Source organism: Nocardia sp. NPDC055165 (assembly GCF_053606985.1).
Genome location: NZ_JBSGSS010000018.1, coordinates 1 through 164,570, shown reverse-complemented (window position 1 = coordinate 164,570; position 164,570 = coordinate 1). Strand labels below are relative to the sequence as shown.

The 164,570-nt window shown below is 68.0% G+C and carries 162 protein-coding genes and 2 tRNA genes; 92 read left to right on the top strand and 72 right to left on the bottom strand.

All coding sequences use genetic code 11. The features are described from left to right. Nucleotides 1-143 precede the first annotated feature (143 nt). On the bottom strand, nucleotides 144-2,045 hold the full coding sequence (typA, locus tag ACWFRF_RS29985) for a translational GTPase TypA (RefSeq protein WP_358064503.1): 1,902 nt from the start codon (nucleotides 2,043-2,045) through the stop codon (nucleotides 144-146). A gap of 125 nt (nucleotides 2,046-2,170) precedes the next feature. Between typA and ACWFRF_RS29980 the strand changes: the two genes are divergently transcribed. Together ACWFRF_RS29980 and ACWFRF_RS29975 are read left to right on the top strand one after the other, a co-directional pair. Further along, entirely contained in the window at nucleotides 2,171-2,347 is a 177-nt protein-coding gene (locus ACWFRF_RS29980; RefSeq protein WP_194826542.1) for a hypothetical protein, read from the top strand. 21 nt (nucleotides 2,348-2,368) lie between these two features. After that, nucleotides 2,369-2,656: a 4a-hydroxytetrahydrobiopterin dehydratase gene (locus ACWFRF_RS29975; protein WP_301903181.1), complete on the top strand. Its 288-nt coding sequence runs from the start codon at nucleotides 2,369-2,371 to the stop codon at nucleotides 2,654-2,656. A 3-nt stretch (nucleotides 2,657-2,659) separates the two neighbouring features. On the opposite strand, the gene ACWFRF_RS29970 is transcribed toward ACWFRF_RS29975, so the two are convergent. Continuing rightward, the gene (locus tag ACWFRF_RS29970) at nucleotides 2,660-3,916 is read right to left on the bottom strand and encodes a mannosyltransferase (protein ID WP_378638194.1); all 1,257 of its coding nucleotides are present in this window, start codon (nucleotides 3,914-3,916) and stop codon (nucleotides 2,660-2,662) included. 264 nt (nucleotides 3,917-4,180) lie between these two features. Here ACWFRF_RS29970 and ACWFRF_RS29965 point away from each other — a divergent pair, with 264 nt between their 5' ends. Next, complete coding sequence (locus ACWFRF_RS29965) at nucleotides 4,181-4,957, top strand: Rv1157c family protein (protein WP_378996534.1); 777 nt, start codon at nucleotides 4,181-4,183, stop codon at nucleotides 4,955-4,957. A gap of 148 nt (nucleotides 4,958-5,105) precedes the next feature. Further along, nucleotides 5,106-5,456: a hypothetical protein gene (locus ACWFRF_RS29960; RefSeq protein ID WP_452453460.1), complete on the top strand. Its 351-nt coding sequence runs from the start codon at nucleotides 5,106-5,108 to the stop codon at nucleotides 5,454-5,456. A 1-nt stretch (nucleotide 5,457) separates the two neighbouring features. Here the strand turns inward: ACWFRF_RS29960 and ACWFRF_RS29955 are convergent, their stop codons facing one another. From ACWFRF_RS29955 to ACWFRF_RS29945, 3 genes are all read right to left on the bottom strand, one after another. Next, entirely contained in the window at nucleotides 5,458-6,168 is a 711-nt protein-coding gene (locus tag ACWFRF_RS29955; protein ID WP_378996538.1) for a DUF1906 domain-containing protein, read from the bottom strand. 163 nt (nucleotides 6,169-6,331) lie between these two features. Beyond that, a complete protein-coding gene (locus ACWFRF_RS29950) occupies nucleotides 6,332-7,480 on the bottom strand; it encodes a hypothetical protein (protein WP_452453458.1) in 1,149 nt (382 codons plus the stop codon). Nucleotides 7,481-7,668: 188 nt separating this feature from the next. Continuing rightward, a complete protein-coding gene (locus ACWFRF_RS29945; RefSeq protein WP_452453456.1) occupies nucleotides 7,669-8,253 on the bottom strand; it encodes a CHAP domain-containing protein in 585 nt (194 codons plus the stop codon). 395 nt (nucleotides 8,254-8,648) lie between these two features. Between ACWFRF_RS29945 and ACWFRF_RS29940 the strand changes: the two genes are divergently transcribed. After that, entirely contained in the window at nucleotides 8,649-9,374 is a 726-nt protein-coding gene (locus ACWFRF_RS29940; RefSeq protein WP_379314416.1) for a helix-turn-helix domain-containing protein, read from the top strand. Nucleotide 9,375: 1 nt separating this feature from the next. On the opposite strand, the gene ACWFRF_RS29935 is transcribed toward ACWFRF_RS29940, so the two are convergent. Further along, nucleotides 9,376-10,803, bottom strand: a complete 1,428-nt coding sequence (locus ACWFRF_RS29935) for an MFS transporter (protein ID WP_452453454.1) — start codon at nucleotides 10,801-10,803, stop codon at nucleotides 9,376-9,378. Between the two features lie 74 nt (nucleotides 10,804-10,877). Here ACWFRF_RS29935 and ACWFRF_RS29930 point away from each other — a divergent pair, with 74 nt between their 5' ends. Together ACWFRF_RS29930 and ACWFRF_RS29925 are read left to right on the top strand one after the other, a co-directional pair. Continuing rightward, complete coding sequence (locus ACWFRF_RS29930; protein ID WP_379314417.1) at nucleotides 10,878-11,363, top strand: MarR family winged helix-turn-helix transcriptional regulator; 486 nt, start codon at nucleotides 10,878-10,880, stop codon at nucleotides 11,361-11,363. Nucleotides 11,364-11,382: 19 nt separating this feature from the next. Further along, complete coding sequence (locus tag ACWFRF_RS29925; protein WP_378996551.1) at nucleotides 11,383-11,706, top strand: hypothetical protein; 324 nt, start codon at nucleotides 11,383-11,385, stop codon at nucleotides 11,704-11,706. On the opposite strand, the gene ACWFRF_RS29920 is transcribed toward ACWFRF_RS29925, so the two are convergent. Both ACWFRF_RS29920 and ACWFRF_RS29915 read right to left on the bottom strand, forming a co-directional pair. Next, entirely contained in the window at nucleotides 11,703-11,987 is a 285-nt protein-coding gene (locus tag ACWFRF_RS29920; RefSeq protein ID WP_378996553.1) for a hypothetical protein, read from the bottom strand. The two genes, ACWFRF_RS29925 and ACWFRF_RS29920, sit on opposite strands and share 4 nt — an antisense overlap. Before the next feature lie 251 nt (nucleotides 11,988-12,238). Then, nucleotides 12,239-13,192 (bottom strand): DoxX family protein, encoded by a 954-nt coding sequence (locus tag ACWFRF_RS29915; RefSeq protein WP_379314487.1) that lies wholly within the window; start codon nucleotides 13,190-13,192, stop codon nucleotides 12,239-12,241. 121 nt (nucleotides 13,193-13,313) lie between these two features. Between ACWFRF_RS29915 and ACWFRF_RS29910 the strand changes: the two genes are divergently transcribed. The 3 genes from ACWFRF_RS29910 to ACWFRF_RS29900 all read left to right on the top strand — a co-directional run bounded on the left by ACWFRF_RS29910 (nucleotide 13,314) and on the right by ACWFRF_RS29900 (nucleotide 15,721). Continuing rightward, nucleotides 13,314-13,913, top strand: a complete 600-nt coding sequence (locus ACWFRF_RS29910) for a class I SAM-dependent methyltransferase (RefSeq protein WP_452453451.1) — start codon at nucleotides 13,314-13,316, stop codon at nucleotides 13,911-13,913. A 95-nt stretch (nucleotides 13,914-14,008) separates the two neighbouring features. Then, the gene (locus tag ACWFRF_RS29905; RefSeq protein ID WP_452453449.1) at nucleotides 14,009-15,100 is read left to right on the top strand and encodes an agmatine deiminase family protein; all 1,092 of its coding nucleotides are present in this window, start codon (nucleotides 14,009-14,011) and stop codon (nucleotides 15,098-15,100) included. 51 nt (nucleotides 15,101-15,151) lie between these two features. Next, the gene (locus ACWFRF_RS29900; protein ID WP_387447477.1) at nucleotides 15,152-15,721 is read left to right on the top strand and encodes a TetR/AcrR family transcriptional regulator; all 570 of its coding nucleotides are present in this window, start codon (nucleotides 15,152-15,154) and stop codon (nucleotides 15,719-15,721) included. A 35-nt stretch (nucleotides 15,722-15,756) separates the two neighbouring features. Here the strand turns inward: ACWFRF_RS29900 and ACWFRF_RS29895 are convergent, their stop codons facing one another. The 5 genes from ACWFRF_RS29895 to ACWFRF_RS29875 all read right to left on the bottom strand — a co-directional run bounded on the left by ACWFRF_RS29895 (nucleotide 15,757) and on the right by ACWFRF_RS29875 (nucleotide 21,140). Beyond that, nucleotides 15,757-16,278, bottom strand: a complete 522-nt coding sequence (locus ACWFRF_RS29895; RefSeq protein WP_452453447.1) for an ATP-binding protein — start codon at nucleotides 16,276-16,278, stop codon at nucleotides 15,757-15,759. 95 nt (nucleotides 16,279-16,373) lie between these two features. Then, a complete protein-coding gene (locus tag ACWFRF_RS29890) occupies nucleotides 16,374-17,330 on the bottom strand; it encodes an alpha/beta fold hydrolase (protein WP_452453445.1) in 957 nt (318 codons plus the stop codon). Nucleotides 17,331-17,491: 161 nt separating this feature from the next. Next, complete coding sequence (locus tag ACWFRF_RS29885; protein ID WP_379314490.1) at nucleotides 17,492-18,796, bottom strand: cytochrome P450; 1,305 nt, start codon at nucleotides 18,794-18,796, stop codon at nucleotides 17,492-17,494. A gap of 234 nt (nucleotides 18,797-19,030) precedes the next feature. Continuing rightward, a complete protein-coding gene (gene ychF / locus ACWFRF_RS29880; RefSeq protein ID WP_378996570.1) occupies nucleotides 19,031-20,110 on the bottom strand; it encodes a redox-regulated ATPase YchF in 1,080 nt (359 codons plus the stop codon). Nucleotides 20,111-20,222: 112 nt separating this feature from the next. Further along, entirely contained in the window at nucleotides 20,223-21,140 is a 918-nt protein-coding gene (locus ACWFRF_RS29875; RefSeq protein WP_452453442.1) for a quinone oxidoreductase family protein, read from the bottom strand. Nucleotides 21,141-21,334: 194 nt separating this feature from the next. Between ACWFRF_RS29875 and ACWFRF_RS29870 the strand changes: the two genes are divergently transcribed. From ACWFRF_RS29870 to yczE, 7 genes are all read left to right on the top strand, one after another. Then, nucleotides 21,335-22,177, top strand: coding sequence for an AraC family transcriptional regulator (locus tag ACWFRF_RS29870; protein WP_378996575.1), 843 nt, complete (start codon nucleotides 21,335-21,337; stop codon nucleotides 22,175-22,177). Between the two features lie 4 nt (nucleotides 22,178-22,181). Then, on the top strand, nucleotides 22,182-22,589 hold the full coding sequence (locus ACWFRF_RS29865) for a VOC family protein (RefSeq protein ID WP_379313938.1): 408 nt from the start codon (nucleotides 22,182-22,184) through the stop codon (nucleotides 22,587-22,589). A 125-nt stretch (nucleotides 22,590-22,714) separates the two neighbouring features. Continuing rightward, nucleotides 22,715-24,967 (top strand): carbon starvation CstA family protein, encoded by a 2,253-nt coding sequence (locus ACWFRF_RS29860; RefSeq protein ID WP_379313939.1) that lies wholly within the window; start codon nucleotides 22,715-22,717, stop codon nucleotides 24,965-24,967. Nucleotides 24,968-25,137: 170 nt separating this feature from the next. Next, nucleotides 25,138-25,308, top strand: coding sequence for a YbdD/YjiX family protein (locus tag ACWFRF_RS29855; protein ID WP_379297953.1), 171 nt, complete (start codon nucleotides 25,138-25,140; stop codon nucleotides 25,306-25,308). Between the two features lie 67 nt (nucleotides 25,309-25,375). Then, nucleotides 25,376-26,989 (top strand): DNA-3-methyladenine glycosylase 2 family protein, encoded by a 1,614-nt coding sequence (locus ACWFRF_RS29850; protein ID WP_452453439.1) that lies wholly within the window; start codon nucleotides 25,376-25,378, stop codon nucleotides 26,987-26,989. Next, on the top strand, nucleotides 26,982-27,494 hold the full coding sequence (locus ACWFRF_RS29845; protein WP_378996583.1) for a methylated-DNA--[protein]-cysteine S-methyltransferase: 513 nt from the start codon (nucleotides 26,982-26,984) through the stop codon (nucleotides 27,492-27,494). The genes ACWFRF_RS29850 and ACWFRF_RS29845 overlap by 8 nt, the downstream gene beginning before the upstream one ends. A 76-nt stretch (nucleotides 27,495-27,570) precedes the next feature. Continuing rightward, nucleotides 27,571-28,224 (top strand): membrane protein YczE, encoded by a 654-nt coding sequence (gene yczE / locus ACWFRF_RS29840; RefSeq protein ID WP_379313941.1) that lies wholly within the window; start codon nucleotides 27,571-27,573, stop codon nucleotides 28,222-28,224. A 26-nt stretch (nucleotides 28,225-28,250) separates the two neighbouring features. Here the strand turns inward: yczE and ACWFRF_RS29835 are convergent, their stop codons facing one another. Then, nucleotides 28,251-31,481, bottom strand: coding sequence for an AAA family ATPase (locus tag ACWFRF_RS29835; protein ID WP_452453437.1), 3,231 nt, complete (start codon nucleotides 31,479-31,481; stop codon nucleotides 28,251-28,253). A gap of 46 nt (nucleotides 31,482-31,527) precedes the next feature. Further along, nucleotides 31,528-32,715: an exonuclease SbcCD subunit D gene (locus tag ACWFRF_RS29830; RefSeq protein WP_452453435.1), complete on the bottom strand. Its 1,188-nt coding sequence runs from the start codon at nucleotides 32,713-32,715 to the stop codon at nucleotides 31,528-31,530. A gap of 183 nt (nucleotides 32,716-32,898) precedes the next feature. On the opposite strand from ACWFRF_RS29830, the gene ACWFRF_RS29825 reads away from it, so the two are divergent. Together ACWFRF_RS29825 and ACWFRF_RS29820 are read left to right on the top strand one after the other, a co-directional pair. Continuing rightward, nucleotides 32,899-34,047: a DNA recombination protein RmuC gene (locus tag ACWFRF_RS29825; RefSeq protein ID WP_449963607.1), complete on the top strand. Its 1,149-nt coding sequence runs from the start codon at nucleotides 32,899-32,901 to the stop codon at nucleotides 34,045-34,047. 51 nt (nucleotides 34,048-34,098) lie between these two features. Beyond that, nucleotides 34,099-34,944 carry a DUF6542 domain-containing protein gene (locus ACWFRF_RS29820; RefSeq protein ID WP_379316944.1) on the top strand — a complete coding sequence of 282 codons (846 nt, stop codon included), beginning with the start codon at nucleotides 34,099-34,101 and terminating at the stop codon, nucleotides 34,942-34,944. 60 nt (nucleotides 34,945-35,004) lie between these two features. On the opposite strand, the gene ACWFRF_RS29815 is transcribed toward ACWFRF_RS29820, so the two are convergent. Continuing rightward, a complete protein-coding gene (locus ACWFRF_RS29815; RefSeq protein ID WP_378664336.1) occupies nucleotides 35,005-36,024 on the bottom strand; it encodes a 4-hydroxy-3-methylbut-2-enyl diphosphate reductase in 1,020 nt (339 codons plus the stop codon). Between the two features lie 114 nt (nucleotides 36,025-36,138). On the opposite strand from ACWFRF_RS29815, the gene ACWFRF_RS29810 reads away from it, so the two are divergent. The 4 genes from ACWFRF_RS29810 (at nucleotide 36,139) to ACWFRF_RS29795 (ending at nucleotide 39,907) form a co-directional block, all read left to right on the top strand. After that, nucleotides 36,139-36,732, top strand: a complete 594-nt coding sequence (locus tag ACWFRF_RS29810; RefSeq protein ID WP_378996598.1) for a lipid droplet-associated protein — start codon at nucleotides 36,139-36,141, stop codon at nucleotides 36,730-36,732. 88 nt (nucleotides 36,733-36,820) lie between these two features. Then, on the top strand, nucleotides 36,821-38,107 hold the full coding sequence (xseA, locus tag ACWFRF_RS29805) for an exodeoxyribonuclease VII large subunit (RefSeq protein WP_378996600.1): 1,287 nt from the start codon (nucleotides 36,821-36,823) through the stop codon (nucleotides 38,105-38,107). After that, complete coding sequence (locus ACWFRF_RS29800) at nucleotides 38,104-38,364, top strand: exodeoxyribonuclease VII small subunit (RefSeq protein WP_378638114.1); 261 nt, start codon at nucleotides 38,104-38,106, stop codon at nucleotides 38,362-38,364. Before xseA ends, ACWFRF_RS29800 begins: the two co-directional genes overlap by 4 nt. 127 nt (nucleotides 38,365-38,491) lie before the next feature. Further along, complete coding sequence (locus tag ACWFRF_RS29795; RefSeq protein ID WP_452453432.1) at nucleotides 38,492-39,907, top strand: FAD-binding oxidoreductase; 1,416 nt, start codon at nucleotides 38,492-38,494, stop codon at nucleotides 39,905-39,907. A gap of 2 nt (nucleotides 39,908-39,909) precedes the next feature. Here ACWFRF_RS29795 and ACWFRF_RS29790 read toward each other — a convergent pair whose 3' ends face one another. After that, nucleotides 39,910-40,479, bottom strand: coding sequence for a DUF4245 domain-containing protein (locus tag ACWFRF_RS29790; RefSeq protein ID WP_387445873.1), 570 nt, complete (start codon nucleotides 40,477-40,479; stop codon nucleotides 39,910-39,912). 127 nt (nucleotides 40,480-40,606) lie between these two features. Between ACWFRF_RS29790 and glpX the strand changes: the two genes are divergently transcribed. The 3 genes from glpX (at nucleotide 40,607) to ACWFRF_RS29775 (ending at nucleotide 44,010) form a co-directional block, all read left to right on the top strand. Beyond that, nucleotides 40,607-41,650 carry a class II fructose-bisphosphatase gene (gene glpX, locus ACWFRF_RS29785; RefSeq protein WP_378993025.1) on the top strand — a complete coding sequence of 348 codons (1,044 nt, stop codon included), beginning with the start codon at nucleotides 40,607-40,609 and terminating at the stop codon, nucleotides 41,648-41,650. A gap of 30 nt (nucleotides 41,651-41,680) precedes the next feature. Continuing rightward, nucleotides 41,681-42,523: a patatin-like phospholipase family protein gene (locus ACWFRF_RS29780; protein WP_378993026.1), complete on the top strand. Its 843-nt coding sequence runs from the start codon at nucleotides 41,681-41,683 to the stop codon at nucleotides 42,521-42,523. A gap of 86 nt (nucleotides 42,524-42,609) precedes the next feature. Next, nucleotides 42,610-44,010, top strand: a complete 1,401-nt coding sequence (locus ACWFRF_RS29775) for a class II fumarate hydratase (RefSeq protein ID WP_378993027.1) — start codon at nucleotides 42,610-42,612, stop codon at nucleotides 44,008-44,010. Nucleotides 44,011-44,063: 53 nt separating this feature from the next. On the opposite strand, the gene ACWFRF_RS29770 is transcribed toward ACWFRF_RS29775, so the two are convergent. From ACWFRF_RS29770 to ACWFRF_RS29760, 3 genes are all read right to left on the bottom strand, one after another. Next, complete coding sequence (locus tag ACWFRF_RS29770) at nucleotides 44,064-44,918, bottom strand: acyl-ACP desaturase (RefSeq protein WP_387445872.1); 855 nt, start codon at nucleotides 44,916-44,918, stop codon at nucleotides 44,064-44,066. A gap of 95 nt (nucleotides 44,919-45,013) precedes the next feature. Continuing rightward, the gene (locus ACWFRF_RS29765) at nucleotides 45,014-45,640 is read right to left on the bottom strand and encodes an LGFP repeat-containing protein (protein ID WP_378993030.1); all 627 of its coding nucleotides are present in this window, start codon (nucleotides 45,638-45,640) and stop codon (nucleotides 45,014-45,016) included. A gap of 181 nt (nucleotides 45,641-45,821) precedes the next feature. Continuing rightward, nucleotides 45,822-47,216 (bottom strand): PhoH family protein, encoded by a 1,395-nt coding sequence (locus ACWFRF_RS29760; RefSeq protein ID WP_378926338.1) that lies wholly within the window; start codon nucleotides 47,214-47,216, stop codon nucleotides 45,822-45,824. Nucleotides 47,217-47,523: 307 nt separating this feature from the next. Here ACWFRF_RS29760 and ACWFRF_RS29755 point away from each other — a divergent pair, with 307 nt between their 5' ends. Beyond that, nucleotides 47,524-47,796, top strand: coding sequence for a hypothetical protein (locus ACWFRF_RS29755; protein ID WP_378636318.1), 273 nt, complete (start codon nucleotides 47,524-47,526; stop codon nucleotides 47,794-47,796). A gap of 1 nt (nucleotide 47,797) precedes the next feature. On the opposite strand, the gene ACWFRF_RS29750 is transcribed toward ACWFRF_RS29755, so the two are convergent. Both ACWFRF_RS29750 and ACWFRF_RS29745 read right to left on the bottom strand, forming a co-directional pair. Further along, a complete protein-coding gene (locus ACWFRF_RS29750; protein ID WP_378636316.1) occupies nucleotides 47,798-48,217 on the bottom strand; it encodes a limonene-1,2-epoxide hydrolase family protein in 420 nt (139 codons plus the stop codon). Between the two features lie 44 nt (nucleotides 48,218-48,261). Further along, nucleotides 48,262-48,975: a TetR/AcrR family transcriptional regulator gene (locus tag ACWFRF_RS29745; RefSeq protein WP_452453428.1), complete on the bottom strand. Its 714-nt coding sequence runs from the start codon at nucleotides 48,973-48,975 to the stop codon at nucleotides 48,262-48,264. A 109-nt stretch (nucleotides 48,976-49,084) separates the two neighbouring features. Here ACWFRF_RS29745 and ACWFRF_RS29740 point away from each other — a divergent pair, with 109 nt between their 5' ends. Together ACWFRF_RS29740 and ACWFRF_RS29735 are read left to right on the top strand one after the other, a co-directional pair. Further along, the gene (locus tag ACWFRF_RS29740; RefSeq protein ID WP_379313530.1) at nucleotides 49,085-50,266 is read left to right on the top strand and encodes an FAD-dependent monooxygenase; all 1,182 of its coding nucleotides are present in this window, start codon (nucleotides 49,085-49,087) and stop codon (nucleotides 50,264-50,266) included. A gap of 34 nt (nucleotides 50,267-50,300) precedes the next feature. Further along, nucleotides 50,301-51,284, top strand: coding sequence for an LLM class F420-dependent oxidoreductase (locus ACWFRF_RS29735; RefSeq protein ID WP_379313529.1), 984 nt, complete (start codon nucleotides 50,301-50,303; stop codon nucleotides 51,282-51,284). 6 nt (nucleotides 51,285-51,290) lie between these two features. On the opposite strand, the gene ACWFRF_RS29730 is transcribed toward ACWFRF_RS29735, so the two are convergent. The 3 genes from ACWFRF_RS29730 to glyA all read right to left on the bottom strand — a co-directional run bounded on the left by ACWFRF_RS29730 (nucleotide 51,291) and on the right by glyA (nucleotide 54,223). Beyond that, nucleotides 51,291-52,589: a hypothetical protein gene (locus tag ACWFRF_RS29730; RefSeq protein ID WP_387445870.1), complete on the bottom strand. Its 1,299-nt coding sequence runs from the start codon at nucleotides 52,587-52,589 to the stop codon at nucleotides 51,291-51,293. After that, entirely contained in the window at nucleotides 52,589-52,801 is a 213-nt protein-coding gene (locus ACWFRF_RS29725) for a hypothetical protein (protein ID WP_378636305.1), read from the bottom strand. The genes ACWFRF_RS29730 and ACWFRF_RS29725 overlap by 1 nt, the downstream gene beginning before the upstream one ends. A 126-nt stretch (nucleotides 52,802-52,927) precedes the next feature. Continuing rightward, nucleotides 52,928-54,223, bottom strand: coding sequence for a serine hydroxymethyltransferase (glyA, locus tag ACWFRF_RS29720; RefSeq protein WP_378993039.1), 1,296 nt, complete (start codon nucleotides 54,221-54,223; stop codon nucleotides 52,928-52,930). 171 nt (nucleotides 54,224-54,394) lie between these two features. Between glyA and ACWFRF_RS29715 the strand changes: the two genes are divergently transcribed. After that, a complete protein-coding gene (locus ACWFRF_RS29715) occupies nucleotides 54,395-54,517 on the top strand; it encodes a hypothetical protein (RefSeq protein WP_452453425.1) in 123 nt (40 codons plus the stop codon). Here ACWFRF_RS29715 and ACWFRF_RS29710 read toward each other — a convergent pair. Continuing rightward, nucleotides 54,507-55,718: a DUF885 domain-containing protein gene (locus ACWFRF_RS29710; RefSeq protein ID WP_452453423.1), complete on the bottom strand. Its 1,212-nt coding sequence runs from the start codon at nucleotides 55,716-55,718 to the stop codon at nucleotides 54,507-54,509. The two genes, ACWFRF_RS29715 and ACWFRF_RS29710, sit on opposite strands and share 11 nt — an antisense overlap. A 199-nt stretch (nucleotides 55,719-55,917) precedes the next feature. Here ACWFRF_RS29710 and coaA point away from each other — a divergent pair, with 199 nt between their 5' ends. Next, nucleotides 55,918-56,850 carry a type I pantothenate kinase gene (gene coaA, locus ACWFRF_RS29705; protein ID WP_101465876.1) on the top strand — a complete coding sequence of 311 codons (933 nt, stop codon included), beginning with the start codon at nucleotides 55,918-55,920 and terminating at the stop codon, nucleotides 56,848-56,850. Between the two features lie 22 nt (nucleotides 56,851-56,872). Here coaA and ACWFRF_RS29700 read toward each other — a convergent pair whose 3' ends face one another. The 3 genes from ACWFRF_RS29700 to ACWFRF_RS29690 all read right to left on the bottom strand — a co-directional run bounded on the left by ACWFRF_RS29700 (nucleotide 56,873) and on the right by ACWFRF_RS29690 (nucleotide 59,462). Next, complete coding sequence (locus ACWFRF_RS29700) at nucleotides 56,873-58,003, bottom strand: hypothetical protein (RefSeq protein WP_452453422.1); 1,131 nt, start codon at nucleotides 58,001-58,003, stop codon at nucleotides 56,873-56,875. Between the two features lie 83 nt (nucleotides 58,004-58,086). After that, entirely contained in the window at nucleotides 58,087-58,653 is a 567-nt protein-coding gene (locus ACWFRF_RS29695; RefSeq protein WP_378993045.1) for a hypothetical protein, read from the bottom strand. Nucleotides 58,654-58,682: 29 nt separating this feature from the next. Next, complete coding sequence (locus tag ACWFRF_RS29690; RefSeq protein ID WP_266293063.1) at nucleotides 58,683-59,462, bottom strand: isoprenyl transferase; 780 nt, start codon at nucleotides 59,460-59,462, stop codon at nucleotides 58,683-58,685. Nucleotides 59,463-59,709: 247 nt separating this feature from the next. Here ACWFRF_RS29690 and trhA point away from each other — a divergent pair, with 247 nt between their 5' ends. Both trhA and ACWFRF_RS29680 read left to right on the top strand, forming a co-directional pair. Beyond that, nucleotides 59,710-60,375 (top strand): PAQR family membrane homeostasis protein TrhA, encoded by a 666-nt coding sequence (gene trhA, locus ACWFRF_RS29685; protein ID WP_378993047.1) that lies wholly within the window; start codon nucleotides 59,710-59,712, stop codon nucleotides 60,373-60,375. A 115-nt stretch (nucleotides 60,376-60,490) separates the two neighbouring features. Next, on the top strand, nucleotides 60,491-61,972 hold the full coding sequence (locus ACWFRF_RS29680) for an adenylate/guanylate cyclase domain-containing protein (protein ID WP_379314435.1): 1,482 nt from the start codon (nucleotides 60,491-60,493) through the stop codon (nucleotides 61,970-61,972). Nucleotides 61,973-61,984: 12 nt separating this feature from the next. Here the strand turns inward: ACWFRF_RS29680 and ACWFRF_RS29675 are convergent, their stop codons facing one another. Beyond that, the gene (locus ACWFRF_RS29675; protein ID WP_452453419.1) at nucleotides 61,985-64,036 is read right to left on the bottom strand and encodes a thioredoxin domain-containing protein; all 2,052 of its coding nucleotides are present in this window, start codon (nucleotides 64,034-64,036) and stop codon (nucleotides 61,985-61,987) included. Nucleotides 64,037-64,301: 265 nt separating this feature from the next. On the opposite strand from ACWFRF_RS29675, the gene ACWFRF_RS29670 reads away from it, so the two are divergent. The 9 genes from ACWFRF_RS29670 (at nucleotide 64,302) to ACWFRF_RS29630 (ending at nucleotide 76,438) form a co-directional block, all read left to right on the top strand. Continuing rightward, on the top strand, nucleotides 64,302-65,513 hold the full coding sequence (locus tag ACWFRF_RS29670; RefSeq protein WP_452453467.1) for an MFS transporter: 1,212 nt from the start codon (nucleotides 64,302-64,304) through the stop codon (nucleotides 65,511-65,513). A 5-nt stretch (nucleotides 65,514-65,518) separates the two neighbouring features. Continuing rightward, nucleotides 65,519-66,754: an aminotransferase class I/II-fold pyridoxal phosphate-dependent enzyme gene (locus ACWFRF_RS29665; protein ID WP_387445866.1), complete on the top strand. Its 1,236-nt coding sequence runs from the start codon at nucleotides 65,519-65,521 to the stop codon at nucleotides 66,752-66,754. Then, nucleotides 66,751-68,316: an acyl-CoA carboxylase subunit beta gene (locus ACWFRF_RS29660; RefSeq protein ID WP_378993055.1), complete on the top strand. Its 1,566-nt coding sequence runs from the start codon at nucleotides 66,751-66,753 to the stop codon at nucleotides 68,314-68,316. Before ACWFRF_RS29665 ends, ACWFRF_RS29660 begins: the two co-directional genes overlap by 4 nt. Then, nucleotides 68,313-70,310 carry an acetyl/propionyl/methylcrotonyl-CoA carboxylase subunit alpha gene (locus ACWFRF_RS29655; protein ID WP_452453417.1) on the top strand — a complete coding sequence of 666 codons (1,998 nt, stop codon included), beginning with the start codon at nucleotides 68,313-68,315 and terminating at the stop codon, nucleotides 70,308-70,310. The genes ACWFRF_RS29660 and ACWFRF_RS29655 overlap by 4 nt, the downstream gene beginning before the upstream one ends. Nucleotides 70,311-70,351: 41 nt before the next feature. Next, entirely contained in the window at nucleotides 70,352-71,947 is a 1,596-nt protein-coding gene (locus ACWFRF_RS29650) for an ABC transporter substrate-binding protein (protein ID WP_452453415.1), read from the top strand. 6 nt (nucleotides 71,948-71,953) lie between these two features. Next, nucleotides 71,954-72,958 carry an ABC transporter permease gene (locus ACWFRF_RS29645; RefSeq protein WP_452453414.1) on the top strand — a complete coding sequence of 335 codons (1,005 nt, stop codon included), beginning with the start codon at nucleotides 71,954-71,956 and terminating at the stop codon, nucleotides 72,956-72,958. Next, on the top strand, nucleotides 72,955-73,797 hold the full coding sequence (locus tag ACWFRF_RS29640) for an ABC transporter permease (protein ID WP_378993062.1): 843 nt from the start codon (nucleotides 72,955-72,957) through the stop codon (nucleotides 73,795-73,797). The genes ACWFRF_RS29645 and ACWFRF_RS29640 overlap by 4 nt, the downstream gene beginning before the upstream one ends. Further along, nucleotides 73,794-75,581 carry a dipeptide ABC transporter ATP-binding protein gene (locus ACWFRF_RS29635; RefSeq protein WP_452453411.1) on the top strand — a complete coding sequence of 596 codons (1,788 nt, stop codon included), beginning with the start codon at nucleotides 73,794-73,796 and terminating at the stop codon, nucleotides 75,579-75,581. The genes ACWFRF_RS29640 and ACWFRF_RS29635 overlap by 4 nt, the downstream gene beginning before the upstream one ends. Before the next feature lie 71 nt (nucleotides 75,582-75,652). Further along, nucleotides 75,653-76,438: a helix-turn-helix domain-containing protein gene (locus ACWFRF_RS29630; protein WP_378993066.1), complete on the top strand. Its 786-nt coding sequence runs from the start codon at nucleotides 75,653-75,655 to the stop codon at nucleotides 76,436-76,438. A 17-nt stretch (nucleotides 76,439-76,455) separates the two neighbouring features. On the opposite strand, the gene ACWFRF_RS29625 is transcribed toward ACWFRF_RS29630, so the two are convergent. Further along, on the bottom strand, nucleotides 76,456-77,076 hold the full coding sequence (locus tag ACWFRF_RS29625) for an alpha/beta fold hydrolase (protein WP_378993068.1): 621 nt from the start codon (nucleotides 77,074-77,076) through the stop codon (nucleotides 76,456-76,458). Between the two features lie 4 nt (nucleotides 77,077-77,080). After that, nucleotides 77,081-77,236, bottom strand: coding sequence for a hypothetical protein (locus ACWFRF_RS29620; protein WP_378993069.1), 156 nt, complete (start codon nucleotides 77,234-77,236; stop codon nucleotides 77,081-77,083). A 149-nt stretch (nucleotides 77,237-77,385) separates the two neighbouring features. On the opposite strand from ACWFRF_RS29620, the gene ACWFRF_RS29615 reads away from it, so the two are divergent. The 8 genes from ACWFRF_RS29615 (at nucleotide 77,386) to ACWFRF_RS29580 (ending at nucleotide 85,280) form a co-directional block, all read left to right on the top strand. Beyond that, nucleotides 77,386-78,588, top strand: coding sequence for a transcriptional regulator (locus ACWFRF_RS29615; protein WP_452453409.1), 1,203 nt, complete (start codon nucleotides 77,386-77,388; stop codon nucleotides 78,586-78,588). Nucleotides 78,589-78,675: 87 nt separating this feature from the next. Further along, on the top strand, nucleotides 78,676-80,193 hold the full coding sequence (gene adh / locus ACWFRF_RS29610) for an aldehyde dehydrogenase (protein ID WP_378993073.1): 1,518 nt from the start codon (nucleotides 78,676-78,678) through the stop codon (nucleotides 80,191-80,193). After that, nucleotides 80,193-80,570, top strand: coding sequence for a DUF779 domain-containing protein (locus ACWFRF_RS29605; RefSeq protein ID WP_378993074.1), 378 nt, complete (start codon nucleotides 80,193-80,195; stop codon nucleotides 80,568-80,570). Before adh ends, ACWFRF_RS29605 begins: the two co-directional genes overlap by 1 nt. Nucleotides 80,571-80,731: 161 nt before the next feature. Beyond that, nucleotides 80,732-82,159 (top strand): ethanolamine permease, encoded by a 1,428-nt coding sequence (gene eat, locus ACWFRF_RS29600; RefSeq protein WP_449963542.1) that lies wholly within the window; start codon nucleotides 80,732-80,734, stop codon nucleotides 82,157-82,159. Between the two features lie 72 nt (nucleotides 82,160-82,231). Beyond that, on the top strand, nucleotides 82,232-83,644 hold the full coding sequence (locus ACWFRF_RS29595; protein ID WP_452453406.1) for an ethanolamine ammonia-lyase subunit EutB: 1,413 nt from the start codon (nucleotides 82,232-82,234) through the stop codon (nucleotides 83,642-83,644). A 59-nt stretch (nucleotides 83,645-83,703) separates the two neighbouring features. Beyond that, the gene (gene eutC, locus ACWFRF_RS29590) at nucleotides 83,704-84,540 is read left to right on the top strand and encodes an ethanolamine ammonia-lyase subunit EutC (protein WP_452453465.1); all 837 of its coding nucleotides are present in this window, start codon (nucleotides 83,704-83,706) and stop codon (nucleotides 84,538-84,540) included. Between the two features lie 75 nt (nucleotides 84,541-84,615). Further along, complete coding sequence (locus tag ACWFRF_RS29585; RefSeq protein WP_378636247.1) at nucleotides 84,616-85,014, top strand: NUDIX hydrolase; 399 nt, start codon at nucleotides 84,616-84,618, stop codon at nucleotides 85,012-85,014. Between the two features lie 92 nt (nucleotides 85,015-85,106). Then, a complete protein-coding gene (locus ACWFRF_RS29580; RefSeq protein ID WP_378993080.1) occupies nucleotides 85,107-85,280 on the top strand; it encodes a hypothetical protein in 174 nt (57 codons plus the stop codon). On the opposite strand, the gene ACWFRF_RS29575 is transcribed toward ACWFRF_RS29580, so the two are convergent. Beyond that, a complete protein-coding gene (locus tag ACWFRF_RS29575) occupies nucleotides 85,277-85,522 on the bottom strand; it encodes a hypothetical protein (protein WP_378636354.1) in 246 nt (81 codons plus the stop codon). The genes ACWFRF_RS29580 and ACWFRF_RS29575 overlap by 4 nt on opposite strands. Then, a complete protein-coding gene (gene mca / locus ACWFRF_RS29570) occupies nucleotides 85,522-86,388 on the bottom strand; it encodes a mycothiol conjugate amidase Mca (RefSeq protein WP_378993082.1) in 867 nt (288 codons plus the stop codon). Before mca ends, ACWFRF_RS29575 begins: the two co-directional genes overlap by 1 nt. A 222-nt stretch (nucleotides 86,389-86,610) precedes the next feature. Here mca and ACWFRF_RS29565 point away from each other — a divergent pair, with 222 nt between their 5' ends. Beyond that, complete coding sequence (locus ACWFRF_RS29565) at nucleotides 86,611-86,973, top strand: DUF4307 domain-containing protein (protein ID WP_452453403.1); 363 nt, start codon at nucleotides 86,611-86,613, stop codon at nucleotides 86,971-86,973. 276 nt (nucleotides 86,974-87,249) lie between these two features. Continuing rightward, on the top strand, nucleotides 87,250-87,741 hold the full coding sequence (gene greA, locus ACWFRF_RS29560; RefSeq protein WP_056813695.1) for a transcription elongation factor GreA: 492 nt from the start codon (nucleotides 87,250-87,252) through the stop codon (nucleotides 87,739-87,741). Between the two features lie 91 nt (nucleotides 87,742-87,832). On the opposite strand, the gene ACWFRF_RS29555 is transcribed toward greA, so the two are convergent. Continuing rightward, complete coding sequence (locus ACWFRF_RS29555) at nucleotides 87,833-88,975, bottom strand: cystathionine gamma-synthase (protein ID WP_379316169.1); 1,143 nt, start codon at nucleotides 88,973-88,975, stop codon at nucleotides 87,833-87,835. Between the two features lie 98 nt (nucleotides 88,976-89,073). On the opposite strand from ACWFRF_RS29555, the gene ACWFRF_RS29550 reads away from it, so the two are divergent. Beyond that, entirely contained in the window at nucleotides 89,074-90,255 is a 1,182-nt protein-coding gene (locus ACWFRF_RS29550) for an acyl-CoA dehydrogenase family protein (protein ID WP_378993088.1), read from the top strand. 1 nt (nucleotide 90,256) lies between these two features. Here ACWFRF_RS29550 and ACWFRF_RS29545 read toward each other — a convergent pair whose 3' ends face one another. Together ACWFRF_RS29545 and ACWFRF_RS29540 are read right to left on the bottom strand one after the other, a co-directional pair. After that, nucleotides 90,257-90,538 (bottom strand): hypothetical protein, encoded by a 282-nt coding sequence (locus tag ACWFRF_RS29545; protein ID WP_378993090.1) that lies wholly within the window; start codon nucleotides 90,536-90,538, stop codon nucleotides 90,257-90,259. Nucleotides 90,539-90,696: 158 nt separating this feature from the next. Further along, nucleotides 90,697-91,998 carry an NtaA/DmoA family FMN-dependent monooxygenase gene (locus ACWFRF_RS29540; RefSeq protein ID WP_387445856.1) on the bottom strand — a complete coding sequence of 434 codons (1,302 nt, stop codon included), beginning with the start codon at nucleotides 91,996-91,998 and terminating at the stop codon, nucleotides 90,697-90,699. Between the two features lie 157 nt (nucleotides 91,999-92,155). Here ACWFRF_RS29540 and ACWFRF_RS29535 point away from each other — a divergent pair, with 157 nt between their 5' ends. Beyond that, entirely contained in the window at nucleotides 92,156-92,500 is a 345-nt protein-coding gene (locus ACWFRF_RS29535; protein WP_379315497.1) for a DUF6401 family natural product biosynthesis protein, read from the top strand. Nucleotides 92,501-92,562: 62 nt separating this feature from the next. Here the strand turns inward: ACWFRF_RS29535 and ACWFRF_RS29530 are convergent, their stop codons facing one another. Further along, nucleotides 92,563-93,396 carry a mechanosensitive ion channel family protein gene (locus ACWFRF_RS29530; RefSeq protein WP_378993095.1) on the bottom strand — a complete coding sequence of 278 codons (834 nt, stop codon included), beginning with the start codon at nucleotides 93,394-93,396 and terminating at the stop codon, nucleotides 92,563-92,565. A gap of 371 nt (nucleotides 93,397-93,767) precedes the next feature. Between ACWFRF_RS29530 and erm the strand changes: the two genes are divergently transcribed. Further along, nucleotides 93,768-94,592 carry an ErmE/ErmH/ErmO/ErmR family 23S rRNA (adenine(2058)-N(6))-methyltransferase gene (gene erm, locus ACWFRF_RS29525; protein ID WP_452453399.1) on the top strand — a complete coding sequence of 275 codons (825 nt, stop codon included), beginning with the start codon at nucleotides 93,768-93,770 and terminating at the stop codon, nucleotides 94,590-94,592. Nucleotides 94,593-94,651: 59 nt separating this feature from the next. Here erm and ACWFRF_RS29520 read toward each other — a convergent pair whose 3' ends face one another. Continuing rightward, entirely contained in the window at nucleotides 94,652-95,899 is a 1,248-nt protein-coding gene (locus ACWFRF_RS29520; RefSeq protein WP_452453463.1) for a Glu/Leu/Phe/Val dehydrogenase dimerization domain-containing protein, read from the bottom strand. 156 nt (nucleotides 95,900-96,055) lie between these two features. On the opposite strand from ACWFRF_RS29520, the gene ACWFRF_RS29515 reads away from it, so the two are divergent. Further along, nucleotides 96,056-97,027 carry a LysR substrate-binding domain-containing protein gene (locus ACWFRF_RS29515; protein ID WP_452453397.1) on the top strand — a complete coding sequence of 324 codons (972 nt, stop codon included), beginning with the start codon at nucleotides 96,056-96,058 and terminating at the stop codon, nucleotides 97,025-97,027. Here ACWFRF_RS29515 and ACWFRF_RS29510 read toward each other — a convergent pair. Beyond that, nucleotides 96,995-98,377, bottom strand: coding sequence for a cystathionine beta-synthase (locus ACWFRF_RS29510; protein WP_378636216.1), 1,383 nt, complete (start codon nucleotides 98,375-98,377; stop codon nucleotides 96,995-96,997). The two genes, ACWFRF_RS29515 and ACWFRF_RS29510, sit on opposite strands and share 33 nt — an antisense overlap. A gap of 113 nt (nucleotides 98,378-98,490) precedes the next feature. Here ACWFRF_RS29510 and ACWFRF_RS29505 point away from each other — a divergent pair, with 113 nt between their 5' ends. Continuing rightward, a complete protein-coding gene (locus tag ACWFRF_RS29505; RefSeq protein WP_378636213.1) occupies nucleotides 98,491-99,360 on the top strand; it encodes an SGNH/GDSL hydrolase family protein in 870 nt (289 codons plus the stop codon). Nucleotides 99,361-99,421: 61 nt separating this feature from the next. Next, on the top strand, nucleotides 99,422-100,642 hold the full coding sequence (locus ACWFRF_RS29500) for an acetyl-CoA C-acetyltransferase (RefSeq protein ID WP_378993100.1): 1,221 nt from the start codon (nucleotides 99,422-99,424) through the stop codon (nucleotides 100,640-100,642). Between the two features lie 176 nt (nucleotides 100,643-100,818). Here the strand turns inward: ACWFRF_RS29500 and ACWFRF_RS29495 are convergent, their stop codons facing one another. Continuing rightward, entirely contained in the window at nucleotides 100,819-101,676 is an 858-nt protein-coding gene (locus tag ACWFRF_RS29495; RefSeq protein ID WP_378636207.1) for a Bax inhibitor-1/YccA family protein, read from the bottom strand. A gap of 150 nt (nucleotides 101,677-101,826) precedes the next feature. Next, the gene (locus ACWFRF_RS29490; protein ID WP_378993102.1) at nucleotides 101,827-102,975 is read right to left on the bottom strand and encodes a class I SAM-dependent methyltransferase; all 1,149 of its coding nucleotides are present in this window, start codon (nucleotides 102,973-102,975) and stop codon (nucleotides 101,827-101,829) included. A 402-nt stretch (nucleotides 102,976-103,377) separates the two neighbouring features. Between ACWFRF_RS29490 and ACWFRF_RS29485 the strand changes: the two genes are divergently transcribed. From ACWFRF_RS29485 to ACWFRF_RS29445, 9 genes are all read left to right on the top strand, one after another. Beyond that, entirely contained in the window at nucleotides 103,378-103,959 is a 582-nt protein-coding gene (locus ACWFRF_RS29485) for an AMIN-like domain-containing (lipo)protein (protein WP_452453394.1), read from the top strand. Nucleotides 103,960-103,983: 24 nt separating this feature from the next. Further along, nucleotides 103,984-104,523, top strand: coding sequence for a DUF6153 family protein (locus ACWFRF_RS29480; protein WP_452453392.1), 540 nt, complete (start codon nucleotides 103,984-103,986; stop codon nucleotides 104,521-104,523). Between the two features lie 65 nt (nucleotides 104,524-104,588). Further along, complete coding sequence (locus ACWFRF_RS29475; RefSeq protein WP_452453390.1) at nucleotides 104,589-105,188, top strand: DUF305 domain-containing protein; 600 nt, start codon at nucleotides 104,589-104,591, stop codon at nucleotides 105,186-105,188. A 155-nt stretch (nucleotides 105,189-105,343) separates the two neighbouring features. After that, nucleotides 105,344-105,883 carry a hypothetical protein gene (locus tag ACWFRF_RS29470; RefSeq protein ID WP_378993107.1) on the top strand — a complete coding sequence of 180 codons (540 nt, stop codon included), beginning with the start codon at nucleotides 105,344-105,346 and terminating at the stop codon, nucleotides 105,881-105,883. A gap of 109 nt (nucleotides 105,884-105,992) precedes the next feature. Continuing rightward, the gene (locus tag ACWFRF_RS29465) at nucleotides 105,993-107,279 is read left to right on the top strand and encodes a serine hydrolase domain-containing protein (protein WP_452453388.1); all 1,287 of its coding nucleotides are present in this window, start codon (nucleotides 105,993-105,995) and stop codon (nucleotides 107,277-107,279) included. A 107-nt stretch (nucleotides 107,280-107,386) separates the two neighbouring features. Next, nucleotides 107,387-108,118: a GntR family transcriptional regulator gene (locus tag ACWFRF_RS29460; RefSeq protein WP_378993109.1), complete on the top strand. Its 732-nt coding sequence runs from the start codon at nucleotides 107,387-107,389 to the stop codon at nucleotides 108,116-108,118. Nucleotides 108,119-108,203: 85 nt separating this feature from the next. Beyond that, a complete protein-coding gene (locus tag ACWFRF_RS29455) occupies nucleotides 108,204-108,479 on the top strand; it encodes a hypothetical protein (protein WP_452453386.1) in 276 nt (91 codons plus the stop codon). Nucleotides 108,480-108,638: 159 nt separating this feature from the next. After that, nucleotides 108,639-108,794, top strand: a complete 156-nt coding sequence (locus ACWFRF_RS29450; RefSeq protein WP_378993113.1) for a DUF6131 family protein — start codon at nucleotides 108,639-108,641, stop codon at nucleotides 108,792-108,794. Nucleotides 108,795-108,829: 35 nt separating this feature from the next. Continuing rightward, on the top strand, nucleotides 108,830-109,042 hold the full coding sequence (locus ACWFRF_RS29445; protein WP_378993115.1) for a hypothetical protein: 213 nt from the start codon (nucleotides 108,830-108,832) through the stop codon (nucleotides 109,040-109,042). A 36-nt stretch (nucleotides 109,043-109,078) separates the two neighbouring features. Here the strand turns inward: ACWFRF_RS29445 and ACWFRF_RS29440 are convergent, their stop codons facing one another. Both ACWFRF_RS29440 and ACWFRF_RS29435 read right to left on the bottom strand, forming a co-directional pair. Then, on the bottom strand, nucleotides 109,079-109,876 hold the full coding sequence (locus tag ACWFRF_RS29440) for an MHYT domain-containing protein (protein WP_378993117.1): 798 nt from the start codon (nucleotides 109,874-109,876) through the stop codon (nucleotides 109,079-109,081). 186 nt (nucleotides 109,877-110,062) lie between these two features. Continuing rightward, entirely contained in the window at nucleotides 110,063-110,509 is a 447-nt protein-coding gene (locus ACWFRF_RS29435; protein WP_378993118.1) for an SRPBCC family protein, read from the bottom strand. A gap of 163 nt (nucleotides 110,510-110,672) precedes the next feature. Here ACWFRF_RS29435 and ACWFRF_RS29430 point away from each other — a divergent pair, with 163 nt between their 5' ends. The 3 genes from ACWFRF_RS29430 (at nucleotide 110,673) to ACWFRF_RS29420 (ending at nucleotide 113,913) form a co-directional block, all read left to right on the top strand. Further along, nucleotides 110,673-112,160 carry a peptide MFS transporter gene (locus ACWFRF_RS29430; protein ID WP_379314948.1) on the top strand — a complete coding sequence of 496 codons (1,488 nt, stop codon included), beginning with the start codon at nucleotides 110,673-110,675 and terminating at the stop codon, nucleotides 112,158-112,160. A gap of 51 nt (nucleotides 112,161-112,211) precedes the next feature. Next, the gene (locus ACWFRF_RS29425; protein WP_379314947.1) at nucleotides 112,212-113,723 is read left to right on the top strand and encodes an APC family permease; all 1,512 of its coding nucleotides are present in this window, start codon (nucleotides 112,212-112,214) and stop codon (nucleotides 113,721-113,723) included. 116 nt (nucleotides 113,724-113,839) lie between these two features. Then, nucleotides 113,840-113,913: transfer RNA gene (locus tag ACWFRF_RS29420), tRNA-Leu, on the top strand. A 135-nt stretch (nucleotides 113,914-114,048) separates the two neighbouring features. Here ACWFRF_RS29420 and ACWFRF_RS29415 read toward each other — a convergent pair. The 3 genes from ACWFRF_RS29415 to ACWFRF_RS29405 form a co-directional block, all read right to left on the bottom strand. Then, entirely contained in the window at nucleotides 114,049-114,453 is a 405-nt protein-coding gene (locus ACWFRF_RS29415) for a hypothetical protein (protein WP_452453383.1), read from the bottom strand. Between the two features lie 284 nt (nucleotides 114,454-114,737). Next, the gene (locus ACWFRF_RS29410) at nucleotides 114,738-115,019 is read right to left on the bottom strand and encodes a hypothetical protein (RefSeq protein WP_452453381.1); all 282 of its coding nucleotides are present in this window, start codon (nucleotides 115,017-115,019) and stop codon (nucleotides 114,738-114,740) included. A gap of 95 nt (nucleotides 115,020-115,114) precedes the next feature. Next, the gene (locus tag ACWFRF_RS29405; RefSeq protein WP_452453379.1) at nucleotides 115,115-115,477 is read right to left on the bottom strand and encodes a hypothetical protein; all 363 of its coding nucleotides are present in this window, start codon (nucleotides 115,475-115,477) and stop codon (nucleotides 115,115-115,117) included. Between the two features lie 200 nt (nucleotides 115,478-115,677). On the opposite strand from ACWFRF_RS29405, the gene ACWFRF_RS29400 reads away from it, so the two are divergent. From ACWFRF_RS29400 to ACWFRF_RS29385, 4 genes are all read left to right on the top strand, one after another. Further along, nucleotides 115,678-116,214 (top strand): contact-dependent growth inhibition system immunity protein, encoded by a 537-nt coding sequence (locus tag ACWFRF_RS29400; RefSeq protein ID WP_452453377.1) that lies wholly within the window; start codon nucleotides 115,678-115,680, stop codon nucleotides 116,212-116,214. A gap of 98 nt (nucleotides 116,215-116,312) precedes the next feature. Beyond that, nucleotides 116,313-116,594 (top strand): hypothetical protein, encoded by a 282-nt coding sequence (locus tag ACWFRF_RS29395; RefSeq protein ID WP_379315564.1) that lies wholly within the window; start codon nucleotides 116,313-116,315, stop codon nucleotides 116,592-116,594. 350 nt (nucleotides 116,595-116,944) lie between these two features. Continuing rightward, nucleotides 116,945-117,493, top strand: a complete 549-nt coding sequence (locus ACWFRF_RS29390; RefSeq protein WP_379315562.1) for a carboxymuconolactone decarboxylase family protein — start codon at nucleotides 116,945-116,947, stop codon at nucleotides 117,491-117,493. Between the two features lie 178 nt (nucleotides 117,494-117,671). Continuing rightward, the gene (locus ACWFRF_RS29385; RefSeq protein ID WP_452453376.1) at nucleotides 117,672-118,916 is read left to right on the top strand and encodes a hypothetical protein; all 1,245 of its coding nucleotides are present in this window, start codon (nucleotides 117,672-117,674) and stop codon (nucleotides 118,914-118,916) included. 14 nt (nucleotides 118,917-118,930) lie between these two features. Here the strand turns inward: ACWFRF_RS29385 and ACWFRF_RS29380 are convergent, their stop codons facing one another. The 4 genes from ACWFRF_RS29380 to ACWFRF_RS29365 all read right to left on the bottom strand — a co-directional run bounded on the left by ACWFRF_RS29380 (nucleotide 118,931) and on the right by ACWFRF_RS29365 (nucleotide 122,678). After that, nucleotides 118,931-119,380, bottom strand: coding sequence for a cupin domain-containing protein (locus ACWFRF_RS29380; protein WP_379315558.1), 450 nt, complete (start codon nucleotides 119,378-119,380; stop codon nucleotides 118,931-118,933). A 128-nt stretch (nucleotides 119,381-119,508) separates the two neighbouring features. Beyond that, the gene (locus tag ACWFRF_RS29375) at nucleotides 119,509-120,735 is read right to left on the bottom strand and encodes an acyl-CoA dehydrogenase family protein (RefSeq protein WP_387445847.1); all 1,227 of its coding nucleotides are present in this window, start codon (nucleotides 120,733-120,735) and stop codon (nucleotides 119,509-119,511) included. A 52-nt stretch (nucleotides 120,736-120,787) separates the two neighbouring features. Then, a complete protein-coding gene (locus ACWFRF_RS29370) occupies nucleotides 120,788-121,366 on the bottom strand; it encodes a TetR/AcrR family transcriptional regulator (protein ID WP_452453374.1) in 579 nt (192 codons plus the stop codon). Between the two features lie 70 nt (nucleotides 121,367-121,436). After that, nucleotides 121,437-122,678 carry a cytochrome P450 gene (locus ACWFRF_RS29365; RefSeq protein WP_378993138.1) on the bottom strand — a complete coding sequence of 414 codons (1,242 nt, stop codon included), beginning with the start codon at nucleotides 122,676-122,678 and terminating at the stop codon, nucleotides 121,437-121,439. Nucleotides 122,679-122,773: 95 nt separating this feature from the next. Here ACWFRF_RS29365 and ACWFRF_RS29360 point away from each other — a divergent pair, with 95 nt between their 5' ends. Together ACWFRF_RS29360 and ACWFRF_RS29355 are read left to right on the top strand one after the other, a co-directional pair. Further along, entirely contained in the window at nucleotides 122,774-123,040 is a 267-nt protein-coding gene (locus tag ACWFRF_RS29360) for a YdeI/OmpD-associated family protein (protein ID WP_449970463.1), read from the top strand. A gap of 60 nt (nucleotides 123,041-123,100) precedes the next feature. Then, on the top strand, nucleotides 123,101-124,111 hold the full coding sequence (locus ACWFRF_RS29355) for a hypothetical protein (protein WP_378993142.1): 1,011 nt from the start codon (nucleotides 123,101-123,103) through the stop codon (nucleotides 124,109-124,111). 63 nt (nucleotides 124,112-124,174) lie between these two features. On the opposite strand, the gene ACWFRF_RS29350 is transcribed toward ACWFRF_RS29355, so the two are convergent. The 8 genes from ACWFRF_RS29350 to ACWFRF_RS29315 all read right to left on the bottom strand — a co-directional run bounded on the left by ACWFRF_RS29350 (nucleotide 124,175) and on the right by ACWFRF_RS29315 (nucleotide 133,430). Continuing rightward, the gene (locus tag ACWFRF_RS29350; protein ID WP_378993144.1) at nucleotides 124,175-125,134 is read right to left on the bottom strand and encodes a Ppx/GppA phosphatase family protein; all 960 of its coding nucleotides are present in this window, start codon (nucleotides 125,132-125,134) and stop codon (nucleotides 124,175-124,177) included. 45 nt (nucleotides 125,135-125,179) lie between these two features. Next, nucleotides 125,180-125,695, bottom strand: coding sequence for a DUF501 domain-containing protein (locus tag ACWFRF_RS29345; RefSeq protein ID WP_378636110.1), 516 nt, complete (start codon nucleotides 125,693-125,695; stop codon nucleotides 125,180-125,182). Continuing rightward, nucleotides 125,692-126,267, bottom strand: coding sequence for an FtsB family cell division protein (locus tag ACWFRF_RS29340; protein ID WP_378636108.1), 576 nt, complete (start codon nucleotides 126,265-126,267; stop codon nucleotides 125,692-125,694). The genes ACWFRF_RS29345 and ACWFRF_RS29340 overlap by 4 nt, the downstream gene beginning before the upstream one ends. 23 nt (nucleotides 126,268-126,290) lie before the next feature. Next, entirely contained in the window at nucleotides 126,291-127,577 is a 1,287-nt protein-coding gene (gene eno / locus ACWFRF_RS29335; RefSeq protein WP_378993146.1) for a phosphopyruvate hydratase, read from the bottom strand. 114 nt (nucleotides 127,578-127,691) lie between these two features. Then, nucleotides 127,692-128,408 (bottom strand): lytic transglycosylase domain-containing protein, encoded by a 717-nt coding sequence (locus tag ACWFRF_RS29330; RefSeq protein ID WP_378993148.1) that lies wholly within the window; start codon nucleotides 128,406-128,408, stop codon nucleotides 127,692-127,694. 131 nt (nucleotides 128,409-128,539) lie between these two features. Then, nucleotides 128,540-130,993, bottom strand: coding sequence for an ABC transporter ATP-binding protein/permease (locus tag ACWFRF_RS29325; protein ID WP_452453370.1), 2,454 nt, complete (start codon nucleotides 130,991-130,993; stop codon nucleotides 128,540-128,542). Further along, entirely contained in the window at nucleotides 130,990-131,919 is a 930-nt protein-coding gene (locus ACWFRF_RS29320; RefSeq protein WP_379312283.1) for an ABC transporter permease, read from the bottom strand. The genes ACWFRF_RS29325 and ACWFRF_RS29320 overlap by 4 nt, the downstream gene beginning before the upstream one ends. A gap of 5 nt (nucleotides 131,920-131,924) precedes the next feature. Then, nucleotides 131,925-133,430 carry an ABC transporter substrate-binding protein gene (locus ACWFRF_RS29315; RefSeq protein WP_378993153.1) on the bottom strand — a complete coding sequence of 502 codons (1,506 nt, stop codon included), beginning with the start codon at nucleotides 133,428-133,430 and terminating at the stop codon, nucleotides 131,925-131,927. A gap of 327 nt (nucleotides 133,431-133,757) precedes the next feature. On the opposite strand from ACWFRF_RS29315, the gene ACWFRF_RS29310 reads away from it, so the two are divergent. Genes ACWFRF_RS29310 through ACWFRF_RS29290 form a run of 5 tightly spaced genes read left to right on the top strand, consistent with a single transcriptional unit; the run spans nucleotide 133,758 to nucleotide 139,761 of the window. Beyond that, a complete protein-coding gene (locus tag ACWFRF_RS29310) occupies nucleotides 133,758-134,834 on the top strand; it encodes a TauD/TfdA family dioxygenase (RefSeq protein ID WP_378993155.1) in 1,077 nt (358 codons plus the stop codon). Then, a complete protein-coding gene (locus ACWFRF_RS29305) occupies nucleotides 134,806-135,816 on the top strand; it encodes an ornithine cyclodeaminase family protein (RefSeq protein WP_452453368.1) in 1,011 nt (336 codons plus the stop codon). Before ACWFRF_RS29310 ends, ACWFRF_RS29305 begins: the two co-directional genes overlap by 29 nt. Next, nucleotides 135,807-137,261: a Y4yA family PLP-dependent enzyme gene (locus ACWFRF_RS29300; protein ID WP_452453366.1), complete on the top strand. Its 1,455-nt coding sequence runs from the start codon at nucleotides 135,807-135,809 to the stop codon at nucleotides 137,259-137,261. Before ACWFRF_RS29305 ends, ACWFRF_RS29300 begins: the two co-directional genes overlap by 10 nt. A gap of 36 nt (nucleotides 137,262-137,297) precedes the next feature. Beyond that, a complete protein-coding gene (locus ACWFRF_RS29295) occupies nucleotides 137,298-138,332 on the top strand; it encodes a PLP-dependent cysteine synthase family protein (RefSeq protein WP_378636088.1) in 1,035 nt (344 codons plus the stop codon). 37 nt (nucleotides 138,333-138,369) lie between these two features. After that, nucleotides 138,370-139,761, top strand: a complete 1,392-nt coding sequence (locus tag ACWFRF_RS29290; RefSeq protein ID WP_452453364.1) for an MATE family efflux transporter — start codon at nucleotides 138,370-138,372, stop codon at nucleotides 139,759-139,761. 57 nt (nucleotides 139,762-139,818) lie between these two features. Here ACWFRF_RS29290 and ACWFRF_RS29285 read toward each other — a convergent pair whose 3' ends face one another. The 4 genes from ACWFRF_RS29285 to mfd all read right to left on the bottom strand — a co-directional run bounded on the left by ACWFRF_RS29285 (nucleotide 139,819) and on the right by mfd (nucleotide 145,438). Continuing rightward, nucleotides 139,819-140,394: a TerD family protein gene (locus ACWFRF_RS29285; protein ID WP_378993159.1), complete on the bottom strand. Its 576-nt coding sequence runs from the start codon at nucleotides 140,392-140,394 to the stop codon at nucleotides 139,819-139,821. Nucleotides 140,395-140,432: 38 nt separating this feature from the next. Continuing rightward, nucleotides 140,433-140,918: a hypothetical protein gene (locus ACWFRF_RS29280; RefSeq protein WP_378993162.1), complete on the bottom strand. Its 486-nt coding sequence runs from the start codon at nucleotides 140,916-140,918 to the stop codon at nucleotides 140,433-140,435. A 201-nt stretch (nucleotides 140,919-141,119) separates the two neighbouring features. Then, nucleotides 141,120-141,827 carry a MazG family protein gene (locus ACWFRF_RS29275; RefSeq protein WP_452453362.1) on the bottom strand — a complete coding sequence of 236 codons (708 nt, stop codon included), beginning with the start codon at nucleotides 141,825-141,827 and terminating at the stop codon, nucleotides 141,120-141,122. Beyond that, nucleotides 141,824-145,438 carry a transcription-repair coupling factor gene (mfd, locus tag ACWFRF_RS29270; RefSeq protein WP_378993165.1) on the bottom strand — a complete coding sequence of 1,205 codons (3,615 nt, stop codon included), beginning with the start codon at nucleotides 145,436-145,438 and terminating at the stop codon, nucleotides 141,824-141,826. Before mfd ends, ACWFRF_RS29275 begins: the two co-directional genes overlap by 4 nt. A gap of 218 nt (nucleotides 145,439-145,656) precedes the next feature. On the opposite strand from mfd, the gene ACWFRF_RS29265 reads away from it, so the two are divergent. Both ACWFRF_RS29265 and ACWFRF_RS29260 read left to right on the top strand, forming a co-directional pair. Then, entirely contained in the window at nucleotides 145,657-146,940 is a 1,284-nt protein-coding gene (locus ACWFRF_RS29265) for a hypothetical protein (protein ID WP_452453360.1), read from the top strand. A gap of 88 nt (nucleotides 146,941-147,028) precedes the next feature. Beyond that, on the top strand, nucleotides 147,029-147,652 hold the full coding sequence (locus tag ACWFRF_RS29260; protein ID WP_452453359.1) for a TIGR03085 family metal-binding protein: 624 nt from the start codon (nucleotides 147,029-147,031) through the stop codon (nucleotides 147,650-147,652). Nucleotide 147,653: 1 nt separating this feature from the next. Here ACWFRF_RS29260 and ACWFRF_RS29255 read toward each other — a convergent pair whose 3' ends face one another. Further along, on the bottom strand, nucleotides 147,654-148,301 hold the full coding sequence (locus ACWFRF_RS29255; RefSeq protein ID WP_358071707.1) for a TetR/AcrR family transcriptional regulator: 648 nt from the start codon (nucleotides 148,299-148,301) through the stop codon (nucleotides 147,654-147,656). Between the two features lie 160 nt (nucleotides 148,302-148,461). After that, nucleotides 148,462-149,139 (bottom strand): TetR/AcrR family transcriptional regulator, encoded by a 678-nt coding sequence (locus tag ACWFRF_RS29250; protein WP_378993171.1) that lies wholly within the window; start codon nucleotides 149,137-149,139, stop codon nucleotides 148,462-148,464. A gap of 188 nt (nucleotides 149,140-149,327) precedes the next feature. Between ACWFRF_RS29250 and ACWFRF_RS29245 the strand changes: the two genes are divergently transcribed. From ACWFRF_RS29245 to ACWFRF_RS29220, 6 genes are all read left to right on the top strand, one after another. Next, nucleotides 149,328-149,398: transfer RNA gene (locus ACWFRF_RS29245), tRNA-Gln, on the top strand. 91 nt (nucleotides 149,399-149,489) lie between these two features. Further along, nucleotides 149,490-150,980, top strand: a complete 1,491-nt coding sequence (gene glmU / locus ACWFRF_RS29240) for a bifunctional UDP-N-acetylglucosamine diphosphorylase/glucosamine-1-phosphate N-acetyltransferase GlmU (RefSeq protein WP_378993172.1) — start codon at nucleotides 149,490-149,492, stop codon at nucleotides 150,978-150,980. Then, nucleotides 150,977-151,957 carry a ribose-phosphate diphosphokinase gene (locus ACWFRF_RS29235; RefSeq protein WP_056813833.1) on the top strand — a complete coding sequence of 327 codons (981 nt, stop codon included), beginning with the start codon at nucleotides 150,977-150,979 and terminating at the stop codon, nucleotides 151,955-151,957. Before glmU ends, ACWFRF_RS29235 begins: the two co-directional genes overlap by 4 nt. Nucleotides 151,958-152,162: 205 nt before the next feature. Continuing rightward, on the top strand, nucleotides 152,163-152,789 hold the full coding sequence (locus ACWFRF_RS29230) for a hypothetical protein (protein ID WP_452453356.1): 627 nt from the start codon (nucleotides 152,163-152,165) through the stop codon (nucleotides 152,787-152,789). An 86-nt stretch (nucleotides 152,790-152,875) separates the two neighbouring features. Beyond that, nucleotides 152,876-153,541 carry a DUF2461 domain-containing protein gene (locus tag ACWFRF_RS29225; protein WP_378993175.1) on the top strand — a complete coding sequence of 222 codons (666 nt, stop codon included), beginning with the start codon at nucleotides 152,876-152,878 and terminating at the stop codon, nucleotides 153,539-153,541. 65 nt (nucleotides 153,542-153,606) lie between these two features. Beyond that, nucleotides 153,607-153,981 (top strand): hypothetical protein, encoded by a 375-nt coding sequence (locus ACWFRF_RS29220; protein WP_387445836.1) that lies wholly within the window; start codon nucleotides 153,607-153,609, stop codon nucleotides 153,979-153,981. A 112-nt stretch (nucleotides 153,982-154,093) separates the two neighbouring features. Here ACWFRF_RS29220 and egtD read toward each other — a convergent pair whose 3' ends face one another. The 4 genes from egtD to egtA form a co-directional block, all read right to left on the bottom strand. Further along, nucleotides 154,094-155,065 carry an L-histidine N(alpha)-methyltransferase gene (egtD, locus tag ACWFRF_RS29215; RefSeq protein WP_378993180.1) on the bottom strand — a complete coding sequence of 324 codons (972 nt, stop codon included), beginning with the start codon at nucleotides 155,063-155,065 and terminating at the stop codon, nucleotides 154,094-154,096. Beyond that, the gene (gene egtC, locus ACWFRF_RS29210; RefSeq protein ID WP_452453353.1) at nucleotides 155,062-155,904 is read right to left on the bottom strand and encodes an ergothioneine biosynthesis protein EgtC; all 843 of its coding nucleotides are present in this window, start codon (nucleotides 155,902-155,904) and stop codon (nucleotides 155,062-155,064) included. The genes egtD and egtC overlap by 4 nt, the downstream gene beginning before the upstream one ends. Next, entirely contained in the window at nucleotides 155,904-157,238 is a 1,335-nt protein-coding gene (gene egtB / locus ACWFRF_RS29205) for an ergothioneine biosynthesis protein EgtB (protein ID WP_452453352.1), read from the bottom strand. Before egtB ends, egtC begins: the two co-directional genes overlap by 1 nt. 82 nt (nucleotides 157,239-157,320) lie before the next feature. Then, nucleotides 157,321-158,607: an ergothioneine biosynthesis glutamate--cysteine ligase EgtA gene (egtA, locus tag ACWFRF_RS29200; RefSeq protein WP_452453350.1), complete on the bottom strand. Its 1,287-nt coding sequence runs from the start codon at nucleotides 158,605-158,607 to the stop codon at nucleotides 157,321-157,323. A gap of 122 nt (nucleotides 158,608-158,729) precedes the next feature. On the opposite strand from egtA, the gene ACWFRF_RS29195 reads away from it, so the two are divergent. Further along, nucleotides 158,730-159,908, top strand: coding sequence for an aminotransferase class V-fold PLP-dependent enzyme (locus tag ACWFRF_RS29195; RefSeq protein ID WP_387445832.1), 1,179 nt, complete (start codon nucleotides 158,730-158,732; stop codon nucleotides 159,906-159,908). Here the strand turns inward: ACWFRF_RS29195 and ACWFRF_RS29190 are convergent. Then, on the bottom strand, nucleotides 159,898-160,458 hold the full coding sequence (locus ACWFRF_RS29190; RefSeq protein ID WP_387445831.1) for a TetR/AcrR family transcriptional regulator: 561 nt from the start codon (nucleotides 160,456-160,458) through the stop codon (nucleotides 159,898-159,900). The two genes, ACWFRF_RS29195 and ACWFRF_RS29190, sit on opposite strands and share 11 nt — an antisense overlap. Before the next feature lie 97 nt (nucleotides 160,459-160,555). On the opposite strand from ACWFRF_RS29190, the gene ACWFRF_RS29185 reads away from it, so the two are divergent. After that, nucleotides 160,556-161,212 carry a lysophospholipid acyltransferase family protein gene (locus ACWFRF_RS29185; protein ID WP_452453348.1) on the top strand — a complete coding sequence of 219 codons (657 nt, stop codon included), beginning with the start codon at nucleotides 160,556-160,558 and terminating at the stop codon, nucleotides 161,210-161,212. Between the two features lie 122 nt (nucleotides 161,213-161,334). Beyond that, the gene (locus ACWFRF_RS29180; protein WP_378993194.1) at nucleotides 161,335-162,978 is read left to right on the top strand and encodes a fatty acyl-AMP ligase; all 1,644 of its coding nucleotides are present in this window, start codon (nucleotides 161,335-161,337) and stop codon (nucleotides 162,976-162,978) included. Between the two features lie 42 nt (nucleotides 162,979-163,020). On the opposite strand, the gene pth is transcribed toward ACWFRF_RS29180, so the two are convergent. Then, nucleotides 163,021-163,599, bottom strand: a complete 579-nt coding sequence (pth, locus tag ACWFRF_RS29175) for an aminoacyl-tRNA hydrolase (protein ID WP_379318384.1) — start codon at nucleotides 163,597-163,599, stop codon at nucleotides 163,021-163,023. A 23-nt stretch (nucleotides 163,600-163,622) separates the two neighbouring features. Further along, nucleotides 163,623-164,246 carry a 50S ribosomal protein L25/general stress protein Ctc gene (locus tag ACWFRF_RS29170; protein ID WP_452453345.1) on the bottom strand — a complete coding sequence of 208 codons (624 nt, stop codon included), beginning with the start codon at nucleotides 164,244-164,246 and terminating at the stop codon, nucleotides 163,623-163,625. Nucleotides 164,247-164,570: the final 324 nt, after the last annotated feature.

Below are 164,570 nucleotides of genomic sequence, written 5' to 3'. Positions count from 1 at the left end.
ACCGGGCGGCCCCCCCCCCAAAACCTGCGCCACCCCACCCACCCCCTCGTTGCGGCTGCGTTGGGCCCTTTACCCCCCTCCTCTCGGGCGGGGCCGGGTTGGTTTCCGGCCCCCCCCCCCACGCCGTTCGAAACTACTGCCGACTAGTTCGCGGCGGCCTTGTCGCGAGCCTTGCGACGCGACAGGTCGCGGGCCCGCTCGTTGGCGCCCAGCACCAGCTTGCGCACGCGGACCACCTCGGGGGTGACCTCCACGCACTCGTCCTCGGTGCAGAACTCCATCGCCAGCTCGAGGTCGAGCTGCAACGGCTTGGCCATGGTCTCGAAGGTGTCCGCGTTGGCGCTGCGCATGTTGGTCAGCTTCTTCTCGCGGGTCACGTTGATATCGAGATCCTCGGCACGCGGGTTGATGCCCACGACCATGCCCTCGTAGGTGTCGGCGCCCGGCTCGACGAAGAACTGACCACGGTCGGCCAGTTGGATCATCGCGAACGGGGTGACGGTGCCCGCACGGTCGGAGACCAGCGAACCGGTGTGGCGGGCGCGGATCTCACCGGCCCACGGGGCGTAACCGTGGGCGACGGCGTTGGCGATGCCGGTGCCGCGGGTCTCGGTGAGGAACACGGTGCGGAAGCCGATCAGGCCACGCGAGGGGACGATGAACTCCATGCGCACCCAACCGGCGGCGTGGTTGCTCATCTGCACCATCTTGCCCTTGCGGGCGGCCAGCAGCTGGGTGATCGCGCCCAGGTACTCGTCGGGGCAGTCGATGGTCAGCTCTTCGAACGGCTCGTGGGTCTTGCCGTCGACCTGCTTGGTGACCACCTGCGGCTTGCCGACGGTGAGCTCGAAGCCCTCACGGCGCATCTGCTCGACCAGGATGGCCAGCGCCAGCTCACCACGACCCTGCACCTCCCAGGCGTCGGGACGGCCGATGTCGAGCACGCGCAGCGAGACGTTACCGATGAGCTCGGAATCCAGGCGCGACTTGAGCATGCGGGCGGTGAGCTTGTGGCCCTGCACCCGGCCGACCAGCGGCGAGGTGTTGGTGCCGATGACCACCGAGATGGCGGGCTCGTCGACGGTGATGCGCGGCAGTGCGACCGGGTTCTCCGGATCGGCGAGGGTGTCGCCGATCATGATGTCGGGGATACCGGCGATGGCGACGATGTCACCGGCCTCGGCGACCTCGCCGGGCTGACGCTCGACACCGATCGTCTGGAGCAGCTCGGTGATCTTGACCGTCTTGGCGCCGTCGGCGTTGATCCAGGTGACGTTCTGACCCTTACGCAGCTCGCCCGCGTAGATGCGGACCAGGGCCAGACGGCCGAGGAACGCCGACGCGTCGAGGTTGGTGACGTGGGCCTGCAGCGGCGCGTCCTTGTTGCTCTTCGGCGCCGGGATGTAGTCCATCAGCACCTCGAACAGGGCGTCGAGGTTCTCGGCGTCGGGTGCGGAACCGTTTTCCGGCTCGACCTTCGACGCCTTGCCCTCACGGCCCGAGGCGTAGAGAACCGGCAGATCCAGCGCCAGCTCGGCGGCCTCGGCGGCCTCGTCGTCGAGGTCGGAGGCCAGGTCGAGCAGCAAGTCGTGCGACTCGGAGACGACCTCGGCGATGCGGGCGTCCGGGCGGTCGGTCTTGTTGACGACCAGGATCACCGGCAGCTTCGCCGCCAGCGCCTTGCGCAGCACGAAACGGGTCTGGGGCAGCGGGCCCTCGGACGCGTCGACGAGCAGCACGACACCGTCGACCATGGACAGGCCGCGCTCGACCTCGCCACCGAAGTCGGCGTGGCCGGGGGTGTCGATCACGTTGATGACGGTGAGAGAACCGTCGGGGTTATGGCGATGGACGGCGGTGTTCTTTGCGAGAATGGTGATGCCCTTCTCGCGCTCGAGATCACCGGAGTCCATGACTCGGTCGACCAGTTCGGCTCGCTCAGCGAACGCGCCCGACTGACGAAGCATGGCGTCCACCAGCGTCGTCTTGCCGTGGTCGACGTGGGCCACGATGGCGACGTTGCGAAAATCGCGTGAAGACGACACGCCTCAATCCTCCTGCTGTTGATGTATTTGGCGCGCATTCATCTGGCATCGCGGCCTGTTACACCCTACCGGTAGCTTCGCCGCGACCTCGTGTCAGGCTTTGTACTTAGGTTACGCTAACTCCCATGGGCAAGGTGAAGGCGAAGAAGGTCTCGAGCCTGAAGCCGAAGAAAAAGTGCTGCAGGAAGAAGACGCGCTGCTTCAAATGCCCCGTCGTCATCATGCGAATGAAGAAGGCCGAGGCCGCCGGAACATGCGGTAAAGATCTCAAAAAGGCGTTGAAGCTGGCGCGTGCCAAGTAGGCGGAGGGGTACAACCGAAGTATGAGTACTCCGCTGCTCTCCGCCCCCGAACTCACCATCGCGCTGGCCACCCTGCCGGAGTGGTCACGCGAGGGTGACGCGATCACCCGCACGGTGCAGGCACCGAGTTTCCTCGCCGGCATCGAGACGGTACGCAAGGTCGCCACCGCGGCCGAGGCTGCCGATCATCATCCCGATATCGATATCCGTTGGCGCACACTGCGTTTCACGCTGAGTACGCACTCGGCGGGTGGGCTCACCGCGCTCGATACGGCGATGGCGCACACCATCGACGACCTCGTCGGCTGAGCGTCAGCTCGCGGGCACCTCGGCCGTGCGACGGCCGGGGAGTTGAGCGCGCAAAGTCTCGCGACCGCGCCAGATCAGCCAGCCGAGCAGCACGAACACGCCGATCACGTCGACCGCGCCGAGCCAGGCCAGCGGCCACGGGCGCGGGATGGTCCAGATCGTCGGCTGCGCGAACGAGAGCACCCACGGCACACCCACCAACATCGTCAGCACCCAGAACCCGGCGATGATCCGCGCGACCCGCTCGTCGCGCAGCGGCCCGTAGAGCAGCCACAGCGCGGTCGGGATCAGCCAGACCCAGTGGTGCGACCAGGAGATGGGCGAGATCATCAGCCCGAACAGCTGCACCAGCACCAGGGTGCCGAGCCGGTCGTCGGGGCCGAGGGTGCGCCACGCGCAGAACGCCAGCACCGCCGTGACCGCGACCGCGGCCAGCCACCACGGCCCGGACTGCACGTCGTAACCCAGGATGCGGCTCAGCGCGCCGCGCAGCGACTGGTTCCACACCGAGCCCACGGGGCCGATCCGGTCCGCGTCGCCGAGCAGGGTGCCGAAATAGCGCTTCGCCTCGTGGGCATTGATGAGAAAGCTCACAGCGACGGTCAGCCCGAAGGCCCCCGCCGACCACAGCACCGTCGCCCAGCGCCGCCGCGCCACGAAGTACAGACCGGTGATGGCCGGGGTCAGCTTGATGCCGGCGATCACGCCGACGAGGGTGCCCGAGATCCACCACCGCGCACTGCGGACGGCCAGCATCGCGCCGAGCACCAGGAACACATTGACCTGGCCGTAGTCGATCGTTGTGCGCACCGGCTCCAGCCAGACGCCGAGCGCGGTCCAGCCGACGGCCGCGGTGATCCACGGCGTCTGCTTCGCCTTCGCCGCGCCGAGGAGCAGTTCGAAACTGATCCGGATCACGCCGTAGAGCGCGGCCACCGTAGCCAGCATCCAGCCGACCGCCACCAGGGTGAAAGGCAGATAGTGCAGCGGGAAGAACACCAGCGCCGCGAACGGTGGATAGGTGAACGGCAGCGGGAAGTCCGGCGTCACCTCGGAGTAGGTGAAGTCGTAGAGCCGATCGGTGAGCAGCGACGCCGAGCCGTCGACGTACACGTGCAGATCGACGACATTGAGCCCGTTCGGGGCGAAGAGCATCCAGGCCAGCCTGGCGAGCACGGACAGTCCGAGCAGCGCGAGAGCCCATCGGAGGTGTCGGTTCAAGGCCAGGCTTTCGGTCGGATGGGTGGCGTCGCGCGCCATTTCGCGGTGCTCCGCTACTTTAACCAGGCGCCCGCACGCCACCGGCGGCCACCGGCCACCCCGACACCATGGATAACATTTGCATCAACATCCCCAGGTGTAACACCGGTCAGGGCTAGCGTCGATGAACATGGTTTGGGCCGGTGATCCGCTCAGGGCCCGGCGGCTGTACAACACGGCAGCGTTGTCCTTAGAGTGACCCCCGACATGTTGGGGTCGACAACCCTCGCCCATCGCAAAACCGAGGTAAGGACGGCTAGACAAGTGCTTCGTAGCCGAGGATCGCGGATCGCAACGACCGCTCTCGCCATCGCGGCAGGCGCCATGCTCGCCGCGCCTGCTTCTATCGCCGCGCCCGCGCCAGCCCCACAGGCGGCGCCGATCAGCGTCCCGATGGTGCCGGAAGGCGTCCCTGTCGACGCGCTAGCCGCCTTCGCCCCCGCCGTGGCGGGCCTGGTCGCAGGCCCCGCCGACGTCGCCAGCCCGCAGACCGCCCTGCTCGATCAGGCGCGCGTACTGCTGGCCACGCTGAACCTGCCGCCCGCCATCAAGGCCACCCTCGAGCGGATCATCACCTTCCTCGACGGCAGCGGCGGCGGCGGTCCCGAGCTCCCGCAGGACGGCCCGGCCATCGCGCAGTTCCTGTACCCGACGATCGGCAAGGGCTGCATCGGCGACGGCGCCGATTCGGTCGGCACCGCGCTCGCGGTCGCCGGTCCGGCGCAGCTGCCCCCGCCCGGACCCGCCGCCGGACAGGCCGGTTTCGTGTTCACCGCGCTCGGTACCAAGGCCCCGACCGGCGAGCAGAACCCGCCGATGACGGTGCAGTGGCTCAACCTCGACACCCGTCAGTCCGCGATCCAGACGCTGACCGACGAGGCCAAGATCAACCCCGGCGGTCCGGCCACCCTGTCGGCCATCGCCGACACCGGCCACGGCCGCGTGGTCGCGGTGATCTCGGGTTCGCTCACCACCGCCGCCGAGGGCGCCGCACCGCGCACCTGCACGTTCATGCCGACCCTTGGCTTCTTCACCGTCTGAGATGCTCTCCCGCCTCCCCGCGACTTCAGGCCGGACCTGAGCCGCGGGGAGGTTTGCGTTCGGCGGCCAGACCATGGTTGTCCTGCTTGCGTTGCTGTGTGCTCGCGCAGGGTTCCCGCCGGCTGAGCGGTGTGGTAAACCGGGATCCATGGCGACCACGCACGGTTCTTCCCGGAATGTTCGGTCGATTCGGAGCAGCCGCTCGATTCTGTCGTATCGATCCGAGGGGTCGATCCTGTCGATCGGATCGGCCTATTCGGTGTTGTCGATCGGCAGTGTCGGATCGGTGCTGTCGATCGGCTCGATCGGGTCGTTCGGGTCCGCGATCTCCTCGCTGTCGTTCGCCAGCATCGGGTCGGCGCTGTCGGGTCTGTCGCGGTGGTCGCTGATGTCGTGGCGCGGGGTACTCGCCGAGCCCGAGATGCGGTCAGCGTTGCGCGTGACGCCCGACGACGAGCCCGATATCCGGCGCGGAGCGACCTGCCACTGCCAGACCTAACTCACCACTGGCCGTAGTCCTCGGCCAGCACCCGGTTCAGGTCGACGCCGATGCCGTCGATCGAGCGTTTGTCGATCTCGAATTGGTGCAGATGCGCGGAGTCGTGCACGAATCCGCGCTCGGTGCCCCAGTTGTGTTGCCAGAACCAGGAACCCAGGCCCGCGTCGAGTGCGCGGTCGATGGTCGGCGCGTTGGCGTAGATGCCGACGAGGTCGGGTCCGAGCACCGACTGCCAGCCCTCGATATAGGGCGCGATCATCTCCTCGAAGTCCTCGTCCGAGGGGTTGTCGTCGATGGAGGCGTAGATCGGCGCGGTGTCGGGTCCGCCCGCGGCGGTGTGGATGGCCCAACCGCGTTCGGCGTGTTCCTTGCCCGCTTCGAGGCCACCGCGCCAGTCGGCCGTCGGGCCCTTGCCGAACTGGTAGTTCGACACGATCGACAGGCCGTGCGTCCACAGGTCCTCGACCTCGGCGGCGAGCAGCGGTTTACCTTCCATCCACTCCGCGCCGGGCCTGCGCTCGGAGACGTAGCGGATGACGCCGATATGTCCTTCGGCCGCGATCGACGCGGCGGAGGGGACCCCCGCGGCGTAGTCGACCATGGTGCCGAAGGATTGGGCCCGGGCGGGTGCGGCGGCGAGGCCGGCACCGATCGTGGCCGCGGCGGCGGCCAAGCCGAAGAACTTCCGCCGGGTCACCGGAACAGAACGCATCGCAGGACTCCTTCGCGCAACCCGACCCTCAACCGGTAAGCAAACCCGGCGCGCCTTCCCCGAATCTCGCGCGCCGGGAGTCTAGAACGTGCGACTCATTGCACCACAACCCCAGGGGAACCGCCAGAACCAATGGCAACATTCGCCCCACGAGTCACAGGAGTCAGGCCGCGCCGTCGATCGCCGCGCCCACATCGATGGTGCGTCCGGTCGGATCGGCCAGTTCGGTGCTGACCACCGCGACGACCTGTGCCATCACCTGCTTCTTGATCCCGGCCAATCGGCCGAGGGTGGCCGCCCGCAGGCCCTTCGCGGTGAACTCCATCGAGATGTCCTCGAGCGCGGGCGGCGGCACCTCGATCACGATCTGGAGCGGCTCCGCGGCCCGTGCCGTGAGAACGAGCGGGATCTCCAGGTCGGCACGGTAGTGGTTGGCCTTGAGCACGTCGACGGTGATATCGAGCCCCACCGGCAGCGTCATATCGAAGATCCGCAGGTCACCCGGCTCACCGAGGCCACGGTCGATCACCCGTGGCTGCTCGATCGCCCCGCGCACGGTCACCGTGGCCGCGCCGCGCGGGCCCTCGGACAACGGTCCCACCTCGATCGCGCTGCCCGCGAGCTGACCGACCACGCCGTGCACACGATCCCTGGTGACGATGGTGGTGAAGAAGCGCAGCCCGAACTCGCGGTAGTCGATCCAATCGAAAACGGTGTCGTTGCGATGCGGTGAGCGGTAGCCGTCCAGGATCGCCTCGATGTCGAAGACGCGCTCCGAACGGACCTTCGGATCGCCCACGATGGCGTTGACCCGGTTGGCGACCTCGCGCTGCACCAGGCCCGCGATCGGGTCGAGCAGCATTTCCCACGCACCGTCGATGGCCTCGGCGCGCAAGGTGAAGCTGACATCCTTGGCCGTCACCGGGGCGACATCGATCACGACCAGCAGCGGAGCGGCGGTGCGGGCGTGCAGCGTGAGCCCGATCTCCACCACGGCTGCCAGGCGCAGTTTGCGTCCGCCCAGAACCAGATTCACGGCCAGGGTCAGCGGGATCCGCACACCGAAGCTCAGCGCGCCACCGGGCGTGCGGGTGACCACGGGGGTGCCCAGCGTGCCCTCGGCGACGAAACCGGCCAATCCCGCGGGCCCGAGCGAGAACGGTCCGATCTTCACGCCACGCCCGGTCATCCCCGAGACGGCGGCGGCGATGCGCTCCTCGGTCACCGCGTAGGTGACGAACCGTTCGCCGAAATCGGCGTACTCGATCCACATCGGGTCACGACGTGGCTCTTCGTCCACCTTCACACGCACATCGAACACGGTACGTGACGTCGGCGAACCCGCTGCTGGTGGCACAACTCCCCCGTCCTGCCGATGAGGGGGAAGCAGGACGGAGGAGCCGGCAACGGCGCTGCCGGGCGCCGCGAGTTCCATGGTACGGGTATCAGCGTGGTACCGCCGTCCAGGATCCTCGCAGTTGTCTTGAGCGCCAATCGATTTCAGAATCGCCCGTAACCGACCAGATCTGCGGTTTCGGCCGGGGTGATGGTGCGCACCCGAACCCCGCCCAGCTCGTTGCCACCGATGGTGGTGATCGTGTCCCCCTCCGCCTTCAGCACGATGTTGGTGTGCTGACCGAGCGGACTGTCGGGACCGTAGAGCACCACGTCGCCGGTGCGTGGCCGGTAGCCGACGTCGGGGCGGGTGAATCGGCCGACCCGCTGGTAGTACTCCTGCAGCGTGTACACGCCGGGGATGCGCCACGAACCGGAGTTCGGGTTCGCCAGCGGCCTGCCCGCCTCGCGCATCGTCCAGCTCACGAAGTCGGCGCACCAGGCCTCCTGGACGCCCTCGGCGTACTTCGGGCCGTCGCCGGGCTGCTCGTATTCGCGGCGCAACACATCCACGAGCACGATCTGCTGCTCGTCGAGACGTTCGCTGTCGAGCGCGGGGAACTGATCACCCCACTCGTGCTGCCACCACACCAGTCCGACGGCGACGACCGTCGCCGCCGCCAGCATCCCGGAGATGCCGGCGATCCAGGACGTGCGCCGTCCAGGTCGTTCGGCTCGAATCTGCGTCATCGCCCCCCGCTCTCGTTCATCCTTCTGACCTATTGGACGAATCACGAGCGCTTTCGGTTCCCGCTCACGCGTGTTTTCCGAAGCGGACGGGCGACCACCGGATGGACCCCTGCGCCACCCGGGTATCAGCCCGGCAATCGCTCTCGGCGCGCACGAGGCGAGCGCGCGCGCCGTCCCCTCCGGCGACAATCGTCCGCGCAGGGGTGGTGTCGAACACTTCCGCTCCGGAACACACTGGCCCGACCAGCACAAAGGCCGAAAATCGTCCTGGGCGCGGCGACCGGGCAGCCAGGCGGTCTCCCGCTCGGCTGACATGAGTGTCAGCGAAACCTTTACCCTCGGTCAAGCTAGACGACTGTCCCAATTTGTACCGGCGACCGAAACAGGAGTGCATTGTGGAAGACCCGAACGCGTCGATATCGCGGTACCTGCGCGAACGCCGCGAATCGTCGGGCCTGACCAGGGCGGCGCTCGGCGAGGCCGCAGGCATCTCGCCCGCTCTCATCCAGAAGATCGAACAGGGTACCCGCACACCGACATTGGAGGCGCTCACCGCACTGTTCGACGCGCTCGACGTACCCGAAGTGTTCCGCGACCATCTGGTCTCGCTGTCGGTGGCCCCTCGCTACGACTCGCCACCGTCGCTGGTCCGCCCGGCCGACCAGGTGCTGATCGACGGGATCACCCATCCGGCCAGCCTGCAACTACATCCGGTCTTCGAGGTCCTGGCCACCAATGCCGCGTGGCGACTCGTCTTCCCCGGCCTGGAAACGGGCGAGTCGATGCTCGAGTGGATGCTCCTCGATCCGCGCGCCAAGGCGGCCCTGGTCGACTGGGAGCAGCAAGTGCACATGTGCGTCTACGGGTTTCGCGTGATGGGGCCGGGATTGGCGGCGCGGGCACGGATCGCCGAGATCGTCGGCACGTGCGCGCAGGCTCCCGAGTGGGAGAAGTTCTGGACCACCGAGCCCCCGGCCGCGCACGGACCCGACGGCCCGGTGGTGCAGCTGCGCGATCCGCACACCGGCGCGGCGATGCCGATGGCGGTGCACTCCCTCGGCGCCGCCCTGGTGCCGCGCCGGGACTGGTCGCTGGTGGTGTACTCGCCGATCGCGGACTGACTCAGCCGGCCTTCTTCTTGCCCATCGGGATGCACATGGTCAAAGCGATCGCCGCGACCGCACCCGCCATCGCGATGAAGAACGCGGTGTGGAACGCCGACCGGGTCGGCACCATATGTGGGCCCAGCTGCATGGTCATATGGGCGAGCACGACACCCATCACCGCCGCCGAGGTCGAGGTGCCGATGGAACGCATCAGCGAGTTGAGGCCGTTGGCGGCGCCGGTCTCGCTCAGCGGCACCGCACCCATGATCAGCGCGGGCATGGCCGCGTACGCCAGGCCGACGCCGCCCGCGACGATGACCGCCGACAGGATGATCTGCCACACGGTGTCCATCATCACGACCGCGCACAGGTAGCCGACAGCGATCACGGCCGAGCCGAGCGCCAGCGTGAACTTCGGGCCCTTCTTCGCCGTCAGGCGCGCCGACACCGGCGAGAGCAGCATCATCACCAGACCGGTCGGCGCCATCACCAGGCCCGCGACCACCATCGACAGCCCGAAACCGTAACCGGTCTGCTCGGGCGCCATGAGCAGCTGCGGGAACGTCAGTGACATGCCGTAGAGCGAGAAGCCCACCGCGATCGAGGCCATATTGGTGAACAGCACCCGTGGGCGGGCCGAGACCCGCAGGTCGACGAGCGGCGCGGTGCGGCGCAGTTCATAGGCGCCCCAGCCGAGGAAACTCACCAGCGACAGAGCGAACAGCGCGAGGATCGAGCCGCTGGCCCAGCCCCAGTCGGCGCCCTTGGTGATGCCGATCAGCAACGTGAGCAGGGCGATCGAGAGGCCGATCGCACCAGCGAAGTCGAAGCGTGAGGGCGTGCGCACCGGCGATTCCGGTACGAACACCACAACCAGCACCGCGCACACCACACCGAGTCCGGCCGCGGTCCAGAACAGCATGTGCCAGTTCGCGTTCTGTGCGATCAGCGCCGAGAACGGCAGGCCGACGGCACCGCCGACACCGAGGGTCGCGCTCATCACGGCCATCGCGCCACCGACCTTCTCGGGCGGGAGTTCGTCGCGCATGATGCTGATCCCCAGCGGGATCGCGCCCACCGCGATGCCCTGCAGCGACCGGCCGATCACCTCGGGCAGCAGCGAGCTCGCGGTCGCGCAGACCACCGAGCCGACGATCATGAACCCGAGATTGGTGACGAGGATGCGGCGCTTACCGAACATGTCGCCGAGTCGTCCGGCGATCGGCGTCGACACCGCACCGGCCAGCAGGGTGGCGGTAACCACCCAGGAGGCATTGGACGCCGACGTGTTCAGCAGGGTCGGCAGCGACGGGATGATCGGAATGACCAGCGTCTGCATGAGCGAGACGACGATGCCGACCGTACTGAGCACCGCGATCAGCACGGCCGGGGCCGGACGTCGGGTTTCGGGGATGGCCGGTGCGGCCTCGGCAGTTACAGACACGAAATTGCACAGTACACAGCATGTGCATAGTACACAATTTGGTGCCGGGGTGACCCACACGACATAGTTGGCACATGCCCGATTCCGGCCCCGCCGACGACACCCCCTTCACCCGCCTGGTGTTCGAGCTGAACCTGATCTCGCGGCACTTCCCCACCACCACCCGCAGACGCCCCGGTTTCCTGCTCGACCGATCGGCGTTCCTCATCCTGACCCGGCTCGATCTCGGCGAACCGCTGAGCCTGCGCGAGTTGTCGGAGTCCTTCCAGCTCGACATCTCCACCATCAACCGCCAGGTCGGCGCGATGTTGAAGCAGGAACTGGTGCAACGAGTTCCCGATCCCGACGGCGGTGTCGCCCGCAAGATCAAGATGACCGCCGACGGCAAGGCCGCGCTCGAAGCCGATCGACGGCACCGCAGCAGCGATATCGGCAAGGTCGTCGCCGACTGGAACGCCGACGATGTCACCGAGCTCAGCAGGCTGATGCGCAAGTTCAACCGATCGGTCGAACAGCTGGAGGAAAACCCGTGGCCCAGACCGCCGCACAGCGACAGCTGAGCGCGCTAGGCTGCCCGGCGTGGTCACTCACCGGTCTACCCGCCCGAGCTGGCTTTCCTGGGACAACTACTTCGTCGGCGTCGGCGGACTGGTCCTCGGCCTGTGCTTCGGTGTCTGCGCCGCGCTGATCGCCGGGCCAGGACACAATCTCGCGGCGATCGTCCTCGTCGCGCTCGCCGTGCTCTGCGTCCTGCCCGCGCTGCTGCGCGCCCTCGGCGAACTCAGTGTGTGGGTACGCCTGGCGATCCTGCTGATCGGCTTCGCGCTGCTGCTACCCGCGATTCTGCTCAGCGGCGAGGTGCGCGACTGGGCAGCGGAGCGCTGGGAAAAAGCCTGGAACTAACTGTTGCGCAGCGGGACCGAGAGCAGCATGCGCAGGGTGTTGTGGATGAACTGCGTCGACTGCCAGGTGAGGTAGGAAGCGACCGCCGGATCGACCGCACCCGACCCGGATGCCGAACCCGAGGCCAGGTTCGCGGAACCACTGGCCGAACCGGATGCCGAGCCCGAACCCGGAAGTGCCGCAGCGGTTCCCGCCGAACCGAGCAGTCCGATCAGCACCGTCGCTCCCACCACTGCGACTCGAACGGCATACGGCTTGGACGTTTCACGACCGGACAACATCAGATGAATCCCACTCTGTCGAAAAGCATTGCGAATGCCCAGTATTCACACCAGAACTCACCGCCAAACCTAATTCGCCGGATTGCCCCGATGTCAGGTTCGCGCGGTGAGTTCGTCGGTATGCCCGACCCCGGATTTATGGTGCGCCACAGCAGGTGGGAACGCCAGACCACGATTATCGGGGCATAACGAACAGACCGGCCGGGTTCACCTCGTCATCGTGGCCCGGCCCGGCCTCTGGGATTCGAGTGCTATCGCCTCGACCACCGGCGCGCGGGAGCTGCGATCTCCTCACGCTCCCGTGCGGCGGTGGCCAATTCCGAACCGCGTTCGCGAGCCGTATCCACCAGATACGTGCCTCGTTCGCGCGCGGCTTCGGCCAGCTCGGGACCCTTCTCCTTGGCGACGTCGGCGATCTGGGCACCACGGGTGCGCGCCGCCTCGGCCACCTCGGGACCTCGATCCTTGGCCACCTCGACCAGGTGCGCGCCACGGCTGCGCACGGCTTCGGCCACCTCGGGGCCACGATCCTTGGCCACCTCGACCAGATGGGCGCTGCGGCTGCGCACCGCGTCGGCCAGCTGCGGCCCACGTTCCCGGGCGATCTCGGCCAGCGCGGTGCCTCGCTCGTTCGCGACCTCCGCCAGATGCGCGCCCTGCTCGTGGGCGACATCGGCGAGGTGCGCGCCCCGAACCTTGGCCGCGGCGGCGATGGCAGCGCCCTCGGCCGCGATGCGGGGCTCCTCACGCGAGAACGCTCGCCGGGCCCGCCAGCCCAGCGACGGCTTGCCCTCGGTGTCGGCCGCCGCGATCATCAGCCCGCCGAGCAACCCGAGGTCCTTCAAGAACCCCACCCGCTTGGCTGCCCTGCGGTCCGGGTCGTTCTCGGCCCAGAAGTCCTGCTCGGTGACGGTTCCCGGCACCACGGTCGCGGCGAGCACCAGGGCCGCGGGCCGCGGCGCGCGTCCGCTGGCCAGCAACAACCCACCGACCACCTGCGCCGCGGAGTTCACGCGGACGAATTGACTCGGATCGTCGGGCACCCGTGCCGCCAGTGCGTCGGGCAGGCCGGTCCTGCCCTTGTCGGCCAGCGCGTTGGCGGCGGCGGCGCGGGGCTTCTGATTCATCAACCCGTTCACTCCGGCGGCCACGAATGTGGTCCCCAGCAGTGCGCGAGCAATGCGTCGAACAGGCTTGATCGGCATCGTCGATCCCTTCGTGTCTACGACTGGGAAAACGGCTCCCTACATTCGACTACCCGGGTCTTCCCATCACAAACGATGGACGAAACCGGGCATGCCCTGTTCAGTGACTAGCGTCGACCGGGTGCCCGACAACACCGTCCAAGCCGCCTACACCGCCATCCACACCCTCTACATCGATCTGTTCGGCTCCCCTTCCGACCTCCCCCCCGACGACGCGGCCTTCGCCCTCACCCACCTGGCCCCGGGCCCCGTCCTCGACCTCGGCTGCGGCCCCGGCCACTTCACGAAGTTCCTCACCGACGCCGGCGTCCCCGCCACCGGCATAGACCTGGTCCCCGAATTCATCGCCTACGCGCGGGCGGCCTACCCGGACATCGCGTTCGAACTCGGCTCGATCCGTTCCCTCGATGCGCCCACCGCGTCCGTCCCCGGCATCCTCGCCTGGTTCTCGCTCATCCACATGCCCCCTGCGGAACTCCCCACCGTGCTGGCGGAATTCCACCGGGTGCTCACCCCGAACGGCCGCCTGGTGATCGGCTTCTTCGAGTCCACCGACACCGTCGAACCCTTCCCCCACAAAGTCACCACCGCCTACCGCTACCCCACCGACCAGCTCGCCGAAGTCCTGCGCGCGGCCGGATTCACCGAGGTCGACCGCCTCCACCACCCCGCAGTGGGAGACGTCCGGCCCAACTCCGCGCTGGCGGTCGTCAAGTCGTGAAACCACGACGCCGTCGCCTGGCTGACACGGATCGCCATTCTTGACTAAATTTTCAGTCAGGATGTACGGTTCTCGACAGCGGAAAGGAGAACCCGATGCGACGACGTACGTTCGTCCAGGCCACGATGGCCGCGTTCAGCGTGCTGGTGGCGGGCTGCGACGACAGTGCAGACAGCGACGACAGGACCTGGCTCATGCCCGAGGAGGGGCAACCGCACCAGCGCACCTGGATGGCGTTCGTGGCCGACGAGCAGATCTGGGGCGCGAAGCTGGTGCCGGAGGTCCAGCGCAACCTGGCCACCATCGCCACCACGATCGCCCGCTTCGAACCGGTCTCGATGCTGGTGCGCCCCGGCGATCTGGCACGGGCGCAGAGCCTGATCGGTAACGCGAACGTGGAGCTGATCACCACCGACCTCGACGACCTGTGGATGCGCGACACCGGCCCGGTGTTCGTGCGAAGCGGCAATGCCGGGGCCGGTGTGGATTTCAACTTCAACGGCTGGGGTGAGAAGCAGGATTACCGCGCCGATAGCAAGGTGGCGCAGTTCGTCACCGGCCGCGCGGGCGTCGAGACTCTGCACACCGATCTGGTACTCGAAGGCGGCGCGCTCGAGGTCGACGGAGAGGGCACGGCGATCATCACCGAGAGCTGCGTACTCAACAACAATCGCAACCCCGGCTGGAAGAAGGCCGATGTCGAAGAGGAACTCGACTACCTGCTCGGTATCGAGAAGGTGATCTGGCTGCCCGGCATCGCGGGCGCGGACATCACCGACGGGCACACAGATTTCTACGCCCGCTTCGCCGGTCCCGGCGTGGTCGTCGCCGGGCTCGACAACGACCCGGATTCCTTCGACTACGACGTCACCCGTCGCCACCTCGACATCCTGCGCTCGGCGACCGACGCGCACGGTCGCGCGCTGCGAGTCGAGGTGCTCGAGGGTCCGGCCACGGTGCGCGAGCAGTTCGCGGACGACGATTTCGCCGCGGGCTACATCAACTTCTACGTCTGCAACGGTGCCGTCGTCGGCCCCGAATTCGGTGATCCGGCGACCGATGGCGCCACGAAATCCACCCTGGAGCGGCTGTTTCCCGGCCGGGAGGTGGTGCAGATCAACATCGATGGCATCGCCGCTGGTGGCGGCGGTATCCACTGCACCACCCAGCAGGAACCCGTCGGCTGAGCCCGGCAGCGGCACCATCGCCGCGATCACGTGCGCCTACTGTGAGGAATCGTGTCGGACCGTCGTACCCAGATCATGGAAGCCGCCGTCCGCGTCATCGCCGAGGACGGCGTACGCGGCCTGCGCGTCGAGAAGCTCGCCGCGGCGGCCGAAGTGTCCACCGCGTTGATCTACTACCACTTCAAGGATCGCGCGGGCATCCTGCGCGCCGCGCTCGAACACATCAACCACCGCGCCCAGACCTACACGGACGCCGCCGATGCGACCGATCCGCGCGCGCAGGTCGAGCACATGCTGCTGCTCGAACTCCAAGACACCGACCGAGTCCGCGAAACCAGCGTCGCCTGGGGCGAACTGCGCGCCAGCGCGGTCTTCCACCCCGACCTGCGCGCGCCCCTGTGCGCCACCACCGAAGCCTGGAACGCCGACGTGGAAACCCTCATCCGCCGGGCCCAGCAATCCGGCACAGTCGCGGCCACCGTCGACGCCGGCATCACCGCCGAACGCCTCACCACACTGGTGGAAGGCCTCAGCGAACGCTGGCACAGCGGCTCGCTGCCCCTCCCCCGAGCTCGCCAACTCCTCACCAGCGCAATAGAACTCGAACTCGACAGGGCTTAGCCGACTGCTCGAGCAGTCTTCGCTCGACCGGCCCGTCACTTGTTCACGGCGTCGGCGATCCGCTGGGCAGCCTCACCAGGGGTGAGAAGCGTGGTGTCCACGACCTCGGCCTCACTGTGCAGCCACGTACGGGCAGCCTCCGCGTAGGGCTCGAGATACGCGAGACGGAATGCTGACGGACCGAGAACGGTGTCGCCCTCGATACGCTCGCGCAAGGTCTGCTGGTCCGCGTGCAGGACGAAGTGCCGGACCGGGATCGCGTGCCGCGCGAGCCCGGTACTGATCTCGCGCCAGTACTGCTCGACCAGCACGGTCATCGGCATCACCAGCGTGCCGCCGGTGTAGTCGAGAATGTGCCGGGCGGTCTCGACCACCAGGGGGCGCCACGGTGGCCAATGCTGGAAGTTGTTCGTCGCGGGCAGCCCCGGCGTGACGTCCATGAGCGTCTCACCGACCTTCTCGGCATCGAACACCCGCGAATCCGGAATCAGCTGTTGCACGAGCCCACTGGTCGTCGTCTTGCCTGCGCCATGGGTCCCGTTGAGCCAAACGATCACAGAATCGGACCGTAGCAGCTACTTCGCCGACGTCACCGGCCGATCCGTCCGGCGTCCCCAGCTCGACGAGAGCTGATCCTGTGCCGGTGGCTGACTCAGGCTGCGAGGGCCAGCTGGGCGCGTGCGGGCCGACCGGAGCGGTCCGCGCGAGCGACCAGCCGGGCGATGGCCTGGGCGACCTGGGCGGGCTGTTCGAGGATGACCGAATGACCCGCGCCGTCGATCTGAACGAAGTCGGCGTAGTCGACGGCGGCGGCCATGGCGACCGAATGCGACGGCGGCGTCATCAGGTCGGCGGAACCGCACAGGATCATGGTGGGAACGGTCGAGAGCGTGGCCAGGGCGGCGGTGCGGTCGAAGGTCTTGAAGGCGCTCAGGAAGGTGGCCATGGTCACGATCGACGTCGCGTTGTGCATCGCCTCGGCCAGTGCCAGCACACGCCGGCTGACCTTGCGATCACCGAACTCGGCGGCGCGCACGACCGGGGCGAAGACCTTGCAGGCCAGCACTTTCGCGTGCTGCATCAGCCGCGGTGCGCACCGCACCGCGGCCTGGAAGACAGGGACGATCGGGTTGTGCAGCAGCCGGCCGAAGCCCGCGTCGGCGAGCCCGCTCGCGGCGGTGGCGACGAGTCCGACACCGACGATGCGCGTCCCGACCTCGTGCCGGTACTGGTCGACGTAGGTCAGCACGGTCATGCCACCCATCGAATGCCCGACCAGCACGACCGGGCCGGTCGGCGCGACGACGTCGAGCACGTCGTGCAGATCATGACCGAGCTGTTCGATGTTGTAGGTCTTCCTCGACGCGATAGCGGAGTCGCCGTGCCCGCGGTGGTCGTAGCAGACGACCTTGGCACCGGAGTGCTCGCGCAGCAGCGCGTCCCGCACATCCGTCCACGATTCGGTCCGCAGGCAATGCCCGTGAATGAGAACAACCGTCATGTCCGCGTTCCGCGCCCCGTACTCGCGAACCGCGAGCTCCACCCCGTCACCGGTCGACACCGAGACACGACGCTCCGTCGAGTGGGCGATTGTGCTGATGATCGACATCGGAGCCTCCGGTTTCGCGTGTGGTGACAGGTTCAACTCTCCACCGAAACGGGTTTCACCAGCAGGTCCCCGAGTGCTTGGACCGCTCCTCCGAGGGTGCGCAGAACACCACCTAGGTGTCGCTCGTCGAGCTCACCCGGTGGCGGGGCGTGCTGAGCGGGTCAGCCGATGGGGACCTGGCTGCGGACGCGTGGACCGGTGTGCGCGGGCAGGTGCTGATAACCGTGCAGGGTGAACAGCGGCCGACGGGTGGGCGGATGGGTCAATCGCAGATCCGGATACGTCTCGAACAGCGCGCGCAGGGCATGCGCCGCTTCCATCCGGGCCAGACCGGCGCCGAGGCACACATGACTACCGCTGCTGAAGGACAGATGATTCTTGGCGTTGCCCCTGGTTACGTCGAAGCGGGCCGGGTCGGTGAACACGGCGGGGTCGCGGTTCGCGCCGGCCAGCGACAGCACCACCGTCGACCCCTCGCGCAACCGGACACCACCGATCTCCAGCGCTGTCCTGGTGGTGCGAGCGGTGGACTGCACCGGCGGATCGATCCGGAGAATCTCCTCCACCGCGTTGGTCCAGAGTTCCGGCTCGGCACGCAACCGGTCCAGCTGTTCGGGGTGCTGGAGAAGCCAGACGATGCCCTTGCCGATCAGGTTCACCGTGGTCTCGAAGCCCGCGGCCATCAGCAGGGTCGCCGACGCGCACAGTTCGTAGGTGGACAGATCCCCCGAGGTGACCAGGCTGCTGAGGATGTCGTCGCCGGGCTCGGCGCGCAGTCGCTCGAGGTGCTCGACGAGATACTGGTGCAGTCGCTCCGAGGATTCCATCGCCCGCTGGTGCGTCTGCCACGAGATCCCGAGGTCGAGCAACGGACTGATGTCGTCACCCCAGTGCAGGAACATCTCGCGGTCGGCGTCCGGGAAGCCGAGCATCTCGGAGATGATGGCGATGGGGACCTGCGCCGCGTACCGCGAGACCAGGTCGGTGGGCCCGTCGTCGGGGAGCGCCCAGAGCAGTTCCCCGGTGACCGTCTCGATCCGGTCGCGCAGCCGGGCGATGGCACGCGGGGTGAACGCCGCGGAGACCGGTTTGCGCATCCGGTTGTGCTCGGGATCGTCGACCACCAGCATCGACGGCGGATCCATCAGATTCGGTGGGAGGGGCCGGCGCTCCAGCGCGCGCATCACCGGCCCCGGAATCCCGAACACTGTCGGTATACCGACACCGAAACGGTTGTCGCGCAGGATTTCCCGGACCATATCGTGATCGAAGGTGATCCATACCGGAAGGGCGCGGATCAACCCGCCCTCCCCGCGCATCTCCTCGATCAGCGCGTACGGATTCTCGATACCCTCCGCGCCGCCGATCAACCGGGCGAACGGATTGCCACGCCGGATCAGCATCTTCTTGAACAGCAGAACCAACCCGTGATTGTTGACCCACCGATACATGTAATGCGGTTTCATCCAGCCCTCCGTCGTTCGAACCGGCGCATCCTGTGGTTGCAACGAATAGCACACGGCTATAACGAACATCACAGGGCGCGCGGGACCCGCAGGAAGGGGATCTCGAGAGCATGGGCAGGCAGCGCGGCGGTCCGTCGAGCGGCCGAGGTCAGCAGCACAGGACAGAACTGGTCAAGACCTCCCGAAGGGAGATCGTGCGCCTGAGGCTTCGCCGATCGCCCCAGGCGCAAGGGTTTACACGTTGAAGCGGAAGTCGCAGACGTCGCCGTCGTGCATGACGTATTCCTTGCCCTCCATGCGGACCTTGCCCGCGGCCTTGGCGGCGGCCATCGATCCCGCTTCGACCAGGTCGTCGAAGGCGACGAGTTCGACCTTGATGAAGCCGCGTTCGAAGTCGGTGTGGATGACGCCGGCGGCCTTGGGGGCGGTGTCGCCCTGATGGATGGTCCAGGCTCGGGATTCCTTCGGGCCTGCGGTGAGGTAGGTCTGCAGACCGAGGGTGTGGAAACCGGCGCGGGCGAGGGCGTGCAGGCCGGGTTCGGACTGGCCGATGGATTCCAGGAGTTCGAGGGCGGATTCGTCGTCGAGTTCGAGAAGTTCGGCTTCGACCTTGGCGTCGAGGAAGACAGCGTCGGCGGGGGCGACGGAAGCCTTCAACTCGGCGACCTTGGCCTCGTCGGTGAGGACGGACTCGTCGGCGTTGAAGACGTAGAGGAACGGCTTGATGGTGAGCAGGGAGAGCTCACGCAGCAGGTCGGCGTCGATCTTCTTGCCCGCGGCGAACAGCGTGGTGCCCTCGTTGAGGAAACCCTCGGCGACCTTGGCGGCGTCGAGCAGGGGCTTGCGGTCCTTCTTGACCCTGGCTTCCTTCTCGAGGCGCGGGATGGCCTTCTCGAGTGTCTGCAGGTCGGCGAGGATGAGCTCGGTTTCGATGACCTCGATGTCGGCGGCGGCGTCGACCCGGCCGTCGACGTGGATCACGTCGTCGTCGGCGAACACGCGCACGACCTGGCAGATCGCGTCGGCCTCACGGATGTTGGCGAGGAACTTGTTGCCGAGGCCGGCGCCTTCGGAGGCGCCCTTCACGATGCCGGCGATGTCGACGAACGACACCACGGCGGGAACGATCTTCTCGGAACCGAAGATCTCGGCGAGCTTGTTCAGGCGCGGGTCGGGCAGCGGGACCACGCCGACGTTGGGCTCGATGGTCGCGAACGGGTAGTTCGCGGCCAGCACGTCGTTCTTGGTCAGCGCGTTGAACAGCGTCGACTTTCCGACATTGGGCAGGCCGACGATTCCGAGGGTGAGGCTCACTGTGATTATCTTGCCGCACCTGCGGCGCGGCGGGTTCGCGGCCCCCTTGTGGCTCGCTGGTCAGGCACCTGACCAGCGAGCCGGACCGCGAACGGCCCTCCCGACGGATCGGTCAGGGAACGAGGACGACCTTGCCCAGGTTGGCGCGCTGCTCGATGACCGCGTGGGCGGCAGCGGCGTCGTCGAGGGCGAATTCGGCGTGCACCACCGGATGCAGCAGGCCGGAGGCGTAGTACTGCCACACCTCCTGTCGCAGGTCCTCGTAGCAAGCCGGGTCGCGCTGGGCGAGACGGCCGATCCGGAAACCGGTGAGGGATTTGCCGCCCGCGAGGAGGTCTTCGGTGTCGACGAGGCCGCCGCCGGTGCCGTAGGTGACCGCGCGACCGCCTTCGGCGAGACCGGCAAGGGTGCCGCCGAGACCGGTGCCACCGACACCGTCGAGGGCGTAGTCGGCCTGCTTGCCGCAGTGCAGCTGGTCGTAGGTGAACACCTCGTCGGCGCCGAGTTCACGCACGAAGTCGCACTTCGACTCGTCGGAGACCGCGCCGACCACCCAGCTCGCGCCACGCACGCGGGCCAGCTGCACCGCGAGGTGGCCGACACCACCCGCGGCGGCGGTGACCAGCGCCGTTTCGCCGTCGCGCGGTACGGCGGTGTCGAGAGCGCCGAGGGCGACGAGACCGCTGCGCATCAGGGCGACGGCGTCGACGGCAGAAGCGCCGTCCGGGATCGCCGAGACCTGGTCGATCGCGAGCACGACGTACTCGGCGTAGGCGTCAGCGGTGCACAGGCCGACGACGCGGTAGCCGGCGCTGTAGCCGTCGACCCCGTCACCGACCGCGACGACCTCACCGGCCACCTCGGCACGCACCTGCTCCGCGTCGCCACTGATCCGCCGAATCGCCGACAGGGTGACCCCGATCGCCTCGACCCGCACGAGCAGCTCACCGGCACCGGGCACCGGCACCTCGGCCGCGACGACTTCGAGCGCCTCCGAACCACTGCCGCGCTCGTATTGAACCCGCCGCATGACACCTCCTACGTAAATTGAGCGAAGGCGCAAGATTAACCGGCTGACCTCGCGTTTCCACAGGCCATGAGCCCGTGAGTGCGAAATCTCACCGCCTCCGCCGCACCGCGGAGAGCACCCTCACGGTCCGGTTACCCCGCGGCGATGCTCGAGACGCGTGGGTAATCCCACACACCCGGCGTAGCGTGGCCCGTATGGAGGCGACCACGGAGGTGGTGACCGCGGCCCCCGCGCCGGTGCTGGCAGCGTTCATCGACCGGTACGTGGGCTATCGACTCGCGGGTTTCGAGCCGGGCCTGCATCGCGGCCTTCCCTCACGGCACATGACGTTCATCGTCGCCGTCGGCCCGACCATCGATGTCGTCGAGCAGACCGACCCGCACCAGGCCCCCGGCAGCTACCGCTGTGTCTTGAGCGGCCTACAGGCGAGCCCGGCGTTGATCGCGCACACCGGTTTTCAGGAAGGCGTCGCGATCGAGCTGACCCCGCTGGGTTGCCGAGTGCTGTTCGGCATGCCCGCGAGCGAACTGTGGGACATGTCGATCGAATGCTCCCAAGCGCAGAGAACTCTGGGCGATCAACTCGCCGATGCGGTGCAGTCGCACCAGGATTGGCCGAGCCGGTTCGCCGCGTGCGATCGAGCCTTGACCGCCGCGGCACGCACCGACACGCTGGCCGGGCCCGAATTGACGTGGGCCTGGCACGCTCTCGTGAAAACCGGCGGCACCTGCTCGATCAACCCGCTCGCGGATCGGATCGGCTGGACCCGTCAGCACCTGACCCGCAAGTTCACCGCCGAATTCGGCGCGAGCCCCAAGCTGGCCGCACGGATCATCCGATTCGAGCGAGCCAAGCGCATGCTGGCGGGCACCCCGTCCTATGTCTCCATCGCCCAGATCGCGACCACCTGCGGCTACTACGACCAGGCGCACCTGAACCGCGACTTCGCCGAGCTGGCAGGCGTGGCCCCCACCGCCTGGCTCGCCGAGGAGATTCCATCCGTCCAAGACCCGAACGCGGCGGAAGCGCGAGGCTGAACGCATGGACACTTCAACCAACACCACCACCATCTGGCCCTGCCTCGCCTTCGACGACGCCCGCGCCATGATCGAGTTCCTCACCACCGCCTTCGGTTTCGAAGCGACCGCGGTCTATGCCAGGGAAAACGACGACTCGGTCGTCGAACACGGTGAACTGCGCCTGCCGGGCGGCGGCGGCATCATGTTCGGCTCCACGGGCCGCGACGACACCCCCTTCGGCACCCGGCCACCGGGCGTCGCCAACCTCTACCTGGTCATCGACAACCCCGACGCGCTCTACGACCGGGCGAAGGCCGCGGGCGCGACGATCATTCGCGACCTGCGCGACGAGGACTACGGCTCCCGCGGCTTCAGCGCCGCCGACCCGGAAGGCAACCTGTGGAGCTTCGGCACGTACCGAGGCGAATGACCTGCTGAACAAAATTTCATTCTGCGCACGATCGTGTGCGAACCTCTCCGTCGCAGTTCGGCGATCGGCTACGTTGTCGATTGCTTCACCCGAGGCTCTGCGCGTTATACAGGAGAGTTGAGTCAATGGCGACCATCGAACATCTGCGGACCGACCCGGACTTGCCTCCGGTCGGTGTCGTCGATCGCACGCCGATCACGCCCGCCAAGAAGGCCGTGTTCGCGGGGATCGCCGTTCTCGGCGCTATCGCGTGGGCGATCATCGCGTTCGTGCGCGGCGAGTCCGTGAACGCGGTGTGGATCGTGATCGCGGCGGTCTGTACCTACATCATCGCCTACCGCTTCTACGCGCGGTTCATCGAGTGGAAGATCACCAAGCCGCGCGACGACGTGGCCACGCCCGCCGAAATCTATGACAACGGCAAAGATTTCATGCCGATGGACCGGCGGGTGCTCTACGGGCACCACTTCGCCGCCATCGCGGGCGCCGGTCCGCTGGTCGGTCCGGTGCTGGCCGCGCAGATGGGCTATCTGCCCGGCACCATCTGGATCATCGTCGGCGTGGTCTTCGCCGGCGCGGTGCAGGACTACCTGGTGCTGTGGGCCTCCACCCGTCGGCGCGGCCGCAGCCTCGGTCAGATGGCGCGCGACGAGCTCGGCCTCGTCGGTGGCGTCGCGGCGATCGTGGCGATTCTGGTGATCATGACGATCCTGCTAGCGGTGCTGGCACTGGTCGTGGTGAACGCGCTCGGCGAGAGCCCGTGGGGCGTGTTCTCCATCGCGATGACCGTACCGATCGCGCTGTTCATGGGTGTGTACCTGCGGTATCTGCGGCCGGGTGCGGTCGGCGAGGTGTCCGCGATCGGCATCGTGTTGCTGCTGGCCGCGATCATCGGCGGCGGCTGGGTATCCGAAACCGAGTGGGGCGCGGACTGGTTCACCCTCTCGCGCACCACCATCGCGTGGTGCCTGATCGCCTACGGCTTCATCGCCTCGGTCTTGCCGGTGTGGCTGCTGCTCGCCCCGCGTGACTACCTGTCGACGTTCATGAAGGTCGGCACGATCGTGCTGCTCGCGGTCGGCATCCTGATCACGATGCCGGTGCTGAAGGCGCCCGCCGTCTCCGAATTCGCGCATACCGGTGCGGGTCCGGCGTTCGCGGGCAGTCTGTTCCCGTTCCTGTTCATCACCATCGCCTGCGGTGCGCTCTCGGGTTTCCACGCGCTGGTCTCCTCCGGCACGACGCCGAAACTGCTGGCCAAGGAATCCAATGCCAAGATGATCGGCTACGGCGGCATGCTGATGGAGTCGTTCGTCGCGGTCATGGCGATCATCACCGCCTCGATCATCGACCAGCACCTGTACTTCGGCATGAACGCCTCGGCCGGACTCACCGGTGGTACGGCCGAAGGTGCTGCCAAGTTCACGAATTCGCTCGGCCTGTCCGGGCCGCCCGCGACACCGGAGCTGTTCACCGACGCGGCCGCCGATGTGGGCGAGAAGTCGATCGTCTCGCGCACCGGTGGCGCCCCGACCCTGGCGGTCGGCATCTCCGAGGTCTTCTCCCAATTCCTCGGCGGCTCGACGATGAAGGCCTTCTGGTACCACTTCGCGATCATGTTCGAGGCGCTGTTCATCCTCACCACCATCGACGCGGGCACTCGTGTGGCGCGCTTCCTGGTCTCGGACGCGCTGGGTAACTTCGGCGGCGGGTTCAAGAAGTTCCGCGATCCGTCGTGGCGGATCGGCGCCTGGCTGTGCTCGCTGATCGTGGTCGCGGGCTGGGGCGGGGTGCTGCTGATGGGCGTGAACGATCCGTTCGGTGGCATCAACGCGCTGTATCCGCTGTTCGGCATCGCCAACCAGCTGCTCGCGGCGATCGCGCTGATCGTGGTGCTCACGATCATCGTCAAGCGCGGGCAGTGGAAGTGGGCGTGGATTCCCGGTGTTCCGCTGGCGTGGGATCTGCTGGTCACGATGACCGCGTCGTGGCAGAAGATCTTCTCCGACGATCCCAAGCTCGGTTACTGGAAACAGCACAGCCTGTGCCAGGCCGCCAAGGACGCGGGCAAGGCCTGCCTGACCGCCAAGACGCCCGAGCAGGTCGACATCGCGATCCGCAACACCTTCATCCAGGGCACGCTGTCGATCGTGTTCGCGGTGCTGGTACTGATCGTCACCGCCGTCGGAGTGCTGGTGTGCGCGAAGGCGATTCGCACGGGCACGGTGACCAGCACCGAGTCCGAGGAACAGCCGTCGAAGATCTTCGCCCCGAGCGGTTTCGTCGCCACCTCCGCCGAGAAGGACGTGCAGAAGGAGTGGGACGTGCTGATCGCCGAGGGCAAGGTGAGCGCGCCCGGATCGGCGCACGTCTCTTGAGTGGGACCAGGGATGCGGACGGCCGGTTCAGTGGATCGGCCGTCCGCGCCCCGGCCGTGACGACCGACCGCACCGGGCTGGTCGACAGGACAGCGTCGATCGCTACCGCGAGCTCGGATGCGACCGTGGGGGCACGCCTGCGGGCGGTTCTCGGCCGAGCGTGGGCGGCGATGCGCGCAGTCGCCCGCTGGTACAGCGCGATCAACGGCGGCCAGGATTACCAGCGGTATGTCGACCACTTGCGTCGCACGCATCCGGGGGCCCCGGTGCCGTCCGTGCGCGACTACTGGCGCGAACGCTATGCCGAAGCCGAGCGCAATCCCACCAATCGCTGCTGCTGATCGCGGTCCCAGACCCGCGGGATCGGTGGCCGATTTCCGCTAGCACCCCGCTCGCGCGGGTGCCATTGTGGAACTCGTGACCATCACTGCTTTGGACTTCGAGGGCTGCTACCGGGCGGTCTCCACCCGCGACTCCCGCTTCGACGGGCAGTTCTTCACCGCGGTACGCACGACCGGCATCTACTGCAGGCCCTCGTGCCCGGCGATCACACCCAAGCGGGCCAATGTGTCGTTCCTGCCCACCGCGGCGGCGGCGCAGCAGGCCGGTTATCGCGCGTGCCGCCGGTGCCTGCCCGACGCCGCGCCCGGGTCACCCCTGTGGAACGTGCGAGCCGACCTGGCCGCTCGCGCCATGCGGCTGATCGGCGACGGGGTGATCGAGCGTGGTGGGGTACCCGGACTGGCCGCCACCCTCGGCTATTCGCAGCGCCAGCTCACCCGCGTGCTCACCACCGAACTCGGGGCAGGCCCGCTCGCGCTGGCCAGGGCGCACCGCGCGCATACCGCGCGGCTGCTCATCCAGACCACCGAGATGCCGATGTCGGATATCGCGTTCGCGGCGGGGTTCGCCAGCATTCGGCAGTTCAACGACACCGTGCGCGAGGTCTTCGCGGTGAGTCCGACAACGATGCGGACCGAATTACGCCGGTCGCCGCGCGCCGATGTCGTCGCACCCGGCACCCCCGGATTGCTGACCTTGCGGCTGCCGTACCGCGAGCCGCTCGATACCGGGTGGCTGACCTGGTTCCTCTCGGCGCACGCGGTGGCCGGGACGGAACAGTGGGAGGACGGGGTCTACACGCGCAGCCTGCGTACTCCGCACGGGCACGCGACTGTTCGGCTGTCTTTCCAGCCCGGTCATGTGCGGGCGGAGTTGGCATTGCGGGATATGCGTGATCTCGCTCCGACTGTCGCCCGGGTGCGGCGTCTGCTCGATCTGGACGCGGATCCGCTGGGGATCGACGCGGCACTCGGCATCGACGCAACGACCGGAGCCGGCGGCCGTGGTGGTCACGGCGGCGGCCGCGTGTTCGGCAGTGACGACCGATCCGGTGATGGCGCAACCGATTCGGGTGCCGCAGGGGTTGCGCACGGAATCGCGGGGCACGGATTCACGCCGGGGATTCGAGTGCCCGGGTGCCTCGATGGATCAGAGTTGTTGCTGTGCACGATGATCGGGCAACAGATTTCGGTGCGGGCAGCGGGGACGCATGTCGCACGGCTGGTGGACGCACTCGGCGAGCCGATCGAAGGACCGGTGCCGCGACTGTTCCCGACGGCCGAGGCGGTCGCCGAACACGGTGCCGAGGTGTTGACCGGGCCCGCGCGCAGGGTGGCCGCGATCGTGTCCGCGGCGCGGGCGCTCGCCGACGGCGAACTGGTCCTGCATTCCGGCCGTACCGCCGATGATCTGCGGCGCGACCTGCTCGCACTCGATGGAGTCGGGCCGTGGACGGCCGACTACGTCACCATGCGATCGCTGGCCGATCCCGACATCCTGCTCGACACCGACCTCGTCGTGCGCCAAGGAGCCGCGCTGGCCGGGATCGACCTCGGCGACACCACCCGCTGGGCGCCGTGGCGCTCGTATCTGTCCATGCACTTGTGGAAGACCGCGCTCGAACATCGTGGCGCGCTTGTCCGTGAACCCTCTCCTCAGGAAGCGAAAACCCATGACTGACACTGCTCTTCGTCTCGCCGATGTCGCGACCGTCAGCACCCCGATCGGCCCGTTCACCACCATCGCCGATTCCGACGGCGCCGTGCTCGCCTCGGGCTGGACCGGCGACCCGACCACGCTGACCGGCCTGATCCACGCGACCTTGCGCCCGGCCGAACTGCGGCAACGGGATTCGCTCGGCGCGGTGACCAAGGCCGTCATCGACTATCACGCAGGTGATCTCACCGCGATCGACACGATCGCGGTGCGTCAACAGTCCGGTGAGTTCCTCGTCCATGCCTGGGAAGTCCTGCGCAAGGTACCGGCCGGTGAACCGGTCACCTACACGGAGTTCGCCGGACTCTCCGGGCGTCCGGCAGCCACGCGAGCCGCGGCCAACGCCTGCGCGCGCAACTCCGCCGCGCTGTTCGTGCCGTGCCATCGTGTGCTGCGGATCGGCGGAGCGCTCGGCGGGTTCCGGTGGGGGCTGCAAGCCAAGGCCTGGTTGCTCGCGCACGAAAGCTGAGCAGCGGCACACGATCAGGCCAGTGATCGCCGATTGGCTCTTTTTTTCAGGTCCAGTAGGCCGGATTCTGTTACCTATGCTCACTCGTCGGTTGGTCGCGCTGTACGTCGGTTTGTGGTTGTACGGCACCTCGATGGCAGTGATGATCCGAGCAGGACTCGGGCTCGACCCGTGGGACGTGTTCCACCAAGGGGTCGCCGCGCATGTGCCGCTGAGTTTCGGTGTGGTGACCGCGCTGACCGGGATCGCTGTGCTGCTCGCCTGGATTCCGTTGCGGCAGCGGCCGGGGCTGGGGACCGTCAGCAACGTGGTGGTGATCGCGATCGCGGTCGACGCCGGGTTGTGGGCGATCCCCGCCGTGGACGGCGTGTGGCTGCGGGTGCTGGCCATGGTCGCCGCGGTGGTGGTGAACGCGGCGGCGACAGTGCTCTACATCGGTGCGGGAATGGGTCCAGGTCCGCGCGATGGACTGATGACTGGACTGGTCGCGCGGACCGGTTGGCCGGTGTGGTCGGTTCGCACCGGGATCGAGGTCTCGGTGCTGACCACCGGGTGGTTCCTCGGCGGCAGCGTGGGAATCGGCACGCTGGTCTACGCCTTCGGAATCGGCCCGCTGGTCCAGCTGATGATCCCGTTCGTCGACGGCAAGCTCCCCGGATTCACGCCGCTCGCCCGCCAGGAAGCGGCGCCATCCGTGGAGCGTCCGCAGGCTCCCGCCGCGCCGTGCTGACATGGTGACGGCCTCACCGGGCGAACTCAGGCGACGGTGGCTTCCAGCCGCGATCCTGCCCGACCGCGCACTACGTGGAGGCGGCTGGGGATGCGCTGACGCATTTCGTCTACGTGGCTGACGACGCCGACCACGCGCCCGTTCGCCCGCAGTTCGTCGAGGACACCCATCACGGCGTCGAGAGTGTCGGCGTCGAGGCTGCCGAAGCCTTCGTCGATGAACAGGGTGTCCAGGACCAGCCCACCGGTTTCGGCGGCGACCACATCGGCCAGACCGAGTGCCAATGCCAGCGAGGCCATGAAGGTTTCGCCGCCGGAGAGCGTTTTCGCCGAGCGGATCGCGCCGGTGTAGTCGTCGCGGACGTCGAGCCCGAGGCCCCCGCGTCTGCCCCGTGGGCCCGCCTTGTCCGAGTGGACGAATTCGTAACGGCCACCGGACATCCGGCGCAGACGCAGTGATCCCGCGACCGCGACCTCTTCGAGCCGTGCCGCGAGAACATAGGAGCGCAACGACATTCGCCGGTTGTTCTCGCCCCTGCCCGCGACCACTTCCGCCAGGGCCGCCAGCTCGTCGAAGACACGCTGCTCGGGCGCGATCCGCTCGACCTCACCCCACAGCTGCGTCCCCAGCTGCTCGAGCTGGGCGACCCGCTCGGTGGCCGCCGACCGGGCCGCCACCGCCGCAGTGAGCGCACTCTGCGCTTCGGTGAAGCGCTGCTCGAGCGCGTTCAGGTCGCCCGGCGTCTGCTCGGCGACCGCCTGGATCCGGGGCTCGGCGAGCACCGTCTCGGCATGTGCGCGGGCCCGGTCCGCGGCGGTGAGTTCGGCTTCGATCGCGGCCTGCTGCTGCGCGGTCCGCGCGGCAGCGGTGACGACCTGGGCGTAGGCGGTCAGCAGTGCGATGTCGTCGCGAGGCGGTGCTGGTTCGCCCGGCTCTTCGCCGACCGGCTCGTCATCGAGCGGCTCGTCATCGAAAAGATCGAACAGGCTGGGAACGCCCGTATCGGCATCGGCGACCGCAGTTCGCCCGGCGGTACGAGTCGTCGATTCGTGTGCCTCGAGCTGCGCACTCGCCTCGTATCCCGCCGGAACGAGACCTGCTGTACGGGCGAGGTTTTCCACACGGGTGGCGATGGTGCGGACGGCGTCGCGGGCGGTGCCCTCCTCGGTACGGGCGGTGCGGAGGGTGGCGGCGGCGGTGATGAGGGATTCGAGGCGGGTCGTGGGGGCGTCGACGGTGGCGTCGGCGCCCGCGGCGGCACGCAGGCGGGTGGTGAGTTCTTCGAGGCGGGTGCGGGTGGCCGCGATGTTGGCCGTGCTGGTGCCGAGGCGGGCGTCCGAGTCGCGGGACTGCTCGTGCAGGGCGGCTTCCTCGGTGCGCAGGGCCTCCAGGCGGCTGGTCAGGGCGGGGGCGCGTTCAGCGGCTTCGGCCGTGTCGTCGAAGCGGTGGGTGGCGGTGCGGACCGCGGCGGCGAGGGCGACGGGGTCGGCGTCGCCATCACGCGCGGTCAGCGCCTCGATCTCGCGTTCGATGGCGCTGATGCGTTCGGCGAGGCGATCCCGCGCGGCCTCGGCGACCTGTTCGGCCGCCTGTGCGGCGTCCTCAGCGTCCTTGGACACCGCGTCGCCGGTGGGCTGCGCGGGTTCCGGGTGATCGGCGGACCCGCAGACCGTGCACGGCGCACCCTCGGTGAGCGCGCCCGCGAGTTCGGCGGCCATGCCGGCAAGGCGGCGGGTGCGCAGGTCGAGGACACGCTCCCTGGCGTCGAGGTGGGCGCGCCAGGCCGTGTCGTGTTCACCGCGCGCCGCGTCCAAAGCCGGTCGGCGACGGGCGATCTCGACAGCGGCCGCCGCCGCGTCCTGCCACTTGGCCAGCTCGTTGCGAACCCCGGGCAGCGCGGCGGCCGCGTCGGTGGCCTCGCGGAGCTGTTCCTGAGCAGAACCGATCAGTGCCGGCAGTTCGACCCGCCGCTGCGCCAGCTCCGCCGCACGCCGCGTGAGCTGGGCGGATTCGCTCTCGTGAGCGGCGAGATCGTCGGCGAGCCTGCGTGCGATCACCGCATCCGCGCGCACCTCACCGAGCACACCGAGCAGCGCGTTCCACTGGCTGATCGCCGCATCGAGATCACCCTGGACGTCCACGCCGCCATCGCCGTTCGGCTCGGCCGGCACGACGGTCAGCAGACCCACACCCGCGATATCGGCCGCCGCCGGTGCACTCAGACGATCGGCCAGATCAGCTGCGGCGCTGCGGGTGCCGGCTTCCGAGCGACGCAGGCCACGGACCGCGGAGCGAGCCTCGTCGATGGCATGGACGACGGGCTCAGCCAGGCGAGCTCGGTCGAGTTCGCGTTCGAGTTCGGCGCGGCGAGCAGCGGAGGCGGTGTAGGCGTCCAGTTCGGAGCGGGCCGCGGCCATGCGGGTGCGCAGCTCGGTGACGCGGCGTTGCTCTTCGGCTTCGGCGCGGGCCTCGGCCGATTCTTTGTGGCGCAGTTCGGCATTCGTGGTCGCCTCGGCGAGGGCGGTACGCGCGGTGGCCAGAAGTTCCTGAGACCACGTCACCGAGTCCTTGATGCCGATCGATTCCGCGCCGCCGTATCCCGCCGCCATGCCGACCTTGGTGATCAGGCGGTCGATGCCCTGCTGGCGCGTGGTGAGTTCGCTTTCGGCCGCGCGTCGCCGATCCGACAACCATTTCTCGGCGGTACCGAAACGTTGGGTATCGAAGAGCTTTTCGAGCAGTTTCTCGCGGTCCTCGTTCTCGGCTCGCAGGAATTTGGCGAAGTCGCCCTGCGGGAGCAGCACCACCTGGAAGAACTGGTCGGCGCTCATGCCGAGCAGACGCAGCACCTCGTCGCCGATATCGGTGATGCGCGAGAGGTTCTCACCGCTGCCGTCGAGCCAGGTGAGCGTGGCCTGGGGTTGCAGCAGCCGGGTTCCGGTGCCGTTCTTCTTCGGGCGCTCGAATTCGGGCGAGCGGGTCAGGCGCAGCAGGCGGCCGCCGAGCGTGGCCTCGAGCACGACACTCGGTGGTGTCTGCGAATCGGCGTGGTCGGAGTGCAGGCGCTTGCTCTCCCCGCGCGCCCCGGGCACCTTGCCGTAGAGGGCGAAGGCGATGGCGTCGAGGATGGTCGTCTTGCCCGCGCCCGTATGCCCGTGGAGCAGGAACAGCCCGTCGGCGCCGAGTGCGTCGAAATCGACGACGGTGGTCTCGGCGAACGGTCCGAACGCGGTGAGTTCGAGCCGGTGCAGCCTCACGCGATGGCCCCGGCGACGAGCGCCGCCGTGAACCCGGAGCGCGAGCTCACGCAGTCAGCTCCGATGCCACCGGCTCCTCGGCGGATTCGCCTCGGCCCGAGTCGGTTTCGCGAACCGCCGCGGCCAGCGCCCGCTCCACCCATGCCATCTCCCCCTTGCTCGGTGTGCCACGCACGTCGGTCAGGAAGCTCGCCGCGACCTCCGTGTCGCGACGACCGTGCACCCGCTCGCGGTAGTGCAACTCCGGATTACCTTCCGGCCGTGCCCATTCCACGTGCACCGCGTGCGGAAACCGCTCGCGCAGCTTACGCATCGGATCCACCGGACGGGTGATGTCGGTGATCGTGGCGGACACGTAGTGCTCTTCGGACGCGGCGAATTCGGCGCCGGTGAGCAGGGAATCGATGGTGCCGGTGAGTCTGCTGAGCCCGCGCACCTGCGGCAGCTCGCGGCGGTGCACCGCCGCCAGACCTTTCGCGTCGAGGTCGACGATCCAGACCGCCTTGCGATGGGAGCTCTCCCCGAACGAATACGGCAGCGGGGATCCGCTGTAGCGCACCGACTCCGAGAGCGTCTGCGGCGAATGCAGGTGCCCCAGCGCCACATAGTCGATGCCGTCGAAGGCCGACATCGACACCGTCTCCACACCACCCACCGAGATGGACCGTTCCGAACCCGTCGCCTCGCCGCCGATCACGAACGCGTGCGCCAGCACCACCGTGCGCGTGCCGGACCTGGCGGCGATGTCGGCACGAATCCGGCTCATCGCGGCATCGAGGATCTCCGCGTGCGAGTGCGCCTGTGGCACACCGAGTTCGGTCCGGGTGATCTCCGGTTCCAGATACGGGATGCCGTAGAAGGCCACGTCGCCGTCGTCATCGGACAGCACGATGGGCCGGTGCGCGTCGGCGACCCGCGTACACAGGTGCAGGCCACCGGCCGCGGCGAAGCTCGCGCCCGCACCGAGCCTGGCGGGCGAGTCGTGATTGCCCGAGGTGGCGACGATCGTCGCGCCCGCCGCCCGGATCGCCTCGAATCCACGATTGCAGACCCCGATGGCATCGGCATTGGGGATGGAGCGGTCGTAGATGTCGCCGGGCACCACCACCACGTCGACCGATTCGGCCGCGACCAGCTCCGCGACGGCCGACAGCACCCGCGCCTGATCGGCCAGCAGGTCGACACCGTGAAAGGTGCGCCCGATGTGCCAGTCGGAGGTGTGCAGGATCCGCATGTCGCGAACCGTAGGGCACACCCCCGACAGATTTCAATCGACGCACCACACGCGTGTAATTCACCGGCGTGGCGCACGAGGCCGCGCACACACCACCAAGATGTCCGGCGGGAATGCCGCCGCCATGCCCGGTTTGCCCGGGAATTGCGAACTTGTCGGTGGGCTCGGGCAGTATCGCCTCCCATGACCGCTTCGATGCTCGTCGCGCTCGTCTTCGTCTTCGCCGCAGGCTTCGGTCTCGGCTGGCTGGGGCATTCCGCCCGGGGTGGCCAACGCGCCGCCACCGCGGAAGCCCGGCTCGCCGCGGCCGGCGACAATCAACGGTTGCTGCAGCAGTCGCTGCACTCGGCCAACGAGGATGCGGCGCGCAGGCATTCGGCCGCGATCGGCGCGATGGTCGATCCGCTGCGCGACGCGGTCGGCGCGTTGGAACAGCAGATCCGGCAGGTCGAACACCATCGGATCGACGCGTACTCGGGATTGCGCGAGCAGGTCGCGGGCATGCAACGCACCTCGCATCGGCTCTCCGATCAGACCGGCCAGCTGGTCGCCGCGCTGCGGGCGCCGCAGGTGCGCGGCCGGTGGGGTGAGATCCAGCTGGAACGCGTGGTCGAACTCGCCGGCATGACCCGGCACTGCGACTTCGATACCCAGGTATCCCGGCCCGGCGGCGACGATCGGGGTGCGGTCCGGCCCGACATGGTGGTGCGGCTGGCCGGCGGCAGGCACATCGTCGTCGACGCGAAGGTGCCGTTCTCGGCGTATCTGGACGCGGCGACCACCGACGACCCCGGCGCACGCACCCCATTGCTGGCCCGCCACGCCAAACACCTGCGCGCCCACGTCGACCAATTGGCCGACAAGGCGTACTGGGCGGCCTTCGATCCGGCACCGGAGTTCGTCGTACTGTTCGTGCCCGGCGACCCGTTCCTCGACGCCGCGCTCACCACCGATGCCGACCTCTTGGAGTACGCGTTCGGCCGGAACGTGATCCTGGCAACCCCCACTACATTGATCGCGCTGCTGCGGACGGTGGCGTTCAGCTGGCGGCAGGAAGCGCTCTCGCGCGATATGGCAACGGTGCAGCAACTGGGCAAGGAGCTCTACACGCGGTTGGGCAAGGTCGCCGAGCATCTGGACAATCTGGGCGTGAATCTCGGTAAGGCCGTAGCGGCTTTCAACGCGACCGTGGGTTCGGTGGAGTCGCGGGTCATGGTCACCGCGCGCCGGATGCACGATCTCGGCATCGCCGATCAGGAGCTCCCGGCAATCCGGCTCACCGAGACCCGACCACGCGTCGTCGCGTTCGCCGACGTCGAGGATCGCGTCTGAGATCCCCGTGCCGTGGCGCCCACAGGGCCGATGTGCAGTTAGTGTCATAGTGTGGCTGCTTCCCAACGTGCGCGACCCCGGGTGCCCGCGCCGCAACGTTCGATCGTGCCCTCGGTACCCGGCATCCCCGCCTGGGCCGCGATTCTGCTCGCCGCGGGTGCGACAGGTCTCGGGTTCCTGATCGACGGATTCGGCGGCGAGACCTATCCGACCGGCACGTTCTCGGCGCTGTATGTGCTCGGCTGCGTGCTCGCTGTCTGCGCGGTGCGCTTCCGCGGCCTGTTCTCCACCATGGTGATGCCGCCGCTGCTGCTGTTCGTCGCGGTGCCCCTGGCCTGCCAGATGCTGGGTGGCCGCGCCACCACGTCGATCAAAGACGTGCTGATGAACCTGATCATCCCGCTGGTGGAGCGCTTCCCGACGATGGCGCTGGCCACCGTGCTGGTGCTGGCGATCGGCGGAGCCAGGATCGCGATCGCCAAGCGCGCACCCCAGACCGCTCGCCCCGCCCCGGAGCGCCGGACCGAACGCAAGCCGGTCAAGCGCCGTCGCCCCGAGCCGGCCCCCGACCTCGCCACCGCCGCCCGCAAGCGGCCGCGCCGCGGCACCGCGGTACTGGACGAAGCCGATACCGAGGTCGACATGGCGAGCCCGGCTCGCCGACCCGCCCGGCCCGCCGAACCGAAACGGGCGCCCGCCGCGGCCCGGCCCCGCGAGCCTCGCGCCGCCCGCGGTGAACCCCGCGCCGCCCGCGCGGCCGCCGCACCGCGCGAACCCGAACCGGCCAGGGTCCCCCGCCGCCGTGGCGACGCACCCCCGCATCCGCAGCCGAACGTGCGCTATCGAGACCGCGCCGACTCCGCCCGCACGGAACGACGTCGCCCCGACAACGTCTGAGAACGAAGAATCCCCGCCGAGATCGATCGGCGGGGATTTTCTGTGTTCAGCTCAGGCGGGTCAGCTCTGCGAAGGCGCGTCCCGGCGGGCGGGGCGGAGCTCACGAGGCAGGGAGAACACCAGTGTCTCGTTGGCCGTGGTCACCGGCTGGACCTCACCGAAACCGTGTTCGGCCAGCAGGTCGAGGACCCCGGTCACCAGGATCTCCGGCACCGACGCGCCGGAGGTGATGCCGATGGTCCGCACCCCGTCGAGCCAGGCCAGATCGACCTCGCGCGCGTAGTCGACCAGATACGCCGCCTTCGCGCCCGCGCCGAGCGCCACCTCGACCAGTCGCACCGAGTTCGACGAGTTGCGCGAACCGACCACGATCACCAGATCGCATTCGGGCGCCATCGCCTTGACCGCGGTCTGCCGGTTGGACGTGGCGTAGCAGATGTCGTCGCTGGGCGGGTCCTGCAGCGTCGGGAAACGTTCGCGCAGCCGCTCGACGGTCTCCATGGTCTCGTCGACCGAGAGCGTGGTCTGCGACAGCCAGATCACCTTCGATGGGTCGCGCACGGTCACCTTGTCCACCGAGTCGGGCCCGTCGACCAGCTGCACGTGCTCAGGCGCCTCACCGGCGGTGCCCTCGACTTCCTCGTGGCCTTCGTGGCCGATCAGCAGGATGTCGAAGTCGTCGCGGGCGAACCGCTTGGCTTCCTGGTGCACCTTCGTGACCAGCGGACAGGTGGCGTCGATGGTGCGCAGGTTCCGTTCGGCGGCGGTCTCGTGCACGATCGGCGCGACACCGTGCGCGGAGAACACGACCAGCGCGCCCTCGGGCACCTCGTCGGTCTCGTCGACGAAGATCACGCCCTGCTCACGTAGTGTTTCCACGACGTGGCGGTTGTGCACGATCTCCTTGCGCACATAGATCGGGGCGCCGTGTTTCTCGAGAGCCTTCTCCACGGTCTCGACGGCGCGGTCGACGCCTGCGCAGTAGCCGCGCGGCTCGGCCAGCAGCACGCGCTTGCCACCGGCAGCATTCGCGCCCGCGGAGCGCGTGATACCGACGTTCAAGGGGATTGCCGAGGTCATATCCCACAGCTTACGTGCGCGCGAGAGGCCCGATCAGGTCGGATCAAGGGGCGAAAGTCACACAACAGGGGTGTGGACCTTTGCATCACACCCGGTTTGCGGCAGGCTGGAGTCATGTTTCGACCTCCGTTCCTGGCCAGGGTGGCCGCCGGCGCCGCCGTATACGCCTTAGAAGAGACCCGGCGACTGCCCGTCGCCGCGGTCAATTTCCCGATCACCGCGCTCAGTCGCGTGCTGCAGACCACGATGCATCTGCAGCAGTTCGTCACCAGCCTCGCGCTCAAGGGTGACGGTGTGTTCGAGCGGCTGGGTTCGGCTCCGGCCGAGCAGCCCGCCTGGGCCACCTTCGACGAGGACCTGGAGCCCGCGCCCGCCACCAACGGCCACACCAGCCGCTTCGACCTGTTCGAAGCGCCGGAGGCCCCGCAGACCAACGGCAAGGCCGTGCCCGCGTCGCTGCTGCTGCTCGAGACCGAGGAAGAGGTCATCGAGCCCGCCGACGAGCCCACCGAGGAGGAGGTCGTAGCCCCCGAGGTCGCTATCCGCTACGACTACCCCGCGATGACGCTGGCCCAGCTGCGCGCCCGGCTGCGGATGCTGACCGTCGAGGAGCTGGCCCAGCTGCTGGCCTTCGAACAGCAGACCCGCGCCCGCGCCCCCTTCGTCACGATGCTCACCAACCGCATCGCCACCGTCCAGGCGCAGTGACAGACTGTCCGTCGAAGCGGCCGCCATCCGACACCTCGGATGGCGGCCGCTTTTTGGTTGTGTCGGTGGCCGCGCGTAGAACTGACCTATGACTCAGGACGGCGTCGCGCAGGCCGGCGCTCCGGCGAATTCGGCGGAGCAGCCGTATCCGGTGCGCTCGGTCGCGGTGAAGGTCGCCCAGTGGATCGAACGGCTCGGCAGCATCTGGGTGGAGGGGCAGGTCACCCAGATCAATCTGCGCCCCGGCACCCGCACCGCGTTCCTGGTGCTGCGCGATGCCTCGGTGGACATGTCGCTGTCGCTGACCTGCGACCCCGACCTGTTGCGCAGGCTGCCGGTGCCGCTCACCGAGGGCAGCCGCGTGGTCGTCTACGGCAAGCTGCACTTCTTCACCGGCCGGGGCACGGTGTCGTTGCGGGTCACCGAGATTCGCGCGGTCGGCATCGGTGAGCTACTGGCGCGGATCGAGCGGTTGAAAGCCCTCTTGACGGCTGAGGGCCTGTTCGATGCCAGGCTCAAGCGGCCGCTACCGTTCCTGCCCGCGACGATCGGGCTGATCACCGGACGGGCGAGCGCGGCCGAACGCGATGTCCTATCCGTGGCCCAGAACCGTTGGCCCGCAGTCCGATTCGTCATCCGCAATACCGCGGTGCAGGGTCCGGCCGCGGTACCGCAGATGCTCGAAGCGCTGACCGAACTCGATCGCGACCCCGAGGTCGAGGTGATCGTGCTGGCGCGCGGCGGTGGCAGCGTCGAAGATCTGCTGGCCTTCTCCGACGAAGCACTGTGCCGGGCGGTCGCCGCCGCGCGCACCCCGATCGTCAGCGCCATCGGCCACGAACCCGACAATCCCCTGCTCGACCTGGTCGCCGACCTGCGCGCGGCCACCCCCACCGACGCCGCCAAACGCATCGTCCCCGATGCCGCCGCCGAACTGGCCGGGGTGCGTGAGATGCGGGCGCGCTCGGCGGCCGCGTTGCGCGGCTGGGTCCAGCGCGAGGAACACACCATCACGCAGTTGCGATCGCGCCCGGTCCTCGCCGATCCCCTGCGCGAGCTGAACCACCGTCACGACGAGCTGGAACGCTTGCGCACGGCCGCGAGACGCACAGTCGACCAGCTGCTGCGCAGCGAGTCGACGACCACCCTGCACCTGCGCGAGAAGCTGACCGCGGTGGGTCCGGCCGCCACCCTGGCCCGTGGTTACGCTGTCGTGCAGCGCGTCGCCGGTCCCGAACGGCATGTCGTGCGTTCGATCGATGACTCCCCCGCGGGCAGCCAGCTCCGCATCAGGGTCGCCGACGGAGCCGTCACCGCCGCGGCACTGGGCACCCAGCGACTGACGCCAGAGACCACCGACGAGAAGAGGACGTGACCGTGGCCGACGCCGGTTCCGAGAACACCGCTGCCGACACCCTGGCCGAGATCGCGGCCTTCGGCTACGAACGCGCCCGCGACGAGCTCATCAACGTGGTGAAGATGCTCGAACAGGGCGGCCTCGACCTGGACGACTCGCTGGTGCTGTGGGAGCGCGGCGAAGCCCTGGCCACCCGCTGCGAACAGCATCTCGCCGGTGCGCGCCGCCGCGTGGAAGACGCCCTGTCCCGCGCCGACCTCGACACCGCCGACTGAGCACGCGCACCGACATCGCACCTTTACCGCCGCGAAACACCGGCCGGGCACGCTGATGCCGGGTCGGTCCGCCGAGGGATCGCCCTCCGGGCGACGCGCGGAGAGTTCGAACGACGGAGTACGGCCGATGTCACCCACCGATTCGCTGACGAGCCTGCGCGCCGACCTGGGTCCCATCACCTTCTCCACCGACACACGCAAGCTGCGCACCAAGAGCCGCGACCGGTTCGCGCAGAGTCCGGTCCTGCGAGACCTGTTGCGCGGGCGCAATGCCGAGATCTTCATCGCGCCGCGCGGCAAGGACGAGTTGCGCACCGCGGTGGCCGCCTGCGCGCGTCATCGCATCCCGATCACCGTGCGCGGGGCCGGCTCCGGCCAGTTCGGTCAGGGTGTGCCGCTGCGCGGTGGCGCGGTGATCGATGTCACCGCGCTCGCCGGCGTCATCGGCTGGCACGGCGAACCCGGCAGACGCTCGCCGACCACGGTGCGCGCGCTCGCGGGCACTGTCGTGGCCGATATCGACGCCGCGATCCGCCCGTCCGGTTGGGAGCTGCGGATGCACCCGTCGACGGCGCACCAGGCCACCATCGGCGGCTACATCGCGGGCGGACACGCGGGAATCGGCAGCTGTCGCTGGGGCATCCTGCGCGACACCGGCAACATCACCGCGCTGGAAGTGGTGACGGTGGAGGAACACCCCCGGCTGATCGAGTTGCGCGGGCGCGATGTGAACACCGTGCACCACGCGTACGGCGCCAACGGCATCATCACCGAGGTCGAACTGCCGCTCGCCCCGGCTTGGGAGTGGCACGAACTGGTCGTCTCGTTCCCCGATTTCGCGCAGGCGGCCCGCTTCTCGGTCGACATCTGCCGCAGCGACGGTGTGCTCACGAAAGTGGTTTCGCCCCATGCGCATCCGCTCCCGCAGTACTTTCCCGAACTCGCCGGATTGATTCCCGACGGCGAGTCGATGGTGCTGCTGATGGCCGCCGTTCAGTCGGTGCCGAATGTGGAGGATCTGGTGCAGGACAACGGCGGCCGGATCCGGTACCGGTGCCTCGAGGGCAAGGGCAGCTACGGTTCGCCCCTCTACGAGTTCACCTGGGGCCATTCGATGTTGCGCTACCAGCGGCACAACGACGAGCTCACCGGGCTGATGGCCCTGTTCCCGCAGCGGGATCTGTACGAGTCGATCGTCGGCATCCACCGTGAATTCGCGGAGTTGGGGCCGCTGCACGTGGAGATGAAGCGAATCGACGGCGGTCTGTCGTGTCAGGGCTCACCGGTCTTCGCCTTCGAGAGCCAGGAGCACTTGGCGGCGACCACCGAGCGGTTGCAGCGGGCGGGGTTGTTCATCGCGAACTCGCACACGCCTGTCCTCGGCGCGGGCGGCATGAAGCCGTGGGGCCCGAAAGAGGATGCCGCCAAACGCGAATTCGATCCCTACGGCCTCCTGGCCCAGGGCAAGTCCGACGACGCAGAAGACACCATCGCCACCTCGACCGCGCTACCCAACAGCGGGTGGTCCTACCGGCTCAGCTGAGGCTACTTCTTCGCCAGCGGTTGAGCTGTCGTGATCGCCGTCGCGAGGGTGGTGAAGGCGGCCTCGTTGCCCGCGCCGGTGATCAGGATCCGTACGCCGCCGAGGTCGGCGATCCAGCCGGTTTCCTCGGTCGGTTCGGTGTAGACGACCCATTTCTGCCCGGCCACGTCCTGCGTCCCGGTGGGATAGCGAGAACCGAGTTGCTGCCGCGACAGCGCCTCTTCGGAGGCATCGGTCTGCGAATACCGCATGTAGGTGCCCTGCGGGGTGATGTAGCCGACCGTGCTCACGGCACCCCCATCCGCGGTGGCGATGGTGTCGCGGCTGCCCGAGTTCGACACCCAGCCCTGCGGCAACACCGGCTTGCGGATCGGGAACGACAGGGTCTTCGCGTCGGAGGTCAGCGCGGCATCGGCATCGAAATGCGGGATCTGACCCTGCGTCGGGCCGTTCGTCGCCACCGTGCACTGGCTCGCGACCCCGGCCAATACCACCGCGGCCAGCACCAACGGGATCAACGACCAGAACAGATCGCGGTAGTCGTTGAAGATGCGGTGCTTGGTCTGTGCCACGGCTACCAGTATCCACTCGAGTCCTGACCAGGCCGCCAAGGGGTCATCGCAGGAGGTCGTGCACGAGCGTGCCGTTTCGAAATGCGACAATGCCCCCGTAACACCAACGCCAAGGAGGCACTCCGCAATGACGGCATCATCGCCCGCCCCCAGCCGCCGCGAGGCACCCGATCGCAACCTCGCGCTGGAGCTGGTCCGCGTCACCGAGGCAGGCGCGATGGCGAGTGGCCGTTGGGTCGGCCGTGGCGACAAGGAAGGTGGCGACGGCGCGGCCGTCGACGCCATGCGTCAGCTCGTCAGCTCGGTGTCCATGAAGGGCATCGTCGTCATCGGCGAGGGCGAGAAGGACGAAGCGCCGATGCTCTACAACGGTGAGCTCGTCGGCGACGGCACCGGCCCCGAGGTCGACTTCGCCGTCGACCCGGTCGACGGCACCACCCTGATGTCGAAGGGTTCCCCCGGCGCCATCTCGGTGCTCGCGGTCGCCGAGCGCGGCGCCATGTTCGACCCGTCCGCGGTGTTCTACATGCACAAGATCGCCGTCGGCCCCGATGCCGCAGGCTCGATCGACATCACCGCCCCGATCGGCGAGAACATCCGCCGCGTGGCCAAGGCCAAGCGGCTGTCGGTGTCCGATCTGACCGTCTGCATCCTGGACCGTCCCCGCCACGAGGACACCATCCAGCAGGCACGCGACGCGGGCGCCCGCATCCGCCTCATCTCCGACGGTGACGTCGCCGGCGCCATCGCCGCCGCGCGTCCCGAGTCCGGCGTCGACATCCTGGTCGGTATCGGTGGCACCCCCGAGGGCATCATCGCCGCCGCCGCGCTGCGCTGTCTCGGCGGCGAGCTGCAGGGCATGCTCGCGCCGAAGGACGACGAAGAGCGGCAGAAGGCGATCGACGCGGGCCACGATCTGGATCGGGTGCTCTCGACCACCGACCTGGTCTCCGGCGACAACGTGTTCTTCTGCGCCACCGGCGTCACCGACGGCGACCTGCTGCGCGGCGTGCGCTACTACGGCGGCGGCGCGTCGACCCAGTCGATCGTGATGCGGTCCAAGTCGGGCACCGTCCGCATGATCGACGCCTACCACCGCCTGACGAAGCTGCGCGAGTACTCCTCGGTCGACTTCGACGGCGACGACAGCGCGAACCCGCCGCTACCGTGATTCGGGGCTGGGCGTCCCTATAGTCGAACTATGGCAGCGCCCAGCACCGCCCTGGTCCTCGGCAACGGCGGAATCGCCGGTATCGGCTGGCAGATCGGCATGATCGCCGGACTGGCCGAGGCCGGGGTGGACCTGCGGTCGGCCGATCTGGTGATCGGCACGTCCGCGGGCGCGGTCGTCGGGGCGCAAATTCGCAGCACGCTGTCGACCGACGAGCTCTACAAGCGGCAGCTGGGGCGGCTCAACGCCGAGATCCCGAACCGGCTCTCGGTCAAGCAGCTGGCCACGTGGGCGTTCATCGCGGGCACCGCGCCCAGCGAGACCAGCGCGGCACGCCGAGTCGCGAACGCTTCGCGCGGCAGGTCGACGATCGACCCCGTGTTGCGGCTGGCGGCGGTGTCCTCACGCCTACCCGAGAAGTCGTGGCCGGCACAGCCGTTGTGGATCACCGCGGTCGACGCCGACACCGGCGTGTTGAAGGTCTTCGACCGCGACAGCGACGTCTCGCTCGCCGAGGCGGTCAACGCCAGTTGCGCGATCCCGTTCGCCTGGCCGGAGGCGTCGTGTCACGGGCACCACTACCTCGACGGCGGTGTCCGCTCCCCGCTGAATCTGGATCTGGCGAAGGGCTACGACCGGATCGTCGGCCTCGCGTCCAACATTCTCACCCCGCGCCGCAGCGGGAAGATCTCCGCCCAGCTCGCCCACCTCGGCTCGGCCAGGGTCACGGTGATCCATCCGGACCAAGCCGCGCGCAAGGCCATCGGCCCCAACGAGCTCGATCCGCAGCGCGTACACGGCGCCGCGCTGGCCGGCCACACCCAAGCCAGGGACTTCGCCGACGAGGTGTGCGCGGTCTGGCCCACCGACTGAGTCCGGCGAGTATTCCTGCCGCGGATGTGGGATTTCGCGCTGGTGTGTGGCCACCATTCGCGGTGTTCTCGTCCTAGGGTCGAACTATGGCTGACGACGACGCGCAGTACCGGATCGAGCACGACACCATGGGAGAGGTTCGCGTCCCCGTCGACGCCCTGTGGCGGGCGCAGACGCAGCGGGCCGTCGAGAACTTCCCGATCAGCGGGCGGGGACTCGAGCGCGCCCAGATCCGGGCGCTGGGCCTGCTGAAAGCCGCGTGCGCTCAGGTCAACAAGGATCTGGGCCTGCTCGATCCGGTGAAGGCGGATGCGATCATCGCCGCGGCGGGCGAGATCGCGAACGGGGAGCACGACGACCAGTTCCCGATCGACGTGTTCCAGACCGGTTCGGGCACCAGCTCGAACATGAACGCCAACGAGGTGATCGCCTCGATCGCCGCCCGTAACGGGGTGAGCGTGCACCCCAACGACGACGTGAACATGTCGCAGTCCTCCAACGACACCTTCCCCACCGCGACACACCTGGCCGCCACCGAGGCCGTGATCACCGAACTCGTTCCCGCGCTGGACCATCTGCGCCTGGCGCTGCTCGACAAGTCGCAGCAGTGGCGCACCGTGGTGAAGTCGGGCCGCACCCACCTGATGGACGCGGTGCCGGTGACGCTCGGCCAGGAATTCGGCGGCTACACCCGCCAGATCGCCGCGGGTATCGAACGCGCGATGTCCGTGCTTCCCCGCCTCGGCGAGTTGCCGATCGGCGGCACCGCGGTGGGCACCGGTCTCAACGCGCCCGCCGGATTCGGTGCGAAGGTCGTCGCGCAACTGGTACGCACCACGGGAATCGACGCGCTGCGCGAAGCGCAGGATCATTTCGAGGCCCAGGCCGCGCGTGACGGACTCGTCGAGGCCTCCGGCGCGCTGCGCACCATCGCGGTCAGCCTGACCAAGATCGCCAACGACATCCGCTGGATGGGTTCGGGCCCGCTGACCGGACTCGGCGAATTGCAGCTGCCGGACCTGCAGCCGGGTAGCTCGATCATGCCCGGCAAGGTGAATCCCGTACTGCCCGAGGCGGTGACGCAGGTGGCGGTGCAGGTGGTCGGCAACGACGCGGCGATCGCGTTCGGCGGGGCGAGCGGGGCGTTCGAGCTCAATGTCTACATTCCCGTGATGGCGCGCAACCTGCTCGAGTCGATTCGCCTGCTGGCCAACGTTTCTCGCTTGTTCGCCGACAAGTGTGTGAGTGGGCTCGTCGCCGACGAGGAGCACCTGCGGACCCTGGCCGAATCGTCACCGTCGATCGTCACCCCGCTCAACTCGGCCATCGGCTACGAGGAAGCGGCCGCGGTCGCCAAACAGGCACTGCGCGAGAAGAAGACGATCCGGCAGACCGTCATCGACCGCGGGCTCGTCCCGGACAAGCTCTCGCTCGAAGAGCTCGATCGCAAACTCGACGTGCTGGCGATGGCCGACGTCGACCGCTGAAACGCCGAACGGCCGTCACCTCGCAGGAGGTGACGGCCGTTCGCTGTGCAAGATCAGGCCAGGTGCGCGAGTTCGGCGCGAGTCTTTTCGCCCTCTTCGCTGAAGTCGGTGCGGGAGAAGATGTTCCAGCGCTGCAGCAGCGGCTTGAACACCAGCTCACCCTCCTTCGCGGGGTCGTAGATGCCCGCCTCGGCCAGCGCCTCGTCGCTGGATCCGCCACCGGGCAGATCCACGTGCGGTACCCGGAAGTCGGCGACCCGATCCGCGATCGCGCGCACTGCCTGATCGGGAACCAGGTCGAGGGCGGCGGCGACGAGCACGGCGAAGAACTCGGCCTGCAGTTCGTCGTCGGCGGCCAGCTTCTCGGCCATCGCGGTGACGATCGGGTTCTCGCCGATCGCGGCGGTGTTGCGATGACGGATCGCGGCAGCGGCCTCTTCGAACGCGCAGGTGGCCAGCACGTCGATCAGGTGCATCGGGGGGCGGTTGAAACCGTCGGTCATGTGCTGCATGCGGGCCCGCTCGAGCGCGACCGGGTCCACCGCACGCGTGAGCATGAGGTAGTTGCGGATCATGATCTCGTGGCGGTTCTCCTCCGCCGTCCACCGGCCGACCCAGCGCCACCAGGGGCCGGTGCGCAGGTGCTTGCCGAGCTCACGGTGGTAGGAGGGCAGATTGTCGGCGACCAGGACGCTCACGGTCAGCGCGAGCCGGGCGGTATCACTGAGCTCGGACTGTTCCGGGGTCCAGTCCTCGCCGCCGAGGAAGGCGAAGTTGCGCCCGTCCGACCACGGCACCTGCTCGTGCGGCTGCCAGCCGTCGGCCACCTCGATATGGCGACGCAGGTTGATTTCCACCTCGTCCGCGAGCGAATCCAGCAGCTCGCGGTCGGTCAAAGTTTTCTGCACCCCGACAACTTAGTACCTCGTGCGCAAGCGCGGGGACCTACGGGGTGAACCGGGTCCCCGCGCTGGGCGGAGCGCGACGCTGACGTGGGGCCCGACTACTTCGGGGTCACCGTGGTCTCGCCGTTGACCCAGGTGATGGTGCCACCGGTGAAGTCGCTCTGCTTGCCTCCGGCGATGGTCTTCTCGTCGCTCGTCGGGTAGCCCAGCGTGCCGTTGGCGCCGCCGTTCTCCTCCCAGGCCTCGCGGATGTCACCCCACACGATGTGGGCGCCGGTATCCTTGCTCCAGTAGATGGTGCCGCCGGTGAAGTCCTGGTACTCGCCGCCGTCGGGGCCGGATTCCTGGGCTTCCTCCGGTGCGCCGAGCGGGCTGCTCGCGCCGCCGGCCGCCACGTACTTCTTGTACACCTCGCCGGCGATCACGATGTCACCGTTCGGGGTGGAGACGGTGGTCGATTCGCCCGCCGCCCCACTGGTGGTGGCCGCGCCGGACGTTGTCTCGGAACCGGAGGTGGTTTCCGAACCGGGGGTGGTGGTCATCCCGCCCATCCCGGGCTCGGTGGTGGCGCTGCCACCCGGGGCGCCGATCGCGGAGGTCACCGAGGCGACGGCGTCGTTTGCCTTGTCCTTGTCGTCATCGCTGCAGCCGGCAGCGAGCAGCAGACCCGCCGCGGCCAGGACCGCGGCGCTCCCGGCAGCAGTACGTCGAGCGAAGTGGTTCATATCCATCCTCTCGCGAGTGGCCCCCGGGGGTGCCCCCGGAATGGAGCCTGGCCGACATCCGCAACGGCCCGGCGGAACAGTGTTCGCCGAGCCGTTGCTGGATTGGTGTCGGAGCGGATATTACCCACTGTTTGCGGTAATCAAACGGATTCCGGCCGCGACGCGGCCCGATTGCCGACGATTACGCGTTCGGTCCGTACTCCTCGAGCATCTCGGTGACCAGCGCCGCGATCGGCGAGCGCTCGCTGCGGGTGAGGGTGATGTGCGCGAAAAGCGGGTGCCCCTTGAGCTTTTCGATCACCGCGGCCACACCGTCGTGCCTGCCGACCCGCAGATTGTCGCGCTGGGCGACATCGTGGGTGAGCACCACCCGAGAACCCGTGCCGAGGCGGCTCAGCACCGTCAGCAGCACATTGCGCTCGAGCGACTGCGCCTCGTCGACGATCACGAACGAATCGTGCAGCGACCGCCCTCGAATGTGGGTCAGCGGCAGCACTTCGAGCATGTCGCGACTGAGCACCTCCTCGAGCACCTCGCGGCTGGCCAGCCCGTCGAGCGTGTCGAAGACGGCCTGCGCCCATGGGCCCATCTTCTCGCTCTCCGAACCCGGCAGATAGCCCAGTTCCTGCCCGCCCACCGCGTACAGCGGCCGGAACACGACCACCTTGCGCTGGGTGCGCCGCTCGAGCACCGCCTCGAGTCCGGCGGTCAACGCCAAGGCCGACTTGCCGGTACCGGCGCGCCCACCCATCGACACGATCCCGATGCTCTCGTCGAGCAGCAGATCGAGGGCGATGCGCTGTTCGGCCGAACGCCCGTGCAGCCCGAAGGCCTCCCGCTCCCTGACCAGCTGGATCCGCTTGTCCGCGGTAACCCGGCCCAGCGCGCTCGAGCTGCTGCCCAGCAACCGAACACCGGTGTGGCACGGCAACTCTCGCGCATCGTCGAGGTCGATCACCGAATCGGTGTAGAGCTGGTCGATCTGCGCGCCCGCGACGTCGAGTTCCACCATCCCGCTCCAGCCGGAGGTCACCACGTCCTGCGCGTGGTACTCGTCGGCGGACAAGCCGACCGCGCTCGCCTTGACGCGCAGCGGGATGTCCTTCGACACCAGCACCACGTCCTCGCCCTCGGCCGAGAAGTTCAGCGCGCAGGCCAGGATGCGGGAATCGTTGGTGTCGGAACGGAATCCGGCGGGTAGCACCGACGAATCGGTGTGGTTGAGCTCTACCTGCAGGGTGCCGCCGTCGGTGCCGATGGGCAGCGCCTGGTCGAGCCTGCCGTGCTGCACACGCAGGTCGTCGAGCATGCGCAGAGCTTCGCGGGCGAACCAGCCGAGCTCGTGGTGGTGTCGTTTCGCCTCCAACTCACTGATCACGACCAGGGGCAGGACCACACTGTGTTCCCCGAACCGGGTGACGGCCCAGGGATCCGACAGGAGTACAGAGGTGTCTACGACGAAAGTCTTGCGACCGGAACGTGAGGGGCGAGCCCCTTTCTTCGAGGCCGAATTGCTCGAGGCCGAGGCCGAGGCCGTGTGCTTCGCGGAAGCGGAAACGGAGCGTGCAGCAGTCACGGTGGGCTCCTTATGTGTTCGCACGGCACCCGTGCGAACGATCTCGCTGGACCGGTCCGTCCTTGTGGGCGTTTGACGCTGAGTCAACCGCCACGAGGGCCAGGTGCCGGCCCTCTCGCACTGAATAGCTCAGTCACGGTCAGGACCTCCCGTACGAATCACACCGACGCGACTCGCATCACCGACGCTACCGCCGAATTCGTAGCCGCGCTGCTGGACCGGCACACGTGTCCGTGAATTTGTCGTTAACCGGCACTGTCGCGACGGATCCGGCACGTGTGCGCCACCGAGGGCTAGAGTCGATGACATGGCCGAAGACCAGGATCTGGAGAAGCTGTCGTCGAAGGAACTGCACGATCGCGCGGTGAAGACGGCCGTGCGCCACGGCGACGTGAAGTTCCTGTGGGAACTGCTGAAGTCGATTCCGGCGGCCCAGGCCGAGGCGGGCGACCTCGGCGAGAGCTCGGCCGACATCAAGTACGTGCTGCCGATGCTCGACGACTACTTCCACGCGGGCGACGGCAAACTAGCCGATGTGCTGCGCCCGACCTACCTGGAGTATCTGCGCAAGCACGGATAGTTCAGCGGCCGGTGATCGCCTTCACCACGCCGACAACGGCGCCGCGCAGGACGTTGCCCTTACTGAAGTGGTCGTCCCACAGCACGATTCGGCCGTCGCGCAGTTCGAAGGTGCCGCTCACCCAGAAGCCGATGCGCACCGGGCCCACGTGCAGGTAGTCGGTGCGGTCGGTGAGCACGATGTCGCCGTCGGCGGCGATGTGGTGGATCTCCGCGGAGAACCCGAGCTTCGGTCGATCCAGGCCGCGCAACAACGCCGCGACCCGATTCTTGCCGCGCACGGTCGGCAGCGAGGCGTTCTTCCAGACGATCGCGGGATCGAGCAGATCCAGCGCCTCGTCGACCGCGCTGAGTTCGAGTGCGTTGAAGAACTCGCGAACGATGGTGACAGCGGGCTCCGGCAGTTCCGGCTGGTCGGTCATGAGATGAGCCTAGGGTGCCGATCGCGGCCGGGCCAGGGGTCAGCTCAGTTTCGCTGATCGATCAGGACGGCGAGACCGTCGAGGATGCGTTCGACACCGAAACGCAGGGCGTCGTTGGGTCCGCCCTTACCCGCCGGCGTGGCTGCTTCCTCGGCGAAGGCGGCCTGCACCTCGGGGTAGCGACCCGCGGCCGCGGTCATCATCGCGGCGAACTGCTCGGTGAACTGCACTTCCCCGTCCCCGCTCATCGACGCGACCTGCTGAGCCAGGCTGCGGGCGTGACCGTTGAGCAGGACGATCGTGTCCAGCCTCTCCGAGCCGGAGAGTCCGGTGCCTGCCAGTGCGGTGAGGGCGGCCTCGGTCCAGCCCATCTCGTTCGGGCCGAGAGGCCGCATGCCGACGGTGAGCTCGATCGACCACGGGTGCGCACGGTAGCGAGCGAAGAGCGCTTCGACCCAAGTGCGCAGGCCGGTTCGCCAGTTCTGCTGCGCGCCCGCGGCCTTCGGCGGTTCGCCCATCGCCGCGTCGAGCATCAGCGCGGTCAACTGCTCCTTGCCCGGCACATATCGGTACAGCGACATCTTGGTGAAGCCGAGGCGTTCGGCCAGCCGCTGCATCGACAGCGCGGACAGCCCTTCGGCGTCGACGAGCGCGATGGCCTCGGCGACGATCCCGTCGAGAGTGAGCGCGGGTTTGGGCCCGCGCTTGGGGCGCTGCGTGGTCCCCCACAACAGCTCGACCGTGGTCGGCGGTGGCATCTGCCCATCCTCTCGAAAAACGTCTTGACGTGAAACTGTGTCTACCATACTCTTATCTGCATCCACCGGATACAGATTCCATCGGACACAGATCTTCGGGAGTTACGTCATGCGTACTGTTCTCATCTCCGGCGCCAGCGTCGCCGGCCCCGCCCTCGCCTACTGGCTGCACCGCTACGGCTTCTCCGTCACCGTTGTCGAACGTGCCCCCGCGCTGCGGGCAGGCGGTCAGGCGGTGGACTTCAAGGGCAAGACCCACCTGACCGTGCTCGAGCGGATGGGCATCCTCGACGAGGTCCGGGCCCGGCGTACCGGTACCACCGACCTGGTCTTCGTCGACGACAACGGGCGCGAGCTCGGCGTGATGTCGGGCGAGTTCACCGGCGGCGACCTGGAGATCCTGCGCGGCGACCTGGCCGAGGTCATGTACGACAAGACCGCCGACACCGTCGAGTACCTCTTCGGCGACACCATCACCGACCTGCGCGACACCGGCGACGGCGTGGCCGTGCGGTTCGAGCACAACCCGCCCCGCACCTTCGACCTCGTCCTGGGCGCCGACGGCATCCATTCGCGAGTCCGGAAATTGGCGTTCGGCCCCGAGGCCGACTACGTGGCGCACCTCGGCTACTACTACTGCGTCGCCGGCGCGAGCCGCTGGAGCGACGCGGCCACGCCCCGCGACAAAGCGGCAGGCGCCGCCCACAACACCCCGGGCAAACTCGCCATCGACGGCGGCCCGAAGGCCCAGCAGATGTACATGTTCGCCGCCCCCGAACTCGACTACCCCCGCAACGACGTCGACGCCCAGCGCCGCATCATCACCGAAACCTTCGCCGACATGGCATGGCATGCCCCCCGCATGCTCACCGACCTGGCCGAATTCGACGACATCTACCTCGACTCGATCAGCCAGGTCCGGATGAACGGCGCCTACACCCGCGGCCGTGTCGCCCTCATCGGCGACGCCGCGTACGGAAACACCCTGGCGGGCTTCGGCACCGGCCTCGCCGTTGTCGGCGCCTACGTCCTCGCGGGCGAACTGGCCGCCGCCGCGGGTGATCACATCACCGCCTTCGCCAACTACGACCGGATCATGAAGCGCTACGCCAAAATCGCGGGCAACAGCAACGCGGGCCCCTTCCTCGCGCCCAAGACCGCCCTGGGCATCAAGGCGCGCAACTGGTTCCTCGGCTCCCGCTTCTTCACCCTCATGCTGAAATACGGCGACAAGGCCGCCAACGACATCGACCTGATCGACTATCCGCAGCTGGTCGGGTGTAGCGCTTGACTTGGAGTGCACTCCAAGTCATAAAGTCGGCGACATGAGCATTCGACTCGGCTATCAGATGCCCAACTTCAGCAACACGTCCTCGGTGCGTGAGCTGTTTCCCGCGGTGATCGCGCAGGCGAGGGAGGCGGAGGGGGCAGGGTTCGACGCCGCCTTCGTGATGGATCACTTCTATCAGCTGCCGTTGATCGGCGAGCCCGAGGAGCCGATGCTGGAGGCCTACTCGGCGCTGTCGGGTCTGGCTACCGCGACCGAGCGAATCCAGTTGTCGGCCTTGGTCACCGGCAATACCTATCGCAATCCCGCCCTGCTGGCCAAGACCGTCACCACGCTCGACGTGGTGAGCGGTGGCCGGGCGGTGCTCGGCATCGGGGCGGGGTGGTTCGAGCTGGAGCATCAGCAGTACGGGTTCGAATTCGGCACCTTCACCGAGCGGTTCGAGCGGCTCGACGAGGCATTGCGGATCATCACGCCGATGCTGCGCGGGCAGCGATCCACCTTCGACGGAAAGTGGTACCACACCGAGAACGCGATGAACGAGCCACGCATCCGCGACGACCTGCCGATTCTGCTCGGCGGTGGCGGCGAGAAGAAGACCTTCGGCATGGCCGCCCGCTTCGCCGATCACCTCAACATCATCTGCAACGCCTCCGAACTGCCCCGCAAACTCGACGCTCTGCACCAGCGGTGCGAGGAGGCGGGCCGCGACCCCGCCACCCTGGAAACCAGCTTCCTCGCGCTGACCATCGTCGACGAAGACGGTGACCGCGCCCGAAAGACCCAGGCCGACATGCTGTCGCGACTCGGCGTCGACCTGTCCACCCTGACCGAAGCCGAACGCCGGGCCACCGTCGCCGACCGCCAATTCGCCGGCACCCCGGACGAAGTCGCCGAACAGATCCAGGCCCGCGTCCTCGACCACGGCATCGACGGCGTCATCATCAACCTGATCGCCAACGGCCACGAGCCCGGTGTCATCGACCGGGTCGGCCGTACCCTGAGCCCGCTGGTGCACTGAGCGAGCTCACCACGACGCGAAGTGGTCTTCTCCTCGCTGGCGGTTCTGCTGGCGGCGACGGAAGAAGACTTCTTCCGGGGTGACGGTGGTGAGGGCGTTGGTGATGCGGCTCAGGCGGGTGTCGTAACGGTTTTCGTGGATGTGGCGTTCGATGCCCGCTTGCCATTCAGGGGAAAGGCGCGACCAGATCGCGGCGACTCGGGACTGGGCGGCGGGTTCGGATTCGGCGAGTAGTTGCAGGAGAGCGGGCCAGTAGGTGGCGTCGGTGGCGTGCGCGGGCAGGGCGGCTACCGAGGTTTCGTCGAGTTCGGCCAGGGTGGCGGCGATGTGGCGGCGGGCCGGTTCGCTCAGGCGGGCGGACAGGGCGAACAGCCCGCGCCACGGGTCGGCTTCGTCCTTGCCGTCCAGCGAGCGGACCAGCGCGCCGAGCACGTCGGTGTTCGCGAATTGCGGGTTCGTCGACAAGGCCCACAGGGCAACGGGTTCGAGTCTGCCGATCACGGTGAGCAGCGCCGGCGAGGCGTTCCGGTTGACCGCGGTGAGCAGGAATCGGCCGACCTCGTGTGTGGTGCCGCGGCCGAAGAAGATGTCGCCGAGAATGCCGGTGATTTCGGGGTCGACCTTGCAGAACAGGGCGAGCATCGCGTGATGCAGGGTGGGTGGGCCAGCCAGGACGGTGTGGAGCATGGCCGGCACCCGCTGGCGTGGGCCCGCCAGCAACTGCCGCACGATCCGGCTCAACGTGTGCGCCGGGTACGCGTAGGCGGCGGTGAAGATCAAGCCCGCGTCATCGAGGACGGTCTGCTCCAATGCCGCGATCAGCGGCTCGTTCACCACCGAGAGGAACCGCGCGGCCGTCACGTAGTCGCGGCGCCGCAACAGCTCGTTGATGATGAGGGTGATCGGCTCCGGCCTGCCGTATCGCATCAGCTGTTCGAAGACATTCGGGTCCAGGTACGGCGCTCCGTCGGCCGCGTAGACGGCATCGACCGCGCACAGCGCCTGCGCGCACTTGCGCGGATGTTTGACGCCGACCGCGCCGAGGAATCGGGCGGCGAGCACCGGCGGCACCACCCGCTCGAAGAGCGCGACGCCCACACCCACCGGAAAGATCGGCACGAGCGGGCTGACCCGGCGGAAGGTGTCCGCGTGCTCGGCATGCAGTGCGCGCAGGATCTGCTGCTGTATCGCCGACAGATGCACCGCGCCCAGACGGGCCAGCGGTGCGAGGCGCTGCGGCGGCACTTTCAGCGTGCGCGCGAGCACAACGAGCTGTGTCTGAGCTTCGAGTTCGGTTTCGATCATCAGCTGCCGAAGAGGATCTTGCGCGAGACCTTACGCAGCGGAGCGGGCATCGCGGTGAGCGCGGCATCGATGGCCCGGCGCAGCGCCCGCACCTCGTTGGCCCGCGCGGCGCGGAACAGTTCGATCAGCTCCCTGGCCTCGGCCTCGGAGAGCAACTCGAACGCGTGCACCTCCCCGCCGACCTCACGCGCCAACGCGCGTCGATATTCCATACGGACTGACCATGCCCTATTCCATTAGGCCCGTACGCGATTCACCGGAACTTTGTGTGTTCCGACAACACGATGGCCCCTGTCTGCATGGAGCTGACAGGGGCCATCGGGCAGAAGTTCTCCGGCTCAGCCGAGCAGGCGCCAGTCCTCGAGACCCTGGTAGAGCGGGACGCTCTGGGCCAGGCGCGACACCCGGCCGCGCAGGGTGTCGACGTCGGAGGTGCCCGCCAGGGCGGCGGCGATGATGTCGGCTACCTCGGTGAACTCGGTGTCGCCGAAACCACGGGTGGCCAGGGCCGCCGTGCCGATGCGCAGGCCCGAGGTGACCATCGGGGGGCGAGGGTCGAACGGGACGGCGTTGCGGTTGACGGTGATGCCGACCTCGTGGAGGACATCCTCGGCCTGCTGGCCGTCGAGTTCGGAGTTACGCAGATCGACCAGGACCAGGTGCACGTCGGTGCCGCCGGTCAGGACCGAAACACCCTTGTCCTTCACGTCGGCGCCGGTCAGACGCTCGGCGAGGATACGCGCGCCGGACAGGGTGCGGACCTGACGGTCGGCGAACTCCTCGGTGGCGGCGATCTTGAACGCGGCGGCCTTGGCGGCGATCACGTGCATGAGCGGGCCGCCCTGCTGACCGGGGAACACCGCGGAGTTGAGCTTCTTGGCGAATTCCTGCTTGGCCAGGATCAGACCGGAGCGAGGACCGCCGAGGGTCTTGTGCACGGTGGAGGACACCACGTCGGCGTACGGCACGGGTGAGGGGTGCAGACCGGCGGCGACCAGGCCGGCGAAGTGCGCCATGTCGACCCACAGGTAGGCGCCGACCTCGTCGGCGATCTCACGGAAGCGGGCGAAGTCCTGGTGGCGCGGGTAGGCCGACCAGCCGGCGACGATCACCTTCGGCTTGGCCTTGCGCGCGATGTCACGCACCTCGTCCATGTCGATCCGGTGGTCTTCCTTCGACACACCGTAGGAGTGGACGTCGTAGAGCTTGCCCGAGAAGTTCAGGCGCATGCCGTGGGTGAGGTGACCGCCGTGCGCGAGGTCCAGACCCAGCAGGGTCTCGCCCGGGTTCATCAGCGCCATCAGCACCGCGGCGTTGGCCTGCGCGCCCGAGTGGGGCTGCACGTTGGCGAATTCGGCGCCGAAGAGCTCCTTGGCACGGTCGCGAGCCAGGGTCTCCACCACGTCGACGGCCTCGCAGCCGCCGTAGTAGCGGCGGCCCGGGTACCCCTCGGCGTACTTGTTCGTGAGGACGGAGCCCTGCGCCTGCAGGACCGCGCGCGGCACGAAGTTCTCCGAAGCGATCATCTCGAGGGTGTCGCGTTCGCGGGCGAGCTCGCCCGCCATCGCGGCGGCCAACTCGGGATCGAGCTCACCGAGAGACTGGGTATTCACCGAAGCGGTCGTCTGCGTCACGCCGTCGAGTCTATTGCCGACCGTGTGCGAGCCGAGCACGGGGATACCGCAACACCGTCCGAGCCGCCACCGGAGAGACCAGGGTCACAGCCCGGCTGACCAGGTTCGATAGCCGTCGAACACAACAGACTCGGCGTAACGACCCGTCCGACGGTGACCGATGACACAGATATGACCGCACTGCCCGTGACCCCGGCCATCGCACCGTCCGACCCGATCGAGGCACTCCTGCTGCAGATCAACTACCTGGTCTGCTCGCTGTTGAACCCCGGCGGCTGCGCCGTCATCCAGTAGCGACACTCATCCGCCGGATCGCCCCCGGCGTCAGCGGCTCGTCGAGCAGACGCCCGAACCGCTCGACCCGATCCTGGGCGCCGACCGCACCGTCGAGCCACCCACCGAGCAGGCGGTAACCCTCGACATAGGTGCTGATGTAGGCCCGCCACAGCGGCGAGGACAGAAACCGCAGCGACTGCCGCGCCCGTTCCGGCGTCGCCAGAATCCACCGCTGCAGGAACAGCGCCACCTCGTCCTCGCTGCGATGCTGATCGTGCAGCAGCAACGCGGCGTCCTGACGCACGTGCAGCAGTTTCGCCGACGCGGTCGAGAAGCGTTCGGCCCGTTCACCGTCGAAACGAAGGCCGAGGTCGGCGTAGATCTCCTGCGCCCAGACTCCCCAGCCGGGCCCGACGATCGACCGAAGGGCCAGGTCGGCGAGGCCCTCGGCCATCAGGCACTGCGGGGTGTTGACCAGGAACAGCGTCTGCTCGTCCTCGCCCGCCGCGACCAGTCCGGCCTCCTTGCGGCAGTGCTCGGTGTGATGACCGGGGTAGGCCTCGTGCGCGATGAGCGCGGGGAGGTTGCCCATGTGCTGTTTGAGGTCGGAGTTGATCGCGACCGTCGAGGCGAAATTGCCCAGGTAGTAGTTGAAGCCGGACCACGGCTTGTCGCCGACCACCTCGTAGGTGACGTGCTCGTTGTCGGGCAGCGGGTAGCGCTCGCGTACCCGCTCCCGCAGCGCACTCGAGAACGCTTCGACACAGGTAGCGAGCTTTTCCGGGGGGATCTCGTCACCGCGGCGGTAGGCGGCGGCGCGTTCGGCCAGCGGTCCGTCGCCGCCGAGCACCTCGTCCATCTGCCGGTGCGCTTCGCGATAGTCGTCGGGGTCGCCCGGTGCGATGTCGACGTCGAAGTAGGCGCGGACCTCGTCGACGAAGCCGATCTGCTCACCGGCGAACTTGCGCGCCGAGCATTCCATCGCCACCAGGTGGGCATCGAGGAATTCGGTGCGCTGCGCCGAGAGCCCGGCATCGGGCAGGGCGGCGCGCAGATCGACGGCGCGCCGGGCCAGTTCCGAGGGCACCGGGACGGCCGCGTTCTCGATATCGCGGCGCAATTGCGGATCGCCGGTGTAGGCGTCGACGAACCCCTCTTCGAGGCGATCGAAAGCCAAACCCAGGCGCAGGTATTCGGTGACAAGTGGATGTGACCCCATCCGCCCGACATTACGTGGTCGATCGGAAAATGGCGTCTTACCTCGGCGTTGTCGCTGGTTACCGACCGGTAGCCAAACCCCCTGTTGCGCGCGGGCAGCGAGCACGGAGCACAATCTCGCTATGCGGTCAGAGTTATCCCGGATCTCACCAGACGGGCAGCCAAGCTGTGCGGATGCGCCCGGACGGAGGGTCGGGTAGGTGGCACGGATGAGCGAACCGAGCCCCTATGTGGAGTTCGATCGAAGCCAGTGGCGCACACTGCGCAAGTCGACTCCCCTGGTACTGACCGAGGACGAGCTGACCGGCCTGCGCGGTCTCGGCGAGCAGATCGACCTCGACGAAGTCGCCGAGGTGTACCTGCCGCTGGCGCGGTTGATCCATCTCCAGGTCGCGGCCCGGCAGCGGCTGTTCGCCGCCACCGCCACCTTCCTCGGCGAGAAACATCCCGACAAGCAGGTGCCGTTCGTGATCGGGGTCGCGGGCAGTGTCGCGGTCGGCAAGTCGACCACCGCGCGCGTGCTCCAGGCACTGCTGGCGCGCTGGGATCACCACCCCCGGGTCGACCTGGTGACCACCGATGGATTCCTTTATCCCACAGCCGAACTCATTCGTCGCGGCATCATGCACCGCAAGGGTTTCCCGGAGAGCTACGACCGGCGCAAGCTGCTGCGATTCGTCACCGAGGTGAAGTCGGGCGCCGAAGAGGTGTGCGCGCCGGTGTATTCGCACAAGTCCTACGACATCGTGCCCGACGAGAAGCACTGTGTCCGCCAGCCCGACATTCTCATCGTCGAGGGCCTGAACGTGCTGCAGACCGGTCCGCGACTGATGGTGTCGGACCTGTTCGACTTCTCCATCTACGTCGACGCCCGCATCGAGGACATCGAGAACTGGTATGTGCAGCGCTTTCTCGCGTTGCGCAAGACCGGCTTCGCCGACCCCGACGCGCACTTCCACCACTACGCGGCCTTCGACGACGAACAGGCCACCGCGGCCGCGCGCGATATCTGGCACTCCACCAACCGGCCCAACCTGGTGGAGAACATCCTGCCGACGCGCCCCCGCGCAACCCTGGTGCTGCGCAAGGACTCCGACCACACGATCAACAGGCTGCGGCTGCGCAAACTCTGATCGGCTCGCGCGCCGACACCGCTCAGCCGGTGGCCGTCGGCGAGCCCAACGAGACGACCTGCGTCGCCACTTCCGCGCTGTCCTCGCCCTGGTGGACGACCAGGACTCCATGCGGCGTGCCGCGCGCGTCGGTGGGCTCACCGGCGACCACCTCGAGCATCGGCTCCTGCGCCTGTTTCCGCGGGAGCATGTCGACCACCGGGTACTCCCCGACCGGCGCCCACCCCTGCGCCGCCAACTGCATCCGGTCGACCGTGCTCGGCGCGCCCGCGAGGTCGGACCACTTGCGGGTGGCGATCGTGATCGAACCATCGGCGCTCCAGCGCGGGTTGTAGGCCGCCGAGCACTCACCCGGCAGGGTGGGCATGGCCAGGACACCGTTGTTGGCGGCGTCGATGGTCGCCACGTTGCCGCTGCCGCAGGTCGCGCTGCGCGCGGTGGCCCCGGCCAGCACGAAGGTGTGCCCATCGGGACCGGCGGCGGCCGACAGTCCGGCGTCGATGCCGGGCACACGACCCAGCGGCAGGATGACATCGGAGCCGATGGCGTAGAGGTGACTCTTCTCCCACCACAGGCCACGCGATTCCACCCGGGCCAGCAGCACGAACTCGTCGGTGGCCGCCACAAGTTCGGCCCCGCCCCACCCACCACCGGTGAGCGGACTCGGCGAATCCGGCAGGACGATCTCGCGTTCGGGCGCGGCGGGCTCGGAACCGGCCAGGTCCATGCTCATGATCTCGCCCGGCTCCCGCCACCAGCCGACCACCGAACCGCGCAACGCCACGGCGTTGGCGCAGTCACACGGTATGCGGGTCACCGACCGGTCGCGCACACCCACCGCGACCAGCGTCTTGCTACCGCTCTCCACCGCGAAGGCGTAGTGCCCGTCCCTGGTGAACGCCACCGCGGCCGACGAGTAGCCGAAACTGCCCGGCGCCCGCACGGTTTCGCCGCCGCGCACCACCGCCAGCTCGGCGTCGGTGCGATAGGCGAACACCGCGCCCTTCGCGGCCTGCTCCTCGGCGGGCGTCAGTCGTGGCGGCGCGGGCTGGTTGAACCCTCCGCAGCCCGCGACGACCGCCACGGCACCGCACACGACGCCGAGCACCACGATCCGCGCCCGCCACCCGCTCGCCTTCGTCGCAATTCCCACAGCTCACACCCCTGCAATGTGTCGTCGGGCCCGGTCTCGCGCAGCAGCCTAGCGGGGGGTGGCGCCGGATCGGGCCTACTCCGCTACAACTTCCAGGCCGCGTCGAGCCTGGTCGCCACGTCGATATTGCGGACCGCCGCGATCTCGGGTTTGCGGATCTCCTGTGCGACGTAGCGGGCGACGAACCGGCGGATCTCGTGGTCGACGCTGGCCAGCACCCGCAGCAACTCGCCGCGCTTGGAGCTGCTGGCGACATTGACCCGCACATCGCCGGGACGTGGCTCGGCGATGTCGATGACCACCCGCAGTGGGTCGGCGGTGCGCGCGGTGAGATGCAGATGCACGGTGCCGTCGACCCGGAAACGCGACCTGTCGACCGCCAGATCGAGAACCAGATCCACGCGCAAGGGAATGGTCAGTTCGAAGGAGATGAACGCGTCGACGAAACGCAGGATTCGTGGCTGCCCGAGCTCCACCTGCGCGGTGACCTTCGCCAAGCGGCCCGGCCCCACCCCGATCGGCCCGAAATCGAAAGCGGCACCGGTGAGTTGGCCGAACGCGTCGGCGATGCGCTGCTCGGAGACGGCGTATTCCAGGAAACGCCTGCCGAATTCCTCATAGCTGATGTAAGAAGGCTGTCCGGGTTCCACTGACCGCAGAGTACGCGACGGCTACGGCCTCACACGCCGAAACGGCGGTGGCGCGCGGCGTAATCCCTTAGTGCGCGCAGGAAGTCGACACGCCGGAATTCCGGCCAATACGCCTCGGTGAACCAGATCTCCGAATAGGCGCTCTGCCACAACAGGAACCCCGAAAGCCGCTGCTCACCAGAGGTTCTGATCACCAGGTCCGGGTCGGGCTGACCGGAGGTGTAGAGATGCTGGCCGATCGCGTCGACCGTAATCGACTGCACCAGATCCTCGCCCGACTCGCCCGAGGCGATCTCCTGGCGCACCAGTGAGCGCACCGCGTCGGTGATCTCCTGGCGGCCGCCGTAACCCACCGCGACATTCACGTGCACGCCGTCGCGCCCGCTCGTTCGCTCGGCGGCCACCCGCAGCCGCTTGGCGATCAACTCGGGGAAACCCTCGAGCGACCCGACGATCCGCACGCTCCAGTTCTGCTCCGGGGCGGACAGTTCCTCGACGACATCGGTGATGACCTCGAACAGGGTCTCGAGCTCTTCGGGGTCGCGGCGCAGATTCTCGGTGGAGAGCAGGTAGACGGTGACCATCTCGATGCCCTGGTCGGAACACCAGCCGACGAGCTCGGCGATCTTCAGCGCGCCGACGCGATGGCCGTGGCTCACATCGGTGAACCCGTTCTCACGCGCCCAGCGTCGATTGCCGTCGCACATGACGGCGACGTGGCGAGGGTGCTGCTTGTCTGCCAGCTGCTGCGACAGCCTGGCTTCGTAGATGCGGTACGGCAATCCACGCACCCGACCAAGAAACTCCACGCCCGCACCCTACGCTTGCCCGCCTCCCCGAGTATTTTGCCGGTCGCGAGTAGGGGGTGAGATCCGTGCCGGGCCGGCGGCACGGGCAAGGCCGGGTTTCGGGGTGGTCGGGAAGTTACCCATGTCCTCCCGAGATCAGCCGGTCGGGTTTTGTGTGGCCAGGGGCACGTTTGTGGTGTCGAGATGGGCGGTTGACGTACGGTTGGGCACAACCTACGGTACCGTAGGTTCCGGCTCGGGAGGTTACGTGGACGATGTCCTGACTGAGATCGCCACGGTGATCAAGCCCCGTTTTCGTGGCTGGATCCATACGTGGGCGGTCGGCGTCGCCGCTGTCGCGGTGACGGTGCTCGTGGTGTTCGGGTTCCTCACGTCGTTGACCGCGGGTTGGTCGACGCTGCTCTACGGGATCTCGGTGTGCGCGCTGTTCGGGGTGAGCGCGGTGTATCACCGGGTCACCTGGGCGAGCGTGCGGACACGGGTGCGGATGAAGCGGGCCGACCATTCGATGATCTTCCTGTTCATCGCGGGCAGTTACACGCCGTTCGCGCTGCTCGGATTGCCCGGGCGGACCGGGCAGATCCTGCTGGCCGTGGTGTGGGCGGGGGCCGTCGCCGGGATCGCGTTGAAGTTGCTGTGGCCTACCGCGCCCGCGTGGGTGGGGGTGCCGCTGTACCTGTTGCTCGGGTGGGCGATCGTGCCGGTGGCCCCCGAGCTGCTGCACAACGTCGGAGTAGCGCCGCTGGTGCTGCTCGCGGTCGGTGGCGTGATCTACAGCGTGGGGGCTGTTCTCTACGCGACCAAGTGGCCCAACCCCTGGCCCGACTTCGGTCACCACGAGTTCTTCCACGCCGCGACGGTGGTCGCGGCGCTGTGTCACTACATCGCGATCTGGCTGGTCGTGCTCGGCTGAACGGCGCGTGCGCGCGGCCGCGGCCTGCGCGCCTTCTATGCTCGGTAGTTGTGTCACCCGTCAGCGCAGCTCGTGATGCCCGGGCGTCCTCGGGCGCCGGGCTCGGGCGTGCGCGGTGAACCGGCTGGTCCGGTGGGCGCTGCGGTCCTACTGGGGACTCGCGCTGGTGGTCATCACCGCCAATATGGTCGGGGTGGCGGCCATCTTCCTGGTCAGCTGGGCGGGTGGCGTGTTCACCCGGATCGGCGACGACTGGAGTGACGCGGCCGTCCTGATCCTGATCTACCCGGTGCTCGCCTTCACCCTCGGGATCGGGATCGCGCTCTACGACCGGCGCCGATATATGCGCTGGCTCGACGACAACCGCAAACCGACGCCGGAGGAAGCGCGGGTCCTGATCCGGCTGCCCGCCGCGATCACCCTGCGCGCGATCATCCTGTGGACACCGGGCGTCGCGTTGACCGTGTGGCTCGTCGACCGGTACACCGACTATCACAACATCACCGTGCTGCTGGCCGGATTCGCCCTCGGCGGGCTGGAGGCCGCGGGCGCGATCTACCTGATCCTCGACCGCCTGATCCGCCCGGCCGTGCCGATCATCGCCGCGGTGCTCGGGCCGACCGTCCATCCCAGCTCGACCGTACTGGTGCGGGTGCTCGTCACCTGGGCGGTGTCCAGCGCGCTGCCGGCGCTGATCATCATCGTCGTCCTCAGCGACACGACCACCCCGGCATCGGACCGGGTGCGCGCGGCGTGGCTGTTCTCGATCGTCGCGCTCGGCGTGGGCGCCCTCGCCACCGCACTGCTCGCGCGCTCGGTGGCCACGCCGATGCGCACGATGTACCGGGCGCTGGACCGGATCACCCGCGGCGAACTCGATGTGCGGGTGCCCGTCGGCAGCGCGAGTGAGATCGGCCGCCTCGAACACTCCGTCAACGAACTCGCCGCCACCCTGCGCGACCAGATGCACACCGAGGACGTCTTCGGTAGGCACGTCGGCTCCACGGTGGCCGAACGCGCCCTGTCGGGCAGCTCCGACCTCACCGGCGATGTCCGCATCGTCTCGGCGTTGTTCGTCGACGTCACCGGCTCGGTGCAGCTCTCCGCCGAAATGGCCCCCGAGGATTTCGTCCACAAACTCAACCGGCTGCTCGCCACCGTCGTAGCGGCCACCGAGGACAACGGCGGCTTGGTGAACAAGTTCGCCGGCGACGCCGCGCTGTGCATCTTCGGCGCGCCTTCCGCACTCCAGGACAACGCCACCCCCGCCCTGCGCGCCGCCCGCCGCATCCGCGACGAAGTAGTCGACACCGGCGAGCTCGACGTCGGCATCGGCGTCGCCCGCGGCCAGGTCTTCGCCGGCGACGTGGGCGCCGACACCCGCCTCGAATTCACCGTCATCGGCGACGCGGTCAACGAAGCGGCCCGCCTCACGACGGTGGCGAAGGAAGCACCGCGGCGGGTGTTGGTCAGCGATGCGATCTGGCAGGCCGCGACCCCGGCCGAACGAGCCAAGTGGAAGCGCTACAAGGACTTACGGCTGCGCGGAATCCCCGGCCGAACCCGGACCTGGACGGACATCTCACCGAGAAAGTGAGAACCAGGTCCGTTACCGCCGTAGCGAAGCCGTCAGGGCGGCGGGATCGGTGACCGGGAGGTCACAGACCGAGCCACGGCAGACATAGGCGGCGGGGGCGCCGTTGACGAGGGGGCGGTCGGTGAGGAGCGGGGCGGTGTTCGGCGGGGCCGCGAGGATGATCGAGCCGCCAGGGGCGCTGGCACGGGCGGCGGCCAGGAGTTCCATTGCCGTGGCGGACTTCTCGGTGGCCGCGATGGCTACCTGGTACGGGCCTCGGACCGCCGCTTCGGCGACGGAGAGCCAGTTGCCCGCGGTGCGGGGTGCGCGAGCCAGCAGGATCGCGCCGAGGGCGAGGGTCTGGTCGGCGAGTTCGCGATAGCGGATGGCACGGTCGGTATCGGCGACCGCCGAGGCGGTGAGGAGGGCCTCGGCCAAGGCGGAGGCGCCGGACGGGGTGGCGCCGTCGACGGGGTCGCGAGGACGGGCGACCAGGGTTTCGGCATCGTCGGCGGTGTCGAACCAGCTGCCGGGGCGTTCGGGATCGGCGAAGTGGTCGATCGTGTTGTCCAGCAACAGCTGTGCGGCGGCGAGCCAGTCGGATTCGCCGGTGGCCTGGTAGAGGGCGAGCAGGCCGGTGACGAACCAGGCGTAGTCCTCGAGGACGCCGGGCGGGGTGCCCGCGACGCCGTCGAGGGAGGCGCGGCGCAGTCGGCCGTCGACGAGGTGGACGTCGAGCAGGTAGCGGGCGCAGCGCACGGCGGCGGCGATCCACGACGGTTCTTCCAGTGCCGCACCGGCTTCCGCGAGCGCGGTGATGGTCATGCCGTTCCAGGCGGTGACCACTTTGTCGTCGCGGGCGGGCTGCGGGCGCCGGGTGCGGGCCTCGAACAACTGAGCGCGCAGTCGATCGAAACGGGACGACTGCTCGGCGTCGACGGGATCGCTGTGGCGGGTGAGCACCGAGGTGCCCTGTTCGAAATTACCGGCGGTGCCGACGCCGAAAGCGTCGGCGGCCCACATACCGTCGAGCGGGCCGAGTTCGCCGACCAGCTCGGCCGGCGTCCACACATAGGTCGCGCCTTCGACGCCGGGCCCCTCCGGTTCGAGGTGGGTATCGGCGTCGAGAGCGGAGGCGAAACCGCCCTGCGCCGTCCCGAGATCACCGAGCAGGAATTCGACCGTCTCCCGGGTCACCCTGTGCGGCAACGATTCCAGCGGGGTCACGGGCGCGCGACGCGCGAGATGGGCGTAGGCGCGCAGCAGCAGGGCGTTGTCGTAGAGCATCTTCTCGAAGTGCGGCACGAGCCACCCGGCGTCGACGGAGTAGCGCGCGAAACCGCCGCGCAACTGGTCGTAGATTCCGCCACGCGCCATCGCCTCGGCCGTGCGCTCGACCACGTCGAACACCGACTGGTCGCCGGTCCGCTCCCAGTGCCGCAGCAGCCCTTCCAGCAACGCCGACGGTGGAAACTTCGGCGCCCCACCGAATCCGCCGTGCGTCGAGTCCTCGTCGGCGACGATCGCGGGCACGGCCTTGTCGAGAAGATCAGGGGCAATCGCGAATTCGGCGTCGGGCAGACCCGATGCCTGCGCCTGGAGCGCATCGGTCACCTGCCGCGCGGCCTTGTCCACATCGTCGCGCCGGTTGCGCCAGGTCTCGGTCACCGCACTGAGCAACTGCGTGAACGACGGCATGCCGCCGCGCGGCTGCTTCGGGTAGTAGGTACCGCAGTAGAACGGCGCGCCGTCGGGCGTGAGGAAGCACGTCATGGGCCAGCCGCCCTGCCCGGTCATGGCCACGGTGGCGTTCATGTACACCGCGTCCAGATCGGGACGCTCCTCCCGATCCACCTTCACGCAGACGAAGTCGGCGTTCATCTGCTCGGCCGTGGCGAGGTCGGCGAAGGACTCGTGGGCCATCACATGGCACCAGTGGCAGCTCGCGTATCCGATCGACAGCAGGATCGGCACATTGCGCACGGCGGCCTCGGCTAGCGCGTCGGCATCCCACTCCCGCCAGTGGACGGGGTTGTCGGCGTGTTGACGCAGATAGGGCGAGGTCGCACCGGCCAATCGGTTCACGAGTTCCACCCTGCCATACGCGACGAACGCCGGCTGCGCCCCATGTGGTGGACACCGACTTCGCCCGGCCGACGGTGGTCAGGCAATTTCTTCGCATCCCCCGTGCGGCCCACCGCGTGGTCACGAATCCGCCATCGATTATTTACCTTTCCTACTGAAATCAACGCGATCGCAACGGTGTTCGACCGCTTCGCCTGGCCGTATACCTATAACTCGGATCCAGCATCCTGCGTGATTCGCTCGGCCATAGGGGAGTGCATTGTCTGTGCAAGCGGAAACCGGCGAAATTCCGGCTTCCGCGGCAACACGCCGAGCAGTTGTCACAACGGCATGTGTCGCGGTCGCGGTCGCCCAAATGGCGACCACCATCTACCTGCCGAGCATGCCTGCGCTGGGCGCCGACATCGGCGCCGGCGACAGCGTCCTGCAGCTGTCGGTGGCCGTGTTCGTGGTGTTCGCCGCGCTCCCGGTCGTCGCGTGGGGAAGGGCGGCGGAACGGTTCGGCCGGGTTCCCGCCTTCGTCGCGGCCGGGCTGTGCTTCGTCCTCGCCAGCGCGGGCCTCGCGCTGATCACCAACGCCCCGGAGTTGCTCGGGCTGCGCGTGGTCCAGGCGATCGGGGCGGGCGGGATCGCGGTCGTCGGCCGGATGATGATCAAGGATCTGTTCACCGGCGCGGAGCTCGCGCGCCAACTCGCGCTGCTGTCGATGGCGTTCGTCGTGGCGCTCGGCGGCGGGCAGGTGATCGGCGGCATCGTCACCTCGACGGTCGGGTGGCGGTACGGATTCGTCGTGCTGGCCGTGCTCGCGGCGGTGCCGGTCGCCTTCGCCCTGCGCATCTCACTGCCCCGACGCGAAACCGGGCCGAAAGACAAAGGCACAGCCAGACGCCTTTTCACCGACCGGATCTTCGTCGTCAGCGCGGTGGCGGGCGGCATCGGATTCGCCGTCATCGTGATGATCCAGCAGAAGTCCGCGTTCATCTTCACCGACCGTTTCGCGCTCGCACCGTGGGCGTTCGGCCTGTTCGGCGTCTTCTACGGTGCCGCCTACCTCGGCGGCGCGACCTACGTCCGCCGGCGTGTGCGACAGGTGGGAGCGCACGCCATGATGCGCCAGGGCGCGGTGATCATGCTCGCGGGCTGCGTGCTCGTCACCGTCGTGTGGGCCGTCGATCTGCCCCGGGCGATCGCGCTGCCGGTCTTCCTCGCCGGGTACGTCACCACGACCTTCGGCCAGGCGACGCTGTTCCCCAACAGCGCCGCGCACGCTGTCAGCCACCTCGCCACCGGAGCCGCCATCGCCGTCTCGTGGTGCGCGCTGGTGCAGCAGGGCCTCGCGGGCATCGCCTCGCTGGCAGGCCCCACCCTGTCCGGGCTCCTCGCCTGGTCCATCGCCATCACCCTGCTCGCCGCGGTGAACGTACTCGTCGTCGCGGCGCCCGAGAAAACTGACGCACCCTCGCCAACAAAGGAATGAACGGAATGGCCAGAAACCAATTCGCAAATATCCGCAGGCAGTTGCAACTGAGCAACACATTCTGGGACGACAGCACCACGCACGGACTGGTCGACATCATCGCCGATGATATGCGGGAGGGAATTGTCCATTCCCGCGACGGTCGAACGATCGTCAACTTCTCGTCCTATTCCTATCTCGGTTTGGACAGCGATCCACGAATCATCGAGGGCGCCCATCGCGGGCTCGACGAAACCGCGACGATCAATTCTTCTATTTCCCGGATGCGCATCCGGCTCGGTCTGCTGGAGGAGGCCGAACAGCGGCTCTCCCGGACCTTCGGCGCGCAGGCGGTCACCGTGTCGTCGTGTGCGGCCGCCGCGTGGGCGACCTTGCCGCTGCTCGCCTCCGGTGAGCTCACCGACGGGCACCCGCCGCTGGTGGTCTTCGACAAGAACGCGCACTTCTGCTTGAACGCGATGAAGCCGCTGGTCGCGGACGAGACCGAGTTGGTCACGATCGAGCACAACGACATCGCCGCCCTGGAAGAGTTGTGCCGCACGCATTCGCACGTGGCCTATGTCGCCGACGGGGTCTACAGCACCGGCGGCGGCGCACCGCTCGCCGAGTTGCACCGGCTCCAGGATCGATACGGCCTGTTCTTGTATTTCGATGAGGCGCACGGCATTTCGACGCTGGGTAGCCACGGCCGCGGATACGTTCTCGGAGCCTACGAGGGCTGGCGGGAACGAACCCTCGTGATCGCCTCGCTCAACAAAGGCTTCGGCGCCAGCGGCGGCGTGATCTTCTTCGGCGCGGCGGGCGACGCGTCCCGCACGCCCACCCTGTTGCGCACGAGCGGCCCGCTGATGTGGTCGCAGCGTGTCAACACCGCCGGACTCGGCGCGATCATCGCCGCCTGCGACCTCCACGACGACGGCACCGTCGACCGGCTCCAGGTCGCGCTCCAGGAACGGGTCCGCCTGTTCGACTCGCTGGTCGACACCGACCTCGCCGGTGACGGCCTGCCGATCCGGTTCGTGAGCATCGGGCAGGAGGACGTCACCGTCGCCGTGGCCCGGGACATGCTCGACGCCGGTTTCTACACCTCGCCGGTGTTCTTCCCGATCATCCGCCGAGGCAGCGCGGGCCTGCGCTTGATGCTGCGGGCCGACCTCGACCCCGACACGATCCGCCGCTTCGCCGACACCCTGAGCTCGAGTCTCGCCGCGCATCAGGACCGGGAGGAACTACCAGCATGACCGCCGTCATCGAGAACACCCTCGGATTCGAAGCCCAACGCGCCCTGCTGCGTGACCACACCGCCGAGATCGTGGCGCCGCGCCGGCGCCACGGTGACGCGAAACTGCCGGTGCGCGAACGGGTCAACCGCATCCTGGACCCGGGGACACCGTTCCTGGAGATCGGTCGCCTCGCCGCGCACGAGGTCTACGACACCGATCTGCCCGCGGCCGCGCTGATCGTCGGCATCGGCACCATCCACGGCAGACCGTGCATGGTGTTCGCCAACGACCCGCACGTGAAGGGCGGAACCTTCTATCCGCTCACGATCAAGAAGCACCTGCGGGGGCAGAAGCTGGCCAGGGAGTACCGCCTGCCGTGTGTGTATCTGGCCGACTCGGGCGGGATCTACCTGCCGTTGCAGGAGGAGATCTTCCCCGACGAGGAGCACCTCGGAAAGATGTTCCGCAATATCGCGGAGATGTCGGCCCTCGGCTTGCCGCAGATCTCGGCCGTGCTCGGCATCTGCACGGCGGGTGGCGCCTACATCCCGGCGATGAGCGATGAGACCGTGATGGTCAAGGATCTGAGCACCGTCTTCCTCGGCGGGCCGCAGCTGGTGGAGGCCGCCACGGGCGTGGTGGTCGACGCGCAGACTCTCGGCGGCGCCGATCTGCACGTCCGCGACACCGCGGTGGCCGATCACCTCGCGGCGAACGAACTGGAAGCGCTGGCCATGGTGCGCGACATCGTGTCCCGTACCCCCGGTGACCGTGTGCATCCGCCGGCCTTCGAGGCGCTCGAGCCCGCCGACGATCCGGCGCGGCTGCCGGATCTGATTCCGGCGACCACCAAGAAGGAGATGGACGTCCGCGCGATTCTGCGCTGCGTGGTCGATGCCACCTCGTGGGTCGAGTACCGCAAGGACTACGGCATCACGATCGTCTGCGCGACCGCCCGGATCGCGGGTTACGAGGTGGGGATCATCGCCAATCAGGGCGTGATCTTCCCCGACAGCGCGCTCAAGGCCACCAACTTCATCCAGATCTGCGAACAGCGCCGCATCCCACTGTTGTTCGTGCACAACGTGAGTGGGTTCATGGTCGGCGAGGAGTACGAGCGGGCCGGAATCGCCAAACACGGCGCGAAGATGGTGAACGCGGTCTCGTGCGCCACGGTGCCGAAGATCTCGCTGGTGATCGGCGGCAGTTTCGGCGCCGCCAATTTCGCGATGTCGGGGCGGTCGATGGGCGGCCAGTTCATGGCGATGTGGCCCAACGCCCGCTCCACCGGGGTCGGTGGCGAACAGGCAGCGGCGGTGATGGCGATCCTCAAGCGTGACCGGCTGCGCCGCGAGGGCAAGGAGCTCAGCGCCGCCGAGGAAGCCGCCATCAAGCAGCCGATCATCGACAGCTTCGAGCGCCAATCGCTGCCGACCTACATCGCGGCCCGCATGTGGATCGACGCCGTGGTCGAACCGGAGGACACCCGCTCGTGGTTGGCACGGTGCCTGTCGCTGGCGCACGAGCGCTGGGATCGGCCGCAGCCCGCGGGTTCGAACTTCGGGGTGTTCCGGCTGTGATCTCCCGACTACTCATCGCGAACCGGGGCGAGATCGCCGCCCGGATCGCCCGCACCTGCGATCGCCTCGGCATCGAGTACGTGACCGTGAGCGTGGCGGCGGACCGGTCGCTCACCTATCACGCGGCGGCGGTCTCGACCGTCGCGCTGCCCGAGGGGTATCTCGATATCGAGGCGCTGGTGCACGCCGCGACCGAAACCGGTTGTGACGCGGTACATCCGGGATACGGGTTCCTGTCCGAGAACGCCGAATTCGCGCGCGCGGTCCGGGCTGCCGGATTGGTGTTCGCCGGCCCGAGTTCCCGGGTGATCGAGACGATGGCCGACAAGTCCTCCGCGCGCCAGGTCATGGCCGAGGCGGGTGTGCCGGTACTGCCCGGCACCGTGCGGGCGAGCGAAGACCTCGACGCCCTGGTGGACGGGGCAGCCGACATCGGGTACCCGCTGATCGTCAAGCCCGCGGGCGGCGGTGGCGGCAAGGGCATGTCGGTGGTGCGCTCGGCCGCCGGACTGCGCGAGGCACTGGCATCTGCATCCCGCACCGCGACAGCGGCTTTCGCCGACGGCCGCCTGCATCTGGAGCGGTACGTCGAGCGCGCACGTCACATCGAGGTGCAGGTCTTCGGCGACGAATTCGGCCACGCTGTTCACCTTTTCGATCGCGACTGCTCGCTGCAACGGCGGCATCAGAAGGTGATCGAGGAGGCCCCGGCCCCACGGATTCCCGATGCGGTGCGCACAGCGATGTTCGCCGCCGCGGTGCAGGGGACGAAGGCTCTGCAGTACGTGGGCGCGGGAACTTTCGAGTTCCTGCTGGTCGGTGACGAGTTCTTCTTCATCGAGATGAACACGCGCTTGCAGGTGGAGCACACCGTCACCGAGGAGATCACCGGCCTCGATCTGGTGGAGTGGCAATTGCGGGTCGCCGCGGGCGAACCGCTGCCCGCCGAGCAGGCGGACATCGCGTACTCGGGCGCTTCGGTGCAGGTGCGGATGTACGCCGAGGACCCGTTCCGGTCGTTCCTGCCGTGCCCTGGCGGGCTGGAGGTCACCCACTGGCCGGATGTTCGCGTCGAACGCGCCTTCACCCGCCGGCTCGATGTCAGCGGCGGGTTCGATCCGATGATCGCCAAACTCGTCGCCACCGGCACCACCCGCGACGACGCGCTCGCCGCCGCACGGCGAGCATGCGAAGACATTCGCTGGCAGGGTATTTCGACCAACCTCGGTTTCGTCGCGCGTGTGCTCGCCGCACCGATCGTCGCGGCCGCCGAGCACGACACCGCCTATCTGGACCGGATCGATCCGGTCGCCGAGTTCGCCGATCCCGACGAACTGAGCGCCCTCGCGGTGGCCGCCGCGCTGACCGCGCCCGACCGTGCGACACCATGGTCGACCGGGGCGCCTGGAGGTGATCGGGCCTGGCTCGATCCCGCCGATCGCGACCTCGGCAGCCTCGATCTGTCGGTCGACGGGCGCGCCTTCACGGTGCGAGTCGGCGGCTACGAGGGCGACGCGGTGCTCGTGCGCGAGGGAACCGTCGACTCGAGCGGCACCGCCGCGCAAGCCACCACCGGCCCTGATGCCACCACCCGGCCGACGACCGATGTGGGCATCACCGCTCGGCGAACCGACGGCGACACGATCACGGTCGGCTCCACCCCCTGCGTCGTTCGACGCGACGGCGAGGGCTGGAGCTGCCAGGTAGCCGGGGTTTCCCGGCAGGTGCGCTACGCCGAATACCGCTCGCTCGGCACAACGGCGACGGATCCCGAGATCCGCTCGCCCATGCCGGGCACCCTCGTGCAGCTCCACGTCGAATCGGGCAACCCGGTCGAGAAGGGACAGCTGCTCGGCGTGGTCGAGGCCATGAAGCTCGAACACGAACTGACCGCCACCCATGCGGGGATCGTCACCGTGACCGCGGCCGAAGGCGCCGTGGTCACCACAGCTCAATCACTGTTTCTCATCGAAGAGAGGGGCGCCGCGCTGTGATGCGACATCGGCGACTACTTGCCACAGCTCTGGTATCGGCGGTGGCCGTGCTGGCGACCGCGTGTGGTGGAACGGACACCGCGGCACGCGAATCGGCGCAACCGGTCAGCGGCGGCTCGTTGACGTGGGGGGTGGAGACCGAGCCGACCACGTTGAACCCGCACCTCAACGGGCAGAGCAATACGCACCTGATGTTGCGCAACGTCTTCGAGTCGCTCCTCGCGCGCACCACCGAGGGCGGTTTCGTCTCGTGGCTGGCCACCGGCCACGAGATCTCGCCCGACGGGCTCACCTACACCTTCCCCCTGCGTGAGGGCGTGAAGTTCACCGACGGCAATCCGCTCACCGCGACCGCCGTGGCGCGCAACTTCACCACGATGCAGGACGTGTCCTATTCCGGCGGCTGGTCCGCCGGGCCGCTGTCCCACCTGGCCGCGGTCACCGCCCGCGACGAACGCACCGTGGTGTTCACCCTGAAGGACCCGTACGCGCCGTTCCTCGACTTCGCCGCCGGTTTCCCCATCATCTCCTCGGCCGCGTGGGACAAGCCGCAGCTCAAGGCCGGTGGGCCGGAGATCGCGGGGACCGGTCCGTTCATCCTCGACCGCTACGTGAAGGGTCAGGAACTGCACTTCCGCAAGAACCCCGACTACAACTGGGCGCCGCAGAGCGCCAAGCATCAGGGTCCGGCCTACCTCGACGAGGTGACCTACCGTTTCCTGCCCGAGTCGTCGGTGCGCACCGGCGCGCTCACCTCCGGTCAGGTCGACCTCATCGAAGGCGTCTCCGGCAACGACGCCGCACTGTTCCGGGACAATCCCGACTTCACCTATTCGACCGGGCTGAACAACGGCAGCCCGTACACGCTGTACTGGAACGCGACCTCCGGCCCGGCCACCGATCAACGAGTCCGCAAGGCGCTCAACAACTCTGTCGACGTGAACGCGGTGCTGCAGTCGATCTATCGCGGCGAGCGCACCCGCGGCTGGGGCATCGCCTCCAGCGTCGACACCCTGTTCTACGACAAGAGCATCGAGGGCGCCTACGGCGCCGACAAGACCGCCTCGAACCGGCTGCTCGACGAAGCAGGCTGGACGGCAAAGGATTCCGACGGGTTCCGGACCAAGGACGGCCAGCGGCTCACCATCGAACTGGTGCAGGCCCAGTCGACGGTGCGCGATCAGCGTGAGGTGCTGTTGCAGGCGGTGCAGGCGCAGGCCAAGCAGAACGCGGGCATCGATCTGAAGCTGTCCTACGTCGACCTGGGCACCTACAGCGAGCTCCGCAAGAAGAACGCCTTCGGGTCGATCGCCAACTCCGACACCATCACCGGCGGCATCGACATCGAGAACCACTGGTACCCGCCGACGCCGCTGGGCACGCTGAACTACAGCCGCGCCACCGATCCCGAACTGTCCACCTGGCTGCGGGCCGCCGCCTCGACCACCGACTCCGCCGAGCGGGCGAAGCAGTACGCGGCGTTGCAGCGCTTCGCGATCGTCGACAAGGCCTACGGGCTGCCGCTCTACATTCCCGAGAACCAGATCGCGACGGCGGCCCACGTGTACGGCGCGGGATACCGTCCGTACAAGCAACTCGCGGAGAACGCGTACGACATCTGGGTCGATCGTGGATAGGCGACGATGACGACGGAAGCGATCTCACCGGACGTCGTGACCGCCACGGGGGCCGGCGATGCTCGCGTCGGCACAGCCAAACGAATTGTGCTGCGGTTGCTCACGGGTCTCGGCGTGCTGTGGGGTGCGACCACGCTGTCGTTCCTCGGTGTGCGGCTGGCGCCGGGCGACACGGTGGACGTGTTGCTCGGCGAACAGCAGCGCACGCCGGAGGTCGAGGCGGCCATCCGCGCCGAATGGGGACTCGACAGTCCGGCCGTCGTCCAGTACGCCCGCTACCTGTGGAATGTGGCGCACGGGGATTTCGGCCGCTCCTACGTGTTGCAGCGGCCGGTGTCGGAAGTCATCGGCTCGCAGGCAGGCCCCACCTTGGCGCTGACCGGTGCCGCGTTGCTGGTGGCGCTGGTGTTCGCGGTCGTCGTCGCGACGAGCACGGCGCAGCGGCGGCGATCGCGCGCCATCGCGAACGCGGTGGAACTGGCGCTTGTTTCGACGCCCTCCTTCTGGCTCGGCATCGTGTTGCTGTCGGTGTTCAGCTTCCAGCTGAAGATCTTTCCGGTGGCGGCGAACAAGGGGCTGTCGGCCTTGGTCCTGCCCGCACTCGCGCTCGGTCTGTCGCTGGGCGCGGTGATCTCCCAGGTGCTGCGTGACGGGCTGGAGCGAGCGCTCGACGAACCGTTCGCGGTGACGGTGCGGTCGTGGTCGGTCAGCGAGAGCGCGCTGCGGCTGCGGCACGGGTTGCGCCACGCGGCCCTGCCCGCGGTGACCCTGACCGGCTGGTTGGTCGGCGGATTGCTGGGCGGTGCGGTGATCATCGAAGAAGTCTTCGGTCGACCCGGCCTGGGGCGGGTGACCGTCGAAGCCGTTCTTGCACAGGATCTTCCAGTGGTGCTCGCGGTGGCGATCCTCTCGGCGTTCGTCTACGTGGTGATCAGCACGCTGGTCGACCTGCTCTACCTGTGGCTCGACCCACGCCTGCGCCGTGACTCACGCAATGGAGGGGATCGATGACGGCCACCCGAGTACCGCACGCACAGGGCTTCGCCGTCGCGCCGGGCGTCGCGGTCGCCGCGCTGACCGTGGGACTGGTCGTGATCGCGGTGGTCGCACCTTCCCTGCTGACCGGTGCCGATCCGCTCGCCGCCGATCCCCTTGCCGCCCAACTGCCGCCGAGTGCGCAGCATTGGTTCGGCACCGATCACCTGGGCCGCGACGTTCTCACCCGGGTCATCCACGGTGCGCGCTACTCGCTGCTGATCGGCGTCACCGCCGTCGCGATCGCGGTGGTGGCGGGCACGGCGCTCGGCCTGCTGTCCGGGCTGGCGCGCGGGCCGCTCGACGAGCTGATCACCCGGTTCCTCGACGTGGTCTCGGCCTTCCCCGATCTCCTGCTCGCACTGGTCCTGATCTCGTTCACCGGCCCCGGCACCACGAACCTGATCTTCGCGCTCGGCATCGCCTCGATCCCCCGGTTCGCCCGCGTGGTGCGCGCGCAGACCCTCGTCGTGCAGGAGTCCGGGTATGTCGAACAGGCGAGGACTTTCGGGCTCACCAGGGCAACGCTGGTGCGGCGGCACGTCCTGCCGCACGCGGTCGCGCAGGTCCCGATCCTGGCCACCATCGGCCTCGGCACCGCGATCCTCGGCGCGGCCGGTCTGAGCTTCCTGGGGATGGGCCCGCAGCCGCCGGAACCGGAATGGGGCGCGATGCTCGCCGAGGGACGTAACTATCTGCGCAATGCCTGGTGGATCGCCGTGCTGCCCGGCGTGGCGGTGACCGCCACGGTGATCGCGGTGAGCTCGCTCGGCCGGCACTGGCAGCGGCACTACGACGGAAGGCCATCGGTATGAGTCTGATCGCGGTCGAGAATCTGCGAGTCGGGTTCGCAGGCAAGGAAGTGGTACACGGCATCGATCTGCGGATCGAGCCGGGCGAGGCCGTCGCCCTCGTCGGTGAATCCGGGTCGGGCAAATCGGTGACGGCGCGCGCGCTGGTCGGCCTGGCCGGTCCGGGCGCAGGCGTGCGGGCCGACCGTCTCGAACTCTTCGGGCAGGACGCGCGCAATCATCGCGATCGGCAGTGGCGGCGAATCCGCGGCAGCGACATCGGATTCGTACTCCAGGACGCGTTGGTCTCCCTCGATCCGCTGTACTCGATCGGTAGGCAACTCGCCGAAGCGCAACGCGCGCTGACCGATCTGCGCGGGCAGGCACTCACCGCCCGCAGCGTGCGACTGCTCACCGATGTCGGTGTCCCCGAACCCGAACTGCGGCTGCGCCAATATCCCCACGAGCTGTCCGGCGGACTTCGCCAGCGCGTGCTGATCGCGACAGCGCTCGCAGGCGATCCGCGACTCATCATCGCCGACGAGCCGACCACAGCGCTCGATGTGACTGTCCAGCAACAGATCCTCGAGCTGCTCCGTGCACGCAAGGCCGAAGGCACGGCACTGCTCCTGATCAGCCACGACTTGGCAGTGGTTGCCGAGGTGGCCGACCGGGTGCTGGTCATGCGGGAGGGGGAGGTCGTCGAGGAAGGCAGCACACACGACGTACTGACCCGTCCGGAGCATCCGTACACGAAGAAGCTACTGGCGGCCGTACCCTCCGCCGCCTCGCGCGGTTCGAAGCTGGCGGTTTCCGGCCAGCCCGCCGAGCTACCCCCACCCCACCCCACCTCGCCACCGCCGAAGGTCGCGGGCGCCACCGCATCGCCACGGCCGAAGAACCCGACTGCCACCGCAACGCCGGAATCGGAGCCGGTTCGCGCCGCGTCGACGGCAAGCCGAACCAGCGGGCACACAGAGGAACCCGGGTTGCGCGAGCCATTGCCGCCGCGCTCGGTCGACAACACCCGGGTCGTGCTCTCGGTCCGCAACCTGCGCAAGACCTACGGCTCCGGATCGGCCGCCCGCACCGTGGTCGACAACGTCGACTTCGACCTGTTCGGCGGCGAAACTCTGGGCATCGTCGGCGAATCGGGTTCGGGCAAGACCACCACGGCCCGCCTCGCGCTGCGGCTCATCACACCGTCGTCCGGACGGGTGGTCGTCGACGGCGAACCGTGGAGTGAGCTCTCCGACAAAGCATTACGGCCGCTGCGTGGCGCGGCGCAACTGATCGCCCAGGACCCACTGAGCTCGTTCGACCCCCGCTACACCGTGGAGCGCGTCATCGGCGAAAGCCTCGACACCGTCGATCTGCGTGGCAGAGCCCGCACCCAGCGCGTCCGCGAGATCCTCGACGCGGTCGGTCTCGCCCGCGACCTGCTCCCCCGCCACCCCCGCACCCTCTCCGGCGGCCAACGCCAACGCGTAGCCATCGCCCGCGCCCTCGCCCCCAACCCCGCCCTCCTGGTCGCCGACGAGCCGCTGTCCGCCCTCGACGTCTCCGTCCAAGCCCAGATCCTCGACCTACTCGCCGAACTCCAATCCGAGTTCGGCACCGCCCTGCTGCTCATCTCCCACGACCTCGGCGTCGTGCACCACCTCGCCGACCGCGTCCTCGTCATGAAAGACGGCAGGGTCGTCGAATCCGGCGAAGCGGATTCCGTCCTGCGCTCACCCCAGCACGAATACACCCGCCAACTCGTCGCTTCGGTCCCCCGCCTCCCCGAGGCCGCCGATCGCCGATGACCACCACAGCGACGCCGACCCGAATCCCCGGGTCGCGACGTCCCCGGCGACACGTCGATACCCTGGTACGGGTGAGCGTCGATACCCGTTCGAAGATCCGCGGTTCCGCGCGGATACCGACCGCGTGGGCACGGCCGGGCCACATCGGGTACATCGGGCCGGATCTGCGGCCCGATACGCACTCACCGCCGGTCGCGATGCTCACCGTGGGCCTGGACGGACCGCTGATCGTGCACACCACCCGCGGTCTGATTCGCACGGGCAGTTCCTTCGCGCCTGCCCGCACTGCCCACCGCGTCGTTGCCACGCAGGGGTGGATCCTGGTGTTGTTCATCGACCCGTCGAGTGCGCCCGCGACCATGATCGCCGACGAGATGACTTCCGCGGCAGGCACTTTCGGTCTCAGCCACCGCCGCGAGCGCGAACTCGTCGAGCTGTGTGGCCAACCCGGCGTCGACCCGGATCTACTCTACAACCGCGCCGTCGCGGGCCCGACCCTCGACACGGACGCACGCATCGCCAGGCTCGCCGCCGCGATCCGCGACCAGCCCGCCAACGCGCTGCGCGCCGACCAGATCGCCGCGAACCTCGGCCTGTCCACTGGCCATTTCCTGCACCTTTTCACCCAGCACTGCGGCACCACGTTCCGCGGCTATCAACGCTGGAACCGCATGGTCACCGCGATCACCAACGCCGTCAACGGCCACGACCTCACCCGCTCCGCCATCGACGCCGGCTTCGCCACCCCCTCCCACTTCAGCGAATCCTTCCGCGCCATGATCGGCCTGCCCGCCACCACGATGCTGCAGGCCGGCATCCACTTCGACCTGGGTGCCGGGGCCGTCCGGCCCGGATGAGCGGCTCGGCTGCGCCATCAGAGCAGCAGACGCGCCAGTTCCGCGGGACTGGACACCATGACCATGTGCCCGCCATCCATTTCGACCGGCTCGATCCCCAGCCGGGAGGCTACGAGTTCGCGCATGAAATCGGCTGGGAGGAATCGGTCGTCGCGCAGCAAGATGAACCGGGTCGGCACCTCGGGCCAAAACGCCAGCGGCCATGGGGACGTCATCGGCGTATCGGACTGGCCGCGCTCGTATTTCTCCGCCTCGGCCCGCTGCTCGGGGGTGAGCTGGTTGTAGAACACATCGTCATCACCGGAGGTCGCGTGTCCGGTGTTGGCCCACCAATCGCCTGGCGCCTCGCCAGGCGCCGGAATCATCGCCGATACCAACACCATTCGCTCCACAGGCACTCGATCGCACACCAGCGGTGCGGTGAACCCGCCGAACGAGTGCGCCACCACGACAACATCCCGGCGCGCGCCGATCGCCTCGACCACCGCGTCGGCGTATTCCGCCAACCCGGCGCTGTCGTCCTCGCTCGGCAACGACACGGGCACCGCGTCATGGCCGAGCCCGCGCAACTCGTCGGCCACCGGCCCCCAGTAACCCGCCGCGCACCCCGCTCCGGGGATCAGTATGAATGTGCTCACCTGGTCACCGCTCGACCGGTGAGTCTTCGCCGATCCGATCCTCCGAACCGAAGAACTCATCCGCGTCCCGGCACATCGTCGCGCCGTCCACCCGCGGCAACGTTCGATGGCGGGCGACCAGTTCGGCGGCACTTCGCCCGAGGCGACCTGGTGGCTCCACGGAGACAGGGTACGTCGCCGTCTCGCCGAGTCGGGCGTCTCCAGGTTTATCGGGTAGTTCGGCCTGACGAAACCGCTGCTCAGCGGGTGGCGCTGGGGCATGATGAAATGTGGAATCCTCGCCCAGTTCGTCTAGTAGGAAGAACCGAGATGGTGCAGCTCACGCTTTCCGCGCAGCGGGCTGCGCTGGAGCGGGAGTGGGCGATGTGGGTGCCGGGCGGGGTGGGGGTTTCGGGGGCAGGGGTGCGGTCCGAGGTGGCGCAGTCCTGGTCGCGGTCGTTGCGGACCGTGGATCCTGGGCGCGATCACGCGCCGGTCAGTGAGACCGATATCGGGCCACGGTGGGCGGAGTCGCCGTTGCGAGGGCCGGTGACCGAGCTGAAAGAGCAGTTGCACAGCGTCGCCGACGACGCGGGCTACGTCGCGGCGGTCACCGATGCTTCGGGGACGATTCTGTGGACATATGGCGGGCCCGTGATGCGCAGGCGCGCCGAGCAGGTGAACTTCGCGCCGGGTGGCCGATGGGACGAGGCGCACATGGGGACCAACGCCCTGTCGCTGGCGTTGCGCACCGACCAGCCGCACACGGTGTTCTCGGCCGAGCATCTCGTCGCGGCCCTGCACGGCTGGGTCTGTTATTGCGCGCCGATCCGCGCCGCCGACGGGACCCTGCTCGGCGTGCTCGACCTGTCGACGACCTGGAAACGCTCACATCCGCTGGCCATGGCCACCGTGCGCACCATGACCAGCGCCATCGAATCGAAGTTGCACGCCGCCGTGCCCGCGCCCGCCGGAATGCGGCTGACCTGCCTCGGCACCGGCCGGTTGATGCGTGACGGTCAGCAGATCCGGTTGCGGCCACGCCATCTCGAGATCCTGACCCTGCTCGCCCTCGACGACGACGGCTACAGCCACGAACGCCTGCACTACGCCGTCTACGGTGATCGCGCGGTCGGCGCGAGCACTCTCAAATCGGAGATGTCGTACCTGCGCCGCGCCACCGGCGGCGACATCACCAGTCGCGTCTACCGCTTCACCACTCCCCTGTCCTGCGACGCTGTCGACGTGCTGCGCGCCATCGAGCGAGGCGACCTGGACACGGCCGTCCGCCTGTATCACGGCCCGCTGCTTCCCGATTCGGAGACACCGGGCATCAGCGAATGGCGCGACTACCTCGAAGTCGCCATGCGTAACGCGGTTCTCAACAGCCCGGACGCGAATCACGCACTGACATACGGCGATTCCGCCCCCGACGACATCGCCGTCCACGAACACGCCCTCGCGCTGCTCCCCACCCGCGACGCACGCCGCGCCGTCGCCACCGCACGCCTGCACAGCGCCCTTCGCGCCTGATCGGTCCGGCTTCAACGTTTCATCAACCCTGAGCGGGGATAGTGATGGGCGTCACGATTCACCGGAATCAGCGAGGAGCCACCGCACATGATCTACGCCAAGCCGGGCACCGAGGGCAGCGTCGTCAGCTACGCGCCGCGATACGACAATTTCATCGACGGCAAGTGGATTCCGCCGGTCGAAGGCCGCTATTTCGAGAACACCTCGCCGGTGGACGGGCAGCCGTTCTGCGAGATCGCCCGCTCGAGCGCCGCCGATGTGGAATTGGCGCTCGATGCCGCCCACCGTGCGGCCCCGGCCTGGGGTGAGACCTCGGCCGCCGAGCGCGCCAACATCCTCAACAAGATCGCCGACCGGATCGAGGCCAACCTCGAGGCCCTCGCCGTCGCCGAGACCTGGGACAACGGCAAGCCGGTCCGCGAAACCCTGGCCGCCGACCTTCCCTTGGCGGTCGACCACTTCCGCTACTTCGCCGGAGTGCTGCGCGCGCAGGAAGGCGGCATCAGCGAGGTCGACAAGGACACCATCGCCTATCACTTCCACGAGCCGCTCGGCGTTGTCGCGCAGATCATTCCGTGGAACTTCCCGATCCTGATGGCCACCTGGAAGCTGGCGCCCGCACTGGCCGCCGGAAACGCGGTGGTGCTCAAGCCCGCCGAGCAGACCCCGGCCTCGATCATGAAGGTCGTCGAACTCGTCGCGGATCTGCTGCCGCCGGGAGTTCTCAACGTGGTCAACGGTTTCGGCGTCGAAGCGGGTAAGCCGCTGGCCTCGAGCCCGCGCGTGGCGAAGGTCGCGTTCACCGGAGAGACCACCACCGGCCGGCTGATCATGCAGTACGCCAGCGAGAACATCATTCCGGTCACCCTCGAGCTGGGCGGCAAGAGCCCCAACATCTTCCTGCCCGATGTGATGGCCGCCGACGACGACTACCTGGACAAGGCGATCGAAGGATTCGTCATGTTCGCCCTCAACCAGGGCGAGGTGTGCACCTGTCCGTCGCGCGCGCTGATCGCCTCGTCGATCTACGACGAGTTCATGGCCCGCTGCGTCGAACGCACCAAGGCGATCATCAGCGGCAACCCGCTCGACGAGGCGACCATGATCGGCGCCCAGGCCAGCAACGATCAGTTCGAGAAGATCCTGTCCTACATCGACATCGGCAAGAAGGAAGGCGCCGAGGTGCTCACCGGCGGCGCGGTCCGCAGCGTCGACGGGCTGTCCGAGGGCTTCTACATCGAGCCGACGATCTTCAAGGGCAGCAACGACATGCGCGTGTTCCAGGAGGAGATCTTCGGCCCCGTCGTCGCGGTCACCACCTTCGACTCCACCGAGGAAGCGCTCTCGATCGCCAACGACACCCTCTACGGTCTCGGCGCCGGCGTGTGGACGCGCGATATGAACACCGCCTACCGCCTCGGCCGCGGCATCAAGGCAGGCCGGGTCTGGACCAACTGCTACCACGCCTACCCCGCGCACGCGGCGTTCGGCGGCTACAAGAAGTCCGGCATCGGGCGCGAGAACCACAAGATGATGCTCGATCACTACCAGCAGACCAAGAACATCCTGGTCAGCTACTCGGCGACGAAGCTCGGCTTCTTCTGATGGTGCAGCGCGTCGACCTCACCGAGAAGGCGGCGGCGCTGCTGCGGGACCTGACCGGGCAACACGGCCCGGTCATGTTCCACCAGTCCGGTGGGTGCTGCGATGGCAGCTCGCCGATGTGTTACCCGCGTGGCGAGTTCCGGGTGGGCGGTTCCGACGTGCTGCTCGGGTACCTGCCGGGCGACACCCCGTTCTGGATGAGCGCCGACCAGTTCGAGTACTGGAAACACACCCACCTCACCGTCGACGTGGTGCCGGGCCGCGGCGGCGGATTCTCGCTCGAGGCTCCAGAGGGCGTGCGGTTCCTGATCCGCTCACGCCTGTTCACCGACGAGGAAGCGGCCGCGCTCGAATCGGCGCCGCCGCGAACCGGGTGATCTGAAACACCCGTAATCAGTTCGTTTCCGCAGGTCAGCGGTGCTCGATACGCACCGCTGACCTGACGGATCCACGGCCGTAACAGTCGTCAACCATTCTTCAACCCTCGACGATCACCGTTGCCGCCGAACGCGCTTTGCTTGTTGATGAGGAGCTCCACGTGAGTACAGAAATCAGCCCCGCCACCGGCGAGGGCGCACCGGTCGACGACTATCTCGCCAAACGCACCCTGCGCAAGGGCTCGGCGGGCTGGGTACTGCTCGCGGGCCTCGGCGTGAGCTACGTGATCTCCGGCGACTTCTCCGGCTGGAACTTCGGTCTCGCCGAGGGCGGATTCGGTGGCCTACTGATCGCCACCGTCGTCATCGCCGCGATGTATCTGGCGATGGTGCTCGGCATGGCCGAGATGTCCTCGGCACTGCCCGCGGCGGGCGGCGGCTACACCTTCGCCCGGCGCGCGCTCGGCCCGTGGGGCGGATTCGCCACCGGCACAGCCGTTCTCATCGAATACGCGATCGCGCCCGCCGCGATCGCCACCTTCATCGGCGCCTACGTGCAGTCGCTGAACCTGTTCGGGATCACCGACGGCTGGTGGGTGTATCTGGCGGTGTACGCGCTGTTCATCGGCATCCACCTGACCGGTGCGGGTGAGGCGCTCAAGGCGATGTTCGTGATCACCGGGATCGCGCTCGTCGGCCTGGTGATCTTCGCGTTCGCGGCCGTCGGCAAGTTCGACGCGGCGAACCTGACCGATATCGCGGCCGATCCCGCGGCGACCGGGTCGTCGTCGTTCCTGCCGTTCGGCTACCTGGGCATCTGGGCCGCCATCCCGTTCGCGATCTGGTTCTTCCTCGCCGTCGAAGGCGTGCCGCTGGCCGCCGAGGAAGCCAGCGAGCCGGAGAAGAACGTGCCCAAGGGCATCATCGTCGCGATGCTGTTGCTGTGCGTCACCGGCGCGGTGGTGCTGTTCCTGGTCACCGGCGCGCTCGGCGCCCAGAGCGCCTCCGCCTCGGGCAACCCGCTCGTCGAGGCGCTGGGCGACAGCTCGATGGCCAAGGTGGTCAACTACATCGGCCTGGCCGGTCTGGTCGCCAGCTTCTTCTCCATCATCTACGCGTACTCCCGCCAGACCTTCGCCCTCTCGCGCGCCGGCTACCTGCCGACCGTCCTGTCGATCACCAACTCCCGCAAGGCGCCGGTGCTGGCGCTGATCGTGCCCGGCATCATCGGCTTCGCCCTGTCGCTCACCGGCAAGGGCGCGATGCTGCTGAACATGGCCGTCTTCGGCGCGGCTCTGAGCTACGTCCTGATGATGGTGTCCCACATCGTGCTCCGCGTGCGTGAACCGAACATGCCGCGCCCGTACCGCACGCCGGGCGGCATCGTTACCACGGCGTTCGCGCTGGTCATCGCGGCCGCATCGGTGGCGGCCACGTTCCTGGTCGACCAGCAGGCCGCGCTGTGGACGCTCGGTGTGTTCGTCGCCTTCATGGCCTACTTCGGGCTCTACAGTCGCAAACACCTGGTCGCCAAATCCCCGGACGAGGAGTTCGCGGCCATCGCCAAGGCGGAATCCGAGCTCGAGTAGACCGTCGGGCACCCGGCAGCGTCGCACGCTGCCGGGCTCCGGCGGCCGAGTACATCTCTCGAAAGGGACCCGATGACCGTGTACCGCAGCACAATCGGCGTCACGACCTACACCTTCGACGGTTTGATCGACCTGATGGCGAAAGCCACCCCCCTGCGCAGCGGCGACGAGCTCGCCGGTTGCGCGGCGGCCACCGATGCCGAACGTGCCGCGGCGCAGTGGGCGCTGGCCGAAGTTCCACTCACCACGTTCCTGAGCGACGTACTGGTGCCGTACGAGACCGACGAGGTCACCCGGCTGATCATCGACAGTCACGACCGATCGGCGTTCGCGCCGATCTCACATCTGACCGTCGGCGGATTGCGCGACTGGCTGCTCGCCGTCGCCGCCGCCGCCGATTCCGCGGCGACCCTGGCCGCGGTATCGCCCGGGCTGACGCCGGAGATGGTGGCCGCGGTCAGCAAGATCATGCGCAATCAGGATCTGATCGCGGTGGCCAAGGCGGCCGAGGTGACCGCGGGATTCCGCACCACCATCGGCCTGCCCGGCCGGTTGAGCACGCGGTTGCAGCCCAATCATCCGACCGACGATCCGCGCGGGATCGCCGCCGCCACCTTGGACGGGCTGCTGCTGGGCTGTGGCGACGCGGTGATCGGCATCAACCCCGCCACGGATTCACCGCAGGCCACCTCGGATCTCCTGCATCTGCTCGACGACGTGCGCCTGCGCTTCGACATCCCGACCCAGTCGTGCGTGCTCTCCCACGTCACCACGACCATCGGTTTGATCGAGGCGGGCGCGCCGGTGGATCTGGTGTTCCAGTCCGTCGCGGGCACCGAGGGCGCGAATACCGGCTTCGGCGTGAACATTTCGCTGTTGCGGGAGGGGAACGAAGCGGCACGATCCCTGCGGCGCGGCACCGTGGGCGACAACGTGATGTACCTCGAGACCGGGCAGGGATCGGCACTGAGCGCGAATGCCCATCTGGGCGTAGGTGATCGGCCGGTGGACCAGCAGACCCTCGAAGCGCGCGCCTACGCCGTAGCCCGGGATCTGCGACCGCTGCTGGTGAATACGGTCGTCGGCTTCATCGGACCCGAATACCTCTACGACGGCAAGCAGATCATCCGGGCCGGACTCGAAGACCACTTCTGCGGCAAGCTGCTCGGCCTGCCGATGGGCGTGGATGTCTGCTACACCAACCACGCCGAGGCCGACCAGGACGACATGGACACCCTGCTCACCCTGTTGGGTGCGGCGGGTTGCGCCTTCGTCATCGCGGTGCCCGGCGCCGACGACGTGATGCTCGGCTACCAGAGCCTGTCGTTCCACGACGCCCTGTATGCCCGCCAGGTCCTGAACCTGCGGCCCGCACCGGAATTCGAGGCCTGGCTGTCGGGTCTCGGCATGCTCGACGCGAACGGCCGTGTGCGACAGGTGGAACCGCTGTCCTCACCCCTGCGAGCCCTGACAGCCACTCGATGAGCGCACCGCGTCAGCCGGACGAGCCGCTCACGACCATCGACGCAGAAACGGAACCGCCTGTGACCCCACCTGTTCCGGCCCCACCGATCGCCGCTGCGCACGAGACGCAATCGCCTGTCGCCGAAGACTTCTGGCGAGATCTTCGGGGCAGTACGCAAGCCAGAATCGGGCTCGGCCGCACGGGCGACGCGTTGCCGACGACCGACGTCCTCACCTTGCGCGCCGCACACGCCGCGGCCCGTGACGCCGTGCACCTTCCCCTCGATGTCGCGACGTTCACCGAACACATCGCCGCACTCGGCCTCGGCACTCCGGTCACCGTAGCCAGCAGGGCGGCCGATCGCGCCGAGTACCTGCGCCGCCCCGATCTCGGCCGAGTGCCCGACGATCTCACCCCCGTCACCGCCAGCGGTGCGGACATCGGCGTCGTTCTCGCCGACGGGCTGTCCCCCTTGGCACTGTCCGAGCACGCCCCCGAACTCCTCGCCGCCCTGGCAACCGAACTCGGCGATCGCTACACCCTGGCCCCACCGGTGATCGCCACCCAGGCCAGAGTGGCGCTGGGTGACCACATCGCCGAAGCCATGGGCGTGCGCACCGTTCTGGTGCTGATCGGCGAGCGCCCGGGCCTCTCGGTCGCCGACAGCCTCGGCATCTACCTGACCCACCTACCACGCCCCGGCCGCGCGGACGCCGAACGCAACTGCGTCTCCAACATCCACCCACCCGACGGCCTCACCTACGCCGACGCCGCCCGCGTGGTGGCGGGTCTGGTTGCGGGAGCCCGCGCACTGGGTCGCTCGGGAGTCGACCTCAAAGACACCTCGCGTACCGACTCGCTGGCCGCAGCCGAAACGCTGACCGTCGACGCGCCGCCGCGGGCACCGTCTCGGTGAGCTGACCCAGACACCAGCGTGACGCGGAGCACGTTCGGCATGGAACGGGGCCGATCGCTCCTTAGAGTGATCCCCATGATCCGCACCGCCGCCCTCGCCCATGTCCGCGACCGCAGGCTGATTCAGACGCGCCCCGAAGGCAAAGATGTCTTCTACATGGCGGGCGGCAAGATCGACCCCGGCGAGACCCCTTTACAGGCGCTACATCGCGAGATCGAGGAAGAACTGGGCGTCGGGCTGGCCGGGGTCGCCGAGTTCGGCGTCTTCGAGGCCGAGGCTTTCGGGCACCGCCGCAACACCGGCCTGCACATGACCTGTTTCCGTGCCGAGCTCACCGGAGAACCCCACGCCACCGGCGAAATCGCCGAATTCCGCTACTTCACCGTGAGTGAATACGCCGCGATGGAGCACGTCGCGCCCGGTTCGATGATGGTGTTCCGGCGCCTGCACGAACTCGACCTGATCGACTGGTAGGTCGCGCACGGCGTCGATTGGATATCGGCAGAAACGAACCCGTCAACAGTGACGATCCCATAGTCGTGAACCTGCCGATAACCACCGCGCCGATGACAGTGTCCGAACGTCGCGCCGCCCTACGCCAACTCGTCGCACTGTTCGGCCTGATGAACACGATGATCGAGTTGAGTGCGGGCGGCGCGTCGCGGTCGGTGGCCGAACACGCCGCCACCGCGCGCGACCTGGTCGGCGAACTCGTCGCCGACCTCGCCGCGGCGCGCTAGGAGTTCTGTTTCGGTTCGGATTCCTCGACGGCGATCACACCGGGCTCGGTGCCGTCGTCGGCCTTCTGATCCGGTTCCGGGTGCTCGGGTTCGAACGTTTCCGGCAGGCCCTTGAGGTGCTTGTTCATCGAGCGGACCAGCAGCACCGTGCCTGCCAGCAGGATCAGGATGACCAGCAGCCCGAGCGGGGAAGCCTTGCCGAACTCGGGGCCCGTCGGTTGCTGTGCGAGGTAGACCAGCATCACCGGTCGTTGTCCTCGATGCCGGCGAACAGGTCGGTCTCCGGGATGGCGGTGGACACGCGCGTCTTGGCCAATTCGAACTCCTCGGTCGGCCAGAGCCGCTGCTGCATCTCCAACGGGATCGCGAAGAACGCGCCGTTGGGATCGATCTGGGTCGCGTGGGCGCGCAGGGCGTCGTCACGCTGGGGGAAGTACTTCGAGCATTCGATCTGGGTGGTGACCCGGCCCATGATGTCGCCGCGGGCCGCCTGGTACTGCTTCATCCGGTCCAGCCACTCCTGCAGCGGGAACGGTTCGCCGATGCGCTCGTACTCCTCGGCGAAGGCTTCCAGTCGCTTCATGCTGAAACCGTGGTCGTAGTAGAGCTTGAGCGGTGTCCACGGCTCGCCCGCCCCGGGGAACTTCGTGGGATCGCCCGCCGCCTCGTACGCGGCCATCGAGACCTCGTGGCAGCGGATGTGGTCCGGGTGTGGGTAGCCACCGTTCTCGTCGTAGGTGGTGATCACCTGCGGCTTGAACTCGCGGATCACGCGCACCAGCGCCTCGGTGGATTCCTCCAGCGGCACCAGCGCGAAGCAGCCCTCCGGCAGCGGCGGCAGCGGGTCGCCCTCGGGCAGGCCCGAGTCGACGAATCCCAGCCAGTGCTGGCGCACGCCGAGCGCGTGCGCGGCCGCGGCCATCTCCTCGCGCCGGACCTCGTTGATCCGGTCCAGCACACCGGGGGTGTCCATGGCCGGGTTCAGGATGCTGCCGCGCTCGCCGCCGGTCAACGTCACGACGAGCACCTCGACGCCCTCCGCGGCGTACCTGGCGGTCGTCGCGGCGCCCTTGCTCGATTCGTCGTCGGGGTGGGCGTGCACTGCCATGAGGCGAAGGCCACTCACTTCTCGTTCACCGTCGCTCTCGCTCGCGGGTGTCAGATGTCGTTACCTATAGTTCCATCCGACCCCCTGTTTGTTCCGACCACCCCCGGGAGCGCGAAAACGATGACCGAGCCCGCACCGGACTCCGCCGCGACCTCGGCCGCCGCAGCAGCGCGACACGCCGATCGATATGGCACAAAACCACCTGCGCGTCGCCTGTGGCTGATGGTTTTGCTCGGTGTCGGCGTGGTGGCGGCCGGCTTCGCGGTGGCCTATCTCGGCTTCCAGAAATATGGCCCGAAGGCGATCGAGACCGAGCAGCTGGGTTACGTGGTCGTCGACGACGCCACCCTGGACATGCGGATCAAGGTCACCCGCGACGACCCGCAGCAGGCCGTGGTCTGCTTCGTACGGGCGATGGACCGTGACGGCGCCGAGGTGGGCCGGCGCGAAATACTCGTGCCGGGCTCGGACTCGACCAGCGTGCAGGTGAGCACTACGGTGAAGTCGTCGGCACGCGCTTCGGCGGGCGATATTTATGGTTGCAGCGACCAGATTCCCGGGTATCTGCGCACCAGCGATCAGTGAGCCCGCACCAGCGATCAGTGACACTGCACGGCGAATAGCCCGCCTGACTAGGCTGACCTGCATTTTTGTGAGACATGCTAAAATGGGCTGATACACGGTTCCGGGGTTCGGAGCCGTGTTTGCTGCATTGGCGGCCAGCGGTGCTGTTTGCGGGTATCGGGTTCACCCCCAGGATCGCTCCAGCCGTCGGGCTGGTGCATGCCCTCCTTCGGGAGGTTTCGCGCTGGTTTCAGGGAATCCCGGTGCGCCGGGAACAACTACTAGGGAGTGATCGAGATGACCGAGAATGTGACCTGGCTTACCCAGGAGTCGCACGACAGGCTCAAGGGCGAGTTGGACTCGCTCATTGCCAATCGTCCGGTCATTGCCGCCGAGATCAACGAGCGCCGCGAAGAGGGCGACCTCAAGGAGAACGGTGGCTACCACGCCGCGCGTGAAGAGCAGGGTCAGCAGGAGGCGCGTATCCGCCAGCTGCAGGAACTGCTGAACAACGCCAAGGTCGGCGTCGCCCCCACCAAATCCGGTGTGGCACTGCCGGGCTCGGTCGTCACGGTCTACTACGACGGCGACGAGGGCGATACCGAGACCTTCCTGATCGCGACCCGCGAAGAGGGACTCGGCGCCACCGGCCTGGAGGCCTACTCGCCGAACTCGCCGCTGGGCGGGGCGCTGATCGACGCCAAGGTGGGCGAGACCCGCGAGTACACACTCCCCAACGGCAACACCATGAAGGTGACGCTGGTCAGCGCGGAGCCGTACCACAGCTGAGCTCGCTGAACCCGAACGTCGAGAACCCGAACGCAAGCGGCCGCATCCGGATACCGGATGCGGCCGCTTCGTCATGTGTGTCGGGTCCCGCTCAGCTCAGCGCCTGTTCGACATCGGCGAGGAGATCGCTGATATCTTCGATGCCGACCGAGAGCCGGACCAGATCGGCGGGGACTTCCAGCGCCGACCCCTCGGTGCTGGCGTGGGTCATGGCACCGGGGTGTTCGATGAGCGATTCGACACCGCCCAGCGATTCGGCCAGCGTGAAGATCTCGGTCCGCGAGCAGAACTTCAGCGCCGCTTCCCGGCCACCGGCCAGGCGCACCGAGATCATGCCGCCGCTGCGACGCATCTGCTTCTGCGCGATCTCGTAGCCGGGGTGCGTGGGCAGACCGGGGTAGATGACCTGCGAGATGGCCGGATGGTTGGTCAGGAACTCCGCGATCACCTCGGCGTTGTCGCAGTGCTTCTCCATGCGCACGGCCAGGGTCTTGATGCCGCGCATCGTGAGGAAGGCGTCGAACGGACCGGGGACCGCGCCCGCGCCGTTCTGCAGGAACGCGAAGTCCTTGTCGAGGTCGGCGCTGTTGGTGATCAGCGCGCCGCCGACGACATCGGAGTGACCGCCGAGGTACTTGGTGGTCGAGTGCAGCACCACGTCGGCGCCGAGCAGCAGCGGCTGCTGCAGGTACGGGGTGGCGAACGTGTTGTCCACCACCAGCTTCGCGTCGGCCTCGTGGGCGATATCGGCCAGCGCGGGGATGTCACCGATGCTCAGCAACGGGTTGGTCGGCGTCTCGATCCACACCAGCTTGGTGTTGGGGCGGACAGCCGCGCGCACCGCGTCGAGGTCGGCGATGTGGGCGGGCGAGTGCTCGATGCCCCACTGGCTGAAGACCTTGTCGATGAGCCGGAAGGTGCCGCCGTAGGCGTCGTCGGGAATCACGATGTGATCGCCGGGGCGCAGCATCGCGCGCAGCGCACAGTCGGTGGCCGCCATGCCCGAGGCGAAGGCACGCCCGTAGCTGCCCGATTCGAGGGCCGCGAGGTTGGCTTCCAGTGCCGTGCGGGTTGGGTTGCCGGTGCGCGCGTACTCGTAGCCACCGCGCATGCCGCCGACGCCGTCCTGGGCGAAGGTGGAGCTCGCGTAGATGGGCACGTTGACCGCACCGGTCTGAGGATCGGGTTCGTATCCGGCGTGCACGGCCCTGGTGGAGAATCCCAGCTCACTCATCACCTCAGACTAGTTGGCCTGCTCCGGGTGCGATCGCTGGGGTGGCGGCCTGGTCGAAGTGTCGGTTTCGGGGCTGGTACTGCGGTTAAGCTCACGCCATGGTCACTGTCGAAGAGTTGTTCGCCATCGATCCGTTGCTGTCGTCGGAGGAGCGCGAAATCCGCGACACGGTGGCGCGATTCGGGGAACGCAGGCTGCGACCGCACCTCGCCGACTGGTTCGAGCAGGGCACATTCCCGGTCCGCGAGATCGCACCGGAACTGGGCAAGCTCGGGCTGCTCGGCATGCACCTCGACGGCTACGGCTGCGCGGGCGCGTCGGCCACCGCGTACGGCCTCGCCTGCCTGGAACTCGAAGCCGTCGACTCCGGCGTGCGCAGCATGGTGTCGGTACAGGGCTCGCTGGCGATGGCGGCCATTCATTTCTTCGGTTCCGAGGAGCAGAAGCAGCAGTACCTGCCCGCGATGGCGGCCGGTGAGGTGATCGGGTGCTTCGGGCTCACCGAGCCCGATTTCGGGTCCAACCCCGGCGGCATGCGCACGCGGGCACGCCGCGACGGTGACGACTGGATCCTGAACGGGTCGAAGATGTGGATCACCAATGGGTCGGTGGCCGATGTCGCCGTCGTCTGGGCGTATGCGGAGGAGCCCGGCGCGGACAAGGCGCGGGTGCGCGGCTTCCTGGTACCCGCGGGCACACCGGGTTTCACCACTCGCGAGATCCATCGCAAGCTGTCGCTGCGCGCATCGCTCACCGCCGCACTGGATTTCGACGATGTGCGCCTGCCCGCCGATGCCGTGCTGCCCGAATCACGGGGGCTCAGTTCGCCGCTGGCGTGCTTGAGCGAGGCGCGATTCGGCATCGTCTTCGGCGCGCTCGGCGCCGCGCGCGACTGCCTGAGCGCCGCGATCGACTACGCCCGCACCCGCGAGGTGTTCGACAAGCCGCTCGCGGGCTATCAGCTCACCCAGGCCAAACTGGCCGATATGGCGCTCGAACTCGGCAAGGGGCAGTTGCTCGCGCTGCACCTGGGCCGGTTGAAGGATCGACACGAGATCACCGGCGAGCAGATCAGCGCGGGCAAGCTGAACAGCACGCGCGAGGCCATCAAGATTGCTCGCGAATGCCGGACCATCCTGGGCGCCAACGGCATCACCCTCGACTACCCGGTGCTGCGGCACGCCAACAACCTGGAATCCGTGCTGACCTACGAGGGCACCGCCGAGGTGCACCAGCTGGTCATCGGCAAGGCGCTCACCGACGCCAACGCGTTCCGGTAGGTCAGGTTCGGGCCGACAGGCTCGGCCTCGGCGCGGGCCTGATCATGCCGCCGGCGAAGGCCGCGGCGAGCATCACGATCACCACGGTGAGCACGGTCAGCGCGATCGGCACGGTGATCGCTGCGGGAATGCCGAGCAGGGTCAGCCCGGCCACACTGCCGCAACCCCAGAAGATCGCGGCGGCGAGACGGCCGAGCAGGGGTGCGTAGGGCGAGCGGCGCCAGGCGCGGGAGACCCTCGTCTGCGCCGAATACCCTGCGCTAGCAGCGATTACCGTGCTCATGCCGAACAGGTGAACGGCCGGGTCGGTGACCTGCACTGCGGGATCCCTTCGCTCGCCGGGCTGGTTTGCCGAAAGTTGTCTCCGAACGGTTATACCCATTCAGAGTCCATCGGGCGCCCGGTTCACGCAAGTCCGCGATCTCGATCACATCTCGTCGGCTACGCCCTCGTCGTCGAGGTCGGCGCGGGCAGTTCCAGATTCTCGCGGTAGGTCGCGCCCAGATAGTCGGTGTCGAGCAGCTTCCGGCGACGCAGCTCGGGCAGCAGTCCGTTGACGACGAAATCGTGGGTGCGCTCGTCGGTGAACCCGCCGAGGGAGATCACATCGAGCACATTCGCCCGATAGCGCTCCTCGATCGCGTCGGCCAGCTGTTCGGGTGTGCCCGCCGCGGCCCAGTGGCCGGTGTCCTTGGCGGCGATGACGAGTTCGCGCAGCGTCGCGCCGGAGGCGGCGAGCTTGGCGAAGATCTCGACCCGGCCGCGTCGTCGGTGTACCGAATCCAGTTGCGGCAGCAATGCTTCCGGGATGGGCTTGTCCAGCGGTAGCTCGGACAGGTCGATGCCGCCACCCAGCATGTCGGCCAGTTGACGGCGCCCCGCCTCGAAATCGGTGGCTTCGGCGGCCTCGCGAACCAGCCTGCGGGCTTCTTCCTCCGTCGCGCCGTAGGTGGCGTGGAAGGAACTGAAGATGAGCGGAAGCCCGTCCGGCCTGCCCAGCTCGGCGGCGCGGGTGCGGATCTTCTTCGTGTAGGTGATCGCATCCTCGAGCGTGGCCAGCGAGGTGAACACCACCTCCGCGAATCGTGCGCCGAGTTCGACGCCGCCCGCGGATTGACCGGCCTGGAACTGCACCGGCCTGCCTTGGGGCAGCGGCGGGATGTTCAGCGGGCCGCGGACCGAGAAATGCTGTCCGGCGAAGTCGATCGGCCGCACGAGCGATTCGTCCAGGGTCGCGCCTCCCGCGCCGTCCGGCCGCAGCGCACCAGGGCGCCAGCTGTCGAACAGCGCGTTGACCACCTCGATGGATTCCGTGGCGCGCGCGTAGCGCTGCTCCGGGCTCGGTAGATCGCGGTCGCCGTAGTTCTCCTCGCCCAGCGACGAGGTCACCGCGTTCCAGGCCGCGCGGCCGTTGCTGATGTGGTCGAGCGTGCCGAAGAGCCTGGCCAGGTTATAGGGATGATGGAAGGTCGTGGACACGGTGGCGATCAGGCCGACATCGGTGGTCACCGCGCCGAGGGCGGCGAGCTGGATCAGTGGTTCCTGCGCGCCGATCGCCCCCTGGGCGCCGAAGCTGAGCAGGTCCGCCGCGAAGATCGCACCGATCTTGTTCTGCTGTGCGATCCGCGCGATCCGGATACCTTCCTCGAGCGTGGAGCGGGTCGGATCCAGTGCCGCGGCGTACACATCGCGTGATCCGCTCACCCCGGTGACGGTCTTCAATTTCCGACGTTCGCTGCCCATGATCGACAGTCCAGCAGGGCGCTGTGCGAGCGACCATGGTTGCGCTCAACCGAATTCGATCGACCGCGAAATGGTTGCGCTGTATTCGCCCGGTCACGCTATCGATCTTGAATCGATCCAATTTCTTCAGCGACGGAGAGATTGCTACCATATTGCAATGTTTGCGCCAGGTCCCGCGTTGCTCGAACTCTCGGCGCAACGACAATTACAGCAGTTGAACACCGAGTTCGGAGCACCCGCGGCCGCCGTCGCCGCGGTGGTACCCGGACTGTCCGCCCAGCTCGACCAGCATGCCGCCGCGGTGCGCGACATTCTCGCTCTCGGCGTCGACGATTCGACGCGGGTGCCACTCGGTATTCTGCTCGCCGGTTATGTCCGCGGACTGCTCGACCATTTCGCCGAGCGGGCCGACGGGTTCTTCGCGGGTGCGCCGGACAATTGGCACGACGCCGACTGGCTGCAGTTACGCCTTGCCGCGGTGTGCGCGTACGCCGCCGACTGATACCCCACCGACGACATCGGCGCACCGCCACCCGAAGGTGACGGTGCGCCGATGCCCGTTGATCACCGCACGGTTTCGCCGCCCCAGCCCGGCTCGCCGCCGGGGTAGGTCGCGCCGGGCGTGACCCGCGCCTGCTCGGCCGCACTCGGCGCCACCCGCTCGCCCTGACGCTCGGCGTCCTCACGTCCACGCTGGTAGGCCTGGGCATGGCCCTTCATCGCCGGCATCTCCGATTCCAGGTTGCCGAGCCAATTGCTCCAGCGCTGCTCCATGGGCCTGACCAGGCCGCCACCGACACCGACCACCAGGATGCCGCCGATGGTGGCGAGCACGGCGATCAGGACCGGGGTGGTTACCGAGGTCGCGACACCGATCTGGTTCAGCGCCGCGATGATGCCGATACCCCAGATGAACACCGCCGCGATCCGGCCGAGCATGTGCCCGTAGGACAGCCCGCCGAGCGCGTTGGAGACGAGATCGCTCACCGCGTGCGCGATCGCCGCGGCGATCACCACGATGATGATCGCGACCACCGCCTTGGGCAGCCACGCCACGATGCTGGTGAGCAGCGCACTGACCGGGTTCGGCCCGAACACCGCGAAACCGATCTGCAACGCGATCAGCAGAATCGCGTAATAGGCGATCTTGGCGATGATGTCGGAAGCGTCATATTTGCTGCGGGACATCATTTTCCGCAGTTCGCCACGTTCGACGAGCTTGTCGAATCCGACACGTTCCAGCACCGCGTTCACGATCTTGGCGACCACCTTCGCGATGATCCAGCCGACGAGAAGAATGGCGATGAATGCCACCGCTTTGGGGACGAACTGCGCGACCGAACTCCATGCGTCGGTCAAGCCCTGCTGGAAATCTATCGCAATGACGGAGGTATCCACGGCCTATCCTTTCGCTCATTCCGATCAGTGCGGCTGAATTGCCGATGCACCTGTTCGTGCTGCTTACCCAGGTAATTACCATCGAATCCGCGTAGTTGCGATAAATTTGCTCACGGCCGGTCAGAGCCACAATGACCCACGGATCTCCTTCCGCCCAGCCCCTCGAGCCGATCGGCGCCGGTCCGAAATTCGGTTGCCTGGTTCTCGACCGCTTCCTAGAGTCGGTCCCATGTCGTGCCACTACTTCATTCGCCTCCGCTACAACCGGGCTCTGGCCCGCTAGCGGACGCGGATAACTTCATCGGCGTCCACCGGCGCGCCCAGGGCCCTTCGAGACTCATTCGACTCGAAGACCCGAAGGGGCAACTGCCGTGGCGCAGGATTTCGCACATCGAAACTACTCACACACTCAGCGCAAGGTCACCGGCAAGAGCGGCGGTCGGACCGCCCGTGACCACGCGAGAAGAACACTGTCCCAGAACTTTCTGGTGGATCGTGCCGCCGTCGACTCGATAGTGGCGGTGGCCGATCCGGCGGGAACAGTTCTCGAACCCGGTGCGGGCGAAGGCGTTCTCACGCACGCACTGGCTCGCCGGGGCGCTCAGGTCACCGCGTACGAGATCGATCCGCTGCTCGCGGCCAAGCTCTCGGCACGAACCCGGTCCGAGGACGGAATCCGCGTCGTCCGTGGCGATTTCACCAAGGCCAGGGCTCCCCGTGAGCCGTTCGCCGTGGTGGGCAACATCCCGTTCTCCGTGACCGCCGAGATCGTCGACTGGTGCCTGACCGCACCGGCCCTGACCTCGGCGACACTGCTCACCCAACGCGAATACGCCCGCAAGCGCACCGGCGACTACGGCCGGTGGAGCCTACTGACCGCGACGACCTGGCCGTGGTTCAGCTGGGAACTCCACGGACAGGTACCCCGCGACAGCTTCCGCCCGATCCCGTCGGTCGATTCGGCGATCTTGCGGATCACCAGAAGACCGGAACCACGTGTACGACAGCAGGATTCCTACACCGAGCTGGTGCGAACCGGCTACTCCGGTATCGGTGGCACGGTGCGCGCTTCGCTGCGTACCCGCTACCGAGGAGTCGACGAAGCGTTGACCGCCACCGGCATCGACCACAGCACTGTCGTCGCCTATGTCCACCCGGACCAGTGGGTGGAGTTGCACTCGATGCTCACTCGCTGACCAGGAGTCGGTGCTGCCTTCACTCGTGCGGGCAGCACCGTCCTCCGCATGCCGCGCTGTCAGGGGATGACGACCGGTCCGGTGAGCGGTGACGGGTCGTCGGCCCAGCGGTGGCCGATCTCGCGGGGGGTGATGTTCTCGTCGGCCCATGCGATCAGCAGCTGTGCGACCTTGTCGTGCATGGTGGTGCGGAGCCGGTCGAACGAGGTGTCGGGGACGTCGTCCACTTCGCCGAGCAGCAACCACCACGCCCAGGCCACCGCACCCGCGTTGGCGACGAAATCGGGCAGTACCGGGACACCGCGGGCGGCGAGCATGGCCTCGGCTTCCGGTGTGGTGGCGGCGTTCGCGGCTTCGACGACGACGCGCGCCCGGATGTCGTAGGAGTTGTCCGGCGTGATCGCATACGAGATCGCCGCGGGCACAAGGATATCGACGTCGGCCGATATCACGGCACCGCGCGGCATCTCCTCGATGCCCGCGGGCAGGCGGGACCGGTCGATCTCGCCGTAGCCGTCGCGCAGTTCCAGCAGCGCCGGAATGTCGAGGCCCTCGGCGCAGTACAGGGTGCCCGCGGCATCGGCCACCGTGGTGATCTTCATCCCGGCCTCGTGCAGGTAGTACGCCGCCGCCCCGCCCATGGTGCCCACGCCTTGGATCGCGGCGGTCGTGTCGGCGGGCGCCTGCCCCCACTGCACCGCCGCGGCCAGACAGGCGTGCGCGACACCGAAACCACCGATGACGTCACCGAGTAGGAAGCCGCCGTCGACCGCGACGTTGAGCCCGCCGCGGACTCGCGCCAGCGTCGCCGCCGGGTCGGCGGAGCGCCGGATGGCGGCGTGGAAGCTCTGATCCAGGTCGAGCTTGACGAAGACCGTGTCGATCAGGTGCTGCGGGACCCCCAGGTCCTCGGCGGTCACCCAGTGCGTGTCGAGCCACGGGCGCATCGCCTCGCAGAACCGCTCCAGCACGTCCACCGCGCGCGGATCCTTCGGATCGAAGTCGATCCCGCCCTTGGCGCCGCCGATCGGGAGGTCGAAGGTGGCGGTCTTGTTCGCCATGCCGCGTGCCAGGTCCTCGACCTCGCGCAGGGTGCAGCCGGCGCGCATCCGGGTGCCACCGGTGGCCAGGCCGCCGCGCAGGGTGTGGACGACAAGGTAGCCGACCGCGTCGGTGCGCGAATCCGTCCAGTGCAGACGCAGGTACGGCTCGCAACGACGGTTCGCGGGAGTGATGGCCGGGTCCGTCGATGTGCCCGCAACGCCGTGCGAACTCACCTGCGGCATACCTGTGCCCGGGTCGAGCATCGTCATGGTGCCCACCTCCTCATTCGTCGTGATCGCCCGTGGCGGACCTCGTCGTCCCCGGTAGCACCAAGCCTGCGCGGCCCCTGCCCGCGCGTCTATTTACGGTTCGTTCACGGCACCCTTCACGGTTCCTGCACAGTGCATACGCTCGGTGCTATGGACCTGTCTCTGGCCCGCTTGCGAATGTTGCGCGAACTACACCGGCGCGGCACCATCACGGCCGCCGCGGCCGCTCTGCACTACACCGCGTCGGCGGTCTCCCAACAGCTCGCACAGCTCGAACGCGACGCGGGCACCCGGCTGTTCGAACGACGCGGGCGCCGCGTGCAGCTCACCGACCTCGGGATCGTGCTGGCAGAGCACGCCGAAGAGATCCTGGCCGCGGTCGAGCGCGCGACCCAGGCGCTCGAGGAAGCGGGCGGATCGGTGACGGCGAAGATCACCGCCGGAGTGTGGGCGTCGGTGGCCTCCGGGCTGCTCCCCGACGCGCTCACCACCCTCGCCGCCTCACACCCGGGCATTCTGGTGCGTACCACCGAACTCGCACCGGAGTCGACGGCCGCCGCGGTCCGTGACGGCACGCTGGACCTGTCGTTCGTTCTCGACTACTCGAACTATCCGATGACCTGGGACCGTGGCCTGGAGCGGGCGGTCATCGGTGTCGAACGGATCCACGCCGCCGTCCCGGCAGGCGCGGTGCCCGCCGCAGGGGTGACCCTGGCCGAGTTGTCCGAGCATCCGTGGATCATCGCGCCCGCCCGGTCGCACTTCGGGCACGCGGCGCGGCTGGCGTTCCAGTCGGCCGGGCTGCGGCCGCGCATCGATCACGAGCTGGAAGAGCAGGCGACCTCGATGGCGATGGTCGCGGCCGGTCTCGGTGTGACGCTGGTGTCGGATCTGGGTCTGGCGTTGCGCCCACCCGGGGTGGATATCGTGCCGCTCGGCGACGCCCTCACCCGCACGGTGTCGCTGGCCTACCGCACCAACTCGGCGGGCCGGGCCGCGCTGCTGCTGGTGGTGGACGCGATCCGGACCGCCGCGGCGAAGAAGGGACTCGCCCCCGATATCCGCACCGCACCCACCGTGCGCCGAACCTCAGATGCTGCCGGTGCTCAGGAAACCGAGTAGATCGTGGCGGGTGATGACGCCGACGGGCTTACCGTCTTCGACGACCATCAGCGCGTCGGAATCCGACAGTGCCTTGGTGGCGGTCGAGAGGGGCTCGCCCGAGCCGATCAGCGGAAACGACGGGCTCATGTGCTGGGCAACGGAGTCGGTGAGATTGGCGCGGCCTTCGAACACCGCTGAGAGCAGGTCGCGTTCGGTGACGCTGCCCGCGACCTCACCGGCCATGACCGGCGGCTCGGCGCCGACGACGGGCATCTGGGAGACCCCGTATTCGCGCAGGATCTCGATGGCGTCGCGCAGGGTTTCCGACGGGTGGGTGTGCACCAGGTCGGGCAGGGCGCCGGACTTGCCGCGCAGCACGTCGCCGACCAGCGGTTCCGGGCCGGCTTCCAGCGGAGTCTGGAGGAAGCCGTAGGAGCTCATCCACTTGTCGTTGAAGATCTTCGACAGGTAGCCGCGGCCACCGTCGGGCAGCAGCACGACCACCACGGCGTCGGGATCACGGCGGGCGACCTCGATCGCGGCGACCACGGCCATGCCGCAGGAACCACCGACCAGCAGACCTTCCTCGCGTGCCAGGCGCCGGGTCATCTCGAAGGAGTCCGCGTCGGAGACGGCGATGATCTCGTCGGGGATCGACGCGTCGTAGGCGGTGGGCCAGAAGTCCTCGCCCACACCCTCGACCAGGTAGGGGCGCCCGGTGCCGCCGGAGTACACCGAGCCCTCCGGATCGGCGCCGATGATCTTGACCTTGCCGCCGGACACTTCCTTGAGATAGCGGCCGGTGCCGGAGATGGTGCCGCCGGTGCCGACGCCCGCGACGAAGTGGGTGACCTTGCCTTCGGTGTCGGCCCAGATCTCGGGACCGGTGGTCTCGTAGTGGCTGTCGGGGCCGCCCGGGTTCGAGTACTGGTTGGGCTTCCAGGCGCCCTCGATCTCCCTGACCAGGCGATCGGAGACGTTGTAGTAGCTGTCGGGGTGCTCCGGCGGCACGGCGGTCGGGCAGACCACGACCTCGGCGCCGTAGGCACGCAACACGTTGCGCTTGTCCTCGCTGACCTTGTCCGGGCACACGAACACGCACTTGTACCCGCGCTGCTGGGCGACCAGCGCCAGGCCGACACCGGTATTTCCCGAGGTCGGCTCGACGATCGTGCCGCCCGGCTTCAGCAGTCCGTCCTGCTCGGCGGCGTCGATCATCTTGACCGCGATCCGGTCCTTGGAGCTGCCGCCCGGGTTCAGGTATTCGACCTTCGCGGCCACCAGGCCCGCGTTGGGGCCGACCACCGAGTTCAGCCGAACAAGGGGGGTGTTGCCGATGAGATCGACGACATGATCCGCGATGCGCATGGTGCCGAGGGTAGCCGAGCACTTGCGCCCGACGCCGAGCGGAGGGGCGCCCACCAGGCCGCAAGTGGCCGACATCTCCGTTCCTCGCGATCTCCGTCGTAGAATTTTCGAATGTGAGCGCACCTCGAATCAGCTGGCGGACGGCGGCCGTGACCGGAGCGACGACGGTGCTCGCCGGATCGAGCGCCGGAACTGTCTCCTGGGCGACGTATCGATTGCTGATGACGCAGGCGGGTGCGGCGCGCGCGGTGATCGGCCGCGATACCTCCAAGCCGCCCGAGGCCGATGGCGTGTACGCACCGGGCGCGAGCCTGCCGGAACCGTGGCGTAAGACGACGCCGGTCGACCTGCACCTGATGATCTTCGGCGACTCCACCGCGGCCGGGCTCGGCTGTCTCGGCGCCGCCGATGTGCCGGGGGTGCGGTTGGCCCGCGGGTTGGCCGAGGCCACCGGCCTGCGCATCCGGTTGAGCACCAAGGCCATCTCCGGCGCCACCTCGAAGGGGTTGGCCGGACAGGTCGACGCGATGTTCGTGGCGGGGCCGCCGCCGGACGCGGCGGTGATCCTGGTCGGCGCCAACGACATCACCAAGAAGCACTCCATCCGGGCCTCGGCGCGCAGACTCGCGGCGGCGGTGTCGCGACTGCGCGAAGCGGACGCGCTGGTGGTGGTCGGCACCTGCCCGAACCTCGGCACCGTCACCGCGATCCAGCAGCCGCTGCGCACGATCGTCGCGAACTGGAGTGTGCGGCTGGCCAAGGCGCAGACGGTCGCGACCACCATCGCGGGCGGCATCGCGGTGCCGATGGGCTCACCGCTGGTCGCCTCGGAGTTCCGCGCCGCGCCCGAAATCCTCTTCGCCACCGACGGATTCCACCCGTCCGCGGCAGGCTACGAATTGGCCGCCGCGCAGCTGCTTCCCGTGCTGATCGCCCAGGTGCGCGACCGCCCTGCTCTTCCCGTCGCGCAGCTGGAGACGTAGATTCGAGAATGACCGGCATGTAAACAGCCGTTCACGTCGAACAACGCGAAAAGGAGTCCTCATGCCCGAGGCCGTCATCGTCAGCACCGCCCGTTCCCCCATCGGCCGTGCCGTCAAGGGGTCACTGGCGGGAATGCGCCCGGACGACCTGACCACGCAGATGATTCGTGCCGCGCTGGCCAAGGTGCCTTCGCTCGACCCGACGCAGATCGACGACATCATCCTCGGCACCGGCTCCCCGGCCGGTGAGGGCGGCTTCGGCATGGGCCGCATCCTCGCCATCCAGCTCGGCCTCGACGTCGTCCCCGGCACCACCGTGCAGCGCTACTGTGCGTCGTCGGTGCAGACCACTCGGATGGCCTTCCACGCCATCAAGGCAGGCGAGGGTGACGTGTTCATCTCCGCCGGTGTGGAGACCGTCTCGCGCTACGCCCGTGGCTCCGCCGACAGCTCCCCCGACACCAAGAACCCCGAGTTCGCCGAGGCCGAGGCCCGCACCGCCGAGACCGCACAGGGCGGCAAGGGCGCATGGCACGACCCGCGTGAAGACGGCCTGCTCCCCGACGCCTACATCGCGATGGGCCAGACCGCCGAGAACGTCGCGTCGCTGACCGGCATCTCGCGCGAGGACCAGGACCGCTGGGGCGTGCGCTCGCAGAACCGTGCCGAAGAGGCCATCAAGGCCGGCTTCTTCGAGCGGGAGATCACCCCGGTGACCCTGCCCGACGGCTCGATCGTGAGCAAGGACGACGGCCCGCGCGCCGGCGTCACCTACGAGGCGGTCAGCCAGCTCAAGCCGGTGTTCCGTCCCGACGGCACCGTCACCGCCGGTAACTGCTGCGCGCTCAACGACGGCGCCGCGGCGCTGGTGATCATGAGCGACACCAAGGCCAAGGAGCTGGGCCTGACCCCGCTGGCCCGCATCGTCTCCACCGGTGTCTCCGGCCTGTCGCCCGAGATCATGGGCCTCGGCCCGGTCGAGGCCGTCAAGCGCGCGCTGGCGATCGCGGGCAAGTCGGTCTCCGACATCGACCTGTTCGAGATCAACGAGGCCTTCGCCGTGCAGGTGCTCGGCTCGGCGCGTGAGCTGAAGATCGACGAGGACAAGCTCAACGTGTCCGGCGGCGCGATCGCGCTGGGCCACCCGTTCGGCATGACCGGTGCCCGCATCACCACCACCCTGCTGAACAACCTGCAGACCTACGACAAGCAGTTCGGCGTGGAGACCATGTGCGTCGGCGGCGGCCAGGGCATGGCGCTGGTCATCGAGCGCTTGAGCTAGTCCGCCTCTCCGCGTCTTCTGGCCAGGATCGGGTGCCGCGAGACATCCGACGCGGCCAGACTTCGCAGTCGGCCGAGTCAGCCGGTCCCCGGTGAGTTACCCATGTACTCGCTGGACATAGTCGAGCGGCTCCCCACAGATCGTGGGGAGCCGCTCGGTTTGTTTGTGCTTCTAGATCAGTCGCGCTGGAAGTAGCTCAGCAGGCGCAGGATCTCGACGTAGAGCCAGACCAGGGTGATGGTGAGGCCGAGGGCAACGCCCCAGGCGGCCTTCTCGGGGGCCTGGGCGCGGATCAGCTGGTCGGCGGCGTCGAAGTCGAGCAGGAAGCTGAACGCGGCGATGGCGATGCAGACCAGGCTGAACACGATCGCCAGGGCGCCACCGTCGCGCAGGCCGAAGCCGCCGTCGGTGAAGAAACTCGCGATCAGGTTGCCGACCATCAGCACCAGCACGCCGACCATCGCACCGATCAGCATGCGGGTGAAGCGGGGGGTCACGCGGATGGCGCCGGTCTTGTAGACGACGAGCATGCCGAAGAACACGCCGAACGTGCCGAGCACCGCCTGGCCGATCAGGGCGCTACCGCCCACACCGCCGAATTCGGTGTCGGTGAACATCAGCGACAGCGCGCCGAGGAACAGGCCCTCGAAGGCCGCGTAGGACAGCACGATGGCCGGGTTGTCCATCTTGCGGCCGAAGGTCGCGATCAGGACGAGCACCAGGCCGACGATGGCGCCGCCGATGACGAACAGTGGCGCCAGCGACGGGTTCGCGCTGGACAGCGCGAAGGAGATGATCGCCGAGACGGTCAGCACCGCGAGGGTGATGCCGGTCTTGGTGACCACATCGTCGATGGTCATCGCGCGGGTGGCAGGGGCCTGCTGGAATTGCTGGCCGTACTGCTGCCCGTATTCGCCGTACTGCTGGTTGCCCAGCTGGCCTGCGCCGGCTACGCCCGAACCGAAGTTCGCGTAACCGCCGACACCCTCCTGGCGGGGAAGGTTCTTGAACACCGGATTCGATGAGGTACGCACCGTGCGCCTTTCTTGGAGTTACGAGTCGCTGTACAAGCTCCAACTGCCCTGTTCAACGCGCCACGATCGGACAAAGTTCCCAGCGATCCGGTCCATGACCACACCGCCCACCCGTTCGGACAAATCGGACTCTACCGCTTTCGGGTCGCCCTATCGTTGTACGTCGCGCAGACCACGAACGGACCGCGTGACCGTGAACTTCTGGTTCCGGCCGATCACATCGGTGCGCCCCACCATCCGCTCCACCACGCCGCGATAGTTCAGGTGCGAGTTGTACACCGTCCACAGCTCGCCGCCGGGCCGCAGCACGCGGCCGGTCTCGACGAACATCTTGATCGCCGAACCGGTGTGCACGGCCGCGCCGACGTGGAAGGGCGGATTGCACAGCACCAGGTCGGCGCTGTTGTCGGCGGCCGAGGACATGGCGTCGTCGCGCACCACCGTCACCCGATCGCCGACGCCGTTGGCCTCGGCGGTGGCCCTCGCCGAGGCGACGGCGGCGGCGGACTGGTCGGTGCCGACCACCCGGATGTGCGGGCGCGACTTGGCCAGCGCGACAGCGAGAATGCCTGTGCCACAACCGAGATCGACGGCATCACGCGCGTCGGGCTTCATCCGGTCCATGTGCTCGAGCAGGAAGCGGGTGCCGATGTCGAGGCGCGAGCCCGAGAACGCCGCACCGAAAGCGACGACGTCGCCGTCGATCTCGATGACGTGCTCGCGCGCCGGGAACCGGGGTTCGCCCACCGGCAGCGGTTCGCCGACCACGAGCACGCGCGACTTCTGCCGACCCCGGCCCGCGCGGACCTGCGCGAAGAATTCGGCGAGTATCTCGTTCATGGCCGGAGTGAGGTACTTGTCGCGACCGCCCGCGAACACCACCACATCGCCGGCGGCGTGGCGGGCGATGGCCTCGGCGATCTCGGCGACACCCGACAGCATCCGCGGCAACCGCATCACGACCACGCGCGCCCCGGACAGCAGGTCGGCGTCGAGGGCGTGGGCGGTGTAGCGATCGGTGAGCCCGAGGGTCTTGGCGTTGGCCGCCAGCGCAGATTCGCCGGTGATCAGGTCCTGGTGCACGCGAATACCGGCGAGTCCGTGCTGCGCGGCGATCCCGAGGGTGAGCGCGCCATACGCGTCGCCGATCACCGCAACCTCACCGCTACCCGCGGCCGCGAGGGCATCGGCGGCTGTGTCGAGGATCAGTCGGTCGGCGGCGTCGACGGCATAGAGGTTCGGCGCCTCCACATCCGGATACCGGCGTAGTCGGTCGAATACGTCCTCAACACTGTCCACCCGGCAAGTGTGCTAGATCGTTGCCCCACCGTCACATCCGGCCCCGGTATCGACAGGCGAGGCGACTCCGGAGGGGTCGTCGTGGGATGTATTTCACTGAGCACTAACGGGTTCCGTCGATTTGCGACGTCCTTGCAGATCGCTCCGGATTTGCCGGTCTCACGAATTTCGTTGTTCCCCAATGCTTCGCCGAAGGTCACCGCCCGGTCCGCGCCGGAACCGATCGCCGCAGGTCGCGCTAACCGCGGAACTGGTACGCGTTCACCGAAAAACCCGGCCCCGACCTGGGCGCATCAATCGCAACAGCTCCCATTTCGAAGTAATCAGCAAACTTTCGGTAGCCCGAACACACCCCGTGTTACTTCGCCCACCACGCCGCTGTCCCTGCGTAGCATCAGCCCCATGCGCAACGCCCTCGTGTTCGTGCTGATCGCCGCGGCCGCGGTTTCGGTATCCGGCTGCGGCACCGACGACGCACCGGCCGCCGCGCCGCCGACAACAACGAGCACCACCAGCACGTTCGCCGATGCCACCGGCGAAGTGCCGGCCGACGCGAGCCCGAAGTCCGGCGCGGCCTCCCCGGGTGCGGCGCTGACCGTCAGCGATATCCGGATCGGCAAGCAGCCAGGCTTCGACCGCGTGGTCTACCAGCTCGGCGGCACGGGCTCCCCCGGCTGGCAGGTGGCCTACACCGACAGCGCGGTGCAGGACGGCAGCGGCAAGACCGTCGACGTGGCAGGCCGCGCGATTCTCGAGGTGCGCATTCTCGGCTCGGCGTATCCGTTCGACTCGACCGTCGCCCCGTTCGCCGGGCCTGATCCGGTGACCGATCCGGGCACGCCGACCATCACCGGCGTCTACAAGAAGCTGGTCTACGAGGGCGTCACCCAGTCGTTCATCGGCCTCGACGCCGACCAGCCACCGTTCTCCGTCACTGCTCTCGCCGATCCCCCGCGCCTGGTCGTCGACATCGCCACCCCGTGATTGCTACCCCTACCGGGTATCACGATGGCGATCGCTAGACTGGTCGCCGTGATGGACCAGCAGCCCGCGCGCGCACCCGGCATTGCCAGGGCGCTCGCCGTGTTGACGCTGCTCGCCGGGATCGTCGCCATGCACTCCGCGGTCTTCGGCACCGCGCACGCGAGCGACAGTGCGCACGGCCCGCAGGCTCCGGTCGCCACCGACCACTCGGACCCGCGTTCGGCCGCGGCTCCGCCCGACCAGCACGCCGTGTTCCCCGCGATCGACCACTCCACGCAAGATCTCGCCGGAGCACCGTCGACAGGCTCGACGCTGTCCATCGCCGCCCCCACCGACCCGCACACGGGCTGCGGCGCGGCGGGCTGTGATGAGCACTCCGCCGTCCACGCCTGCGTTTTCGTCCTGGCCGCACTCGCCATCGCACTGACCCTGGTCCTGCTCTACCGCCTCGGCGACACCTCCGAAGCCGCTCGGCAACCGTCGAGGGCATGGCGCGGCCGACGCGAACGCCCACCACCATGGACCGTCCTCACCCTGTCCCAACTGGCGATTCTGCGGATCTGACAGGCACGGCACCACGCGTGCCCTGCCAGTTTCGACACCTCACCCGAATCCCCAGGAGGATCACCATGTCCATCAGCCGTACCCACATCCTCGTCGCCGCGGCCGCCACCGTCTTGTTCGCGGCCGGTTGTAGCGACGACAGCACCACCACGCACACCACCGAGCACTCCACCACCACCGCGACCAGCGCCGCCGCGAGCACCGACTTCAACGATGCCGACGTCACCTTTTTGCAGATGATGTACCCGCATCACGCACAGGCCGTCGAGATGGCGAAGATGGTGCCGAGCCACACCCAGAACCAGCAGCTCATCGCACTGGCCGCCCAGGTGGAGAAGGCACAGGCCCCGGAGATGCAGCAGATCACCGACCTGCTCGCCGGTTTCGGCAAGCCCGCGCCGAGCGCGACCGAAGGACACGGCGGGCACGACATGCCCGGCATGATGACCGACGCGCAGATGAGCAGTCTGCAGGCCGCGAACGGCGCCGATTTCGACCGGCAGTGGCTGGAGATGATGATCGAGCACCACGAGGGCGCGGTCGGGATGGCCCAGACGGAGCTGAACGCCGGTGTGAATCCGCAAACACGTCAGCTCGCGACGACGATCGTGGCCGATCAGGAGGCTGAGATCGCCACCATGCGCGGCATGCTCGGACAGAACTGACCGGGTGCGGCGCCGGGCGCGACACCCCGGCGCCGCGTCTCGGTTCGTCATCGAAATCGCCACCGCGACCTGACGTCACCCGGAAGTTGCCAGTACGGTCGATATGTTCGGCTCCGGCCCAACCGGTGCCTGCAATCTCGAGGCAGGAGAGAGAAATGCGAGTACTGGAACGGCTGGGGCTCGGGACCGCGTTCGCGGCCACCGCGACCGGAGTGATCTTCCTCGGCGCCTGCTCCCAGCAGGTACCGGGCACCGCCGAGGTGAACCAGAGCGAGCTCGCCTCGTACACCTCCGAGGTGGCGGCGTCCTCGGCGGCGGCGGCGTCGTCGAAGGCGGCGAAGATCGAGGCGGCCAACGACACGGCGTGCGACGGCCTGCGATCGGCGAACAAGACCTCGGTGACCTCGTTCAACGCCTACATCGCGGCGTCCAACGATCAGGCCCCCGATGCCGATGCCAAGGCCACCGACGCGGTCACCACCCTGCGCAACAGCGCCAAGGACCTCGACCGCAAGATCACCGCTGATGTGATCGCCGATCTGTCCGTGCCGCTGCGTGCCTACATCGAGAAGACCAACACCCTCGCCGATACCCTCGAACGCCGGGCGCCCACCGACGAACTCAACGGCGTGATCGACATTTTCAACACGTCCAAAGACGAAGCGATCGCGGTGTGCACGCCGTACGGCAGCTGATCCCCTCGTAACAAGAACGTGATCGTTCACGATTCCCCTCCGGACACACCATCTGGAGGGTTGCGTGCAGGGCTTTCTGAAATACGTTGTGGCAGCGACGATTACCGCGATGACCCTGATTTCGGGGGCATGGCTCCCGAGCTCGGCGAAGGCCGACCCGGTCATCGCGAAGCAGTGTGAGGTCACCACCGGCCGCACCCCGCAGTCCGCGACACCGGCCGAAGCCGCGCTCGACCCCGCCGTGCTGGCCGCCGCCATGGCGCGGGCCACCGACGTGACCCGCTTCAACATCCAGCTGTACCGCAACAACTGCCTGATCGCGACGGGCCCGCGCAACGCCGAATCCGGCGGGGTGGCGTGGAATCTGTGGAGCGGGACCAAGAGTGTCGTGGCGCTCGTCGCCGGGGCCGCCGTCGACGAGGGGCTGCTGCGGATCGACGAGCCGATCGGCCACTATCTGCCACCGGGCCTCGGCGACGCCGCGCACCGGGAGATCACCGTGCGCAATCTGCTCACCGAGTCCTCGGGCATGGAAGTCGCCGTCGCCGCGGAGGGCGCGACCGGGCTGGCGCAACTCGATCCCAATGTCGTCGCGCAGGCACTCGCGATGCCGATCGAACGCCCGCAGGGCACGATGTTCCGCTACAGCCAGCGCGCGGTGGACCTGCTGGTCTACGTGATCCAGCAGTCGGTCGGCGAGGATTTCCAGACCTTCGCGCAGCGAAAACTGTTCGACCCGTTGGGCATCGCCCGCGGCGACTACTACTGGGCCCGCGACCGTGCCGGAAACACCTACGGCCACGCGCATTTGATCCTGCCGCCGGACGACTTCGCGAAACTCGGTCTGCTCGTGGGCAATCGGGGCCGCTGGAACGACCGGCAGGTGATCTCCGAGGACTACATGCGCGCGGCCGTGTCACCGTCGCCGAGCATGCCCTGCTACGGCTTCCTGTTCGTGATCAACGGCGCACCGTGTCGGCTCGAATTCCCCGGACTGCCCGACGACGCGGTGAAGATGTCGGGCATGCTGCGCAACGACAGCTTCATCGTGCCCAGCCTCGGCCTGGTGCTGAATTGGACCGGTGTCGCGACGGTGGGCAGTTCGACCACCTACACCCACGACGTGATGCGCACGCTCGTCTCCGCGTTCCGCGACCAGCAGATCCCCGATCCCGGCGAGTATCGGGAACGTCCCGATGTGAGCGTGACCGATCCGATGATCGCCCGGCCCGATGCCTTCTTCGGCACGCTCGGGGTCGGCCCGTACGCCTACCCCGGTTGCAACTTCCTCGACTGCCTCGGCGAAACTCCGAAGGCCCCGTTCGCGGATTCGCCACCGGGATGCGTCATCCTGGGATGCGTCGGCACCGACCCGCGTACACCGGGAATCCGCTGATCCGGGTGTAGATCTCTGGGCTCCTCGGCGCCGGTCGCGTATTCTCGGTTCCACCGGATAGGACCAGTAGGGACCGGTCGGCCTACCAGGAAAAGGAGCCACTGGCGATGCCCGCACCGCTGCGCGACAGCGCAGTGCCCAAACACGAACAGCTGCGCGCGATCCTGCTGCAGAAGTGCACGCGCGAGCTACAGCCGGGCGACCTGCTGACCAGCGAGCGCAATCTGATGCAGGACTACGGCGTCAGCCGGATCACCGTGCGCGAGGCGGTCGGTCAGCTGGTGAACGAGGGATATCTGGTCCGGGTTCGCGGCAAGGGCACCTTCGTCGCGCACCGGCCCGTGCAGTCGCGGCTACACCTGGCCTCGTTCACCGAGGAGATGCGCGCGCTCGGCCACCATCCGACCACCCTGGTGCTCGTTGCCGAGGAGGCGATAGCGCCCGAGGCCACCGCCCGCGCGCTGCGTCTGCCGCAGGGCGTGCTCGCCTATCACGTGCGCCGATTGCGGTTGGCCGACGACGATCCGGTCAGCGTCGACGACGCCTGGTTCAACCCCGAACTGGTGCCCGGCCTGATCTCGCACGACCTCACCGGCTCGATCTACCGGACCACGGCAGACCGCTACGGCAGGCCGATCGAACGCGCCGTGCAAACAGTCGACGCCCAGGCCGCCGAAGCCGGTGTCGCGGCGCTGCTCGGCGTCAAGAAGGGCGCTCCCGTACTGCATTTCGACCGGGTGTCGTTCAGTGCGGAGGTGCCGATCGAGCACACCCAGAGCTGGTACCGCGCCGACCGCTACCGCGTTCAGATGGAAGTGGGCCAGCGGCCACAGGCGTAGCGGACCGCGCCGATCTGGTGTGAAATCAGCGTATTTCAGTTACCGTCTGGGAGCTATCACAGCGAAGCTCTCGGAGGTATCAGCCATGTCCATCCGTCAAACCACCGCCGCCAGGACAGGCCTGCTGGCCGTGCTCGCCGCGGGAACCCTGCTCGGCACCGCCGGCACCGCCGGCGCGGTCGGCAGCGCCGATTGGGATCTGCTCCCCTCCGGTTCGGTCGTGATCGGCCCACCCACCGGTAGCTCGATGGGCTCGGTCGACGTCGGTAGCGGCACCGGCTCGTTCGACGCCGACCTCGGCTCCAGCGCCCCGCCCCCGCCGTCGACGGGCTCGGCCGCGCTGCCGATCTTCGGACGCTGACCCGTCCCCGCGCCGCCGTGGCCGACTGCTCGGCCACGGCGGCGCGGTGCCCCGGTCGCTTGGGGCACAGCCTGTTTCGAATCGGGAAAACCGGGCATGCGGCCATTGTGGGTGCCTGCCGGCATTCCACAGTCCCGACACCGAACAAGGTGAGATCTGATGATTATTCTCGGCGCAATTCTTCTCATTGCTGGACTCGTTTTCGGCATCCCCCTCCTCAGCACGGTGGGAGTCATCCTCCTCGTGGTCGGCCTCGTCCTGGCATTGGTCGGTAGCACCGGGCGTGTTATCGGCGGCCGTCGGCACTACTACTGACCATGCGCAGAATCCGTCGAACCAGAGGACCAGTCATGGCAGGCAGTAGATCACGCATCATTTCGATCGTTGTGCTGGTGTGGTTGCTGATCGGAATCCTGGCCGCGGGCCAACGCGGCTACTACACCGAACGCGATCAGAACTGCGCGACCCTCGGCACCATCGCGGTGACGATCATCGCGGGCCCCCTGAACTATGTGGGCGCCAATCCGAAGGTCGATGATTGCGACCTACCTCAGCCGAGCTGATGGATGCCGCCGTGGCCGAATACTCGGCCACGGCGGTCACTCCGGCTGACGCGGCCAGTGCTTTCCGCTGTCGGAGAGCGTGGCCGGATCGGTGCTGTACATGCCACCCGCGCTCGTTCGCACCGGCGTGAATTCCGACCGGCTGTCGCCGGCTTCCACTTCGGCCAGCCCGACCACGATCACCAATCCGGTGACCACCAGCGACACCGTCGCGATCAACGGCAGCAGCAATTGCACCGGCGTGACACCGTCCACCACGGTCATCGACTCACCGTGGTGCACGCGCATCGCCGCCATCGCCGTGTAGTGCATGCCGCACACCGCGATTCCCATGACCAGCGCGGCGCCCGCCGTCATCAGCAGGCCACGCACGTGCAGCATGAACCACAGCGCCGCCGTGGCCGCTACCACCGCGATCACGAGCGACAACGCCATCAGCGCCGGCTCGTATTCGATGACAGCCTGGGTGCGCATCGCCCACATCCCCAGATAGTGCATGGCAGCCACCCCGAGCCCGGTGATGGCGCCACCCATCGGCAGCGCCACCCACTCGTTGCCGCCCCCGGTGACGATGGTGAGCCCGATCAGCACCACCACGATCGCGATCACCGCGCTGAGCAGCGTCAACGGCACGTCGTAACGGATGGCCGCACCGTCGATGCCGAATCCGAGCATGGCGGTGAAGTGCATGACCCAGATAGCGGCTCCGCCCAGCGCGACCGACGCGGCGATGAGCCACCCGAGCGGCGCGGACGACGCTTTGGCGTGCACCGCGCACCGCAGCCCCAATACCGAACCGATGAACGACAGGCCGAAGGCCAGTACCGGATTCATCCAGCCATTGTTGAAGTGCTCGATATGAAGCACACGCGTTCCCCTGATCTACCCTATGCATTTCGATAGTGGGCTAGAGACTAATCCACATGCGCAGACAGAACACCAGGACAGCGAATTCCAAAAACTATTGCAGCGCGAAATACTCGCTATCGAGAAATACGAACCGGTCGGAATTCCTGCGAGTCATTCATTCTGCGAACGCGCACGAATCAAAGCGGCCAACCGATCCAGCGATTCCTGGTTACGTGCCGAGAAGAGCAGATCTTGCGCCATGCCGGGGATCAACTGCGCGGGTCCGCGGGCGGCGCGTTCGACCATCCGGATCGTGGTGTGCCCCGGGGATTGTTCGTCGAGCGTGAGCGTGATCCATGCCGAGCCGACCGACCACAGCCGCGCCTCCAACTCCAGCCGGCGCGGCGGGTCGATCGCCCGCACCACTGTCGTATCGCTGATCAGCACCGGCCACAGCCCGAATCGGTAGTGGATGCGGCTGCCGATGGCAGGCCAGCCGGGGTCGACCTCGCCGATGTGCGAGGCGCCGACCACCCAGCTCGCGTAGAGCCAGCCGTCGGCCAGGGTCGCGAACGCCCGCTCCGGCCGCACGGGCACGGTCACCTGGGCTGTCAGCACGTCTGATTTCCTCGTCCGTCGCGGGAGTCCGGTCACCACAGCCTAATTGGTGCCGGGGTCCGCCGCCGGACGTGTTCGCACCGGCCCGGCGGGCACGGCACGCCGAACCCGCGACGATGCGGGAAAATTGCTGTCCGCCGTTTCGGCGTGGGATCGTTCCCTTATGTCCACGGAAGAAACACGGCTCGGCGACCCGCCGAGCCCCGCCGACACGGCGGCCGAACGCACCCTGTTCGGTCACCCCATCGGTTTGACCAACCTGTTCGGCGTCGAGCTGTGGGAGCGTTTCTCCTTCTACGGCATGCTCACCATCCTGGGCTACTACCTCTACTACTCCACCACCGAGGGCGGCCTCGGGATCGCGCAGAGCACCGCGCTCGGCATCGTCGGCGCGTACGGCGGCTTGGTATACCTGTCCACCGTGCTCGGCGGCTGGATTGCCGACCGGGTGCTGGGGATGGAGCGAACGGTCTTCTACGGCGGTGTCGTGGTCGTGGCCGGGCATCTCGCGCTGGCGGTGTTGCCCGGGCTCACCGGTGTCGGCGTGGGTCTGGTGCTGGTCGCGCTGGGCAGTGGCGGGTTGAAGGCGAACGCGTCGTCGTTGCTCGGCACTCTCTACGCGCCGACGGACGCGCGAGTCGACGGCGGGTTCACGCTGTTCTATCTGGGCATCAACATCGGCGCGTTCTGCGGCCCGCTGCTGACCGGCCTGTTGCAGCGCGAGTGGGGTTTCCACGTCGCCTTCGGCGCGGCGGCCATCGGCATGGCGCTCGGCCTGGCCCAGTACGTGATCTTCCGCCGCAATCTCGGCACCCACGGGCGCGAGGTGCCCAATCCCATCACCCGCCGCGAACTGACCCCGGTGCTGATCGGCGTCGCCGTCGCCGCGGTCGCGGTGCTGGTCGCCGTGCTGACGAAGCTGATCACCCTCGAGAATCTCTCCGACGTCACCACCGGCGTCATCGTGGCCGCCTCGGTCGTCTACTTCGCGGTGATGCTGCGCAGCGCCAAGGTGACCCAGGTCGAACGAACACGGGTGGTCGCGTTCATCCCGCTGTTCCTCGCCAACGCGGTGTTCTGGTCGCTGTTCCAGCAGATGTTCACCATGCTCGCGGTGTATTCCGACGAGCGCGTCGACTGGCGGATCTTCGGCTGGGAGGCGCCGGCCAGCTGGATCGGTTCGGTCGAGCCGGTGTGGATCATCGCGCTCTCGCCGCTGTTCGCGCTGATGTGGACCAAGCTCGGCAATCGCGCGCCGAGCACGCCGATCAAGTTCGCGCTCGGCGTCATCGGGATGGGCATCGCGTTCTGGTTGTTCGCGCTGCTCAGCGGGTTCGACGGCAAGACCGTGCCGGTGCTCGCCGTCTTCGTGATCCTCGGCGGCTTCGCGGTCTCGGAATTGCTGCTCTCGCCGATCGGTCTCGCGGTCACCACGCATCTCGCGCCCGCCGCGTTCCGCTCGCAGATGATGGCCCTGTACTTCTTCTCCGTCGGTATCGGCACATCGATGGCGGGCACGCTGGCCCGCTTCTACAGCCCCGAGAGCGAAACCGCCTACTTCGGGTTCAGCGGTGCCGCGGCCATCGTGGCCGGTCTCGTCGTCATCGCGTGCGCGCCCTGGATCAAGCGCCGCATGCAGGGCGTGCACTGACCTGGTTACGGGTAATCCCCGATTACGTTCGTGAGAAGAAGGAGAAATACCGTGCCGACACCGCAAGACGCTCCAGGCGTGGGCCGATCGCCCGGCCGAGGGAGCGGGTTGTTCCGCACCAAATCCGTCGAGCAGTCGATTCTCGACACCGACGATCCCGATTCCAAACTCCGCAAAGATCTGACGGCCTGGGATCTCACGGTCTTCGGTGTCGCCGTCGTCGTCGGCGCGGGCATCTTCACACTGACCGCACGCACCGCGGGCAATGTGGCCGGGCCGTCGGTGTCGCTGGCATTCGTTTTCGCGGCGATCGCGTGTGGGCTCACCGCGGTCTGTTATGCGGAATTCGCGTCGACCGTGCCGGTGGCCGGTAGCGCCTACACCTATTCCTATGCCACTTTCGGTGAATTGGTGGCGTGGATCATCGGCTGGGACCTGATCTTGGAATTCGCGCTCGCCGCGTCGGTGGTCGCGAAAGGCTGGTCGCAATATCTCGGCACGGTATTCGGATTCGATTCCGCCACTGTGCAACTGGGGTCGATCACCTTCGACTGGGGCGCGGTGTTACTACTCGCCGTACTCGGCGTGCTGCTCGCCGTCGGCACCAAGGTGTCCTCACGGGTGTCGGCCGTCGCGGTGGCGATCAAGCTCGCCGTCATCGCGCTGGTGCTCGTGCTCGGTATCACCTATTTCAAGGCGTCCAACCTGAGCCCGTACATCCCGCCGTCGCAGCCCGCCGAGGAAAGCGCCAGCGGACTGCACCAGACGCTGTTCCAGTTCATCACCGGCGCGGGTGACACCAACTTCGGCTGGTACGGCCTGCTCGCCGCGGCCAGCATCGTGTTCTTCGCGTTCATCGGCTTCGACGTGGTGGCGACCGCCGCCGAGGAGACCAAGAACCCGCAGAAGGCGGTGCCGCGCGGCATTCTCGGTTCGCTGCTGATCGTCACCGTGCTCTACGTGGCGGTAACGCTGGTGCTCACCGGCATGGTGCCCTACACCGAGCTGTCCGGTGAGAACGCCACGCTGGCAACGGCATTCCAGATCCACGGCGTGGACTGGGCCAAGAACGTCATCTCCATCGGCGCCCTGGCCGGCCTCACCACCGTGGTGATGGTGCTGTTCCTCGGACAGACCCGCGTGCTGTTCGCGATGTCGCGCGACGGTCTGCTGCCCCGCGGGCTGGCCCACACCGGCAAGCGCGGCACGCCGGTGCGGCTCACCGCCATCGTCGGCGTGATCTGCTGCGTGCTGGCCGGTTTCGTCGACTTCGGCACGCTGGAAGAAATGGTGAACATCGGCACGCTGTTCGCCTTCGTCCTGGTCTCGGTCGGCGTCATCATCCTGCGCCGCACCCGCCCCGACCTGCCCCGCGGCTTCCGCGTCCCCCTGGTCCCCCTCATCCCCATCCTGGCCGTCGCGGCCTGCCTGTGGCTGATGGTGAACCTCTCGGTGGAAACCTGGCTGCGCTTCGTGATCTGGATGGCCATCGGCTTCGCCGTCTACTTCGCCTACGGCCGCCGCCACTCGGTCCTCGGCAAAAAGGCCGCGAGTGACGACTGACCAGCCCCTTCGATGACATGATCGGTCCCGGCGTGGTCTGTTCCGACACGCCGGGCCGACCTTGTCGACCAACAGGATTCCGGTACACCCGTACGATTCGCTACGCTATCCGGGACGCCCCTATAGCCCAATTGGCAGAGGCAGCGGACTTAAAATCCGCACAGTCAGGGTTCGAGTCCCTGTGGGGGCACTCAAATACCAGGTCAAGCCCGGTCACTGGGCCTGAATTGCTCGCAAACTGCGGCTGTGACCAAAAAATTTGCCAAGAATTCCTGGCCAACTTCCTGTCGCTGATCCTTGAGTCGGCGACCGACTGGGGAGCGACCTAGCCCTTCGACGGCGGCATGATGCTGAACACGGTAGCGACGCAGTGCCAGAACAATGGGACCGCCTCACCGACCGGACCCACTATCTGGCCGGGGTTGACATCCGAGAGGCACTCGACGATCACGGTGCCGTCGGCCGCCTCGACGAGCGATCCCGGGGCGCGGACGACCACTTCCTCGATCGGTGCTGCAGACACCGGCCGGGCCGTGACAATCAGATCGTGCATCGACATCGTCGCTGCCATGTCCCGATCACGGCCGGAGCGCATGACGCTGTCCACGATGTCGGTCAGGTGCTGCATGTTGGGGTGCCGCTCAGATAACCCCCGATAGAAGCGCGCGATCTCGCTCCAGGGCACCTCATGGAAGTCCTCGGTCCACGCACTGAGCCCGTTGGTCCTCATACGTCCAACTATGCCCTTTCGATCCGGACAGGGCTGAAGACTACGTCGATGCCCTCGAGTCCATCTGTGAGGCCATTGGCGGTGAGTTCGTCATCGATGTGGATTCCGTTTCAGCAATGAGGATTTCGACGGGTACGAGCTGGTCAAAGGCCTGAACGACGGCAGCATCCTACTGATGGCAGAGGGAGGCGACTGGGGGTATCGGAGTAAAACGGCATGCGCTGAAGCATTCGAGGACCCGTCGACTCTTACCGCCGGGCGATGCCTTCCCCTGACAGAACTGGTCATGCAGGATCGCTCGGCCGCTGGTGGCCGTGTTCGAGTTCTGCCCCTGACTGATCGTGCATCCGCAGCTTCATGTCGGAAGAACCAACCCACACCTCGTACCAATCTCCGTGGAACGTGACGTCGAAATGTGGGCCGCCCATCATCTTCTCGTCATGGTCGGCCTCGTCGTAGCCGATGGTGAACTCGTTCCCAGGGCGCATCCAGTAGTCCTCTCCCCATGGCTCGATGCGGACCTCCAGCGTCGTCTCGCTCCCATTTCTCAACCTGATAGCCGCCACGGAACAAAGCCTATGAGGACGTCTGACTCGTTCGGTAACCGATCCGCGCAGGTCGGCTCGCTTTCACGTCGAACTGGTGATGGTCTGCTCGACGTTCAAAGCCGATCGCTCAGGGGCGGCAGCCATCCGATGACGGCAGACAGCAGAAAAGCGACTATCCCTGTTTGCGTGAGCAGCCGAGCTGCCGGGTCGCCCAGATCGCTACGGAGGACCATCCGGGACACTCCGGCGAGTACCAAGATGGCGACGATGACTGCGACGACTGTCCTGCGTTCGGTCCATCGCTTCTGGGGATCGCGTGCCGAGGTGGCGGGGTTCCCGGCCGTGGCGAATGCGGCGAGGAACAGCAGGCTGGCGATCGCGGTCGCCAAGCCGAACATTCGAGCAGCTGCGACGTCGTTCCAATCCTGGCTGACAATCAATCGAATCATGGCAGCGAGGTAGAGCCCGGCTACCACGATCGCAGCATTCTTCCAACGCCGCGCCCACCTACTCTCTGGGCTCTCGGGCACCTCCGACGCGTACTGACCTATCACCGTTGGACGATCCCATGCATCCTGCAGTGCCGCGACCCGCGCGAGCCCGAAGGCCGCACAACCACCCGTCGAACGGACTCAATTGCCGATGTACGTGTCAGCGAGGGCGTCGGACCAGACCGGTGACCATTACTGTGGGGCCGGTCCTGACAGCGCCGATGCTTCACGTGAACGAGCAGAGTGCCATTGAGATGAGAGCGGTGAAAAACGTGGCCGACAGCGAAGAGTTCTCACAATCGGTGCAGGACATCGAGGGTGACGTTTGGCCGGCAGCCGCTCCGGAGGACACTTATCTGGTTAGGACAGTCCGCCGGATGCGGCAGGTTCCGATCGGAGAACTGGATATCGAGGGCCTGCGAATCATGTTGTCGCAGAATGTCGGAACCACGGCAATACTCTCTCGAGCGCTTGATCAGCTGGAGGCGAATCCGCTTGCCGCCGGTCACTTTGGTCCGGGTGACCTGTTGCGGGCGGTACTCCGGCTTCCTGAGGAACGATGGTCAGACTCTGGCGAGGTCTTGGCTAAAGCGCGAGGCATTGCCCAGCGAGCGGATGTGATGATCGTCGAGACGGACGGCGCGCAAGTTCCAGAGCTGCGCGGCTTGATCGTGAAATTCCTGTCAGACCGGTCCGAGGTCGATCCAGGTCGAACGCACTGAAATGCCGCTTACCGCACTGACCGAACCGGCCACTGCCGCTTGTGGTCGAGTGTTCGTCAGACCCGCCTTCTCGCAGGCAAATCGCGTAGTCTGCCGCGGTGCCCAAGCTGATGCTGTCGAACCCTTTCGCAGAGAAAATACTCACGGTCTGGCTCGAACCGTGGGGCCGGGATTACTGGATGCGACCGGGAGATCTCTTCATCATCGAATCCGACAACCGCGCCTCCTTCGAGCAGGCGAATGATGATCCGCCATTCGAGGTGTCGTGGCTCGAGGACGGCATCATGGTCGGTGTGATGGTGGACAGCACCGTGCGGGATCGGGACGGAATTGAGCTCGAGTGCGGCCATCAACGGCCTGTTGACCTCGACGGGCGGTAACCCGTAGCTCGGGCTGGATCCGGTGCGTCGAGACTGCCTCTAGACATCCTCTTCTGCCGCATACCGCGCAGATGTGGCGTTCGAGAAGGACGTCGCGGTCTCATCTAGTGCCATGGCCGATCCGGCGACGCGCTCCCTTGGCGAAATCTGATGAACCGCTTGCTGTTACGCCACCACACCGGATCACTGTGCAGCCCGTCCCCGAGCAACACGGTTCGCCCACCCAACCTTCGGGCGTGACGCTTTCGGTGCGTCGCGCCGGGCAAGTAAGGCGGATCACCCTGGGGGTTCAGTGGGATCCGGCGTAGGTTCATTTGCAGGGAAATCGTCGGCACGAAGGGGTGTTATCGATGCGGGTGGTCACGCGGGTTCGGGGATACGTCAAGGTGCTGGGGCAGGCTCGGCGTCATCGGGGCGATCTGGTGGGGTGGCTCGGGCGGCGGCCGCAGATCGCGGCGGCGACGCTGACCTATGAGACGGCGTTGTTGTTCAGCAACAAGCTCGATCCTCGGCTCAAGGAGTTGGCCGAGCTCAAGACGGCGGGGCTGGTGGCCTGTCAGTTCTGTCTCGATATCGGGTCCGCGCTGGCGCATACGGCGGGGCTGACCGAGCAGCAGCTCGTCGATCTGCCTCGGTATCGGACCAGCGATGCCTACACCGAGCTGGAGAAGCTGGTGATCGCGTTCGCGGAGGCGATGACGGTGACACCGGCGGTCGATATCGAGGAATTGCGCGAAACTCTGCTCACTCACCTGTCGAAGGCACAGCTGGCCGAGTTGGCGGCGAGCATCGCGTGGGAGAACCAGCGGGCTCGGCTCAACCAAGGTCTCGGTGTGCAGCCGACCGGGATGGCCGACGGGCTGGCGTGCGCGATGCCGGAACCACGGCAGGCCCCGTAAACGGCGAATACCAGACGCCGACGGCCGCGCCTGGGTAGGACGCGAGTTGGGGATACGAGTAGCCCGTGGGCGTTCGCTGCCATGCAGTGCACTACGGTGATCGCGAGCCGACCACGGTGACGTGGACGCGCGGGATTCTTCGACAGTTCGCCAGTTCGAGCGCAGCGAGGGGATCGTCATGCATTCGGTTGGGGCTTTGATCGTTCGCGTCGGTTGTGTGGTGGCAACGGTGCTGGCCGCGGTGGGGTTCGCCGCGCCCGCCTCCGCGGACCCGCCGGACTCGCCGCTGTGCGCGTGGCGGTTCATGTCCAACAGCACCGTGCTGAATGTGGCGTTCCCCGATGCGAATTCGACGTATTGGCTGATGCCCTACGCGCTGGGGCCGGGTGACTCGATCGAGTTGTCCGGTACCTATCCGGCCGCCCGGTATTTCTCGTTGAACACCTACGGGACCGACCTCGACACCGTGGACACCCTGCGCGACGACCAGATCGTCGCCGACCCGGGCAGCGCCAACCCGTTCGTCGATGCCGCCGCCGCGTCGCTGCCCGCCGCGCAGCAGCGCTGGCATGCCACGTTGGTCAACAGACCGGCCGATCACAGCCGCAACGAGATCCAGGCTGTCGCGAGTGGGCAGAGCACACCGATCGGCTTCGTCATCGTCCGTGTCTATGTTCCGACCGATCCGGCTTCGCTCAGCGGCGGCGTCGCGCTGCCCGATGTGAAGCTCTCGCTCGCGGGCTCCGACGCTCCGGCCCAGCCGTGCGCGCAGCCCTTCGACCCGGCCACCTACACCGGCCCGGTCGCTGACGCCGCCAAGGCCGCGTTCGATCGCGCGATCGCCCAGGCCGCCTCGGGCGCGTTCCCCGGCAACACACCGGAGGCGACGTTCGGGAACCCGGCGAGCACCTCCGGGCTCTTCCCGAACGGCGACAACAAGTACATCGGAACGCGGATCAGCTATCAGCCGGGACGCCTGCTGGTGGTGCGCGGCAAGGCCCCGATATTCCCGAATACTCGTGCGGGACAATCGCCTACCGATCCGAACCAGCAGGTGCGGTATTGGTCGATGTGCCAGAACGACCTGCGCTCGCCCTACCCCGTTGTCGCCTGCGCGGCCGACTTCCAGACCGCGATCGACGCGTCCGGCTACTACACCTATGTGGTCGCCGCACCCGCGGACGTGCCCGCGAACCTCGACCCGAGCGTGACGGTGATTCCCTGGGGCAGCACCGACGTGGACAAGGTCCTGTTCCTGCGGAACATGACCCCGAGCCCGGCGTTCTATCCGAATTCGATCCAGGCGTCCCAGGACTCCGGCGCCGACCCGGCCGACACGATGGGCCCGTATTACCCGGAAACCGCCTATTGCGGCACCGAGACGTTCGCCGCGGGCGGCGCCGGAGCGTGCCTGACAACCTGAGCCCCGAGTAGCGGCTACGGGCAGTCCGGGGCAGGGGCGTCCACGAAGAGCGGTTCGTTCGCGCGGTTGAGATAGGCGACGTACAGCTCGGCGGGCCGGTCGCCGAGGTTGCGGCCCACGTGGACGTGGTCCGGGCCGACGGTCTCGGACAGGCCCTCGCCGGCGGAGTACGTCGTCGGTACGCAATCCGCCTCGTATCGGGTCACCTGGCCCGCGGTGATCACGGCGAGAACAGTGCCGTCGTGGTAATGCCACCCGAGCGTGCCCCCGGGGGCGATGGTGATCCGCCGGAAGGTGAATGCGCTCGGCAACGAGGCGAAGGGGCTGAACGCGCTGACATCGACCTGGGCCAGCGGTTCGACGGTCACGCCGGAGGACGGGGTGGCCGAAGACGACGGCGCCAGGGTGACGACCGCGGCGGCGACCACCACGGCGCCGGCGAGAGCATTCCGGTGGGTTCGCACCTTCGTCAGTATACGAGCGGACTACCTGCGCGAACAGCCGCAAATAAACCCCACTGCAGGACAGACCGCCGCTAAACGGGCGGCACGCTCCGACGCCGGAGCGTGCCGCGAACGCGGGCCGCCGCGTACTACCCGGCGATCAGGCCCTTGGCGATGTGGGTGACCTGGATTTCGTTGCTGCCCGCGTAGATCATCAGCGACTTGGCGTCACGGGCCAGCTGTTCGACCTTGTACTCGGCCATGTACCCGTTGCCGCCGAACAGCTGCACGGCCTCCATCGCGACCTCGGTGGCGGCGCGGGAGGAGTAGAGCTTCATCGCCGAGGCCTCGGCGAGGGTCACCTTGTCACCCGCGGCGGTGCGCTCGATGGCGTTGAACACCATGTTCTGCACATTGATTCGCGCGATCTCCATCTCGGCCAGCTTCAGCTGGATGAGCTGGAACTGCGCGATCTCCTTGCCCCACAGCGTGCGGGACTTGGCGTAATCCACACACAGGCGGTGACATTCGTTGATGATGCCCAGTGCGAGGGAGGCGATGCCGATGCGTTCGGCCGCGAAAGATTCCTTGGCGCTGTCTTTTCCGTCGCCCTTGGCCGGGTTCTCGGTTTCGCCGAGCAACCGGTCGGGGGTGATGCGGACGTTCTCGAAGAACAGCTCGCCCGTGGGCGAGGAGTTCATGCCCATCTTCTTGAACGCGGGGCTCTGCACGAAACCGGGCATGCCCTTGTCCAGCACGAACGTCAGCACCTTGCGGTCGCGGCGATCGGTGCCGTCCTCTTCGTCGAGCTTGGCGTAGACGATGGTGACGTCGGCGTGGGGGCCGTTGGTGATGAACGTCTTGCGGCCGTTGAGGATGTAGTCCTCGCCGTCGCGGCGGACGTAGGACTTCATGCCGCCGAACGCGTCCGAGCCCGAATCGGGTTCGGTGATGGCCCAGGCGCCGACCTTCGCCATGGTGACCAGTTCGGGCAGCCAGCGCTTCTTCTGCGCGAGGGTGCCGCGGCTGCGGATGGTGCCCACGGCGAGACCGAGGCTCACGCCCATGGAGGCCACCAGACCCAGGCTCACGCCGGCGAGCTCACTGTTGAGAACCACACCCATGCTGCCCGCGCCGCTGAAACCGCCGCCCGGCTTACCCGAGCCGGTGGTACCCGCCTCTTCGCGGGCGAGCGCCTTCTCGAGGCCCTCGCGCGCCATCTCGTCGAGCCCGAAGGTGGCGTACAGCTTGCGGATGATGTCGAACGGCGGCAGCGCACCGCTCTCCAGCTGGTCGACGTGCGGGGTGACCTCCTTGGCGATGAAGCCGCGCACAGCGTCGCGGAACATCAGGTCTTCGTCTGACCACTGGTACATATCTGGACTCCCGAGGGATCGCCGGAACTTTCCCTCGAATATAGAACACGTTCTAATTCGGTGCGACGAACGTACGGCTGATGACCGGGGCGACGAATTCTTCGAGCATGGCGCGTTCGTCGGCGGCATCGCGGCCGGGAGCCGACAGCAGCGAGACGATGATGCGGGTGAGCCAGCGGGCCAGGCGGCTCCGTTCCGGGTCGGTCAGGTCCGTGGGGGCGAAGATGGTGGCGGCCAGCGATTCGATGACGTCGGAGTCCTGGCTGATGCGGCCCGCCGTGCCGGAGTCGGCGGGCCGGAACCAGGCGATGAGTAGGGGGTTGGCGCGGACTTCTTCGACCGCGCCGAGCATCGCGGCGATGATCCGTTCGCCCGGGTCGGCGATGTCGCGGAACTGCTCGCCGAGCTGGGCGACGATGCGGCGGGTCTCGCGGTGCACGAACGCCAGACGCACCGCGTGCCGGTTGTCGAAGTAGCGATACAGCGTGGCGCGCGAGCACCCGGCGGCCTTGGCGATTTCGGCCATGCCGACCGCGGCCACCCCGTGTTCGGCGAACAGTTCGGCGGCCGCGTCGATGATGCGTTCGGCGGCCAGGTCCGCCCGATCGGCGCCCAGCCAGTCACCGCTCATGCTGTTTCCCTGCGGCATGCTCGGGCGCCCTGCGTGGTTACTCGGACTACCGCCTCCGGGCGCCGACCGCTCATGCCGGGCCCTCCGCGCGGAACGGCACCGAGACCGGCCAGCGCACGTAGTTGCCCTGCGACCACTGCACCGCGTCGAGGTCGACGGTGAAGCCGGGGCAGCGGGTGAGCAGTTCCTCGAGCGCGACGCGCGCCTGCATGCGGGCGGCCGCCGCGCCGAGGCAGTGGTGGTGGCCGTGACTGAAGCTGAGGATACGCTTGGGGTCGCGGCGGATATCGAGTTCGCCTGCGGTGGGCCCGAATTCGCGTTCGTCGCGGTTGCCCGAACCGTAGAGGAGCAGCACGCGGCGACCCTCCGGGATGATGGTGTCGTGCAGTTCGACATCGCGGGTGGTGGTGCGTGCCAGGCCCTGCACCGGTGAGGTCATCCGCAGGAACTCCTCGATGGAGTCCGGGATGAGCGAGGGATCGTCGATGAGCAGCTGTCGCTGGTCGGGGGCGGCGGTGAGCAGCTGGACCGCACCGCCGAGATTGCCGGTGGTGGTGTCGTTGCCGCCGGTGATCATCGTGAACGCGAAGCCGAGGATCGCGACCAGGCCCTCGTTGTCGCCGTCGGCGCCGAGACCGGAGGCCAGCAGGTGCGAGATGGTGTCGTCGCCCGGTTCGACGCGGCGGCGGGCGATCAATTCACTGAAATAGCCGACCATTTCGCCCACCGCGGTGAAGGCGTTCTGGTCGCCCGCGGCAAGCCCGGCCCCCGCGACCGCGCCGCCGACGATGTTCTCGGTCCACGCGTCGAACTTCTCGTGATCTTGTTCCGGCACACCGAGATAGTGGGCGACGACCATGGTGGGCAGCGGCTTGAACAGGTCCTTGACGATGTCGCCCTCGCCCGCCGCGCGCAGTCTCTCGATGCGTTCGACGATGAATCTGCGCACTGCGGGCTCGACCGAATTCACCTGGCGCGGAGTGAATCCCGGCGACACCCGACGCCGGAAATCGGTGTGCTCCGGCGGGTCCATGAAAACGAACGGCTTGACGGCGCCGAACCCGGCGGCGACCAGGTCGACGTAGTCGACGGTCAGCCCCGACGCGGAGGAGAAGGTCGCGGGGTCGCGCGCCGCCATCCACACGTCGGCATGCCGGGACAGCACGTAGAAGTCGTTGTCCTCCTGCCCCGCGGGGATCACTCGGTGAACAGGGTCGTGATCACGCAGTGCGGAATACATGGACCAGGGATCGCGCCAAGTGTCTCCGGAGCGAAGTTCGAACCGCACCGAATGAGACATCGTTGTACTCATGCCTTCATCATGAGACATATACTCTGTTTTGTCTAGCACCGCTGATGAAGCTCGCGATACCCGCAGGTCGAACGCTCGCGCGCTACCGTGGACCGATGAGCAGTCGACAGGTACCCGGGGGCGTTGTGCACGAGTTGCCGGCTGATCTGCGTGCTGCGCTGCTCGCCAACTCGGTAGCGCTGGGCGCCTGGCAGGACATCACGCCGCTGGCCCGCAACGAGTTCATCTGCTGGGTCGAGGACGCCAAGCAGGACGCGACCCGCGCACGGCGGATTCGGCGCACCCAGGAGGAGCTGGAGGAAGGTCAGCGGCGGCCGTGCTGCTGGCCCGGGTGCCGGCATCGCGAGCGCACCGGCAGCTGAACCGGCGGATTCCAAGAATCCGGCAAGCTTTCTGTCGGCGGCACCTGCGAACATCGCGGCATGGATGGGGAGGATTTCGGTAGCTGGGGAGCCGCGTTCATCTGGGCACTACTCGCCTGGTCGATCGCGGGGCCGCTGTGGTTGTGGACCGGCGAGGAAGCCTGGCTGATAGTCCTGGTGATACCCGGCATCGGGTTCACGGGTGTCGGCCGGGGCATCGTGTGGATGGCACTGGCCACCCTGTCCGCTCGCGGAACCCGCTTCGCCGGATGGTTCTTCGTATCGGTCGCTGTTGCGGACGCGGTGGCGATATCGGTGTGGAAGCTGTCGCCCTCGGGGTGGACCTGGCCGGTCGCCGCAGCCGGGGCGCTGTTCCTCGGCGCGGTGACCTATCTGGCGGTCGCCTCCGAGGTGGCCGACGGCTGGCTGCTCGCCCACGGGACCGCGCTGCGGCACGTCGAACAGGAGCTCGCGTCGGCGCATCCGGAGCAGACGCCGCGTATCGATCGGTCGTCGATGTATGCCTCGGGGCCCACGCTCGGGCTCCGGCCGCCGCCGTTCGTGATCGGGGCGCACGGGATCAACGACAAGCTCGGTGAATACCACGCCAGGATGGCGCGCCGCTATTGGATCAGCGCCCACAGCGACTTGGCCCTGCTGCACGCGGCGGAATCGTCGGCGGCACGCCGCGAGCTGGTCAGCGGGCCGCTGCGACACGCGAAGATGCTCGACTTGGCGCAGTCGCTCTACGAGGAGGCGTTCTACCTCGACGAACTCCACCGTAAGCGCGAAGCCGTCGAGCTACGGGCCGAAGAGATCGACCTGCGTCGTCAGCTCGTCCGCCGCTTCGACAAGCGGTTTCCGGCGCTGGTCGCGAAAGCCACCCGGCCGAGGGCGAAAACCGCGACGAAGCAACAGGCGGTCGCGGTTCAGTTGCTCGGGCAGGGATTGAAGGCGTCGCTCGTTACCGCGCTGACCACCCAGACCGCCGGATTGACGGCATTGGAGCGGACCGCCGAGGCGGCCGAACTCCGGGCCGAAGCCGAGACGCTCGCAGCCTCGGACACCTGACCCGGGTCGCGCACACCCGCCGACCCGAACCCGATGCGATTGCGCTCGTCGGGGAGCCGGAAGTCAGGCGGGTGCGTCGAGGATCGACATGGCGATACCGTCGAGGATGTCGTGCTCGCTGACGACGAGTTCGGAAACTCCCGCGCGGCCTGCCAATTCGTCGGCCAGTACTTCGGTGATCACCGCGCCGCCGCCGATCACATCGACGCGGCCGGGATGCATCGGGCCGAGGGCTGCGCGTTCGTCGTGGTTCATGCCGATCAGGCGGTCGCACACCTGGTGCACCTCGGCGAGGCTCAGGCGGGTGAGATGCACCCGCGCGGAGTCGTATTCGGGCAGGTCGAGGGCCACGGCGGTGATCGTGGTCATCGTGCCCGCCACCCCGACCCAGGTGTGCACCTTGTCGACGGGAACCTTCGCGAAGGCCTCATCGAGCTTCTGCTGGGCGAATTCTCGTGCGGCAGCGACCTGGTCGGCGGTCGGCGGGTTGCCCGCCAGGCAGCGTTCGGTGATGCGGACACAGCCGATATCCGCGGAATAGGCCGCCTGGACACCGTTCTCGTCGCCGACGACCAGTTCGGTCGAGCCGCCGCCGAGGTCGACCACGACGAAAGGTCCCGCATCAGCGGACAATTCACCGACGGCACCGGCGAAGGACAGTCGCGCTTCCTCGTCGCCGGTGATCACCTCGGCGACCGCGTCGGGCACGACGCGGCCGAGTTCGGTGCGGGTCATCGAGAAGAAATCGTCGCGGTTGGCGGCATCGCGGGTGGCGGAGGTGGCGACCATGCGGACGCGTGAGACACCCTGCGCCACCATCACATCCACGTAATCGGCCAGGGCGAGGCGGGTGCGTTCGATGGCTTCGGGCGCGAGGCGTCCGGTGGCGTCCACACCCTGACCGAGCCGCACGATGCGCATCTCCCGGTGCACGTCGGTGAGGCCGCCGTCGGCCCCGACCTCGGCGATCAGCAGGCGGATCGAGTTGGTGCCGCAGTCGACTGCGGCGATGCGCTCACTCATGGTGTCCTCCAGAGGTCTCGACCCACGTTCGGGCACTGCCCGCGATTATGCCTGTTCGTCAGGTGCGGCGGGCCAGTCGGCGGGGATCGCGGTCCCGCGGAAGCCCGCGGCGGCGGCCAACGCGACGGCCTCGTCACCGAAGGGGTTCAGACCGGGCCCCTTGGCGAGGGAGTGCGCGATCAGCACGTGCAGGCACTTCACCCGGTCGGGCATGCCGCCACCGGTGAAATCGGTGCCGAGGGACTCGATCTCGTTGCGTTCGGCCAGGTAGCTCTCGTGCGCGCGACGGTAGGCGGCGGCCAGTTCGGGGTCGGTGGCGAGGCGTTCGGTCATCTCGCGCATCACCCCGGCCGACTCCTGCCTGCTCGCCTCGGCGGTGAGCCGGGGATCGGTCAGGTAGTAGAGCGTGGGGAACGGGGTGCCATCGGGCAGGCGGGGCGCGGTCTTCACCACGGCGGGCAGGCCGTCGGGGGTGCGGTAGGCGACTTCGAGCACTCCGCGAGGCTCGCGGCCCAACTGCTTCGCGATGATCTCGAGGTCGTCGGCGTTCGGTGTCGTCACCGTGGTCCTTCCGGGGCTGGTTCGGAGATGCTGCGCCACAGGTCGGTGTACCAGGGGTCGGGCGCCGCGGTGCGGGTGCTCATCGGCGGCGGCGCTGGTGCTTCGATGCCGGGAATCTGCACGATGTAGGGGGTTTCGCCAGGCATCACCAGGCGCAGGCGGTCGCGCGCCTCGGAACGGATGTAGGCCGGATCCTGTTGTTGCGCACGACGATCGCGCAAGCCCGCCAGGTCGGCTTCGAGCTCGGTCCGCTGTTTGGCCAGTGCCACGGCCTCGGCGCGCTGACTGAAGTAGGTGCGCGTGGGCACGGCCAAGGTCAGCGCGAGGCCGCACAGCACCGCCGCCAGGATCACCGCTTTACCGGTCGAGAGACCGAGAATGGTGTGTTCGCTGCGCTCGAGCTTGCCGCTGGGCTTGCGCGAGGTGGCCGAATCCGGGCGGCGGCGGGTGGGACGTTTGGCCGCGGTGGGGCGGCTCGGCGTGTCCAGACGGGGGCGCGAGCGCGCGGCCCGCGACGTGCGCCTGTCGCCTCGTCCACCAGGACTGGTTCCACGCGCACGTCGCTCGGTCATTCGCTACCGCCCCTGTACTGCTTTCAGAATTCGCCGGTGAAACGCGGGAACGCCACGTCACCCGCGTAGCGTGCCGAATCACCGAGGGCGTCCTCGATGCGCAGCAGCTGGTTGTACTTGGCGACCCGCTCGGAACGCGCGGGAGCACCGGTCTTGATCTGGCCCGAACCGACGGCGACCGCGAGGTCGGCGATGGTGGTGTCCTCGGTCTCGCCCGAACGGTGCGACATCATGGTCTTGTAACCGTTGCGGTGCGCCAGCTCGACAGCGTCGAGGGTCTCGGTGAGCGTGCCGATCTGGTTGACCTTCACCAGCAGCGCGTTGGCCGCGCCCTTGGCGATGCCCTCTTCGAGGCGCTCGGGGTTGGTGACGAACAGGTCGTCGCCGACCAGCTGCACCTTGTCGCCGATGGCGTCGGTCAGTGCGACCCAGCCGTCCCAGTCGTCTTCCGACAGCGGGTCCTCGATGGAGACCAGCGGGTACCGGGTGAGCAGGTCCGCGTAGAACTCGCCCATCTCGGCGGCCGTGCGGATCTTGCCCTCGAACTTGTAGCCCTCGCCCTCGGTGTGGAACTCGGTGGCGGCCACGTCGAGCGCCAGCGCCACATCGGTGCCGAGCTTGTAGCCCGCGCGCTCGATGGCGACGCTGATCAGGTCGAGCGCCTCCACGGTGCCTGCGACGTCGGGGGCGAAGCCGCCCTCGTCACCGAGGCCGGTGGACAGGCCCTTCTCCTTCAGCACGGCCTTGAGCGAGTGGTACACCTCGGTGCCCCAGCGCAGTGCCTCGCGGAAGGTGGGCGCGCCGATCGGGGCGACCATGAATTCCTGCACGTCCACGCCGGTGTCGGCGTGCGCGCCACCGTTGAGGATGTTCATCATCGGGACCGGCAGCACGTGGGCGTTCGGGCCGCCCAGGTAGCGGAACAGCTCGAGACCCGAGGACTCGGCGGCACCGCGGGCCACGGCCAGCGACACACCCAGCAGGGCGTTCGCGCCGAGGCGGGACTTGTCGGGGGTGCCGTCCAGGTCCAGCAGAACCTGGTCGACGGTGCGCTGCTCCACGGCGTCGAGGCCGATGATGGCGGGCGCGATCTCGTCGAGAACACCCTCGACGGCCTTGGTCACACCCTTGCCGCCGTAGCGGTCGCCGCCGTCACGCAGCTCGACGGCCTCGTGCTCGCCGGTGGACGCACCGGAAGGTACGTCTGCCCTGGTCAGGGTGCCGTCGTCGAGGGCGATCTCGACCTCGACGGTGGGATTGCCGCGCGAATCCAGAATCTCGCGAGCTCCGACCTGTTCGATAATGGCCACGAAAACTGCTCCTTACGACGGAAGGCACGGTAGGTATCACGGGAAGGGCCGTGCGGTGCCGAGCCTATCGTCTCGGCGGAGTGTGGAGTAACCGGCACTCCGGGCCATGGGCAACTACACGCGGCGGCCGATGCTGTATATGGCGGCGCGATCGCGCACCACGTGCATGTACTTGTTCGACTGGTTGTAGGCGAACAAGGCGCGCTGCCAGCCGTCGGCCGAGGTCAGATCGCCGCCGCGGGTGCAGAGGTAGCGGGCGGCGGTGAGGGCGGCGTCATCGATGTTCTGCGGATCGGCCACGCCGTCGCCGTTGGCGTCGACACCCCAGCGCTTCCAGGTTTCGGGAATGAACTGCAGCGGGCCGACGGCACGGTCGTAGGTGGTGTCGCCGTCGAGGCTGCCGCCGTCGGTGTCGCGGATGTCGGCGTTGCCTCGGGTGCCGTCGAGGGCGACGCCGATGATCGCCGGGCGCACGGTCCCGTCGGCGTCGACGCCGGCACCGCGATGGGTGCCGTGTCCGCTCTCCACGCTGGCGATGCCGGCGATGGTGGTCCAGGCGATTCCGCATTCGGGCTTCGACTTCGCCAGCACGGCGGCGGCGTAGCCGTAGGCCTCGAGCGCGACCGGTTGGATGCCGATCGCGTCGGACTGCTCGTCGGCCCAGCCGCGTAGCTGTTCGGCCGCGCGGCCGGGTGCGTCGACATCGATCAGCGGCAGCGCGACCCCCGGCCCCGGCGGCATGTCATCGGGGATCGACGCGAGCGAACTGCACCCCGCTAACAGGGCGCTGATCGCGACTGCGGCGGCCACGCCGACCTTCTGCACTGACATCTGTTCAATCATCCAGATCCAGCGCGCTTTGCGCACATCTCACAGCCACTTCTCAGCTCCCCGTGAATCCGGCGGTTGGCCGGCTACGGACGAGTTACAGGTCACGGCTGGCTGGTTCGGCGACGGCGGCATCAGCCGAGAAGCGCCGCGGTGGCCCGGTGGGTCGGGGTGGTGAGAACTGTTTCCGGGGTGCCTGTTTCGACTACTCGGCCCTGATCGAGAACGAGGAGATCGGTGCAGTGGCCGCGGACCAGGGTCATGTCGTGGCTGATCAGAATGATCGCGGTGGCCCGGTCGGCGCGGAGGCGGTCGAGCAGGGACATGATGGCCGTGGCGGTTTCGGTGTCGAGGGCGGTGGTGATCTCGTCGCAGATCAGGACGGCCGGGTCGGCGGCGAGGGCGCGGGCCAGGGCCACTCGTTGACGTTGACCGCCGGAGAGCTGATGGGGCCGGCGGCCCGCGAGGTCGGCGGGGAGGTCGACCGCGGCGAGCAGAGCGCTGACGCGGGTGCGGATTTCGGGTCCGGTGACTCGCGCGATGCGGCGCAACGGGCGTGCCAGGGTCTGCTCGACGGTGCGGCGCGGGTTCAGCGCCGCGCGCGGGTTCTGGGTGACGAGTTGGATCCCGTTGGCGCCGAACCTGATCCGGCGCCCACTTCCCACCGGAACGCGCACACCACCCACATCCAGCGATCCGCCGGCGTCGGGGTGCAAACCCGCGATCACCCGCGCGAGCGTGGTCTTACCCGCCCCGGACGGCCCTACGACAGCAAGGGCTGCGCCCGGGGACAGGCTGAAACCGACGTTCTCGAGCACCCTGTGGCCGCCCGCGTCGGCGTTGATCGATGTGGCCTGCAAGGCGATCACCTCGTCGGCGCCCGCCGAGCCGTTCGTTCGAGATGCTGTCTCGCTCCCCGCGCCCTCGGCCGCCGGATCGACGGGTCGACGGCCGGTCGCCCCCGAGCGCTCGTCGGCCAGGTGTTCGGCGCGCACCGGATCAGTCACCACGGCAGCGACATTCACCGGCCGATCACCGGGTGGATCGAGCTCGATCACGGAGTCGGCGATGACGTTGATCGCGTCGGTGTCGTGGCCGGAGAGCAGGACGGCCGTGCGGTTCTCGGTGGCGAGAGTCGCGATCAGCTGGGCTATTTCGGTGCGGAGAGTGCTGTGGAGACCTGCGAGTGGTTCGTCGAGGACGAGGATCCGGGGGCGGCGGAGAATGGCTCGGGCCAGGGCGACACGGCGTTGCTGCCCGCCCGAGAGGCGGGCGCAGCGACGGCGGAGATGGGTGGGATCGAGACCCACTTGCGCGAGGACGGCGAGGCGGTCGGCGTCGGAGGTGCCGGGCGCCGCCTCGGCCAGGACTGCCCGGACGCGAAGCAGCGGGTTGAGTTCGGAGCCGGGATCCTGGCCGACGTAGGCGATCTGTTCACGACGGAATGCGCGCAGCGCGCCCGCGTCGAGCGCGAACACATCCTGTCCCGCGACAAGCACGGCGCCCTGTCCGCGAGCGCCGGCGGGCAGGTGTCCGAGCAGCGCACGCATCGCCGTCGACTTCCCCGCACCCGATGCACCGGTGAGCGCGGTGACCGTCCCCGGCTTCAGCCGAAACGACAACGGCGCCAGCAATACCGCCCCGCTGTCAGCGACAACGCTGAACGCGTCCACCGCCACCGCATCCCCCGAATCCACCACCGAGATCCCGCATCCAGCGCCAGCCGGCGCAACCCCGGCCGTGGCGACCGCCTCCGATGCGGTTTTCGGGGTCTGGCGGGTCCTGGGCCCACTGGTCACCACCAGATTCACACCGACCGCCACGATGGCGATGGCAGCGCTCGGTGCCAGCACCGCCCAGGGATTCAGGAGCAGCCCGGAGGCATTGTCTCGGACCATGATCGCCCAGTTGTCGGGGTCGAGCGCGGAGACGCCGAGGAAGGCGATGGTGCTGACGAGATACACGGCGACGACGAAGCGCAGGCCGAGCTGGGTGGTGAAGACGGCGCGCAGGTTGGGCAGGATTTCGCGGAAGACCAGGTGGGACAGGGATTCTCCACTGGCGACGGCGGCTTCGACGTAGCCGGAGGCGGCGATGGTCGAGGCAGACGCCGCGAAGATCCTGGCGCAGTAGGGAACTCCGAAGAGCAGCGACACCGCGATCAGCGCGGTGACACCACCCTGGGGCCATGCGGTGAGCACCAGCAGGATGCCCAGGACCGCGGGCAGCAGGATCACCAGATCGCCGCAGAGTTCGATGATCTTGCCCGCACGCGGGCGCACGGCGGCGATCGCGCCGAGGACGGCCGACAGCACGGTCACCGCCACCGCGATCACCGCGGAGACGGCCAGCAGCTGCGTGCCGCCGGTGAGCAGATGGCTGAACACATCCCGGCCGAGCCGATCCGTCCCGAGCAACGCTCCCCCACCCGGCTGCGCGAACGGCATCCCGACGGCTGTGTCCCCCGGGTAGGGCGCGAAGAGCGGCCCGGCCACCGCGAGCAGCACAACCAGTCCCACACCGGCCGCCACCGAGTAGGCGCCCCACTTGGACACCACCGCTCGGCCTTCCGCGTCGGGCTTGCTCATCGCGCACTCCTCGACGCCCACGCCCGGACGATGTCGGCGATCGCGAGCAGCGCCATGATGACGATCGCCGTCAGTGCGACCACCGCGGCGACCATGGTGGAGTCACGGTCGGCGACGGACCCGGCGAGAACGGCGCCGACACCGGGATAGTTGAAGAGCGTCTCGACCACCAGCGCACCGCCGAACAGCATCCCGACAGAGGTGGCGTATCCGGCGACGATGGTCGGCGCCGCGAACGGCAGCATGTGCCGGAAGAGAATCGTGCGGGTCGGCAGCCCTTCCAGCACAGCACTTTCCACATGCGCGGCCGCGGCGACATCGAGCAGCGCCGAGCGCACGACTCGGGCGTTCCAGCCGATCTGCGGAATCGCCAGCGCCAGCACCGGAAGCACCAGCATCTCGGGGCCGACGGGAAAGCCGGATCGGCCGGTAATGGTCACGGCCGGAAGCCATCCGGTGGCCAGGGAGAACACCAGGATCAGCATCGTGCCACCGACGAACTCCGGTACCGCCACGGCAACAGTGCTGACGGGCTGCAGAATTCGCGCCCCGAGCGCGGTCGGACGCATCGCCCACCAGCAGCCGAGTCCCAGCGACACCGCGATGGTCAGCAGCAACGCGATCCCGCCGAGCAGCAGAGTCTGCGGGAACTTGTCGGCCAGCAGCGCTCCGATCGAATTCCCGCGGGCGGTCTGCCCGAAGTCTCCGGTGAGTACCCCGCAGATCCAGTCCAGGAACTGCACCGGCAGCGCGCGATCCAGGCCGAGCTCGTGCTCCTTCGCCGCCAGCGCGGCCGGATCCGCGTCCCTGCCGAGCGCCGCCCGCGCCGCGTTGCCCGGCAGCAGATCCACCGCGACGTACACGATGGCCAGCAGAGTCACCAGGAGCGCGATCCGCCGGACCATCGGCAGGGCAAAGGTTTTCATGACATTCACGCCAGCCAGGCACGTTCCAGCTGGACGCGCGCGAAACCGCCGAGCGTCGGCAGATCACGCACCGTCGACGCGGCGATGTCGACACCGTCGGCCATACCCCACACCAGATAGCCGCCACGCTCGAACTCGATGCGCTGCAATTCGCGCACCGCACGCGTGTAGTCTTCGCCGGACGCGGCAAGGGCTTTGGCGTCGGCGGTATCGAATTCCGGGTCGCGGAAGGCGGTTTCGTTGCGGTTGGTGCCCGAGGTCATCAGCTTGTCGGCCAGGAACAGCACCGAGTCGTTGGTCCCCCACGACACCGTGTACAGCGGTGCGTTGAGCCAGGTCTGGTCGTAGAACGCGGCCGATTCGACCACCTGCACGTCGAGCCGGACGCCGATCTCGGCGAGCTGGGTGGCGATCACCTTCGCCGATTCGACCTCGCCCGGAACTTCGGCCTTCGTCACGAACGGGTAGCTGCGGCCGGTGTCGAACCCGGCTTCGCGCAGCAGGGTTTTCGCGCGTTCGACGTCGCGGTCGCGGCGCAGCGTGGTGTCGTAGAGCGGGTCGGCGGTGCCGAGAACGTCGGCGGCGACGGTGCCGTAGCCGGAGTGCACCTGGTTGACCAGCGCGGTCCGGTCGACACCGAGACGCAACGCCGTGCGCACCCTGGCATCGGCGAACGGGCCGTCGGCGGCACGCATCGCCACGCCGAGCATGGTGTCGTCGGCGCGCCGGATCACCTGCAGGTCGCCGCGTCCCGCGGCGGTGCGGCCTGCGATGGCGCCCACATTGGAAGCGAGGTCGATCTGCCCGCCCAGCGCCGCGTTGCCCAGGGCGGTGACGCTGTCGAACATCGTCACCTCGATGGCGTCGAGCAGTGGCGGGGTGCCGTGCCAGCGCTCGTTGCGCACCAGCCGGGCGTTGCCGCCCTGGTAGGACTCGAGCCGGAACGGGCCGGTGCCGATCGCGGCGGTGAAGTCGGTGGTGTCCTTCGGCACAGTGAAGGTCATCAGCCGAAGCAGCAGCGGCAGTTGGGTATTGGGTGCGGGCATGGTGAACACGACGCGGTTCGGACCGTCGGCGACGATGTCGTTCTCGGCCACCGGCATCTTCGACGCGCCACCGACCGAGCGCAGGCGTCGCATCGACCACACCACGTCGTCGGCGGTCACCGGCGCACCGTTGTGGAAGGTCGCGCCGTCGGCGATGGTGAAGGTCCAGCTGCGGTTGTCCGCGCTGGGCTCCCAGCGCGAGGCGAGGCGCGGGGCGACGGTCGGATCCGCGCCGGGAACAGTGAGTGCGTCGTAGACGAGCGAGGCGATGAGGAAGTCGCTGTCGTTGCTGAGGTTGGCGTGCGGGTCGCGTTCGCTGCGAGCGGCCGTGCCGAGCGCGCCGACTCGCAGAGTGCCGCCGCGCTGCGCGGTGGCGGACCGATCATCGGTGCCGCATGCCGCCGCCAGTAGTAGTGCGGTGACGCCGACGCCGGATTGGAAGAGCTGCCTGCGAGTGAAACCCATCGTGTTGCCTCCTCGAACCGCGTGCGCCGAAACCCCTTTCCCGACGCCGCAAACTAGGCGAGGCTAGCCTAAAAGAGGTTCCGAGTGGGGAGCTTCACTTCGACCGTCACCGAACCGCAGCGACCCGCGACACCCCGGTCAGCGCTCACTTCGCCAACTCGGGTAGGAAGCTACGTTATATGGATCGGCTATTTCCCTCGCCGACGCATTAGGTAAGTCTTGCCTAATCACGCGACAGGCACTACCTTCGCACATCGAGCCTGAAGTTCACCCGCTTTCGACCGATGCGAAGAAGGGAAACCGGTGAAAAGCGTTCTCTCCGAACGTATGACGATTCACCAGCACGACATCGAATACCGCGAGCTCGATCCCGACGCCGCGACGGCGCTCCGATCGCTCGCGACAGATATTCGCCACCGATTAGGTGACGCACCACACACCACGACCCTGCACGATCCCGCGTTGATCGCCCGGATCACCGAGCGCGTCGGCGACCTGCCCGACAGCCTGCGCCACGCCGTTCGACCGCCCGCCACCGCCGCGGGCGCGACCGTGGTGCGCGGGTTACCGGTCGACGACGCCGATTTCGGTCCCACCCCGCAGCACTGGCAGGCCGCGGCCGAGCACGCGCATCCCGGATCGCTCGAACTCGACATCGTGATGTTGCTGCTCGGGCGTTGTGCCGGTGAGCCGTTCGGCTGGCAGGGCCAGCAGAACGGCAGGCTGGTCAACAACATCGTGCCTGCCGCGGGCCACGAGGACGAGCAGTCGGGCGCGAGCAGTTCCACCCTGCTCAGCCCGCACACCGAGGATGCCTTCCACGCTCAGCGCGCGAACCTGCTCATGCTGGCCTGCCTGCGCAACCCCGACCGGGTCGCCACCACGGTCTCCTCGGTGCGCGAAGTGCGCCTGTCCGGCGAGGACCTGCGCACCCTCACCACCCCCACGCTGCCGATCCTGCCCGATGTCTCCTACGGCACCGGTTTCGATCAGCTCGCACCGTTGCCGACGCTGTGGCTCGACGAAAACGACGCTGTCACAGCACGTTACGATCCCGCCTACACCCCGATCGACGATGCGGACGAAGTCTTCCGCGCCGCCTACGCCAGGCTCACCGCCGAACTCGCCAGGGTCAGTCACGCCCCCGCGCTGGCCCCCGGCGAGCTCTTGCTGGTGGACAACGACGTGGCCGTGCACGGGCGCGTTCCGTTCCGCGCGCGCTACGACGGCACCGACCGCTGGCTCAAACGCATCAACGTCCGACTGCCCGAACGCCGTCGGCGCGCGCAGGAGTCGTCCGAGAATGGGTATGGCCAACGTGTGGTCGCGCCGTTCCGGGCGACCGCTGATCGGACAGCAGAGCGGGGCATGGCAGATGAACGAGGATCCGTTGAACAACCGTGACCGCGGGATCGGGCTGCGCGTCCTCTCCCGCAGCGACCTGGCCGACGTACCGATCAGCCCCGCCGAAGTGGTGCGCGCCGTCGAGGAGGCCTATCTCGCCTTCGCGGCGGGCGAATCCGACAATCCACGCAAGCTGAGCGTCGCGGACCCCGGCGGCTCGTCGGTGTCCTACGCCATGCTGGGCCGCGACGGGCGCCGGCGCGTGGTGGCCATGAAGACCTCCTACAAATTCGATCCCGGTCACGACCGCAGCACCAAGCGGTACTACACGACCATCACGCTCTACGACGACACCACCGGCGCCCCCATCGCGATGATGGACTGCGCGCGGGTCGGCGCGTTGCGTACGCCCGCCGTGTCGGCACTGCTGGTGCGCGAGACGGTGCGGCGCGGGGCGGAGAGCGTGCTGCTCATCGGCACCGGGACCCAGGGACGTAATGCGCTGCCGCACTTGCTCGCCGCGAACCCGCAGTTGCGCAAGCTGATGGTGTACGGCACTCATCCCGAGGGACTGGCCGCCGTGCACTCGCACCTGGCCGACGCGGCGCCCCACGCGCTGCTCGACGTGGTCGACGACCCGTACGCGGCGGCGGCCTCCGCCGATGTGGTGCTGGCCACGGCCGGACCCGGCACCGAGGTGGCCCTGGAATCCTCGCATCTGGCACCGGGTTCGGTGGCGGTGCTGGTGGGCTACGGTCTGGCGCCGTCGACGCTGGTCGAGGCCGATCGGGTCGTCGCCACCAGCGCGGCGCAGATGGCACTGACGGGCACCGACATGGCCGGACCCGACGGAACGCTGCGTTCGGTGGATGCCGAACTGCCGGAAGTGCTCACCCGCAGCGCCGTGGCCCGCCGGACCGAGGACGAGAAGATCTTCGTCTACAACAGCGGACTGGTGCTCACCGATATCGCGGTCGCGCACGCACTGGCCGCCAGGGCGATCGCCGAAGGACGTGGCACGGAGGTGCCGTTGTGGGACTGACGGGTGCGCAGCCCGGGGTCACCGGGGACAGCACCCCGCGGGCCGCGACGCGATCCGACGCGCGGGTTCCGCCGAGCCCGCCGCACATCGAGGACCCCGTCGTCGACCGGGCGCCGTCGGCGACCACCGACCGGCCGACGCACTGCGCACCGCCGATGCCCGCTCACACCGACGTGACGCAACAGCGGCTGCTCGCCGATCCCCGCCTGCTCCGCGAGATCGCCGACGCGGTCGGTGGACCGTTTCATGTGCTGTTCCCCGAGCGCGTCGCGGTGAATATCCGGGCGTTTCAGTCGGTCTTCACCGAGGCAGACGTCGACGGGTTCGTCTACTTCGGGAAGAAGGCGAACAAGGCGGCGTGCGTGGCTCGGGCGTGCGCGGAGAGCGGGGCGGGGATCGATGTCGCCAGCACCGGCGAACTCGTCGCGGCGCTGGGGCAGGGGGTGCGCGGCGAGGACCTGATGGTCACCGGGCCCGCGAAGTCCGACGAGCTGCTGTGGCTGGCGGCTCGGCACGGGTCGTTGATCGCGATCGACGCGCTCGACGAACTCGACCGGCTCGCCGCGCTCGAACTGCCGGTGCGAGTGCTGCTCCGGGTACTGCCGGAGGGCTCGACCAGCCGCTTCGGGCTCGACCCGATGGAGCTCGAACAAGCGATCCAGGCCATCGGTGCGCCGATCACGCTGTCGGGCTTCAGTTTCCACCTGTCCGGCTACGACGCTGTCGCCCGCTCCGAACAGGCGGCCGCGCTGGTCGGGCACTGCAGGCGCGCACGAGCCAACGGCCATCGGGCGGACACGATCTCGATCGGTGGCGGGTTCGGCGTCGACTATCTCGATGCCTCGGCGTGGACCGAGTTCCAGAACACCCTCAGCGACAAGTGGTTCCACACGAATCCGCCCGGCGACTACTACCCCTATCACTTCCCGGCTCCCGGCGCGGTCATGCTCGACGCCGTTCTCTCCCACAACGACCTCGCCGGACTGTTGCGCGACAACGGAATACGGCTCGCGGTCGAGCCCGGCCGGGCCCTGCTCGACCGGGCGGGAAGTTCCGTCTTCCGGGTCCAGGGCGTGAAAACCCGGACCGCACAGGGAAGCCCGTACGACATCCTCACCGTCGACGGCACCAGTCTCAGCCTGTCCGAACAGTGGTTCGACAGTGAATACCTGCCCGATCCCGTGCTGTGGCCCGAAAGCGCCGGCCACCTCACCCCCACCTGTGTCGGCGCCACCACCTGTCTGGAGTCCGACCTGCTCAGCAGACGGCGCATCCCGCTGCCCCGCCGCGCACGAACCGGCGACCTGCTCGTCTACCCGAACACCGCCGGGTATCAGATGGACTCCAACGAGTCCCCGTTCCACGAACTCCCGCTCCCGCCGAAGGTGGTGTTGCGCCCAGGCGCGGACCGACTGCGCTGGAGCCTGGACAGCACTGCCCGCTGATCCACCCGAGCTCTCGATCCGATGGAGGAACAACCCATGGCTCTCGTCACGCGCGTGACGGACCTGATCGGCCGCACGCCCCTGTTCGAACTCGCCGTCACCGACACCGGCACGCGGCTGCTGCTCAAGCTCGAGCAGTTCAATCCGACCGGTGCCGCCAAGATCAGAATGGCCCGTTCGATGGTGCTCGACGCGGAGCGGCGAGGTTTGCTGCGCGATGGCGGGCATATCATCGAGTCGACGTCCGGCAACACCGGACTCGGCTTGGCGGTGGTCGCGGCCGAACGTGGCTATCGATTCACCGCCGTGGTCGACAACCACGCCTGTAAGGACAAGTTGCGCGCGATGCGAGCCATGGGCACCGACCTGGTGTTCGTCGCCGACGACGGTGACGACGAGCTGGCCACCTCGGCACGGGAAGACCTCGCCGAGGCCATGGCGGCTGCCCGCGACGACGCGTACTTCACCGAACAGCACAACAACGACGCCAACGCCGTCGGCTACTACGCCGTAGCGGAGGAATTGCTGGCCGAGGTCGAACGGGTCGACATCCTGCTCTCCGCGGTCGGCACCGGCGGCTCCCTGTTCGGCACCGCCACCCGGCTGCGCGACCTCGGCCTGCCCGCCCGGGTGATCGGGATCGAGCCGGTCGGATCCATCGCCTTCGGCGGCGAGGGCGGACCGTACTGGCAGTCGGGCACCGGCACCCCACCCGGCGCGACCATCGGCACCGCCGTCGACTACGCCCTGCTCGACGAGGGTGTGAAGGTGAGCGACGTCGACGCCTTCGCCACCACCCGCGCCGTCGCCAGGACACACGGTCTGTTGATCGGTGGTTCGGCGGGCGGTTCGGTGCACAATGCCTTGGCGCGGCTCGAGGAGTTCCCGGCCGGGTCCACCGTGGTGACCATCGTGTGTGATGGTGGCGAGAAGTATCTCGACACCGTGTTCGACGACGACTGGATGAGCGCCCGCGACCTGCTCGATCCCGCCGCCGAAGCGGAAGTGACCACCCTGCTGCGCCGCTATTCACCGCTGCGGCGCCAGGACGAATTGATGGAGGTCAGGTGAGCGCGATCGCGCGCGAGACGAACCACGGAGCGGGTGGGTGAACGGCACGGCGACCGATAGCAGCGCGCTGGCCAGGCTGGCGACGCCGATCGCGCTCACCCAACTGGCGCAGATCGCGGTCTCGACGACCAATCTCGCGCTGATGGGCACCCTCGGTGTGCGCGAGGTCGCCGCGGGCGGGCTGGCGCTGGTGCTGTTCAACCAGATCCGCACGATGTGCGTCGGGCTGATCACCGGCACCGGGAATCAGATCGCGGGCGCGCTCGGCGCGGCCGGGAAGCGCGGCGGTTCGGCCGACGACGAAGTGCGCGCGGTGGTCCGGGCGGCATTCGTCATCGCGACGATCGCCGGACTGCTCGGCGGCGCGCTGCTGATCGGGCTCGGGTGGGTACTGCCGTGGCTCGGCCAGGATGCCGGTGTGCTCGACGCGGCGCGGCCGATGATGATCGCCCTCGCGCCAGGGTTACTGCCGTGTCTGTGGTTCCAGGTGCTGCGCCAATACACCGTCGGCATGCAGCGGCCCCAGGCGTTGCTGCTGGTCACGCTCGGTTCGGTGGCCTTGAATCTGGTGCTGGCACTGGCCTTCATCCACGGCTGGGCCGGCATTCCGGCGATGGGCCTGACCGGTGTCGGCATCGCGACCTCGCTGGTCTTCCTGATCACCTTCGGGGTGTTCTGGGCGATGGTGCGCCGCGACGAGCAACTCGGCCGCACCCTGCCCTCGACGCCGTGGCCGGTGCGCTGGGCGACCGTGCGCGAGGAACTGCGCCTCGGCACGCCGATCGCGCTCACCTACGGTTCGGAAGCGGGCATGTTCTCGGTGCTCGCGCTGGTGATGGGCAGCTTCGGGCCGGCCGCGCTGGCCGCGCACAATGTGGTCTACCAGATCATCTACATCGTGTTCCAGATGGCGATCGGACTGTCCCACGGGGCGTCGATCCTGGTGAGCGATGCGGTCGCGCGCGATGAGTTCGGGCACGCGCGGGCGCTGGCCTGGCTGGCGCTGCGGATGGCCGCGGTGATCGCGATCGTCACCGGCGCTGTCTACGTGCTCGCCCCGGACATCGTGCTCGCACCGTTCCTCGATACCACCGACACCGGCACCGTCGCCATCGCGCACACCCTGTTGCTCATCGGCATCGTGCTGCAATTCTTCGACGCCGCCCAGAACATCGGCACCGGGCTCCTGCGTGGTCTGAAGGAGACCTCCGCGGGCTTCCGGCTGTCACTGGTCGGTTACTGGGGCGTGGGCCTGCCCTCAGCGCTGCTGCTCGCCTTCCCGCTGCATCTGGGCGCGGCCGGGGTCTGGTGGGGCTTGACGGCCGGCCTGGCCACCACCGCCGTACTGATGCTGCGCAAGTACTTCGCGCTGCTCGAGCAGGCGGGCGTGGTCCCGCCACGACGGGTGCCGGTCACGCAATCGCGATGACAGCGAGCACGACGAAGGCGGGCGACACTCGGTCGCCCGCCTTCCTGTCGTGGTTGGTCAGAGATTCACGCCGTAGTCGCGGGCGATGCCCGCCAGACCCGAGGCGTAACCCTGGCCGACCGCGCGGAACTTCCATTCGCTGTTGTGGCGGTAGAGCTCGCCGAACACCATCGCGGTCTCCGTGGACGCGTCCTCGGACAGGTCGTAGCGCGCCAGTTCCACGCCGGTGTTCGCGTCGGTGACGCGGATGTAGGCGTTGCGGATCTGGCCGAACGACTGGCCACGGGCCTGGGCGTCGTGGATCGACACCGGGAAGAAGATGTTGGTGATCGTCGGCGGGGTGGCGGCCAGATCGACGTTGATGATCTCGTCGTCGCCGTCGCCCTCACCGGTCAGGTTGTCACCGGTGTGCTCGATGGTGCCTTCCGGCGAGCGCAGGTTGTTGTAGAAGACGAAGTGCTGGTCCGAGAGCACTTTCAGATTCGTGCCGGTCGCCAACGCGCTGGCGTCCAGGTCGTGGTCGGCACCGGTGGTGGTACGCACGTCCCAGCCGAGACCGACCGCCACCTTGGTGAGGTTGTCGGTCTGCTTCGACAGCGAGACATTGCCGCCCTTGGCGAGTGTGACGCTCATGAAAACCCTTCTGTCCAGATGGTGTGCCGTAGAGGAACTTACGCTGCGGGCCCGTTGTCGGCCCAGGATCGCAGGGTCTCGACCCGACCCTCCAGCGCCCGCAATTCGGTGTCGTCGAGGACGGTGCGCTGAATGCCACGGTCGACGGCGAACGCGGACTGCCGGTGGTCGTCGATCACGTCGACGTCCAGCTGCACCGCGGTGTAATCCGGCGCCGACGGCATCTGCTCGGCGATGACCGTCGCCCGGCCGCGCGCACACAGCGCCACATTGCCGCCGCCCAGAATCAGCAACGCCACCTCAGGCTGTGCCCGCAACCGTGCCAGCGAACCACGATCGGACTTCAAACTGAGGAGAATCCGCCGGTCGTCCGCGCGCACCGGCCACGACACCGGGATGGCGTGCGGCCCCGCGTCGGTCGTCACCAGCACTGCGATGGTTTCCTGCGGCCATACCGGCAACACGTCCAGCTCAGGATGGTCGGCCATCACATCCTGTCCTGCCGGATCTACCTCTGTACCCATCAACCTCACCTCGACGATCGCCGGACCCCTGCCCCGCCGCGGACGGCGAGCTGCTTCGAGTCTAAAGCTGTGTGGCCCTTACCCGCTGGCGCGCGCACGATTGTCCACAAGATCTCAGCAACGTCTCAGCCGCCGACGCCGTCCACCCACCCACGGAGCATCGTTAGCTCAGCGGTAGCCGACGTCGCCAGCGGGTGATGCTCAGCGCGGCCAGAAGGTATGCCAGTCATCCGCGCCGAGCGGGGACCGAGCGCCTCGTTCGGCTTCGGCGGCGTCCTCGGCGGCGCGGATGGCGGTGGCGAAGTCGACGGCCGCTGTGCGGAGCCGTTCCTCGGCCGAATCAGGACCGCCCAGTTCCACCACGCGCAGGGTGTCCGGGACGAGGTCGGCGGGCAGGCCCGCGTTGGCGCTGCGGGTGCGGATCTTCTCGGCGAGAGCGAGAGCGGGCTGGGCCATGGCGATGCCGTCGAGGCAGGAGCGGCGGGATTTCTCCGCGGATTTGCGCTCCTCCCACGCCTTTTCCTGCGCCGCGATCTTGGCGGCCACCGAGGTACCCGAGGAGAAATCGGCATCGGTGAGGTAGGGACTGCGATGGACGAGTTTGCCGACCAGGGTCGCCGCCACGTCGTCGACGGTGAACTCACCCGCGTGTTCGGCGATTCGGGAGTGGAACAGCACCTGCAACAGCAGGTCGCCGAGTTCTTCCTTGATGGTTTCGGCGTCGCCGGCCTGGATGGCGTCGAGGAGTTCGTAGGTCTCCTCGAGGAGATAGGGGCGCAGCGAATCGTGGGTTTGGGTGCGCTCCCAGCCGCCGAAATGCCAGAGGCGATCCATCACCTCGACGGCGTCGGACAGTCCCGCGGCGACGACCGCGGTGTCGGCCTGCTCCTGGGACATCTCCTGGCTCATCGCGCCGCCGCGGCTTCCGTCGGCACCGAAAGATCCACCATCCCCTGGGGTTTACCGTCCAGCACCAGCAGCAGATCGGCAACGAATTGCAGCACTGCCACGTCGCGCACCCGGTCGGCGCCGACGCTGTCGGTGATCCGCGGCAGCGGCAAGGTGATCAGCCCGCTCGCCGGGCGATAGTTGGCCGCAGGGTAGATCCGCTTGAGCCGAAGCTGTTTGGAATCAGGAAGATTCAGCGGCGCGATCTTCAGCGACGAGCCGGTGACCACGATCTCGGACACGTCGTACTCGCGCGCGAGCAGGCGCAGCTTGGCCACCGCCACCAGTCGCCCGACCTCCACCGGCAGCGGGCCGTAGCGGTCGACGAGCTCCTCGACGACCGCGGCCAGGGCCGAATCGTCCTGGGCGGAGGCGAGTTTGCGATAGCCCTCGAGCCGCAGCCGGTCGCTGGCGATGTAGTCGGGCGGGATGTGCGCGTCGACGGGCAGATCGATGCGCACCTCCTTGTTCTCCTCGGTGACGATCGGCTTGCCGTCGGCGGCCGCGCGGTAGGCCTCCACGGCCTCGCCGACCAGTCGCACGTACAGGTCGAAGCCGACACCGGCGACGTGACCGGACTGTTCGGCGCCGAGCACATTGCCCGCGCCGCGGATCTCGAGGTCCTTCATCGCCACGGCCATACCCGCACCCAGATCGGAGTTCTGCGCGATGGTGGCCAGGCGGTCGTAGGCGGTCTCGGTGAGCGGCTTCTCCGGCGGATACAGGAAGTACGCGTAGCCGCGCTCACGGGAACGACCGACACGACCACGCAACTGGTGCAGCTGCGAAAGGCCGAGGGAATCGGCACGTTCCACGATCAGCGTGTTCGCGTTGGAGATGTCGAGGCCGGTCTCGATGATCGTGGTGCACACGAGCACGTCGTATTCGCGCTCCCAGAATCCCTGCACGGTCTTCTCGAGCTGGTCCTCGTTCATCTGACCGTGCGCGACGACGACGCGCGCCTCGGGCACCAGATCGCGAATCTTCTTAGCGGCCTTGTCGATCGACGACACCCGGTTGTGCACGTAGAACACCTGACCGTCGCGCATCAGCTCGCGGCGGATGGCGGCGGTGACCTGCTTGTCGTTGTAGGCGCCCACATAGGTGAGCACCGGATGACGCTCCTCGGGCGGGGTGAGGATGGTCGACATCTCGCGGATGCCGGCCAGGCTCATCTCCAGGGTGCGCGGGATCGGAGTAGCCGACATGGTGAGGACGTCGACGTGGGTGCGCAGCGCCTTGATGTGTTCCTTGTGCTCCACACCGAAGCGCTGTTCCTCGTCGACCACCACCAGGCCGAGGTCCTTCCAGCGCACACCGGTCTGCAGCAGCCGGTGGGTGCCGACCACGATGTCGACCGAGCCGTCGGCCAGCCCGGCCAGGATCTCCTTGGAGTCGGAGGCATCGGTGAACCGGGACAGCCCCTTCACCGTCACCGGGAAGCCCGCGACGCGTTCGGTGAAGGTCTGTAGGTGCTGCTGGGCGAGCAGCGTGGTGGGCACCAGCACGGCGACCTGCTTGCCGTCCTGCACCGCCTTGAACGCGGCCCGCACGGCGATCTCGGTCTTGCCGTAGCCCACGTCGCCGCAGACCACGCGGTCCATCGGCACCGCCTTCTCCATGTCCGACTTCACGTCGGTGATGGCGGTCATCTGGTCGACGGTCTCGGTGAACGCGAACGCGTCCTCCATCTCCTGCTGCCACGGGGTGTCCGGGGCGAAGGCGTGACCCGGCGCGGCCTGGCGCGCGGCGTAGAGCTGCACGAGCTCACCCGCGATCTCGCGAACAGCCTTGCGCGCCTTGCGTTTCGTGTTCGCCCAGTCGGAGCCGCCGAGCTTGGACAGGCTCGGCAGTTCGCCGCCGACGTAGCGGGAGAGCTGGTCCAGCGATTCCATCGGCACGAACAGGCGGTCGCCGGGCTGGCCGCGCTTGCTCGGCGCGTATTCGATCACCAGGTACTCGCGGCGCGCGCCGCCGATGGTGCGCTCGATCATCTCGACGAACCGGCCGATGCCGTGCTGGTCGTGCACCACCATGTCGCCCGAGGTGAGGGCGAGCGGGTCGACCTGGTTGCGGCGCTTGGCGGGCAGCCGCTTGCCCTCGGTGGGCGCGGTGACTCGGTTGCCGGTGAGATCGGACTCGGCGACGACCACCAGTCCGGCATCGTCGAAGATCAGCCCGTCGTGCAGCGAACCACACAGCACGCCCACCACTCCCGGCTCCGGCACCCCACCGGCGGGCAGCAGCGCGGCGGGCACTTCGGCCTCGCCGAGCCGTTCCAGTACACGCTGCGCCGTACCGTGACCGGTGACCACGACGACCGCGCGACCGCCGGTGGCGACATGCGCGCGCAGCGACGCGAAGATGGTGGCGACCAGTTCCTCGGACCCGCGGGCGGTGGGCCCGGCGGCCACCGGCAGGTTCACCTCGATCGGGTCGCCGGAACTGAGCGGGCTCAGCGTCCACCACGGCAGGCCGAGTTCGTCCGCACTGGTGTGCAATTCGGGCAGGCTGCGGTAGCCGGAGGCAGCCAGGTCGAGGCCGTTGGCGCCCAGCGGCGCGTCGCTGCCGAACGAGGCGGCGGTCCACGAGGCTTCGAGGAACTCCTCGCCGGTACGCACGAGATCGGCTGCGCGGGTGCGGATCTTCTCCGGGTCGCACAGCAGCAACTGGGTGCCCCCGGGCAGCGCCTCGGTGAGCAGGCTGAGCTTGCCCGGCGCGAGGACCGGCAGCAGGGCCTCCATGCCGTCGACGGGGATGCCCTCGGCGATCTTGTTCAGCATCTCGACCAGGGAGGCGTCGGCCTCGTTGTCGGCGGCAACCGCGGTGGCGCGCTCGCGCACCGGCGTGGTGAGCAGCAACTCGCGACACGGCGGCGCGACCACCATCTCGACGGTGCTCTCGGTGAGCGATCGCTGATCGGCGACCGAGAACGGGCGGATCTCGGTCACCTCGTCGCCCCAGAACTCCACGCGCACCGGATGATCCGCCGTCGGCGCGAACAGATCGAGGATGCCGCCACGCACCGCGAACTCGCCGCGCTTGCCGACCATGTCGACGCGGGTGTACGCGAACTCCACCAGGCGAGTGAGCAATTCGTCGAAATCGTGTTCGCCGCCGACCCGCAGCACCACCGGCTCGATATCGCCGAGCCCGGCCGTCATCGGCTGCATCAGCGAACGCACCGTGGTGACCACCACCCGCAGCGGTTCGGGGTAGACGGGGTCCTCGGGATGGGCCAGCCTGCGTAGTACCTCGAGCCTGCGCCCGACCGTGTCGGGGCCGGGCGAGAGGCGTTCGTGCGGCAGGGTCTCCCAGGACGGGAACATGGCGACCGACGGGCCGAGCATCTCGGTGAGTTCCACGGTCAGATCGTCGGCCTCACGACCGGTGGCGGTCACCACCACCAGGGGACGCTGATCGGCGATCGTCGCGGCGACGAACGGCCGCACGGCCGACGGCGCGACCAATTCCACCCCGGATTTGCCGACCAGATCGGTGACCGTCCGCAGCGCGGCGTCACCCGCGACCACTTCGGCCAGACCGGCGAGCGGAGGACGAAGGGAGGACATTGTTCGCTCCTGAATACGCAGACGGGATAGGCGAGGCAGCCCGTCTCGAAGTCTAGATGAGTGATTCCCGGGGGTCGGCCCGCGGCTGACCCCGGGTGTGAGCCGACTCAGGAGCGACGGATGCCCTGTGAGAGACATCACAGTCGGAACATCGACCAATCACCGAGCGCACCCACCACGAACCTCCGAAAGCTATACGTCTATCGAGTGGGTGATCTATGACGACCACAGTCGGAATATCAGCGGAACGCACTGTCGTCCGGGGGGTGCTCCTGTCCAACGCACCGGGGAAGAAATCCGAGGTCCTTCAGTCGGTCGAGCAGCGTGTCGAAGACGGGGGCTCGATCGTCCACGCACTCGACGCCCTCGCCGAGGCAGCCCCGGTGATCGCGGATGTCGCTGTGGCGTATCACACTGCGCAGGACCGGCAACGGATCGTCTCGGAGCTCGCGGCCGGGCCGTGGCACACATCATCGCTGGTTTCGACCCGATCGGCACTGTTCGCGCTGATCGGTGACATGCCGGAACTCGATGAGTTCGGGACCGTGGTGCTGCTCGACCTCGCCGATCACGCCGCGACCGCCGTCGTGGTCGGACCGGATCGTCGGCAGATCCTGGCCTCGGACGCCTGGACCACCGGTATTGCCGAGGGCGCCTCGGCCGACGGTCTCGCGGAATCGTTCGATACCGACGCGATGACCGAGACGATCGGTCGCGTGCGGTCGGTGCTGGCGTCGATCCCGGCGCACCCCGACGCGGTGGCCCTCTGTGGTTCGTCGGCCGCCGATCCCGAGATCGCGGGCGCCCTGCGCTACGAACTCACCGCGCGCGTGGTCCTCGTCCCGGACTTCGCGCAGGGCACGGCGCGCGCAGCCGCGCTGATCGCCGCCGGCCAGGTGCGCAGGCAACTCGCCGAACCACCGCAGGCGCCTCGCCGCCACCGGCGGCTACTGCTGACCGCGGCGGCCCTCGCGGCCTTTCTCGGCGTCGCCGGATTCGCCGCGTCGCAGGCACTGGAGGAGAACTCGCCTGCCATGAACGCGGGTTCCCCCGGCACGACCAGCCTCGCTCCACCGTCGCCCTCAGCGCCTGCCACTGTCGAGACAACCCCTGATGCCTCGCTTCCGGCCTCGCCGCAAGATCGAACCCAACCTGTGACACCTGCTCCGGCCGCGGCGCCGAACCACTCAGCGCCGGCTCCCGCTCCAGCGCCGCCGTCAGCTGCTACGGCCCCCACCACCGCCGGGCCTCGTGATCCAGAACCGCCCACCTGGGTTCCGGCACCCGAAGCCGGTCCCACAGACTCCCCCGAACCGGCGGACACACCGGAAGCGGCCGCACCGAGTGCCGCTGCGACCCCGGCAAAGGTCGGCGCCCCAGGTCCGCAAGGGCTGTTCCCGGGAGAATCACCACCCCCGGCGGCAGGCTCTGACCCCGCGGCGGAACAGGCGTGGTGGGCCAACCATTGGAACCTCAAGCGACGGTGGATGAACGGCGGCTGACGCGCTACAGGCCCGGGATCGCTCGGGAGGCGGCTGCTTGTCGACAGGCTCGGCGCCCTGGATGTCGCGATACGCGTAGGGTCGAGGCGTGAGTCTGGCTCGACGTGAACGCCACGCCCTCGTGGAAACGATGACCGAGGCCGGCCCTGCCGCGCCGACCCTGTGCGGCACCTGGACGGTGCACGACCTCGCGGCCCACCTGGTGGTCCGCGAACGCAGGCCCGACGCGTCGGTGGGCATCGTCTTCCGGCCGATGGCCGGCTACCTGGAGGCCAAGCAGGCCCAGATCGCGCAGCGGCCGTTCGCCGAACTGCTCGAGCTGGTCCGCACCGGACCGCCGTGGTGGTCGCCGTTGCGCCCGGTCGACGCGGTGGCCAATCTCAGCGAGATGTTCGTCCACCACGAAGACGTGCGCAGGTCCGAACCGGGCTGGGAGCCAAGGCAATTGGCGGCGCGCGACGAGGACCGCCTGTGGACCGCACTGCGCACCGTCGCACGCGCGGCCTACCGCAAGTCGCCGGTTCCGGTTGTCCTCGCGACGCCGCAGGGAGCCCGGATCACGGCGCACCGTGGCGACGGCGCCGAAGTGGTGCTCACCGGCACGCCGTCGGAGCTGCTCCTGCACGCCTTCGGCCGCGACGAAGTCCGGATCACCCCGTCCGGACCCGAGGCCGACGTGCGGACAGTGCTCGCCACCGACCGCAGCGTGTGAACTAGACGACGTAGCGGCGCAGCCTGCGCGCCGCGAACTCCCGGAAGTACGACAGCTTCTCCGGCGGCACCAGCGAGGGCAGCAGGAAGTACCAGGCCCGTTCCATCCGCGCCGCCATCTGCTCCATCGACTCGGTGCCGACCGCGACGATGTGCACGCCCGCGGTCAGTTCCTGGAGCAGCACACCGACCACCTCGGGATCGAGGTCGGCGATCAGGTCGCCCTGGGCGATGGCCCGCTCCGACAGCAACCGGTAGGTCTCGCCCCAGGTCTTGGCGATGTTGTCGCCCTGCGCGCCGCGATAGTCACCGATCTGGTGGGTGAGCTTGAGCATCGCGCCCACCATCGGATCGTTCATCGACAGATCGGCCACCACGTAGGTGATCCCGACGGCCGCCTCCAGCGCGGGCACCCGGGAATCGAAGAAACCCTGACAGGATCCGGTCAGGCGCTCGTTGCCCTGATCGACCACCGCCCTGGCCAGCTCCTCCTTGGAGCCGAAGTGAAAGTACAAGGCGCCCTTGGTCACATTGGACTGCGCGATGATTTCGCTGAGGCTCGCGTTGGCGTAGCCCAAACGGAGAAAGACATCGGCAGCGCCAGCAAGGACGGAGTCGCGGGTGATCTCCGCGCGTGCTTGCCTAGCCATCAGATCCGCCTGTCATCCAATAATCCAGCCATCCTGAAGTAGACCGACATCCCGAAATTTGCTCGACATACCGCCCGGCAGCACCCAAAAGGATGGGTGAACCGTACCACCAGGCGGCAAAGTGGCAGCCGAATCATGGATTCGGTCCACGTTGCTTGCGCTAACGTCCGGTTACCCCACCGCTGGTCGGCGTAGTCCCCGTATTCCATTCGGAGCTGAGCCCCGGTTCGGCTTCCAAATGACTCAAACCGTTCCAACACAGGTTGACCAGGTGCGCCGCGACCACCTCTTTGGGCGGGGTGCGCTCGTCGAGCCACCACGTGGCGGTGGTCGAGACCATGCCGACCAGAGCCTGGGCATAGAGCGGGGCGAGGCTGGTATCGAGATCGCGACGGCCGAAATCACCGGCGAGCAGATGGGCCACCTGATTCACGGCCTCGTTGAGCAGGCTCGAGTAGCGACCGTCGGAGTTGGCGGCGGGCTGGTCGCGGACCAGGATCCGAAAACCGTCGGTCCGCTCCTCGATGTAGGTGAGCAAGGCCAGCGCCACCTGCTCTAATCGCACCCGCGATCGATTGCGGGTGAGCGAGGAGGTGACCATTTCCAGCAACATCGACATCTCGCGATCGACGACCACCGCGTAGAGGCCCTCCTTGCCACCGAAATGCTCGTAGACCACCGGCTTCGACACCTGCGCTCGCTGCGCGATCTCCTCGATCGATGTCGCGTCGTACCCCCGCTCCGCGAACAAGGCGCGACCGATCTCGATCAGCTGCTGCCTGCGCTGCGTACCCGTCATCCTGGGCCTGGTGGCCCGCCCCGGCTCACTGGACGACATGCGTGCCCCCGCCTCTCCGCGTTTCGACTCACGAGAAATCAGTACGTGCGTTCCAGAAGGCTAACAACGGCATCCGAGCACGGACGCGACAGGCGTACACAAGATTCGCCCGAGGGCGGGATCGTGTGCGAGGATCACTGGCGTGCCGTAGCACAGTGGTGGGCTCCGAGAGCCCACTGGTGTGGCGATCCGCCGTAGTGTAATGGCAGCACCTCTGATTTTGGTTCAGATAGTTCAGGTTCGAGTCCTGGCGGCGGAGCACACGGACACACAGTGACGTATCGTCGGCCCGCACCATCTACCGACCGAACCCGCCACAGCACTCGCTGACAGGCAGCCGAGGGAGATCCATGCCACCGCAGACCGCCGTCGTCGTTCTCGCAGCAGGTGCTGGAACGCGAATGCGGTCGAAGACTCCGAAAGTGCTGCACCCGTTAGCAGGACGGTCGATGCTCTCGCACGCGCTGCACGCCGCCGTCGAGATCGATCCGACCCACCTGATCACCGTTGTCGGGCACGACCGGGACAAGGTCGGAGCCGCCGTCGCGGACGTGGGTAAGGAACTCGGCCGCGAGATCGTGTGCGCGGTGCAGGAGCAGCAGCTCGGAACCGGACACGCGGTGCAGTGCGCACTGGGTTCGATCCCCGCGGACTTCGACGGCGACCTTCTCGTCACCTCGGCCGATGTGCCGCTGCTCGACGGGCACACGCTGTCCGCGCTGCTCGACGAGCACCGCAGCTACGCCGAACGGCCCGCCGTGACGGTGCTGACCTTCGTGCCCGACGACGCCAACGGTTACGGCCGGATCGTGCGCGACGACGACGGCCAGCTCGCCGAGATCGTCGAGCACGCCGACGCCACCCCCGAACAGGCCAAGATCAAAGAGGTCAACTCCGGCGTCTACGCGTTCGACGCGTCGGTACTGCGCACCATGATCGGTCGGCTGTCCACCGCCAACGCCCAGCACGAGCTCTACCTCACCGACGTGCTTCGACTGGCCCGCGAGGCCGGTCGCCCCGTGCACGGCGCGCGACTGGTCGACTCGAACAAGGTCACCGGCGTGAACGACCGGGTGCAGCTGTCCCAGGCGGGCGCCACCCTCAATCGCTACATTCTCGAACGCCACATGCGCGCGGGCGTCACCATCATCGACCCGGCGACCACCTGGATCGACGCGAGTGTGCGGATCGGGCGCGACGCCGTGCTGCGGCCCGGTACCCAGCTCTTCGGCAGCACCGAGATCGGCGAGGACGCCGAGATCGGGCCCGACACCACGCTCACCGACGTGCTCGTCGGAGTCGGCGCGAGTGTGATCCGAACGCACGGGACGCACGCTCAGATCGGCGACGGCGCGTCCATCGGCCCGTTCAGCTACCTGCGCCCCGGCACCGTCGTGGGCGAGGAAGGCAAACTCGGCGCGTTCGTCGAGACCAAGAACGCCTCGATCGGCGCGCACTCGAAGGTGCCCCACCTCACCTACGTCGGCGACGCGACGATCGGCGAGCACAGCAACATCGGCGCTTCCAGCGTTTTTGTGAACTATGACGGAGTGAACAAGCACCACACCGTGGTTGGTTCCCACGTGCGAACAGGTAGCGACACAATGTTCATCGCGCCGGTCACCGTGGGTGACGGCGCCTATACGGGTGCGGGTACTGTACTGCGCAGAAGCGTTCCACCGGGTGCACTTGCTGTGTCGGGTGGGCCACAGCGCACTTTTGAAAACTGGGTGCAGCGCTACCGTCCAGGAACCGCTGCGGCGCGCGCGGCGGCGGAAGCCATCGCGGCAGACGAGACGTCTTCGAAGACAATCGAGCAAAAGGATGGCAACCAGCAGTGACCGCGTTCTCGATCGACAACCAGAAGAACTTGATGCTCTTCGCCGGCCGGTCACATCCTGAGCTGGCCGAGCAGGTCGCCAAGGAACTCGACGTCGACATCACCCCGCAGACCGCGCGTGACTTCGCCAACGGTGAGATCTTCGTCCGGTTCGAGGAGTCGGTCCGCGGTTCCGATGCCTTCGTGCTGCAGAGCTTCCCCGCGCCGCTCAACCAGTGGCTGATGGAACAGCTCATCATGATCGACGCGCTCAAGCGCGGTTCGGCCAAGCGGATCACCGCGGTGCTGCCGTTCTACCCGTACGCGCGCCAGGACAAGAAGCACCGCGGCCGCGAGCCTATCTCGGCCCGCCTGGTCGCCGACCTGCTCAAGACCGCGGGCGCCGATCGCATCATCAGCGTCGACCTACACACCGACCAGATCCAGGGCTTCTTCGACGGCCCCGTCGATCACATGCACGCGCTGGTGCAGCTGTCGGACTACATCCGCACCAACTACCCGTCGGACAACCTCGCGGTCGTCTCCCCCGACGCGGGCCGCGTGAAGGTCGCCGAGAAGTGGGCAGACGCGCTCGGTGGCACGCCGCTGGCGTTCATCCACAAGACCCGCGACCCGCTGGTGCCCAACCAGGTGAAGTCCAACCGCGTCGTCGGTGACGTCGAAGGCCGCACCTGTGTGCTGATCGACGACATGATCGACACCGGTGGCACCATCGCCGGTGCGGTGAAGGTCCTCAAGGAAGCCGGCGCGGGCGACGTCATCATCGCGGCCACCCACGGTGTGCTCAGCGATCCGGCCGCCGAGCGCCTCGCCAACTGTGGTGCCAGGGAAGTCGTCATCACCAACACGCTGCCGATCAGCGAGGACAAGAAGTTCCCGACGCTGACCGTGCTGTCGATCGCGCCGCTGCTGGCCCGCACCATCCGCGAGGTCTTCGAGAACGGCTCGGTCACGGGCCTGTTCAACGGCAACGCCTAACCGCCTCCCCGCGACTTTTGGCCAGACTGGGGCGCGGTGTGGGTCGGGGACGCGGCAAGCCTTCAGAGGTTGAGGGTTAGCCCGTGCCCGGTGAGTTACCCATGTTCTCTCGAGACCAGTCGGTGCGTTTGTCCTCGGACAATGGCGCACCGGCTGGTCTTTGGTGCATGGTGGTCCTGTAATTCGGGACGTTATAGGGGGCGGCATGGGGACTGAGCCGGAGCGGCGGGTCGAACTCGGTAAGGATCAGGGTGTGCCGCGGGTGCAGGACGCGCCGGAGGTGGCTGATCCGGTGGGCGGGGAACCATGGGGTGGGATCGCCGATCCGGTAACCCCTGACGACGCGACGTCGTATCCCCCACCGCCCGCCGCTCAGCCCTGGGCTGGGGTCGCGAATCCGGCTGTCGAGTTGCCGCCGTATCCGCCGCCACCGCCGGGGCCGATGTTTCCCGCGCCCGGGTATCCCGCTGTCGGCAATGCCGCGCCGATATATCCCGCTTCGGGCTATCCGCCGCCTGGTCGGGCTCCTTACGGAGCGCCGCAATACCCGGGGCAGTTCCCGTCGCCGCCTCCGCCGGGGTACGGCTACCGCGACAGCACGCCGGTGTGGTCGATCATCAGCTTCTGTTGTGTCGCGGCGTCGGTGCTCGGCGGGGTGATGCTGTGCGGGCTGCCGGTGCTCGTCACCGCGCCGACGGGAGTCGCGCTCGGGCTGGTCGGACATGCCAAGGGTGAGCCGATGGGCAAGTGGGCGGCGATCGCCAACGGGGCCATCGCGGCGCTGGCCGCGGTTCTGGTGCTCGTGTTCGTGGCACTGATCGGCGGTCTGTGAGCCTCGGCGAGCGATACTGGTAGGGGTAGCCGGCTCGATCGCCACGCCGCCCCCGTCCCCGAACAGAACTGAGAAACGCCGCACCGATGGACGCTTTCACCGGATTCCCGCTCGCCGGACTCGACTTCTACGAAGACCTGGAGGCCGACAACTCGAAGGCCTTCTGGAACGCGCACAAACACCTCTACGACGAGGCCGTGCGCGCACCGATGGTCGCGCTCGCCGCCGAACTGGCGGCGGAATTCGGACAGGCCAAGATCTTTCGGCCCTACCGTGACGTCCGATTCTCGGCCGACAAACTGCCCTACAAAACCCACCAGGGCGCGGTGGCGGGTGTGTCGCCCGGCGTCGGCTGGTACGTGCAGATAGGGGCGGCGGGATTGTTCGTCGCGGGCGGCTGCTTCCGGCCCTCGCCCACCGCCTTGGCTGTCCTGCGGGCCACGATCGACGACGAGGTGCGCGGCGCGGAACTGGAGAAGATCCTGGCCGCGACGACGGCAGCGGGTTTCACACTCGGCGGCGACAAGCTCAAAACCAAGCCGAAGGGCTACGCCATCGACCATCCACGCATCGACCTGCTGCGCCACAAGTCCCTGACCGTGCACCGCGAGTTCGGCGCACCGGAGTGGCTCACCACCCCGGCCGCGGCTACCGAGATCCGCCGCGCCTGGAACGACCTGCGGCCGCTCGTCGAATGGTTCGCCGCCGTCCTCCACGGCGTCCCGGAGGACACCAGCGGCAGACGCCCGTAGCCGACGACCGCCCGGCCCGGGCGTGGTTCGTGACGGACGGCCGTCGGAGGCCGATACTGGAGACCATGAGCCGTGAACCGTTGGACATGGACATGGGCGACGACGATCAAGCCGACGACATCGTCGAATACGAACGCTATGTGGAAGACCCGCCCGCCGACTATGTGATCCGCAATCACGAAGCCGACGCCGACGGCTTCCTCGGCATCAACGAGGAAATCTCCGAGGAGTACACCGAGCGCGGGTCCCGCCGGGAGGCGATGGAAGAGGACGAACGCCCCGCCGAGGAAAGCGCGATGCGCGTGGTCGGCGACGACGATGTCGACGGCGCCCTCTTCGACGACGACGCCGTCAACGGCGAGGAAGGCGTCGAAAAGGACCTGGAGGGCGACGAGAACCTCACCAGCGGCGAATACCTCGCCGACGAACTCGACCTCTGACCACCCATCCCGCTCGATGACATCACCGCCGACGCACCCCGCCGCGTGACGGCTCGGTTGCCGCCCTCCTGACCTGACCGCCGGCGCGCTCGGCCTGCCCCGGAGCCAGGACTCAGCGGCGTTCGGACAGGGACAAGATGAAGCGGTTGTCGGGGTCGGTCCAGGTGTGGGTGGGGGTGAAGCCGGCTCGGTGCAGTTCGGCGGCGAGGGAATCGGGGCGGAACTTGGCGGAGATCTCGGTGCGCATCTCTTCGCCCGCGGCGAAGTCGACGGTGAGGTTCAGACCGGCGACGGTGGCCGTCATCGCCTCGGTGGCGCGCAGGCGCATTTCGATCCACTCGTTCTCGGCGTCCCAGAGGGCGACGTGGTCGAATTTCTCGGGGACGAAATCGGCGTCGAGACGGTGGTTGAGGACGTGCAGGACATTGCGGTTGAATTCGGCGGTGACGCCCGCGGCGTCGTCGTAGGCGGGGACCAGGATCGCCGGGTCGATGACCAGGCCCGCGCCGAGCAGCAGCAGCTCGCCGGGTTCGAGGACCTCGTTGATGCCCGCCAGGAATTCGGCGCGCTCGGCGGGGACCAGGTTGCCGATGGTGCCGCCGAGGAAGGCGATCATGCGGCGGCCACCGCGGGGCAGGTTGTGCAGGGTGTCGGTGAAGTCGCTGACCACGCCGTGCACGGACAGGTTCGGGTACTCGGCTGCGATCTCGTCGGCCGCGCCGCGTAGTGCCGAGGCCGAGACATCCTGCGGAACATAGGTTTTCAGCGAACCTTCGGCGGTGAGCGCATCCAGCAGCAGACGGGTCTTGGCGGCCGAGCCCGAGCCGAGCTCCACCAGCACCTCGGCGCGAGCGGCCGCGGCGATCTCGCCGACGACCCGCTCGAGCAGGGCTCGCTCGGTGCGGGTCGGGTAGTACTCGGGCAGTTCGGTGATCCGCTCGAAGAGCTCGCTCCCGCGGGCGTCGTAGAACCACTTGGGCGGCAGCGACTTCGGGTCGGCGGTGAGACCGGTGCGGGCGTCGGTGCGCAAGGCCGCGGTGAGATCGTCGTCGGTGAGGTGGATGTCCAGCAGCGGCGCGGTCATGAACGGACCCTTTCGGTAGCGGGGAGTTCGAGTGCGGTGATGGTGCAGTGGCCGGGTGTGGCGGTGACCAGTTGGTGGTCGACGACGGATTGCCAGCGTGGGTCCGCGTCGTAGGGTTCGGACGAGAGCACGGCGAAGTCGTCGGTGACGAGCACCGACAGCGCATGCCAGCAGGTGGTGGCCCACAGCTGGATACCGTTGCCGAGCAACAGGTTCAGGCGAGCGCTCGGCTGATACCGGAGAACGGTCGCGACCAGCAGCTGTAGGGCGTCGGCCGGGGAAGTGACGGGACCGGCGGGGTCGATCTCCCCGAGCAGGCCGCGCAGCAGCACCCACAGTGCGGCGGAATCGGTGAGCGCCTCCGCCTGCAGCAGCACCGCGGGTGAATCGAACAGCGTTGCGGTGGTGCAGATTTCACGCAGATCGGCGACGACGGCGACGAGCGTGGTTCGCCAGTCCGGCACGACGCCGTTGTGGCTGAAGGCCCAGTGTTCGTCGGTGAAGGGCGCGCAGGCGCAACGCTCCACCGGCATGCCGACGGTGGCCGAGCGGACGGCGGCGACGACCGACCGGGATTCGAGCTGCCCGAGCACTTCGGCGACGGCGGGGTCGGTCCAGATCGGGGCGTGGTTGCGGTAGCGGGTCACCGCGTCGCGGGCACCCTCCGTTCCCACATCGGCGCGGCGCCACCAGGCCACGCCGAAGCCGTCGGCGTTGATGGTGCCGCCCGCGCGCATGTCGACCGGCGCCCAGGACTGGCTGTAGAGCGAGTGGGGGCCGCGCAGAATCAGCTCGCCGATCCCCACCGGTGGGCCGACGTAACCGAGGTGCCTACACATCAGAGTTCGTCCTCGCGCAGGTCTCGGGCGAGCCGGAACCCGGCGAAGATCTGCCGCCGGATCGGGTGATCCCAGTTGCGGAAGGTGGCACGGCAGGCGACCTCGTCGGTGCCGAAGGATCCGCCGCGCAGGATGCGGTAGTCGCCGCCGAAGAAGACCTCCGAGTATTCGCGGTAGGGGAACGCACGGAACCCGGGGTAGGCCTCGAAACCCGAGGAGCACCATTCCCAGACGTCGCCGATGAGCTGGTGCACGCCGGTGGCCGACGCACCGGCCGGGTAGGCGCCGATCTCGGCTGGTTCCAAATGTCGCTGGCCGAGGTTGGCCAGGTGCGCGTCCGGTTGGTCCTCGCCCCACGGATAGCGCCGCGACGCACCGGTTTCCGGGTCGAAGCGGGCCGCCTTCTCCCATTCGGCCTCGGTCGGCAAGCGCTTGCCCGCCCACCGCGCGAAGGCCTCGGCCTCGAACCAGCACACATGCACCACCGGCTGATCGAGCCGCAGCGGGGTGCGGACGCCGAATGCCGTGCGCGTCCACCCGTCACCGTCGCGCTCCCAGAACTGCGGAGCGACCAAGCCTGCCTCCCCGCGGTGCGCCCAGCCGCGCTCCGACCACAGCTCGGACCGGTCGTAGCCCCCGTCGTCGAGGAAGGCGAGGAACTGCCCGTTGGTCACCGGCGCGACATCGATCGCGAAGCCGTCGACGTGCACCGGATGGGCGGGGCGTTCGTTGTCCAGCGCCCACGGATCCGCCGAGGTCCCCATCAGGAATTCGCCTGCGGGAAGGATGATTTCGCCACCTGCCGACACCTGCGCGACCGGAGCGGGCGGCGCCGACAGGACCGGCGCGCCGATTCGCAATTGATGGGTGGCGAGCATGGTCTCGTCGTGCTGCTGTTCGTGCTGAGCGATCATGCCGAACGCGAAACCGTTGTCCACCAGCGGATTACCGGCCAGATCACTGGAATCGAGGACGTCGAGGACCTTTTCGCGCACCGAGCCGACGTAGCCGCGCGCCTGCTCGGGGTTGAGCAGCGGCAACGCGGGCCGGTTCGACCTGGCGTGCTTGAACGCGTCGTAGAGCTCGTCGATATCGGCCCGCACCGCGTCGCGACCTCCGACATCGCGCACCAGCCACAGCTCTTCCTGGTTCCCGATATGCGCCAGGTCCCAGACCAGCGGCGACATCAGCGGCGAATGCTGCGCGACGAGATCAGCTTCGTCCACGCTCTCGGTGAGCAGAGCGGTGCGGCGGCGAGCACGCGACAGGACCTCGGCGATGCGGGCACGCGTCCGATCGCGGTCACTGTGGTCGGCGGGGGCGGAAAGGGTCACGAGAGCTCCGAAACAGGCAGGTCGACAACGACTTCGGACAGAAGGACAGCGGCATGCCGACCACGCGCGGCCGACGAGATCATCACGACCCGCCCGCGCCGTTGCGTGCCGAGTCGACCTCGGCGAGTGGACTGCGGCCCGCACTACATCGGCGGGCCGCGGCGGCCAATTCCGCGGCAGCGGAGGGTGTTCGCGCATGCGCGGCGGCCAGGTCGAGCAGGTCTACCGCAGCGCGGCGCAAGTGTGGGTCGAGCAGGCCACAACGCGCCGACGTCAACCACTCCCCCGCGGTGGGCGCGGCGAGGGCTGTCGCCTCGGCGACGACAGCGGGGGTCGACAGCAGCGCGTCGAACAGGTGGATCGGGGTGGTCCACGCTTCACCGGGCTGGGTGTCGAGGTAGCGGACCTCGAGGTGACCGGACGCTCGGACCGGGGGAAAGAGGGTGGTCAGGTGGTAGTCCAGATCGGCGCGGGTCGGGCGGCGGCCCACTTCGTCGTCGAGGGCGCCCGACAGCCAATCGGCGAAGGTGGCACCGGGAGGCGGGGACCAGTCGGCATCGACATCGGTGCAGCGCACACACAGCAGCGGCACGTCGAGAGCCCAGTGGGCATACGAGGTGATCGGGTCCGCCCAGTCGGCCACCGGGGGCCTGGAACGGGCAGGGTCGAGGCGCAACCAGGTGCGCATTCGCTGAGACGCCCAGTCGCCGCGCGGTACGCCGTGCAGGCGCGGTGAGCAGGCGAAGGCGGCGATGAGGGTGGGGCCGAGGACGTAGAGGGCGGTCCAGCGCGCCCGCACCTCGGCGGGATCGGCGCCGGCGTCCACGCTGACCTGCGTGGCGGCGGTGTTGCACATCATGAGGGTGCCGAAGGGGCCGACGCCGTCGAAATGACGTTCCATCGCCGCGTAGCGCGGTAAGCGGAGCAGGCGCTCGGCGGGACGGCCCGCATCGGCGGCGGCGGCGAAGATACTGATCTCCTGGGCGGCGAGCAGGTCCCGCAAACGGGCCGCATCAGCGCGTAGATGCTGCGTCAGCGCGGCCGGATCAGCGAACGGTGCGCTGGAAAGTTCTATCTGACCACCGGGTTCGACGGTGACCAGGCTCCCGCCGGGCAGGGGAACCGCGGCGGAAGCGGGGGCGAGGGAGGTCGGTGCATGCGGCCCGAGGGCCGCTGCCAGCTGGTCGAGCGAGGGCCGCGAACCGGTGGGACCAGCGGTGAGCCACTCCAGTTCGGCGCCGATCAGCGCAGGTGGACCGAGCTTGAAACAGACGCCGCCGACATAGGCCTCCGCCGCCGCCCTCGACGACATTTCGCCCTGGTCGGGGGCATAATCGGGCCACGACGAACGTTCCAGGGTGACCGCCATACCAACCTCCACGTGCTGCGTGCTGCCGGGGAACCTGCGTTTCGCTCATTCCAGAGTAGCGAGGTCCACCGACAGAAAAAGTGACCAAAAGGGGAACGACTCGGGGCGCTATCGTCGTCACCATGCTTGACCTCGCCGCGATCAGAGCCGACACCGCAGGACTTGCCAACGGTCAGGTCTTCCTCGACAGCGCCGGATCGTCGCTGCCGCCGAAGATCGTCCTCGACACGATGATCACCCATTTACACCGCGAAGCGGAGATCGGTGGCTATCGGGCGGCAAATGAGCGTCTGGACGATCTCGCCGCGGTGAAGACCTCGATCGCGACGCTCATCGGCGCCACGCCCGGCACCATCGCCCTCAGCGACAGTGCGTCCCGGTCATGGGCCGATTTCGCCTATTCGGTACCACTGCGGCCCGGTGACCGGATCCTGATCTCCGGCGCCGACTACGCCAGCAACGCGATCGCCGCACTCCAGCGCGCGAAGCACACCGGTGCGGTGGTCGAGCGCATTCCCAGCGACGACACCGGCCGCCTCGACACCGACGCGCTCGCCGACATGCTCGACGAACGCGTGCGGCTGGTTTCGCTGCAACACGCCCCGACCAACGGCGGCCTCGTGAACCCGGTCGCCGAAGCCACCCGAATCGCCCACGAAGCCGGTGCGCTGGTACTGCTCGACGCCTGCCAGTCGACCGGCCAGCTGCCCATCGACGTCATCGAACTCGGGGTCGACGCCATGTCGACGACCGGTCGAAAGTGGTTGCGCGGCCCCCGGGGCACCGGGTTCCTGTATGTCCGTTCCGAATTGGCGCAGACCATGGAACCGGCCCGCCTCGACCTGCACAGTGCCGCGTGGGTGAGCCCCGGCGAATATCGTCTGGCCGACGACGCGGCCCGGTTCGAATTCTGGGAGTGCGGTGTCGCCGCCCGCCTCGGTCTCGGCGCCGCCGTCGACTACCTGCTCGAGCAGGGCTCCGACGAGGTCTACGCGGCCGTGGCCACCCGCGCCGAGTACCTGCGCAAGACCCTGCCGGAACTGCCCGGCGTGACCGTGCGCGATCTGGGCACCGAGCACAGCGGCATCGTCTCGTTCACCGCCGACGGCCACGATCCCGAACAGCTGCGCGATCGGCTCGCCGAGCACGCGATCACCGTCACCGTCAGTCACGCGGGCTCCACCCTGCTCGACATGTCCGAGCGCACCCTGCCCGCCGTGCTGCGGGCCTCCCCGCACTATTTCGTCAGCCCGGCCGACCTGGACCGCTTCGTCGCGACGCTGGCCGACCTCACCCGCTGAGTCCCGCGAGGTGCTCGCGGACGATCCGGTCCACGAGCACCCGCGGGTCCTGGTCGGGGGCAACGATCTCCAGCGTCCGGTTGACGGCGATCGTCGCCAAACCGTGCACATTGGTCCACAGGGCCAGCGCGCGCTGCGGCGCCGACTCCGGCGCCACCGCCGCGACCAACTCCACCACCTGCCCGTACAGCGGCCGCGTCGTCGCCCGCAGATTCTCGCCGGAGCCCGCCAGCAGATCGTGGCGGAACATCAGCGTGAACATCTCGGGCCGCGACACCGCGAAATCCACATAGTCAACGGCCATTCGGCGTAACCGTTCACGCGGGTCGTCGATCGTGGCGAGCATCGAGAACCGCTCGATCAGCTCCCCGAATCCGCGCGCCGCGATCGCCGCGAGCAGCGCCGCGTGCGTGGGAAACCACCGCCGCGGCGCGCCGTGGGAGACGCCGGCGGCCCGCGCGATCGCACGCAGCCCGAGTGCGCCGAAGCCGTCGGTTTCGAGCAGATCGACACCGACGTCGACCAGGCGCTCGCGCAACGATTCAGGCATACCGGCAATTCTGCACACCCGTTCACAGACCTTCGCGGTCGCCTGCGTAGACAGTGTCTACTAGTCTGCGTAGACACTGTCTACGAAGGGTCTGCCCATGTGGTACCTGCTGTGCAAATACGTCCTCATCGGCCCGGCACTGCGCCTGCTCGGCCGCCCGCACGTCGAAGGGCTGGAGCACATTCCACGCACCGGCCCGGTGATCATCGCGGCCAATCACCTGGCCTTCATCGACTCGCTCTACCTGGCCCTGGTGATCCCGCGGCCGCTCACGTTCCTGGCGAAGCAGGAGTACTTCGCCGGCACGGGGTTGCGTGGGCGATGCAAACGCTGGTTCTTCACCGCCGCGGGCCAGGTACCGGTGGACCGCACCGGCGGCGACGCGGCCGCCGACGCGCTCGCGGCGGCCACCGCGATCCTCGACGGCGGCGGCGCCTGGGCAATTCACCCGGAGGGCACACGGTCACGGGATGGCAGGGTCTATCGTGGTCGCACCGGGGCGCTGCGCGTTGCCATGGCCACCGGGGCACCGGTGGTGCCCGTGGTCCTGGACGGTACCGATCGCATGAATCCTCGCGGTCGGAAACTGTTGCGTTTCACCAAGGTACGCATCACCGTCCACCCCGCGCGGCGCTATCCCACAGCTGTTCATCACGCCCAGGTCAGAGCGGCAACCGACGTGCTGATGCGGGAAATTGCCACGCTATCGGGTAGACCATACGTAGACCGCTACGCAGCCACCTTCGCTGGCTAGGGCGCAACAGCAGGGGTGCTGGGGCGTCAGCCCGGGTTAACACGCGTGGGGCGGGGCGGGATTTCTTGTTGGGAGTGCAGAGCACGGCCGTAACCGATCGTTGGCGTAAAGGGAGACCGACGTTGAGCAGGTTCACCGACGAAATGTTTGGCACAGCGTTGACCAGCTCCAAGGGGCTGGTCACCGGAGAGCCGGAGGCACCACTGCGGCAGACCTGGGGGGACATTCATAGGCAGGCGCGGCGGATGGCGGGTGGTCTCGCGGACGCCGGGATCGGGCACGGCGACGCCGTCGGCGTGCTGGCCGGCCTGCCTGTCGACATCGCGCCTGCCTGCCAGGCCATCTGGATGCGTGGCGCTTCCATCACCATGCTGCATCAACCGACGCCACGCACCGACCTCGCGGTCTGGGTGCGTGACACCGAAACGGTGCTGCACATGATCGACGCGAAGGCTGTCGTACTCGGCGCGCCGTTCGCGGCGGCCGAGCCGGTGCTGCGGGAACGCGGAATCATCGTGGTGCCGGTCGAGGACCTGCACCGAGGTGCCGACACCGATCCGGTGCCGACCACCGAGGGCGATATCGCGTTGCAGCAGTTGACGTCCGGTTCGACCGGATCCCCCAAGGCCGTCCGGATCACCCACGGCAACTTCAACACCAACGCGTACGCGATGTTCAACCGGGTCAAATTCCAGCTCGACGACGACGTGATGATCAGCTGGCTGCCGCTGTTCCACGACATGGGGATGGTCGGATTCCTTAGCGTACCTATGCAATTCGGCGCCGAGGTGGTGTGCGTGACACCACTGGACTTCCTTGCCAGGCCACTGCTGTGGGCCGAGCTGATCGACAAGTATCGCGGAACTGTCACCGCCGCGCCGAATTTCGCGTACTCCCTGCTGGCCCGGCGCCTGCGTCAGGCCGAACCGGGCTCCCTGGATCTGTCCAGCGTGCGTTACATGTGGAACGGCGCCGAACCGGTCGATCCCGACACCATGATCGCCCTCGCGGCGGCGGGCGACCAGTTCGGGCTCAGCCCGATGGCACTCACGCCGGTGTACGGCATGGCCGAGACCACCCTGGCCGTATCGATTCCCGACCCCGGCAACGGGCAGGTGCTCGACGTGATCGATGCCGACCTGCTCGAGGTCGTCGGCAAGGCGGTACCGATCGCCGAGGACGGCCACCACGGCACCCCGCGCAGGCTGCCCACGCTGGGGCACCTGGTCGACGATCTGGAGGGGCGCGTCGTCGACGCCGAACGTCAGCCGCTGCCGGTCCGCTCGGTCGGCGTCATCGAATTGCGCGGCCCCGCTGTCACATCGGGCTATGTCACCGTCGACGGTTTCCGCCCCGCCAAGGACGCCGACGGCTGGCTCGACACCGGCGATATCGGCTACTTCACCGAAGACGGCCTGATGGTGGTGTGTGGGCGCATGAAGGACGTCATCATCATGGGCGGGCGCAACATCTACCCCACCGACATCGAACGAGCCGCACTGCGCGTACCGGGCGTGCGCCCCGGCAACGCGGTCGCGGTGCGCCTCGACGCGGGGGAGAAACGCGAAAGCTTCGCGGTGGTGGTCGAATCCAACGACTACCAGGAGGCCGACGAGGTGAAGCGCATCGAGCGCGAGATCGTCCACGAGGTCTTCGCCGAAGTGGGCTCGCGCCCCCGCACCGTGGCCGTGCTCGGCCCCGGAGCTCTCCCGAAGACCTCCTCGGGCAAACTCCGCCGCTCGGCCACCGCAGTGCACCTGCGCTGAGAACGAACTCGGCGCGCCAAGTGCCTTGGCGCGCCGAGTGTCTCAATGCAGGTTGTTCTGGGCTGCTTCCAGCCCGACCTTCAGCAGCAGCTCCACCGCGTCGGCGGCCTGCTCCACGATCACCGGAACCTCTTTGCGCTCCGGCGCGGCGAAGGGCTTGAGGACGTAGTCGGCCGGATCCTGTCGACCGGGCGGGCGCCCGATCCCGATCCTGGTCCGCAGATATTCCTTGGTGGTCAACGCCTGCGAGATAGACCGCAGCCCGTTGTGACCACCCTCGCCGCCGCCCTGCTTGAGCTTGAGCGTCCCGAACGGCAGATCCAGCTCGTCGTGGATCACGATCACCTGGTCCACCGGCACCGAGAAGAACTTCGCCAGCGCGGCCACCGGCCGCCCGGACAGATTCATATAGGTGCGCGGCTTCGCGATGAGGATCTGACGCCCGTCCAATCGCGCCTGGAGCAGATCGGCACCGGACTTCTTGTGCACGGCAAAACGGCCGCCGACGCGCTCGGCGAGCACATCGGCGACCAGAAAGCCCACATTGTGGCGGGTGCGCTCGTACTCGGGGCCGGGGTTACCCAGTCCGACTACGAGCGCGGGCCCGGAAGATTCGGTCATTGCCCGAATCGTAGTGCGCGGTCTTACTCGGACTCGGGAGCGGTCTCCGCGGTCACGGCCTCGGCGGCAGCGCCTTCACCCTCGTCGTCCATCTGCGAGGCGGACGGCGCTTCGATCACGTTGACGATCAGCGCTTCCGGGTCACCGGCCAGGGTGACGCCCTCGGGCAGCGCGATGGTGCCAGCCAGGATCTGGGTGCCCGGCGCGATGCCGGCGACCGAGACCTCGATGGACTCGGGCAGGTTCATCGCGTCGGCCTCGATCGACAGGGTGTTGAGTTCCTGGGTGATCAGGGCGCCGGAGGTGGCCTCGCCGGTGACGACGACGTTGACGTCGGTGGTGACGCGCTCGCCACGCTTGACGATCAGCAGGTCGGCGTGCTCGATGTAGCGACGGATCGGGTGCACGACGACCGACTTGGTCATCGCCAGCTGCGGCTGGCCGTCGATCTGCAGGTTCAGGATGGCGTTGGTGCCGTGCAGACGAAGGATCGCGGCGAACGCCTTGGCGTTCAGCGACAGGTGCTGCGGCTCGGCGTGGTGGCCGTACAGCACGGCGGGCACGTTGCCGTCGCGACGGGTACGGCGGGCGGCACCCTTACCGAATTCGGTGCGGACGGCAGCTTCGATCAGATTGGCGTCGGACATACTGAATGCGCTCCTACGGCTGGTCATGGGTGACCCAACTCCGGGGTCAAGGTCTACTCGTCGGACGAAAGAACGAACGAGGACGGCCCAAACAAACTCAGCCGAGCCGCGTCGATCACGGTGTGCGCACCAAACGGGCACTCACCCTCGCCGAGACAACCCGCCAACCATACCGCATAGCAATCCGCGATCTGAAACCGCCATGACCGCACTCCGAACCCCCACCTGCGACCCATAGGGAGCAGCGGCCACAAAGTGGCCGGTCGCGGCCGGGTCGCCGGTTAGCCGCCGGGGCGTACGCGACGAAGGAGCAAGCCCCGGTGG

Bases quoted from the DNA above. Each gene is read 5' to 3' on its own strand.
- ACWFRF_RS29980 (WP_194826542.1), top strand. From the start codon at position 2,171: ATGGGCAAGGTGAAGGCGAAGAAGGTCTCGAGCCTGAAGCCGAAGAAA.
- ACWFRF_RS29975 (WP_301903181.1), top strand. From the start codon at position 2,369: ATGAGTACTCCGCTGCTCTCCGCCCCCGAACTCACCATCGCGCTGGCC.
- ACWFRF_RS29970 (WP_378638194.1), bottom strand. From the start codon at position 3,916: ATGGCGCGCGACGCCACCCATCCGACCGAAAGCCTGGCCTTGAACCGA.
- ACWFRF_RS29960 (WP_452453460.1), top strand. From the start codon at position 5,106: ATGGCGACCACGCACGGTTCTTCCCGGAATGTTCGGTCGATTCGGAGC.
- ACWFRF_RS29955 (WP_378996538.1), bottom strand. From the start codon at position 6,168: ATGCGTTCTGTTCCGGTGACCCGGCGGAAGTTCTTCGGCTTGGCCGCC.
- ACWFRF_RS29945 (WP_452453456.1), bottom strand. From the start codon at position 8,253: ATGACGCAGATTCGAGCCGAACGACCTGGACGGCGCACGTCCTGGATC.
- ACWFRF_RS29930 (WP_379314417.1), top strand. From the start codon at position 10,878: ATGCCCGATTCCGGCCCCGCCGACGACACCCCCTTCACCCGCCTGGTG.
- ACWFRF_RS29920 (WP_378996553.1), bottom strand. From the start codon at position 11,987: ATGTTGTCCGGTCGTGAAACGTCCAAGCCGTATGCCGTTCGAGTCGCA.
- ACWFRF_RS29915 (WP_379314487.1), bottom strand. From the start codon at position 13,192: ATGCCGATCAAGCCTGTTCGACGCATTGCTCGCGCACTGCTGGGGACC.
- ACWFRF_RS29905 (WP_452453449.1), top strand. From the start codon at position 14,009: ATGCGACGACGTACGTTCGTCCAGGCCACGATGGCCGCGTTCAGCGTG.
- ACWFRF_RS29890 (WP_452453445.1), bottom strand. From the start codon at position 17,330: ATGTCGATCATCAGCACAATCGCCCACTCGACGGAGCGTCGTGTCTCG.
- ACWFRF_RS29885 (WP_379314490.1), bottom strand. From the start codon at position 18,796: ATGAAACCGCATTACATGTATCGGTGGGTCAACAATCACGGGTTGGTT.
- ACWFRF_RS29875 (WP_452453442.1), bottom strand. From the start codon at position 21,140: ATGCGGCGGGTTCAATACGAGCGCGGCAGTGGTTCGGAGGCGCTCGAA.
- ACWFRF_RS29870 (WP_378996575.1), top strand. From the start codon at position 21,335: ATGGAGGCGACCACGGAGGTGGTGACCGCGGCCCCCGCGCCGGTGCTG.
- ACWFRF_RS29865 (WP_379313938.1), top strand. From the start codon at position 22,182: ATGGACACTTCAACCAACACCACCACCATCTGGCCCTGCCTCGCCTTC.
- ACWFRF_RS29860 (WP_379313939.1), top strand. From the start codon at position 22,715: ATGGCGACCATCGAACATCTGCGGACCGACCCGGACTTGCCTCCGGTC.
- ACWFRF_RS29855 (WP_379297953.1), top strand. From the start codon at position 25,138: ATGCGCGCAGTCGCCCGCTGGTACAGCGCGATCAACGGCGGCCAGGAT.
- ACWFRF_RS29845 (WP_378996583.1), top strand. From the start codon at position 26,982: ATGACTGACACTGCTCTTCGTCTCGCCGATGTCGCGACCGTCAGCACC.
- yczE (WP_379313941.1), top strand. From the start codon at position 27,571: ATGCTCACTCGTCGGTTGGTCGCGCTGTACGTCGGTTTGTGGTTGTAC.
- ACWFRF_RS29830 (WP_452453435.1), bottom strand. From the start codon at position 32,715: ATGCGGATCCTGCACACCTCCGACTGGCACATCGGGCGCACCTTTCAC.
- ACWFRF_RS29825 (WP_449963607.1), top strand. From the start codon at position 32,899: ATGACCGCTTCGATGCTCGTCGCGCTCGTCTTCGTCTTCGCCGCAGGC.
- ACWFRF_RS29815 (WP_378664336.1), bottom strand. From the start codon at position 36,024: ATGACCTCGGCAATCCCCTTGAACGTCGGTATCACGCGCTCCGCGGGC.
- ACWFRF_RS29810 (WP_378996598.1), top strand. From the start codon at position 36,139: ATGTTTCGACCTCCGTTCCTGGCCAGGGTGGCCGCCGGCGCCGCCGTA.
- xseA (WP_378996600.1), top strand. From the start codon at position 36,821: ATGACTCAGGACGGCGTCGCGCAGGCCGGCGCTCCGGCGAATTCGGCG.
- ACWFRF_RS29795 (WP_452453432.1), top strand. From the start codon at position 38,492: ATGTCACCCACCGATTCGCTGACGAGCCTGCGCGCCGACCTGGGTCCC.
- glpX (WP_378993025.1), top strand. From the start codon at position 40,607: ATGACGGCATCATCGCCCGCCCCCAGCCGCCGCGAGGCACCCGATCGC.
- ACWFRF_RS29780 (WP_378993026.1), top strand. From the start codon at position 41,681: ATGGCAGCGCCCAGCACCGCCCTGGTCCTCGGCAACGGCGGAATCGCC.
- ACWFRF_RS29775 (WP_378993027.1), top strand. From the start codon at position 42,610: ATGGCTGACGACGACGCGCAGTACCGGATCGAGCACGACACCATGGGA.
- ACWFRF_RS29765 (WP_378993030.1), bottom strand. From the start codon at position 45,640: ATGAACCACTTCGCTCGACGTACTGCTGCCGGGAGCGCCGCGGTCCTG.
- ACWFRF_RS29755 (WP_378636318.1), top strand. From the start codon at position 47,524: ATGGCCGAAGACCAGGATCTGGAGAAGCTGTCGTCGAAGGAACTGCAC.
- ACWFRF_RS29750 (WP_378636316.1), bottom strand. From the start codon at position 48,217: ATGACCGACCAGCCGGAACTGCCGGAGCCCGCTGTCACCATCGTTCGC.
- ACWFRF_RS29745 (WP_452453428.1), bottom strand. From the start codon at position 48,975: ATGCCACCGCCGACCACGGTCGAGCTGTTGTGGGGGACCACGCAGCGC.
- ACWFRF_RS29740 (WP_379313530.1), top strand. From the start codon at position 49,085: ATGCGTACTGTTCTCATCTCCGGCGCCAGCGTCGCCGGCCCCGCCCTC.
- ACWFRF_RS29735 (WP_379313529.1), top strand. From the start codon at position 50,301: ATGAGCATTCGACTCGGCTATCAGATGCCCAACTTCAGCAACACGTCC.
- ACWFRF_RS29730 (WP_387445870.1), bottom strand. From the start codon at position 52,589: ATGATCGAAACCGAACTCGAAGCTCAGACACAGCTCGTTGTGCTCGCG.
- ACWFRF_RS29725 (WP_378636305.1), bottom strand. From the start codon at position 52,801: ATGGAATATCGACGCGCGTTGGCGCGTGAGGTCGGCGGGGAGGTGCAC.
- ACWFRF_RS29715 (WP_452453425.1), top strand. From the start codon at position 54,395: ATGACCGCACTGCCCGTGACCCCGGCCATCGCACCGTCCGACCCGATC.
- ACWFRF_RS29710 (WP_452453423.1), bottom strand. From the start codon at position 55,718: ATGGGGTCACATCCACTTGTCACCGAATACCTGCGCCTGGGTTTGGCT.
- ACWFRF_RS29665 (WP_387445866.1), top strand. From the start codon at position 65,519: ATGGCCAGAAACCAATTCGCAAATATCCGCAGGCAGTTGCAACTGAGC.
- ACWFRF_RS29660 (WP_378993055.1), top strand. From the start codon at position 66,751: ATGACCGCCGTCATCGAGAACACCCTCGGATTCGAAGCCCAACGCGCC.
- ACWFRF_RS29645 (WP_452453414.1), top strand. From the start codon at position 71,954: ATGACGACGGAAGCGATCTCACCGGACGTCGTGACCGCCACGGGGGCC.
- ACWFRF_RS29640 (WP_378993062.1), top strand. From the start codon at position 72,955: ATGACGGCCACCCGAGTACCGCACGCACAGGGCTTCGCCGTCGCGCCG.
- ACWFRF_RS29635 (WP_452453411.1), top strand. From the start codon at position 73,794: ATGAGTCTGATCGCGGTCGAGAATCTGCGAGTCGGGTTCGCAGGCAAG.
- ACWFRF_RS29615 (WP_452453409.1), top strand. From the start codon at position 77,386: ATGGTGCAGCTCACGCTTTCCGCGCAGCGGGCTGCGCTGGAGCGGGAG.
- adh (WP_378993073.1), top strand. From the start codon at position 78,676: ATGATCTACGCCAAGCCGGGCACCGAGGGCAGCGTCGTCAGCTACGCG.
- ACWFRF_RS29605 (WP_378993074.1), top strand. From the start codon at position 80,193: ATGGTGCAGCGCGTCGACCTCACCGAGAAGGCGGCGGCGCTGCTGCGG.
- ACWFRF_RS29595 (WP_452453406.1), top strand. From the start codon at position 82,232: ATGACCGTGTACCGCAGCACAATCGGCGTCACGACCTACACCTTCGAC.
- ACWFRF_RS29585 (WP_378636247.1), top strand. From the start codon at position 84,616: ATGATCCGCACCGCCGCCCTCGCCCATGTCCGCGACCGCAGGCTGATT.
- ACWFRF_RS29580 (WP_378993080.1), top strand. From the start codon at position 85,107: ATGACAGTGTCCGAACGTCGCGCCGCCCTACGCCAACTCGTCGCACTG.
- ACWFRF_RS29575 (WP_378636354.1), bottom strand. From the start codon at position 85,522: ATGCTGGTCTACCTCGCACAGCAACCGACGGGCCCCGAGTTCGGCAAG.
- mca (WP_378993082.1), bottom strand. From the start codon at position 86,388: ATGGCAGTGCACGCCCACCCCGACGACGAATCGAGCAAGGGCGCCGCG.
- ACWFRF_RS29565 (WP_452453403.1), top strand. From the start codon at position 86,611: ATGGTTTTGCTCGGTGTCGGCGTGGTGGCGGCCGGCTTCGCGGTGGCC.
- greA (WP_056813695.1), top strand. From the start codon at position 87,250: ATGACCGAGAATGTGACCTGGCTTACCCAGGAGTCGCACGACAGGCTC.
- ACWFRF_RS29555 (WP_379316169.1), bottom strand. From the start codon at position 88,975: ATGAGTGAGCTGGGATTCTCCACCAGGGCCGTGCACGCCGGATACGAA.
- ACWFRF_RS29550 (WP_378993088.1), top strand. From the start codon at position 89,074: ATGGTCACTGTCGAAGAGTTGTTCGCCATCGATCCGTTGCTGTCGTCG.
- ACWFRF_RS29545 (WP_378993090.1), bottom strand. From the start codon at position 90,538: ATGAGCACGGTAATCGCTGCTAGCGCAGGGTATTCGGCGCAGACGAGG.
- ACWFRF_RS29540 (WP_387445856.1), bottom strand. From the start codon at position 91,998: ATGGGCAGCGAACGTCGGAAATTGAAGACCGTCACCGGGGTGAGCGGA.
- ACWFRF_RS29535 (WP_379315497.1), top strand. From the start codon at position 92,156: ATGTTTGCGCCAGGTCCCGCGTTGCTCGAACTCTCGGCGCAACGACAA.
- ACWFRF_RS29520 (WP_452453463.1), bottom strand. From the start codon at position 95,899: ATGCTCGACCCGGGCACAGGTATGCCGCAGGTGAGTTCGCACGGCGTT.
- ACWFRF_RS29515 (WP_452453397.1), top strand. From the start codon at position 96,056: ATGGACCTGTCTCTGGCCCGCTTGCGAATGTTGCGCGAACTACACCGG.
- ACWFRF_RS29510 (WP_378636216.1), bottom strand. From the start codon at position 98,377: ATGCGCATCGCGGATCATGTCGTCGATCTCATCGGCAACACCCCCCTT.
- ACWFRF_RS29500 (WP_378993100.1), top strand. From the start codon at position 99,422: ATGCCCGAGGCCGTCATCGTCAGCACCGCCCGTTCCCCCATCGGCCGT.
- ACWFRF_RS29485 (WP_452453394.1), top strand. From the start codon at position 103,378: ATGCGCAACGCCCTCGTGTTCGTGCTGATCGCCGCGGCCGCGGTTTCG.
- ACWFRF_RS29480 (WP_452453392.1), top strand. From the start codon at position 103,984: ATGGCGATCGCTAGACTGGTCGCCGTGATGGACCAGCAGCCCGCGCGC.
- ACWFRF_RS29475 (WP_452453390.1), top strand. From the start codon at position 104,589: ATGTCCATCAGCCGTACCCACATCCTCGTCGCCGCGGCCGCCACCGTC.
- ACWFRF_RS29470 (WP_378993107.1), top strand. From the start codon at position 105,344: ATGCGAGTACTGGAACGGCTGGGGCTCGGGACCGCGTTCGCGGCCACC.
- ACWFRF_RS29465 (WP_452453388.1), top strand. From the start codon at position 105,993: ATGACCCTGATTTCGGGGGCATGGCTCCCGAGCTCGGCGAAGGCCGAC.
- ACWFRF_RS29460 (WP_378993109.1), top strand. From the start codon at position 107,387: ATGCCCGCACCGCTGCGCGACAGCGCAGTGCCCAAACACGAACAGCTG.
- ACWFRF_RS29455 (WP_452453386.1), top strand. From the start codon at position 108,204: ATGTCCATCCGTCAAACCACCGCCGCCAGGACAGGCCTGCTGGCCGTG.
- ACWFRF_RS29450 (WP_378993113.1), top strand. From the start codon at position 108,639: ATGATTATTCTCGGCGCAATTCTTCTCATTGCTGGACTCGTTTTCGGC.
- ACWFRF_RS29445 (WP_378993115.1), top strand. From the start codon at position 108,830: ATGGCAGGCAGTAGATCACGCATCATTTCGATCGTTGTGCTGGTGTGG.
- ACWFRF_RS29440 (WP_378993117.1), bottom strand. From the start codon at position 109,876: ATGAATCCGGTACTGGCCTTCGGCCTGTCGTTCATCGGTTCGGTATTG.
- ACWFRF_RS29430 (WP_379314948.1), top strand. From the start codon at position 110,673: ATGTCCACGGAAGAAACACGGCTCGGCGACCCGCCGAGCCCCGCCGAC.
- ACWFRF_RS29415 (WP_452453383.1), bottom strand. From the start codon at position 114,453: ATGAGGACCAACGGGCTCAGTGCGTGGACCGAGGACTTCCATGAGGTG.
- ACWFRF_RS29390 (WP_379315562.1), top strand. From the start codon at position 116,945: ATGCGGGTGGTCACGCGGGTTCGGGGATACGTCAAGGTGCTGGGGCAG.
- ACWFRF_RS29385 (WP_452453376.1), top strand. From the start codon at position 117,672: ATGCATTCGGTTGGGGCTTTGATCGTTCGCGTCGGTTGTGTGGTGGCA.
- ACWFRF_RS29375 (WP_387445847.1), bottom strand. From the start codon at position 120,735: ATGTACCAGTGGTCAGACGAAGACCTGATGTTCCGCGACGCTGTGCGC.
- ACWFRF_RS29370 (WP_452453374.1), bottom strand. From the start codon at position 121,366: ATGAGCGGTGACTGGCTGGGCGCCGATCGGGCGGACCTGGCCGCCGAA.
- ACWFRF_RS29365 (WP_378993138.1), bottom strand. From the start codon at position 122,678: ATGAGTACAACGATGTCTCATTCGGTGCGGTTCGAACTTCGCTCCGGA.
- ACWFRF_RS29360 (WP_449970463.1), top strand. From the start codon at position 122,774: ATGAGCAGTCGACAGGTACCCGGGGGCGTTGTGCACGAGTTGCCGGCT.
- ACWFRF_RS29355 (WP_378993142.1), top strand. From the start codon at position 123,101: ATGGATGGGGAGGATTTCGGTAGCTGGGGAGCCGCGTTCATCTGGGCA.
- ACWFRF_RS29350 (WP_378993144.1), bottom strand. From the start codon at position 125,134: ATGAGTGAGCGCATCGCCGCAGTCGACTGCGGCACCAACTCGATCCGC.
- ACWFRF_RS29340 (WP_378636108.1), bottom strand. From the start codon at position 126,267: ATGACCGAGCGACGTGCGCGTGGAACCAGTCCTGGTGGACGAGGCGAC.
- ACWFRF_RS29330 (WP_378993148.1), bottom strand. From the start codon at position 128,408: ATGTCAGTGCAGAAGGTCGGCGTGGCCGCCGCAGTCGCGATCAGCGCC.
- ACWFRF_RS29325 (WP_452453370.1), bottom strand. From the start codon at position 130,993: ATGAGCAAGCCCGACGCGGAAGGCCGAGCGGTGGTGTCCAAGTGGGGC.
- ACWFRF_RS29320 (WP_379312283.1), bottom strand. From the start codon at position 131,919: ATGAAAACCTTTGCCCTGCCGATGGTCCGGCGGATCGCGCTCCTGGTG.
- ACWFRF_RS29315 (WP_378993153.1), bottom strand. From the start codon at position 133,430: ATGGGTTTCACTCGCAGGCAGCTCTTCCAATCCGGCGTCGGCGTCACC.
- ACWFRF_RS29310 (WP_378993155.1), top strand. From the start codon at position 133,758: ATGACGATTCACCAGCACGACATCGAATACCGCGAGCTCGATCCCGAC.
- ACWFRF_RS29305 (WP_452453368.1), top strand. From the start codon at position 134,806: ATGAACGAGGATCCGTTGAACAACCGTGACCGCGGGATCGGGCTGCGC.
- ACWFRF_RS29295 (WP_378636088.1), top strand. From the start codon at position 137,298: ATGGCTCTCGTCACGCGCGTGACGGACCTGATCGGCCGCACGCCCCTG.
- ACWFRF_RS29285 (WP_378993159.1), bottom strand. From the start codon at position 140,394: ATGAGCGTCACACTCGCCAAGGGCGGCAATGTCTCGCTGTCGAAGCAG.
- ACWFRF_RS29280 (WP_378993162.1), bottom strand. From the start codon at position 140,918: ATGGGTACAGAGGTAGATCCGGCAGGACAGGATGTGATGGCCGACCAT.
- ACWFRF_RS29275 (WP_452453362.1), bottom strand. From the start codon at position 141,827: ATGAGCCAGGAGATGTCCCAGGAGCAGGCCGACACCGCGGTCGTCGCC.
- mfd (WP_378993165.1), bottom strand. From the start codon at position 145,438: ATGTCCTCCCTTCGTCCTCCGCTCGCCGGTCTGGCCGAAGTGGTCGCG.
- ACWFRF_RS29265 (WP_452453360.1), top strand. From the start codon at position 145,657: ATGACGACCACAGTCGGAATATCAGCGGAACGCACTGTCGTCCGGGGG.
- ACWFRF_RS29255 (WP_358071707.1), bottom strand. From the start codon at position 148,301: ATGGCTAGGCAAGCACGCGCGGAGATCACCCGCGACTCCGTCCTTGCT.
- ACWFRF_RS29250 (WP_378993171.1), bottom strand. From the start codon at position 149,139: ATGTCGTCCAGTGAGCCGGGGCGGGCCACCAGGCCCAGGATGACGGGT.
- glmU (WP_378993172.1), top strand. From the start codon at position 149,490: ATGCCACCGCAGACCGCCGTCGTCGTTCTCGCAGCAGGTGCTGGAACG.
- ACWFRF_RS29230 (WP_452453356.1), top strand. From the start codon at position 152,163: ATGGGGACTGAGCCGGAGCGGCGGGTCGAACTCGGTAAGGATCAGGGT.
- ACWFRF_RS29225 (WP_378993175.1), top strand. From the start codon at position 152,876: ATGGACGCTTTCACCGGATTCCCGCTCGCCGGACTCGACTTCTACGAA.
- ACWFRF_RS29220 (WP_387445836.1), top strand. From the start codon at position 153,607: ATGAGCCGTGAACCGTTGGACATGGACATGGGCGACGACGATCAAGCC.
- egtD (WP_378993180.1), bottom strand. From the start codon at position 155,065: ATGACCGCGCCGCTGCTGGACATCCACCTCACCGACGACGATCTCACC.
- egtC (WP_452453353.1), bottom strand. From the start codon at position 155,904: ATGTGTAGGCACCTCGGTTACGTCGGCCCACCGGTGGGGATCGGCGAG.
- egtA (WP_452453350.1), bottom strand. From the start codon at position 158,607: ATGGCGGTCACCCTGGAACGTTCGTCGTGGCCCGATTATGCCCCCGAC.
- ACWFRF_RS29195 (WP_387445832.1), top strand. From the start codon at position 158,730: ATGCTTGACCTCGCCGCGATCAGAGCCGACACCGCAGGACTTGCCAAC.
- ACWFRF_RS29190 (WP_387445831.1), bottom strand. From the start codon at position 160,458: ATGCCTGAATCGTTGCGCGAGCGCCTGGTCGACGTCGGTGTCGATCTG.
- ACWFRF_RS29185 (WP_452453348.1), top strand. From the start codon at position 160,556: ATGTGGTACCTGCTGTGCAAATACGTCCTCATCGGCCCGGCACTGCGC.
- pth (WP_379318384.1), bottom strand. From the start codon at position 163,599: ATGACCGAATCTTCCGGGCCCGCGCTCGTAGTCGGACTGGGTAACCCC.
- ACWFRF_RS29170 (WP_452453345.1), bottom strand. From the start codon at position 164,246: ATGTCCGACGCCAATCTGATCGAAGCTGCCGTCCGCACCGAATTCGGT.